Genomic DNA, 230,686 nt, shown 5'->3' on the forward strand with positions numbered 1-230,686 from the left:
GGCGACACCGGCGCAACTGGCTCTGGCCTTTCTTTTGGACAGGGACGGTGTCATTGCCATTCCCAAATCCGCCAGCGTGTCCCGTATCACGGAAAATCGCGGCGCCACCGATCTTGAAATAACCGAGGAAGACTGGACCGCCCTCGACGCCGCCTTCCCGCCGCCGACGCGCAAGACGGCGCTGGAAATGCTGTGACGCAACAGGGCCTTAGCAGGCATTTCGGAATCAGGCTCTGAAGCGGTTGAATCGGAATGTGAGAACCGGGAACCGCCAGCTTTCGAAACCGCAATAACGGCGCGGCAAGCCGCGCCGTCGGTCAAATAGTACCCGGGGCTTTATGACGGTATGCGGGGTTCGTATTCCTCTTTCAACGCCAGCCACGCATCCCAGAAAGGTGCCGGTTCCTTTTCCTGAAGACGGGCGGCGAGAATATCGAGATGCACATGCCAGCCGGCGCTGACATCGAGCTTGGTCTTCCTGCCAACCAGCCGGCGATGAGTAAGCGTCAGAAGCACATCCTTGCCCAGAGCCTGAAGCTCGATTGACACCTCTCCGCCCTCGCCCCAACTGAAGACAAGGCGATGCGGTGGAACGACGGTAATGATGCGGGACGCCATCTTTTCCTCTTCGGAAAAGCCTTCCGGGCGATGGCCCGGCGGGTCGGAAAGCTCATCGTTACGCCAGACGAGTTCGAACGGCGCATCTGGCGCAAGCCGCATTTCACCGGAAGCCAGCCAGCGGCGGCGAAGCTCGCTTTGTGTCAGATAGGCCCATACCCGCTCGATCGGCCCCGGTAGCAGCCGTTCGATCTTTAAGGTGGTCGGCTCGACGAGACGGCCATAGGTTTCAGGCATTGCAATATCAGCCATTGTCATTTCCTCCATCTGCAGGGATTTTTCCCTGATCTTCCTCCCTGAGCATCTGCTCAAGAATATCGAGGCGGCTGCCCCAGAACTGCCGGTAGAAATCCAGCCATTCATACGCTTCTTCCAGCCGTTCCGGCGCAAGGCGGCAGACATGGATGCGCCCCCTAACCTCGCGGCGGATGAGACCCGCATTTTCCAGCGCCTTGATGTGCTTTGAAGCCGCAGCGAGCGATATCTCGAACGGCTGAGCCAACTGGCTCACCGTTCGCTCGCCACGCGAAAGATCGCGCAACATCGTGCGTCGCGTTGCGTCGCCAAGGGCGTGAAAGACAGTGTCGAGATGTGAAGCGGATAATTCAACCATGTTGTTGAATATAGCGTCTTAGCCGAGAAAGTCAACCATATGGTTGAATATCAATCCGCGAAGCGAATTCCATAAAAAACCCGCGGCAAACCGCGGGTCAGACTGCTGACAAAGGTTAAATATCTCTCATCCGTCATCCTCGCCCTTGAGGCGAGGATCCACAGCCGTTGAAGGCATGGATCCTCGGGTCAAGCCCGAGGATGACGTCGGTTTAGCGAGAAGCCTGTCGCAAGCTTGCGTCGCTCACATCCCCTGCGAACCGCGGTTCATCGCGGCAATACCCGTGCGGCAAATCTCGATCAGGCCGAGCGGCTTGATGATGGCCACGAACTGATCGATCTTCGAAGACTTGCCGGTGATCTCGAAGATGAAATGCTCCACCGTCGCATCCACCACCTTGGCCTGAAACGCATCGGCAAGGCGCAGCGCTTCGGCGCGGACTTCGCCCGTTCCGGCGACCTTGATGAGCGCCACTTCGCGCTCGATCGGCCGCTCCTGCCCGAGTTCGCGGGCGCGAACGGTGAGATCCAGAACCCGGTGCACCGGAACGATGCGTTCCAGCTGCGCCTTGATCTGCTCCAGCACGATGGGCGTGCCGCGCGTGACGATGGTGATGCGCGACAGATGCGCCTCATGTTCCGTTTCCGAAACCGTCAGGCTTTCGATATTGTAGCCGCGGCCTGAAAACAGGCCGATGACCCGGGCGAGGACGCCCGGCTCGTTGCTGACGAGAACCGACAGCGTGTGATTTTCGACGGCGGCCGTTTCCTTCTGGATGAAATAGGCCGAGCCGGTGGGTTGTAGGTGTGCGTTCATGTCCTTTTCCTCTCCCGGCTCAGACTAGCTGACGGCCCTTGGCATCAATGGCGTTGGCAACGGCTTCATCCGTCGCCTCATCCGGCAACAGCATCTCGTTATGGGCTTTACCAGACGGGATCATCGGGAAGCAATTGGCAAGATTGGCGACGCGGCAATCGAAGATGACAGGCTTGTTGACCGCAATCATCTCGGCAATCTTGTCGTCCAGTTCCTTCGGATCGTCGCAATACATGCCAACCGCGCCATAGGCTTCCGCCAGCTTGACGAAGTCAGGCATGGCTTCGGTATAGGAGTTGGACAGGCGGTTGCCGTGCAGCAGCTGCTGCCATTGCCGCACCATGCCCATATACTGGTTGTTGAGAATGAAGATCTTCACCGGCAGACCATACTGGATGGCGCAGGACATTTCCTGAATGCACATCTGGATCGAGGCGTCACCGGCAATGTCGATGACCAATGCTTCGGGATGCGCGACCTGCACGCCGATGGCCGCCGGCAAGCCATAACCCATCGTGCCGAGGCCGCCCGAAGTCATCCAGTGGTTCGGCTCCTCGAAGCCGAAGAACTGCGCGGCCCACATCTGGTGCTGGCCAACTTCTGTCGTGATGTAGGTGTCGCGACCCTTCGACGCTTCGTAAAGCCGCTGCAAGGCATATTGCGGCATGATGACATCGTTGGAATTCTTATAGGCGAAGGAGTTGCGGGCACGCCAGCGCTCGATCTGTGACCACCACTCTGCGGTCTGCGTCTTCTCCGGCTTCTTCGGCAGAGCACGCCACAGGCGCACCATATCTTCCAGGACATGGCCGACATCGCCGATAACAGGCACATCGACACGAACGGTCTTGTTGATCGAAGACGGATCGATATCGATATGGATCTTCTTGGAATTCGGCGAAAACGCATTGATGCGTCCGGTAATACGGTCGTCGAAACGCGCGCCGATGCAGACCATGACATCGCAATCATGCATCGTCATATTGGCTTCGTAGGAACCGTGCATGCCCAGCATGCCGAGCCAGTTCTTGCCGGACGCCGGATAGGCGCCGAGGCCCATCAGCGTCGACGTGATCGGGAAACCGGTCAGCTCGACCAGTTCGCGCAGCAGGCGGGTTGCCTCCGGACCGGAATTGATGACGCCACCGCCGGTATAGAAAACCGGCTTCTTTGCCTTGGACATCAACTCGATGGCGGCATGGATGGCGTTGAGGTCGCCCTGAACCTTCGGCTTGTAGCTCTTCTGCTGAACGGCGGCGGAAGGCGGCGTATAGGTGCCGGTGGCGAACTGGATGTCCTTCGGAATATCGACAACGACAGGACCCGGGCGGCCAGTCTGCGCAATGCGGAAAGCCTCATGGATGATGCCGGCCAGCTCGTTGACGTCCTTGACCAGCCAGTTGTGCTTGGTGCAGGGGCGCGTGATGCCGACGGTATCGCATTCCTGGAACGCGTCCGAGCCTATGAGCGTGGTGGGAACCTGGCCGGACAGGCAGACGAGCGGGATGGAATCCATCAGCGCATCCTGCAGCGGGGTGACCGCATTCGTCGCGCCAGGGCCGGAGGTGACCAGCATGACGCCGACCTTGCCGGTGGAGCGGGCATACCCTTCGGCCGCGTGGCCGGCACCCTGCTCATGACGCACGAGAATGTGCTGAATGTCTTCCTGCTGGAAAATCTCGTCATAAATCGGAAGAACGGCACCGCCGGGATAACCGAAGATGTGCTCGACGCCGTTATCCTTCAGCGCCTGCAGAACGATCTCCGCACCGGTCATGCGATTGCTGTTTTCCGTATTGTCCTTATCCGTCATTGCCTGTTTCCATCCCGCTTTGGCTTTGGATATCGAGGAGCCCGAGGGCCTGTTTGAAGACATAAAAAAAGGCCCCTAGAGGAGCCTCGTTCAGCGCATGGGTGCTTTCGCCGGATGGTTACACCATCCTGCCCATGCGCCGTCCCACCACGATAAGTACGTTAAGATTTTTCATGGGCCGGAGTGTTAGCCACAAACGCCCCAGCCGTCAACGCATATTGCAGGAAAAAATCACCGCCGCCTTCTTTTATTGCCCGAAAGCGGACTTTGGCGAAATTTTCGAACGCGGCCAATACACCTGTTGTTAAGCATAATCTTTTAGTCTCGAGAGCGCAGATGCTGCCCGAACCAACGCGATCATCCGCATGTACCGGGAAAAAATGTGAATAACGACACGTCTCATAACGCGTCCCGCATGGACGAAAACGAACGGCGATCCGGCGAGCAGCCGGCAAACCGCATGCTCGGCCGCGTCATCGCCTGCAACGGTGCGCAGGCCACAATTGCGGCCGAAACCGAACCGGGCACCACCGATGCGTCGCAGCTCTGGTCTGTCGGCCGCCTGATATCCATCGAAATGGGAACGAGCCGTGTCGCGGCCCTCGTCTTTGCCATGCGCACCGGTGAAGAATACTGGGCGGCGGACAGGCCGAACAGGCTGCTGATCGACGTTGAGCTGGTGGGCGAGGTCTATCGCACCGAGGACGGCAGCGAGCGCTTTTCCACCGGCATCTCCCGTTACCCTTATCTCGGCGCGGTGGCGCATCGCATCCGCACCAGCGATCTTGCCAAGATTTACGACAGCGGCAAGCGTGATGGCTGCGTCATCGGCAGGCTGACTCAGGACGATACGATCAACGCCACCATTAGCATTCCGCAGATGCTCGCCAAACATTTCGCCGTCGTCGGATCGACGGGCGTGGGCAAGACCACCGCCGTTTCGCTGCTTCTGAACAAGGCAATCGAGACCGACCCGAAACTACGCGTCCTCATTCTCGATCCGCATAATGAATTCGCGGCCGCTTTTCCCGATCATGCCGTCGTCATCGATACCGACACGCTGGACCTTCCCTTCTGGCTGATGCGCCTTGAAGAATTTGCGGAAGTGATTTTCCGCGGACGTAAACCTATGCCGGAAGAAATGGATGTCCTTCGCGACCTCGTTCCGGAAGCGAAAAAAGCGTTTCGCGGCACCGAGGGTTCCGCCGTGCGCCGCACATCTGACAAGAGCGCGATCACACCGGATACGCCGGTGCCCTACCGCATCGCCGATCTTCTCGCCCTCATCGACGAGCGTATCGGTCGACTGGAAGGGCGCAGCGAAAAACCCGCGCTGCGCTCTCTGAAAGGCCGTATCCTCTCGGCCATCAACGACACACGCTATAATTTCATGTTCTCCAGCAATACGATCAGCGACACCATTCTGGAGACGGTGGCGCATATTTTCCGTATTCCCGGGGAAGGCAAGCCGATTTCAGTATTCCAGCTTTCCGGCATCCCCTCCGAAGTGGTGAATTCGGTGGTCTCCGTCCTCTGCCGCATGTCCTTCGAACTGGCGGTGCTGGCGCGCGGCTCGCTACATATGCTTGTCGTCTGCGAGGAAGCGCACCGTTATGTGCCCGCCGACCCCGAGCGCGGCTTTTTCCCTACCCGGCAATCCATCGCCCAGATCGCCAAGGAAGGCCGCAAATACGGCATTTCGCTCGGCGTCATCAGCCAGCGGCCAAGCGAGCTGGACCAGACCATCCTGTCACAATGCTCGACCGTGTTCGCCATGCGGCTGTCGAACGAGATCGACCAGAAGATCATTCTCTCCGCCGTGCCGAACGCATCGACCTCGACCACCAGCTTTCTGTCTTCCATCGGCAATGGCGAGGCCATCGCCTTCGGCGAGGCCGTCAATGTGCCGATGCGCATGCGTTTCGACCGCGTGGCCACCGCGAAATTGCCGAAAGCGAGCGGCACCATCAACCATACGAACCATGAAACCCCTGACACGGTCGATCTGAACAATATCGTCACCCGCATGCGCGCCACGCCGAAACCCGTCATCACCGGTTTCCAGCAAAGCGTCGAAGCGGCTTTCTCCGATCTCCCCGAACCGGCCTCGCCAAGCCGGGCGACGGACGAGATCGACAGCTGGAAGCGTGAACTGGGAACGCCCGCAGCTGAGGGGTATGAGCCCTATCGCCCGGACATGCTGCCCGGGCGCGCGCTGTCTGCGCCACCCTCCAACGCTTCGACGGACCCCACTTCCGGCGCAGTCAACGAGTTGCGCAAGACCGGTTTCCAAATGCAGGCCCAGAATGGCCCGTCGCCCGGCGAGACGCGCCCTTCGCTGCGCGAAAGCTTGTTGAAGAAGCCGCTCGGCAGCCTCTACCGCAAGGACTAGGCCCGTTTCAGGGCTGGATTCGCGTCCAGTCGTCGCCCATCTGGTTACGGAACCAGGTCATCTGCCGTTTGGCATATTGCCGGGTCGCGGCCGCCGATTTTTCGATCACCTCCGCCTGGCTCATGCGTCCCGCCAGCATATCGGCTATCTGAGAAACGCCGATCGCCTTCATCGCCGTTGCATCCGGTGCAAGATCAAGCGCGAGAAGCGCCTGCACCTCCTCCACCGCACCGCTGTCCATCATCGCCTCGAAACGGCGGTTGATGCGCTCATGCAGCACCGGCCTCTCCGGCAGAACGACGAATTTCTGCGCCCGGTCGGGATCGACGATCATCGGGCCGCTGGCGCGTTGAAAATCCCGGATCGACTTTCCGGTCGCCTTGATAACCTCCAGCGCTCGGACGATACGCTGGCCGTCTCCCGGCTGCAGCAAATCCGCCATGGCCGGATCGTGCCGTGCGAGTTCGGCATGGAGCGCAGCCGCCCCCTCCCCGATCAGCCGGGCACGCAAGCCATCGCGGATGTCATCGGGAATGGCGGGCATGTCGGAAAGCCCACCCGTCAGCGCCTTGAAATAAAGCCCCGTACCGCCGACGATGACGGGCAAACGCCCCTGTTCGCGTAAATCTGCAAGCAGGCAGGAAATCTCCCGCAGCCATTCGCCGGTTGAGTAGAGGCAGCTCGCTGGCACGTGGCCGTAGAGAAGATGCGGTATGCCCTCCATCTCCTCTTCGGACGGTCGAGCCGTCAGCACCCGCAACGTGTCGTAAACCTGCATGCTGTCGGCATTGATGACAACGCCGTCCCGCTCCCGCGCCAAACGAAGCGCAAGCGCGGACTTGCCGCTTGCCGTCGGGCCGGTTATCAGGATCGCATCAAAATTCTCATCAAGGTTTTTCATCATGGCTCTCGTTGCCACGCTTATCGCCAATCCGTCAAATCCCGTTCTGACACCGGCCCTCGGCGAAGCGGCCGCGAAGGCCGTCAACGCATCGGGCCTCTACTGGCTAGCCGATGGCATTGCCTGCGATATCGCCCTGCCCTCCGGCACCGCCGCCGAACAGGCACGCAGCGCTCTTGCCGCCGCGCTTGCCGGAAAACCGATCGATATCGCCATCCAGGAACAGGATCAGCGGCGCAAGAAGCTTTTGATCGCCGACATGGATTCGACCATGATCGGCCAGGAATGCATCGACGAACTGGCGTCCGAAGTCGGTCTGAAGGACAAGGTCTCCGCCATCACCGCCCGCGCCATGAACGGCGAGATCGCTTTTGAGCCGGCTCTGCGTGAGCGCGTGGCGCTGCTGAAGGGTCTGCCGGTCTCCGTCATCGATGATGTCATCGAAAAGCGCATTACCCTCACACCGGGTGGCAGGGAATTGATCGCCACCATGAAGGCGAAAGGTTATTATACCGCCCTCGTTTCCGGCGGCTTCTCCGTTTTCACCGGTCGCGTCGCCGCCATGCTCGGTTTTGACGAGAACCGCGCCAATCTGCTGGGCGAAGCCAATGGCGAGCTTGATGGCACTGTTGCCGAACCCATTCTCGGCAAACAGGCCAAGGTGGATGCGCTGAACGACATTGCCGCAAAGCTTGGAATCTCACCGGAAGAGGCGATGGCGGTCGGTGATGGCGCCAATGATCTCGGCATGCTGCATGTGGCGGGTTCAGGCGTTGCCCTGCACGCCAAGCCCGCCGTCGCCGCCGAAGCGCAGATGCGCATCGACCATGGCGACCTGACAGCGCTCCTCTACATCCAGGGCTATCGCAAGACGGATTTTGTCATTCCATGATCATTCGTGAGACACAAAGGCTCATTCTGCGCGAGTGGAAGGAGAGCGACCGCGACCTGTTCCGCGAAATCAATGCGGATGAAAAGGTCATGGAATTTTTCCCCTTCCGCCGCAGCCATGCGGAAGCCGACGCGGTGCTGGAAACCATCAACGGCATGATCCGCGGCAGCGGCTATGGTTTTTATGCGATGGAACTGCGCGAAACCGGTGAAGTGATGGGGTTCTGCGGCATATCTCCTGTCATGAGCCTCGATCCGCCCTTCCCGCTCGGCACCATGGAAATCGGCTGGCGGCTTGCCACCCGCTTCTGGGGGCACGGTTATGTCACTGAAGCCGCGCAGTCGCTGCTCGTCATGGCATTCGATGAAAAGGAGACGCCGGAAATCGTCTCCTTTGCCGTCCACGATAATCACCGTTCGACGGCAGTGATGGAGCGCATTGGCCTGAAGCGCGACCCATCGCGCGATTTCGACCATCCGCGCGTGCCGGAAGAAACGCATCCGCATCTGCGGCCGCACGTCACCTATGCGCTGACGCTGGAGGAATGGCGGGCGCGATAGGACGCCTACCCGCCAGTTCCGAAGGTCACTTCACCGCCGCATTGCCGCCATCGGCAAACAGCGCCGCTCCGGCGACGAAGCTTGCCATAGGGCTTGCGAGGAAAAGAGCGGCCTGCGCGATTTCCTCCGGCTCGGCAATGCGCTTCATCGCATGCAGCCCGGCGGCCCAGTCCTTTTGCGCCTGATCACCGGCCATGGGCGTGTCGACACCGCCGGGCAACAGCGCATTGGCGCGAATGCCGCTCACGGCATAATCGGCGGTAATGCCTTTCACCAGACCCATCAGACCCGCCTTCGCAGCGCCATAGGCGGACATGCCGGGGATGCCGACGCTAGTGCCGACGAAGCTTGAGGTGAAGACGATGGATCCGCCGCCTCGCTGCAACATCGCGGGAATCTGATAGCGCGCCCCCAGAAAGGCGGACGTCAGGTTGACGTTGAGGACATAGGCCCATTCGTCAGGCGAAATCTCCGCCATCGGCTTCGCCGCACCAACGCCGCCCGCATTGTTGACGGCGATATCGACCCCGCCGAACACGCTTGTAGCCGCATCCGTCAGCCGCGCATGGGTTTCCGCAACACCGGCGTCACCGGCAACTGCGTGTACACGGCCACCGGCTCCACTGATCTCGCCAGCAACCTCCTCCAGCGCCTTCTCGCCACGCGCATTGATGACGACGGCAGCGCCGTGAGCGGCAAACAGCGTCGCCGTCGCGCGACCGATGCCGGATGACGCGCCGATGATGATGGCAACTTTATTGTCGAGTAGTTTCATATCCTTGGCCTCCGTTGAATGGAGGCCAAGGGATAGGGAGATGACGAGGTTGCAGCCACCCGATTCCTGCCGGAGCGGGTGAAAAAGCGGCTTATTCCAGCGGCAGCGCCACGACACGCAGATTGCCCTGCGCATCCGCCACCATCATATGCGCATTTTTGCGGCCTTCGGATTTTAGCCCGTTGACACGGACCAGCACATCGCCCGGAACTTCCATGAAATCCTGACCGACTTCAACGATCACATCGCCGGCCTTCATGCCCTTCTGTTCGGCCGGGGAACCGGGATCGACGCTGGCCACCAGCACGCCTTCCACGCTTTCGGCAATGCCCTTTTCGGTACGCAACTCGTTGCTCAGCACCACGAGGTTCATGCCGAGCACGCTCTGCGGCGCTTCACGCACTTCCGGCGTCTGGTCCTGTGCCTGATCGTCGCCACCGTCATTGTCTTCGGGCACAACCATGCCACCATCGCCGTCTTCGCTCTGCTGCTCGTCGGTCGAGGCCTTGTCGTCGGTCGTATCCTGCAATTGACCAAGCTTGACCTTCACGGTCTCTTCCTTGCCGTCGCGATAGACAACAACATCGACTTCCTTGCCAACCGGGCTTTCTGCCACGATGCGCAGGAGATCACGCATCTCATTGATGTCCTTGCCGTCGAATTTCAGGACAACATCGCCAGCCTGGATTGGGCCGTTCTCCACCGGTCCGCCCTTGGCTACGCCTGAAATAAGCGCACCCTTGGCGCTATCCATGCCAAGGCTCGCGGCCACATCATCAGTGACCGGCTGAACGCGAACGCCGAGCCAGCCGCGGCGGGTCTCGCCGAATTCGATGAGCTGCTGCACGATATTCTGCGCAAGCTCCGTCGGCACGGCAAAACCGATACCGATCGAACCACCACTCGGTGAAATGATCGCCGTATTGATGCCGATGACCTCGCCCTTCATGTTGAAAAGCGGACCGCCGGAATTGCCCTTGTTGATGGCCGCATCCGTCTGGATGAAATTGTCATAGGGGCCGGCATTGATGTTGCGGCCGCGTGCGGAAATGACGCCCACGGTCAGCGAACCACCGAGGCCGAAGGGGTTGCCGACGGCCATCACCCAGTCGCCGATACGCATGCTGCGCGAATCGCCGAACTTGACCGCCTTCAACGGCGCTTTCGGCTCCACCTTCAGGACCGAAAGATCGGTCTTGGTGTCTGTGCCAACAAGCGTCGCCTTGAGTTTCGCACCATTCGGGAAAATCACCTCGATGGCGTCGGCACCCTCGATGACGTGGTTGTTGGTGACGACATAACCGGCCGGGTCGATCACGAAACCGGAACCGAGCGAACTGACCTTTTCGCCGCCCTCGGGCTTCTGGCTGTCGAAATAGTCCTTGAAGAATTCCTGGAAGGGCGAGCCCTCCGGCAGACGCGGCGGAACCGGGCCTTTGCCCGTGGTCTTGACGTTCTGCGATGTGGAAATATTCACAACCGCATCGAGCAGCGGCTCGGCGAGATCGGCCACCGATTCCGGCCCGTGGCTCTGCGCTCTTGCCGCAACCGGCGCCGAAAGGCTGCCCGCCACAAGCGCGATGCCCGCAACGGCGGAGATGCTGCTGCGAAAAGGCGAAAGAAGGGTCACGGCCATAAGCGTCCTCGCGTTTCAAATAGTCTTGCCCTGCATATATCGTCAAAGCATAAGGCGGAATGATGAAGTGTAAAAATACCTTTTCGTGAACAGGCGGGAACGCCTTGCCCTTAGCCACAGCATTGGCACGAAAACGGACCAAAAAGAAAGGGCCGGTAAAAACCGGCCCCTCCAAAATCAGCTGATCCGTTATCAGTTCGCCGGCGCTGGCGCAGGCGCGGCGGGAGCGGCAGGTGCCGCACCGTCGATATTGTTGAAATAACGGAAGAAGGTCGAATCCGGGGACAGGACCAGCGTCGTGCCGGTGCCGTTCAACGCATTGGCGTAGGCAGACATGGAGCGATAGAACTCGAAGAAGCTAGGATCGCGCTGGAAAGCCTCGCCGAACACCTTGTTGCGTTCGGCATCGCCTTCACCGCGCAGCACTTCGGACTGACGGCGGGCGTCCGACTCGAATTCGACGACCTGACGGTCGGCGATGGCACGGCGGCGCTGTGCTTCTTCGTTACCGCGGGCACGGATCAGCTCGGCTTCAGCCAAACGTTCCGATTTCATGCGCTCGAAGGTCTGCTGCGAGACTTCCTGCGTGAGGTCCGTGCGACGGATGCGGACATCGACGATGCTGATGCCGAGCGATTCCGCATCGGGACGCAGATCGTCACGCACTTCCTGCATCATCGACGCACGCGCATCCGAAAGCGCCGATTCGAAGCCGCGCAGACCGTAGACCCGGCGCAGCGACGCATCGAGACGGGTGCGCAGGCGCGATTCCGCAGACATCTGGTCACCCGAGACCGTCTGCCGGAAGCGGCGTGCATCCGTGATGCGATAGACCACAAAGGCGTCAACCTCGTAGAATTTGCCGCCGGAAACCTGAACACGGATATTGTCGTGATCGAAGCGCAGCGCCCGGTTCTCGACATATTGCACCCGGTCGGCATCCATGAAGGCGAAGGGCAGCTTGAAATACAGGCCAGGTGACGTTTTCACGTCCTGGATTTGACCGAAGCGGACGACGATGGCCTGCTGGCGCTCGTTGACCACGAAGATCGACGAATAACCGAGGAAAAGCAGGACGGCGAGACCGACAAGAACGGCGGTAAGACGGTTACCCATATCAGTTGCCTCCCTGCTGTGCAGCGCCCGGATTGTTGCGCATGATCTCGTTCAGAGGCAGATAAGGCACCACGCCCTGTTTCTCGTCGATGATGATCTTGTTGGAGCCCTTCAGAACCTGCTCCATCGTTTCCAGGAACATACGCTGACGGGTCACGTCAGGCGCCGTGCGATACTGGTCATAGATGGAAATGAAGCGCTGCGCCTCACCCTGTGCCTCGTTGACGACACGCGATTTGTAAGCGTTCGCCTCTTCGAGGATCTGCGCGGCCTGACCGCGGGCAGCACCGAGCTTCTGGTTGGCGTATTGGTTGGCTTCCTGAACGAAACGGTCTTCGTCCTGTTCGGCACGCTGCACTTCGTCGAAGGCATCGGCCACTTCGCGCGGCGGCGCCGCATCTTCAATGGCCACGGCATTGATGGAGATGCCGGCACCATAACCGTCCATGGTGGACTGGATGATGCTGCGCACGTCAGAAGCGATTGCCTGGCGGTTGTCGCGGAAAATGTCCTGTGCCGGACGACGACCGACGACTTCGCGCATGGCGCTCTCGGAAACCTGCTGCAGCGTTTCGGCCGGGCTGTCGACGTTGAAGAGATAGGATTTCGGATCTGAAACCGTATAGAGCACCGAGAACTGCACGTTGACGATGTTCTGGTCGCCCGTCAGCATCACGCCGCTTGACGAAGACGACGAGGCGCGCGAGCCGATATTCTGCTGCTGTTCCGTGACCTTGACGATTTCCACCGTCTCGATCGGCCACAGATGGAAATGCAGGCCGGGCATCGAGATTTCGTCCTTGGGACGTCCGAAACGCAGTTCCACACCGCGCTCATCCGGCTGGACGGTATAGATGGACTGGATGCCGAGAAAAACCAGCACGACGAGAACCACAATGGCGATTGCGCCGCCGTTGAAGCCGCCGGGCAACACATTCTTGAAACGGTCTTGGCTGCGCCGGATGATCTCTTCGAGATCGGGCGGGCCGCCATTGCCGCCGCCGCCGCCGCGAGGCCGGTTAGGCCCCTGCCCCCAAGGGCCGCCGCCGCCGCCCTGGTTGTTTCCTCCACCGCCGCCGCCCCAAGGGCCGCCGCCGCCATTCTGATTGCTCCAGGGCATCAATACCTCTTTATAAAAGCCTCTCCCGGTTCCGTTCGAAAGCGATTGCTCGCGTGCGGCGGGAATATGGACCCGTTATAGGAAGGAGAAGCGTCCGTTTCAACGCAGAGGTGGTAACTAAATACCCGATCCGGGTAAATAGTTCACTTTGCCGCGGCTCTTCGCACATAAGTGGTAAACAGAACCGGATAATTGTCCTTTTCCCCCGCAGGAGCGGGGATTTCCTCGGTTTTCTCAAAAACGGCGGGATCGATTTCCGGAAAAAAAGTGTCGCCATCGAGTTTTACCGCCACATGGGTGACGGAAAGTTGATCGGCAAAGGGCATGGCCTGACGGTAAATCTCACCGCCGCCGGCGACAAAAACCTCGTCCACGCCCAGTTCCGAAGCCTTCGTCTTTGCAAGCCTGACGGCCTCATCCAGCGACGAGACGACATCGACACCTTGTGGTCGGTAATCGGCATTGCGGCTGACGATGATATGCGGGCGGCCCGGCAATGGACGCTCGCCGACGGATAAAAACGTCTTGCGCCCCATGATGAGCGGCTTGCCCATCGTCGTCGCCTTGAAGCGCTTGAGGTCGGTGGAGAGTTTCCACGGCATGTCGAGGTCGCGGCCAATGACGCCGTTTTCGGATACCGCGACGATGATGGTGACGCGCGGCTCGCTCATACCGCGATCGGCGCCTTGATGCTTGAATCGGCCTCGTAGTTTTCCAGCGTAAAGTCCTCGAACTTAAAGGCGAAAAGGTCCTTCACATCCGGATTGAGTCGCATCGTCGGCAACGCCTTGGGCGTACGCGTCATCTGCAGCCTCGCCTGTTCGAAATGATTGGCATAGATATGCGCATCGCCGAGCGTATGGACGAAATCGCCCGGCTTCAGGCCGGTGACCTGCGCCACCATCAGCGTCAGCAGCGCATAGGACGCGATGTTGAACGGCACGCCGAGGAAAATGTCGGCCGAACGCTGATAAAGCTGGCAGGACAGCTTTCCATCGGAAACATAGAACTGGAACAGGCAATGGCAGGGCGGCAGCGCCATGTCGTCCACCAACGCCGGGTTCCAGGCCGAAACGATGTGACGGCGGGAGTTCGGATTGGTTTTCAGAGCCTCGATCAGAAGCGCGATCTGGTCGATATGGCGCCCGTCAGGCGCCGGCCAGGAGCGCCACTGCGCGCCATAGACCGGACCGAGATCGCCGTTTTCGTCAGCCCATTCATCCCAGATGGAAACGCCGTTTTCCTTGAGATAGGCGATATTGGTGTCGCCCTTCAGGAACCACAGCAGTTCATGGATGATGGAGCGCAGATGCAGTTTCTTGGTGGTGAGAACCGGAAAACCTTGCGCAAGGTCAAAACGCATCTGGTAACCGAACACCGAGCGCGTGCCCGTGCCGGTGCGGTCTCCACGGTCGGAGCCCGTTTCCATGACGTGCCGGAGAAGATCGAGATATTGTTTCATGCGTTCTGCCGCCGATTCCCTGATATCGAGGGAATATAATAGCACAGGGCGGCAGAACCAATCATCGGGGAAACGCTTATCCCCGCCTTTCACGAAAAATCAGAGGGATTGCAGTTTCCCGAGTTCCTTGGCGACCAGATAATAAAAGGTCACGCGCGACTTGGAGCGGTCCGCAGCCATGGCCTTGGCGACAGCATCGATTGCCTGATCGGCCGTACCGTCGGTCACGCCGAGCTTCTTGCCGCACCAGCTCGCCTTCACCCGTGCAAGCTCTTCCGGATCGGAAGCGGACACCAGCGAGGAATCCCGATTGCGCAGGGCAATGCCGAGATGCTTGACGATCTTGCCGACCACGGCTTCGTCGGCTGCTGCGTCGTATTTCTTCACATCTGCGAGATAGTCAGTCATGTCCACTCCTTCGTGTGTCCCCGGCGCCACGTTGCTTCTGCTGACCGGTTGCATGGAGAATGGGACAGCAATCTCTCGTCGTCAAGAATTGTCTAAAGTGCGGGCGGCAATCACGAAACCTTTTCATGGAATTGTCATCACCCCCCTTTTCTCAGGCGGTCGAAACGCCTATATGAGCCTTGCCGGGGCAACCCGGCTATGGCGATAAACGGTCGGTGTAATAAACCTATTGGACCCGGGGGCGGTACCCGGCGCCTCCACCAAAAACCGGCGGACTTTCATGAAATGAAGGCCGGCTTTTGATGGGGGCGAAATAGGATCGACAAGGGCGTAAAGATCGAACTTTTGCTCGGCATGATACCGCCGTTATCGGGTCACAAGTGTAGTTGCAAACGACAACAACGCTAAGGAATATGCTCTCGCTGCCTAATGGCGGTGCGGGAATTCCGCTCTAAAGTCCTTACGGTTAGCCCCGTAAGGCGGGGTTCGGAGGTACCTGGCAACAGAAACCTCCACCTTCTCCATTTTGCCTGAATTGGTTATATGATAGCTGACTTGCGAACGGCGTCGGCTTTTCCGTTGCTGCCGTTCGGGACATTGCGTATACTTGGGCAACGCGTAAGCGTCAGGATCGGAAATGGTCCCGACTCAATGATTACGCGAAGATTCAAAGTGTTACAGCGTCCTTGGCGCGCAGGCCGCGCCGCACATGAAAAGACGTTCGAATAAGGGAAAGACAGGACCGCATGGGGCAGGATCATATCCGTTACGACATTCTCGCACAGGATGCCCTTCGCGGCGTTATTCGTAAGGTTTTGGGTGAAGTGGCCGCAACCGGCCGTCTGCCCGGCGACCACCACTTCTTCATCACCTTTCTGACCGGTGCGCCGGGCGTGCGGATTTCCCAGCACCTCAAGGCGAAATATGCCGAGCAGATGACTATCGTTATCCAGCATCAGTTCTGGGACCTGAAAGTCACCGAAACCGGCTTCGAAATCGGCCTGTCCTTCTCGGATACGCCGGAAAAACTGGTCGTTCCCTATAACGCCATTCGCGGTTTCTACGATCCTTCCGTCAATTTCGAGCTAGAATTTGACGTGCCTCTGGCCGAAGAGGCGGAAATCGAAGACGCGGAGATCACCGCTTATCCCGTTTCCCATGAAGCAAAGCCCGCTGCCGCTTCCGAGACGCCCAAATCCGGCGAGGAAAAGAAGGAAGGCTCGGTCGTTTCGCTGGATGCCTTCCGCAAAAAGCAATAACGGCTTTTACGCCGAGCTTACGAAACCCGAGGAGACATATCCCCATGACGGCCGATATCGTCAATCTGCGACAGTTTCGGAAACAGAAAGCCCGTAGCGAAAAAGAAAAGCAGGCGGAACAGAACCGCCTGTCCTTCGGCCGCACCAAGACCGAAAAAAATCTCACCTCGGCCCTGAACGAAAAGGCCGAAAGGGCGCTCGATCAGGGGCGGCTCGAAAAAAACGATGACGGGACCGGCAAAGACTGACAGGTCGGCCGACCGTCGCGGATTTCGGGACTATCGGACAAGAATCGAAAAACAGGGACTTGCCGGGGAGACATGATTGAGACCTCCAACCGGTTTCACCGGAGACCGATCTGATGATCCGCAAGCACTCCGCGACGTTGCACGGTCACCGCACCAGCATTTCACTCGAGGACGCCTTCTGGGACGAGCTGAAAACCATTGCGGAAAGACGCAAGATCAGTTTCGCGGCGCTGCTCGCCGAAATAGACGACAACCGCTCCGCCGACAGCAATTTGTCCTCGTCACTGCGGGTTTATGTGCTGAACTGGCTGAAAACCCGCTGAGGTTTTCCGGCGTGAGTAAAGACACGCAATCGATCACGACCTGTGGATGCCTCTATCCGGATTTGTCCCCCGGGACTACAAAAATTACTGCCAAAAACTCGTAACGCCGTGAAAGCATTCATTAAACATTGGCGGCCTAGTGTGCGCTGCAAGGCATTTCCCGTATTGCGTAGCCTTGCATTCAAATACCGTTTTTCCAGACCTTTCTCATCCACCACGAAGTCTTCCCGGGTTCCCGCGGTAAGGGAGCGAGTTTGCCGTGAAATTCTCGACTCATGCTCGAGGATAATGCAACGTTCCGGGATCGGTTTCCCCACTTTCTCAATGTGAAGGCAGATAGCCTTCCCCTTCCCCTTCCCCTTCCCCTGCCCACAAGCTTACGGCGTGGCGGGAGCGTTTTCAGGCGCCAGTTGCCGGATCGCGTTTTCCGTCGGAGGTACCACCAGAACCGGCGCGGATTGCCGCTCGGGCGTCGGCTGTGGCTCCTGTTCCTGTTGCTGCTGTTGCTGTTGTAACCGCTCCTGCTGCTCCTTTTCCTGACGCAGACGTTCTTCGGCCGCAGCCTTCAAACGTGCCTCTTCTTCGGCCTTGGCCCTGGCCTCCGCCTCGGCCCGTTCTTTCTCGGCCTGCCGCTCGGCCGCCTGAGAGCGATAAAGCGCCACTTCGCGGCGCAGGCGCTGCTTTTCGAGAACGCTGGCCTGCATGGCCTCCACCCGGCGGCGCTCCTTTTCGAAAGCCCGGAGAGAAAGATAATTGCTGAGCGCCGCAACATCGGTCGTCAAAGCAGGGGCTGCAAGCGGACCGTTATAATTCAAGCGCACCGAAGGCTCGGCCCCCGCAACCGTTTCTGTGCCGGGATTGAACAGGAGATCGAGGTCGCCGTTCACGGTCGAAGCCGCAAGATCGACGGTCGCATCGGCCGTCAGCGTTACCGGATCGATCCCCGCACGCAAATTCTTGAAATGAAGCGCGCCGCCATTCAGCGAGAACGGCAAGGCCACATCGCCAAGCCCGATTTCACCCTGCCACAGGTTTTGGTCCACCAGCGGCCGCACCTTGGGCGCGTCGATCGGCTGCTGCAAACCATCGGCCGCCTGCAGGATCGGCGGCAAGGCTCCGGGATTAAGCCCCTTCACCACGAGCCCGCTGGCCCTGATTTCACCCGAGCCACCCGCCGATCTCAGCATTTCACCAACGCTTTTGCCGGTCGATTCGGCTGTGAGATCAATAGAAACCCGGCCTGTCGCAACAGGACCGTTGGCATTGGCCCACAGGATCGGCTCCGGATTGGCGTCGGTCACCGCGATCTTCGTGCGGAAAATGCCCGCACCCTCACCCGTCGACATCGCGAGCCGCCCGGTCAGCTTGCCGCCCATGAAGGTGCCGGCAACATCGTCGAGCGAGAGGCTGCCCGCATCATGCGTTACCTTGGCCGAAACACCCGTGATCGTGCCGAAAGGGCCGGCCTCGAAGCTTTCCGCTTTCAAGGCAAGCGAAGCCTTGAGCTGCGGGAAAGCGGCCATGGCCAGCGGTTTGGCGTTGAGCGCCCCGGTTTCCGGATCGATCACCGGCCCATAGATCGCGTCACCCAGCCAGGCGAGATCGGCCGTTCTGACCGCAAGATCGCCGGTGACGGGATAGGGCGCGGCGCGCTGGAAAGAGAGGTTGCCCGAGAACGGATTTCCGCCTGCCTGCCCGCCTATGGAGGAAAGCACGATCTTTTGCCCATCCACCGCCACTTTGGCATTTGCCTTCAACGCCAAGCCGCCACCAAGCTGCGGCAGACCGACGGCGTTCATGATGAGATAGGGCTCGATGTCAGCGCTTTCGAGCGCCACGTCGGCGCTGCCCTCACCGAAATTGGCGGACGAAACGGCAAATGAACCGTTCATCGAAAAATGCGTGCGCTCCGTCGAGAAGCGCAGTTCCGTCTGGGCGGGCGAGCCGAGCGTACCGTTTAGCTTGATGGATAGAAGGCCCTCGCCATCCGCATCGAAGGGCAGCGGATCGAGCCCCGCCTGCCCGAACAGGATAGCCGTCGACTGGTTCTTCAGAACCGCTTCCAGCGACATGGCGGTATCATCGGTGATCGACAGGAAATCCGGCATCTTGGCCACAGCCGACAGCCGGCTGCCATTGACGGTGCCGGAAACGGCGACATTGGCGCCGCCTTTTTCGCTATTGACCGAAACATCCATTGAGAGATCGGAATTTGCGTACCAAGGCGCGCTCGCCGCCAGACGGCTGAGGAATGGATGGTTCGGCAATTTCTGCTGCAGCATGGTGAAGAACGGCTGCATATCCGCCGCATGCAGGTTCACCGTGCCCTTGCCCGCATATTTCAGCAGCGAGCCCTGCAGCTCGCCCTTTGCCCTGACCTCCGCACCGGCGATGTCTCCGGCCGTCATGTTTTCCAGCGAGAGAACGCCCCCCGCCATGGTGAAGGCGGTCTCGACATGATTGGCGGTCACACCAGCCATGTTGAACCGGTCAGCCTTGAATTTCGCGGTAATGCGGTGGTCGAGAACGGAACTGCCAACCTGGTCGCCAAGCGCCAGACTGCCGAGCGCCTTCAGCGCATCGAGATCGATTTCGTTGCCGGCAAGATCAATGGAAAGATTGGAGGTCTTGCCGTCGGAGCGCCGCTCCAGCGCGCCCCTCAGCGACGCATCGCCAACTGCAAGCTCCAGATTGTCGAAACGCTGGTTGAGCGTGGTCAGCGAGACATCGGCGGAAAAGCCGGCGGCATTGAGCTGGCGGATCGCCGGATCGACGGAACCGGAAAGCCAGTTCGCCAGACCCGAAGGCTGGTTGGAGGCAAGCAGCAGATTGCCGTTGAAAGCGGGGCCGCCGAGAAGCGTCAACGATCCCTTGGCCTCGAGCTGCGTCCGGCCCGGCAGGGTTGCCACGGCATTCACAACCTGCCAGCCGCTGCCGTCCGGGCGCACATCCAGCCTGATGTCGCGAATGGTTGTGTCATCGGAAACCAGCGCCGGAAGGCTGATGCTGGCCTTGCCCGGCACCGGCGGCACCGGAATGCGGGCCACCATGGCCGCAAAGGCCTCGATGCGCTGTCGCACCGAGACGGTGGGCTGGCGTGAGGTCTTGCCCGTCTGCAAGACGGGCGGCGCGAAACGGGCGACATCGATCTGCTGGCCATCGGCCGTCAGCAGGAATTCCGGCTTGGCGCCGGTATCGAGCATCGCCTCACCGGTCACCACATAGGGATTCTCGCTGCCGCCGAGTTCCATACGGTAGTTCGGTATGCGCACGCTTTCATTGGTCAGTTCGAAATTGCCGCGGGTGCGCGGCGAGGAAAACAGCGATTGTCCGGCCTGCTGCTTCTGCTTTTCGTCCTCGCGGAAACTGAAGGAGAAAGAGCCGCTATAGGCTGGTTTTCCCGCCGTTGCGGCAATCGCGCCGTCGAGATCGACCTCGACCGGATGTTCGTCTGGTGACAGCCTTACCCTGAGCCCCATTCGGCCGGCGGCATAATCCGGCTCGCTGCTGGAGAGCGAGAAAGAACCCGGATGCCCGTCGACGGCGGCGCGTCCCTCCGCCTTCCACGGCCCGGCCAGCGAATTGGCGGACATATCGGCGTTGAGGCCGGTCACGACACGGTTGCGGCCGGATTGCTCGTCGATGAATTCTATCTGCCCGCCTTCGATCTGTACGCTTTCCAGAACCACGGTGCGGGCGGGAATTTCCGCCCGGCTGCCACGCATCCAGTCCAGCGTGCCGTCTTTCAACAGCCTTATCTTGGCCTTGGGTTCCTCGATCCGCATATCGAAGATACGCGCCTCGCCGGAAAGGAAAGGCGCAAGCTCCGCATCCATGGAAAAACGGGCCACCTGAATGAGCGGCGATCCATCCGCATCCGTTCCGGCGCGCACATCATGCAATGTTACCGAAGGGAAAGGCAGGATACGGGCTTCGACGCGCCCATGGACCACCACCTTCTTGCCGAGAATACGGCTTGCCTGGTCCTCGAAATCGCGGCGGAAATCCGTCCAGTCGACGAAATAGGGAATAAGCAGCGCCGAAAAAAGCACCACGGCCAGCAGTCCGCCCAGAAAAACCAGAATACGTCCGAGCACTGACCTGCATCTCCCTTCGCGAACGCTGCAAACCTATCCTTTTTTGCCTTAACGGCAAGCAGCCATTTGTACCAATCAAATATGAGAATGATCAGACAAGACGGAACAACTTGCCCGGATTGAAGATATTATCGGGATCGAGCGACGTTTTGATGGCACGCATCAGATCCAGTGCATTTCCCGCTTCTTCGGCCAGAAAACTCATCTTGCCCTGGCCGATGCCGTGTTCTCCGGTGCAGGTGCCGTCCATGGCGATGGCGCGGCGGTTGAGGCGGGCGACAAAGGCCTCGGTTTTCGCCACGCTTTCCGCGTCCTTGCCATCAAAGAGGATGAGGACGTGGAAGTTCCCGTCGCCCGCATGGCCGACGATCGGCGCCAGAAAGCCGTTTTCCTTGATATCCTGCTGCGTTTCTACCACGCAATCGGCGAGCCGCGAAATCGGCACGCAGACATCGGTGGACAGCCCATCGAGCTGCGGCGCAAGCGCGCGGGAAGCCCAGTAAGCATCGTGCCGCGCCTTCCAGAGCTTGTTGCGCTCGGCCGCATCGCTCGTCCAGCGGAAATCGACGCCGCCGCATTCGGCGGCGATCTCGGCGAACTGCTGCGATTGCAGCGCCGCCGTTTCCTCGGTGCCGTGGAATTCCACGAACAGCGTCGGTTTTTCCGCGTAGTTCAGGCCGGAATAGGCGTTGCAGGCGCGCACCTGCACCTCGTCCAGCAATTCGATGCGGGCAACCGGAACCCCCATCTGGATCGTCATGATGACGGCGTCGCAGGCCGCCTTGATGCTGTCGAAGGTGCAGACCCCGCCTGCGATCTTTTCCGGAATGCCCTGCAACCGTAAAGTCACGGAGGTAATGACACCGAGCGTGCCTTCAGCACCGACGAAGAGCCGCGTCAGATCGTAACCCGCAGACGACTTGCGGGCGCGCCGTGCCGTGCGGATTTCCTCACCATTGGCAACAACGGCGGTAACGGCCAGCACATTGTCCTTCATCGTGCCGTAACGCACGGCATTGGTCCCCGACGCCCGCGTCGAGGCCATGCCGCCGATAGAAGCATTGGCACCCGGATCGATCGGAAAGAACAGGCCGGTATCACGCAGATAGACGTTAAGGTCCTCGCGCGTCACGCCCGGTTCCACCGTCACGTCAAGATCTTCGGCGTTTACCTCAATGATGCGATTCATCCGGCTGAAATCGATGCATATTCCGCCATCAGGCGCATTGACCTGCCCTTCCAGCGACGACCCCGTACCGAAAGGAATGACCGGCACCTTATAGAGCGCGCAGGCTTTCACCACGGCCTTCACGTCATCGGCGTTCTCGGCAAAAACGACACCATCAGGCGCCTGCAAGGTCAGATAGGTGGTGGTATGGCCATGCTGCTCGCGAAACGCCTGCCCGGTCTGGAGCTTGTCACCCAGTTGCTGTTTCAGTACCGCCAGTGCCAGGGCAATGCCCTCGTCGTTGCGTTTTCCCGCCACCACATCTTTCAGCGCCATCGTCCGTCTCCACCGCAACATCTGCCCGTAACGGATTCGATCCGTTACGAAATTTCGTCAGGTGGTATGGGATAAGGTTAAGGCTTTGTCCAGCCGATCAGCCGGCCGAACGGTAAGAACAACCCGCTCTCATGTGGTGTTCCGCATGCACATACTGCCAGCCCTGAGCAAGCTCCGGCTCGTATACATCTTATACGTGAATTTCTTCATTGATGCTCATAAATGCATATAAATTACAACCGGAATGCGGAGCCGGCTATAAACGGGTCGTATTCAAACATCAGGGTTTCAACATGACTACAATTATAAGTCAGCCCTTTGCAGGGTCGAATTATTTTCGACCGCTGACGGAAAACATTCCCGAAGAAAACCGGGCATGTAGCCCCTCCGGCGCCACGAATGGTGTTGATCCTCTGACCGCCCTGCTTGCCTCCAGCGCGGACGACGAAAAGGGCGACCTTACCTACGAAATGAGAGGCAGGATCGACGGGAGGTCGGAGAAAGGTGCCGACGATGTTGACAAAGCAAAGAACAACTCAGGCCCCGAGATGGCTATAGACTGGGCAGCAGAAGTTATTCGAACCACCAGCCTCAATGTTTCATCGGCCTCCAGCACTCGGGATTTGTTGGGGGAGGAATTGCGGTTCGGCCGGGCCATGCATACCCCAAGCCTGCGGCCTGAAGATATTGTTCGCAATTTCGTTCCCGAGGGTATGACAAAAGAAAGCGTGTATGACCTAACACCGGAGGCATATCAAACCGAGCTAAGTAAAGCATACAACAACGCCTCACAGCGCGAACAGAAGGAGAGTTGGGCATACTTCGGCGTCGATTTCGATGCCTATATGGCCGGTGTGGACAACCCGGCCTATGCAGCCATGGGCGTTCCCGCAAGCATACAAACACTTCAAAATGCAATCGATTTTTATAACAGCACACACAAAGTGGAAACGAGTAGCATCGACCCGGAAACTTTAACGGAGAAACAGAAGGCGCTTCTAAAAATGCTCGAAGACACCAATAACTATTGGAAAAAGCGCGCTAAAGACCAACTCGACCAGACGATTTCCAGCCTTTTCAAGAGTTACGACAGAACAGGAAATCTGATCGAAACGGACACGACCGGCAGGGTAAGCGTCGGCACCTTTGAACTATCGTATAAAGGCGTCCAGATTTATCGCCCGAACAGGAGTTGAATAGTCTCCGCGATGGTGGATGCGCCGATAGCGCGTTCCAAACGGCTCGGCAACGTTTGAGAACCACCTCATATAGCAGCAAACGACATGGCATATTGCTGTGATTATAAATCAACGCTCCCGATCTGCTCGACCTTGTCTCGCAAAATTCACAAAAACCCCTTCGACAGAAACGTCTAGATATGCAATCATAAGGAGTATTTTAGCTTAACATATATCAGGAGTATAATAAATGGCCAGATATACCGGAAGCGATAAAGCCGATGTCTATAGCGGCACTCCTTATGACGACGTTATCTACGGCGGACGAGGATATGATGAACTCCGTGGTAACGGTGGCAACGACGTCATCTATGCGGGTGGCGGATGGTTACCCGGATATGACCGCGTGTGGGGCGGCGACGGCAACGACACCATTTATCTCGAGCAAAACCCTTTGCCGAATTATGCCTATGGAGACGCAGGAGACGATTCTATCTTCGGCGGCGCGGGATCAGACACCATCGATGGGGGCTCGGGCAATGATCGTATCGAAGGCGGTGGCGGTGCTGACATCCTTAAGGGAGGGCTGGGTAACGACACGATTACTATTGGAATGGGTTCAGTTTCTGCCCGTACCACAGTCGATGGTGGTGACGGTGCCGATAAGATTCATCTCAACTACGGCTGGGAAATGTTTGTTTCCGGTGGTGCAGGCGATGATTATTTCTATGCGAATCGCGCGTCCCTCACAGGCACGGATTTTGACGGAGGCTCCGGATATGACATTATCGAAGCGAGTTTCAATGAGAGCCGTATCGGCATTCGATCGATCCGCGATATCGAAGAGATCAGAGGCGCAGGCCGTACGAATGTGAGCATCGAATTCGATGATCTCGGCGGCACTCTCGATTTTACCAAAATCAAAATTACCGGAATCGCCAAATTCCTAGGCTCAGATAAAGCCGATACATTATATTTGGCCGGGAAAAATTCCGGAGACACGACCGTCTACGGCACAAATGACCTGATCGATATGGGCAGTGGAAACGACGTTGTTTACAGCGGCTTCGGTAACGACACCGTTGCTGGCGGATTAGGAAACGATAGACTTTTCGGCGGCAACGGCGATGACACCCTGCAAGGCGGAGACGGCGACGACATTCTTTCCGGCGAATTTGGCAGCGACCGGCTCGAAGGCGGAAACGGAAGCGATACCTTCGTCTTCCGCACCGGCTTCGGTAACGACCTGATTGCTGACTTCTCCGTTACCGACGGGGATGTCATCGAAATCGGAGGATTTAGCGGCATTGATGAATTTTCTGATCTTGCCACTTTGTTCACCGAAGCAAACGGATCAACGGTGATCAATTTCACTCCGTCAGACAGCCTTTCTCTGGCCGGTGTTCCCATTTCGAGCCTTTCCGCAAACGATTTCCTGTTTGTTGCCTGAGACAGACGGGGTTTAATTGGTTTCTAAAATGGGCAAGCCGACCCTCCGGCTTGCCCATAAATTTTTACTCCGCAGCAAGCAGCGGCTTGTCCTCTTCCAGCGCCTTCCGACGTGCTGCAAGTTCCAATTCGCGGTGGAGGCGGATTTCCTCATCCGCCTGCGGTTTGGCGAAACGGGCAATCAGCAGGTAGGATACCGGGGTGATGTAAAGCGTCACCAGCGTCGCAAAACCCAGACCGCCGACGATGACCCAGCCGAGTGCGATGCGCGCTTCCGCCCCCGCACCCTGCGCCAGCACCAGCGGCACGCCACCCAAAATGGTCGCGATCATTGTCATCATTACCGGGCGCAGGCGGATGCTGGTGGCTTTTTCGATGGCTTCGCGCACGGTGGCGCCCTGGTCACGCAGATGGTTGGCGAATTCGACGATGAGAATGCCGTTCTTGGCCATGACGCCGACGAGCAGCACGAGACCGATCTGACTATAGACGTTGAGGCTCGATCCGGTGACCAGCAGCGCGATGACGGCGCAGGCAAGACCCAGCGGCACCGTGGACATGATGATGATCGAACTCAGCACACTTTCGAACTGCGCGGCCAGTACGAGGAAGATGATGGCGATAGCGAAACCGAAGGTCAGCAGCATGCCGCTCGAATTTTCCTCCAGCGTCGCCGCCTCACCGAGCGGCAGCAGACGCGCGCCTGGCGGCATCACGGATTGCGCAAGTTCGTTGACTTTTTGCAGCGCCTCGCCAAGCGAAACGCCGTCCTTCAGGTTGGCGGTAAAGCCGACGGAAGGAAGCTGCTGCTCGCGGTTGAGCTGCGGCGCAACCGCATTTTCCTTCAGCGTGGCGATCACCGACATCGGCACGATCTTGCCGTCGCCGGTTTTCAGAAAGACGTTTTCGAGATCGGTAGGGTCGTTGATCGGCCGCGTGGAAGACAGGAGGCGCACGGGGATCGCGTCGCCATCCACGAAGACATCCACAATCGAACGGCCTTCCAGCAGAGATTGCATCGCCCGTGACAGGCCGGTGATGTCGATGCCGAGATCGGACGCGCGCTCGCGGTCGATGGAGACGGATATCTGCGCCTGATTGGGCTCATTGTCGAAACGCGGCGTTACGAAAAGGCCGCTCTCTTCCATCGAAAGCAACAGCTTCTGCGTCGCCTCTGTCAGCGCTGCGTAATTGCTGCCGACCATCGCCATCTGCAGGCCGTTGCCGGCACCACGAATGCGCAGGCTGTTCGGCTGCATGGCATTGCCGCGCAAAGCCGGAACCCCGTTGGCGGCGGAGGTCACGTCAGCGGCAATCTGGTTCTGCGTACGCTCACGATCGGCCCAGGGCGCCAGCGTCAGCACCATGAAACCGGTATTGGAGGAACCGTTCATGCCGGTGATCGAATAGATATTGCGGATTTCCCCACTATCGCGCAGCGGCTGCAGATTTTCCTCGATCCGCTGCAACTGGTCGCGTGTATATTCGAGACTGACGCCCTGCGGCGCCGTGACCCGCATCATGATCGAAGAGCGGTCCTCGCGCGGCGTCAATTCGTTCTGGATCATGCCGAAGGCGATCCACGACAGGGCGGAAAAACCAAGCGCCACGACGATGACGATCAGCGGATTGTTGAGGCAGGCCGCAAGGGTCATCCGGTAGGTGGAGGCAAAGACATTGCCGAACCATGCCAAAGGCCCCGTCGGTTCCTTCAACCCCTCTTTCAGCATGCGTGAGGCGAGCATCGGACAGAGCGTCAGCGCCACGATGGAGGAAAGGCCGACGGCGAAGGCCAGGACGAAACCGAATTCGCGGAAAAGGCCGCCAAGCTGACCGGGCAGAAACGACAGCGGAATGAAGACGGCGGCAAGCGTCGCCGTCGTTGCCAGAACGGCAAAGAACACCTCCTGCGTGCCCAGAACGGCGGCGGCACGCGGCCCCATGCCTTCCGTCCGGCGGCGCACGATATTTTCCAGCACCACAATGGCATCGTCCACCACCAGACCCGTCGCCAGAACGATGGCGAGAAGCGTCAGGATATTGACCGAGAAACCAACCATATAGATGGCGACGATAGTGCCGATCAGCGCCACCGGCATGGTGATCGCGGGAATGAGCGTTGCGCGCCAATCACGCAGGAAGAGATAAAGCACCACCACGACAATGATCGCCGAGAGCCCGAGCGCCAGCTCGACTTCATGCAAGGCGCCCTGGATGAAAACGGCGTCATCGCTGGTGACGACGATGCGCGTGCCTTCAGGCAGGTTAGGCGTCATGGCGTCGACGGCCGCCTTGACACCGGATGAAATATTGAGCGTGTTGGACTGCGCCTGGCGGATGACGCCGAGGCCGACGCCCTGCACGCCGTTGGAACGCAAAGAGGTGGACTGGTCGTCCGCCCCCAGCATAACGGTTGCGACATCCCTGAGGCGGATATTGTTCTTGATGAGAAGATTGGAGAAGTCTTCAGGCGTCGTCAGGCTGGCCGTGGCGCGCACGACGATGTCCTGCGTCGTGCTTTTCAGCGATCCCGCCGGCACATCGAGGGCGGCGCTGGCAAGCGCGTTGGAAACATCCGTCACAGTCAGACCCCGGCTCGCCAATGCCGCCTGATTGAGATCCACCCGGAAAACCTTTTCCTGATCGCCGTAAAGCTCCACATCCGCCACGCCATCGACAGCGGCCAGACGGTCGATGATCTCGTCATCCACCAGCTTGGTCAGGTCTTCCATGCTGAGCGTGGACGAGGTGACGGCGAGACGCATGATCGGCTGGCTGTCGGAATCGGCCTTGATGATCTGCGGTTCGTCGGCATCGTCCGGCAACTGGTTGGTGACGCGGCCGATGGCGTCGCGCACATCGTTGGCGGCGACGGCCAGATCGACATTGTCGCCGAATTCCATCGTCACCCGGCTGGTGCCGAATTGCGAATTGGAAGAGATGGACTTCACGCCACTGACCCGCGCCACCGCACCTTCAATGGTCTGCGTCACTTCCTGATCGATAGTCTCGGGCGCCGCCCCCTCATAGGTGGTCCTGACACTGATGATTGGCCGGTCGACATCCGGCAATTCGCGGACTTCGACGCCAACCAGAGCTGCGAGACCGGCAACGACCAGCAGCGTGTTGAGAACCGCTGCCAGGATCGGCCGGCGCACGAACAATGCCGTGAAGGTGAGCTTGGAATCCTTAACCGGGGGCGGCTGGGTCGTCATTGGCTGGCAACCTCCTCGGGCTTGGGCTGATTACCGACGCGGACCGCGCCCCCTTCGCGCACGCGCTGCAGGCCCTCGATCACGACAGGCTCGCCATCCGCCAGCTCCGCCTTGACCAGAACGGCATCAGGATTGCGCTGCACGATCTGCACCCGCACCTTGTTCGATTTATTATCGGCCACACGCCAGACATAGGAGCCTTGCGCATCCCACTGCACGGCCAGCGGGTCGACCGAGGCATAGGTTTCCCCGGCAAACCGCATGGTGACGCCGAAGGACATGCCTGCCCTCAGCTCGTCCTTCTCATTGCCGAACTTCGCCCGGATGCGGATTGTGCGGCTCGCCTCGTCGACGCGGTTGTCGACGGCCTCGATCTCACCCTTGAAGGTCTCACCCGGCCGGGAAATCGACGTCGCCTCTACCGGCATGCCGACCTCGATCGCGGTTGCGAACCGCTCGGGAGCCCAGAAATTGACGAGAATTTCGGACCGGTCGTCGATGCTGACGATGGTTGACTGCGTGGTGACGTTATCGCCTATATTGGCGGCGACGATACCCGCCACACCCTCTATCGGTGCAACGATGTCGCGGCGCTTGAGATTGAGTTCGGCAGTGCTCAAGGCAAGCTTGGCGGCTTCCTCGGCAATCTGCGCATCCAGCACATCGAGGCGGGAAACGGATTTCAGGTTCTTGTAGGAATTGGATTTTTCAACGGCGCTGCGCAGTGCCACCTGCGCCTTGTCGCGCTCGATCACCTGCTCTTCATCGTCGAGCCTTGCCAGCACCTGCCCTTTCACGACACGCGCGCCGGACGATGTGCGAATTTCGGAAAGCGTACCGGAAGCCTGCGGCATGACGACAACCGATTGGATCGCCTCGCCATTGCCAATGGCGTTCAAACGGTCATTGACCGTGCCTTTCTTCACCGGGGCCGTCACCACCAGTGTGGCGTTGCCGTTGCGGCGCGCACCGCCGGCATTCTGCCCTGTAGACGCACCGGCCGCCGGGCCGCCGGTTGCGGCGACTTCAATCGCCCCGGCAGGCGTTTTGCCAAGCCCCATGCTGGCGAGCAGATTGCGGGCCTCGGGCGAATAGAAGCCCCAGAGACAGAGCCCCGCTCCGACCACGGCAACACTGACACCCACCTGTTTCCACACCCGCATATACTTCTCCGGTTGATCCACGCAGCATAAAGCATTCCCGCGAACACTCGTTCCGGGACAGAAACACTATTCCCGCTTGGCCAAGGCAAGGCAACGCACAAATCCGTTCCTTACGTAATTGTAATTTGGGCGCAAATGCCGCCCGGAGCAGCCAATCCGCAATCCATCCGTGCATTCCTGTCGCAAATATCCGCCATTGGGCTAATCTGCCCCCGAGACGCCATAACCGGAGTAAGCGATGAGCACCGTAACGAAGACCGAAAACCCGGAAACCGATCCTCGCGTCAAAGCGGTGTTCGATGACATCCGCGCCACCCGCAAATCGGATTTCATCAACAATATGTGGCTCTACCTCGCCTTCGATGCCGATCTGCTTGAAAAGACATGGGGTGAGGTCAAGGCGGTGATGGCGACACCTTCGGCGCTCGATCCCGTCGTGAAGGAAATGCTTTACATTGCCGTTTCCGTCACCAATGGCTGTTCCTATTGCGCCCATTCCCACACGGCAGCCGCCAAAGCCAGGGGCATGACGACAGATCAGCATGCCGATTTACTGCGCGTCATCGCGCTTGCCGCCAAGACCAACCAGCTTGCGGTCGCGCTGCAAGTGCCCGTTGACGCCGCTTTCGACGCCGACAGGCAGGCGTGATGCGAAAAAATGCCTTGGAATGGGCGTTTTGACTGATGATACCGGAATAAAAGCAGAACACGGTTCTGGCCTTTATATCCCGAATCACTACATTGGGCCGCATGAGCAACAGTTTTGACGATATGCCGTTCTTCGATGAGGAACCCACCGCACCGCGCAGGGCAACGAACAACGCCGGTGCGGAAAGCGGCGGCGGGCTTGGCATTGCTGCCCGCGCCATGGCGGCGCGCGATCAGACGCGTGCTGCACCCGACTATCTTTCCGGCCTCAACCCGGAACAGCGCGATGCCGTGGAAACGCTGGACGGACCCGTTCTCGTCCTCGCCGGCGCCGGCACCGGCAAGACCCGCGTTCTGACCACCCGCATCGCCCATATTCTCGCGACCGGCCGGGCCTATCCGAGCCAGATTCTTGCCGTGACCTTTACCAACAAGGCTGCCCGCGAGATGAAGGAACGTATCGGCGTTCTCGTCGGTGGCGCGGTCGAGGGCATGCCCTGGCTCGGCACGTTCCACTCCATCGGCGTCAAGCTGTTGCGGCGTCACGCCGAACTCGTCGGCCTGAAATCGGATTTCACCATCCTCGATACGGACGACGTGGTGCGGCTGATCAAGCAGCTCATTCAGGCCGAAGGTCTTGATGACAAGCGCTGGCCGGCAAAACAGTTCGCCGGCATGATCGACGGCTGGAAGAACAAGGGCCTGACGCCGCCGGATATTCCCGAGGGCGACAGCCGCGCCTTCGCAAATGGCAAAGGTCGTGAACTTTACACCGCCTATCAGAACCGCCTGAAAACGCTGAACGCCTGCGACTTCGGCGACCTTCTGATGCACCCGATCAGCATCTTCCGCCGCAACACGGATATTCTGAAGGAGTATCACCAGAAATTCCGTTACATTCTGGTGGACGAATATCAGGACACCAATACGGCGCAATATATGTGGCTCAGGCTTCTTGCCCAGCGCGCCAAGGGCGAGCCGCAGAATGTCTGCTGCGTCGGCGACGACGACCAGTCGATCTATGGCTGGCGCGGCGCGGAAGTGGACAATATCCTGCGCTTCGACAAGGATTTTCCCGGCGCCAAGGTGATCAAGCTCGAGCGCAACTACCGTTCCACCGAGCATATTCTCGGCGCTGCCGGCCATCTGATCGCCCACAACGAGGGCCGTCTCGGCAAGACGCTGTTTACTGAGCGCAGCAGCCCTGACGATGAAAAGGTCGTGGTGCACGCAGCCTGGGATTCCGAAGAGGAAGCCCGCGCGGTGGGCGAGGAAATCGAACAGCTACAGCGCAAGAACCACAAGCTGAACGACATGGCCATCCTCGTACGCGCTTCCTTCCAGATGCGCGAATTCGAAGACCGTTTCGTCACGCTCGGCCTCAATTACCGCGTCATCGGCGGCCCGCGCTTTTATGAGCGTCTCGAAATCCGCGATGCCATGGCCTATTTCCGCCTCGTCTGCCAGCCGGCCGACGATCTGGCCTTCGAGCGGATCGTCAACACGCCGAAACGCGGCCTTGGTGACACGACCATCCGCAACCTGCACGACTATGCCCGCGCCCGCGATATTCCGATGCTGGCGGCCGCGGCCGATATCATCGAAACCGACGAGCTGAAGCCGAAGGCGCGCAAGGCGCTGTTCGATGTGGTGCAGGATTTCCGCCGCTGGCAGGGCCTCTTGGAAAACACCGAACACACCACGCTTGCCGAGCAGATTCTCGACGAAAGCGGCTATACCGCCATGTGGCAGGCCGACAAGACGGCAGAAGCCCCCGGACGCCTTGAGAACCTGAAGGAACTCATCCGCTCGATGGAAGCCTTTGAAAGCATGCGCGGATTCCTCGAGCATGTCGCACTCGTGATGGATGCCGAGCAAAACGAAAATCTCGATGCCGTCTCCATCATGACGCTGCACTCCGCCAAGGGTCTGGAATTCGACACCGTCTTCCTGCCCGGCTGGGAAGAAGGCCTGTTCCCGCACCAGCGGGCGCTGGACGAAGGCGGGCGCTCCGGTCTTGAGGAAGAACGTCGTCTTGCCTATGTCGGTATCACCCGTGCCAAGAAACTCTGCCATATCTGGTTCGTGTCGAACCGGCGCATTCACGGGCTGTGGCAATCCACCCTGCCCTCGCGTTTCCTCGATGAATTGCCGCCCGCCCATGTGGATGTCGCGGCATCCGATAGCAATTACGGCGGTTATGGCGGACGTGGCGGCTACGGCCAGTCGCGCTTCGACAAGGCCGATCCCTTCACTAACAACTACTCCACCCCCGGCTGGAAGCGCGCGCAGCAGAACCGCAGCGACGCCACCCGCGACAATTGGGGCACCCGCTCCGGCCATGCGGTGGAACGGATCGGTTATGGCGAAAGCGGCCCGCGCACCCGCACTATAGATGGCGAACTGGTGGCAAAATCCGTGGCTGACAAGCCCTCGAAATTCTTCGTCGGCGACCGCGTTTTCCACATCAAGTTCGGCAATGGCAATATTTCCGCCATCGAGGGCAACAAGCTGACCATCGACTTCGACCGCGCCGGCCAGAAGCGCGTGCTGGATGGATTTGTGGAAAAGGTTTGATTCGACAACCATGAATGCCCGCGGACCGCTTTTTCCATAGCCCACATCATTCTGTTGCAATAAAGGAGTTGCGATGGAGACATGAAAACCGGGCGAGGACTGCTTTGCATATATTACCAAAAAGCCAGCGCACGCTTGCGGTTTTCCTGATCAATATGGACAGCGCCACAAAGCGCCTTGCCGACATGAACGCCCGCCTCGACGCCATGGGGCTGAAAGCGGAGCGTGTGCCCGGCGTCAATGGCAGGGAACTGAATTACCCCATCCCGGAATTCAGTGAGCTCTCCTACATGCTGATGCATGGCCGCCGCACCTCGCCGCCGGAAATCGGCTGTTATCTCAGCCATGTCGCCTGCGCCAATAAATTCATGGCAGGCGATGCCGATATCGCGCTCATCCTTGAGGATGACGTGGTCTTCGACGATGATTTTCTCAACGCCATCGACGAGGCGGTGTTGAACGGCGGTGACTGGGATTTGCTACGGCTCACGACGGTCAGCAATGGCCGGAAATTTCCGTTCCGCCCGCTTTCCAACGGTCGCTCTCTCGCCATTGCGCTCACACGGGAAAAAGGATCGGGAGCCTATCTCGTCAACCGCCGCGCCGGAAAATGGATATCGAAGCTGATCCCCATGCGGCTCGCCTATGACATCGCATTCGATCTGGAATATCTAGCGGGGCTGAAGGCGGCCTTCCTCTACCCGCTCTGCGCGACGCAGGATGCGGACGGGGAGAGCCAGATCCAGACTAATCTGCGCATCTACCGCCTGCCGCGCTGGCGCTATTTCACCGTTTTGCCCTATCGCGCCTATCTGGAAACCAGCCGATTCCTGTTGCGCGGCATTCGCTTCGCCGTCGCCAAGGCGCGCGTTGCACTTGAAGGCAGAAAGCGAAAGACCTTACCCGCCGGCCATTGACCCGCCGGATCAGGCCTCTCCGGGCGTGAAGCCGATGAGATAAATCGCCGCGACCACGGCTGCGAGAATAAAAAGCGAAATGACGAAAATCGTCATCCTGTTCAATGGTTTGCGTGTCGTTTTCTTCATGCCGGAATAATGCGGAAGACGAAGGCTGGTTCCATCACAGCTCTTGCCTTTGGCACGGCGAGCCTTAGACGGCCGATTCCGGGTTTGGTAATCTGTGTGACAGGTAGTCATGCATTTGGGCCATCGCCTCCTCTCTCGACAGCCCTCCAGATTGCAGACCGGACCGCAGCCATAGCCCGTCGATCAGCGTGGTGATGCCCAGCGCGACGGGCTCACAGTCCTCTTGCGGCAAGAGATGCCTTAGTGCGGAGAGCAGATTCGAGCGCATGCGCGCATGGATCACCTTCTGGATGCGCGCAAGCTGCGGCTCGCGGGGAATCTCAGCGCACAGTGAAAGCCAGGCATGGCAGATCGATGGCTGGAAAAAGCTCTCGTCGAAATTGCCTTCGATAATCGCGTCAAGTCTTTCACGAGGACTGGAGGCGCGTTTGAGGCGTGCAACGACGACCTCCGCCAACTTCAAATTGGCCTCCCGCATCGCATGTTCGAACAGTTCCTGCTTGCTGGCGAAATAATGCAGCACGATTCCTTTGGAGGCGCCGGCTTGTGCCGCGACCCTCTCGAGCGTCGCCCCCGCCATCCCCTCTTTCTGCAGCACTTCAAACGCCGCGCGTCTCAGTTCGGCGCGGCGAATATCGCTTATTTTAGTGAGTCGCATTTCGATCTCCTTGCAAAAGCACATTGACAAATTTTCCGGAAAGATCAATTATTGTCCCACCGGTCAATTTAGTAACCGCTAAGATAAAAGGTTGCCTCATGAGAAGATGGGTGGAGTTTTTTCGGCGGCGGCATTTATTGCGGCGGGACAAAGCGCCGCTTTCGCGGCCGATCCGCAAGCCTGCAAAATCGTGCGCATGGCCGAACCAGGGTGGAATGACCTTGCCTTCACGACCGGTATAGCCACGACGCTTTTGAAGGCTTTGGGCTACGAGCCGCAAAGCCAGTTGCTCGGAATTGACGTCATCTACACCAGCCTGAAGACGAGGGACCTCGACGTTTTCCTCGGTTACTGGGATCCGGCGATGGTCAATTATTACAAGCCCTACAAGGAAGATGGATCGGTCGAAAAAGTCCGCACCAACCTCGTGGGCGCCAAGTACACCTTCGCCGTGCCGGCCTATGCCTGGGAGGCCGGCGTCAGGGACTTCACCGACCTGCAGAAATTTGCCGACAAGTTCGACAGAAAACTCTACGGTATCGAACCCGGTTCGAACCAGTTGATGCTGGACGCCGTCAACGATCCGTCGCTCGGCCTCAAAGACTGGGAGGTCGTTGAATCCAGCGAACAGGGCATGCTTTCCCAGGTAGCGCGCTTTAGCCGCAACAAGTCTTTCATCGTCTTCCAGGGCTGGGCGCCGCACCCGATGAACAGCAAATTCGACATGAAATATCTGACGGGCGGCGACAAATTCTATGGACCCAACTTTGGTGCGGCCACCGTCGATACCCAGGTCCGCAAAGGGTATACGCAGGAATGCACCAATGTAGCCAAGCTGCTCCAAAACCTGGAATTTGATGTCGAATACGAAAATAAGGGCATGGACCTGATCATGAACGGCGGCCTGTCGCCGGAGGACGCGGCGGCACAGGCGCTCAAGGCGGAACCGCAACGGCTTGAGACATGGTTGAAAGACGTGTCTACCTTTGACGGTCAGAACGGTCTTGCAGCCGTCAAGGCGGGTCTCGGCCTATGACGTCGGTTTATCTTGACGATTGGGAAAAGCGCAAACGTTACATAGAGTTGCCGCGCAAGCGCCGACTGTCCTTTATAGACACCGGCGGCCCCGGCCCGGTGCTGTTGATGCTGCACGGGTTTTCCGACACCAGCCGCAGCTTTTCTGTCCTCGAACCGTATTTCCAGGAATACCGGCTGATTGCTCCTGACCTACCCGGCCACGGTGCATCCTCCTTGGGTCACGGTTTTCACGTCTCGGACTTCGCGGAAACGATAGATCACTTCCTGACGCTCATGGGCATCTCGCGCTTCTTTCTGCTTGGCCATTCCATGGGTGCGATGACGTCAATCGAACTGGCCTCCCGGCGGCCCCATTCCGTCCGCGCGCTCACTCTGATCTCGGGCACGCTGGAACCCGACTTCGGTGCCGAAAGCAGGCTTTCCAGGGATATTCTTGCGCTGCGCGATCCAATCAAGCCGGCCGACGGTTTCCTAAGTGACTGGTATTCCTGCTGCCATCCCGTCAGCGACGAATTCCTCTCCTTCATGAAGCGGGACGCGGCAAATATGCCCGCATCGACATGGCATGGCGTTTTGAAGGCCTTCGGAGAAACGAACCTGCACTACAGCGCATCCAAAATAAATGCACCGATACTTTGCCTTTCCGGTTCTGAAGACCCTCTGTTCGACGAAACCCATCAGCGGCAACTCACCGAGGCGTTTCCCACCGCGCAAAGCGTGACGCTACCGGGCCATGGCCACAATCCACATTGGGAAGACCCGAAATGTGTTTCCACATTGATTACAGAGTTCCTCGCCGAAGTGATGACAGACGCCATCCCGGTTCGCAGCGTTGAGGCATCCGCTCGGGGGAGCTGACGCTCTCCGTATGAATTCAGGAAACATGGAGAATTCGATTTCGCTTGCGGCGCCGATGCGATAACGCTTCCGAGCGTGAACAAAATTCGGCCGGCCATGACAAACACGACGCATCCTCGCCTCAACCCGCTACATCTCACCGCCGCCTTCGCAAGCGGCTGTCTTTTGACATTGATGGTGCATTTCAACGGTCAGCTTGCCCATTACGGCAATGCGCTGTTTTCGTCCTGGACAGCGCATGGCACCGGCACGGTGGCAGCGCTGATCTATCTCGCCATCATGCGTCCGAAGAAAGACGCCGGCGTGGCAGAAAAACCGAAAGCGCCGTTATGGGCCTATTGCGGCGGGGTCGTGGGTGCGGCCATCGTCATTCTCACCTCCACCGCCGTCAATTCGCCTTTGGCGCTCTCGGGCACCATTGCGCTCGGGCTTGGCGGACAGGTGATTTTCAGCCTGCTGGCTGATCTCTTCGGCCTGTTCGGCCTGCCCAAAAGAAAGCCGGACCTGCGGGACATGGCGGCGGTGGCGCTCATTCTCTGCGGCAGCGCGCTTATCATCCTTGTCGGGAGAACGACATGATCGCCTGGATCGCCATGGCTTTTACCGGCGGCGTCTTCGTGGCGCTGAGCCGCCAGATCAACGGCCGCCTCAGCCTGTCAAACTCGCCGCTCATCGCGTCGTTCTGGAACCATATCGTCGGTTTCGCCGTGCTGACGATCATCGGCCTCATCGTCGGCGGCCTCATTCCGCCGGGCGCGGCCGATGCGCCCTGGCTTGCCTTTATCGGCGGGCCTATCGGCGTCGTCTTCATCGCTTCGGGAAGCTGGCTCATTCCGCGCATCGGTGCGGTCAATACCGCCCTTCTGGTCATCAGCGGCCAGATGGTTTCAGGCGTGGTTCTCGATCTTTTCGGCGACCATCCGCCGAAACTCTGGGCAAGCGCACTCGGCATCCTGCTCATCATCGCCGGTATGGTGCTGACACAGCGGCGCGGCCGCTAGAGCATTTCCAACAGAAGTCGCAACGGCTCTACGCCCGGAGAATGCACAGAATCAGGAAAGCTCAGGAATCGCTGTCGCGCGAGAACATGCCGAGCAATGTCTTGCCGCCGCTTTTACCGCCGCTGCTCGCAAGTGTCGGGCGGTTGCCGTTCAACTTCGGCACCACGACCATGCGCTTGACTTCGCCACGCTTGAAGGCCGCCAGAAAGCGCGGGTAATCGCGAAATACCACGCAGCCATTCGATTCGCCGCGTTTCGCCAGCATGTAGGTATGCGCCAGAAGACCGTCACGCCCATGCGGGTTAACACCGTTTTCGGGCGTCAGGCGAATGGCTTCAACGCCGTGGAATCGCGCCTCGCGCATCGTCAGACGATAGCTGGAAGGCGGCGTCGAGCCGCGCATCTTCACATGCACGTAATTGGGATTGTCGCGCATCTTGCCAATGCCGGAATGCGCTTCGAGCTTCTCGCCATTCGGCATATGCACGATACCGGAGGAAATATCGTAGATCGCCGTGCCGTTGCCGCGATCCGGCCACGGAACCGCATCCATCTTGCTCGGTTCACGTATCGGATTGTCAGGCTTCGCAAAAGCGAGCATGGCGCCGGTGCTCTGCTTCGGCGGCGCAGGCGCCCTCAGGGGAACCGGCGCATCGAAAGCCGGTGCCGAAGCAACGGCCGGACCATGTTCATCGGTCTTTGACGGTGCCGCGGGACGCGGTGACGGTTCAACGGTCTCAGCCGTCGCAACCTCGGGACGGAAGCTCGGCAGCGGCACATCATCGGGCAGCAGGCTGCTTGCCTCTTCCCCGATCTGCGGCCGCGCCAGCGCCACTTCAAATGCCGGATGCTGCGGAACGGCGCCCTGATAGGCGACCTCGGAGGTGCGACCCAGCGCCGAATCGACGATCGCCGACGGCTTGAGCGCGGCAAGCTGCGTCACCCTCGCCTGCCCTTTTGCATTGGCAGCCGCGCCAAAGCGCTCGCCGAATTCCTTCGCACCGATCTCGGGGAGGATGCCGGCGAGGCGAACCGCCTTCTGCTGGCCATGGCTGTGGTCGCTCAAACGGGAAAACTTGCGCACGTGAATATCCCGCGCGGCCGCGTGGACAATTGCCGTCTCAGTGGAAGCGAATCGCGTCACCAGCGTCTTTTCAAACTGCCCGACACCATGCGAAGCGGCAGCCATGCTGTGCAGCGAGGCGAAGGCGGCAAAGGCGAAAAGGCTGGCAAAGGCGCCGCCGCCGAGAAGAGCGGACATTCGGCCGAACGAAAAGGATTTGCCTCTTTTGACGGAATACGAACCGGCAAGACCGGCGCCATTATAGGCCGCAGCAGAAAACGCCATGATACTCGTTACTCGAACCGTTCACGCACACCCGGCCAACGCCGGAGGGATTTTTGGACATCCGAAGGGCGGGCAAACACCACGCCGGTTTCGGAACTGACTGGTTCGAAGCATGACGAATTATGGTAACCAAAGTGTTTACGAGTCCCTGCAAAAATATTTCGTTAAGGTCTGCACATTGGAAGGCGAAGGTAAAACAATGACTTGCGCGGGTACCGCGTGCATCCGCACGGCATCGTCCCGGAAAATGCCCCTCAAAAGGGGCGTCATCGGCCCAAAAAAATTCCGCCGCCGCATTGTCAGGTAAGTTCCGACTTGGCCAGAAATTTGCTGCAAATGCGGCAGGACTGCGACAAGGCAAACAGCTGGCCGACGCACTTGTGCCGGCCGGATGGGTCGAAAGGGACTTGATCCGTCAAAGCCGGCTTGGCATCCTGCCCTGAAAAGGGAGGCACATCATGAAGGCGCTGCTGCTCATCGATATCCAGAACGGTTTTTGCCCGGGCGGAAATCTGGCCGTTGCCGATGGCGACAGGGTCGTACCCATCGCCAATGCCCTGATCGACAATGGCGGCTACGATCTCATCGTCGCCTCACAGGACTGGCACCCGGAAAATCACGGCAGCTTCGCGTCTCAGCATCCCGGCAAGAAACCCTTCGACATGGGTGAACTCTCCGGCAAACCGCAGATGATGTGGCCAGACCATTGCGTGCAGGGCACGCCGGATGCCGAATTCCACCCTGACCTCAAAACGGACGCCTTCGATTATATTCAGCAGAAGGGCGAAAACCCCGCCGTCGACAGCTATTCCGCCTTTCGCGACAATGACCAGGGCGCGACGACGGGACTGGCGGACTATCTGAGCCGTCAGGGTGTCACACAACTCGACGTTTGCGGCCTTGCCACCGATTATTGCGTCAGTTTTTCGGTGCTCGATGCCCTCGACATGCTGCCTGGTGTGAATGTCCGTTTTATAGAAGATGCCAGCCGCGGCATCGATCCGCAGGGCATCAAGGCCGCGATTTCGACGATGCGGGAAAAAGGCGCGGCCGTTCTCAAAAGCCGCGACATTTTGCGGGACTAGGGCCCGTCGGGTTCAAAAACCGAACGCTACCGGACAGGGCGGATCCCTTACTCCCCCTCCCTCCTGTGCTCGTCACAGGGATGAGGAAGGAGAGCGCCATTAGCGCGGCTTCGGCTTCTCCAGCACGTCGATATCGCCTGCCGCATCCTCAAGGCGTCTCAGGATTGCGGCATGTGCATCCCTGAGCCCCTCATTATAAAAAACATGCCCCAGCTCCTCGGCCAGAAAATCCACAAAGATTTCCGCCTGCAGCTGGCCGATCTCGGCTTCGGTCTCCCGGGCGAGATAAGCCCTGATGCGTGCGGCCAGATCGGCCTTGTCCTGCTTTTCCAGCATCGATCTTCCATCGTCTGACTATTGAGGGATACGGCTGGAAGGCGGTGAATCCGTCCGTCCGGCACCGGCCATATCGGGCGTTACCGTAACGGAAGCTTCAAGTTAATCAATCGATCCATTCATGCAATTCGTTTGCCAGCCGGACGGGACGGCGATAGAGCGGCGGCAAGGAGTTTCCAGACATGTTCAATGCAGATTTTCGCGAGGGATTGAAGAGCGGTTTCCCGATCGCCCTCTCCGCCGCCCCCTTCGGTGCGCTGTTCGGCGCGGTCGCGGTCGATAACGGCCTGAGTATCACCGAAGCCACGATCATGAGCGGCACCGTCTATGCGGGCGCGAGCCAGCTCGTCGGTATCGAATTGTTCGGCCAGAAGGTTGCCCCCTGGCTGATCGTTCTATCTGTCTTCGCCGTCAATTTCCGCCATATCCTCTATTCCGCCGCCATTGCCCGGATGATCTCGAACTGGTCTTTCCTGCAAAAAGCCGCGGGCTTCTTCGTGCTGGTCGATCCGCAATTCGCCGAATCGGTCAGAAAATACGAAAATACCGGCACGGTCGGCTTTTCCTGGTACATGGGCTTTGCAGCGCCGGTCTATGTGCTGTGGCTGGCCATGACCATTCTCGGCGCATCGCTCGGCAATATGGTCGGCGATCCGAAAGCCATCGGTCTCGATGTGCTGCTGCCGATCTATTTCATGGGCATGGTCTTGAGCTTCCGCCAGCGGGAGAACTTCTACCCTGTCATGCTGGCAAGCGCTGTTGGCGCAACGGTTGCCTTTCACGTCGTCGGCTCGCCGTGGCATGTGAGCCTCGGCGCGGTCGCCGGAATTCTCGTCGCGGTCCTTTATCCGCCGAAGCCGAACAGCGCGGCGAATTCTGAAAGCGGGGTGGAAACGCCATGAGCGACATGCTGCACACAGATACGCTGATCCTGATCGCGCTCGCCGCCATCGCCACCTATCTCACCCGCATCGGCGGTTATGTGTTGATGACACGGATGAAATCCATCCCGCCGCGCATGGAGGCGGGATTGAACGCAGTTCCCGTGGCGGTTTTGACCACGCTCGTCGCACCCGCCTTTTTCGAAGGCGGATACGAGGTGAAGATCGGCATGGTGGCAGCGCTTCTGGTCTGCCTGCGCTTTCCCGGTCTGACGATGCTCGCCATCGGCTGGGCGATCGTCATCGCGATCAGGCATTTCGGGCTGCTTTAAGCGACCCGCTCCAACGGCTTCGTGGCGGCAACCAGCCACGCCTTAACCTCCTCGTCGGTGATCAAGGGAGAAAGCTTCTCCAGAACCCCGGCGTGATAGGCGTTCAGCCAACCCAGTTCTTCTTCGGTCAGGAGAGCGGTGACCACCAGCCTGCGGTCGATGGGGCACCAGGTCAGCGTCTCGAAGGAGAACATCGGCTGGTCACCGCCGGACACTTCTTCCGCCTCGCGCACATAGATCAGGTTTTCGATGCGGATGCCGAAAGCGCCGGGACGGTAATAACCCGGCTCGTTGGACAGGATCATGCCGGGCAGAAGCTCCTGCGTCGAAAGCCGCGAAATACGCTGCGGTCCCTCATGCACCGAAAGATAGGAACCGACGCCGTGGCCGGTGCCATGGGCGTAATCCGCTCCCGCCTTCCAGAGCGCGATACGCGCCAGCGGATCGAGATCGCAACCGCGCGTTCCCTTCGGAAACCGTGCGGTGCTGATACCGATCATGCCCTTCAGCACCAGTGTGAAGAAACGCTTCTGCTCTTCCGGGACGGCGCCGATTGCAATGGTACGGGTGATGTCCGTGGTGCCGTTGACATATTGGGCGCCAGAATCGACGAGGAACATCTCCCCCTCCGCAAGTGTGCGGTCGGTATCAGTGGTGACGCGGTAATGGATGATGGCGGCATGTTCGCCGGCGCCTGAAATCGTATCGAAAGACACGTCCTTCAGCGGGTTTTGCAGCCCCTGCCCCACCTTGGCCCGAGCGGCTTCCAGCGCCTTGACGGCGGCGATTTCGGTGACGCTGCCCGGCTGCTGGCGGTCCAGCCAGCAGAGATATTCAACCATCGCCGCGCCGTCCTGCACGTGGGCGGCTGCCGAGCCGGCCAGCTCCGCCTTGTTCTTGCGCGCGCGCGGCAGGCGAACGGGATCGGCCTCCTCGATCAGCGAGCCGCCCGCCGCCGTGATTGCGCCGGTCAGCGCCACCGGGGTAAGATCCGCATCCACCATGACGCGGCCCTTGGCGCTTGCAATGGCATGCAGACGGTCAGCGATCTTCGACGGCGGCAATTGTGTCGCGAGTTGCGCCAGATAGGCCTCGGTCTCGATGCCCGTCTTGCGCTTGTCGAGAAAAATATCTGCCCTGCCGTCGGCATAGATGATGGCGCGGGCGAGTGGATGCGGCGTGTGAGGCACGTCGTTGCCGCGAAGATTGAAAATCCACGCGATGGAGGATGGATCGGTAACCAGCAGGGCGTCCGCGCTCTTTGCCGAGACCGTCTCCGCCAGCGAGGCGATCTTTTCTTTCGCCAGCCTGCCAGTAAAGGCCTCTGGCTGGATAACGACGGGCTCCAGCGGCTCGGAGGGACGGTCCTGCCAAAGGGCATCGAGCGGATTCTTTTCCAGGAGAACGACCGAACCGCCCCTGCCGGCAAGCGCCTTTTCCAGCCGCTTCAACTCCGCGCCGGTGTGCAGCCACGGATCGATGCCGAGCCGGAAACCTTGTGGAGCATGTTCGGCGAGCCAGACGGAGGGCGGCGCGCCAACCAGATCGCCGCCGCTGAAGATCGATTGATCGACCTGCGACTTGAGCTGCGTCGTATAACGGCCATCGACAAAAACCACCGCCTCCGTGCGCGTCACCAGCGCAATGCCGGCGGAACCGGTAAAGCCGGTAAGCCAGGACAGGCGCTCGGCACACTCCGGCACATATTCCCCCTGATATTCATCGGCGCGCGGCACCAGAAAACCGTCGATGCCAAGGGCATCGAAACCGGCGCGCAGCGCCTCGACGCGGGCCTTGCCAAATTGCGGCGCGGATTTGTTTTCGAAGGTCTGGAACATGGGCGTCTTTCGGGAACTGTCATGAGAAAAGCAGCAAGGTTGCGCCGTCAAATCATTGGCGCGCAACGACAATGCCACGCGGACAAAGCCGGTTTCAAGCCATATATGACAGATCGGATTGCGGCGACAAATTGTGCATATTTCGCAAAATAAGTAATACTCTAGGCGAAGCGACATGCATCAAACGCATATCTAACCTGACATATCCCCTCTAACTAAACAAAAACACATCGCTTATCTTCAGATCAACACAGCGAGAGAGACACTCTCCTGGCAAACAAGGATTTGAAGCAATGGCAAAATCTTTCCTCCGCACCGCCTTTGATCGCGTTGTTGAAGCACGCGAGCGTCAGGTCAGCCGCCATGTCAACGCCGCCCTTCTGAACCTCGACGACAAGTCGCTGGAAGCGCTCGGCATGAACCGCGCCGATCTGCGTCGCAAGGCAAAGTCCAGCTACGTATTCTGATGACATCAGGCGCGGCGATCCTCCCTCCACCGCGCCGAACAGGAATACGTCGACCCGCTTGAGCAAGCTCCTCCCATGCTCGCGGGTTTCCAGGCGGCGCGAAAGCGCCGCCTTTTCTTTTGCCCGAAAGGGATGCTGCTGAAGCTTCAGTCCTTGCGCAGATGCAGCGTCACCCAGCCATTGCGCCAGATGGTGCGGACATGGGAAAGCCTTGCGCCATTGTAGGCGGAAAGCACCTTCCAGCGCTGCGATGCGAGAATGCCCGACAGGATGACGGTGCCGCCTGGCGCCAGATGCGTGACGAGCTGCGGCGCCATCTTGATGAGCGGCCGCGCCAGAATATTGGCGATGATGAGATCGAACGGACCATGCTTGCGGAAGGCATCCGAGTGGAAACCCGGTGCGGTCTCCAGCGCCATCCCGGACACGATGCCGTTCAGCCGCACATTTTCCTTCGCCACCTTGACGGCGATGGGGTCTATATCCGTCGCAAGCACGGGAATGGGACGCATCTTGCGCACAGCAATTGCCAGAACGCCGCTGCCAGTGCCGAGATCCAGCGCATTGCGCACGGTCCGCGCCCGCAGAACCTCCTCAATCATCTCAAGGCAACCTGCCGTCGTGCCGTGGTGGCCTGTGCCAAAAGCCTGGCCCGCCTCGATTTCAATCGCCAGATCGTTCGCCTGCACCTTGTCACGATCATGGGCGCCATGAACGATGAACCGCCCCGCCCGAACCGGCTTCAGCCCCTCGAGAGACTTGGCGATCCAGTCGACATCGGGAACGGTCTCCTTCTCGATGACGAGACCGGGAAATGCGGGAGCAAGCAGCGCGCTGACGCGCTCGCGGAACTCCTCTTCCTGATCGGCCATCAGATAAACCGAAGCTTCCCAGATATCGCGCTTCTCATCCACCTCGGTGGTAGCGATCGCGACATCCTCCTCGCCGAAATAGTCCGACATGAGATCGAGGATTTCACCCGCCTGGATTTCGGTCGTGGTGACGTAAAGTCGGATTTCGCTCACGGCGGGCTGCTTTCTCTGGCTAATAGTTCTGCGTCTGCCTTTGCCACAAAAGCGCAGTCAGTCCAATAAGCTGCGCGTAATTAAACCTTCGTACCCTTCAGAAGATTCTGAAGTTTCTGCTCGGCGACGTCAGGGTTTTCGCCATAAGCAATCGTTCCTGCAAAGCGGCCGTTGGCATCAAGCAGAATGACGGACGCCGTGTGATCCATGGTGTAATCGCCATTCGGATCCTTCTCGTCCACCGGCACCTTCTTGGCATAGATGCGGTAGCCCTTCAGAGTCTCGGCAATCTTGTCGGCCGGGCCGGTGATGCCGGTGATCCGCTTCGAGACATTGGAGACATATTGCTGCATGATCTCAGGTGTATCGCGCTCGGGATCGACGGAGACGAAATAGGCCTGCAGCCTGTCGCCGGCCGGGTCCACCTTCTCCATCCAGCCGTTCAGTTCGAAAAGGGTTGTCGGGCAGACTTCCGGGCAATGGGTGAAGCCGAAGAACAGCGCTGTCGGCTTTCCCTGGAACGCCTTTTCGGTGATCGGCTGGCCATTTTGCGCCGTGAGTTGGAAGGGCACGCCATAGGCCGTCTCGACCATCTGCTCCCGGGTTTTCGTCATTTCGATCGTCAACCAGCTGACGACGCCGGCGAGAACGAGCACGACGGCCCACAATACGATGCGAATATTTCTCATTGTCCAATCCTACCCCGAAAGCCGGCGGCATGTCGCTGGCCCTGACAGACAGATAACGAAAGGCGACCGGGACGGCAAATCAACTGGGCGTATTTGCGGGAACCGCGCTGATTTGTCACAAATCCGCAGCCGGAAAGCACGTCACAGACACCAGGCGATGCCGCTCTGCACCGTGGAAAGGAAAATATCCGTGCCGTGCCGCACCCAGCCGTCAAAGGCAAGAAGCACGACGGCAAGCGAGGCCAAAGCGGCAAGACTAGCCAGAATAAACTTCAGCGGCTGGGAAACGAGCGCGTTCATATGCCGATCATAACCTGTTTTCGTGGGCGCGAAAACCGCCAAAATACTGGGTTTTACCGGCGGGGCAGCCGCAATTGTTAGGGAAAGTTTAAAATCTTGCTGTGCATTATGACCGTAGCGGTTTTCAAGCCTCGACATGATGTCTCCCGGTCAATTCTCCGGCCACCGCATAAAGCTCAATCCTGCGCGGGCCTGTTAGAGAGCCATCAGAGGAAACCTGCCGTCATGTCCAACGCCATAAAGCAATCCGGCGCATATCTCGAAATCGTTTCCTTCCACCTGAGCGATCAGGAATTCTGCATCGACATCATGGCGATCCGCGAAATCCGCGGCTGGGCGCCGGTTACCCCGATGCCGCACACCCCGCCCTATGTTCTCGGCCTCATCAACCTGCGCGGCGCCGTCATTCCCGTCATCGACATGGCCGGCCGCCTCGGCATGAAAATGACCGAACCGTCCGAGCGCTCCGCCATCATCGTCACCGATATCGGCGGCAAGCTGGTCGGCCTTCTGGTGGAACAGGTCTCCGACATGATGACCATCCGCTCCGAGGACCTGCAGCCCGCGCCCGATATCATTCCGGAAGAGCAGCGCAGCTTCTGCCGCGGCATCGTGGCGCTGGAAAAGAGCATGGTTTGCTTCCTCAACCTCGACACAGTGATTGCGGACGAGTTGGCACGCGAAGCAGCCTGATCCAGGCATCTAGCGCAACTGCGAGGGCGAGCCTTACGGCTTGCCCTTTTGCCATGTGACCTGCTGGTTATAGAGCGGCACCGTGGAAATCGCCATCTTGGCCGAACCGTCGGTCAGCTCCCGCGCATGCACCAGATAGATCAGTGTGTCATTCCCCTTGTCATAGACGCGGCTGACGACGAGCTTCTTCCAAACCAGCGACATGCCCTGCCGGAACACCTCTTCTCCGCCCTTCGACAGATCGATGTCGCCGATCTCAACCGGTCCCGTCTGGCTGCAGGAAATGGCGTTGTTGGAGGGGTCTTCGAACCAGTTTCCGTTCTTCAACCGGTCGATCACACCGCGGTCGAAATAGGTAACGTGGCAGGTCACGCCCTTGATCTTCGGATCGGCAATCGCCTCGATGACGATGTCGTTGCCAATCCAGTCGACACCGACCTCACCGACCACCTGCGAATGCGCCGCTGTCACTGGAAGCAACGCCAGAAAGCCCGCAAACAAACCCGACAGAGTTTTCTTCGTCATCGCATCTTCTCCGTTACGCTGCTTCAAACATAGGTGGAAGCCGCCGTTACGCAACCCGGGAGACGGTGCGTTTTTTCATGCTGCAGGGCTGGTAGCCGGTGGCGGTGAGACGCCCCGCGACCATGCCGATCTTTTCCGGAAGGTCGCGAACATGGGCAACGCGAAGCGCCTTGGCGGCGGCAATAGACGCGGCCGCGCAGACGACGGCGTCTTCGGCGGCATTGTGATGCACGAAACGCAGCTGGAGATGGTGGGCGATGACATTCAGCTTGTGCGACGCCAGATTGGGCCAGACATGCCGGGCGATCTTGACGCTGCATAGATAAGAAAGATCGGGATAGGACTGCCGGTATTTATCGAAGGACGCCCGCATGACGCTGAAATCGAAGGCGGCATTATGGGCGATCATGGTGGCGCCGTAGAAGTCGTCGATGAACTCCTCCATCACCTCAGGGAATTCCGGCGCGTCCTCGACATCGGCAGGGCGAATCCCGTGTACGGCAATGTTGAAGGACGAAAACCGCATGTCCTTCGGCCGGATGAGACGCTCCTCGACGCGAACGATCTCGCCGTCCTCTATCCACGCAAGCCCGACGGAGCAGGCGCTGCCCCGTTCCTCATTGGCGGTCTCGAAATCGATGGCGATGGTTTTCAAGAGTGATTCCCGTTGTTTCATTCCGGCATAAACCGGATTGACGTTAAAGAGAACCGGCCTCGGCTGACCGCGCTTCCAAAAGCATCCAGTCGATGAGCGTCACCAGATCGGGATTATCGAGCATACGCCTGGGATAAACGAGGAAATAGGCAAGCGTACTGGCCATATCCTTGCCGAAGGGCGCGATCAATGCACCTTCCGCAAGCTCGCGGGAAACCAGCGAGCGCCGGGTCAGTGCAATACCATGCCCGGCCTTGGCCGCATCCAGCGCGCCGTTGCTGTCGATGAAGACGGTGCCGCCGGAGGCATCCACGTCCGATGCTCCCGCCGCCTCCAGCCAGCGCCGCCATTCATTGCGGTTCTCATCGTGCAGGAGCGGAATGGATTTCAGGTCCCCCGCTTCCTGAAGCGGTCCATATTTTTCCAGAAGTTGCGGCGCACACACCGGCAGGGTGCTGTCATCAATGAAGCGGGTGCTCTCCAGCCCTTCATACCGACCAAACCCGTGCCGTACCGCCAGATCGACATCGTCCCTCGAAAAATCCACCAATCGGTTCGTCACGCTGATGCGGACATCCACCTGCGGGTATTGCTGCTGAAAAGCAGGCAGTCGCGGCATCAGCCACTGCACGGCGAAAGTCGGCGTGCAGCTCAGCGTGAGCACCGTGATTTCGGAACGCGCCGTCAGTTCCGCCGTCGCCTCGCGCATCATCCGGAAGGCGGTGCGAAGCGCGCCGTAATAACGCTCCCCCTCACGCGTCAGCTGAATGCTGCGCGGCTTGCGGAAAAACAATTGCACGCCAAGCCGCGCCTCCAGCTCCCGGATTTGCAGGCTGACCGCGCCGGGCGTGACGTTCAGCTCGTTGGAGGCGAGCGTGACACTGCGATACCGCGCTGCGGCCTCGAAGGCCTGCAACCCTTTCAAAGAAGGAAGTTCGGCTACCATGGTTTAGGTCACCTCAATTATCGCACGAGAAACAATCGTTTGAAAAAACCATAAAACAAGCAGTAGATAGACGCAATAAGACCTGAAACGCATTAAAAACCACCCATCTTCGACTTGAGGTAAACTCAATCAATATCGGGTGGATGGCGGCCATCCCGCCTGCGATCATGTCCATATTCAAGCTTCGGGAGACGACGATGGCGATACAGAAACAGATGGATGCCGGTGAATGGGCGATGCTTGTCGCGCTTTCGCTTCTGTGGGGCGGATCGTTCTTTTTCATCGGTGTTGCGGTCAAGGAATTGCCGCCCGTCACCATCGTCACTCTGCGTGTCAGCCTGGCGGCGATCGCGCTTCAGATCGTCTGCCGCATCATGGGCCTTCACCTGCCGCGTGAATGGGCGGTGTGGCGTGCCTTTTTCGGCATGGGCCTGCTCAACAACATCATCCCCTTCTGCCTGATCGTCTGGGGCCAAACCCAGATCGCCAGCGGAGTTGCCTCGATCCTCAACGCCACGACGCCGCTCTTCACCGTCATCGTCGCCCATTTTTTGACCGCCGACGAGAAGATGACCGGCAACAAGCTGACCGGGGTCGTGATCGGCTTTGCCGGCGTGGCGACCATGATCGGCCCGGCCGCCTTCACCGGCTCATCCGGCCTCTGGGGCCAGATCGCCGTTCTCGGCGCCGCCGTCTCCTATTCCTTCGCGGGCATCTTCGGTCGCCGTTTCAAGGCCATGGGCGTACCGCCGCTGATGACCGCCACCGGCCAGATCTCCTCCTCAACACTGATGCTCATCCCGGCCGCCCTCCTTATCGATAAACCATGGATGCTGGCCATGCCGGGCCTCGGCACCTGGGGCGCGCTTGTCGGCATCGCTCTCCTGTCGACAGCGCTCGCCTACCTGATCTTCTTCCGCATCCTCGCCAGCGCCGGCGCCACCAACCTCGCTCTCGTCACCTTCCTCATTCCCGTCAGCGCCATCCTGCTCGGCTCGCTCCTCCTCGGCGAGCAACTGGAAATAAAGCACTTCGCCGGCATGGCGATGATCGCCGCCGGTCTTGCGGCGATCGACGGCAGGCTGCCGGCAAAACTCCGAAGACTGTTGCGCAACGCGCCCGCTTGACAGGAACACGGGGCAAAAGCATTCTGCACGCATGATCGCAACGAAGCAGAATACCACCCCTCGCCATACCATCACCGGCCATTCGGCAGGGAAAGGTGTGTCGTCGCGTTAAGCGATCCATTTTTACCCTGCCAAGAGAGCAGGGTTCGCAAACCTGCTCCCCACACGCCCCCAATACGCCCAAGGAGACAGGCATGCAGAACTTGAAATTTGCCGATAATGAAGATTCGCAATTCAGCTTGAACGAAGTCATCCTGCGTGCGGCGCGCCTGGACGATGCCGAAGCCTTGACCGAAATGTTCAACCTGCCTGGCGTCCGTCACGGCACGCTTCGACAACCGTTTCAGTCCGTTGAAAAGACACGGAAAGCGATGGAGAACCGTGGCCCGAACGATATCGCGATTGTTGGCGAATGGCGAGGAAAGATCGTTGCCAATGCTGGACTGTTTCGCAGGGCGGGAAGGCAGTCCCACATTGCCGATCTTGTGATCAGTGTTCACGACGATTTTGCCGGTAAAGGAGTGGGATCACACCTTCTCGCAGCGCTGATAGATACCGCCGACAATTGGCACGACATCAAGCGGATCGAACTCAATGTTTTCACCGACAATCTCCCGGCAATCAGGCTTTACGAGAAATTCGGCTTCGAACGCGAAGGCACCCTTCGCAACGACGCCTACCGCGATGGAAAATACGTCGATGCTCACGTGATGGCGCGTCTTCGGTAGTTCCGGTCAGTTGTCCAGGTGATCCGAAAACACCTCCCGAATGGTCCGCCGCGACCATTCGGCCATTTTGTCGTTACATCCGCGCTCCGCATCCAGCACGATCAAAGCCTTCCACAGCGCCCAGCCGCGCCCGCGCTGCCATGTGGCCTCATCCAGCTCCAGCGCCTTACGAAAAACGGCGCGGCTTTCCGCATCGAGCACATTCCACGCGAGGATGAGATCGGAAGACGGATCGCCGACGCCGGAACTGCCGAAATCGATGACGGCTGAAAGCCGGCCGTCCTTCACCAGCAGATTGCCCCCGGCAATATCTCCATGCACCCACACTCCCTGCTTCCGCCAGTGGCTCGAAAGTGCAAGCTGCCATATCTCCATGGCCAGCGCCTGATCCACCTCGTCCGCAAGCCGCGCCGCCGAAGCCTTCGCCTCCCCGTCATAGACCGAAAGCGAGCCGCCGCGATGGAAATTATGCGCGCCTGCGGGTGGGCAATCCGAAGCATCCACCCCGTGCAATGCCCTTATAAACGCGGCAACATCGATGGCGATGGTAGAAAGATCAACACGATCCAGATACCTGGCGAGCGGTTCGCCCTCAAGCCAGCGATAGACGGACCAGTGGAACGGATAACCCTGTCCCGGCTGCCCGAGCGCCAATGGCGCAGGGATCGAAAAGGGTAGGAGCGGCGCAAGCGCCGGCAGCCACCGGTGCTCCTTCTCGACCTGCGCAACATACCGGGCGGCACTTGGCATGCGGATCAGCATCTCATCGCCAAGACGGAAGCTGCGATTGTCCCAGCCGCTCAGTTCCACCGGCCGGATATTTAACCCCGCCCATTGCGGAAACTGGCTGTCCACCAGCGCCCCGACCTGTTCTGTGCTGACGACAATACGGTCATCCATGCTGCGCTCTCCGTGTCAGGCGCAAAGCTCTAGCGGCAGAGAACAACATTGCGATGACGGAACCTCAACCGCCGATCAATGCCAGCCACTCATCCTCGTCCATGGTCTGCACGCCCAGTTCCGTCGCCTTGGCAAGCTTGGAACCGGCCCCCGGCCCCGCCACCAGAATATCGGTCTTTTTCGACACCGAGCCCGCGACTTTCGCACCAAGACTTTCAGCGCGGGCCTTCGCCTCGTCACGAGTGAATTTTTCGAGCGAGCCGGTGAAGACCACAGTCTTGCCCGCTACCGGGCTGCCATCGGTCGAGGGCTTTTCGGCCTCCTTCGGGCGAAGCTCCCGTATCAGCCGGTCGATGACATCGAGATTGCGCGGCTCTTTGTAGAACTCGATGATGGCGCGCGCCACCACCTCGCCGATGCCATCGATGCTGTTGAGTTCAGCCCAGGCGTCACTTGCAGGATCAGCCGCCGCCTTCATCGCCTCCTCGAAATGCTCATAAGTGCTGTAAGAGCGCGCCAGAAGCTTCGCCGTGGTCTCGCCCACATGACGGATGCCAAGAGCGAAAATCAGCCGGTGCAGATCGATCTCGCGGCGGGCATCGATGGCGTCGAACAGCTTCTTGACGCTGACCTTGCCGAAGCCGTCGATATTTTCGAGCTTGGTCAGATGAGACGCCTCCTGTCGCGCCTTCAGCGTGAAAATGTCAGGCGCTGTCTTGATCGAGAGCGCAGGATCGTCGCTTTCGAAGAAGAAATCGATCTGCTTCGTGCCGAGCCCCTCAATGTCGAAGGCATTGCGCGAAACGAAATGTTTGAGATGCTCCACCGCCTGCGCCCGGCAGACGAAACCGCCGGTGCAGCGCGTGACCGAATCGAGCTTGCCGGTCTTTTCATTGCGCTCCCGCACCGCATGGCTGCCACAGACGGGGCATTTCTCCGGGAAGGCATATTTCACCGACGCAGTCGGACGCTTTTCCAGAAGCACATCCAGCACCTGCGGAATGACATCGCCGGCGCGCTGCACAATGACCGTGTCGCCGATGCGGATATCGTGGTCTTCCGGGCGGATGCGCTCGCCGCTATTGCCGATACCTTCGATATAATCGGCATTATGCAGCGTCGCATTGGTAACGACGACACCGCCAACGGTGATCGGTGTGAGCCGCGCCACCGGCGTCAAGGCGCCAGTGCGCCCCACCTGTATCTCGATATTCTCAACGGTGGTGAAGGCCTGCTCGGCCGGGAACTTATGCGCGGTGGCCCAGCGCGGGCTGCGCGAGCGGAAACCAAGCCGTTCCTGCAGATCGAGTCGGTCGACCTTATAGACGACGCCGTCGATATCGTAATCGAGATCGGGCCGCGCGACGCCGATTTCGTTATAATGTTCAAGCAATTGCTGGGCCGAGGTGAATCGCTTCATCAACGGATTGACCGGGAAACCCCACTCGCGGAACTTCTCAACAATGCCGTATTGGGTATCGGCGAGCCGCGCCGGCTGGCCGCCATTCGAAACCTCGCCCAGCGCATAGGCGAAGAACCGCAGCTTGCGTTTCGCCGTCACATTGGCGTCGAGCTGGCGCAGCGAACCGGATGCCGTGTTGCGCGGGTTCACATAGGTCTGCTTGCCTTCGGCCTCCATCTGGGCATTGAGCGCCAGAAAGTCGCTCTTGGCCATATAGACCTCGCCGCGTACTTCCACCACATCGGGCGCATCGGCGGGCAGTTCGTCCGGAATTTCCTTGATGGTCCTGATATTGGCGGTGACATTTTCACCGGTCGTGCCGTCTCCTCGCGTCGCCGCGGTCTTCAGCCTGCGGTTCTCGTAGCGGATCGACATGGAAAGCCCGTCAATCTTCGGCTCGGCGGTAAAGGCGATGGAATCGTCCGGCAGATGCCCGAGGAAGCGATAGACGGAACTGACGAAATCCCGCAGATCCTCTTCCGAAAAGGTATTGTCGAGCGACAGCATCGGCCGCGCATGCACGATGGGCGCAAAGGTCGGAAGCGGCGCGAAGCCGACTTTTCTCGACGGGCTGTCGGCCCGCACCAGCGCCGGGAAAGCCGCTTCGATGGCGTCATTACGACGCTTCAGCGCATCATATTCGGCGTCCGTAATCTCCGGCGCATCCTTGCCGTGGTAAAGCGCATCATGCCGCGCAAGCTCGGCCGCCAGAAATGCAAGCTCGGAAGAGGCTTCAAGCTCGGTGAGGTTTTCGACGGATTTCTGGTCTTGCGACATGACGGCCTCTTTTCGGAATTACCGAACGCTTTTAGCCGAAATAACAAACATTAAAAACAGTTTTGCCGTTGGACTCACAGGCCGCATCCGCTTGCGCAAGGCAACGGGTAGCCGTCAGTCCTTGGCCGCCAGCAGGCGAGCCGCCGCAGCCCTAGCCTCGTCCGTCACCGATGCGCCGGCCAGCATGCGGGCGATCTCCTCGGTGCGGTGCTTCGGCTCCATGGTGGCCACGCGCGTCGCGATACGCTCGCTGCCGTCGCCGGATGGGCCCTTGGAAATGAGAAGATGAGTGGCCGCCCGCGCCGCCACCTGCGGCGCATGGGTGACGGACAGGACCTGCACGGTTTTCGACAGGCGGCGCAGCCGCTGGCCGATGGCATCCGCCACCGCACCGCCAACGCCCGTATCGATTTCGTCGAACACCAGGGTCGGCGCCGAACCACGATCCGCCAGCGCCACTTTCAGCGCCAGCAGGAAGCGGGACAATTCGCCGCCCGAGGCCACTTTCATGATCGGGCCGGGGCGTGTGCCCGGATTGGTCTGGACGTGGAATTCCACCGTGTCGATACCGTCCGCCGTCGCTTGTTCGGGATCGGAGGTCACCTCGACGGTAAACCGCGCCCGTTCCAGCTTCAGCGCCGGCAGTTCTGCCATCACCGCGTTGGAAAGCGCTTCCGCCGCGTTGCGGCGTTTGTCGGAAAGCGATTGCGCGGCACGGTCGAAATCGGCCTTCACCACGCCGAGATTGGCCTCAAGCTTGCCGAGCTTTTCTTCGCCGGCATCGAGATCGGCGAGATCGGCCACCATTTTTTCGGCGAGAGCCGGCAAATCGGGTACGGCGACATTGTATTTGCGCCCGGCAGCACGCAGCGCGAACAGCCGCTCCTCCACCCGCTCCAGCTCACGCGGATCGAATTCGGTGCGGCGCAGGGCCGCCTCCACTTCCATCTGTGCGTTGGAGAGACTGTCAAGCGCGGCATCCAGCAATTGTACGGTGTCTTCCAGCAATCCCGGCGCTTCGTGGCTCTTGCGCTCCAGACGCCGCATCATCGACGCGATGACAGGAACAGGCGACGCATTGCCGTTCAGGAACTCGCTGGCCTCCGCGATGTCGCCGGCAATGCGTTCGGATTTCTGCATCACCGCCCGGCGCTCGGCCAGCTCCTCCTCTTCGCCGTCGCGCGGCGAGAGCGTCTCCAGTTCCTCGACGGACGAGCGAAGGTAATCCGCCTCGCGCGCCGCCGCCTCCACCTTGGCGCGGTGCGTCTTCAGCGCACGTTCGGCGTCCTTAAAGGCGCGGTATAGGCCCTGAACAGCGCGAGCCTCATCGCTCAGCCCAGCAAAGGCGTCCAGCAGCGTGCGGTGCGCATCGGTATCGACAAGCGCGCGATCATCATGCTGACCATGAATTTCCACCAGCAATTGCCCGAGCTGGCGCATCATTTGCACGCTCACGGCCTGATCGTTGACATAGGCCTTGGTGCGACCGTCGGCAGATTGCACACGACGAAAAATAAGGTCGCCATCGTCATCAAGGCCGTTTTCGCGCAGGAGAAGCCGGGTGGGATGATCGTTCGGGACTTCGAAGGTGGCCGTCACCTGCCCCTTGTCCTCGCCGTGCCGCACAAGGCCGCCATCGCCGCGGCCACCAAGCGCCAGCGAGAGACTATCGAGAAGAATGGATTTGCCCGCACCCGTCTCGCCCGTCAACACGGAAAGGCCCGCCTCAAAACCGAGGTCGAGCCTTTCGATGAGAACGATATCGCGAATCGAGAGCTGGACCAGCATGGCCTATGCCCCGTCTCAAGCGCCGATGAGCTTCTTGCCGGCGCGCGAAATCCAGGACCCCTTGTTTTCACGCGGCTCCAGCCCCTGACCCTTCAGCAGCTTGTAGGAATCCGCATACCATTGGCTGTCAGGATAGTTGTTACCAAGAACGGCAGCCGCGGTCTGCGCTTCGTCCACCAGGCCCATGGCGTAATAGGCTTCGGTCAGACGCGCCAGCGCTTCCTCGATCTGGTTGGTGTTCTGGTATTGCTCGACGACGATGCGGAAACGCGAAACGGCGGCGAGATATTCCTTGCGCTCAAGATAATAACGACCGACCTGCATTTCGCGGCCGGCGAGTTGGTCGCGGGCAAAACGGATCTTGGCCTGTGCGTCGGCGACATATTCCGAATCGGGATAGTCGTTGACGACCTTGTTCATCGCCTCGACGGTGCGCTGTGCTGCGCGCTGGTCCTGTGTCACATCGGAAATCTGCTTCGAATAGGCAAGGCCGATCATGTACTGAACATAAGCGGCATCTTTGGCGCGCGGATATTGCCGCAGGAACCGGCTGCCAGTGGTGATCGCCACATCGTTCTTGTTGGTGCGTGTGGCGATAAAAGTCTGCATCACCAGCGCCTTCTGGCCCCATTCGGTGAACGGATATTGCTTGTCGATCGCCTCGAACTTGCGTGAGGCTTCTGTCATGTTGCCGGCGTTCATGTTGGCAAGCCCCTGCTTGTACAGAACGTCAGGCGGATCGGTCTCGACGCCGAGCTTGGTGATGTCGATATCCGGATCGGACTGGCAGGCCGTGACGACGACACTCGCGCCGACCAACATCAACGAAACCGCGATCCCCCGCATCGTACCCTTCATTGCACCAGACCCTACATGCTTCATTCGACAGTTCCCACTTCCCGCGCAAATACATAAGCATCGGCTTCGCAATGGCGTTCTAGCCATAAAAGCATCCGCAGGGCAACGCAATGATGACGCATTAACGCATTTTTATGGCATCCACCCATGCAATCGCATGAATATCAGACGATATAACGCAACTTCTTGTTCGCATCACGAAAAAGCCGCCCCAAAGGGAGCGGCTTTTTCTGTCAATTGATAGCCTGCGAAGGAACTCAAGCAGACCAGGGTGCGAATTCCGGCATGTTGACAGCAACGAATTCGCGGGCGCGAACCATCTGGTTGCGGGCTGCCGGCGCTTCGACGATCTCATAGGCCGTGCGGTCGCTCAAAAGCGCCTTCAGCGCATTCGCATTGACCTTGTGGCCGCCGCGGTAGGAGCGGTAGCAGCCGATGAACTGCGCACCGGCAAGCGCCAGATCGCCCACGGCGTCCAGCGTCTTGTGACGGACGAATTCGTCCTTGGCGTAACGCAGGCCTTCCATGTTGATGACGCTGTTGTCATCGGAAATAACGACCGAGTTCTCAAGCGAAGAGCCGAGCGCATAACCGGCGGCCCACAGGCGCTCCACGTCACGCATGAAACCGAAGGTACGGGCACGCGACAGTTCGTTCTTGAACGTTTCCGCCGTCAGGTCGCCCTTCCAGGACTGCTTGCCGATCAGCGGCGTGTCGAAATCGATATCCACCTCGAAACGCGTACCGTCGTAAGGACGGAATTCCGCCCAGGAGGCGCCCGAATCGATACGTACCGGCTTCGTGACGCGGATGTAGCGGCGCTTCACGCCGAGGTTCTTGATGCCGACGGATTCGATCGCCTCGATGAAAGGCGCCGAGCTGCCGTCCATGATCGGAACTTCCGGACCGTCGACCTCGATGATGAGGTTGTCGAGGCCCATGGCGTAAATGGCGGCCATGACATGCTCGATCGTCGCGACAGACTGCGTCAGCGAGCGGCCGAGCACCGTGCAAAGATCGGTGTTACCGACATTGGCGGACACCGCCTTCAGTTCTGTAACGTTGCCATTGTCATGAAGGCGATTGAAAACGATGCCCGTTCCAGCTTCTGCGGGCTGGAACGTCATCGAGACCGGATTGCCGGAATGCACGCCAATGCCTTTAAGCTGAACAGCATGTGCGATAGTTGTCTGAAATCCGAGCAGTCCGATGGTCATGCGAATATGCCTTGTTTTGCAAACCGCGCCGCTTGGGCCAGCGCCGTTCAAAGTTTTCAAGCCGGCTTTTAACGACCGGCAAAGTCAATCTGTTCCTTTACCCAGTCTCATACATACGCACATGTAGGTGCCACGACAAATCACTGTTCGTTTCGGATTGTTACATGCACAAGCCGTTGAAAATACGAATTAATTTAGTGTTAACAACGTGAAATAAACAAAACGCCCGGATCGTGTGATCCGGGCGTTTCAAGGGGATTATGGAATCGCCTTTAGTTGGACTGGCGACGCAGGAAGGCCGGGATTTCCAGCTGATCGTCATCGTGATGGCTGGAGGAGGCAGGCGTTGTGCGGCCGTGGTCGTCAAGCTGGCCACGACGCGGTGCGTAGAGGCTTGCTTCCGGCGAAAGCGGCGCGCGGCGCTGCTGCGGAGCCATGCTCGGTGCGTCCATCATGTCGGAGGGAACTTCTTCTTCTTCGCGGCGACCAAGCGAGTTGGTGATGCGCTTCAGAAGACCCATCGGGCCACGCTCTTCCTGGGCGGCAGGAGCGGCATGGGTGCGATGTTCCATCTCGGCCTTGACGACCGGCGGGAAGTCTTCGACCTTCGGCATGCGAACCGGCTCGGGCTGGCGCGCAACCGGTGCGGGCTCCTGATAGACGGGCGCCTGCGGCGGCTGCATGCGCGGCGCCGGAGCGGAAACCTGTTCCGGAGCATGATAGGCCGGAGCCTGGGCTACCGGAGCCGGAGCCGCCTGCTGAACCGGACGGAGAGCCGCCGGCGCTTCAGCCGGAGAAGATGCAAACAGCTTGCTCTGCGGACGGAAGTCCTGTGCCGGCTGCTGGTGTGCGGCGAAACCGAGTTCACGTTCCATTTCGGCTTCTGCCGAACGGATGGTCTGCGCGATCGGGTCTACGGCCTTCGGTGCCTGCGAGACTGCGGCAGGCTGGACTGCGGCCGGAGCGGGAGCAACGGCCGCGGAAGGACGGATAAGCGGCTTTGCAGCGGCGGCTGCGGCGCGCATTTCGGCAACGTTCTGCTCGCCGACGCCTGCAACGCGGTCAATGCCGGTTGCAACGACGGAGACGCGGATGAGACCTTCCAGCGCTTCGTCGAATGTTGCGCCGAGGATGATGTTCGCATCCGGATCGACCTCTTCGCGGATACGGGTCGCCGCTTCGTCGACTTCGAACAGGGTAAGATCGCGACCACCGGTGATGGAGATCAAGAGGCCCTGTGCGCCCTTCATCGAGGTTTCGTCGAGCAGCGGGTTGGCGATGGCCGCTTCCGCAGCCTGCATCGCACGGCCCGGACCGGAAGCCTCGCCGGTGCCCATCATCGCGCGGCCCATCTCGCGCATGACCGAACGGACGTCGGCGAAGTCGAGGTTGATGAGACCTTCCTTCACCATCAGGTCAGTAATGCAGGCAACGCCGGAATAGAGAACCTGGTCGGCCATGGCGAAGGCGTCCGCAAAGGTCGTCTTGTCATTGGCAATACGGAAGAGGTTCTGGTTCGGAATGACGATCAGCGTATCGACGGACTTCTGCAGTTCCTCGATGCCCTGTTCGGCAAGACGCATGCGGCGGCCGCCTTCGAAGTGGAAAGGCTTGGTGACGACGCCGACCGTCAGGATGCCCTTGTTGCGGGCAGCCTGTGCGACGACGGGAGCAGCGCCCGTGCCGGTGCCGCCGCCCATGCCGGCGGTGACGAAGCACATATGGGTGCCGTTCAGGTGATCGATGATCTCGTCGATGCATTCTTCAGCGGCAGCGCGACCGACTTCCGGCTGCGAACCGGCGCCGAGACCCTCGGTGACGTTGACGCCGAGCTGAATGACCCGATCTGCCTTCGTCATGGTCAGCGCCTGCGCATCCGTGTTGGCGACGACGAAGTCGACGCCCTGGAGGCCGGCCGTGATCATGTTGTTGACAGCGTTACCACCGCCACCGCCGACACCGAAGACGGTGATGCGTGGCTTCAGCTCTGTGATATCAGGCTTCTGCAGCTGTATCGTCATTTTAACATTCCTTCTTTCTCTGGCCGCATCGCCCCGCTGGCCGATTCTTGAAACTCAACTCTGAAACCTCCGGCTTGCGCCACGAGGCCACTCAAAAACTCTCTTTCAGCCATTGCCCCACCCGGGCTATCCGGCCGCTACCGTTGCCGAACGGCGAGAACATTCCGCCTTGCGCAGCATGAATTTCGATATCCGCCACCTGCGGATAGATCATCAGTCCGCACGCCGTCGAAAAGGCTGGGCCCTTTGCCGCGACCGGAAGACCGGCCACACCCATGGGGCGGCCGATACGAACGTTGCGGGCAAGGATGCGCCGCGCCGTTTCCGGCAGACCCGTCAGCTGGCTTGCGCCGCCGGTCAGGACGACGCGCTTGCCGACAATCGGGCTGAAGCCGGACTTCTGGATACGATCACGGATCAATTCCAGCGTCTCTTCGATACGCGCCCGCACGATGCGGGTAACAAGTGCTCTTGAAACTTGCGATGGTTGATCGCGATCATCTTCGCCAATCGGCGGGATCGAAATCATGTCGCGCTCATCCGCGCCATTCAGCAAAGCCGAACCATGCACCACCTTCAGTCTCTCCGCATCTTCGATTCGTGTCGAGAGGCCTCGTGCAAGATCTGTCGTAACGTGATGGCCGCCAAGCCCGATTGCGTCGGTATGAATGAGCCGGCCTTCGGCGAAAACCGAGATCGTCGTGGTGCCGCCGCCCATGTCGATGGCCGCACAGCCGAGTTCAACTTCGTCATCCACCAGTGCCGCAAGACCGCTGGCATAGGGCGTCGCCACCATGCCCTCGACCGAAAGATGCGCGCGATTGACGCAAAGCTCGAGGTTCTTCAGCGCCGTGCGTTCGACAGTCACCACATGCATGTCGACACCGAGAAGATCGCCATACATGGAGAGCGGATCACGAATGCCGCGCTCGCCATCCAGCGAATAACCTGTTGGCAGCGAATGCAGGATCGCCCGGTCCTGGCGCATGGATTGCTGGCTTGCCGCCACCAGAACCTTGCGCAGATCGCTTGCTTCCACTTCCTGGCCGCCGAGATCGATGCTCGCGGTGTAGATATCGCTCGCCAGCCGGCCAGCCGACACATTGACGATCAGGCTGTCGACGGTAAGCCCCGCCATGCGCTCGGCCGCATCGACCGAAAGACGGATCACGCCTTCCAGCGCGTCGAGATCGGCGATCACGCCGGACTTTACGCCGCGCGAGCGCTGATGGCCGATACCGATGATTTCGACCTTATGGGTGCGACCCGGCAGGATTTCGCTTTCCTGGCGCGGCGTAAGCCGGCCGATCATGCACACGACCTTGGTCGAGCCGATGTCGAGCACCGAAACGATGTGGCTGCGCTTGGAAGACAATGGCTTCAGGCGAGGCAGGCCGAAATGGGAAGAACCGAAAAAGCTCATGTGTTCTTCTCCGCCTTCTTGAGAGCCTTGGTGCGCGCGTCGACAGCGGCCTGACGGCGCTCGGCGGCGCCCTCGGTCAGCTGGATCGTGGTGCGGTCCGACAGCCGCAGATCGACGGCGGCAACATCGCGCGACAGCACCTTTTCCTCGAGATCGAGCCGCGCCAGCAATTGTAGCGCCTGCGGCAGGTTTTCTTCCGGCAGCTTAACGACGATGCCGTTATCGAGATGCAGATCCCAGCGGCGGCCGGCAATGCGGACATAGGCGCGAACGCGGTTGCGGATTTCCGGCCAGTCGGCCAGTTGCGCGACAAAACCGGCAGCACCCGTTTCCGCGTCGCGGCCGACGAAGAGCGGCAGGGAGGCGAATTTATTATCCCGCAACGGCGCAATCACGCTGCCATTTTTTTCGATCAACGACAGTTCTGTTCCGTGCTGCCAGATGCCGAAGGCCTGACGCTCCTTCAGCCGGACTTCCACGGTCTTGGGATACACCTTGCGGATATCGACATCTTCCACCCAGGGAAGCTGCACCAGCTTGCGGCGCGCCGCATCGATATCAAGCGCTATCAGCGAGGTGCTGCCGTCGAGGCCGAGAAGCTGGAATACATCGATTTCGGAGGTCTGCCGGTTGCCGGAGACCTTCACATCCTCGACTGCGAAACCGGCAGCCGAGGTGGTCGTCTGGGTGACGATATTGGTGTGGCCACCGAGCGACATGCCGTAAAGCCCGATCACCGCGTAAAAGGCGAAAGCCGAAATCGTGCCGGTATGGGCGGGAATGTGAATGCGTCCGGTCGCAAGGCTGACACCGAAACGCACGAAGCGGCGCAGCGGACGCGGCAGCACCCTGCGATCGTCGGCATTGGCCGCCGCCGCATATTGCTCGCGCTGTTTTGCCGTCGACTTTTTGCCGGTCACCGCAAACACGAAGCGTCCTCCACCATCCAGCTGACAAGGTTACCAAAGGAGCGGCCAGCATGGGCCGCCATTTCCGGCACCAGGGAGGTCGGCGTCATGCCCGGCTGCGTATTCACTTCAAGCCAGATAACTTCGCCATCTTCTGAGAAACGGTCGTCGTAACGAAAGTCTGAACGGCTTACGCCACGGCATCCGATCGCCCGATGCGCCATAACCGCCAGTGTTTGAATTTTTTGGTAAATTTTCGGTGAAATTTCTGCGGGAATGACATGTTTCGAGCCACCAGCCGCATATTTCGCATCATAATCATAGAAATTGTGACCGAGCGGCACCACTTCGGTGACGCCCAGCGCCTCGCCGTCGAGTACACCGCAGGTCAATTCCCGGCCGTGAATATAGCGCTCGACCATGACCTGATCGCCGTAACGCCATTCCGACGAGGTGAGGATTTGCGGCGGATGCGACTGGTCTTCCTTGACGATCACCACGCCGAAGCTCGAACCTTCACGCACCGGCTTCACCACATAGGGCGGCGCAAGCGGATGTTCGCTGGTGAAATCGAAGCGGTTCATGACGCGCTCGGCAGCCACCGGGATGCCGGCAGCCGCGGCAACTTTCTTGGCCTGCGCCTTGTCCATGGCGAGCGCGGAAGCCAGCACGCCGGAATGCGTATAGGGAATCGCGAGATATTCGAGGATACCCTGAATGGTGCCGTCTTCGCCGAAGGGACCGTGCAGTGCATTGAAGGCGACGTCCGGGCGCAGCTCGTCGAGTACGGCGGCGATATCGCGCCCCACATCGACCCGGGTGACCTTGTAGCCCTCGTCTTCCAGAGCCTGCGCGCAAGCGTTGCCCGACGACAGGCTGACCGGCCGCTCCGACGAAAATCCACCCAAAAGAACAGCTACGTGCTTGCCGCTCATCGAACCCTCTGACACCAACTCTCCGTTACGAACCACGCCCCGAACCGACCGGATTTGACGAACGGTGATTCTGGCACATGATCCTTGAGATCAGTTAAACGCCATTAAGGTTAATGAATCGTTTACTTTCGTTAACCGCCGCGTCCAACGTGCCGAGTTTCGTTAAAGAATCAGCACCGATCCGGATTCCCTCCTTGGAATCAGAGAGTTGCACGGATTGCAACATACAGGTTTTCAATGATCGAAAATAAAACGGCAGCCGCACGGCGCCTGCTCTGCGATAAAGGCAAGGTCGAAACGTTAACAGACGGGATTATTCCCCAGGGAAAATTATCTGGCGTTTCAGCGTTTTAAAACCGCGGCCTGAATCAGTCTCTCAATCGCCAAAGCATCCTCGAGAAGTATAACCACACGTGTCGCGCTGATAGATCACAATATCTGCATTATTTCTTTTTTAGCATTCCCTGAGCACAAAAATTACGTTAACGCAGTCATCGCCTCCCAAGGCATGACATTGAAATCATTCAAAATGGAACCAATACCATGACCGACGCGATATCTACGGTATCGCCGACGGCTGACAATTCGAACGTTGTAAAGACAAATTCGCCTGCACGAGTTCTCACTGCCAGTCTGGTCGGCACGACCATCGAGTTTTTCGACTTCTACGTTTACGCCACGGCCGCAGTGCTCGTGTTCCCCACCTTGTTCTTCCCGAACAGTGACCCGATGACGGCGCTTCTGGCGTCCTTCGCCACCTTCTCCATCGCCTTTTTCGCCCGCCCGCTGGGCGCTGTGGTCTTCGGCCACTATGGCGACCGTGTCGGCCGCAAGACCACCCTTGTCGCCGCTCTACTCACGATGGGCGTCTCCACCGTCGTGATCGGCCTCCTGCCATCCTATGAGACCGCCGGCGTTCTGGCCCCGCTGCTGCTCGCGCTTTGCCGCTTCGGCCAGGGTTTCGGCCTCGGTGGCGAATGGGGCGGCGCCGTCCTGCTCGCCACGGAAAACGCACCTCCGGGTAAGCGTAGCTGGTACGGCATGTTCCCGCAGCTCGGCGCACCCGTTGGCCTGTTCCTTTCGTCCGGCGTGTTCTGGATCCTGCTGCACTTCATGTCTCAGGAAGCGCTTTTGAGCTGGGGCTGGCGCATTCCCTTCGTCGCCTCGATCATCCTGATCGCGGTCGGCATGTGGGTTCGCCTGTCGATCACCGAAACGCCCGACTTCCAGAAGGCAATCGAAAAGGAAGAGCGCGTGGCCGTGCCGGTTGCGGAACTGTTCCGCAACCACAAGCGCAGCCTCGTGCTCGGCACCTTCGTGGCGCTGGCCACCTTCGTGCTCTTCTACATCGGCACCGCCTATCTGCTGTCCTACAACGTCAAGGTTCTGAAAATCCCGTTCCTCGACGCGCTGGAAGTGCAGATCCTCGGTTCCATCGTTTTCGGCATCTTCATTCCGATCGCCGGCAAGCTCGCCGAAAAATTCGGTCGTCGTGAAATCCTGATCATCACGACGGTGCTGATCGGCCTGTTCTCCTTCCTGCTGCCCGGCCTGATGACCGGCGGCGAAGGCTCGATCTTCGTCTTTGCGGCTCTTGCCATGATGCTGATGGGCATGACCTACGGCCTGATCGGAACGGCGCTTGCCGCGCCCTTCCCGACCCGGGTGCGCTACACCGGCTCGTCCATCACCTTCAACATGGCCGGCATTTTCGGCGCATCGCTGGCGCCTTACATCGCCACATGGCTGCAGGTGAATTACGGCATGGGTTATGTCGGTTACTATCTCTGTGTATCGGCGCTCATCACGCTCGCCTGCATCCTTATGTCCCGCAAGGACGAAGTCTGATCTGAGATGCTCAACGACAAAAGCCCGCGAAACCTTCGTTTCGCGGGCTTTTGTCTGTCAATTTCTGCTTAAGCCACCGACTGACGCCGCTCGACATGGCCCACCATGCAGACGCGATTGCGTCCGCCATCCTTTGCCCGATAAAGCGCAAGATCGGCATTGTGCATGACCTTGTCGAAAATTTCGGCGTCGCCGCGAAAAGCGACACCAATCGAAATCGTCACCGTGATCCGAAGGCCTTGATGCTCCACCGGCGTCGCCGCGACAGCTGCGCGCACCCTCTCGCACATCTGCAGGAAAGCCAGCCGGTTGGTCTCCTGGACGACCACAAATTCCTCGCCGCCCAGGCGCGCGACATGCGCTGGAGGATCGAAATGCTCCCTTATCCGGCGCGCAACACTTGAAATGACGAGATCGCCGACGAGATGGCTGTGCCTGTCATTCACCGATTTGAAATGATCGATATCGAGGAAGGCGACGCAGTAGTCGCTGCCGAGTTTATCACATGCCGCATAAAGGCCGAGCCGGTTGCTGAGGCCAGTCAGGGCGTCCGTATGGCTCAGATGCAGAAAGCGCTCGTGGGATTGCACGAGAATTTGCACTTCCCTCGCATTCAGCCAGCAGACCAGCAATGTCACCGTAAACGCCACAGCCCCGCCAAGTGTCACAGCCAACATGATCCCGTTGAAGAGATCGGTCACAAGCCCGAACTGCGCAAGAAGCGTCAGGCCACCCGTGCACATCAGAATAACAATGAGCGTCACGAGACACGCAATACGAATGGAGAATTCCATCGGCTGGAGCCGCCGCCGACCCTCGAGCGTCGCGACCGAAAAACTCATCATCTCGATCGTTTTTTTCCAAAGATCCAACATCATGCTCAAGGGCACCTAGATCACATATTTCCGTTAGCATTACCTAATAAAAAAACAATATAAAATTCAAAACCGAGACATCGCCCAGGCCGATCAAGTATTTAACCCAAAAGATATAGTAAAAAACATTGATCGACCGTTACGATACACGCAACAGTCGATCAAAAGCAAATTTTCTTGTAATATGCAGTATTCACCGAGGTTTATGCCCCGAGGAACGGCTCCACTTCACGACCCGGCATGAAGAGGCCGAGGCGCTTGATTTCCCATTCCAGCCGGATGCCAGACTTCTCGAACACGCGCCTGCGGATGGTTTCGCCGAGATATTCCAGATCGTAACCGGTCGCATGGCCGGTATTGATCATGAAATTGCAATGCAGCGACGACATCTGCGCGCCGCCAATAACCAGACCGCGACCGCCCGCCTCATCGATCAGTTCCCACGCGGAATGACCTTCGGGATTCTTGAAGGTGGAACCACCGGTCTGTTCGCGGATCGGCTGCACTGTTTCGCGGTGGTGGCGCACGGCATCCATATCGGCGCGGATTTTCGCCTTGTCTTCCGGATAACCCTCAAACAACGCGCCGGTAAAGATCAGGTCCTTGTCGGCGTCGGAATGGCGATAGCTATAGCCCATATCCGCGTTGGAAAGCACATGCTGGTTGCCCTGACGGTCGACCGCATAGACCTCCACAACACGCTCGCGCGTCTCGCCGCCATTGGCGCCGGCATTCATGCGCAGCGCACCACCGATGGAGCCGGGAATGCCGTAATAGAAATGGAAGCCGCCAATGCCATTGTCCATGGCCATGGCCGCAATATGCTTGTCCGGGCAGATCGCGCCCGCCTTGATGCGGTTTTCACCGGCAAGCTCCACCTGGCCGAACCCCTTGGCCGACAGACGGACGACAACGCCCGGAATGCCGCCATCACGCACCAGAAGGTTCGAGCCGACGCCGACCACGGTCAAGGGCACGTCTTCCGGCAGAATTTTCAGGAAGGCGATCAGATCGTCCGTATCGTGCGGCTGGAACATGACTTCAGCAAGACCGCCGGCTCTGAACCAGGTCACGCGGTCCATGGGCGCATCCGGTGTCAGACGTCCCCGCAATTCCTTTACCCCGTCGCCGAGCCTCCCCAGCAATTTAACCCCATCGACCTGTCTCATTCAGACTTTCCTGATATGCTCTTCAATTCCGAAGGCAGTACTGCTGCCCATTGCGTGATATTTCCAGCCCCCAAGAGAACCACGAAATCACCCGGATTCGCAATGCCTGTCACCACTGAGGCGAGATCTTCCCGTTTCTCGAGAAAACGGGCGTCCCGGTGGCCCGCGGCTTTGATGGCCGAAACCAGCGCTTCCGAGCTTGCACCTTCGATAGGATCTTCGCCCGCGGCATAGACCGGGGCAAGAAGAATCGTATCGGCATCGTTGAAACAATGGGCGAAATCGTCGAACAAGCTGGAAAGGCGGCTGTAGCGGTGCGGCTGATGCACGGCGATGATACGGCCCTTGCACGCCTCCCGCGCCGCCCTCAGCACAGCCTTGATCTCCACCGGATGGTGACCGTAATCGTCAAAAACCTGCACCCCATTGGCTTCGCCCGTCAGCGTGAAGCGCCGCTTGACGCCGCCGAAGGAGGCAAGGCCCTTCTTGATGTCGGCTTCCGAAATGCCGAGACGATTGGCAACAGCAATCGCCGCCGTCGCATTCGACACATTATGGCGGCCGGGCATCGGCAGGACGAGGTCCTTGAAGGAGAAAATCTTACCGGTGCGGCGACGGCGGATTTCCACATCGAACACCGAGCGCGTGCCATCGATGCGCACATTCGAAAAACGCACGTCGGCCTGCGGGTTCTCACCGTAGGTGATGACTTTGCGGTCCTCGATGCGGCCCACCAGCGCCTGCACTTCGGGATGATCGAGGCACATGACACCGAAACCGTAGAACGGCACGTTCTCGACGAACTGTCGGAAAGCCGCGCGCACGGCATCGAAATTTCCATAATGATCCAGATGCTCGGGATCGATATTGGTGATGACGGCCACATCGGCGGGGAGTTTCAGGAAGGTGCCGTCGGATTCGTCCGCTTCCACCACCATCCACTCACCCTCGCCCATGCGGGCATTGGTGCCATAGGCATTGATGATACCGCCATTGATAACGGTCGGATCGAGATTGCCAGCTTCCAGCAGCGTCGCGACCATGGAGGTGGTCGTGGTCTTGCCATGGGTGCCGCCAATGGCGATGGCATTACGGAAACGCATCAGTTCGGCCAGCATTTCCGCACGGCGAACGATCGGCAGGTGCTTTTCCCGCGCGGCGATGAGTTCCGGATTGTTCTTCTTGATGGCAGTCGAAACGACCACGACCTCGGCATCGCCGATATTATCCGCCGTGTGACCGACAAAAACCTCGATGCCCTTGTCGCGCAGGCGCTGCACATTGGCGCTTTCGGCCTGATCCGACCCCTGCACGCGATGGCCGAGATTGTGAAGCACTTCGGCAATGCCGCTCATGCCGATCCCGCCTATGCCGATAAAATGCACAAGGCCTATGGCTTTCGGCATCTTCATGCCCCAACTCCTTCATTCTTCTTCTTGAATTCCTGTACGGACCGGCCTTCGGCAATCGCTTCGACCAGATCGGCCAGCACATCCGCCGCATGGGGCTTGCCGGTCGCCTTGGCCGCTGCTGCCGTTGCCGAAAGACGATCCGGCTCGGCAAGCGCCGACGACAACAGGCTGGAAAGCTTCTGCGGCGACAGGTCCGCCTGCTTGATGACGCTTGCCCCGCCCGCCGCCGAAAGTGCGGCCGCATTCGCCGCCTGATCATGGTCCAGCGCATGCGGATAGGGAACGAGGATCGACGGACGGCCGATCACCGAAAGCTCCGATACGGTCGAGGCGCCCGAGCGGCTGATGACGAGATCGGCCTCACCGATGCGCGAGGCCATGTCGCCGAAGAAAGGCGAAACCTCAGCCTTCACACCGAGCTTCTGATAGGAGGCGATGACGCTGTCCTTGTCTTCGGGGCGCGCCTGCTGGGTCACGACGATACGTTTGCGCTGCTCGTCCTTCATCAGGCAGATCGCCGCCGGAACGGCGCTGGAAAAGAACTGCGCGCCCTGGCTGCCGCCGAAAACCACAAGCTGGAAAGTCTCGCCCGTCTGTGAGGGCGTATAGGGAATTTCGGATGCCGCCAGCACCGCAGGACGCACCGGATTGCCTGTTGCCACCGTCTTGTCGGAATATTGGCCGTTGGCGGGCGGCAGGAAACCGCCGGCAATCGCCTTCACGCGTCCGGCGAGCGCCTTGTTGGCGCGGCCCATCACCGCATTCTGCTCGTGAATGATCGAGGGAACGCCAAGTCCGGTGGAGGCCAGAAGCGGCGGCACGGTGGGATAACCGCCGAAACCGACAACCGCGACCGGCTTCAGTTTCGTCACCAGCCGGCGGGCGGCACGCAGGCCCACCCATAGCTTCCAGAGCGAACGCACGACCGAAATCGGGTTCTTCGAGCCGATGGTGGCCGATGGCACAACGTGAATTTCATCGGCCGGAAACTTGCCGGCATAACGCTCTGCGCGGCTGTCAGTGACGAGATGCACCTGATAACCGCGCGCCTTCAGCGTATGCGCCAGGGCTTCCGCCGGAAACACATGGCCGCCGGTTCCACCGGCGGCAAGAAGAACAACACCCTTGCTCATGATCGTTTACTCCGCAGGAACGCCGGAACCGACGCGGAAGAAACTTCGCTCCTGCGCCCGCTTTTCGGGTCTGTGGCGTGTCAGCGCCAGAAGGAAGCCGGCGGTCACGCAGATCGCCATCATCGACGAACCACCATAGGAAATCAGCGGCAACGTCATGCCCTTGGCGGGCATCAGCTCCAGATTAACGCCGATATTGATCATCGACTGCATGCCGATTTGAAGCACCAGACCGGCCACGGCAAAACGGCAGAAATCGTCCTTCTCCTTGAAGGCGTGCGACAGGCCACGCAGCACGATGAAGGCAAAGATGGCGACAAGGAACATGCAGAAAACGATGCCGAACTCTTCCGCCGCCACCGAGAAGATGAAGTCGGTATGGCTATCGGGAATGATGCGCTTGACGATGCCCTCGCCCGGTCCGCGCCCGAACCAGTCACCGCGAATGATCGCCTCGCGGGCCGTGTCCACCTGGAACGTGTCGCCCTCTCCCGTCCAGAATCGGTCGATACGGCCCGCGACGTGCGGCAACATGAGATAGGCTGTAATAATGCCGCCGACGCCGAGGCCGCCGAGCATGATGATCCAGAACCACGGCACGCCCGCCATGAAGAACATGCCGCCCCAGACCACCGATGTCAGGATCGTCTGACCGAAGTCCGGCTGGGCGATCAGAAGTGCAGCTACGATGCCGAATGTGATGATGGCGAAGAGATTGCCTGGAATTTCCGGGTGGCGTGCTCGCTCCGCAAAGAGCCAGGCGCAGACGATGACGAAGGCTGGCTTCATGAATTCCGAAGGCTGGATCGAGAATGTGCCGATGGAAATCCAGCGCCGCGCGCCCTTGACCTCGATGCCGAAGAACAGCGCGAAGATCATCATCAGCAGCGACGCGATCAGCATGATGACCGCCACACGGCGCACCTGGCGCGGCGACAGGAAGGAAAGGCCGACCATGATCGCCAGCGACGGCACCATGAACATCGCCTGACGCTCAACGAAGAAGAAGCTGTTGAGACCGATGCGCTCGGCAACCGCCGGCGACGCCGCAAAGGATAGCATCAGCCCGATGCCCATCAGCGCGATGAACGCCGCCAGAAAGAAACGGTCGATGGTCCAGAACCATTCCGCGACCGGACCGCGATCAATTCGGCTTACCATGGCCTTCAGTCCCCTTTTCCAGAGTGAACGAGCATCGTCATGCCATCGAGCGCCGCAACCTGCGCGACAAACGAATCACCTCTGATTTCAAAGTTCTTATATTGATCGAAGCTTGCGCAAGCCGGGGACAACATCACGATATTGCCGGCTGTCGCGTCTTTTTCCGCATCCGCCGCCGCATGCTGCACCGCTTTGTCCAGCGTGCCGGATATTTCGTACGGCACCGCTTCGCCGAGCGTCGCTGCAAATTCCGCCGCCGCCTCGCCGATCAGATAGGCCTTGGCGATGCGCGGGAAGAGCGGCGCAAGGCTGGCAATACCGCCGGCCTTCGGCAGACCGCCCGCAATCCAGTAGATGCGTTCATAGCTCGACAAGGCCGGTGCCGCCGCATCGGCATTGGTGGCCTTGCTGTCATTGACGAAGGTCACATTGCCACGCCGGCCAACCGGTTGCATGCGGTGCTTGAGGCCGGGGAAGGACTTGAGACCGACACGAACCTCATCTTCGGAAACACCGACGGCGAGGCAGGCCGCAATTGCCGCCGCCGCATTCTGCGCATTGTGACTGCCGCGCAGGGTCTGGATACCGTCGAGATCGACCAGCAGCGAAGACGTGCCGCCATGAGCACGTAAGATGCGGCTGCCTTCGGCATAAAGACCTTCGGAAACGACATTGCGCTTGGAAATGCGCTCGACCTTCACACCAGCACGCTCGATACGGTCGGCAATCAGTGTCGAATAGCTGTCATCCACACCAACAATCGCCGTGCCGCTGCCGGCAACCAGCCGTTCCTTGACGTCGGCATAGTGCTGCATCGTACCGTGCCGGTCGAGATGATCAGGCGTCAGATTGAGCAGGATACCGGCGGTCGGATTGATCGTCGGTGCCAGATCGATCTGGTAGGACGAGCATTCCACCACGTAGAAGCGTTGCGCCTTGGGCGGATCGAGGCTCAGCACAGCCGTGCCGATATTGCCGCCGAGCTGGGTATCGCGGCCCGATGATTGCAGAATATGCGCGATCAGTGCCGTCGTCGTCGACTTGCCGTTGGTGCCGGTAATCGCGATAAAAGGGCAATCCGGTGCATGCGCCCGCCGCTCACGGATGAAAAGCTCGATATCGCCGATCACTTCGACGCCCGCCGCCTTCGCAAGGTCCACCGACCAATGCGGCTTCGGATGCGTCAACGGGACTCCCGGAGCCAGCACAAACGAGGAAAACGAAGACCAGTCAATCGTGTGGAGATCCGCAGTCGTAATACCCTCGGCCTCAGCCTTCGCGACACTGTCGGGATTGTCGTCGAAAGCCACGACATCAGCACCGCCGGCTACCAGCGCCCGCGCGGTGACGAGACCGGAACCGCCAAGCCCGAAGAGAGCGACCTTCTTACCCCTAAACGACGTGACCGGGATCATCGCTCACCTCAGCTTCAGGGTGGCGAGGCCGAGCAGCGCAAGGCCCACGGAGATGATCCAGAAACGGATGACCACCTGGCTCTCCGTCCAGCCCTTTTTCTCGAAATGGTGATGGATCGGCGCCATCAGGAAAACGCGTCTGCCGGTGCGCTTGAACCAGAAGACCTGGATGATGACCGACAGCGTTTCCATGACGAACAGACCACCGACGATGACCATGACGATCTCGTGCTTGGTGGCGACGGCGATGGAGCCGATGAGACCGCCAAGCGCCAAAGAACCCGTATCACCCATGAAAATGGCGGCGGGCGGCGCATTGAACCAGAGGAAGCCGAGGCCCGCGCCGATGACCGCGCCGACGATGACGGCGAGTTCACCCGTGCCGGGCACGAAATTGATCTGCAGGTAATTGGCAAAAACCGCGTTACCGGCGAGATAGGCGATCACGCCGAAGGTGGCGGCAGCGATCATGACCGGCACGATGGCAAGACCATCGAGACCATCGGTCAGGTTCACCGCATTGCCCGCGCCGACGATGACGAAAGCGCCGAACAGCACGAAGAAATAACCGAGATTGATCACGAATTCCTTGAAGAAGGGAAAGGCGATGGAGCTGCCGAGCGTGCCGCCATGCGGTGCGGAGGCAAGCGCCATTTTCATCATGAAGAACACGGCAATCGCCGCGATCAGGAATTCGATGCCGAGACGGGCCTTGCCGGAGAAACCCTTGTCGCTCTGCTTCGTCACTTTCAGATAATCGTCGTAAAAGCCGATGGCGCCGAAACCGAGCGTCACCATCAGAACGGCAACGACATAGACATTCGACAGGTCACCCCAGAGCAGCGAACCGCCGAGAATGCCGGCGAGGATCATCAAGCCACCCATGGTCGGCGTGCCGGCCTTCTTGAAATGCGTCTGCGGTCCGTCGGCGCGGATCGGCTGGCCCTTGCCCTGGCGCACGCGCAGCGAGTTGATGATCGCCGGTCCGAACAGGAAGACGATCAACGCAGAGGTGAACATTGCAGCACCCGCCCGGAAGGTGATGTACCGGAACAGGTTGAAGATTTGAATTTTATCCGACAGTTCGACGAGCCAGATCAGCATAATTGCCCTTTCAAAAGGCTATTTCAGACTTGGCGTTCCGTCTCGGGGAATGCCGGATACTTGTCAAGCAGGGCGGCGACAATCTTGCCGAAACCGAGGCCAAGTGACGATTTTACCATCAGCGCGTCTCCCGGTTGCACCCATTGCAGGGCGAAATCGGTGAGTTCCGCCGTCGTCGGGAACCAGATGACGGTGACGCTGTCCGGCAACGCGTCGCGCAGCGCGGCCATCGCTTCGCCCGCGAGCCAGACATGTTCGATACCGGCAGCAAGCAGCGGGCCGGCCAGCTCTTCGTGCAACTGCGCGGAAAATTCACCCATCTCCAGCATGTCGCCGAGAACCGCGACGCGACGGCCATGGCCCTGCGTCGGCGTTTCCGCCAGCACGGCAATCGACGCCCGCATGGAGGCGGGATTGGCGTTGTAGCTTTCATCGATCAGCAGGAAGGAGCCGCCGTTGATCTGAAGGTGGTGACGCTGGCCGCGCCCCTTCACCGCCTCAAGCGATCCAAGCACCTCGAAGGCGCGATCAAGATTGGCGCCCGTGATCGCCACGGCGCCGAGCACCGCCATCGCATTGTCTGCAATATGCCGGCCGGGAATGTTGAGATGCAGCTCGCTGGTTTCACCATTGAGGATCGCCCAGATCGTCGAGCCCGTTGTCGTGCTCTCGAAGTCTGCAAGGCGGAAATCGGCCTTGGCGTGCTGGCCGAAGGTGAGGATATGTTCGATACCCTGTTCCTGCGCCGCCTCTTCCAGCTGTTCGAACTGGGCGTTATCGCGGTTGAGGATGACCGAACCACCTTCTTCCACGCCTTCGAAAATCTCCGCCTTGGCGGCGGCGATCTCTTCGATATTCTTGAAATTGCCGAGATGGGCCGCCGCGATGGTGGTGATGATCGCCACATGCGGGCGGACCATCTTTACCAGCGGCCGGATTTCGCCGGAATGGTTCATGCCGATTTCGAACACGCCGAATTCCGTATCGGCAGGCATGCGTGCGAGCGTCAGCGGCACGCCCCAATGGTTGTTGAAGGACGCCACCGCCGCATGCACCCGCCCCGAAGGGGCCAGAGCCTGCCGCAGCATTTCCTTGGTCGTTGTCTTGCCCACCGAACCCGTCACCGCGATGATGCGCGCCGACGTTCTTTCGCGCGCGGCAAGGGCAAGCTTGCCAAGGGCTGCGAGCACATCTTCCACCACGATCATCGGCACGGTCAGACGACCGAGCGCCGGCAGCTTGGCTTCGGCAACGACCAGAAGTCCTGCCCCATTCGCAACCGCGAAACTCGTATAGTCGTGACCGTCCACCCGATCACCCTTGATGGCGAAGAACGCTTCGCCCGATTTGACCGTCCGGCTGTCGATGGAAATGCCGGTGATTCCGGTCGGCAGGTTGCCCACGGGGCGTCCTGCCGTGATGGCGATCATGTCGGCGACTGTCCATAACCAGCTCAAATCTTCGATCCTTCCAGCCCTGCCAGTGCAGCGCGCACCTGTTCATGATCGGAAAAAGGCAGCGTTACGGAACCGACGATCTGCCCCTCTTCATGGCCCTTGCCTGCGACGATCAGCGTATCGCCATGCGAAAGCAGCGACACCGCATGGCGGATAGCGTCCGCCCTGTCGCCGATTTCCAATGCGCCGGGTGCTGCCGCCATGACTTCGGAACGGATCGTTGCAGCATCTTCCGAACGCGGATTGTCGTCGGTGACGATGACGATGTCGGAAAGCCGCGTCGCCACCTCGCCCATGATCGGTCGCTTGCCCTTGTCGCGGTCACCGCCGCAGCCGAAAACGGTGATGATGCGGCCGGAGGTGAAGGGCCGCACCGAGGTCAGCACGTTCTCCAGCGCATCGGGCTTATGAGCGTAATCCACATAGGCAAGCGCGCCGTTCTTCGTCTGGCCCACGAGTTCCAAACGACCGGCGGCGCCAATCAGCTTTTCAAGCGCCTTCAGCGCCGTTGCCGCGGGAACACCCGTGGACATGGCGAGACCGGCGGCGACCAGCGCGTTGGCCACCTGGAAATCACCCGCGAGCGGGATGTCGACTTCATGGATGACACCGTCATGATGCACTTCGACCATCTGCTTGTGGCGGAAATGCTCGACCCGCTTCAAAGTGAGATACTGGCCATTGCGACCGACGGTGCGGACATCGAGACCTGCTTCCTGCGCTGCCCGGATCGCCTTGTCCGACCATGGGTCGTCGGCGAAGATCACGGCGGGAGCCCCTTTTTCCATCAGCGTATCGAAAAGCCGCATCTTCGCGGCCATGTAATCCTCGACGGTCGGATGGTAATCCATGTGATCGCGGCCAAGATTGGTGAAGCCGGCCGCAAATAGGTGGACGCCATCAAGGCGGCGCTGGTCAAGACCGTGGCTGGACGCTTCCATCGCAGCATGGGTGACGCCCTCGTCCGCAAGCTCGGCCAGAAGCGCATGCAGCGTCACCGGATCGGGCGTCGTCAGCGCGCCGTAATCCTCGCGGCCAGGAGCAATGACGCCGGTCGTGCCGATCTGGGCTGCGGCATGGCCGGCGAAAGCCCAGATTTGCCGTACAAAGGAAGCAACCGAGGTCTTTCCTGCGGTACCGGTAACGGCGACCATTATTTCCGGTTGTTTTCCATAAAAGCGGGAAGCGGCATGGGAGAGATAAAGGCGTGGGTCGGTGACGACCAGAACCGGCACGTCGGCTTCCACCGCGTGCCCGGAAACAACGGCAACGGCCCCCTTGGCAACCGCGTCCTTCACATAGGTCGTACCATCGGCCTTGGTGCCAGAAACCGCAACGAACAGGCTGCCCGGCGCAGCCTTGCGGCTGTCTGCGGTGATCCCCCCGATTTCAATCGCCCCGATCTCAGACAGGAGCAATTCCTTCAATTCCGGAAACGTATTTCCGGATATATCTCGCAAATTCATCGACTGTGTCCGTCTTGTCCCCCCGGCGCGAATCGCCGGAACATCATAAGCTAACAATCAATAAGACACGAGCAAGGCCGAGCCATCCTTGCCGAACTTCGGCTTCACGCCCAGTACGGCCGCCGTGCGACTGATGATATCGTGCACCATGGGGGCTGCAGACGTGCCGGCGAGCGCCGCGCCATTGCCCTTGTCCGTCTTCGGCTCGTCGATGAACGACAGCACGACATATTGCGGATCGTCCATTGGAAAGGCCGACAGGAAGGCGTTGAAGTTCTTGTCGTGCACGTAGCGGCCGTTGACGACCTTGTCGGCCGTACCGGTCTTGCCGCCGACGTTGAAACCATCGACACGCGCATTGCGGCCGGAACCGTTGACGCCGTTCCATTCGAAGAGGAAGCGCATATCCTTGCTGGCGCCAGGCTTCAACACCTGCTTTGCCACCTGATCCGCCTGTTCACGGGTGCGCGGCAGGAAGGTCGGTTCGATCAGTTTACCGCCATTGACGAGTGCCGCACCGGCAACCGCCGTCTGCAACGGCGTCGTGGAAACGCCATGGCCGAAGGAAATGGTGATGGAATTGATCTTCTTCCATTCGCGCGGCTGCGATGGCATCGCCACTTCTGGCAGTTCGGTGTGCATGCGGGTGAGAAGACCGAGCCGCGTCAGGAATTCCTTGTGGCCTTCGGTGCCAACAGTATCGGCGATTTTCGCCGTACCGATGTTGGACGAATACTGAAAGATTTCCGGCACCGAGAGCATGCGGCCCTTGCCGTGGAAGTCCTTGATGGTGAAGCCGCCGATGCGGATCGGATAACGCGCATCGAAAGTGTCACCGAGATGGACACGGCCCGAATCGAGGCCCATGGCAATGGTGAAGGACTTGAAGGTGGAACCCATCTCGAACGTGCCGTTCGACATGCGGTTGAGCCAGCCTTCCTTGGCGCCTTCGGCCGGGTTGTTCGGATCGTAATCCGGCACGGAGGCCATGGCGAGAACCTCGCCAGTATGCACATCCAGAACCACAGCGCCTGCGCCGATCGCACGAAATTTGGCAATGGCGGCGGTTACAACTTCACGCACGATGGACTGCACGCGCAGATCTATCGAAAGCTTCACCGGCTCCAGCGGCTGGTCGCTGGTCATGCCGAGCGCCGTCAGATCGGCCAGGCCCTGGCTATCGACGTAACGTTCCATGCCGGCAACGCCGCGATTGTCGATATTGACGTGGCCGACGACATGGGCGGCGGTCGGCCCGCCGGGATAAAAGCGGCGCTTTTCCGGGCGGAAGCCGATGCCGGGAATGCCGAGCGCCAGGATCTGGCTCTGCTGCTTCGGCGTCAGTTGGCGGCGCAGCCACTGGAAACGCGAGTTGGAGGTAAGCTTCTGATAGGTGCTGCGCTGGTCGAGATCCGGCAGGACGGTGCGCAGCTTCTCGATGGCCTCGTCGATATCGACAATGCGATGCGGCTCGGCAAACAGCGAGACGGTGCGAATATCGGTGGCCAGCACCTCGCCGTTGCGGTCGAGAAGATCGGGACGCGACGCCATCAGCCGGTCTGCGGGCGCGATGCTCGATACCGTTTCCTGTTCCGCCATGCCATATTGCACGAGACGGCCGCCGACGACGGCGTAAAATGCGACGAAGCCAAAAATGAGAAGGCCGACGCGGCTTTTCGCCTGCGCCGCGCGCTTCTTGCGCGCGCCTTCAAACGCCGCATGGTCGGTATGGATACCGGTGGTGCTGGCTGAAAAATGAGCCTTGCTCTTCAAAACCATGACGCGGGAGAGAAAAGACATCAGCGGTTCACCGATCCTGTTATGGTTTCATCCATATCGCCGGATTCATCGCCGGCGGCGGAAGCGACCGGCACAGGCGCCGGCGCCGGACGTGAAACGCGCGCACGGGGCGTGGGCACTGGAACGCCGTTTACGGCAATCTGGCCCGCGGGCGGCGATTTGGGCTTGGAAGCGCCACCCAGCGTGGCCCCCGGCTTCGAGCCGTTGACAGCGGCGGCGATGACATCCTCGACGCTCATTCCTTCAGGCTCGGGCGGCTGCGGCAATTGCGAGCGCAGCATCGGCAGTTCACGCGGCTGTGCCAATTGCGTCGGCAGGGTCGGCGAAAGACCAAGTTCGTCCTGATAGGCATTCACGAGCCGGTGCAAACGGTTCGGCTGCGTCAGCAGCGCCCAGTCGGCCCGCAGGAGATCGATCGTATCTTTCTCAAGCTTGATCTCGGCCTCCAGCTTGCGGACCTCTTCAAGCTTCAGATCGGCCTTGTGCTTGATCGAATAGGTCACGACCGCCGCAGCGACCATGACCCCCATCAAGATGACATCGAAAGTGCGCAGCATATCAGCCTCCCATCTTTTCAAGGCTGGCGAGATCGGGAAGCTCGAAAATCGAGAAATCTGCAGCACGCGCCGGTGCCGTGGTGCGCAGGCCCGCACGAAGCTTGGCCGAACGGGCCCGCGGATTAAGCTCCGCCTCCTCGTCGCTGGCAGCGATCATCGGCTTGCCGATATTCTCGAAAATGGCGGGCTTGTCCTCCACCATCGGCAGATGCCTCGAACCGGCGGCCTTGCCCGAACGGTCGGAGAAGAATTTTTTGACGATACGGTCTTCCAAAGAATGGAAGGTAACGACGACCAGCCGGCCGCCGGGCTTCAGAACCTGCTCGGCGGCAAACAAGGCCTGCGCCAGTTCGCCCAGCTCGTCATTGACGAAAACACGCAGCGCCTGGAACACCCGCGTTGCCGGGTGAATCTTGTCTTTGGCTTTCCGCGGCGTGACGATCTCGATCAGGCCCGCCAGGTCGCGGGTGGTGCGGAAGGGCTCTTCCGCCCGCTTCTTCTCGATGGCGCGGGCGATGCGACCCGGCTGCTTTTCTTCACCGAGAAAACCGAAAATGCGAATGAGATCGCCGACCTTCGCACGATTGACGACATCGGCGGCAGAAACGCCGGAACCCGACATGCGCATGTCGAGAGGGCCGTTCTTCTGAAAGGAGAAACCGCGTTCGGCCTCATCGATCTGCATGGAGGACACGCCAATATCGAGAACGACGCCATCGAGGCCGCTTTCGGGCGCATGTTTTGCGAGATCGGAAAATTGCGATTGAATAAGCGAAAGCCTGCCGCCATTGGCCGCGACCATCGCCTGGCCACCGGCGATCGCGGTGGGATCACGGTCCAGCGCGATGACATTTGCGCCCTGATCGAGGATGGCCTGGGTGTAGCCGCCGGCACCGAAAGTGCCATCCAGAATGACCTTGCCGGGGGCGGGTTCAAGCGCGGTGATGACTTCGCGAAGCAGCACAGGAATATGGCGCTGAGGTCCGCCATCGGCATCAGAAGATCGTCCGCCAGAATTCGCCGCCATTGACTGTCCCCGTCCTAGGCGGGGCGAGCAGCCGAAAAACCGCGCCCCGCTCTTGCTTCCGCCTGCGCCGCCAAAAACGCATCCGGTTGCCAAAGCTGAAAATGATCCGCCCGCCCGACGAAGGTGACCTCGGTGGAGATGCCGGTAAATTCCCGCACAAAATCCGTCACCATCAATCGACCTTCCTGGTCGAGCTTCATGAAAACACCGCCGCCGTGAACCAGCAGCGACATTGCGTTTGCCTGCGGCGAGAAGGCATCCATGGACGCAATCTGCCGCTCGTAGCGCTCCAGCAGATCCGGACCGCCGACGCTGATTGCCGGAAACGCAAAATCCTGGAGACAATAAAGCTCCTGAATGCCGCGCTTCACCAGCACCGAACGAAACGGAGACGGAACCGAAACGCGCCCCTTGGCGTCGATCCTGTTCGTCACGTTCGATAAAAAGCGGTCCATTACTCAACTCGCCAAAACCGCATGCCCCAAAGCGATTCATCCGCTCCGCAGCCGACACCGGTACGCACGACACATCGCCAAGCGCCAGGGCGACATGCCCTGCAGCAGCCCCTTGCAGGCTCCTCGAACGTTTCAGCGATTGCGGGTCAAAAACACGACCCAATGTGGTGTGCATTTGGGATACCATGGGACACTATGGGCGTCAATGGGATGAAGCCGGCACGATACCGACTTCGCATCGGAAATTCATAAGCCGTTAAGTTTAACGAATGGTTTACTTTGTGCGCGAAGACGGCGGTTTACCGGCACAAAAATTGTCTTAAACCGATAATTTTCCGGTTTAAAAACAACATGATGATGAGATTTTTTAGAAGTTTCACGTCGAAGACGGAAAAGGAAAATTCGCCAGTTGGCCTGTAAGCCGGGTTCTGTATGGCTCCGGTTTGACCCGGAACGTGGCAGCCATTCATCTGGGACGGCATTTGCATGCCGCCTCGCGCAACCCACCCGGATGACGGGCCTGGAAACCGGCTGTGAACGGGCTTTCGCCCATCCCGTGTCATCCCTATTCGGTCTTGCTCCCGGTGGGGTTTACCTTGCCGCCGCTGTTACCAGAAGCGCGGTGGGCTCTTACCCCACCCTTTCACCCTTACCATGCGGGTGCATGGCGGTTTGCTCTCTGTGGCACTTTCCCTGGGGTCGCCCCCGCCGGACGTTATCCGGCACCGTATTTCCGTGGAGCCCGGACTTTCCTCACCTTACCGTCTTTCGACATTGGTAAAGCGCGGCTGCCCGGCCAACTGGCTTGGGCTGCATAACCATGTTCCGCAGCGAAAGCCACCGAAAAGCGACGGCCAAGATCAAAGAAATGCGGGTTTGAAATCCGTAGAGAAGGCGCCGTCGGCGATTTGCCCGTCCCGCAGCAGCAGGGCACCCAGCCGCCCGATCTCATCGGAACTCTTGGCCGCCGTGCCGTTACCGCCGGTCAGAACCGCAATCTTCGGCGAGGCGGTGAAGCCGATGGCCGGATAGCCGCTCTGCGTTTTGGAGACGACGCAGGCGGCCATCGAGATGCGCGAGAGATCGATGGAAGGCACCAGCGATCCGACGATGTCAGAGAGATGATCACGCACGCTTTCGCGTCCGCCGGAGCGGAACCATTCGCGGATTTCCGGGTCGCTGCCGAGCCTCTTGTCGTCGGGATCGCCGCCGATCTTCAGGTAGAATTTGCCATCGGGATAACGCACCGGCGGCAGAAGATAGATATGTTTCGTCGTGTCGCGCGGCTCATAGATCAGCGACGGCATGTCCGCATATTGATCCAGATCGCCCTCATCTACCTCGAAGAAAGCGACGGTGCGTGCATAGACATTAAGTGCTACCGGCTGCGGCAGCAGATATTTCGTGATCGAGAAGCCACCGGCCGCCACCAGCACCCGGTCTGCGGTATAAACCGCGCCAGAAACCGTCTGCACCGAGGCCCGGCCACGCTCTTCCCGCGTCGAGACGACGATATCGTCGATAAGCGTAACGCCAGCCTTTTCCGCGAGGATAGCCTGCGCTTTCACCAGCGCGCGCGGGTTGACGTAACCGGCATTGTCCTTTTCGAATACACCTTCGCAACCCTGCTCGAAGGAGAAATAGGGAAAGCGGCTTTTCAGGCTCTGGTCATCAAGCAGTTCCGTGGAAACGCCGCGCCGAGCCGCTGCCTTGAGGACATCATCGACAAAAGGATTCGCACCGCCCCGCTGCGGCCCCACCATCAGGCAGCCGACCGGCGCATAAAACTCGACACCACTGCGTGCGGCAATATCGGTATAACGCGCAATGGAACGGTTGGCGAGCAAGGCCCAGTCGGCATCACCATCGATGGTGCGGGTAATCCGCGCTTCATCGTAGTGGCTCGCGAAGACGCCTTGATGGGTTTTGATATCGGCAGGCTCAACGGGACCGATCAGCGCCACACCCTCCGCCGTTTCCGCCAAATGGCGGGCGGCGGCGGCACCCATCATGCCGCGACCCACGACGATATAGTTGAAATGTCCCGACATGCCGGCCTCTTCATCCGCTCATTTCCGTCGCAACCTTGTAGCTGCTTCGCCCCTGAATGTCAGACGAAAACCGGCGACATTTCGGCGGCGAATTCATCCTCGGTCAACTGGCCGTTCAAAAGCAGCATGGCGCCCAGCCGGCCGATTTCGTCCGAAGACTTGGCGGAGACGAAATTGCCGCCGGTCAGAACCGCGATATTGGAGGACTGCGTATAGCCGATATAGGGGTAGCCGCTACGGGTGATGGAGGCGACACAGGAGCCTGACGTGACCGGGCAACCGGCAAGTTCCGGCATCAAGGATAAAGCCCGCTTTCTCAGAAACTCCACCTCACCCGGCGTCCCGTCCGAATGGAACCAGTCCATCGCGTCAGTGAGCGTTTCAAGCCTGCCCTTCTCGCTCTCCCCGCCAATCTTCAGATAGACCTTGCCATCGGGATAACGCACCGGCGGCAGGATATAGACGATGTCGTCCTCTGTTTCCGCGAGCACGATGGTGGAGGGCATCGCCCCAAACAACGCCTGATGCGCCTCATCCAGCTCGAAAAAGACGATGGTGCGGCCCGTGGCCGCCATATCGACGGGAGAAGGCAGAAGTTCCGCCATGTTGGTGAAACCGCCGGCCGCCACGATGACCTTTTCAGCGGTATGGGCGGCCCCGTCGCGGGTCGAAACCTCTACGCCATGGGAGGTGTCGCGAATATGCGCTGCCGTCTGGCGCAGCAGTTTCGCACCCTGCATCTCGGCAATGGCGCACTGCGCCTTCACCAGGGCGCGTGGATTGACGTGGCCGGCATTCTGCGCCTCGAAATAACCGTCGTGATCCGCCGGCAGGGAGAACATCGGAAACCGGCCAGCCAGCTCATCAGTGCCGAGTGTCTTCACACCAAGACCGAGACGGTCCGCCGAGGAAAGGGCGCGCGAGACATAATCTCCCGCAAGACCCTTACCGTTGCCGGTGAACAGACAGCCTGCTTCGGTAAAAAAGCGAATGCCGCTTTTGGCCTCGATCTCCGCATAACGGCGGATGGAGCGTTGCGCCAGCTCCGCCCAGACCGGATCGCCGTCAAACCCGCGGGTGATGCGCGCCTCATCGTAATGACTTGAAAATACACCCTGATGCGTCTTGCGGTCGGCAGGTTCGTCCGGCCCGATCAGCGCCACGCCATCCGTTTGCACGGAGAGATGCCGCGCCGCGGCCGCTCCCATCATTCCGGCCCCGACCACGATATATTTGAAATCCGGCATGTCATGCTCCGTATCAGCTTTGCCTCTGACTACAGCATGCCGGGCCGAACCGGAATCGCTTTTCGCAATTTAACAAGCAATGCAAACCGGCCTCAGCCGGCCAGCAACGCCTGCACCTTGCCACAATAGCGCTTGGAGACTGGGTTCATGCGGGTGGCGCCATGGCCGGCATTGTAACGCAGGATCGTGCCGCACACTTGACCGCCGCCCAGCTGATGCGCCGTCGCCAGATATTGCATGCCCCAGCGGATATTGGTCTCGGGATCGTAAAGCGCCTTGGTCGTGCCGCGATAGCCCATCATCCGCGCCGTGGCCGGCTTGATCTGCATCAGCCCGACCTCGCCTGCGCTGCCGCGGGCCTTGGGGTTGAACTTGCTTTCCACCGAAACGACGGCATGCGCCAGGTTGGTGGGAACGCCGTAACGCTTGGCATATTTGACGATCAGATCGGAATAGCCGTTCTTGAGAGTGGAAGGCAGGTTTTTTTCCGGAATGGGATAACCGGGCTTGCGGAAGAAGGTCTCCAGCGTCACGGTTTTGGTCTTGACGTCCTCGTCTTTGGCAAAAGCAATCCCCGCCTGCGAAGCGAGCATAACAACACTCGCCACGACAGCAACAACAACCCTGTTCATATGTAGAAAAAGTCTCCAGATCGGATGACCGGAACAATGAAGCGACACAAATAGTCTGCGCCCGGAAAGTCGATCGCGACCTTCCGCTGTCCGGTCTCCTTGATTGATATTGACGGCAGGCTCCCCTGAAGAACGACACCGCATGCAGTGACGTTCTTAAACTTCCTCAATGCGGATTAACTGTGGCACAAGAAAAAAAGCGACTTGAACTCGCGGAAAAAGCGGGAATGCTTTTCCAGAATTGGCGATTAAGCGCCCGAAAATCTCGGCAGGCTGGCGATCAGCCGGTGCAGCGTATCGATGGTGGAGAAATCCGCGATACCATCCACCAAAGCGGGGCGGAAATGCCGCTGGAAAGCAGCCACGGCGCCTTCGGTTTTTTCGCAATAAGCGCCTGTAATTTCAACGCCATAACCATAAATAGACAGCATCGACTGCAGCGCTTCGACCGGTTGGCCATGGTCGCCGCGCTGAAAAAAGCGGCCGCCACGGATCGGAGCAGGCTCCACCCAATGGCCGACACCGTGCTGCGACAGGATGTCCCACGGAAATTTTTCACCCGGATCGACCTTGCGGATCGGTGCAACATCCGAATGCGCCAGCACCCTTTCTGGGGCGATAGACCAGCGCTGGCCGCAATCGCGACACAATTCGATGACGGCAGCCACCTGCTCTTTCGGAAATTCCGGCAGGCCGCCGGGATGGCCCTGATTGGCGATCTCGATACCGATGGAGCGGGAATTGATGTCCTGATCCCCCGCCCAGATGCTTTTGCCCGCATGCCAGGCACGGCGGGTTTCCGGCACGAGCTGGATGACGCGCCCGTCCTCGAAGACGAAATAATGGCTTGAGACCTGGCTTTCCGGATTGCAGAGCCACGACAGTGCGCCGTCGGCCGTCGTCATGCCGGTATAATGCAACAGGATAATATCGGGACCGGCTACATCAAGCCTTTCACCATGGTTAGGCGAAGGCGCAACGGTTGCGCCCCCGAAATCCGGGATAAAATCCGGCAGACATTCACTCATGCGACGCGGCGTTCTTTCTCGATGGCCGCATATGCGGCGTTGAGAGCCGCCATACGCTCATTCGCGGCCGCATGCAATTCCATGGGAACGCCGCGGGCAATGAGCTTGTCAGGATGGTGTTCGGCAACCAGCGTTCTGTACCGCTTGCGGATATCCAGAAAATCGTCCGAAGGCGAAACGCCGAGCACGCGATAGGGGTCGCGCCCGTCCATATGGACATGCCGCGCCATGATCGTTTCGAAGTGATCTTCGGTGATACGGAAGATTTCCGCGATCCGGCCGAGGAAGGCGAGTTCCCGCTCGTGGATCAGCCCATCGGCCTTGGCGATGTGGAACAGGCCGTCGATGACGCTTTCCAGCATCTCGCAATTGGCGTGCCCGGAGCCGCAAAGACCAGCAAGCCGCTCCGCATAGGCCTCGTAACCGGCAACGTCCTGGCGGGCGAGATTATAAAGACGGGCGACGTTCTTGGCTTCTTCTTCCGGAAAATCGAAGATTTGCCGGAAGGCGCGCACTTCCGCGTCGTTGACGACACCGTCGGCCTTCGCCATCTTGGCGGAGAGCGCGATGATGGCCACGGAAAAGGAAACCTTGCGGCGGGTTTCCGGGTCACCTTCGAAAAGGGTGCGGATGGCTTCCACCACGCGCCCGAGCGCACCGCCTGCCGCGTCGCCGATTGCGCCGAGCAGCCGTTCCCACAGGGATGAAATTTGCAGACAGGCGAAATCGAACATCATGCAACAAGCATGACGGGATATTGCCGCGAATGCAATATGCCTAGCGGGCCGGCGGCATTAACTTTTATTCATCTTTGCGACAGTTTTGCTTCAGGAACAAGAGTACGGCAGACGACGGAACCATGGTTTTCCACAGAGGGCGGAAAGCTGGCCGCCGGCGATGCCGATTGAAACGATTATATTAGGCCACTTTGCTCAAGCCGCTGAAAAACCGCGAGAAATCGGCGTTCTTCTTCATAAATTCACTTTACACCAACACGCGGCTGTCGCATCCATTTGCCAGACATGTCTTTGGGTATATGTGAAAAGGAGAGCCATGATGGCCAAACAGAAAGTCGCAATGCTGACCGCGGGTGGCCTTGCGCCCTGTCTCTCTTCGGCCGTGGGCGGCCTGATCGAGCGTTACAGCGACATCGCGCCCGAGATCGACATCATCGCTTACCGCTCCGGTTACCAGGGCGTGCTTCTGGGTGACCGCATCGAGATCACCCAGGATATGCGGGAAAAGGCACATCTGCTCCACCGCTACGGCGGCTCGCCGATCGGCAACAGCCGTGTGAAGCTCACCAATGCCGCCGATTGCGCCAAGCGCGGTCTGGTCAAGGAAGGCGACAATCCGCTGCGCGTCGCCGCTGACCGGCTGGCGGCTGACGGCGTCACCATTCTCCACACGATCGGTGGCGACGACACCAATACGACAGCGGCCGATCTCGCCGCCTATCTTGGCGCTAACGGCTATGACCTCACCGTTGTCGGCCTGCCGAAGACGGTGGATAACGACGTGGTGCCGATCAAGCAGTCGCTCGGCGCCTGGACGGCCGCTGAAGTCGGCGCTTCCTTCTTCGACAATGTCAGCAACGAGCAGAGCGCTGCACCCAAGACCTTCGTCATCCATGAAGTCATGGGCCGCCATTGCGGCTGGCTGACGGCCGCCACCGCGCGCGCCTATATCCAGAAGACCAGCGGCAATGAATATGTCGAAGGCCTGATGATGAACACGCAGATGAAGAACATCGACGGCATCTACCTGCCGGAAATGGCCTTCGACATCGAGGCGGAAGCCAAGCGCCTGAAGGAAATCATGGACAAAAACGGCTATGTCACGCTGTTCGTTTCCGAAGGTGCGGGCCTCGATTCCATCGTCGCCGAACGCGAAGCCTCCGGCGAGGCCGTCAAGCGCGACGCTTTCGGCCATGTGAAGATCGACACCATCAATGTCGGCGGCTGGTTCCAGAAGCAGTTCGCCAGCCTCATCGGTGCGGAACGCTCCATGGTGCAGAAATCAGGCTATTTCGCCCGCTCCGCCGCCGCCAATGGCGACGACCTGCGCCTCATTCAGGGCATGGTCGATCTCGCCGTCGAAAGCGCGCTCAACAAAGTCTCCGGCGTCACCGGCCATGACGAAGACCAGAATGGCAAATTGCGGACCATCGAGTTTCCGCGTATCAAGGGCGGAAAGCATTTCGACCTCTCTGCAAAATGGTTTACCGAAGTGATGGAACACGTCGGTCAGCCGTTCACAGCGGCCTGATTTTACGATAGGCTAAAATAATACTGCGACAGGGAGGGCAAGGAGGAAGAGAATGTCTGGACAGGCCTGGCTGATTTTTTGTGCAGCATGTGCCGTTGTGTTCGCACTCCCCTCTCCCCTTGTATTCTCTGTCGCCTCCTATGCCGCCATTCGCGGCAAAAAGACGATCTTCGCCTCCGTCAGCGGCGGGGCGCTCGGCATCGTCACGGCCATGACGATTTCCGCCATTCCGGTGGCCGGTCTCGTCTATCTGCCGCAATCCTTCGTGGAAATCGTGCAATGGGCCGGCATCGGCTGGCTGATGCTGTTTCTCCTGTGGACCTTCGCCACGCCTGCCGCCCAGGCCGCCAATGCCGATAATGACAATCTGCCCGGCAAATCCTGGAGCGGCATTTTCCGCGATTGTTACGCCATTGCCGCCCTGCGCCCGCGCTACTTCGCTTTATTTCTGGCGCTGTTGCCGCAATTCGTGTCCACCTCTGGCAATGCAATTGAAACGTTCGCCATGGCGCAGGCCGCCATTCTTCTTCAGGCGTTGGTGATTCTGACCGCGCAGGCGCTGTTTGCCGGGCCTACTCTGGCGATGGTGCGCCGCATGTCGGGCGATAAGAAAATCCGGCCGAAATACCGCACCCACTTTATTTCCGGCCGCGCCGTCAGTGCCGGATACAGGCGCATCGCGGCCTGAAAAACCGCCCGAAAGCCGGGGAGAAACGCACCGGCTTGCCGCTATCCTTACAATAGGTTAATGAAGGCTCGACGGGACACTGCCTGCTTCGCTCGACGCGGGGGTATCGAAAGACAGGCATAACGAAGGCGGCAACATGCGAAATTCCGGCAAATTCCGCGGAAGAAGTGCACTTCTTCTGTCTTCCACCGTGGGTCTGGCACTGGCATTGAGCGCATGTACCAGCGTCGAATATACCGCAAAGGAAGGGCCGAACGGCCCGACGATCGCGACAGTCAATCCCGCGACCACTCCCGCGGAAACATCGCCGCAGCCGGCGACGGCCGAAGCAGCAACGGGCGTGACCCCGGCAGCAGCAGCAACGGTTAAGACCGCCGAAACCGCAACCTCTTCCCAGCCTGCGGCACTTCCCACCGCCGTCGCCGTCAAGGGCGGACGCGTGGCGCTGCCACCGGCTTCTGAAATTGCTGCAGCCGCAGCCATCGCCGCCCAGATGCAACCGCAGCAGAACGAAGTCGCCCAAGCGAGTGTGACGATATCTGCGCCGACCACGGCCACGGCACTCGCACCGACAAGCGCCACTCCGGCGGCCGCAGCCATCGAAACGGCTGACATGGCGGCCAAGCCGGCTGCCCACAATGCCGCTGCCGATCTGCCGCAGGTGGTTGCCGTCAAGGGCAGCTTCCCGCCCGCGCCGCCGCCGCCCGGTTCGCCCTCCATCGGCACTGAACTGACGGCCGAACGCAAAGTCATTCCGCTGCCAAAGCCGGACAGCACGGTTCTGGCCTATGCCGCCGGCCCGACCAACGCCGCGCTTGCCGCTATCCGCCAGAACGAATCGATGGCGGCCCCGGTCGGACGCGAAAAGCTCAGCGGCCTTATTACCAAATACGCCACCATGTACGATGTGCCGGAAGATCTGGTTCACCGAGTGGTGCGGCGTGAAAGCATGTATAATCCCGGCGCCTATAGCAGCGGCAATTTCGGCCTGATGCAGATCAGGCATGCCACGGCCCGCTCCATGGGCTTCGATGGTCCCGCTTCCGGCCTGTTCGATGCCGAAACCAACCTCAAATACGCCGTCAAATATCTGCGCGGCGCATGGGTTGTGGCGGGTAACGACCGCGATAACGCGGTCCGGCTTTATGCGCGCGGTTATTACTACGACGCCAAGCGCAAGGGCATGCTGCACGTTCTGCGCAAGTGATGGCCTCCGGCTGCATTGGGAATGCAGTCTGGATTCGTGGCAACTTAGACGCCGATCGTTTCACAGCGTCTTTTCGTCTCATTGTTTTCACCCACAGCCCCTGTCATCAAACTGTAGTGTGACGGCTGTAGACGCCTCTCAATCGACTGAGAGGTGAACATATGACGAGTGCGGCACCCAAGACCGGCTTCAGCAAGAACACGAAACTGAAGTCTGCATTGCTCCAGCACAAGGCACTCTCCAAAAGCGGTCTGTCCGAGCGGTTCTTCGGCGTCCTCTTTTCCGGCCTCGTCTATCCGCAGATATGGGAAGACCCGGAAATCGACATGGAGGCCATGGAGCTTGGCGAAGGCCACCGCATCGTCACCATCGGCTCGGGCGGCTGCAACATGCTGGCCTACCTCTCCCGCAATCCGGCCAGCATCGATGTCGTGGACCTCAACCCGCACCACATTGCGCTGAACAAGCTGAAGCTCGCCGCCTTCCGCCATCTGCCCGCCCATCAGGACGTGGTGCGCCACTTCGGCCGCGCCAACCACCGCAGCAACAGCATCGGTTACGACCGCTTCATCGCCGAGCATCTCGACGCCACGACCAAGGCATACTGGTCGAAGCGCACCCTTTCCGGCCGCCGCCGCATCTCTGTCTTCGACAGGAATATCTATCGCACCGGCCTGCTCGGCCGCTTCATCGGCGCCGGTCATCTCATGGCCCGGCTGCACGGCGTGAAGCTCACCGAAATGGCCAAGACCCGAACGCTGGACGAACAGCGCCAGTTTTTCGACAGCAAGGTCGCACCCCTTTTCGACAAGCCGGTGGTGCGCTGGCTGACGAAGCGCAAAAGCTCGCTCTTCGGCCTTGGCATTCCGCCGCGCCAATATGACGAGCTGGCCAGCCTTTCCGCCGATGGCACGGTTGCGTCCGTGCTCAAGGAGCGGCTGGAAAAGCTCGCCTGCAACTTCCCGCTCAGCGACAATTATTTCGCCTGGCAGGCCTTCGCGCGCCGTTATCCCGAACCGCATGAGGGTGCCCTGCCCGCCTATCTCAAGTCGGAATATTACGAAACGATCCGCAACAACACCGCACGCGTTGCCGTGCACCACGCCACCTATACCGAGCTTCTCTCCAAAAAGCCGGCAAGCGCCGTCGACCGCTATATCCTCCTCGATGCGCAGGACTGGATGACGGACACGCAGCTCAACGAATTATGGTCGCAGATCAGCCGCACCGCGGCATCCGGCGCGCGCGTCATCTTCCGCACCGCCGCCGAAAAGAGCGTCATCGAAGGCCGGCTTTCGCCTGACATCCGCAACCAGTGGGTCTATCTCGAAGAGCGCTCCAACGCGCTCAACGCCATGGACCGCTCGGCCATCTACGGCGGCTTCCATATCTACCAGAGGGCTATGGCATGAAAACCATCGGCGAGAATGTGGGCCTTGCAGACAGCGCACATGCGGGCCTGATGGACCGCATGTATCGCCACCAGCGGCATATCTACGATATCACCCGCAAATATTACCTTCTCGGCCGCGACAGAACCATTTCCGGCCTCGACGTGCCGAAAGGTGGCACCTTGCTGGAAGTTGGCTGCGGCACCGGCCGCAACCTGCTGCTGGCCAGCCGCAAATTTCCGCAGGCGAAACTGTTCGGCCTCGACATTTCCGCCGAAATGCTGCTGACCGCAGCCGAAAATTTCGCCGGCAAGGCGGAACGCCCCATTCTGCGCGTGGCAGATGCCACTGCCTTCCGCGCCTCGGAATTCGGCCAACCCGACGGCTTCGACCGCGTCATGATCCCCTATGCGCTGTCGATGATACCGGATTGGGAAAAGGCTATCGAACAGGCGCTCACGGCGCTGAAGCCCGGTGGCTCACTGCATATCGTCGATTTCGGCCAGCAGGAACAATTGCCGAAGTGGTTCCGCACCCTTCTGCAAGCCTGGCTCACCCGTTTCCACGTCACGCCCCGCGCCAATCTTCGCTATGTTCTGGCCAATATGGCCGGCCGTTTTGACGGCAATCTCGAATTCGAGGAAATCGCCCGGGGTTATGCCTGGCGGGCTGTCATCACGCTCCCGGTTGCCGAAGCGCAGCAGCCGAAAAACCACCGCATCTTGGCCGACGCCTGATTCCCGACGGATTGCAAAACCCACATGCGCGCATGCGACGTCGCCTTCAAGGCTTCGCCGGGAGAGGTTTCAGCAGTAAAAATCGCAAATCGCTGCAAATCCAGCGGCTTGCGAGATGCAAAAAGCACCTAGCCCCTTGCCATAACCGCTTGTTTACCATGTTATGCGTAAATTGAGAGATATGGCGCGCCGTTTTGCGGCCGCGGGATGGGCAACACTTTCATCAGGGTTTCAATGCGGCTGCGTTTATCGGCACTATTGTCGGCTTTGCTGTTGATCGGCGGCTGCACCTCCACCAGTTACGACCTGCTGGAAACCGCATCCGTTTCCAGGCCGAAATTTTCTGATACCGACCCGCAGGATTTCGGCGTCAACAACCCGCACCGCCACGAGGTGCACGGCATCGACGTGTCCAAATGGAATGGCGATGTCGACTGGCAAACCGTGCGTAAATCCGGCGTCTCCTTTGTTTTCATCAAGGCGACGGAAGGGTCGGACCGTATCGATCCGAAATTCGGCGACCATTGGCGCAGCGCGGCGGCGGCCGATATTCTGCACGCGCCCTACCATTTCTATTATTTCTGCTCCACAGCGGACGCCCAGGCCGACTGGTTCATTCGCAACGTTCCGAAGGACGCCGTCACCCTGCCCCCGGTTCTCGACGTGGAGTGGAATCCTTCCTCCCCCACCTGCAAGACCCGCCCTGCCCCGGGTATCGTGCGCGCCGAAATGCAACGTTTCCTCGACCGCATCGAAGCCCACTACGGCAAGCGCCCGATCATCTATACCTCAGTCGACTTTCACCGCGACAATCTCGTCGGCCAGTTCAAGGACTACCATTTCTGGGTGCGTTCCGTTGCCGCCCATCCGGCCAAGATTTACGAAGATCGCAAATGGGCCTTCTGGCAATATACCGCAACCGGCGTCGTGCCCGGCGTGAACGGTCCCACTGACATCAATGTCTTCGCCGGAAGTGAGAAAAACTGGCGAAAATGGATTGCTTCCGCCAAATAACACGGCCAAGAAGCAACACTTTTGAAAAATCGGCGTTGTTCAGCCACGTCAGATCGCCCGATCCGTTTTTTTGTCGCAAACATATGGGTAAAGCGGGCTAACAACCTATCGAGGAAATTCCCATGCCCACGTTCCGGTCGCGCAGCATCGTTTTTGCCGCCGCTTTGTCGCTTCTTTCTACCGGCTCCGCACTCGCAACGCCGCCTGTCGCCTCGCCTGACGATCCCAAGCAGGTTGCCTGCGGCGGCGATCTCGGTGCATTTCTCGAAGGCGTTAAAGCCGATGCGCTTGCCAAGGGCATCCCGGCCGACGCAATCCAGAAGGCGCTCGCCGGCGCGCAGATCGACCCGAAGGTGCTCTCGCGTGACCGTGCACAGGGCGTCTTCCGCCAGACCTTCCTGGAGTTTTCCCAGCGCACCGTCAGCCAGCCGCGCCTCGATATTGGCCGCAAGAAACTGCAGGAACTCTCCTCCACCTTCGCCCGTGCCGAAAGCGAATACGGTGTACCGGCCGGCGTCATCGCAGCCTTCTGGGCCATGGAAACCGATTTTGGCGCCGTCCAGGGTGATTTCAACACCCGTAACGCGCTGGTGACCCTGTCGCATGATTGCCGCCGCCCGGAACTCTTCCGTCCGCAGCTGCTGGCGCTGATCGAAATGGTTCAGCACGGCGATCTCGATCCCGCTACCAATACGGGCGCATGGGCCGGTGAAATCGGCCAGGTGCAGATGCTGCCCAAGGACATCATCGCTTTCGGCGTCGATGGTGATGGCGACGGCCACATCAACGTCAAGAGCAGCGCGCCCGACGCCATCCTGACTGCGGCCAAATTCATCCAGCATCTCGGTTTCAAGAAGGGCGAACCCTGGATTCAGGAAGTTTCCCTGCCTGAAAACCTGCCCTGGGAAAAATCCGGCCTCGGCGGCACGCTGACCGCCGGTGAGTGGTTCGCGCTCGGCGTCACCCCGCGTGACGGCAACAAGAACTTCGCTTCCCTTCCCGCCGCGCTCATCATGCCGCAGGGGCGCAAGGGTCCGACTTTCATTACCTATCCTAATTTCAACATCTATCTGGAATGGAACCAGTCGTTCATCTACACGACCTCGGCCGCCTATTTCGCCACACGCTTGATGGGCTCCCCCGTCTATAACAAGGGCAACCCGGAGCCCGGTTTCGATGATGCGACCATGAAGCAGCTTCAGACCAAGCTCGAAGCGCGCGGACATAATGTCGGCAAGGTGGACGGCATTCTCGGTTCCGGCACCCGCGTCGCCATTCAGAAAGAACAGCAGCGTCTCGGACTGCCCGCCGATGGCTGGCCTTCTGCCGCACTTCTGCAGGCGCTTTAATCAATCTTAACGACGCCTTCCGGCCCTTCATCTGTCGGACGGAATCAAGGCAGAAATCATTAATCTCGACCTGATGACTGGGGATAACACCCCGGTCATTTACTTTTTTTAAACTTATGAAGCACTGCGTGATAGATAAATAATCTTTTATTTTCAATAAATTACGGAAAACGCTTTTTTACGGCATGCCAGGTCTTGCTGCACTGCATCACAAAAACCGCTTTCCAACCGCCACAAAACGGTCATATTATCAAACCTGTCAACAACAGGAGGCACCCATGGGACTTACAAAATCTCTCAATGCCTTGGCAGTCGGTTTGGCGTTTTTGTTCGTAGCGATGATGCTTTTCATCTGACGAGACGTGAAGACCAAACGCAGATAAAAACCGTAGATGACACGAGTTTAAAAAGCGCAGGCCCTAAGGGACCTGCGCTTTTTTCATATCGGTAATCTGCTGTGTAAAATCACGCGGCGCTGCGGCGCAGACGCTCCAGCCCGAGATTTTCAAGCACCGCGTCAACCAGCGGCGCGCGGTTCATGGTGTAGAGATGGAACTCATTGACGCCACGACGCTGAAGGTCGGCAATCTGTTCGGCGGCAACCTCCGCGGCCACGCGGGCGCGACCTTCCAGATCGTCGTCATAGCCTTCGAAACGCTCATCCAGAAAACCGGGAATGCTGGTGCCGCAGCGGCCGGCGAAACGCTTGAGCTGGGTGAGATTCTGGATCGGCATAATGCCCGGAACCACCGGAATGGCGATGCCCGCCGCCGTGACCCGCTCCATGTAACGTTCGAACACGTCATTATCGAAGAAGAACTGCGTCAGCGCCCGCGTCGCACCATTGTCGGCCTTGCGCTTCAACATGTCGATATCGATAGCCTCGCTTGCGCTTTCCGGATGTTTTTCCGGATAGGCCGAAACGGAAATCTCGAAATCAGCAATTTCACGCAGCCCCTTCACCAGAGCGGCAGCATTCTCATACCCTTCCGGATGCGGCTGGTAAGCCGTGCCGATGCCGGTGGAGGGATCGCCGCGAAGCGCCACGAAATGGCGAACGCCAGCATTGCGGAACTCTTCTACGACCTGATGCACCTCATCCCGGCTCGCATCCACGCACGTCAGATGCGCGGCAGTCGGCAGATGGCCGTCTGCGATCATACGGCGTACCGCGTCCAGCGTCGGCGCTTTTGTGGAGCCGCCGGCACCATAGGTGACGGAAACGAAATCCGGATTCCACTTCTTCAGCTCGTCGACCGTTTCCCAAAGCTGGGATTCCATCTCGGCGTTCTTGGGAGGAAAAAATTCGAAAGACAACCGGATGTCGCCATCACGGCGTGCGGTTTCTGACCTCAACATATCATGCCCTCCCGGAGCGAAGTAAAACCGCCTCTTGCGCCACATCGTCTGCCATCAGCAGCCGCTGGTCGCGGGCAACCCATATCGTGACGTCCAAAGCCTCGTCGGACGCTTTTTCAGAATGAAGATCGACGGCGCGCTCCAACGAAAGCCCGGCCTTCTTCAACCATTCTTCCATCAGCGGATGCGAGAAACCGAGCCGCACATGCGCGTGTTCATCACGCAGATATTCGAAGGAATGCGGCGCAAGGTCGATGACGATCAGCCGACCGCCGGGACGCAGCATGCGTGCAGCTTCCGAAAGCGCGATTTCCGGCTGGTCGAGGAAATGCAGGACCTGATGGATAACGATCAGATCGAAATCCTGTCCCTCGAGCGGCAGATTGAGAATGTCGCCATGGCGAACGGAGGCATTGACCACACCTGCCTTGTCGAGATTGGCGCGCGCCACCGACAGCATGTCGCGGCTGGCATCCACACCGATCGCGCGGCGATAGATACCGCTCAGAAGCTGCAGGATACGGCCGGTACCGGTGCCGAGATCGAGAAGCGAATCGATCGGCGTGGTGCCCACCAGTTTCAGGAGCGCGCCTTCCACGGCCTCGTCGCTGACATGCAGACGGCGCAGCTCGTCCCATGCGGAAGCGTTGCGGCTGAAATAGTCCTGCGCCCGCTCCGCCCGCACCCGCTTGACGGTGGCAAGCCGTTCGCTGTCACGCTGGAGAACGGCGTCAGACGGCGACGCGGCGCCAAGCAGCTGCCGAACGACGCCCGCAGGCTCACCATCCTGCCGCAGACGGAAATAGGCCCATGCGCCTTCCTGATAACGCTCGATCAGCCCCTCTTCCGTCAAAAGTTTGAGGTGACGGGAGATGCGCGGCTGCGACTGGCCGAGGATTTCGGTAAGGTCGGTAACCGTCAGATCGCCGGCCGAAAGAAGCGCCAGCAAGCGAAAACGCGTCGTCTCACCCGCCGCCTTCAGGAGATCCACCAATTTGTCCAGACCGAACGCCACTCTGCCGCGCCTCGCAAGCTAATCAAGATATAAAGATATCTTTATGTCGATGTGGCATTCGATGCAAGCGTAAAGTGTCTCGGGACGCGATCATGTCCACTTATTAAACGAAAAAAGGCCCGCTTTACGGCGGGCCTTTCTGGAGCGATGCTGAAAAGGATCAGCGCGTCAGGCGCTTGTAGCTCACGCGGCCGGGCTTGATGCTTTCCGGGCCGAGACGGCGGACCTTGTCCTTTTCGTAGTCTTCGAAGTTGCCTTCGAACCATTCCACATGGCTGTCACCCTCGAAAGCGAGGATATGGGTGGCAAGGCGGTCGAGGAACATGCGGTCGTGGCTGATGATAACGGCGCAGCCGGCGAAGGCTTCCAGCGCTTCTTCAAGCGCCGCCAGCGTTTCGGTGTCAAGGTCGTTGGTCGGTTCGTCGAGCAGCAGCACGTTGCCGCCGGCCTTCAGCATCTTGGCGAGGTGAACGCGGTTACGCTGACCGCCCGAAAGATTGCCGACCTTCTGCTGCTGATCGCCGCCCTTGAAGTTGAAGGCGCCGCAATAGGCGCGCGAATTCACTTCGAACTTGCCGAGCTTGATGATGTCGTTGCCGCCGGAGATTTCTTCCCACACAGTCTTGTCGCCCGCCAGCGCGTCGCGGCTCTGGTCGACGTAACCGAGCTGAACGGTGTCACCAACGGTCACGGAACCGCTATCAGGCTTCTCCTGACCGGTGATCATCTTGAACAGCGTCGTCTTACCCGCACCGTTCGGACCGATGACGCCGACGATGCCACCGGGCGGCAGCTTGAAGGACAGGTTTTCAATCAGCACACGGTCGCCATAGGACTTGGTGAGGTTGTCGGCTTCGATGACGACGCGACCGAGACGCTCTGCAACCGGAATGACGATCTGCGCATCGCCGGGACGGCGGTTTTCCGCTGCTTCCACCAGTTCGTCATAGGCCTTGATACGCGCCTTGGATTTCGTCTGGCGGGCCTTGGGGCTGGATGCGATCCATTCCTGCTCGCGGCTGATGGCCTTCTGACGCGATGCATCTTCGCGGGCTTCCTGCTGCATGCGCTTGGCTTTCGCCTGCAGGTAAGCGGAGTAGTTGCCTTCGTAAGGAATGCCGCGACCACGATCGAGCTCGAGAATCCAGCCCGTGACATTGTCGAGGAAGTAGCGGTCGTGGGTGATCATCATCACGGCGCCGGGATAGTCGCGCAGGTGCTTTTCGAGCCAGGCGATGGTTTCAGCGTCCAGATGGTTCGTCGGTTCGTCGAGCAGCAGCAGGTCCGGCTGCGACAGCAGCAGACGGCACAGTGCCACGCGGCGACGCTCACCACCGGAAAGGCCGGTCACGGGCGAATCGCCGGGCGGGCAACGCAGGGCATCCATGGCCATTTCGACCTGATTTTCCAGATCCCAGAGGTTCTGGCTGTCAATCATGTCCTGAAGCTTTGCGCCCTCATCCGCCGTTTCGTCGGAATAGTTCATCATCAATTCGTTGTAGCGGTCGACGATCGCCGTCTTGTGCGCCACGCCTTCCATGACGTTTTCCATCACGGTCTTGTTTTCGTCGAGCTTCGGCTCCTGCTCGAGATAACCGAGGGTCGCACCTTCGGCGAGCCAGGCTTCACCGGTATATTCCTTGTCGAGACCGGCCATGATTTTCAGAACGGTCGACTTACCGGCACCGTTCGGGCCGAGGATACCGATCTTGGCATCGGGGTAGAAGGAGAGATGGACGTTCTCCAGAACCTTCTTCGCGCCATAGGACTTGTTCAGCCCAGCCATGTGATAGATGAATTGACGTGCCATTGTAGCGAATGCTCCACATCGGATTTTTAAGAGTACGTATCGGGAAATTTGCCGCTATGTAGGGTAAATAGGACCTTGGGGCAACCTCTGGCACGATTATGACCCCATGATTATGACAAGCTGCGCGATGAGGCGATGGGTGCTGCCATGAATGAGACGACCGATAACTTCGCCTTCAGCCAGATTGAGAGGCTGGAAGCCCCTTCCGGCGCATCGATCGCCTTCCGTCATCAACCTTCCGCTCTATCCCCCGCCCGTGGCGTGCTGATGATCTGCCACGGCCTTGTCGAGCACGCCGGCCGCTACCGCCGTTTTGCCGATGTCATGGCGAAACAGGGTTTCGAGGTCTATGCCCATGACCATCGCGGCCATGGCCGCACGAGAGCGGCGGATGCGCCTCTCGGTCGCTTCGCCTGGAAGGACGGTGCGGAAAAGGTGGTTGCCGATGTCATGGCGATGCGCATGATGATCGGGGAAAGACATCCCGGCCTGGCAACCATCCTGTTCGGCCACTCCATGGGCGGCCTTGTGGCGCTCAACGCTGCCGTCAGCCACCCCGATGCCTTCGATGGCCTGTCGATCTGGAACTCCAATCTCAATCCCGGCGTCATGGGCCGCATCGCGCAGGTCGTGCTCCGGCTTGAAAAGATGCTGAAAGGCTCTGACGTGCCGAGCGCCATCCTGCCGAAGGCGACCTTCCGCGCCTGGAATGCAAAAATGCCGGAAAGGCGCACCCATGCCGACTGGCTGAGCCACGACAAGGCGGCTGTCGATGCCTATGTGGAGGACCCGCTCTGCCAGTTCGAGGCGAGCGTTTCGCTCTGGCAGGATGTTTTCGAACTCTCCTATCGCGCGCCGAAACTCATCGAGCGCCTGCCAAAAACGCTGCCGCTGTTACTGGTAAGCGGCGATCAGGATGCCGCCACGAATGATGGCAGGGAAATTGTGTGGCTAGCCGAGCGTTTCCGCCAGGCGGGCTTCAGTCATGTCGAACACACAATCTACAAGGGAATGCGGCACGAGACATTGAACGAGATCGGCTGGCAGCCCGTCGCGGCGGATTTCGCCGCCTGGTGCGGTCGGGTCGTTAAAGACTGAAGGCGCCTTTGCCGAAACGGAATAAGTCCATGAGATAAAATCACATGCGGCGCGGCAGGCAGCGGTCTATAAACCGGCAAGCAGAAAATCCCGGGGGACAGATGACCGACATGCCGAACAGGAAACCGCCGCTCGCAGGCATCCGTGTCATTGAACTCGCGCGTGTTCTGGCAGGTCCCTGGGCGGGGCAGATGCTGGCCGACATGGGCGCTGATGTCATCAAGGTCGAGAACCCCGAAGGTGGCGACGATACCCGCGCATGGGGACCGCCCTTCGTCGAAAGCGATGATGGGGAAAATCTCTCCGCCGCCTATTACCACGCCACCAATCGCGGCAAACGTTCCATCGTCGCCGATCTGAAGACCCCTGAGGGCTCCGAACTGGTGCGCCGGTTGGTCCGCACCGCCGATGTCGTCATCGAAAACTTCAAGCGCGGCGGGCTTGCCAAATACGGCCTCGATTATGAGAGCCTTAGGGTGCTCAATCCGAAGCTGATCTATTGCTCCATCACCGGCTTCGGCCAGACCGGGCCTTACGCCGATCTCGCCGGATACGACTATATCGTGCAGGGCATGTCCGGTTTCATGTCGATAACAGGTGAAGCTGACGGCCAGCCGATGAAGGCGGGTGTTGCGGTGGCCGATATCTTCACCGGCATTTATTCCGTGACAGCCATTCAGGCCGCCCTCATCCACACCATGCGATCAGGCGAAGGCCAGCATATCGACATGGCGCTTCTCGATGTGCAATCGGCCGTGCTCGCCAACCAGAACATGAATTATCTGATCTCCGGCAAGCCGCCCGTCCGGCTCGGCAACGCCCATCCGAATATTTCCCCCTATGAGGTGGTGCCGACGGCCGATGGTTTCCTGATCCTCGCGGTCGGCAATGACGGCCAGTTCCGCCGCCTCTGCAATATTCTCGGCATAGGCGCGATTGCCGATGACGAGCGTTATGCGACAAACAAGGCCCGCGTCGCACATAAGGTCGAAGTCCGGCAGATCGTTTCCACCGAAACGCTGAAATGGAACAAGCGCGATCTCTTGACCGCGTGCGAAACGAACGCCGTGCCGGCCGGGCCCATCAACTCCATCGAGGAAATGTTCGCCGATCCGCAGGTTCAGGCACGCGGCCTGCGCGTTGATCTCGAGGCTCAGGATGGCACCGTCATCCCCGGCGTGCGGACACCGATTATCATGTCACAGACGCCGCTGCGTTATGAACGCCCGAGCCCGAAGCTCGGCGAACATCAGGCGCAGGTGCTGGCCGAACTGGAAAACATCGAAAGGACCACCACGCCATGAAAAGAACCGGCGGAGAACTGATCGTCGAAGCGCTGAAGGCCAATGGCGTCTCCCGCGTGTCCTGCGTTCCGGGCGAAAGCTATCTGGCAGTGCTGGATGCGCTTTATGAAAGCGGCATTGAAACCGTGGTCTGCCGCCAGGAAGGCGGCGCCGCCATGATGGCCGACACCTGGGGCCGGCTGACCGGCGAACCCGGCATCTGCATGGTGACGCGCGGTCCGGGTGCCACCAACGCCTCGGCCGGCCTGCACATCGCAAGGCAGGATTCCATTCCGATGATCCTGTTCATCGGCCAGGTCCAGCGCGAAGCGCGCGAGCGCGAGGCCTTTCAGGAAGTGGAATATCGCCGCGCCTTTACAGAATTCGCCAAATGGGTGGGCGAGATCGACGATGCCCGCCGCATTCCCGAATTTGTTACCCGCGCCTTTGCCGTCGCCACCTCCGGCCGCCCCGGCCCGGTGGTGCTGACGCTGCCTGAAGACATGCTGGTGGAAGAAGTCGAAGCGCCCGAGGCAAAGCCCTACATGCCGGTAGAAGCCCATCCAGGCACATCGCAGATTGCCGCCTTCGCAAAAATGCTGGGCGAAGCGAAACGGCCGATCTTCATCGTCGGCGGCACCCGTTGGTCCGAGGAAAGCGTGGCGGCCTTCAGGGCATTTGCCGAAAACCACAAGCTGCCCGTCGGCTGCTCCTTCCGCCGCCAGATGCTGTTCGATCACCTGAGCCCTTCCTATGCCGGCGATGTCGGCATCGGCATCAACCCGGCCCTGGCGAAGGAGATCAAGGAAGCCGATCTGGTGGTACTGCTCGGCGGCCGCCTCTCCGAAATGCCCTCCTCCGGTTATACGCTCATCGACATCCCCTACCCGTCGCAGAAGCTGATCCATATTTATCCCGAAGCCGAAGAACTTGGCCGCGTCTACCGCCCCGATCTGGCGATCTGCGCCGCCCCGGATGATTTCGTCGCCGCCCTCGCCTCGCTTACCCTTTCCGGCAACGCCGCATGGGCCGAGCGCACTACCGCCATGCACGCAGCTTATCTCACCTGGTCGACACCACCGCAGACCGGGCCCGGTCCGGTGCAGATGGGCCCGATCATGGACTGGATCGAGGCCAATGTGGCTGAGGACGCGATCTTCACCAATGGCGCCGGCAATTACGCCACCTGGCTGCACCGCTTCCACCGCTTTCGCCGCTACAACACGCAATCGGCCCCGACATCAGGCTCCATGGGTTACGGCCTGCCGGCGGCGGTGGCCGCCAAACATCTGTTCCCGGAGCGCGAGGTAATCTGCTTTGCCGGTGATGGCTGCTTCATGATGCACGGGCAGGAATTCATCACTGCCGTGCGTTATGGCCTGCCGATCATCACCGTGCTCGTCAACAATGGCACCTATGGCACGATCCGCATGCATCAGGAGCGGGAATATCCCGGCCGTGTCAGCGGCACCGATCTCGTCAATCCGGATTTCAACGCTTTTGCAAAAGCCTATGGCGGCCACGGCGAAACGGTGGAAAGAACGCAAGACTTCGCCGCCGCCTTCGAGCGGGCGCGGGCCAGCGGCAAACCGGCCATCATCGAGGTGAAGCTGGATGCGGAAGCGATCACACCGACGCGTACCCTGACGCAGATCCGGACCGGAAGCTGATATTACGCATGGACACGGCTCCGGCATGGTGTAAATCCTGACGCTCGCACGACGTCATCCTCGGGCCTGTCCCGAGGATCCAATCACGTATCGTAAAGTTCATCGGTTGCAGATGCTCGGGACAGCCCCGAGCATGACGAAGGAGGGGTCTCACACTTCTTTCAGCAGCCCTTTGGATCAGGAAACGACATGCCGGATGTTGCCCCTCCCGTCATCACCCCGCGCGGCGCAAAAATCGAGCCCTCGGCCGGCGCACCTTTCGAGGCCGTGCGCGTGGCCCGCGATGTGCTGCACCTTTCCCGCACCGCAGCGCTTGCGACCCTCGATCCGGTCAGCGGTTATCCCTATACGACCGCAACCAATATCGGCATCGAGCCGGATGGCACACCGTTCTTCTTCGCGGCGGGGCTGACGCTGCACGCCCGCAACATGGAGGCGGACCCACGCATCTCACTGACGCTCGCTCCCTTCGGCAAGGGCGACGCGCTGACATTGCCGCGGCTGACACTGGTGGGCAGGGTAGACCAGATCCGCCCGGATGAAGTGCCGCTCGCCATCGCGCGCTACATTGCCCGTTATCCCAAAGCAAAACTTTATCTCTCCCTTCCCGACACGAGGCTTTACAGGCTGCGGACGGAAGGCGTGCAGATCAATGGCGGCCCGGCCCGCAATGCCAGCACCATCACCCCGGCCGATCTGCACACCGATCTCTCAGGCGCAGACGCACTGATGGCAGCAGCGGAAAGCGAAGCAACCCGCCTCAACGCCATCAAGGGCGAAGCGGCCCGGCTCGCCGTTCTGGCAGGCGCAAAGACTGGCCGCTGGACGATCACCTCCATCGACCCGGATGGTATCGACCTCGCCTCTGCCAGCGATCTGGCCCGGCTTTGGTTTGCGGAGCGGGTGACAACGTTGAAGCAGTTTGAGAAACAATTGACTCAACCCGCAAGCTGAACCCACCAAGGGCTTCAAAACAAACGAATACAGGCGACTCGTCGCAGGTTCAGCCACGACCGGCATCATATACATGGTGTCTCGAACGGCCCTGTCACCGCGCCATCGTTTCCATGCGGAAGAAAACGACAAACATGTTGACCTCTTCTTTCATAAATAATATGCATGCACATGCAAATAAATAGTCGGCACGTCGAGACGACCATTTGTGACCCTGGCATGCTCAATCGACCACTCATCGGTCGGGAGACAGGGCCAATCCTTCAAACAATCATCCTAACGGAGAATGACAATGCATTGGATGTATCTGGCAATCGCAGTGATCTTTGAAATCGCGGTCGCAATATCGGCAGGAAATGCCAAGGGTTTCTCTCATCCCTGGTGGACTGCCGCGACTTTGGTCAGCGGCGCAATCGCGACAGTTTTCCTTAGTTTTGCGCTTCTCACTTTCGACGTTGGTGTTGGCTACGCCATTTGGACCTCTACAGCAGGCGTCGGCATTGTCGTTCTGGGCGCGATTTTTTTCGAACAAAGATTGGACTGGAGGAAAATCGCTGGGATCGCCCTGGTAATCGGCGGGGTCATCGGACTTCGGCTCAGCGGCGCGGCATAAAAATAGAGCGACAACATCTGACGTCAGAACACCAGATCAGAAAGGATATGGATATGACAACGAACGCGAATACGGGGCGCGCGTGGTTCATGCTGCTGCTCGCCGGTCTCTTCGAAATCGGTTACGCGCTCAGCGTGAGCGGGAGCAGGGCTTTCACGATACCGAGTTGGTCCATCGCCGCCGCAATCTTCTTCCTGCTGACACTTTATTTTCTCAGCGTGTCCCTCAAGACCATCGACGTCGGGCTTGGCTACTCGGTTTGGGCAGGCATAGGCGCGGTCGGGGCGGCCGTCTGCGGTAGTCTCCTACTGGATCAGCCGTTGACTCTCACCCAGTCGTTCTGGCTGGCGATTATCATCGCCGGGGTCGTGTGGCTGAAGCTCGCCGACAGCGTCAAACTCCCCAAGGGAGAGACCGGGCTGTCATAGCGCCGTCCGCTTGAAGATGTTATTGTATGAGCATACATATGGGTTAGTATTTCCTTTCTCCAGGAGCTTGCCCATATGTCCTCCAAACACGATGCGTGGCTGAAACTTGCCCAAGCCGTCGGCAACGTCGAAGTCGACCTCGGAAAAACGATGCAAACCGCCTGCGGACTTGGCTTATCGGAATATCGTGCGCTGGAGGCGCTTTCCCGCTCACCCACCGGTGAATTGCGGATGCAGGATCTTGCCTCGCATCTTTGCCTCAACCAGAGTTCGGTTTCCAGGCTGGTGGAACGTCTGGAACGGACAGGCCTCACGGTCCGGGATCTTTGTCCGGACGACAAGCGCGGTGTGTATACCGTTTTGACCGATAGTGGGCGTACGCGCATCGACAGCGCCCGCACCTTTTATAAAACAGCACTGGATGCTGCAATAAAACGGCATGGCTGCGAAAAGGCGCTTGCAGCGCAATTCACTCCTTCAGCCCAAGCGTAGACGACCACCCGGTTCCGGCATCAAATGACTTTGCTTCCGACAGCATCGCCCCATCAAAAAAGGCCGGGCCGCTTCCGCGACCCGGCCTTTCCCATAAGTCAGTCCATTGCTCAGAGAGCAGCGGTCACGATGAACTCAACCTTGTAGTCCGGCGTCGCCAATGGTGCGCCGCTAGTGGCGCGGGCCGGAGGGTTTGCCGGGTCGATCCAGCCTTCCCAGACAGCGTTCATTTCGCCGAAGGTGGACATGTCGGAGAGGTAGATGATGGTCTGCAGGATCTTCGACTTGTCGGAACCGGCAGCGGCCAGCAGGCGGTCGACTTCAGCGAGAGCGGACTTGCTCTGTTCCGTAACGCTCGTGCCTTCGCCAACCTGGCCGGCCAGATAAACGGTGTTGCCGTGAACGACGGCGCCGCTCATGCGCTTGCCCGGCTCGATACGCTTGATGGTCATGGAAAACTCCTGTTGATTGGCATTAAAAATCGAAGATGCGCGGAAAATCAGCCGCGCAGGTGATGGGTCTTTTCGTAAATCGCCGTCGAGCGCGCGCCAGAGCGGCAATAGCCGAGCATCGGGCGCTGCAATTCATCCAGCGCATCCACCATGCCGGCAACGGCATCGGCGTCGACGCCATAGCGGCCGACCGGCACATGCATGATGGTGAGGCCAAGCTGCTCGGCACGCTCGGCAATATCGGCAAAAAGCGGCTGGCCGTCTTCTTCGCCGTCAGGGCGGTGGCAGACGAGCGACTTGAAGCCGAGCGCCTTGATCTCGTCGAGATCGGCGACGCTGATCTGTCCCGTTACCGAATATTCGTCGTCAATGCGCCTGATATCCATGTCATGCCTCCGCTGGCCGTCACCCTTGAAATCCGCATCCGATGTAAGCGGTCAAAACCGCGGCGTCAATGACGGGCGATCTTCATTCGGTACGGCTCAGAGGATGGAAAAGCGCAGGCCGAAGGAACGGCTTTCGCCCGGCTGGAGAATATTGAACTCGCCGGCAGCCTCAAGCTCGCTCCGCCCGACCCAGCGATGCGAAACCGGCTCGATGCCGAGCACATTGGCGGGCGCCTGCTGATTGCGCCACATCTGCAGATAGGGCAGCGTTTCCGTACGGAAACGCACGGTCAGCGTCTTCCCGCCGATGGCCGCGACCGGACCGAGCTTCAGTTCCGCCCAGTCATCATTGCCGGCAGAAACGCAGAAAACGCTGCCCGGCTCTTCGCCGAAACGCCAGCCGTGGCCGCCACCATGCAGCATCGCGCCCTCAAGCCGCACGGCATCGTCGAACAGCCGCGCGCCGATATTCATGTGATACATCAGGAACACCGGGATCGGCCGCCCGGAAGTGTTGACGATCCGGTCGTCGAGACTGACTTCACCGCTTTCGCCGTCGATACGCCACGTCCGTTCGAGAAGTGCGGTGCCGCCATCGGCAAGCTTCACGGGAACCTCAACGCGCGCCAGCGCATTGGACTCATGGACATCGAAGGCGATGATCGTCGCGGGATGGGAAGAAAAGGATCCATGCAGCGGATATCGGCGTCCCTCCCCGTCCCCATCGATCGGCTCGGGATGGCGGATATGGTCGGGACCGCAGGTAAAGAGAAATCCTTCCAGAGAGTGGTCGATGCGCGCATCGCCATCGTCGGGAATGGCGCGGCCCGGTGCTATGTCGATGCCGTCAACGACGCAAGCGCCGATATCGAAAACGGAGGTTTCATCGAGGAAAATGCGTGGCGATTTGCCGGCCTGAAATGAACGCAAGACAACCTCCCTGTGGCAGCAAAAACGCATGGTTCACGGAAACGCTACTAACCGTGACGGAAATTAAGATTGCATTAACCGCGAATTCACCTTTTTCACAATAGGGTCAAGATTGCGGTGTGTTTATCGGTGAACAAGCAAGGGATAGCAGAATCGTGAAACAGTTTCTTAACGCAGCTCTGGGTTTGACGGTCGCCGTGGCGTCGGTTTTCACCCCGCTACAGGCTGGCGCGCAGCAGCGTTATGGTTATGAGCAGCCGGTTCTGGTGACGCCGGACGGTCGCGTGCTCGATTTCGTTCCCGAACGCGGCGATATCGTCATCAGCCGCGACGCGATGGGACGCACGGTGTTTTACGACCAGTATGGCAATCTCCTCGCCACCGAAATGCCCTCCGGCTACCAGCAGCGGCAACAGGCGCGCCAGCGCGACACCACCTATTATCCGCCCGCCCCCGGCGGACGGTATCGTGAGCCGCAACGCGACTACGGCTATCAGGACAATGGCAGCGTGCGCGATTACCGCGAATATCGCGGCGACGGCTCCGACGAGAATTTCTACACCGGCTCCGTTCCCGCACCCGGTGCGGTTGAAAGCGGCCCGCTCGGCCAGCCGATGCCGGGCGAAAGCACCACGGCCGCGGTTCCGCAGCCGGAGCACCTGATCGAGCGCCACACGCCGGTGACAACGCCGGTCAATCGCTCGCGCCAGGAAATCGTCGCGCTCCAGACCTTCCTCGACCGTGAAGGCATCTCGCCCGGCGTTATCGACGGTAAGATGGGCGACAACGTCAACAAGGCGATTGCCGCCTGGCAGGACATGACCGGCGAAAAGCTCGATCCGAACAATTCCGACGATATTCTGGAGCGCCTGCGCGCTTCCGGCGGTATGCCTATTGTCGACTACACCATCACCGCCGCCGACGCCGCCGGCCCCTATGTCGCCTCCATCCCGGACGACTATGCCGAGAAATCGCAGCTGCCTGCCCTCTCCTTCACCTCGACTTCGGAAGCGCTCGCCGAACGCTTCCACATGGATGAGAACTACCTGAAGGAGCTGAACCCCGGCATCGATTTCTCCGTACCCGGCACCATTATCAAGGTCGTCAATCCGGGCGAGACGAAAAAGGGGCAGGTTGCCCGCATCGTTGCCCATAAGGGCATCAAGCAGGTCTTCGCCTATGGTCAGGACGGTAATCTGATCGCCGCCTATCCCGCCACCATCGGCTCCACGGATACGCCTTCACCGAGCGGCACGCATACGGTCGAGCGCGTCGCGCTCAATCCGGGCTACACCTATAATCCGAAGATCAACTTCAAACAGGGCCAGAACGACAAGATCCTGCAGATCCCGCCGGGTCCGAACGGCCCGGTCGGTACGGTCTGGATTGCCCTGTCTAAGCCGACCTACGGTATTCACGGCACCCCGGAACCGTCCAAGATCGGCAAGACCAACAGCCACGGCTGTATCCGCCTGACCAACTGGGATGCGACCGAACTGGCGAAAATGGTCCGCCCCGGCGTCGTGGTCGAATTCGCCGAATAATCGAGCGCAAGAAAACAGAAAGCCCGGCGGTGTGATCCGCCGGGCTTTTCTCGTTATGGGTGTTTCAGTCGCGCTTTTCCGTCAGGAAATACAGGAGCGCCGCTACCGGCAAGGCGAAGCCGATCCACGAGGCGGCCTGCCATTCACCGACGGCATAGGCCCAGCCACCCACGGCGGAGCCGATGGCACCACCCATGAAGAACGTCGCCATATAGATGCCGTTCAGGCGGCTGCGGAATTCCGCCCCCAGCGTGAAGATGGCGCGCTGGCCGAGCACCAGATTGGTGGTGACACCGAAATCCAGAACGATGGCCGCGACGACCAGAATGGCAAGCGCCAGATGCGAGCCTTCCGGCGCCAGATGCGTGACGGCGAAGGAGAGCGCCACCGCCGCCAAGGCAAAGAAGGTGGCCGCACGCGTCCAGCCGCGATCGGCCATCCGCCCGGCGATCGGCGCGGCCACGGTGCCCGCCGCACCGGCCAGTGCGAAGAGCGCAATCTCACCCTGGCTGAGATTGAAGTGCGGTCCGCTCAGATAAAGCGGCGTCGTGGTCCAGAACAGGCTGAAGGCGGCAAACAGAAAGGCGTGATAGATCGCCCGCCGCCGCAGGATCGGCGTGTGAAGCGCCAGCCTGCCCATCGAAGCCATCAATGCGCCGTAGCTCAGGCGCGCATCGGGCACACGGGCGGGCAGAAGCCGGAAAAGCACCACAGCAAGAAGCGCCATGACGGCCGCCGAGGTCAGAAAGACGCCACGCCAGGACACCACTTCCGACAGCAGGCTGGAGACCGGCCGCGCCAGCATGATGCCGGCCATCAGCCCGCTCATGACATTGCCGACCACCCGGCCGCGAATGGCGTGCGGTGCCATATGGGCGGCATAGGGAACGATGACCTGCACCGCCACGGAACTGACGCCGACCAGAAAGGCCGCGATCAGGAACGGCGCCGCATGCGGGGCAAACGCCGCGGCGGCGAGTGACAGCACGGCCATCGAGACGGAACTGACCACCAGCTTGCGATTTTCGATGAGATCACCGAGCGGCACGACGAACAGCAGGCCGATACCATAGCCGATCTGCGTCAACGTCACGATCAGGCCGGTAGCACCAGCGGAAAGACCAAGCTCCGCCCCGATGATGCCTGCTAGCGGCTGTCCATAATAAAGATTGGCAGCGATCAACCCGCAGGCTGTCGCCAGCAAAAACGTCAGAGCCGGGGAAATGGATGTTGCCTCAACATCATCCCCATCAATTACACGCGTCGTCATCATTTTCTCCAATATGGAAACGAATGTTTCCTAAATAGTCACAAAATCAATCGGCAAGCTTCATGGCTATATCCACCACGGCCACCATGTCCTTGAGGCTGCGCCCGGTTTTTCCCACCACGCGCATGCCGTACATCATGCACAGCATCGCCCGGGCGAGATCATCCGGGTCGGCCTTCGACTGCACTGAACCATCCTTCTGCCCTTCGGTGATGATGCGGGCGACGATCCGTTCCCTCGCCTTCACGGCCCGCTCGACCACGACGGCAATGTCGTCATCCAGGGCGGCCAGATCGGCAGCGGCACCAACCACCAGACACCCGTCCGAACCTACACCGCCATGGGATCGTTCGGCATAAAACATCAGCCCCGCCCTCAAACGCTCATAACCGGTCTCGAAGCCGGCCACTGCCGCTTCGAAACGCTCGGTCTGCACGATCCTGTAGCGCTCCATCGTGGCGATGAAGACAGCCTTCTTGTCCTTGAATGCCTTGTAGAGACTGCCCTGCGCCAGTTCCATCGCATCGGTGAGATCACCGACCGAGGTGGCGTGGTAACCGCGCCGGGAAAAGACACGGATCGCGCCGTCAAGCGCACGATCGAGATCGAACTCGCGCGGCCGGCCGCGATGACGCTGTTCCGGGGAATTGGACTGGCTGAAATTGCTCATGAGCGGAATATAGGAAACGATCATTTCCAAATCAAGCGAAAAATTTCGCGCCGTGAGGAGGCCGTAGGAAGCGCCTCTTAACGGCGCCTCTCCTCCACATTTTGCGGGAAGCCAATTTCATCCAAAGTCGCATTCTCCCTGCAACGAGCGGGGAATCGCAAAACCGAGTCAGGCAGCCCTGCGGGTCACCAAACGCGCCAGATGCGCAACGCGCCTTGGAAGTCTTTTCGGCAGGAGACTGATGACTTCCTCGGCAAAGGCCGCCGCATTTTCAACCGCCTTGTCGATGTTGCTGACCTTCTTGCCATCCAGACAGAGAAGCGTGCCGCCATAATCGAAAATATCGCGATAGGCCGCCCGCTCGACGATCGCCGTGTTGAGCACGGAGACGTTTTTTTCCGCCAGCAGCATCTTGACGAGCAAGAGCGAACGCGTCGCCACCATGGCGTTCACCCGCGTCAGCACGATGGAATGGGCGATCTCCTTGCCCATCCTGCGGTTCAGGAATTCGATGTGATCGAGCACTTCAGCAGCACCCCGGGCATCCATGGCCGAGCCCTGAACCGGGATCAGCACATGATCGGAGATACCAAGCGCCATGGTCAGAAGCGGCGTTTTCGCGCCTGGCAAATCGATGATGAAACAGTCGGTATTGGCCCGGTTCTCGCGAATGTGCGCCTCAAGCGAAGCCATCGTCACATGCGAAATCACCGCCAGATTTTCTACCGAACCGGACAGATCGTACCACCGGGAAATCCACAATTGCGGATCGGCATCCAGAACCGTCACGCGATGGCCGCTGCGGGCCAGTTCGGTTGCCAGAAGCAGCACGGCCGTGGTTTTCCCGGCACCGCCCTTGGTATTGGCAAAAGTGATGACTGACATGATACCCCCTGTTGGTCAGAGCCGTTTCATGCTCATTCACGCACCGACGTCTTCATGGTGCTTTCCATAATCTTAACGAACAGGGTTAATAAAAGGCTAAGAACGGTTATCCGGCGCAACAAAAAGCCCGCGATTGCTATCGCGGGCTTCATGAAATGCAGGCAGTATCTTGGCTGTCCTAATGCAGGACACGACATTGCCGCTCATTTCTTCTCCCCGCCGGGGAGAAGGTGGCCCGACGGGTCGGATGAGGGGGCCGGCTCTCGGTATATCTCTACCCTCGCCCCCTCATCCCGCTGCCGCGACCTTCCTTCTCCCCGGCGGGGAGAAGAAACACGCGGCACCCGCTCGACCCTTAAAAGCCCGGCGAATGCTAAGTCTTTATTCAGAAGCAGTCCTCGAACAACTTCTTCGTATTCTCGAGCGTCATCGGCACCGGATTGCCACCGCAGCTCGGATCCTTGATCGCTTCCGCCGCCAGTTCGTCGATGCGATCCGGCTTGATGCCCATGGCGGTGAGATTCTCCGGCACGCCGAGTTCCCTGCGAAGCTCCAGCACATAATCATAGAAGCCGTCGAAGCCGCCGGAAATGCCGAGATAGGCGGCCGCGCGGGCAATCTTGTCTTCGATGGCCGGGCGGTTGAACCGCAGCACCGCCGGCATGACGACGGCATTGGTCATGCCATGATGGGTGTTGTAGACAGCGCCGATCGGGTGCGAGAGCGAATGGATGGCGCCGAGACCCTTCTGGAAGGCAACCGCCCCCATCGCCGCCGCCGCCATCATATTGGTGCGGGCTTCGATATCGGTGCCGTCCTTATAGGCGCGCGGCAGGAATTCCTTGACGAGCCGTAGGCCCTCCAGTGCCACACCGGCGCTCATCGGATGGAAGAACGGCGACGAATAGGCTTCGAGGCAATGGGCGAAGGCATCCATGCCGGTGCCTGCCGTGATGACCTTCGGCATGCCGACCGTCAGTTCCGGATCGCAGATGACGACGCCCGGCAACAGCTTCGGATGGAAGATGATCTTCTTCACATGCGTCTGCGAATTGGTGATGACGCTGGCGCGGCCGACTTCCGAACCCGTGCCCGCCGTCGTCGGAACGGCAACGATAGGCGCAATCTTGGAAGCGTCCGCCCGGGTCCACCAGTCGCCGATATCCTCGAAATCCCACACCGGGCGCGTCTGCCCGGCCATGAAGGCGATGGTCTTGCCGAGATCGAGGCCCGAGCCGCCGCCGAAGGCGACGACACCGTCATGGCCGCCATCGCGATAGGCCTTCACGCCGGCTTCCATGTTGATTTCGTTCGGGTTTGGATCGACCTCGGCAAAGATCGCCCGGCCGAGACCCGCCTCTTCCAGCACGTCGAGCGCATGCGCGGTGATCGCCATATTGGCAAGGCCGCGATCCGTCACGAGCAGCGGCTTCCTGATGCCGAGCGTCTTGCAGGCTTCCGCCAGTTCCTTGATCCGGCCACGGCCAAGCTTGACGGCGGTGGGGTAGCTCCAGTTGGCGACGATATTCATTTCGTGACTTTCTTCAGATGGTAGGATTTCGGGCGGGTCAGGTTCTGGAAACCGAGGACGGAAAGTGAACCGCCACGGCCCGTTTCCTTCACACCGGTCCAGCAAAGCGCCGGGTCGAGATAATCAGCGCGGTTCATGAACACGGTGCCGGTTTCGATTTCGCGGCCGATGCGCCCGGCGCGGGCGGCATCCTGCGTCCAGAGCGAAGCGGTCAGCCCGTATTTGCTGTCATTCATCAGCGCGATGGCTTCGTCATCGTTCTTCACCTTCATAATGCCGACCGCCGGGCCGAAGGTTTCTTCGGTCATGAACTCCATGGAATGATCGACATTGACGAGGACTTGCGGCGCGACGTACGCGCTTTCGCCATCATCGGCAGGGAATAGCTTCGGATCGACCAGTGCTTTGGCCCCCTTCGAGACGGCATCGGCCACCTGCGCCCGCACCACCTTGGCAAAACGCTTGTTGGCCATCGGCCCGAGCGTCGTTTCCTGTTCCAGCGGATTGCCGAGCTTGTAATTGGAAACCCACGCGACCGACTTCTCGACAAAGGCGTCATAGAGGTTTTCATTGACGTAGATACGCTCGATGCCGCAGCAGCATTGCCCGGAATTATAGGTCGCACCATCCATCAGCGTATCGACGGCGGCATCGAGGTCGGCATCCTCCATGACGTAACCGGGATCCTTGCCGCCGAGTTCAAGCCCGAGACCGGTGAAGGTGCCGGCAGCGGCGCGCTCGATGGCGCGACCGCCTTCCACCGAACCGGTGAAATTGACGAAATTGAACAGGCCCTCGGAAATCAGCGCCGAGGTCGTACCGTGGTCGAGGAAGACATTGATGAAGACATCGTCAGGCACACCAGCCTCCACAAAGGCCCGCACCATGCGCTCGCCCACCAGCAGCGTCTGCGCCGCATGCTTGATGACGACCGTATTGCCGGCCATCAAAGCGGGCGCCACGGTGTTGATCGCCGTCATGTAAGGATAGTTCCACGGCGCGATGACGAAGACGACGCCATGCGCCTCACGCTCGATGCGGCGTTCGAAATTGCCGCTTTCCTCTATGACGAGCGGCGCCAGCGCATCGGCGGCAATAGAGGCGACATAGTTGGAGCGCTCGTTAAAGCCCTTGAATTCGCCGCCATAACGCACCGGACGGCCCATCATATGCGCCAGTTCGGGCACCACCTCCGCCACCATTTCATTGAGTCGCGCGACACCCTTCAGAACCAGCTGAACGCGGTCCTCAAGCGGGCGTCGAGCCCAGTCTTTCTGCGCCTGGCGCGCTTTCGAAACGGCGGCCCGCGCCGCCTCCAGCGACATCGCCTCCCGTTCGGCATAAACCGAGCCGTCGATGGGCGAGATATTCTGGATCATGGTCATGATGTTTTCCCGTAATGATTAGGCTCGTTCGAAACCGCGCGCCACTTCCCAGTCGGTCACGCGGCGGTCGTATTCTTCCTGTTCCCACGCCCCGGCGCGGACGTAATGATCGATCACATCGTCGCCAAAGGCGTTGCGCAGCATTGTCGATCCGTCCAAAAAGGCGGTGGCGTCACGCAATGTCTTGGGTATCTCGCGCACGTCCTTGCCGCCATAGGCGTCGCCGACAAAAGCGGGCTCAAGTTCGAGTTTATTTTCGATGCCGTCAATGCCCGCCGCAAGCAAAGCCGCCATGGCGAGATAGGGATTGAGATCGGAACCGCCGACGCGGCATTCGATGCGGATGCCCTTCGTTCCCTCGCCGCAGAGACGATATCCGGCGGTACGGTTGTCGAGGCTCCAGATCGCCTTGGTGGGCGCAAAAGTACCGGCCATGAAACGTTTGTAGGAATTGATATAGGGCGCCAGGAAATAGGTGATCTCGCTGGCATGGGCGAGAAGCCCGGCAACATAGTGCCGCATCAACTGCGACATGCCATGCTCGGCGTCCTTGTCGAGGAAAGCGGGCTTGCCATCCAGGCTCCACAGCGACTGGTGGATATGCGAAGAACTGCCGGCAGCATTGTAGTTCCACTTGGCAAGGAACGTCACCGCCTTGCCCTTCGACCAGGCGATCTCCTTGGTGGCGTTCTTGATGATGGCGTGCCGGTCGGCCATGGTCAGCGCCTCGGCATAACGCACATTGATTTCCGCCTGGCCGGCAGAGGCCTCGCCCTTGGAATTCTCGACCGGAATTCCCGCACCCTGCAGGCCCTTGCGCAACGCCCGCATGACGTCTTCTTCCTTGGTCGTCTGGAAGATATGGTAATCCTCATTATAACCGCTGGCGAGGTTCAGGTCTTTATAACCGCTGGCGCGCGCCGCGTCGAAAGTCTGGTCGAACAGGAAGAATTCCAGTTCCGTCGCCATAAAGGCCTTCAGCCCCATCGCCTCAAGCCGCGCCACCTGCTTTTTCAACAGCGCGCGCGGCGAATGCGGCACTTCTTCATGGGTGTGATGATCGAGCACGTCGCATAGAACCAGTGCCGTGCCTTCCAGCCATGGCACACGCCGCAACGTCGAGAGATCGGGTTTCAGCACATAATCGCCGTAACCCTTTTCCCAGCTGGAGGATTTGTAGCCGGGAACGGTTTCCATCTCCATGTCGGTTGCAAGCACGTAATTACAGCTATGGGTTTCTTCATAGGCGCTTTCGACGAAGAATTCGGCCTGGAACCGTTTGCCCATCAGACGCCCCTGCATGTCCACAAGGCAGGCCAGAACCGTGTCGATGCGCCCCTCGGCGACATCCATCTTAAGCGCGTCGAATGTATAGCTCGTCATTTTATCCGTTCCCTTTATTGTCGTGACCGGGCGGCCGTGTAAGGCCGCCCGTTTGTTTGAGCATCAGGCCTTTGCAGCCGCCGCTGCCATGGCAGCCTGCTTGTGCTCCAGCGCGAATTCCTCCTCCGGCGACAGGATGAGGCGATGACGACCGACGAGGCCGAAATAGGCAATCGCCACAGCAAACCAGACGGCAACCCAGAGCACGCCCTTCGTGAAGTTCGGATCCTGGATCTGGTAAAGCAGCGTGACGATGGCGATGATGATCGTCAGCACCGCACCCGGAATACCGAAGGGCGACCGGAACGGCCGCTCGATATGCGGCAGGTTCTTTCTGAGCAGGATGAAGGAAATCGCCTGCATGATGTAAGAGAACATCGCGCCAAACACGGCCATGTTCAAAAGCACGCTGCCGATGATGCTGCCGCCCTGTTCCGCACCCAGCGAGAACCAGATGACCAGCATGACCGCGAGCCCGACTATGGCGCCGGTGATATTGGCCACGTATGGCGTGCGGTATTTCGAGTGGGTGATGGACAGCACGGTCGGGAAATAACCCGCACGCGACAACGAATAAATCTGGCGGCCCTGCGCATAAAGGATCGTATGGAAGCTGGCGATAAGGCCCGTCAGAGCCACGAGACCGAGCACCACCACGCCGCCATCGCCATAGATCGCCTTGAAACCGTCCAAAAGCGGCTCAAGCGACGAGCTGAGATGGAAGGCGCCGACGCCCGGCAGCGACGGGTTGAGCAGCACGATCATGAAGGCCGAAACCATCAGCGTAACCATACCAAGGATGATTCCCTTCGGCATGTCGCGTTTCGGATCGACGGATTCCTCAGCCGCCAGCGGCAACTGCTCGATGGCGAGAAACAGCCAGACCGCGAAAGGCAGCGTGGCGAGAACGCCCGAAAAACCGAAGGGGAAGAAGGAACCGCCACCCTCCGGCAGTTCCACCGCCTTGCCGTCAGGTCCGACACCGATGTTGAGCGCAAAACGCGAAAAATCGATGTTGGGAATGGCGCTGATCCAGAAGAACACCAGAACGGCAAGCGAAATCAGCGTGATGACCAGTGTCACCTTGAAGGAAAGCTCAAGTCCGAAGACGTTGAGCCCGAGGAAAATCGCATAAAAAACGATCCACACGAAAGGTGAATAGGCCGGATCGAGGCCGAGAATGGAGTTCACATAGGCCGTGATGAAGGTGACGACGACCGCCGGCGTCAGCACATATTCGACATTTTCGCAAAGCCCGGTGATGAAGCCGCCCCATGGCCCCATGGCCGTGCGGGCGAAGGAATAGGCCGCACCCGTATGCGGCAGGGCCGGGCTCATTTCGGCAATCGAAAATGTCAGCCCGAGATACATGATGGCGATGATGATGCCTGCCACCAGCATGCCGCCCCAGCCGCCGGTGGAAAAGCCGAAATTCCATCCGGAAAAATGCCCGGAAATGACCGCGCCGACGCCAAGCGCCCAGAGCGACCATACGCCCGCATAACGGGATAGTCCGCGTTTTTCGAAATAGGATGCATCAGCCTTCTTGTAGCTGACGCCTGACGATGAACTGTCCATGCCCTTCTCTCCTGAATAAGAAAAAAACAAGCCAGTCAGCCATTATTGGCCGATTGTGCCCCAGTTTCCGGCTTCACCCGGGTGTCTCCCGCGATTGGCCGCACGCACTTGCTGTTCCCTTGCCGCTTTGTTTTTTCGGCTGCATGGCCGGTTTTTATAAAATGGCGGCAGTCTTATCTATCGGCCAGCCCCGGTGTTTTCACCATCGGCCGGCCATAGCTCCCTCACTCATCGATTGATGAGAGCGCCTTCCCCATAAGCTCATGGAGAACCCCGGCGATTTCCGCCTGTTCTCCTTCACTGCTGATGAGATCGTTGCGGATCTCGATCATGACGTTCAAAAGCCCGTCCGGCAGCGCATGCAGTCGCAGCGTATGCGTCACGCCGTCTTCCGGGCCATAGGGATCGTTGCGATTGACCGTGAGCGAGCAGCCTTCCGCGCCCGCCAGCATCGCATCCGCAAGACGGCTGTCGGCATCGTGCAGGATGCCGATCTCAACCTTTCGGAACCGGCCGTGATAAACCGGCGTGAAACTGTGGATGGTCACCACCACCACTTTACGGCCGGCCGCCTGCCGCGCGGCGATGATCTCGCTCACCCGGTCATGAAACGGCACATAAAGCGCGGAGGTGCGGGCGAACCGCTCCGCTTCGCTGAGATCGAAATTGCCGGGAATATCGTAAATTTCGCTTTTCACCGGCATGGCGGAAGGCGATTCGGGCGGCCGGTTGCAATCATAGACGAGGCGCGAAAACCGCTGGTAGACAAGCGTGGCGTCAAACTTTTCCGAAAGCAGCCGGGCAACTGCCAGAGCGCCCGGATCCCAGGCCACATGGCTCGAAAGCACCTCCGGCGAAAGGCCCAATGTTCCGTATTTTTGTGGCATGGCAGCGGACGCATGTTCGCAGACGAGGAGGACGTCGCCCTTCGCCGCCGCATTCTCGATGCCGACGGCCTGCCCTTCCGCTTCTGTGAAAAACCGTGACCGCACCGTCATGCACGAACCCCGCCCGGAAACCCCGTCGCTCCGTCAATGTCGAAAAGAATTCTTCACATTATCGCGAGTGTCAAATGGAATTTTGAAATTTTCTCTTCATTTTCCCATTGACTCGATAGCGGGCGCGGATGTTTATTTTAGCCATGTACCGGCAGAAGACCGGAAGGGGAAAAATTTGCGCAGCACGACGGCGACCGTGTCGGATGTCATCCATGCCCATTACGACGCACTGACCCGTTCGGAAAAACGGCTGGCAGAGAGCCTGCTCGGCAACTACCCCGTTTCCGGCCTCGGCAGCATCACCACCATTGCGGAAAATGCCGGTGTTTCCACACCGACGGTGGCGCGCATGGTGCAGAAGCTCGGATATAAGGGCTATCCCGAATTTCAGGCGCATCTGCATCAGGAGCTGGAGGCGACGATCTCCGGCCCCGTCGCCAAACATGACCGCTGGGCAACCAATGCGCCGGGCCTGCACATTCTCAACCGTTTCGCCGATGCCATCACCGGCAATCTGCGCGACACGCTGAGCGATCTCGACACCGCCGTCTTCGACAATGCCGCAGCGCTGCTCTCCGACCGCAAGCGCAGCATCTATTTCGTCGGCGGGCGCATTACCGGTGCAATCGCCGAATATTTCTTCACCCACATGCAGGTGATCCGGCCGAAAACGACGCTGATGTCGTCCAATTCCAGCGCCTGGCCGCAATATATGTTGAACATGAGCGCCGGCGACGTGCTGGTTATTTTCGACATCCGCCGCTACGAGCACGACATGACGACGCTGGCCGAAGTGGCCAAGGCGAACGGTGTGCAGATCATTCTCTTCACCGATCAATGGACATCGCCGGTGGCGCGCCACGCGTTGCACATTTTCCGCGTCAGGATCGAAGCGCCCTCAGCATGGGATTCCTCGGTCGTCACGCTGTTTGTGGTCGAAGCGCTGATCGAAGCGGTCCAGAACGGCGCCTGGGATGAAACCAGGGAACGCATGAATGCACTGGAAGGCCTGTTCGAACAGACCCGGTTGTTCCGCAGGCCGGACAAAACATGAAACTACATAGCCGGCAACTTGCTTGACGCGGATGCCGCACGCTGATTGGATACCTGTCATCGCTGCCAGCACGATAAAACAGGATAAAAACCACGCTGGGGAACACATTTGGCCACCACGGATAATGAAAGGATACTCCCGCAATTGCAGGCAAAAAAGCCTGACGATGGCGGAAAAGGGGCGTAAAGTGACGGAATCCGGATAAATAGATTGCAATCCAGCCGTCACATTAGCTTCATCGAGAATCCGTATCAGCGTCCGCAATATGAGAACACGAAGAGGAGAAAAAAGTGATCTCTCACTGCCGCCGACTGCTTGCTACGACCACTGCGCTGGTCATCGCGTCCACCGCCATCGCCGCCGCTGAGCCGAGCGCCGAATTGATCGCCGCCGCCAAGAAGGAAGGCATGCTGACAACGATCGCGCTGCCGCACGACTGGTGCGGTTACGGCGACGTGATTGCCGCCTTCAAGGCGAAATATCCGGAAATCACCGTCAACGAACTGAACCCCGACGCCGGCTCCGCCGATGAAGTGGAAGCGGTGAAGGCCAACAAGGACAATAAGGGCCCGCAGGCGCCTGACGTCATCGATGTCGGCCTCGCCTTCGGCCCGCAGATGAAGGCCGAAGGCCTGCTGCAGCCCTACAAGGTCTCCACCTGGGACGAAATTCCCGACAACGTCAAGGATCCTGAAGGCTACTGGTACGGCGACTATTACGGCGTGATGTCCTTCTTCGTGAACAAGGACCTCGTCAATAACGCTCCGAAGGACTGGGCCGACCTGCAGAAGCCGGAATATTCCGGGCAGGTAGCGCTCGCGGGCGATCCGCGCGCTTCCAACCAGGCCATCCTCGGCGTTCTGGCCGCCGGTCTTTCCACCGGCGCAAAGTCTGGCAAGGAAGCCGGTGAAGCCGGCCTGAAGTATTTCGCCGACCTCAACAAGGCAGGCAACTTCCTTCCGGTCATCGGCAAGGCTGGCACGCTGGCGCAGGGCGCGACCCCGATCATCGTCGCTTGGGATTATAACGCCCTTTCCTGGAAGAAGACGCTGAATGACAACCCGCCAACGGAAGTTGTCGTTCCTGAGAAGGGTGTTCTGGCCGGCGTCTACGTTCAGGGCATTTCCGCTTACGCGCCGCATCCGAACGCTGCAAAGCTGTGGATGGAGCATCTCTATTCCGACGACGGTCAGCTCGGCTGGCTGAAGGGTTATTGCCACCCGATCCGCTTCAACGCCATGGTCAAGGCCGGCAAGGTTCCGCAGGAACTGATCGACAGCCTGCCGCCGGCAGCAGCCTATGAAAAGGCCATCTTCCCGACACTCGAGGAAGTCGACGCCAACAAGGCTGCCGTGACCGGCGGCTGGGACAGCGTTGTCGGCGCGAACGTGAAGTAAACTGTTGAAAATGCACCCCGGCCGACCAAAAGCCGGGGTGCTTCTTTTATGATGTAGACCTTTATATACAGACCGTTTGAAAACGGCGTTTGGGGACAAGCATGCCATCAACCAACACCGGCGGACCATCCGACGCGGGCAGAAAGCTGCCGCTGCACTGGATTGGCGTTCTTCCTTTTGCCGTTTTTGTTCTGCTGTTTTTGATCCTGCCGACGATGAAGATCGTCATTGGCGCATTCCAGCATGCAGATGGCAGCTTCACGCTGGACAATATCGGTGGGCTTTTCACCTCCTCCATTCTGGCGGCCTACTGGATTTCGATCAAGATCAGCCTCGCTTCGGCGGCACTGGGTTGCCTGATCGGTTTTGCCGTCGCCGCCGCCGTGGTGCTGGGCGGCCTGCCGCAAGGCATTCGCGGACCGCTTCTGACCTTTTCCGGCGTTGCCTCGCAATTCGCCGGCGTGCCTCTCGCCTTCGCCTTCATCGCCACGCTCGGGCCGGTCGGCCTCCTCACCGTTTTCCTCAAGACGCAGATCGGCATCGATCTGAGGCTCCTCGGTTTCAACATCCTGTCCTTCTGGGGCCTCACCGTCACCTATCTGTTTTTCCAGATACCGCTGATGATCCTCATCATCACACCTGCGTTGGACGGACTGAAACGCGAATGGCGCGAGGCTGCGGAAATCCTCGGCGCAACAGGCCTGCAATATTGGCGCATGGTGGCTTTCCCCATCCTTTTGCCGTCGCTGCTTGGGACCATGTCGTTGCTTTTCGCCAACGCCTTCGGCGCCGTCGCAACCGCTATTGCGCTGACCGGCTCCTCGCTCAATATCGTGCCGATCCTGCTTTTTGCACAGATCCGCGGCGACGTTCTTGGCAATCCGCATCTTGGTTACGCGCTCGCCTTTGGCATGATCGTCGTGACCGGCATCGCCAATGCACTTTATATCTGGCTGCGCGCCCGCAGTGAAAGGTGGCTGAAATGAAGCGTTTCTTCGCCTGGGGCGCGCTGGTCTTCGGCCTGCTCTATTTCGCCCTGCCGCTGATCGGCATGACCAACTTCTCGCTAAAAATGCGGCGCGCCGAATATTCCTTCGACGCCTATGCAAAAGTGCTGGGCGATCCGCGCTTTCAGGAGACTTTCAGCTATTCGGTGGTGATGGCGCTGTTCACCATCGTCTTCGGGGTTCTGCTGGTGGTGCCAACCGCCTATTGGGTGCGTCTGAAACTGCCAGGCCTGCGGCCCTATATCGAATTCATCACGCTTCTGCCGCTGGTCATCCCGGCAATCGTCATCGTCTTTGGTTACATCCGGCTTTACAACACCTCCAGCTGGCTGCCGCTGACGGGAACAAGTTTCGGCACCAACCTGCTTTTGATGTTCGGTTATGCGACGCTTGCCCTGCCCTATATGTACCGCGCCGTCGATACCGGTCTCAGGACCATCGATGTGGCGACGCTGACCGAAGCGGCGCAGAGCCTCGGCGCGGGATGGACCACCATCCTGTCGCGCATCATTCTGCCCAATGTACTGGTCGCCGTGCTGTCGGGCGCCTTCCTGACCTTCGCCATCGTCATCGGTGAATTCACCATGGCGGCCCTTTTGAACCGCCCGGCCTTCGGCCCCTACATGCAGCTGCTCGGCGCCAACCGCGCCTATGAACCGGCCGCACTTGCCGTGATTTCCTTCGGCATCACCTGGGGTTGCCTGGGCCTGATCCAACTCGTTTCACGCTATCAGAAGGGCGCGCCTCCCAAGGCCTGAGGACACTATTTCATGAGCTTTTTGACACTTAGCAACATCAAGAAATCCTTCGGCTCCGTACAGGTCGTGCATGATTTCAACATGGCCATCGAAAAGGGCGAGTTCGTCTCCTTCCTCGGGCCATCGGGCTGCGGCAAGACAACCGTTTTGCGCATGATCGCCGGTTTCGAAACGCCGAGTGGCGGATCGATCGTCATCAACGGCAAGGACCAGACGGCGTTGCGCCCCAATCAGCGCAATATCGGCATGGTGTTCCAGGCCTATGCGCTGTTCCCGAACATGAATGTCTTCGAAAACGTCGCCTTCGGGCTCAAAGTCGCTGGCAAACCGAAAGCCGAGATCGATGCGCGCGTGAAGGAAATGCTCCAGCTCATCCATCTGGAGCATCTGGCGGACCGTTATCCCTATCAGATGTCGGGCGGCCAGCAGCAGCGCGTGGCGCTCGCACGCGCGCTCGCCCCGAAGCCGGAAGTGCTTCTGCTGGACGAACCGCTCTCCGCGCTCGACGCCAAGATTCGCGTGTCGCTGCGCGAGGAAATCCGCCAGATCCAGCAGAAACTCGGCATCACCACCATTTTCGTCACCCACGATCAGGAAGAGGCCCTGTCGATTTCCGACCGCATCGTCGTCATGAATGGCGGCCGCGCCGACCAGATCGGCTCCCCCTTCGATATCTATAACAAGCCCGCGACCCGCTTCGTCGCCTCTTTCGTCGGCACGTTGAACCTCATCGACGCCACCGTCGTGGATGCCTCTGCCAACGTCATCCGCGTCGGTGATCAGCAGATCACCCTGCCCCAGCCGGTGGAAGCGACCAATGGCGAAAAGATCACGCTGGCATTACGCCCCGAAGCCGGGGCGCTCGGCGCGAACGCCAAGGGTGATGTCGCGATATCAGGCAACGTCACCTCCAGCCAGTTCCTCGGCTCCGTCATCCGTACCCGTCTCGATCTCGGGGGCTCAACCCTGTCTTTCGACATGTTCAACGATCCCAGCACGGCGCCCCCGGCGATTGGCGAGCAAGTAACGCTGAAATTTGCGGCCAATGATCTGATGGTGATCAAAGATTAAATCGCTTTCCTCCGCCAGGGGAAAACGTTAAGCAGGCCTCATATCGATCGGAAATGAAGATGTGAGGCTGCTATGCGTGCGCTGTTCTATGAACGTTTTGGCGAAACCCCTGTTGTTGCCTCGCTTCCCGATCCCGAGCCGACAGAAAACGGCGTTGTCATCGCCGTGAAGGCGACCGGCCTCTGCCGCAGCGACTGGCACGGCTGGATGGGGCATGACCCGGATATCCGCCTGCCGCATGTTCCCGGCCACGAATTCGCAGGTGTGATCGCCGCCGTCGGCAGACACGTCACCCGCTTCAAGACCGGCGACCGCGTCACCGTGCCCTTCGTCTCCGGCTGCGGCCATTGCCATGAGTGCCGCTCCGGCAACCAGCAGGTCTGCGAAGCGCAGTTCCAGCCGGGCTTCACCCATTGGGGTTCCTTCGCCGAATATGTCGCCATCGACTTTGCCGATCAGAACCTCGTCCACCTCCCGGAATCGATGAGTTACGCCACTGCCGCGGGCCTTGGCTGTCGTTTCGCCACCTCCTTCCGAGCCGTGACCGATCAGGGACGCCTGAAGGGTGGTGAGTGGCTGGCGGTGCACGGCTGCGGCGGTGTCGGCCTTTCCGCCATCATGATCGGTGCTGGCCTCGGCGCACAGGTTGTCGCCATCGATATTGCCGAAGACAAACTCGAACTTGCCCGGCAGCTGGGCGCGACCGCCACCATCAACAGCCGCGCGGTTGCCGATGTTGCCGAGGCGGTTCGCGAGGTGACGGGCGGCGGTGCACATGTCTCTGTCGATGCGCTTGGCCACCCGCAGACCTGCTGCAACTCCATCAGCAACCTGCGTCGGCGCGGCCGTCACGTGCAGGTGGGGCTGATGCTGGCCGATCACGCCATGCCCGCGATCCCCATGGCCCGGGTGATTGCGCATGAGCTGGAGATCTATGGCAGCCACGGCATGCAGGCGTGGCGTTATGAGGACATGCTGGCGATGATCGAAAACGGCAGGCTCGCGCCGGAAAAGCTGATCGGCCGCCACATCACGCTTTCCGAGGCCGCAACCGCCCTGCCCGCCATGGACAGCTTCAGGGAAAGCGGCATCAGCATCATCGACCGGTTCGAATAGCGCAGGCTCCTGAGACCGCCTGAGGTTTAGGGGTTTTGCACCGCTCAGGCGCTCCTGCGTCCGAATGTCCGGACCGCAGTGGTTCCTCGGGTAGACGCATGGGCCGGCGATACTGCCGGGATACGCGCTGCGTGATCCGTCTGGCTATCGCTCCATTGACGGTTTACCAGCTGTTTCTTGCGGACCTCCAGCGGGTCGGGGGTCTCCTCCTCCCGCGTACTTCCCGCAACTGCGGAGATCGTCGCCAGTCGTGAAATCCATCGCACTAGCTGCATGCTCTTGTGGACAAGCACAAAGATACCAACAATTGCGACCGCTATGATAATCACGAGGTTCCAAGGCGTTTCGCCGCCCCTCGCCGCCCGCTCCATGCGGTCTTTTGTCGTCGGATCAAAACCAAGCGTCGCCTTCAGCCTGGCTATATCCGCATCGCTAAGCCTGCTGTACCGCTCGCCACGATACAGCACATAACCGCTCCTATCCCCGCTGTTGAGATAACCGATGTCGAATGCTTCCCCATCGCGAAGAAAAGGCTCGTTATCCGGCAGATCATAAACGAGATCGATTGTCTCGCCGCCTCCGAATCCGGGGACGGCAAAAAACCGGGACTTCCGCGCCTCAGTTTCGCTTACGAATATCGCGGAAAATAGAAACCCGACCGAAAAAAGCACAATATGCTTCATTCATTCTCTCCAATAACAACGAGAATGACAACAATTGGCATTACTGAATTAATTTGAAGTTTATACTTACTATAACATCTTAAATTTAAGATATATATTGTTTATATCTAATATTGATCGATTATTTCACCAAGAATAAATTGCACTAATTTATAATAAACTGAACTTCTAACGATGCGGCATGACGTATCTCCGCCGACGCCGCAAACCATTGGCGCGAACAGCGCCCCACGTTAAGCCGCAATCACACGCAATTGCTTTGAGCATAACGCCGCGATGATGCGACACAGCGCAACGTCGGCGAACATGACGGATTAGATACAAGGAACGCGACATGCTGTTTCTCGATAGCGTAACCATGAAAGAGACCCCGGACGGAAGAGACGACTATCCCTTCTCCGTTCCAGCGCTGCGCCATCTGGAACGCCTCGAATTCAAGACGCCGATCACCTTTTTTGCCGGCAACAACGGCTCTGGCAAATCGACGCTGCTGGAAGGGCTGGCAGCGGGAATGACGGCCTATGCCATCGGCAATCACGGCCAGGTTGCCGGCGACCTCTACCTTCAGCATGCCGAGACCGTGGCGAAGTCCTTCTATTTCGCCCGCAAGAAATATCCGAAAATCCGCATGTTCATGCGCGCGGAAGACGTGCTTGGTTATATCCGCCGGCAGAACGAGGACGCACTGGACGATTTTCGCTGGGAGCGGGAAAAGGCTCTCAAGAAGGGCGAAGACTTTCCTGAAGAAACCCCGGATACGTTTCGCAGGATCGTCAGGAACAATGTCATCGACCGGCGTTCGCATGGCGAAGGATTTCTCGATATCATGCAACAGCGGCTGCATGGCGCCGGCCTCTATTTTCTCGACGAACCGGAAAGCCCGCTTTCGCCGCAAAAGCAGCTAGAACTGGCGGCGATCATCCGCAACGCGGCCGATAGCGGCGGACAATTAATCATCGCCACCCATTCACCCGTGCTATTGGCCATTCCAGAGGCCACGATTTACTCTTTCGACGCAGACGGCATCACCGAGCGCCTTTATGACGAGCTGGAAAACATCAGTTTCCTGCGCCGCTTTCTTGATCGACCCTCGAAATACCTCAGCGATTGAGCGTCGATTAGGCTTGAAATCGCGCCCCGCTTGCCGCATGCCCATAAGTAATACGTAATTTAGAAAAGAAGCAGCCTCATGTCTCCCACCACCACACCGGCGGCAGCCCGGCCCCTCAATGGTCAGGATTACAAAACTCTTGGCCTTTCGGCCCTCGGCGGCGCGCTGGAATTTTACGACTTCATCATTTTCGTATTTTTCGCCACCGTTATCGGCCACCTGTTCTTCCCGCCGGAAATGCCGGACTGGCTGGTGATGATCCAGACTTTCGGCATCTTTGCCGCCGGTTATCTGGTCCGTCCGCTGGGCGGCATCGTGCTGGCGCATTATGGCGACCGTTACGGCCGCAAGCGCGTCTTTGCCTTCTCCATCCTGCTGATGGCGCTCTCGACGCTGGGCATGGCGCTGATGCCGACCTATGCAACCATCGGCGTGGCGGCTCCCATCCTGCTCATCATCCTGCGCATGCTGCAGGGTGCTGCCATCGGTGGCGAAGTGCCGGGCGCATGGACCTTCGTTGCCGAACACGTGCCCTTCCGCCGCGTCGGGCTCGCCTGCGGTTTTCTGACATCCGGCCTCTCCTTCGGCATCATGCTGGGATCGCTGATCGCCTTTGCCATCAACTCGCTCTTCACACCGGAAGACGTGGCCGGTTACGCCTGGCGCATACCCTTTCTGCTCGGCGGCATTTTCGGCCTGATCGCAGTTTATCTGCGTCGCTGGCTGGAAGAAACGCCGATCTTCATGGAAATGAAAAAGTCGAAATCGCTGACGGACAAGCTGCCGCTCGGGCTGGTACTGAAGCACCATATGCGCGGCGTGATAATCTCCGCCCTGCTCACCTGGGTTCTGTCAGCGGCCATCGTCGTCACGACGCTGATGACCGCCACCTTCCTGCAGAAGCTTTACGGTTACACCCCGACGCAGGCGCTGGCCGGCACCAGCTTCGGCACGCTGTTCCTGATCTTCGGCGTCATCATCGCCGGCGCGCTGATCGACCGCATCGGCTCCGGCCTCTTCTTCATGGGCGCCAGTATTTTCTTCGGCATCGCCACCTTCACCTTCTACAGCTATGCCGGCACATCGCTTCAAACCATGTTTGTGCTGTATGGCGTCATGGGCCTGTCGGTCGGCATGGCGGGTGCGGTGCCCTATGTCATGGTCCGCGCCTTCCCGGCCTCGGTCCGCTTCTCCGGCCTCTCCTTCGCCTATAACGTCTCCTATGCCGTCTTCGGCGGGCTGACGCCGATTGGCGTGACGACCGCGCTTGCGATCAACCCGATGGCCCATGCCTGGTATCTGGTCTTCATCGCCGTCCTCGCCTTCGCGATCGGGCTCTATCTTTACCTGCGCGGCAGCGAGGTCGAGAGCCATGTCGGTATAGAGGAACTGGCGGCGTTACGGTCTTAAACACCGACTGAATGCAAAAAGCGCGGGCAAGACCCGCGCTTTTTTATTGAATGGCAGCACACCGGAACATCAGGCCGCGCTGTCGATTTCCTCCGCGCCGTTCGTCGGCACGTAGTTGAGGACAGGACCGAGCCAGCGCTCCACCTCTTCCACCGGCATATCCTTGCGGCGCGCATAATCGAGAACCTGATCGCGCTCCACCTTGGCAACGCCGAAATAATAGCTCTCGGGATGGCCGATATATATACCCGAGACGGAGGAGCCGGGCCACATGGCGTAGCTTTCCGTCAGTTCCACACCCGCCGCATTGGTGGCGTCGAGCAGGGCAAACAGTGTCTTCTTTTCGGTATGGTCAGGCTGGGCCGGATAGCCGGGCGCCGGGCGAATACCGGCATAGGCCTCGCCAATCAGCTCATCGCCGTTGAGGTTTTCCTGCGGGGCATAACCCCAGAACTCCTTGCGTACTCGCTCATGCATGCGCTCGGCGAAGGCTTCCGCGAAACGGTCGGCGAGCGCCTTGACGAGGATGGACGAATAATCGTCATTCGCCCGCTCGAAACGCTCGGCAATCGCCACTTCCTCGATGCCCGCCGTCACCACGAAACCGCCGACATAATCGGCAACGCCGCTATCGACAGGCGCGACGAAATCGGACAGAGCCACATTGGGGCGGCCATCGCGCTTGGAAAGCTGCTGGCGCAGCGTGAAGAAGGTCGCCAACTCTTCGCCGCGGCTTTCATCCGTGAACAGGCGGATATCGTCGCCCACGGCGTTGGCCGGCCAGAAGCCGATCACCGCCCGCGGCCGGAACCAGTTCTCCTCAATGATCTTCTTCAGCATCGCCTGCGCATCGCTGTAAAGCTGCCGCGCCGCCTCGCCCTGTTTTTCGTCATCGAGAATGGCCGGGAAGCGGCCCTTTAGCTCCCAGGTCTGGAAGAACGGCGTCCAATCGATGTAACGGGACAGCTCCTCAAGGTCATAGGTCTCGAATACCTTGGTGCCGAAGAATTGCGGCTTCACGACGCTATAGCCCGACCAGTCAATCTTGTGCGCATTCTCGCGGGCGCGGGAAAGCGGCAGACGCTGCTTTTCGCGCTCGTTGCGGGCATGGGCCTCAGCCACCTTGGCATATTCACTGCGAATACCGTCGATATAAGCGGGCTTCTGCTCGGCCGAGAGAAGTGCGGAGACGACGCCCACCGCGCGCGAGGCATCGGTGACATAGATCGCCTGCCCCTGCTCGTAGCGCGGATGGATTTTTACCGCGGTATGCACGCGGCTGGTTGTTGCGCCGCCGATCAGGAGCGGGATGTCGAAACCCTGCCGCTCCATTTCGGCCGCCACATGCACCATCTCGTCTAGCGACGGGGTTATGAGGCCGGAAAGGCCGATCACATCCACCTTTTCGGCAATCGCCGTCTCGAGGATTTTCGTCGTCGGCACCATGACGCCGAGATCGATGATCTCGTAATTGTTGCAGGCCAGCACGACGCCGACAATGTTTTTGCCGATATCGTGCACGTCACCCTTCACGGTCGCCATCAAAACCTTGCCGGCGGCGCTGCGCTCGGCCCCGCCATTCAGGCGCTTTTCCTCTTCCATGTAAGGCAGCAGCACGGCCACCGCCTGCTTCATCACGCGCGCGGATTTCACCACCTGCGGCAGGAACATCTTGCCGGACCCGAACAGGTCACCGACCACATTCATGCCGGCCATCAGCGGCCCCTCGATGACATGCAATGGGCGCTCCGCCTTCTGGCGCGCCTCTTCCGTATCGGCCTCGATATAGTCGGTGATGCCGTTGACCAGCGCATGTTCCAGCCGCTTCTCGACGGGGAGTTCACGCCAGGAGAGATCCTGCACCTTGGCCTGTTTTTCACCAGTACCTCGAAAACGCTCGGCCACTTCAAGCAGCCGCTCGGTCGCGTCGTCGCGGCGGTTCAGCACCACGTCTTCGCAGGCATCGCGCAGTTCCGCGTCGATGTTGTCGTAAACCGCAAGCTGGCCGGCATTGACGATGCCCATATCCATGCCGACCTGGATGGCGTGGTAGAGGAACACCGCATGCATCGCCTCACGCACCGGCTCATTGCCACGGAAGGAGAAGGACAGGTTGGAAACGCCGCCTGAAATATGCGTGAGCGGCATGGTTTCGCGGATGGTCTTGGTGGCCTCGATGAAGTCCACGCCGTAATTATTGTGCTCCTCGATACCCGTGGCCACAGCAAAAACGTTCGGATCGAAGATGATGTCTTCCGGCGAAAGGCCCGCCTTTTCGGTCAGGAGCTTGTAGGCGCGCGCGCAGATTTCCACCTTGCGCTCGTAAGTATCGGCCTGCCCGACCTCATCGAAAGCCATGACCACGACCGCCGCACCGTAATTGTGGACAAGCCGCGCCTGCTGGAGAAACTTCTCCTCGCCTTCCTTCAGCGAAATCGAATTGACGATCGACTTGCCCTGAACGCATTTCAGGCCGGCCTCGATGATCTCGAACTTCGAACTATCGATCATCACAGGCACGCGGGCGATATCAGGCTCGGCGGCGATGAGGTTCAGGAACTCCACCATCGCCTTTTCGGAATCGATCAGGCCTTCATCCATGTTGATGTCGATGATCTGCGCGCCGTTCTCCACCTGGTCGCGGGCGACGGCCAGCGCCGCCGTATAATCGCCGGCGGTGATGAGCTTGCGGAAGCGGGCCGAGCCGGTGACGTTGGTGCGTTCGCCGACATTGACGAAGGGAATGTCTTTGGTCAGCACGAAAGGCTCAAGGCCCGAAAGCGACATGAAGGGCTTGTGCTCGGGGATCGGGCGCGGCTTGTAATCCTTGACCGCATCAGCAATCGCCCGGATGTGCTCTGGCGTCGAGCCACAGCAACCGCCGACGATATTGACGAGGCCGTCGCGGGCAAAACCCTGCACTTGACGCGCCATCATCTCAGGCGTTTCGTCATATTGGCCGAATTCATTCGGCAGGCCTGCATTGGGATAGGCGCAGACGAAGGTATCGGCCACGTCAGACAATTCCTGCAGATGCGGACGCATGGCATCCGCACCCAGCGCGCAGTTCAGCCCGATGGTGAAGGGATTGGCATGGCGCACCGAATTCCAGAACGCAGACGGCGTCTGGCCGGACAGCGTGCGGCCGGAAAGGTCGGTAATCGTGCCTGAGATCATCACCGGCAGGCGGATGCCCTTGGCCTCGAAACGCTCCTCGCAGGCGAAGATCGCTGCCTTGGCGTTCAGCGTATCGAAGATCGTCTCGATGAGGATGATGTCGGCACCGCCATCGATCAGACCGTCGATCTGCTCGCCATAGGCGATACGCAGATCGTCGAAACTGACGGCGCGGTAACCGGGATTGTTGACGTCAGGCGAAATCGAGGCCGTGCGGTTGGTCGGGCCGATGGCGCCGGCCACAAACCGGCGGCGGCCATCTTCCCGCTCTGCGCGCTGGGCGGCGCGGCGGACAATCGCTGCGCCCTCGCGGTTGAGGTCGTAGACGGCGTTTTCCATCTCATAATCGGCCTGGGCGATGCGCGTTGACGAAAACGTGTTGGTTTCGAGAATATCCGCGCCCGCCATGGCGTAGCGATAGTGGATGTCTTCGATGGCATCCGGCTGGGTCAGGATCAGAAGGTCGTTATTGCCCTTCTGGTGACATGCACAGCCGATAAAACGATCGCCACGAAAATGATCCTCGTCAAAACCCAGCCCCTGGATCTGCGTGCCCATGGCACCATCGAGAATGAGGATGCGTTCGCTGGCGGCATCGCGCAACGCCTTGAAAATTTCCGCGCCGTCACGCTTTGCCCCTTCAGGGCCGAACAGATCGTCAAACACGGGCACACTCCTCATTTCGATTTGCAAGATCGCAAGTCGTCAAGTCACATAAAGATATGTTTATGTCAATATATCTTCGAGGGACAGGCATGGCTTTGCGCAGTAGCAGCACGTTACGAAATATCGCTGACAGATGACAGGTTTATACGGCAAGGATATAAGCCGAAGCAGGAAACCGCATGGAGGACGAGAATGCCCGAGGACGATCACAACAGCCGCAACTGGAACACACTGCCCTGGCATCGCCAATGGCTGGCAAAACAGGCTGAGGGACTTTTCGATTTCTTCCAGTATCGTGCCCTCAATCCTGCCGGCGGCTTCTTCGATCTCGACGCCAAGGGTGCGCCGCTGCAGCCAAACGACCCCGTGCGTGGCATTCACGCATCCGCCCGCATGGTGCATTGTTTCTCCATCGGCCATCTGCTCGGGCGTCCAGGCTGCGGCGATATCGTCGATCACGGCATGACCTATCTCTGGAACAGGCATCGCGACGGCGAACATGGCGGTTATTTCTGGCAGGTGAACGATGCCGGCCCAGTGGACGCCACCAAGCAGGGTTATGGCCATGCCTTTGTGCTTCTGGCCGCCTCTTCCGCGAAAACCGTCGGCCACCCTCTCGCAGACAAGATGCTGGCCGACATTACCGAGGTGCTCGAAACCCGGTTCTGGGAGGAAAAACACGGCGCCATCGCCGAGGAATTCCATCGCGACTGGTCGCCCATCGAGAATTACCGCGGCCAGAACTCCAACATGCACCTGACCGAAGCGCTGATGGCCGCCTATGAGGTGACCGGCGACAATAGCTACCTCAGCAAGGCGGAGCGCATCGCCGATCTCGTTATCCGCCGCCGCGCCGGCGAGCTGGATTTCCGCGTGCCGGAGCATTTCGATGAGAACTGGACGCTCGATAAGGAGTATCGCGGCAACGAAATGTTCCGCCCCTCCGGCTCCACCCCCGGCCACTGGCTGGAATGGGCGCGTCTCATCCTGCAATTATGGGTGCTGGGAGAACGCCGCCATGACTGGATGCCGGTGGCCGCAAAATCGCTGTTCGTGCAATCCATGGCGCTCGGCTGGGATCGGGAAAAGGGCGGCTTCTTTTATACGCTCGACTGGAACGACAATCCCGACAAGCGGGCAAAGCTCTGGTGGCCCATGTCCGAGGCGGCGGGCGCTGCCCACTTCCTCAACGAGAACCTGCCGGCGGACGACTTCTATGAAGACAGCTACCGCCGCATCTGGAGTACGATCGCCAACAACTTCATCGACCATGAGAATGGTGGCTGGCATGAGGAACTGACGGAAGATCTGGTTCCCGCCCACACGCTGTTCCCCGGCAAGGGCGATATCTACCACGCGCTGCAGGCCTGCCTCATCCCGCTTTTCCCGGCGACGGGAAGCCTGACGAAGGTGATCAGGGAAAGCGGCGGGGATTATTAAGGCGTTGCCCAACCGTCCGTCGTGCCGGCCTTAAGCCGGCATCCAGCCACGGCGCCTCTGCGCCGTAAAAGAGTCTTTCTCGATCTACAGCGGCATCTCAAAACCCGATGGTTTCCTCGAAATCATCCCAGGACTGGTACATTTCATAGCGACCGATACCGGGGATCGGCACATGCCCGTAATAGGGTGAAAGCTGAAACTCGGCGGCCGCCTCGCTCTTGCCGGCGACGGCCGCCACGTAGATGGCGGAGGCAAGCCCGGTGCGGTTCGCGCCGTGTTCGCAATGGATGAGAACGGGCTTTTCCGCATTGCGCAGCACCGCCGCCAGCGTTTCCGAATCCTCCACCGACACCTTTTCGCTTGAACTCAGCGGATAATCGACAAGCCGGATACTGTTGTTTTTCGCCGCAAGGCTTTCGGCCTCGTACCATCCCTCACGCTTTTCATCGCGCAGGTTGATGATCGTCTTGATGCCATAAGCCTTGGCATAGGCCGCGATGTCCTTGCCGCTCGGCTGGGCCGAACGGTAAAGCTCTCCAGGAATGACTTCGTGAAAATTTCCGGTGAGCTGGCCGATGCCCATATGTGCGCCCGCCAGAACCGGCAGGGCGACAAGGCCAATGGCGGTTATTTTCAGAAACTTCAGAACAATACGCAAAACATCAACCCGCGACATTCATCGAATGGAGGGGAGATGGCATCGCAAATGGACGAAAACAAGTCGGCGGCTGTTCCAGCCGGTTTCGTTGCGGAGGAGGAGAATTCGCCTATCCGCCCGGATCTGCCGTGATGCCCGGTTCTTCCGCCTTCGCTCCTCGGCGAGACAATTTTCAAAATGCCGTGATAACCGCAGCCGCGTGAGCCGCTCATTCGAATTCTGCGGAAATGACGGTAACGCGCCACTCCAGCCGTTGCGGCTCTACGCTTTCATTGTTGCGCATACGGAACGCCCGGCAGGCCGAAAAAGTCTCCCCGGCCTCGATGCGCCTTTCGCTCACCTGATAGGGATCGAAGGAAACGGAGGCGCGGAAGGCCGGTTCAAACCCTTCAAGCGTATAGGTGAGCCGCTGGACCGCGACGTCATTGTCATTGCGGAAGCTGACGCGGATCGGCAATGCCGCATCCGGGCAGACCGAATCGAATGCCGCGCTCGCGACGATATGGTCGAGCCGCTGGTTGCCGCGCCGCCAGTCATAAATCACAAAAGCGGCTGTGGCCGTCCAGATCAGCAGCAGGCAGATGACAACGGATTTGAGATGCCGCGGAAACGCAATGAGGGTGAGAAGAAGAATGGCGCTGAGAACGGCTCCGACAATCACGTCGCCCCTCCTCCGCTAAAATAAAGCCTCATGCGATCTCATCCTCCCATGCCCTTCCCATCCGCATCAATCCCCCTCACCGGGAGGCCGCAATGATGCAGTATCAACCGCAGCTTATGCCGCCGGCAATCCAACGCAAAGCGCCAGCATCGTCTTCCACAACTCTATGGTCGCTCCCCCCGCTGTCAAGACAACCAAGCGTGACATCGACCGTCCACCGTACCGGACCTTTGCCCAAACGGCGAAGGGAACCAAACTCGGCTGAAGACGTTCGCCGCATCAGAACAGCATGGCGGGGCGATAAAAAGCCGCGATCCAGGGCCGTACGGGCAGCAACGCCGGGGGACACGAGCGCCTCCTGGAACCACTGAACCGCGGCCCATATTAAAAGCAGCTAATCTATGCTATGGATGTCTGTCAGCTCAGGGAGAAAAACGATGAAAACGCTGATCGTAACGTCACTCATGGCCCTGTCGGCCAGCACCGCAATGGCCGCGGATGCCGTCTACGAGACGCCCGCACCTCCGGTCGCGCAGGAAACCCTGCCGGTCTTCACCTGGTCTGGCCCCTATCTTGGTATTCAAGGCGGCGCGGGCTGGGCAAATGGTGATTTTTCGGCGGGCGGCCCGGTCGCCTCGGATGATTTCAACGGCGGCATTCTGGGCGCCTTCGTTGGTTACAACTACCAGTTCGACAATAATCTGGTGCTCGGCATCGAAGGTGATGTCGATTATAACTGGAACGACAATGACTATGCTGGCGTCAAGATCGGCACCGACTGGCAGGGTTCCGTTCGCGGCCGTGTCGGTTATGCCTTCGACCATGCCCTGCTTTATGCCACCGCCGGCTGGACCGCGACACGCGGCTTCATCGAAACGCCCGGAGCCGGCAAGGACAGCACCACCTTCAACGGCTACACCGTCGGCGCGGGCCTGGACTATGCCTTCACGGACAATGTGTTCGGCAGGCTGGAATATCGCTACAACGACTATAGCGACAAGGACATCTTCGGCATCAATACCGATGTCGACCAGCACACTGTCAAGGTCGGTCTCGGCGTGAAGTTCTAATCGCGACCGGTCGATTTCGCTAAAAGGCCCGGCCATCCGCCGGGCTTATTTATTGCTGAAAGCCTGCATCGGCCGCGATCTTCGCCGCCTGAGTTCAGGGAAATATGAACCGTGCAGAAATGAAATGTTCACAGGCCGTTCACCCGTCCCGTGCCATCATCCGGGCATAATGAGCCTCTATCTCCGCAGGCAGGCTTATGGAGTAGCCCCGATGAAAAAGATAATTCTTTCCACTGTTGCCGCGCTAATCGCCACCGGCAGCATTTTTGCATCCTATGGCACTGCTGCCGCGCAGGACTATCCCTATCGCCCGCGCTATGACCGTGGCTACGACCGCGGCGGCCCACCCCCACCGCCCTACCGCGAACACCGCCGCCACAATGACGGAGCAGCGATTGCCGGCGGCCTCGCCGCAGGCGTCATTGGCGGCCTGATCGGCGGTGCCATCGCCAACAGCAATAACGGCCCGCGCTACTACGAACCGCCACCGCCGCCCCGCCCCCGCTGCTGGTTCGAAGACCGCCGCGTGCCCAATTCCTATGATGGCGGCTGGCATACGGAAAGTATGCGGGTTTGTAACTGACATTGAAGCTTTTCTCGATCCGGCTTGCCCCATCGGCACGCCGGATCGACGCAGATGCATTCATTCCACTTCCGGAATTTGCCACCAGCATAGCAGAGATCACGCCTCAGACGTGACAGACGCGCGCGCTCGAAAAGTAGCGAAACATCCCAAGCAATTGATGTTGAAAGAAAATGTAGCTCGTCACATTCGACGATTTTCCAGCCTTTGAAAACATTGAACTTTCCTTGGGCTGTCGTCACCAATGGCTGACACTGTCGTCACATTCGTTGCTCCTACAGAGCCCTTTTCTCACAATCGATAATCCTGAGGCCAACCCCGGTTCTGGGTAACCGTTGTTCTGCTCCCACGTTGTCTGCCGCCTTCTGATCTGGGATCGACGTTCCATGGATGAGAGACAAGGAGTTTCTCCATGGAGACTACGTTGGAGGTTCTCACAGCGCGACGGAGCAGGCGTGAGGCGCATCGCCAATGGCCAGATGAAGTCAAGGCGCGGATTGTTTCGGAGAGCTTGCGTCCGGGCGTGACAGTGAATGAAGTCGCGGGGCGCTATGGGCTGAAGGCCAACCACCTGTCGTCCTGGCGCACGCTGGCGCGGCAGGGCAAGTTGGTGTTGCCAGAGCCGGAAGACGCTGTCGAGTTTGCGGCAATGGTTATCGAGACGCCATTGCCGGAGCCGCCGACGGCAAAGGCTGCCACGCGCGCCGAGATTGCCGTCGGTCCCGTCACAATCCGTCTTGAGGAAGGTGCGTCTGCTGCCCGGATCGCTGCCATCGCCCGCGCTCTGGCGGCGGCGACATGATCTTTCCGTCGAACCGCGTACGGATCATGGTGGCGACAAAACCCGTCGACTTCCGCAAAGGGCACGATGGTTTGGCTGCGCTGGTGAAGAACGAGCTGCACAAGGACCCGTTCACCGGAACGGTCTTTGTATTCCGCTCACGCAAGGCGGACCGGTTGAAGCTGATCTACTGGGATGGCTCCGGGATCGTCATGGCCTACAAGCGGCTGGAAGAGCACACATTCACCTGGCCTGGCATCAAGGATGGCCTGATGACGCTCACCCACGCCCAGTTCGAGGCCCTGTTTGCGGGCCTTGATTGGCGACGTGTTCATGCCATCCAGACACGAACACCGGAGGCCATCGAATAGCTGCGGCACGATGACTCAGCACGGCAGATTCCGAGGGCAAATCGGCTCGGGATTTGGTAGTTTCCGGCCATGCTTGATGCCACCGAACTTCCCGATGATGTTGCCGCCCTGAAGGCGATGCTGATAGCGGCGCGGGCCCGCGAGGCGGCCAAGGATGTCGCGATAGCCAGCAAGGACGAGCATATCGCCCGCAAAGATGAGCGGATCGAGCGGCTTGAGAAGCTGGTCGCCGCCTTCAAGCAGGCAGCCGTCGGGCGCAAATCCGAGAAGACCGATCCCGACCAATTCGATCTGGCGCTGGAGGACCTGGAGACGGCTATGGCCGTGATCCATGCCGAGGATGAGGCGGACGTTCCTCCTGGAAACAGGATCAGCAAGCCGCGCGCGATCAATCGTGGCTCTCTTCCGAAGCATCTCCCGCGTATCGAGGAGGTTATTGAGCCAGAAAGCCTGATTTGTGGCTGCGGCGGTTGCCTGCATTGCATTGGCGAGGATGTCTCCGAACGGCTGGACGTGATCCCGGCACAGTTCCGCGTGATCGTCACCCGCCGCCCTAAATATGCCTGCCGTGCCTGCACCGACGGTGTCGTCCAAGCCCCAGCTCCGGCACGGCTGATCCAGGCAGGGCTGCCGACGGAAGCGACCGTCGCCCATGTTCTCGTCTCCAAGTATGCCGATCACCTTCCGCTCTATCGGCAGGCCCAGATCATGAGCCGCCAGGGGATCGATCTCGACCGATCAACACTTGCCGACTGGGTCGGTCGGGCAGCCTATGAACTGCGGCCCGTCTTCGATGCACTGATTGCCGACCTGAAGCGCTCAACCAAGCTGTTCATGGATGAGACCGGTGCCCCAGTTCTCGATCCTGGCTCCCGTAAAACCAAGACCGGATACTTCTGGGCGCTTGCGCGGGATGATCGCCCATGGGGCGGCGGTGCTCCGCCAGGTGTCGCCTTCACATACGCTCCCGGTCGCGGGGGCATTCATGCGGAACGGATATTGCAGGGCTTCTCCGGTATCCTGCAGGTCGATGGCTATGCCGGATATAACAGGCTGATCGCTCCTGACCGTGTCGGATCAGACATTCAGCTTGCCTATTGTTGGGCCCATGCCCGGCGCAAGCTGGTGGAGATCACCCGCAATGGCACAGCACCCATTGCCGAGGACGGCGTCAAGCGGATTGGTGAACTGTATCGGATCGAGGCCGAGCTGCGAGGCCTTAATGCGGAGGCTCGACTTGCCGGACGACAGGAACGCTCAGCGCCACTGGTTGCCGACATGCAGACCTGGCTCGTCCATCACCGTGCCCGTGTCGCGGCAAAGTCGCCACTCGGCGAGGCCTTGGCCTACATTGCCAAATACTGGGATGGTTTGAAGCTCTTCCTGAGCGACGGGCGTATCGAGATCGACAACAACAGCGTCGAGCGGACCATCCGGCCGATAGCGCTCAATCGCAAAAACGCACTCTTTGCCGGGCACGACGCCGGAGCCGAGAACTGGGCAACAATCGCTTCGCTCATTGAGACCTGCAAGCTTAACGCTGTCGATCCACTGGCCTACCTGACAAAGGCGCTCACCTCCATCATCAACGGCCACAAGCAAAGCCAGATTGGTGAGTTGCTACCGTGGAATTGTCCGCGAGGCGGCGTTATCAAAGGCGTCTACCAGAAGCACTACGACGCCCTTCGCGATGTTCTGAACAAGCAACACGGCTGGAACGATCCGATGGCGCCGGAGCGCACCCGCGAGACCGTCAGCCTCATCGAGAGCGTGCGGCGCGGCGATGCCCGCGAGTTGATCCATGACTGGATCATCCAGCGCATCGAGACCGGCGAAATCCATGACCGCCCAAGCATGACCGAGGCTTTGACAGCGGCGGGGTTCGACCTGCCGCGCGCCGGCAAAAGCTACCTCACCGTGCGCGATCCGGAGACGGACGAGCGCTGGCGCCTGAAAGGAGACCTGTTCCGTGAAGACTGGACCCGAGAGAATACCCTTGAGCGAGCGCTTGAAAGATCGGCTGGCGAGCCCAGCCGCTCCGGAAGCCGGCTCGATGCCATCGCCCTCGACGAGCTTCGAGACCGATTGGAGCGAAGCCTTGAAGCGCGCGCAAGCTACAATCGAGACCGATATCCGCAGCTTCACGGACGTGAATCGCCAGCACTTGAGCGAGGCACTGGCGACGACCGAGGCCGACGTGAACCGGCTTCGGTCGATGGTGCAGCCGTTCTTCCTGACCATGAGCGCGGTCGCGTTGCTGGTGATCCTGCTCAGCTTCACCGCGAGCTGGTTTTGGGCGGGGCTGATGATCGACCACGCCCAGAGCGCCAGCCTCTGGCAGATGGGCTTGCAGGTCAACCAGACCAGCAGCGGCAAAGTCCTGACATGGGACGTCAACCGCCTTCAGCTGATCACTTGTCAGGCCGGGAGCGACAAAGCGCCATGCCTGAAGATCGTCCAGGGAGATTGACGAATGACCGAAACCACCAAACCACCGATGCCCGAGAGCCTGTCGCCGCTGGAACGCGAATTGCTGGGTTACGTCGAGACGTTGATGAACGCATTGAGCAGCGGAACCGCGCAGTTCGAGGCGCTGGAGAAACGCTCGACCGACATAATCGAAAACCGGCAAGCGGCTTTGGAAGGATCGCTGAAATCGCTCATCGCGTCACAGGCTACCTTCATGAACGCTTGGCTCGCCTCCGGCACTCATTCCAGCGGCACGGCCTCGACCGAGCTGGCGGAAGCATTCGCCCTGCTGGAGCAAGCCGAAGCGATGCTGGAGGCGGTCGCGCCGCCGACGTGACAGCCCGATCGCCCGCGCCAGGTCGCGACCGCAACTGATCCTCATTTCCGTCCGGAGTTCCGATCCATGAATTTGATCATTCAGCCCTATCGCTATGCCCTTGCCATCGCCGTTGTGGCAGGCGGTTTCCTGCTGATGGAAACCGCGCCGTTATTCTGGCCACCCATTTACCAGAACGCGCGCGCCGCGATCCTGGTCATGTTTTGCGGGTTTGCGCTGCTGACCTTGGCGGGAGACACCCAGGGCCGCATCCGCAGCGCGTCGGGCTTAGCTGTGGGGGCTGCCCTCCTTGCCGCGTCTGCTCTCGCCCTTACCGACCCCACCATTGCGGCAGGCGTCCTGCTCGACAGCTTCAAGGCTTGGAGAAATGCCGGCTATTCCGGAATCGAGAGCATCCGAGGCATGGTTTCGACATGGGATCGCTTCACCGAGGCGCAGAAGCTTGGCGCGCAAACCAGCCTCGCCATCGGTCTGCCTGTGCCGCTGTTCCTCATTCTGCGAGCGATCATGATCGCCGCGCCGGCATCATCGAGCCGTATTTCCAAACAGGGCCCATGGCGTGCCCGGTGGATGAATCGAGGTGAATTGCGCCAGCTCCGGCACAACGACAGCGGCTTGACGCGATCGTGTCGCACCGGCATCCGGCATATCGCGGCAAGCTGGACAGGAACCCGATGGTGTAGTTGGTATGCAAGGCGCTTGATCGGTATCGTTGAGACTTCCAATTAGCGGGGCGACAACTCCCAATCTGCCGAAGGTCGGTTTGCCAGTTGAGCTTCGAGTGATATTCCCGCTCAGGAAATTTTTTCATCAATAACCACCTTTCCGCATTGATTTTCCCGATCGGGAAATTTCTCTCGACAAGGCGACTGGTATGGTGCTATTTTCCCGATCGGGAAATAAAATGGCAAAACAAGTCAGAAGTCCAGCCGATATCGGCGCCCTGGTCCGCAGCACACGCAAGGAGCAAAACTTGCGGCAGGATGAGCTTGCCGGCGTTTCGGGCGTAGGCCTCCGGTTTATCGTCGATCTCGAAGCAGGCAAGCCGACAGCACAGATTGGAAAAGTCTTGCAGGTTCTGCGAACGCTCGGTTGTTCCATCGATATTTTGGCACCTGGGGAACGTAGAAAATGACGGTAAGGGTTCTCAATGTCTGGTGGGATGGTCGCATTGTCGGGCAATTCACCCAAGACAGACATGGCGATATCGGCTTTGCCTACACCGGAGCTTGGCTTGATGACGAAAAGGCTCTTCCGCTTTCTGCCTCCCTCCCAAAGCGCCCGGAGCGTTTTTCTCGCCGTGAATGCCGACCATTTTTCGGCGGCTTGTTGCCCGAGGAAAGCCAACGCCTTGTTGCGGCGCAAGCATTGGGAGTTTCACCTGCGAACGACTTCGCGCTTCTCGATCGCCTGGGCGGCGACGTCGCCGGTGCCCTTCAGCTTTTGCCAGAAGATCAGGAGCCGGTAGCGACAGGACCGATCACGGGCCAGCAACCGGCATATCTGGACGATGCCGAGATTGTTCGGATACTCGACGCACTTCCAACACGGCCGCTATTGGCAGGCCAAGAAGGCCTGAGGCTATCGCTCGCCGGTGCGCAATCTAAAGTGCCGCTTGTTTTGATAGACGGCCAGCTCGCCCTTCCAGTTCCCGGCCAAGCAACAACGCACATTCTGAAACCGCCAATCGCGCGCTTCCCAGGAACAACTGAAAACGAAGCCTTCGTGATGAAACTCGCTGCAGCGATCGGCCTCGATGTCGCACCGGTTGAAGCAAGGTCCGCGAATGGGCGCCCATTTCTCCTGGTCGAGCGCTATGATCGTTTTCGCGACGCCGATGGTGTGGTTCGCCGCATTCACCAGGAGGACTTCTGCCAAGCACTTGGTGTGCCGCCTGAAACGAAGTATGCCAGCGAGGGCGGGCCGACCTTTAAGGATTGCTTCGAGCTGTTGCGTCGCGTCTCTGAACGGCCGAGCACGGACATCGCAAAGCTCTTGGACGCTGCGATTTTCAACCTCATTGTCGGAAACGCAGACGCCCACGGAAAGAACTTCTCAATTCTATATGACGACCAGGGGCCGAGAATGGCTCCGTTGTACGACCTGCTCTCCACGGTGACCTATCCAGATCTTTCACCGAAAATGGCTATGAGGATCGGCAAGCGCGCAACGCTTGCCGACATGGACGCTAATGGTTGGCAGGCTTTCTCGAAGGAGACAGGTGTCGGCTTACTCTTAGTACGCCGTCGGGTGAAAGAAGTAACTGATGCCACAGGGGACGCGATTCCCCGATTATCAGAAAATATGTCCCCACTTGCCGCAGATTCTGCGACGTTAAATTACGTCGCGGCTTTGATCGCAGACCGTGCCAAACTCGTGGCCCTGAGCATCTAACTCAACAGCGCCAACCATCTCCGCCGACATAGCCCAAATATTGAGTTGCAGCCCCGGTCGCAGCGCACGCGACCGGCTTGCGGTGAAACCTCGTAAAACCAGACATAGCTTCAGAGCATCGAGGCAAAGAGCAGCCTTGATTTTTCCTCTTAAAACTACTATTTTTGCTTAAAGTGAAAACAGGAGGCAATAATGGCTACTATCGACGTGGACTTTGAAGTCTACAAGGCCCTCACCATTCGGCGTGAAACAGAGGAAATGACTTACAATGACGTCCTCAGGCATCTGTTGAGTCTCGGCGAGCAAAAGAGTTCTGAAAACGTCACCGAGAACCTTGGAGCGCTTGTTTACAAGGGTGCCGAGTTCCCCGAAGGGACGCAATTCCGTGCAACGTATAAAGGACAGACATATACAGGGGCGATTAAGGGCGGTGTTTGGGTTGATGAGAATGGGAGGGTGCAGAATAGCCCCTCTGAAGCCGCCTACAGCATCACAGGCAACCACGTAAATGGCTGGCGATTTTGGGAATGCCGCCGTCCGTCAGACACGGCCTGGCGGTCCATAGATTCTCTACGCCCAAAAAAATAGGCGGTTTGCATATGCCGCGAAGACGAGTTTCAGTTTGTCCGGGGCTACTTCGGCAGATCGGGGTTTCGAGGGACAAAGCCAACTTCGAAACCGAATAGCCTGCCAATCTTCTGCAAGGTGACAAGCGTCGGATTTGCCTTTCCAGCTTCAATCTCAGCGATTTGCCGCTTTTGCAGGAAAAGCATTCCGGCAAATTCGGCTTGCGTCATGCCCAAGCCTTTCCGGATCTGAACCAAGGCATCAGGCAAGCGTAGATCGCCAGTGCGCGCGCGCTCGGCAATTTCACGCCGGTTCGCTAATATCTCGTCCTTTGTAGGCTTCTTCCAGCGAGGTATGACCTGATCTCCGACGGTGAAGACCTGAGGACCGAACGCCCCAGATGACGGCCCCATAAATGGGATGATTGGGGCTAGAATATCCGCTTTTTCAACCCACCGGAATGGGTTGAAATCTCATCGTTTGCGGCTGAGTTGTCCGTGGTTCGACTCTGCCTGCTTTTAGAAGCCGAGCGAAGACCAGAAGCTTCTGGAATAGCAGGAGCCATCTCGCTCCCCTTCTTCGCATTCCGGCCTGAGCTTGAACTTTTCTCTTGCCATACACGCGTCGATGAGCGGCGCCTCCGTCTTCGCGGCAAACTTCCCTTCCGCGATAGCCTCCTGTCGACATAACTCGACAGCGCCATTTACTAGACCTGCAACGGTGGTCCGTTGTTCTGCATTGGCGCTAGTCGCCAAAGATGCAGCACAGATCGTTGCGAGGATAATGTTTCGCATGCTCTCTCCTGAAATATGATGTCTGTCGGACCAATGCCGGTTCTGAAGAGACACGCTGCGCCGCCGCCGCCGCCGCGTGTCTGCTGCCAGGCGACAGAAGCCCCACGATCTATGGCGCGAGGCTTCTGTCTTGACGGATTAGCCGCACTCCTGGAGAGCGAGCAGGTTATTGCTCCAGTACCCGTCTGCCTGAGTCTGAAGGTACTTGCGTCCGCTGGGGCTCACGCGCACATGAACCCAAGCCACAACCCCGTTTTCCTTGGTGTAGAAACGGTGGGTGTTACCCTCGATGAATCCGACAACATTCGGGACGGTATCGCGCCACCGCCCGGAGCCATCAGGCTTCGGCCCACCAACATGAGTGATGTGCTCATGGGTGCTGTTGCGGTCAGGCTTGTTAATGCAATCAATACGATAGTCTGCCATTCTGGCGATCTTTCTCAGAAATATGACCTGCCCGAAGCGTCAGGTCATTGATTTTTGAAACAGGGCCAGCTAGTTTCGCGAGTGTTCAAGTCACGACTAGCGGGCTTCGGCCCTGGTCTTTGGAAACCGGTTGTTAGCGCAGCCGGTTTTCCATCCAAGTCACCTTCGGCGTCAGATACGGCCCCTCCGGCGGAAGCTCGTCAGGGTCGGCAGACTGAACGTCTAAGAACCGTGATCCGTCCTTGATCTCGGCAATACGCCCCTGATTTACGCCAAAAAATGCAGCGATGTCGTGATGGCGGTCGCCTCGGCGAATCATCCCCTTGATGAGGGCTGCGTCTGCTTCGGTGAGTGAGAGCCGGCTCGGCTCGGCGCGTGTATGCATATATTTTTCTCCATAAAGTTAAGTTGAGTCAGGTTTTTCGGCCTGACTATCCCTATATGGCAGACTCAAAATCAGTTTGCAAGCCGAAATCTGATAATTAAGCTCCGTAACTGGCTACAAAATGCGATCGTATTGACCGCGATCTGAATTTGTGGCACGTTGCTGGCATGGAAAAGATAGAAGAAGACCGCCTCTCTCCGTATCGATTGTCGGATGTGGCTGAAGTGTTTGCCGGTGTCGGTGTCTCCCGGGAGGAGACGATTGAGCGCCCTGGTGATAAGCTGCCGGTGATTGGCGTGCGTGATCTCCAAGACGGCGCCGTTTCCCCTATAGAGCGGTTGGATGCCGTCGGCTTCCATGACCGCAATCGCGCTGTCAGTTATGCGGTTCGGGAAGACGATGTCTTGGTCACGGGCCGAGGTACGTTGTTGAAATTCGGACTTGTCGGCAGCGAAACCGCAGGCGCTGTCGCCAGTGGCAACGTCATCGTTATAAGACCCAAGCCCCCCACCGTGGGGGGAGCCCTTTTTGCCATCCTTTCAAGTGACGTCTTCCGCCCAAAGATAGAAGTGCTGCGCAGAGGAGCGACGACGCTCTTGTCGCTGTCACCGAAAGACCTTGCAAAAATCGAGATCGATTTGCCGCCTGTCGATGAGCAGCAGCGAATTGCCGCTCTCGTCACAGACACCCAAACCGCTTATCGCACCGCCATAGACGCAGCAGAAATCCGTCGCGCTCTTGCCCGTCGTTTGATCGACGCGCGCCTCTTCGGCACCAACAAACAACTATGAGAAGAACTATGGCCAAACTTACGCTGGACGAGCTTTATAATCATTTGTGGCGATCCGCCGACATTCTTCGCGGATCGATCGACAGCTCGGACTACAAGATTTACATTTTCGGCTTTCTCTTCTTAAAGCGCCTCTCCGATCGCTTCGAGGAGGAAGCTCAGGAGTGCATCCGAAACGGTCTTAGCCCGGAAATTGCCTATAGCGACCCGGACGAGCATGAGTTCTTCCTACCCGAACGGGCGCGCTGGGCAGAATTGAAGAAGCTGACGACTGGCATCGGCGACCAGCTCAACAAGGCCTGCGCAGCAATCGAGGACTACAATCCGTCGATTGAGGGCGTGCTCGCCAATATCGACTTCAATTCAGAATCGCGCCTTGGCGATGCAAAGAACCGTGAAGGCGTGCTCGCACGACTGATCGATCATTTCTCACGCATTGACCTTTCGAACGCCTCCCTTTCCGAGCCGGACATGCTTGGGCGCGCCTATGAATATCTGATCGACAAGTTCGCCGATGACGCGGGCAAGAAGGGCGGCGAGTTTTACACGCCGCATCATGTTGTGCGCCTGATCGTCGAATTGCTTGATCCCAAGCCGGGTATGCGCATCAGTGACCCCACCTGTGGTTCGGGCGGCATGTTGATCGAAAGCGCGCGCCACATCGCCGACATCGAAGGCAAACGCTTGGGACAGCCGGTGAACGTGACGCTGCACGGACAGGAGAAGAACCTCGGCACTTGGGCCATCGCCAAGATGAACCTTCTCTTACACGGGCTTCGCGACGCTAGGATAGAAAAGGGCGACACCATCCGCAATCCGCGCCTTCTCGATGCCGACGGCAACCTGATCCTCTATGACCGCGTTATCGCCAATCCGCCTTTCTCACTCGATGGTTGGGGCGCGGACGACGTGTCCGGCGAGAACGAAAAGACAGGATTTAATCGCTTCATCTACGGCATTCCGCCGAAGAACATGGGCGACATGGCTTTCGTTCAACATATGGTGGCAACCCTCTCGTCCAAGGGTGTCTGCGGCGTGGTCATGCCGCATGGTGTGCTTTTTCGGGGCTCGGGCGATGGGCGCATCCGGGAAGGGTTGCTGAGAGCCAACCTATTGGAGGCGATCATCGGCCTACCGGAAAACCTATTTGCTGGCACCGGTATCCCTGCGACCGTTCTCATCCTTAACAAGGACAAGCCGAAGGCGCGTGAGGGCAAGGTGTTGTTCATTCACGCAGCGAAAGAATTCGAAGAGCGGGCCAAGAAGAATGCCTTGGGAGAGAGCAACATCACCCGCATCGTCGACGCCTTTCAGGCATGGGGCGATAAAGGGGCGTTTTACGAGAAGGCTAAGGGCGTCCAGGAACTGAACCATCGCAAAGCCATTTGCGAACCGACCAATCGGTTCTTTCGCGTCGTTGATTTGAAGGAAATCGAGGAGAATGACTTCAATCTCAACATCTCCCGTTACATCGATACGCTGGAGCCGGAAAAGCCGATTGATGTGAAAGTCGAGTTGGAAAAGCTATGGATTGCCGAAAAGGCGCGGGATGAGGCTGCAGCGCGTATGAATGCCCTTCTGAAGGAGATGGGCTATGCAGTCTAGTATCCCGCCAGGCTGGCAGGAACTTCGAATTGGGCAAATCGCCCGCGAAATCTCTCAAAGAAATCGCGATTCCGCTGACATTCCTGTTTTGAGTGTGACGAAGCATAACGGCTTTGTCCGGTCGAGCGAGTATTTCTCGCGGTCCGTCCATAGTGAGGACACTTCCAATTACAAAATCGTGAGGAAGGGGCAGTTTGCATATGCAACGATCCATCTTGATGAGGGGTCAATTGCATTGCTGAAGGATTTCGAGCATGGGCTGATTAGCCCAATGTATACGGTCTTTGAAGCCTCTTCGGCCCTCGTTTGTGGTGACTATCTGTTCCGCTGCCTGAAGCGGTTTGCGCTCTCCGGCCGATTTGATCCTTACAGCAATGGGGGAGTGAACCGGCGGAAGTCGATTTCATTCGGCGATCTGAAGGCATTTCGATTTGCGCTTCCCCCGCTCGCCGAGCAGCGCGCGATTGCCGAGGTCTTAGGCATAGTGGAAGACGCCATGACGGTGCGCGAAGCGTCGATCACCGCGATTGGCGAGGCCAAACGGGCGGTCATGCGCGAACTTCTTACGCGGGGCGTTCGTCGCGGCAAAGCACCCATGCAGCCTATTCCCACGCGCTGGGTACTGGGCCGCGTGGCCGAAGGCGTCATCCATATTCCGAGCGACTGGCAACTTGTGACCCTAACGAAAGTGGCCAAGCTCGAAAGCGGACACACGCCCGATCGAAAGGAGCCTTCATATTGGGATGGCTCGATTCCCTGGATTTCGTTGCAAGATGCTGGTGCGCTTGGAAAGCTGACTATTTCGGAGACAGCGGAAAAGATTGGGCCAAAAGGGTTGGCCAACTCATCGGCAAGAATGCTGCCTGCCGGAACTGTGGTTCTTCAGAGAACCGCAAATGTCGGCCTCGCGTCTGTAATGGGACGTGAGATGTGTACTAGCCAACACTTTGCGAACTGGATTTGCGGGGCGAAGCTCGATCCTTACTATTTGCAACAGGTATTCCGACATATGTCGCGTGAGTGGTCGCGACTGGTCGCGGGTAGCGTGCTGCCAGACATATACATGGGAACATTTAAATCACTTCAAATTCTTCTGCCGCCGCTACCCGAACAGAAAACGATCGGCGAAATCGGCGCTTCCTTTGATTTGCAAATTGAACATGAGCAAGACGTTCTCAGTGAATTAAGGAGAACTCATGCCGCACTTGCCCAAGAACTCCTCTCAGGTCGCCTTCGCCTGCCCGAAAGCATGATCGCAAGGCATCGCGAAAAGCCCGAGCGCGCGGCATGAGCGCGGCCACCGACAGACTGGAAATTGAATGGGTTGAGGAACCGGCAGCAGAGCTGTTGCGCGTCCTGTTCGACTATCGGTTCCTGACCGGTGACGACGTGCGCGAATTGCGCGGTGGTCTAACCACCGAGCCGGTGCTAACCAACCGGCTCGCCGAATGTCTCATCCGCCTTAATCCTTGGCTTGACAATGATGGGGTGCGCCGGGTGGTCACATCGATCACACGTATCGCCGCTGTTGACCTGATGGAGGCCAACGAGAAAGCCCACACCGCGCTCTCATACGGCGTGAATGCAGCTCATACAGAGAAAGAACGTCGACAAGACCGCACGGTGCGGTTCTTTGACTTCGACAACGTAACCGCCAATAGCTTCGAGTTTGCCCGACAGGTGACGATCAAAGGGCCGCGACAGGATATCGTCCCTGACATTATCGTTTATGTAAACGGCTTGCCGCTAGCCGTCATCGAATGCAAATCGCCGGCGCTGGCCGACCCAATCGGAGAAGCCATTCGCCAGTTTCGCCGATACGAAGGTCGGGACGAGTTTTCCGGACTCGGCGCGACGCGGTTGTTTGAAACCGCACAAATCTCGATCGCCCTTGCCCGTGACGTGGCAAAGTACGGCACCACCCAGACACCGACCAGACATTGGGCGGAATGGAAGGACGCCTATCCGCTGTCACTCGATACACTCGCCTCTCAGCTGGGGCGCACGCCAACCGGCCAAGACATTCTACTCGCTGGACTATTAAATCCTGTCAACCTGCTCGATCTTGTGCGAAATTTCGTGATCTTCGAGACGATCGACGGGCGACGCATCAAAAAGCTAGCGCGCTATCAGCAGTTCGTCGCTGTCGGCAAGGCCATCGACCGTATTCGATCCGCTCAGGACCCGAAGCGACGCGGTGGCGTGATCCACCACACCCAAGGCTCCGGAAAGTCGCTGACCATGGTGTTTCTAGCGACTAAGTTGCGTCGTTTGCCGGAGGCTGAAAATCCGACGCTGGTCATCGTCACCGATCGCACTGATCTCGATGATCAGATCTCCGCCCAGTTCAAGCGTTCGGGGTTCCCGAACCCCATTCAGGCAACCAGCGGAGAGACCTTGCGCGAAGCGCTCTCGGGTGGCGCGGGAACCACTGTGCTGACCACCGTCCACAAGTTCCACAGCGCTGTGCCGAAGCGGTCCTCGGTGATCTCCGAAGCTGAGAACGTGTTCGTTATGGTGGACGAAGCCCACCGGACTCAATATGGCGCGCTAGCCGCCCGGATGCGCGCCGGCCTGCCCAATGCCTGCATGCTCGCTTTCACCGGCACGCCCATCGACAAGAAGGACCGCAGTACCCGTGAGGTGTTCGGCGACTATCTGCACCGCTATCTGATCGACCAGGCCGTGAAAGACGGCGCGACGGTGCCGATCTTTTATGAGATGCGGGACGCCCGATTGCGGATCGAGGGACGGGACCTGGAAAGGGCTGTCCGTGAGGCATTTCCCGAACTGAGCGACGACGAATTCGCAAAACTCAAACGGGGTTCGCGGCTACAAGAGAAGCTGGCTGGCGCTCAGGTCCGTATTGACGCCATCGCAAACGATTTACTCGACCACTACCGCACCGTCATCGAGCCCAACGGCTTCAAGGCTCAGGTCGTGACGATCAGCCGCGACGTAGCGGTCAGCTATGTCGAGACGTTGCGTAAGCTCGGCGCGCCCGAGTGCGCGCTGATCATGTCCAACTCCAACAGCGATAGTGCGCGGCTGCAAGCGCATCACCTTTCGAAGCGGGATCGCGACGATCGAATCGCCCGGTTCAAGAGGCCCAATGATCCGCTCAAGATCCTGGTCGTCTGCGATATGCTGTTAACGGGCTTCGATGCACCGGTCGAGCAGGTGCTTTATCTCGACGCGCCCTTGCGCGAACACACGCTTTTACAAGCCATCGCCCGCGTGAATCGCACGGCGGACGGGAAGACATATGGCCTGGTCGTCGATTACTGGGGCGACAACCGCCGCATCAGCGCCGCGCTCGACCTGTTTTCAGAAGAAGATGGCGTGCTAAACGCGATGCGTTCGTTTAGCGATAAGGTGCAGTTGCTCGAAAGTCGTCACCGCGCGGCCATGCGCCTCTTTGAGGGCATCGATAGACAGGATGAGGAGGCCTGCCTCGCTCAGTTGGAGCAAGACGATGTGCGGGCCAAATTCGAACTCGACTTCCAGCGCTTCAGCGAGGCGATGGACATGATCCTGCCCAACCCGAAAGCGCTGGAGGAGCCCTACGCCTCTGATTTGAAGTGGCTGGCCCGCCTGCGCGCCGTCGCTGGTCGGCGGTACCGTGAAGAAAGATTCGATGCCAAGCCTTATGGCGCGAAAGTTGGCGAGATCGTCACACGTTATCTATCGAGCGACGGTGTGGAGCAATTGCTTGCGCCGCAAGATATTCTTGATCCCGCATTTAAGCAGCACCTTGATATGCTGACTTCCGCTGAGGCGAAAGCCGCGGAAATCGAGCATGCGATCCGGCATGAAATTCACGTTCACCGAGATGAAAACCCGACGGCCTACGCGTCTATTTGGGAGCAAGTCGAGCGGATCGTTAATGAGCGGCGCGAAGCAAGAGTCTCCGCCGCTAGTGCGCTTAGTCGCTTACAGGATATTGTCGACCGGGTGGCAACTGTTCGGGCTGGAACGACGTCTGCTAGCCATGGTTTGTCAGGAACGGCCGGCGCGATATTTCCTTTCATCGATGCGGCGCTTGACGGAAAGGCGAGCCCCGATGCCGCATCAGAATTGGCGGGAGCGCTCGAAGGCTATGCAACTGTCGTAGATTGGCAGTTGAAAGAGGATGTGCAGCGCCAGATGAGGCGCGGCATCAAAGAAAAATTGAGAGCACAGGGCTTGGACGCAGCAAGAGTCGAGTCGGTCACGGCTATGATCATGGATGTTGCCAGGGCGAGACTATCGAGATGACTTCGTCCGGTACGCAAATCCTCGACTTTGGCGGGGAACGCATCGTTTATGCGGTGGAACGGACGGCGCGACGCAAGACGGTCGCGATCTCGGTTGGCTATGATGGAGTGCGCGTTTTGGCTCCTTTTGACGTGAATGACACCGACATAACTGAATTGGTTCGGAAAAAAGGGCCTTGGGTACTAAAAAAGCAGGCCTTGTATCAGGAACTCGGGGGAAATCCGCCACTTAGGGAATTCATCAGTGGAGAGACCTATCACTATCTGGGGCGGCCTTATCGTCTGAAGGTCATCCCGGACACTAATACGCTTGTCACCAGGATAACGGCACGAGGGGCGTTGCTTATTGCCCCAGCGCCTTCGGACGTTGATCCTGCGATTCGCCGATCTTCTGTTCGAAGCGGCCTTCGTCTCTGGTACCGCGATAAAGCCAAGCTTCAGTTTCCCAAGCGGGCGAAGGTCATGGCCAACCTCCTTGGGTTACCTACACCAATTATTCAGATCGTGGACCAATCGAAGAGATGGGGTAGCTGCGACGCCCATGGCAGAATACGGCTGAATTGGCGGCTGGTCATGGCGCCCATGGCGTTAGTGGACTACGTAATCGCACATGAGTCCTGCCATATCTTGGAGCACAATCACTCGCACCGTTTTTGGCGTTCACTTGAGACAATTATGCCCGACTATGAATTGCGTGTACGTCAGCTCGATCGGAACGGGCATATGTACACCTGGTAAAGCTGGGACATTCAGTTCGGCTATTCCAGATAAGGACGATAACGGCTTAGGAACGTATTCTGGCGTGCTTGAACCTTCTTAGCGGGATAGGCCGTGAAAAGTCCGCTCACGCAAAGGCAAAGGCAAAAAATCAGTATCGGCAGATCTTCAATTCGGCTGCGACCGGTGAGAACGACTATAGGGAGCGTGCCGCCCACCGCAAGCAATGCGATAGCTATGTGAAATCTTCTTGTTACATTGTCCAACCGAGCAGCTGTTTTCCTAATTCTAATTTTCTTTGACAAAGATCTTCGCTCTGCCGACAATTTTTCGTTTTGGCGCGCGAGACTATACACACCGAACATTACTTTCTCATCATAGTTGTCGTAATTCATACCGCTGACCTCAGATATTTTTCTGCAATTTCCTCTGTAAACTCGCCATGCTGCTCGGCGAAATCGACCAGATATTGGATCAAGCGGGTCCGTTTTTCGTCGGAAACATGGCTGCCGTCCCGCAAAAGAAATCTGTCCACGCAACCCACTACAGCCCGCTGAAGATCGCTTTGCTCTGCGTTGTAGGGACTGCCATCTCCGGTAATCATCCAAGTGGGATTGACGTTGAATTTATCATGAAGGATGCGCAGCAAACGCGCCGGCATTTCACGTTGTCCACGCTCATAAGTCGTGTAAGCGCTTTGTGATATATCGAGCGCCTCCGCGAAGGGAATTTGGTTCAAGCCCGAGTCTTTTCGGATTCTTGCCAATCGTTTCCCCATTTCAACCAGGAATGCGGACTGCACTCAATTTCCCTCATTTGCGATATTTTTATTGCGATTGAATTCATTATATGATCCATTTTGGCTTGTGTCGAATTATCTCTATGGAGTTGGGCAGTTATGCAATCTCAGCTTTTATCACCCAAACAACTCGCTGACCGATCCGGATGGCCAGTTGCTCGCATTCGAAACCTGATCGCCAAGCAGGAAATCCGGCATGTACGGATTGGAGGAAGTCTGTTTCTGCCGGAAAACGCCGTGGATGAGTATCTTGCGGCGAATATGGTCGAGCCCAAGCAGAAGGCTTTGGCGCTTGCTTCCAGGGCGTGAGGAACGGCACATGAAGCAACAAGCTGAAGCGCTGGCCCCGCGCCCCATTTACAAGGTCGCAGTCAGCCGCGTCCGTGCGGCGGAACTTCTCGATGTCTCGACGGGCACCTTTGACGATTGGGTTCGCCGTGGCCTTATGCCGAAAGGCGTGAAGATCGGCGCACTGCGCCGTTGGGATGCGGAGGAAATCCGGGCGTCCTGGTACGACATTAAAGAACAGGGCTTGAGCGGAGACGAAGACGATGGCGAAAACCCGTTTGATCACGCGGTTGGGTAGCCAGCGCGTCCCCTTCAAGTATTGCTCGCGGGATATCGACCGGCACGGCAATGAGCGGTTCTATCTCCGCCTGCCAGGCATGCCGAAATATCGCATGACGTCCGCCTATCTGGACGAGGCCGGCAGCGTCACCCAGGCGTTTACCGAGGAATATCATCGCGTGCTGGCCGGCGATCGTGGTGAAAAGACGGTCCCGATTTCAAGACTGGAGCCCGGCTCCGTTCGCTGGCTGGTCGAGACCTACTACCAATCAAAGACTTTCCAGAGCTACTCGCCTGCCACGCAGAAGGACAAAAAGAGCGTTCTCAATCGCTACTGTGAGGTGGTGGGGAATTACCCCTTTAAGCAAATGCGCAAGAGCGACATAGAGAAGAGCCAGATGAAACGCCGTGATACTCCCGGCGCGGCCGACAAGCTGGTGAAGTACCTGAAGGCGCTCTTCAATTGGGCCATCAGCGCGGAGTTGGCGACATTCAATCCCACGAACGGCGTCACCAAAATCCATAAGTCTCCCGGTTTCCATACGTGGAGTGAAGCGGAAGTGGCGCGCTATCGCGCAGCCTATCCGCTCGGCTCCACAGCTCGGCTTGCAATGGAATTGATGCTGAATTTGGGCGTTAGACGCTCAGACCTTGTCAAACTCGGTTGGCGGAACCTGGTCGGAGATCGCATCGAATTCATGCCGCAGAAAGGGTCGAAAAAATACGCGCAGTCGATCAGCCTGCCCGTTACAGACGAGCTTCGCGAGGCCATGGATCAGATCACGCATGATCAGCCCACATTCCTCATCAACGAATATGGCAAGGCGTTCACCGGCGATGGCTTTGGCAACAAGATGCGCCAGTGGTGCAACGACACGGATTTGCCGAAATGCTCGGCGCACGGCCTGAGAAAGGCGTCTGCGACGATCCTCGCCGAGGCAGGTGCTACCGAACATCAGTTGATGGCGATCTTCGGCTGGTCTGATTCCAAGATGGCGCAGCACTACACGAAAGCCGCCCAATCCAAGCGCATCATTGATGCCGGTTTCGAGCGCCGCAAAACCTACGTGGCCCGCAATAATGTCCCACTTTCATCGAGCCGGAATTCCGGTGAGACAAATAGAGGAAAAAATGATGGAAAAACAAAGTCCGAAGAAAGAAATGGTGGGCCCGGAGGGACTCGAACCCCCAACCAAGCGGTTATGAGCCGCCGGCTCTAACCATTGAGCTACAGGCCCCTTTCGGAAAATCAGTCCGAAGCACCGGTTCGCAATGGCTCGAATCCGGTGGGTCACGCTCTAACGTAATTTTTTGAGCCCGACAAGCCAATGATGCTTTCGCAAAGCAGCGCCGCCGTATTAGCTACACAATCTAAGGCAATACCCTTCAAAGGGACTCAATCAACGAGGAAACACCATGAAGACAAAAACGGCTCGCCTTTTCGCACTCACCGCAATGACCGCAGCAGCCATGATGCCGCTCGCCGCCCAGGTTTCTGCGCAGGAGACCACCCCACGCGAAGCCACCATCAGTGTTTCCGGCGAAGGCCAGGCGGCCATCGCGCCCGATATGGCCATCCTCTCCTTCAGTGTCGTCAAGCAGGCGGAAACCGCCGCGGCAGCGCTGACGGAAAACTCCAAGGCGCTTGCCGATGTCCTGAAGGCGCTGAAAGAAGCCGCCATCGAGGACCGCGACCTGCAGACCAGCAACTTTTCGGTGCAACCGCTCTATAAGCACTATGAACCCAAGGACGGCGTCTATGTCGCGCCCGAGATCACCGGCTATCAGGTGTCCAACGGCCTGACCGTGCGGGTGCGCGACCTTAAAAAGCTCGGCGCGATCCTCGATACCTCCGTCAAGCTCGGCATCAACCAGGGCGGCGACATCACCTTCACCAATGACAAGCCGGAAGCGACGGTGACCGAGGCCCGCAAGCAGGCCGTCGCCGATGCTCTCGCCAAGGCGAAGACGCTGACGGAAGCGGCGGGCGTGAAGCTTGGCCGCGTCATTCAGATCAGCGAGAACTCGCAGCGCCCGATGCCGGTACCGGCGGGCATGATGCGTGCTTCGATGATGAAGGAAGCCGACAGCGTGCCGATCGCTTCGGGCGAGAACAGCTACAGCGTGGTGGTCAACGTCACTTTCGCTCTCGAGCAGTAAGATCGGCGGCGGGCGGCACTCCTGTGCCGCTCTTCGCCATCCGAAGTTTGGCCATTGGCATGATACAAAACGAAATGCCCCTCGCCTGCCTTTTTGGACAAGCGAGGGGCATTTTTTAATCGTTCCGCCGGACGGGGGTATCAGCAGATCGATAAGGCTATACGCCGTTAGCGCCGGATCACCGGGCAACCGCGCTCATTGGCGAAAACGATGCGATCACGGCCGCGACGGTCGAAGCCTGCCACCACGACACGGCGCGGCGACACATCAACCACGCGGGCGCGGCGAAGACCCATGCGGCCTGCCTTTTCTTCCGCAAGCCAGGGCGAGCAGCCACGGCGCGGGCGATCCGGACGACCCCAGCCGGGGCGATGGCCATAACCATCCTGAACCTGAACCCTGAACTGAACGTCCGAGCCTGCGGAAGCCGCTGGCGCAGTAACGGAAATTCCACCGAGGGCGATGAGGGCAGCCAGGCCGGCTTTTGCGAAGGTGCTGAACATGAACTCACTCCGTTTGTTTCTTTGCCTACAGGGGAACATCCCCCGGCGATTGACGAGACCCTAGACCCGCCCGCCTGAATATTAACAGAACCGAATGTTCAGCAGGCGTTCAGGGTGCTTAACGCGAAGCATGGCGCTCTGGATCCGTATCTCAGGACGAGATATGCAGCACGATTTCGCGGCGATGCGGCTGGTCACGATGTTCAAAAAGATAAAGGCCCTGCCAGGTGCCGAGCACGAGCCTGCCGTCGCTGATCGGTACGCCAATGGAAACCGTGGTGAGCGCTGATTTGATATGGGCGGGCATATCGTCGGGACCTTCGAGCGTATGGATGATCCAGCGCATGGAGGGATCGTCGGAAGGCGGGACGAGGCGGGAGAAAAACGCCGTGAGATCGCGCCGCACATCGGGATCGGCATTTTCCTGAATGAGCAGCGAGCAGGATGTGTGCCGGACGAAGATCGTCAGCAAGCCTTCTTCCACGCCGGCGTGGCTGACGAACGCCTTGGCCTCGGATGTGAATTCATAAAGTCCCTGCCCCCGGGTGGCGACGATGATTTTTCTCTGCGGCACATTTTTTCCTTCACTGAGCTGGAACAAAATCGGCGATACCAACGTTTCAGCATGTCAATTTGTATCCGATGACGTAAGGGATACGACAATAGCGTGACGACGGCCCATAAAGCAGAACGGAACACCGGTGTCACAGTTGCAAAAAACGGGGAAGGGTTGGCACTGTCAGAATGAATTATCCAGGCTTACCCTTTTCTTTACGAACACAATGGTCCTCGTCCAAGACAGACACAGGGTGCGAAAGACTGATTCATGGCACCCAGTGATTATCATGTCGATCTGACCAATTGCGACCGCGAACCCATCCACATCCCAGGCTATATTCAACCGCATGGCTGCCTCATCGCCTGCGATAACGCCATGCGCATGGTGCTGCGGCATTCTGAAAACTGCCGCGAAATGCTGGGCGTCGAAGGCGACATCAACGGCAAAACCGCCGAGGAGGTGCTCGGCAAAAAACTTGTCCACGATCTCCGCAATGCGCTCACCGTCACCGGCAGAACCACGCGTCCCGCCATGCTGCCCGCCGTGGAAATGAGCGACGGTCGCGGCTTCGACATTTCGCTCCACCGCTACAAATCCACCACGATCATCGAATTCGAACCCTCCCGCAACGAGACGCAGCCGCTCGGCACCGCGCGCAAGATGGTGGACCGCATCCGCGAAGCGGACAGCGTCGAAAGCCTGATCTCCAGAACGACGCGGCTGATAAAGGCGACGCTCGGCTATGACCGGGTGATGATCTACCGCTTCGAGGAGGATGGCGCAGGCAAGGTCTTGTCGGAAGCGAAGCAGCCGGAGCTGGAAAGCTTTCTCGGGCAATATTTCCCCGCCAGCGACATTCCGCAGCAGGCCCGCGCGCTTTATCTCAAAAATACGCTGCGCATTATCTCGGATGCCAGCGGCGCCCGTGTTCCCGTCCTGCCGGTTGTCGATGCCTCCGGCGAGCCGCTCGATATGTCCTTCGCGCATCTGCGCAGCGTCTCGCCCATCCATTGCGAATATCTTCGCAACATGGGTGTTGCGGCTTCCATGTCGATTTCGGTGATTGTCGACGGTGCGCTATGGGGCCTGATCGCCTGCCACCATTATTCTCCGCGCGTGCTGACGATGCCAGTCCGGATCGCCGCTGAAATGTTCGGAGAGTTTTTCTCCATGCATTTGCAGGTTCTAAAGCAGAAGCGCAGGCTCGATACCGTCAACCATGCCCATGCCGCTCTTGACCGCTTCCTTCAGCTTGCCGCCCATCACGCCAACATTGAAGAACTGCTGGTCGACAGCTTTCAGGATTTTGCCGATCTGATGCCCTGCGACGGCGTTGGGCTCTGGGTCGATAACAACTGGCACGGCCATGGCGCAACGCCGCCGCATAATGCCATTCCAAGGCTGGCGCGTTTTGTCGCTTCGGCTTCGGAAGGCAAGGTCTGGGCGACGCATGCGCTATCGCAGGCCATACCGGAGGCGGAAATCTATGCCGGCACGGCAGCTGGAATGCTCGCCATTCCGCTGTCGCAGGTGAAAAACGACTATCTGCTGTTTTTCCGCAAGGAGATCGTGCAAAATCTGAACTGGGCCGGCAATCCTGAAAAATCCTATGAGACCGGCCCGATGGGCGACCGCCTTACCCCGCGCAAGAGCTTTGCGATCTGGAAAGAGACGGTCCGCTTGCAGGCGCAGCCCTGGTCGGAAGCCGACCGGGAGATCGCGGAAGCGGCGAGAATTGCGCTGGTCGAGGTCGCATTCCATCACAGCGAGCTGATGGCGGGCGAGAGGGAACGCGCGGAAGTGCGTCAGCGCATGCTGAACGAGGAGCTCAACCACCGCGTCAAGAATGTTCTGGCCATCATCAAATCGCTGGTCGGCAATCCCTCGCAGGAGGGCAAGACCTTGCAGGAATATGTGACCGCCCTGAAGGGCCGCATTCAGGCATTGTCCTTTGCCCATGACCAGATCATTCGCGGCGAAGGCGGCGGCGCGCTGCGCGACCTGCTGGAGGCCGAACTGTCGCCGCATCGCTCTCCGGAAACGACGGTGAAGCTTGAAGGCCCCCAGGTCACACTCGATTCCCGCGCTTTCTCGGTGATGGCGTTGGTGCTGCACGAACTTGCGACGAATGCCGCCAAATACGGCGCGCTTTCGCAAAATGGCGGGCAATTGCATGTGCGCTGGGACATCAACGAGAACCGCGATTGCGAGATCGAGTGGCGTGAAATCCTGCCGACCAAACTGCCGACGCCATCGCGCGCCGGTTTCGGTACGGCACTCATCAGCCGCAGTATTCCTTATGACCTCGGTGGGCGCAGCACCATGCGCTATCTGCCGGATGGGCTGGAGGCGGAAATTTTCCTGCCCTCCCGTCACGTCTCGTCGGCCACGGCAAGTACCGACACGCGAACCGAACTTGAAATTGCGCCGCAGCCCAGACGCTATAACCGGGAGGAGCCATTGAAAGTCTTACTCGTCGAAGACCAGATGCTGATCGCCATGGATGTCGAGAACATGCTGGAAGATAATGGCATCAAGGCAATCGAAACCGCGACCTCGTCGGCCATGGCACTTGAAAAGCTGAAAAGCTATGTGCCTGACGTCGCCATTCTCGACATCAATCTCGGCTCCGATACCTCGATCCCCGTCGCCCGCGAACTTCACCGCCGTGGCATTCCGTTCATGTTCGCCACCGGTTATGCGGATGGCAGCATGGTGCCGGATGAATTCGGCGCCGTCCCGGTGATCCGCAAGCCCTATGACGAGGATGCGCTGATGGCGGGGATCGGGGTATTGGTGGGGGATCCGGAGCGGGTTTGAGCGATCAGAGATAGGGGCAAGATTGTTTTTACTCGGGTGGGCGCGTCCGGTGGCGCCTGGGAATTACTTCTACCGTCCGGTGAACCCTCGTTTCGCTGCTTCAGCCGGCGTAATGACATCCCCTATCTTAATTCTAAAGGCAGTCACCGCGTAGTTGTCGACGTCCACCTCACATTGAAACGTGACATCGCGCCAGCTGTCGTCGACGTTGAATGCACCGCCGGTAGCGTCAAGCAAATTGCCAGTTATGCGTCCACCCGTGTCGGAAAAAGCGTACATGCCGCGAGTATCAGCATAAACCTCCCTTATTTGCGCCAGCGCTTCGGCTTGGCAAAGTTGCACGATACGACGACGTGGAGGAAGGTCCCCGAACATCTGCCGTCTCTGCGCCGGCGTCAGCAGAGACGATGACAGCAGGCTCTTAGCCGCAGGAAGTTTCGCAGGCTTGTTTTCCTTTGCATCGGAGGGCTTTTCCTCAGACGGTTTCGCCTGCGGCACAGGCGGTTGCTCAAGGGGGGGCTCCTCGCTCGTCGGCGAAACCGCGATCTCCCCCTGTTCGGCGGAAGCCTTGAGATCGCTGTTGGCGGCAACAGGCGCGGGCTTTTCCTCAGCCGTTTTCTCCGGCTGGCTAGCTGGTTCCGCTGTGGCGTCGCTCTTTTCCGCGTCTTCCGTCTTGCCGGGCTTGTCTTCGGGGTCTGCCCGCATCTCCTCCGGCCGCATGGAGATGGACGGCAATGTCGCCTGCGGCTGCGGAACAGGTTTCACCTCTTCTTTTGGCGGTGCGGGTGGCGGTGGCGAAGGTTGCGGTTTCTCCTCTTTCGCCGCCGCAGCCGGCGGAGGGGCCTCTTCCGCCTTTTTTTCCTCGGGCGGCGGCACGAGTTCGACGCTGACGCTCTCCGGCTCCTGCGGTTCGGCTATCCGCTCCGGCAATTCAAAAAAGAACAGTGCGACAACGGCCAGATGCAGCAGCACGGAGATGGGCACTGCCCATCCCTTCCCTTTCCACCTGCTTGCCGAAACCTGTTGCATCAATCGAACCAAATCGAAACCGAGCATTTCCGGCAAAGCGGAAAGCGATATGTTTCACACATAGGGCTTGTCGCAGAGTTCGCCAGTGCGGGAAACAAAAAACCCGGCCAGAGGTGACTGACCGGGTTCAATTTTAAAAGAAATAAACAGCTTAGCTGTCGAGGAAGCTCCGGAGCTTTCGCGAACGGCTCGGATGCTTCAGCTTGCGCAGCGCCTTCGCCTCGATCTGGCGGATACGTTCGCGCGTCACCGAGAACTGCTGGCCGACTTCTTCCAACGTATGGTCGGTGTTCATGCCGATGCCGAAACGCATGCGCAGAACACGTTCTTCACGCGGCGTCAGCGAAGCGAGAACGCGGGTGGTCGTCTCGCGCAGGTTCGCCTGAATGGCGGCGTCGATCGGCAGCAGCGCATTCTTATCCTCGATGAAGTCACCGAGATGCGAATCTTCTTCGTCACCCACGGGGGTTTCGAGCGAAATCGGCTCCTTGGCAATCTTCAGAACCTTGCGCACCTTTTCAAGCGGCATGGCGAGCTTCTCGGCCAGCTCTTCCGGGGTCGGTTCGCGGCCGATCTCGTGCAGCATCTGGCGCGACGTGCGAACGATCTTGTTGATCGTTTCGATCATATGCACCGGAATACGGATCGTGCGGGCCTGGTCGGCAATCGAACGGGTGATCGCCTGCCTGATCCACCAGGTCGCATAGGTCGAGAACTTGTAACCACGGCGATATTCGAACTTATCAACCGCCTTCATCAGGCCGATATTGCCTTCCTGAATGAGATCGAGGAACTGCAGACCGCGATTGGTGTATTTCTTCGCAATCGAGATCACCAGACGCAGGTTGGCCTCGACCATCTCCTTCTTGGCGATCCGCGCTTCGCGCTCGCCCTTCTGCACCATCGAAACGATGCGGCGGAATTCGGCGATGGAAATGCCGGTTTCCGTGGAGAGGTTCTGGATTTCCTGACGGATTTCCCGGATCGTGTTGCTTTCCTCGCGAGCGAATTCCTTCCAGCCGCGGGCGGCCAGATTGGCAATCGACTTCATCCAGTTCGGATCGAGTTCCGCACCGTGATACTGCTCAAGGAAGCTGTCACGCTTGACGCCATAGGATTCGGCAAGGCGCAGCAGCCGGCCTTCATTCTGCATCAGGCGCTTGGAAATATCGTAGAGCTGCTCGACAAGGCTGTCGATACGGTTCTGGTTCAGCGACAGCGACTTGACGGCCGTGATCAGCTGATCCTTCAGTTCCTTGTACCGACGCTCCTGGCCGGAAGACAGGGTGCCGGTGCAGGCGAGACGCGCTTCCACCTGCTGATCCTGAAGCTTGCGCAGCTTCTTGTAGGTGTCGGCGATGGTGTCGAGCGTTTCCATGACCTGCGGGCGCAGTTCGGCTTCCATCGCGGCAAGCGAAAGATTGGACTCGTCGTCGTCCTCTTCTTCCTCTTCTGGCGGAAGGCCGTCACCACCCACATCCGTCACGTCATCGTCACCGGAAGGTGCACGCAGCTTGCGGGTCTTTTCCTTCTCTTCGGCGGCCTTGCGGTCGGCCTCGATCTTTTCCGGACTCTGGAACTGGGGAGCCGCCTTGGCTTCCGGACCGGAATAGGTGGTTTCGAGATCGATGATCTCACGCAGCAGCGTCGTACCTTCGTTGAGTTCGTCGCGCCAGATAATCAGCGCCTGAAACGTCAGCGGGCTTTCGCACAGGCCGGAAATCATAGTTTCACGGCCGGCCTCGATGCGCTTGGCAATGGCGATTTCGCCTTCGCGCGACAGAAGCTCGACGGAACCCATCTCACGCAGATACATGCGCACGGGGTCGTCAGTGCGGTCGGTCGGTTCTTTCTTCTTTGCGGTCGCAAGCGCGGTGCCGCCGGAAGGAGCGAGTTCGCCGCCCTCGGATTCCTCACCATCGGAATCGCCGTCGTCGTCACTGCCGGCAGCTTCCTCGGCGTCCTCGTCCTCGATGACGTTGATGCCCATGTCGGACAGCATCGCCATCGTGTCCTCGATCTGCTCGGAGGTCACCTCTTCGGACGGCAGGACGGAATTCAACTCGTCCATCGTTACATAGCCGCGCTTCTTGGCGGCCTTGATCATTTTCTTGACCGCGTCATCCGAAAGGTCGAGAAGCGGGCCGTCCGTCGCACCGTCGCGTTCGTTTTCTGCTTCTTCGTTTTCTTTGACTTTGGTTGCCATCTATCTCGTCGCTTTCCCTGACGCTAACACCTGTTCCGCAGCATCGCCGTCCGCCCCTTGAGCATCCAGCGTTTGCCGCGAATCACTGTCAGACACCTAACGGAGTGATCTTTAATTGCCGATTAACCACGGCAGCCTCAGGCAGAATGCAAAGACAGTGCACCCGGAAATGCTTGCTCATGCAATTTCTATCCGCCAAGGCTCATTCCACTTTACTATTCATGAAATGGTGATTCCCGCTATTTCCCGCCCCGTCAAGCCTTTAAGGGCGAGACAGCCAAGGAAATTCTTAAAAAGAGCCGCATTTTGCGGGTTATCACCAGACTAACCCCTATTTAGGACGCCTGCCGCAAAAGGCAACCCCACCCGCCTTTCAATTCTTGGCCAGGCCTCTCAGCCATGGCCGAAGGCCGGCCCCTTCACCCGGCCGGACATGACCCCGAAACCATCGATGATAGCCTCCTGATTTTCCATACGACCGATTTCAAGCTGAACTTCGGCCAGCGCCCGCACCAGAAGTGTGCCGCGCTCGTCGTCTGTCGCTTCGGCGATTTCGCGCTCCAGTTCCTTTTTTTGCCAGAGCAGGGATTTCGTCCTCTTATGCAGGGAAAGAGCCTGCACGTATCCCTCGCGCGCATCCTCCATCGCCGCCTGCTCCGTCGCCGTCCACAGGCGGGCATTGCGAACCTGCTGATCCATCGCCTTCAGAAGCACCTCGAAACCCTGTTGCGACAGGCGCTCGATCAACCCGGCCCGCGAAATATCCGCCGCACTTTCCGCCGCATATGTCAGCACCTTCGACCACAGGCGCTGCAGATCGCGGTTCTCGTAATCGATGGCGGCGATCTCGTCATATTCCTCGAGCAGCAATTCGGGATGATTGACGATGGTGATGGCGAGAACGCTTTCCCGGAGCGAAGGCTTGGTCTGGTAACCCCTGACGAGACCCGATTGCGCCAGCCGGTCTGAAATGCTGCTGGCCGGTGCGGCCATCGCCCCGCCCCGCCCCGGCGCATTGCGCTGGAAACCGCGTCCCGCCGGCTGAGCGCCATTGCGACGGAAATTGCCGCCCTGTGCTCCGCCCTGCTGAAAACGCGGCTGGAAAAAGCCGTTCAGCCTCTCGCGCATATCCTGTTGGTAAAAGCGGCGCACCGTCTCGTCGCCGATCACGGCCACGATCTGCCGCAGCCGGCTTTCGAGCTGGGCGCGCTTTTCCGGCGTATCGAAAGTGACGCCGGAGGTCTCACGGCTCCAGATCATCGCGGCAAGCGGCTTGGCTTCCGAAAGCACCCGGTCGAAGGGCGCACGCCCCTCCAGCCGCACGAGATCGTCCGGGTCCTTGCCATCGGGCAGAAGCGCGAAGCTGACGGAACGATCCGGCTTGATATGCGGTAAGGCGAGATCGGCCGCACGGTTTGCGGCGCGAATGCCAGCGCCATCGCCATCGAAGCAGAGGACCGGCTGCGGTGACATTTTCCAGAGAAGGTCGAGCTGGCTTTCGGTCAGCGCCGTGCCGAGCGGCGCGACGGCATTTTCCACACCCGCCTGATAGAGCGCGATAACATCCATGTAACCTTCGACGGCAATGACCGAACCGCCTGCCGCCTGCGAGGCGCGCCGTGCGCGGGCGAAATTATAGAGAACATTGCCCTTGTGAAAGAGCTCGGTCTCGTTGGAATTGAGATATTTCGCCACCGCATCCGCCGCCATGGCGCGGCCGCCGAAAGCAATCACCTTTTCCCGTGACGACAGGATCGGGAACATGATCCGGTCGCGGAACCGGTCATAGGAGACGGGCACATTCTCATGCACCACCAGCCCGCAGGCTTCCATCTGCTCCTTCGTCACACCCTTGCTCGCCAGATGCTCCTTCAGCGCATTGCGGCTATCGGGCGCATAACCCAGCCGGAACGTCTCGATGGTGCGCCCGGTCAGCCCACGATCACGCAAGTAAGCCCGCGCCCGAGCGCCAAGCGCCGTTTGCAGCTGATCCTGAAAGAACAGCGTCGCCATTTCCATGACGTCCTGCAGCGAGGTCCGCTCGCGTTCCCGCTTTTCCGCCTGCGGATCGGGCTGCGGCATGGAAATGCCGGCCATGTCGGCGATCTGCTGCACGGCCTCCGGAAAATTTAAGCCCTCAAGCTCGGTCAGAAAGCGGAAGTGATCGCCGGAAACGCCGCAACCGAAGCAATGGTAGCGCCCCTTGCGATCCTCGCAATGGAAGCTCGGGCTTTTCTCGCCATGGAACGGGCAGCAGGCCCAATAATCCCCGCGCGACGTATTGGTCTTCTTCTTATCCCAGGACACACGTCGGCCGATCACATCGGAGATGCTCACGCGGTCGCGTATCTCATCGAGGAAAGAATTGGAAAAGCGCATGGGTTACCTGTTCGAGGCCAGTCTTTCATATAAGCGCATAAGAGCCGCAATACAAAATGGAGAGATAAACAATACCCACTATTCACAGGCGGCATTGACATGGTGTATATACAGAAGAACATACGGGTGTATATACATATTCGACGCATGAGTGCCTATGAACTGACATCAGTTGTAGGCAGCGCATGGAATCGATTTCGAGGACGCAGTCGAGGCACTGTTCGAGCCTCATATCGAATTACCTTCTGACCAAAATGGAGAGGTTCGCATACGCGCTATTTGCCCATTCACGGGGCGCCTCATAGCTGTCGTTTATACGATGCGGGGCGAGACATGTCGGATCATATCGGCGCGCGCGGCGAGAAAAAATGAGCAACAACTCTATAATGCGAACTACCCTGGAAGAAATTCGCGCTAAGCGCGCGCGCGGCGAGAAGAGCGCGACCGACTGGGCGCGCGTCGACGCCCTGACCGACGAGGATATCGACCGCGCCACGCGCGATGATCCCGATTGGGCCGGCTTTGAAGATATCGATTGGTCGAAGGCCGAAGTGGTTTTCCCTACTCCCAAACAGTCAATTTCCATTCGCGTCGATCAGGATGTCGTGGATTTCTTCAAGGCCACAGGAAAGGGTTATCAAACGCGCATGAATGCCGTCCTGCGCCACTATGTGCACGAGCAAAAAAAGCGGCAAGGCTAAGGGCGGCAAAGCCCTTTCGCCTGCTTTGGGCAAATTTGTGGCACTGCATCATCACTAAAAATTATGTTTTTGTAATTTGAGCAGTCTCTCCGCGCGATGTAAAAACATAGCCACAGTCAAAGAAACGAAATCGCAGAAATCTGCCGACGCCCGCAGGCACGTCCCCCGAAAAACGCCTGCGTTTGAGAGCATTCTGATCCGCCGGAATGCGTTTTTGTCGACAGAAAAAAGGCAGGGCAGCCGACATCTGCCCTGCCTTTACTTTTTAGAGTGTTTTTCGCTTATCTTCGAATCGCGAAAATACTCTTACTCTTTGTTTTGGCCCATTTCCGGACGGAAAACCGGGTTCCACTTTTCCTGGAAGTGCTTGGATCCCTGAACTTACTTCAGCAAATCCTTGACGACGCCGGAAGCCTTCGCGAAGTCGATCTGGCCGGGATAACGCTCCTTCAGCGCGTTCATGCACTTGCCCATGTCGCGCAGGCCGGCGGCGCCGGTCTCGGCGATGACGGCTTGGCAGAGTTCGCGCACCTTCTCGGCCGGGATTTCCTCCGGCATGAATTCCTTGATGATGACGATTTCCTCGCGCTCCTGAGCGGCAAGCTCGGGACGGCCGGCGCCTTCATAGATATTTGCGGATTCTTCCCGCTGCTTCACCATCTTGGTCAGAATCTGCATGATATCTTCGTCGCTGACGGGGTCCTTGCCCACGCCGCGATTGGCGATATCGCGATCCTTGATGGCAGTCTGGATGAGACGCACGGTCGAGGTGCGGCGTGCATCACGACCCTTCAATGCGTCCTTCAAAGCGGTTGCGAACGTGTCGCGCATCATTTTTCTTCTCCTTGGGAAAGCGCTTTCCGCAGCGTCTTGATACGGAAACTTTCCACCTCATTTTGCGAAACGACATAAACGAGCAGACACGCTCAAGCAAATCAAATGCATAAGACCTTGAAAATACGGTGGTTTAATTCCGCGTAAATCTTGGCCCTGCGGTTGACCGCTTGGGCTGCTTTCGTTATTTTCCGGCACCTGCACGAGATTTTAACGAAGGGTCGGAACGCGAGCTTTATCGCGCGCCCCTTTATGTCACGAAGCCTGCGACAAAAATGGCCCCTTACCCCCTGCCTTTCAAGAGGCGGGGTGCGAAGCGGCAGAAACGGAACGAGATGACCGAGACAGCGCCCTGGACTACCCGCAAACCGACCGCAATGCTTGTTCTTGCCGATGGCACGGTGATTGAAGGAACGGGCATCGGCGCAACCGGCAAGGTTCAGGCCGAGGTCTGCTTCAATACGGCGCTGACGGGTTACGAGGAAATCCTCACCGACCCTTCCTATCTTGGCCAGATCGTTACCTTCACCTTCCCGCATATCGGCAATGTGGGGGCCAATGACGAAGACATTGAAGACCTCACACCCGCCGCCCGCCGCGGCGCCGTCGGCGTCATCTTCAAGGCCGATATCACCGACCCTTCGAATTTCCGCGCCGTCAAGCATCTGGATGCCTGGCTGAAGGCCCGCGGCGTTATCGGCCTCTGCGGCATCGACACCCGCGCGCTGACGGCCTGGATCCGCGAAAACGGTGCGCCGAACGCGGTCATCGCCCATGATCCGAACGGCGTTTTCGACATCGAGGCGCTGAAGGCGGAAGCCAAGGCATGGAGCGGTCTCGTCGGCCTCGATCTCGCGATCGAAGCGACATCCGGCCAGTCCTCCACCTGGACGGAAACGCCATGGGTATGGAACAAGGGTTACGGCACGCTCGGCGAAGCCGATGCGAAGTACCACGTCGTCTGTGTCGATTTCGGCGTCAAGCGCAACATCCTGCGCCTCTTTGCCGGTTTGGACTGCAAGGTTACGGTCGTTCCGGCGCAGACGTCTGCGGAAGACATCATGGCGCTGAAGCCGGATGGCGTGTTCCTCTCCAACGGTCCGGGAGACCCGGCTGCGACGGGCGAATATGCCGTTCCCGTCATCCAGAACCTCATCAAGACCGACCTGCCGATCTTCGGCATTTGCCTCGGTCACCAGATGCTCGGTCTTGCCGTGGGCGCAAAGACCGAGAAGATGCATCAGGGCCATCACGGCGCGAACCACCCGGTGAAGGACTTCACGACCGGCAAGGTTGAAATCGTTTCGATGAACCACGGCTTTGCGGTCGATACCAAGTCGCTGCCCGAGGGCGTCGAGGAAACCCATATCTCGCTGTTCGATGGCACCAATTGCGGCCTGCGCATCACCGGCAAGCCGGTCTTCTCCGTCCAGCACCATCCGGAAGCATCGCCGGGCCCGCAGGACAGCCACTATCTCTTCCGCCGCTTCGTCAACCTGCTGCGTGAAAAGAAGGGTGAGGCAGCGCTCGCCGAGCGCTGATACTTTTCCAACCCGGAAGTTACATACGGCCCGCTTCTCAGCGGGCCGTTTTCATTTCACGCTTCACAAGCAACACGAAGCGGATGGTGAGAAGAACGGCAGCCGTCGAAAGACCGATCACGAAGCCGAACCAGACGCCGCGTCCGCCGAAACCGAGCGGAAAGGCCATGGTCCAGGCAAGCGCCAGGCCGATCGGCCAATAGGAAATCAGTGCCAGCATCGCCGGTATGCGTGCATCCTTCAACCCGCGCAGCAGGCCCGCCGTGACCGCCTGAATACCATCCACCAGCTGGAAGATGCCGGCAATCACCACCAGACTGCTGGCATAGGCAAGCACTTCCGCCGCCTCGGGCAATTTCGCATCCAGGAACCATTTCGCCAGGAATTCCGGCACGGCCGCAAACAGGATGCCGCCGCAAATGGCGATGCCGCAGGCAATGGCATAAATCATGATCGAGGCGCGGATGAGGTTCTTGAAATCCCCCTGCCCCCGCGCCACGCCCACGCGAACCGTCGCCGCCTGGGAAAGACCGAGCGGAATCATGAAGGCGATGGAGGCAAGCTGCAGGGCAATACCATGCGCCGCAAGCTGCACGGTGCCGATCTGCCCCATCAAAATGGAGGCTGCAGCAAACAGCGTCACTTCGGCAAGAATGGTGATGCTGATCGGCAGTCCAAGACGCAGCACTTCGAAAAGCGCATGCCAATCCGGTCGCCAGAAGCGCACGAAGAGCTCGTATTTCTTCGTTTCGTCACGCGTCTGCACATAAGCGACGATGAAGATGAAGCTGAAAGCGTTGACGATGACGGCAACGACGGCCGCGCCATTCATGCCCATGGCCGGCAGGCCGAAATGGCCGAACACGAGCGCGTAAGCCAATATACCATTCATGACGAGCATGATGATGGTTACATAAAGAATGACGCCAGCTCGGCCGATAGCGCTGACAAGCCCGCGCAGCACATAAAACAGCAATGCCGGTAGCAGGCCGAATTTGGCGATGGCAAGATAATGACCTGTCAATGCGGCCACGTCAGGGTTTTGCCCAAGCGCGAGCAAAATGCGCTCGGCATTCATGAAGATCGGGAGAGCCAGCAGCCAATAGGCGATCGCCACCCACATGCCCATGCGCAGCGATCGGCGCGCGGACGTTGCATCGCCCTGCCCGTAAGCCTGCGCTACCATCGGCACGACGGCGACGGAAAAGCCGGAGCCGAAAATGAAGACGACGAAAAAGAACTGCCCGGCCAACACCATGGCCGCCAGCTTCTCGGCTCCAAGCTGGCCGACGATGACCATATCCGTTGTATGGATGCCAAGCTGTGCGAGCTGCGCACCGATGAGCGGAATTCCGAGCGCAAGCGTAGCCTTAAAATGCGAAAACCACGACCCCGATCCGGAAGGAACGGTTCCTGCAACAACCGACGAAGACATTGTAATTCACCTGAACTTTGGCCGTTGCCCGCGAATTGCGCAACGGCAGCACAGGGATGAATAAAATAATCGCTGCCTGCATGCAACCGGCAGCAGTGCATGGTTAAAAATTACGCAGATCGGCAGCCAGGCGAAATCCGACCGTATTGCGCCCTGACGAAAGACAAATTTAGTCCAATTTTACCATTCGCCTCTATTTATTAGAACATCGGATAGTTCTTTAAAATCATAAGCTGCATGACGCAGAATATTCCCGCCTTTGAGGCATGTTTCCCCCATCAATGTTGAAGATGACCTCGACGGTACATCCGGCTTCAAGGATCTGTAGCTTGCCGAAGAAAACAAATCTCATGACGCGCATTCTTGTTGCCGCGTCATCTCTCGTCGTCGCAGCCTTTGCAGGCTTTTCCTATTACATCGACAGCCTACAGCATCGGGTTACGACCGAAGCAGTCGCGGAAAACATCGATTCCTCCGGCAAGCAGGCTGCGCAAAGCATCGCCAACTGGCTGAATGGCCGCATCATGCTGACGGAAACGGTGGCAGCGACCTTGGCCAAGCTCCCGGAGGACGACGCGAAGCTGCGGTTTCTGGAAAACGACGTGCTGACGGCACAGTTCATGTCGACCTATTTCGGCAATGCCGAGACAGGCACCTTCACAACCTTCCCGAAGACACCGCTGCCGGAAGGCTACGATCCGCGAAAGCGTCCGTGGTATCTGGATGCCGTGAAAGCCGGCAAGACGGTTCTGACCGAACCCTACAACGACGCCTCCACCGGCGGCCTCATCATCACCGCCGCCATTCCCGTTTCCATCGACGGCAAGCTTGCTGGTGTGACAGGCAGTGACTTCTCGCTGGATTCGCTGGTGAAGATGATCAAGTCGGTGGATGCCGGCACGGATGGATACGCCTTCCTCGTTAGCAAGGACGGCAAGATTCTCATCCATCCCGACCCAAAATTCGTCGACAAGCCGCTGGCCGATCTCTTCAAGGTCGACACGCCGGCGATTTCCTCCGCGATTTCAAAGACCGAGATCGACGGCAAGGGCAAGATCACCAGCTTCATTCCCGTAGCCGGCCTGCCTTCGGTCGACTGGTATCTCGGTTTCGTCGTCGATTCCGACGTCGCCTACAGCGCAATCGGCCAGTTCCGGCTGGCGGCAACCATCGCCACGATCCTCGCAGCCACGATCATGATCGGACTTCTCGCAACCGTCCTTTCCCGCTTCATCGTCCGCCCCGTCACGCAGATGACGTCGGCCATGGAAGGGCTTGCCGCCGGCAATCTCGATGTCGCCATTCCCGGTCAGGAACGCACCGACCAGATCGGCTCGATGGCCGCAGCCGTTGCCGTGTTCCGCTCGAACGCCATGGAACGCCTGCGCCTCGAAGACGACGCCGAGCAGAACCGCACGCTTTCCGAACAGGAGCGCAGCGACCGCGAGAGACTGGCGGCAAAAGACGCGGCGGACATCCAGTTCGCGGTCGACTCGCTTGCCAAAGGTCTGGCGCATCTTTCCGACGGTGATCTCAACTATCGCATCGATACGCCTTTCGTCTCCCGCATCGATCGCCTGCGCAACGACTTCAACAATTCCGTTGCCAAGCTGAACGCAGCGCTCAGCACCGTCGGCCAGAACGCCCGCGCCATCGACGCCGGCGCCGGCGAAATCCGCCAGTCCGCCGACGATCTCGCACGGCGCACCGAACAGCAGGCGGCGTCCGTGGAAGAGACTGCGGCGGCGCTTGAGGAAATCACCACCACCGTCAAGGATTCCGCCCGCCGTGCCGAAGAAGTCGGCCGTCTGGTCGACCGCGCCCGCAGCAATGCCGAACAGTCCGGCGTCATTGTCGAAGATGCCGTGCGCGCGATGGAAGGCATCGAAAAATCATCGTCCGAGATCAGCAACATCATCGGCGTGATCGACGAAATTGCCTTCCAGACGAACCTGCTCGCGCTCAACGCCGGTGTAGAGGCCGCCCGTGCCGGTGAGGCCGGCAAGGGTTTTGCCGTCGTCGCCCAGGAAGTGCGCGAGCTTGCCCAGCGCTCGGCCAATGCGGCAAAGGAGATCAAGACGCTGATCAACGCCTCGACATCGCAGGTGCAGTCCGGCGTCGATCTCGTCGGCAATGCCGGCAAGGCGCTGGAAACCATCGTCCGCGAAGTGCAGGAGATCAATCGCCACATCGACGCTATCGTGACCTCATCGCGCGAACAGTCGACCGGCCTTCAGGAAATCAACACAGCCATCAACACCATCGATCAGGGTACGCAGCAGAACGCCGCCATGGTCGAGGAGCAGACGGCTGCGAGCCACGGCCTTGCCTCGGAAGCGGCGGCGCTGAACGAGTTGCTCGCGCAGTTCCAGCTTGCTACGGCAAGCCAGCGCCAAGCGGAATATGGGCGGGCTGCGTGATGGCAAAAAAGAAAATGGCCGGAGCGATCCGGCCATTTTCTTGTCCGCCCCGGCAATAGCCGGTTTCCGCCACCGGCGCGATCCGCTAGAGCTTGATCGATCATGATCATGCGGAGGGATTCATGCTAGAACTGATTTGGCGCGGCATTGCCATGGGCATTGGCGGCACCGTGTTTATGGATATATGGGCAATCGTGCTGCACCGGTTCTTCGGCCAGTCCGCGCCGAACTGGGCGCCGGTCGGCCGCTGGTTCTGGCATGTGCCGAAGGGCCGGATATTTCACGACAGCATCGCCACGGCTGAACCCTATGAGCACGAACTGGCGCTCGGTTGGATTTCGCATTACGCCGTCGGCATTCTTTATGGCATCGTTCTTGCTCTGGTGGTCCCGGCCGCGTGGTTTGCCAATCCTTCCTTCATTGCGCCGTGGGTCGTCGGCATCATAACGGTCGGCGCGGGCTGGTTCCTGTTGCAGCCGGGACTCGGTATTGGCTGGGCGGCATCGAAGACCCCCAACCCGAACAAGGTCCGCTTCCTCAACCTTGTGGCCCATACGGTTTTCGCCCTCGGCATGTATGCCGTGGCGCTTTTGATGCGCTAAATGAAAAGGAGGCTGAAAAGCCCCCTCTCCTGTTGATTCTCAGATATTCGCCGAGAACGTATCGCAGTCCTCGACACGGCCGCTCTGGAAACCGCGCTTGAACCACTCCATGCGCTGCGCGGAGGTACCGTGGTTGAAGCTGTCAGGCACGACATAACCCTGTGTCTGCTTTTGCAGCGTATCGTCACCGATCTGGTGAGCCGCGTTCAACGCTTCCTCAAGATCGCCGGCCTCGAGAATGCCCTTCTGCTCGGTGAACTTGCCCCAGATGCCGGCATAACAATCCGCCTGAAGCTCGACACGCACCGACATCTTGTTGGCATCCACCTGGCTCATCGACTGGCGGCGGCGATTGAACTCCGGCAGGACGCCGGTCAGGTTCTGGATGTGGTGGCCCACCTCATGTGCAATCACATAAGCCTGCGCGAAATCGCCGGCGGCTCCGAAACGCTGATCCAGTTCCTTAAAGAAGTTAGTATCGAGATAGACCTTGCGGTCACCAGGGCAATAAAACGGGCCGCTGGCAGCGGAAGCATTGCCGCAGGCGGAAGACACCTGGCCGGAGAACAGCACCAGTGTCGGTTTTTGATAGGTTTCACCGGCAGACTGGAAGATACCGCTCCAGGTATCCTCGGTCTCCGCCAGCACGGTGCGTACGAAGGCGGTCGTCTCGTCGGACGACTGGCCCTGCGGACGCGTGCCGGACTGCTGTTGCGTCGTGCCGCCGCCATCCATCGACAAATCGCCGCCGGTCAGCAGCGTCAGCGGGTTGATCCCAAGCACCCAGCTGATGAGCAGAATGACGAGAAGACCGCCAATCCCTATACCGCCGCCGCGACGCCCGATTGGCACGCGCATCCCGCCACGGGAAAAAGGATCGCCCGATCCCGCCGACATACCGCGCCGGTCCTCGATATTGTCCGACTGGCGGCGCCCTCTCCATTCCATGCTCTTCTCCCGGCGGTTCCGCCTCAACAAGCTGCCTTATAACGGCACTATAATACATCTTGTTCCGGAAGAAAGCAGAGGCGGCAAACGGAGTCTCTCACGCAGTCCTGCGTCTTTGTTTCAGCACGATCACAAACAGGAAGGTAAACAGGACAGCGCCAGCCAAAAGCGCCACAAATCCGGCTCTGCCATCACCAAAAGCAACCTCGTGCATGATGCGTCCCGGAACGAAGGTGAAGCCTCCGGCAATCACGATGCCGCCGAGATAAACGCTCTGCATGATCCGCATGTGACGGGCGATATCGCCGCGGCGCGCAAAATGGACCGATTGCAGACATCCATAAAGGGTGAAGGCGGAGAGCAGGTGGATGGGGCTGAAACCATAAAACATCTTCAGCTCATGGATGAAGAAGGTTGAAATGGAAGTCGTCACCATCAGCATCACCCAGATCTTGCCGAGCAGCCGGTGAACGGCGTCGCCCTTGGGACGCAGGAAAATGAAGGCGCCGAGAATGGCCGCAGGAACGACAGTGGCGACATGGAATTGCACGGCAAGCGGTGCGTCTAACAATGGCTGAAGTGACATGGGCGCTGTTTCGGCTCGGTTGAAATCACCGGCAATTTCGGCAAAACATGCGCTCAGGAAAAACGGATTGACGCCAACCGCAGGAAAACTTCGTGGATCACCCGTATCTGCAGTCCACGCTTCGTGAAATGCACGCCATCCTGCAATCGTCCAGGCTATGGCTGACATTTCTCGCGGTGCTGGCGATCTTCATCGTGACCGGGCCTTTCGGCACGAGCGAAACCATGAGCTTCGCCGAGCGACTACTTTACTGGACAATCGTACAGGCCGGCGCCTGGATACTTGCCATATCCTTTTCCATCGTCGCCAACCGCGTCTTCGCCGATAATATCAGGAATATGCTGGCGCGCATGATGATCGGCTCGCTGACGGCCGCCCTGCCGATAGGGCTCCTGCTTACCATCACCAACCGGATCTTTTCGGGCACGGAAATGGGTTTCGGCCCATTTCTACAAAGCAGCCTGTCATCCCTGCCTCTTTGCGCCATCTTCTGCCTGCTGAGCTATCTCACCGCCAGCCAGCCGCTTGCAACAGCGCCAATCGCCATAATGGGCACAGGCAAAAACACCGGATGCGAGGTGAAAAGCACCGCGCCGCTGCTGGAGCGCCTGCCGCCGCAAAAGCGCGGCGAATTGCTGCGACTGTCAGTGCAGGACCACTATACTGAAATCGTCACCACGCGCGGGCGTCATCTCGTTCTGCTGCGTCTCTCCGACGCGCTGAAGGAAATAGGCCATACGGAAGGCTTGCAGGTGCACCGGTCGCACTGGATTGCCGATGCCGACGTTACCTTGCTGCGCAAACGAGCCGGTCGCCTGCACGTGATCACGAAAGACGGTACGGAAATCCCCGTCAGCCGCTCCTATAGTGCAGCGGTCCAGGCCCGTTTCACCGCACATGCCCCTGCCCGTTAAGAGTTTCTGTCGATTCCGGAATTTATGGGGTTCCGTTCTCAAAAACATTTGCCTATAAGCCGCTTCTAGCCTGAAAACATTTGAATTGCGCTCCCCGGCCGGTGATCTTCCACCCTGGCCGGTGTTTTGCGCAACCAAAAAGCGGAACGAGAGAGCCATGCCGAAGCGCCAAGATATCAAGTCCATCCTCATCATTGGCGCAGGCCCGATCGTCATCGGTCAGGCATGTGAATTCGACTATTCCGGCACGCAGGCCTGCAAGGCGCTTAAGGAAGAAGGTTACCGGGTCATTCTGGTCAACTCCAACCCGGCCACGATCATGACCGATCCGGGCCTTGCCGACGCAACCTATGTCGAGCCGATCACCCCTGAAGTCGTCGCCAAGATCATCGCCAAGGAGCGTCCGGACGCGCTTCTGCCGACGATGGGCGGCCAGACGGCGCTCAACACCGCGCTTTCTCTCAAGCGCATGGGCGTTCTCGATCGCTACAACGTCGAAATGATCGGCGCGAAGCCCGAAGCCATCGACATGGCGGAAGATCGCGCGCTCTTCCGCGAGGCCATGGCCCGCATCGGCCTCGAAACGCCGAAGTCCATGCTGGCAAACGCCACTGAAATCAAGGACGCCGACCGCAAGAAGCATGAAGCGGCCCGCACCGAACTGAAGGGCAAGCTTTCCGGCCCGGAACTCGACAAGGCGCTGGACGATCTGGAAAACCAGTGGAACCTCGGCGAAACCGACCGCAAGCAGCGTTATATGGCCCATGCTATGGCGATTGCCGCCCAGGCCATCGACCATGTCGGCCTGCCTGCCATCATCCGCCCGTCCTTCACGCTCGGCGGCACCGGCGGCGGCATTGCTTATAACCGCTCGGAATTCTTCGATATCGTCTCGGGCGGTCTCGACGCCTCGCCGACGACGGAAGTTCTGGTCGAAGAATCGGTGCTCGGCTGGAAGGAATATGAGATGGAAGTGGTCCGCGACAAGGCGGACAATTGCATCATCATCTGCTCCATCGAAAACATCGATCCGATGGGTGTCCACACGGGTGACTCGATCACCGTTGCACCGGCGCTGACCTTGACCGACAAGGAATACCAGATCATGCGCAACGCCTCGATTGCGGTGCTGCGCGAGATCGGCGTCGAAACCGGCGGCTCGAACGTGCAGTTCGCCGTCAATCCGAAGGATGGCCGCCTCGTCGTCATCGAAATGAACCCGCGCGTTTCGCGCTCTTCCGCTCTCGCATCGAAGGCAACCGGCTTCCCGATTGCCAAGATCGCCGCCAAACTCGCCATCGGCTATACGCTGGACGAACTCGAAAACGACATTACCGGCGGCGCGACCCCGGCATCGTTCGAACCGTCGATCGATTACGTCGTCACCAAGATCCCGCGTTTCGCCTTCGAAAAGTTCCCGGGCGCATCGCCGATCCTCACCACGGCCATGAAGTCCGTCGGTGAAGTCATGGCCATCGGCCGCACCTTTGCGGAATCGCTGCAGAAAGCGCTGCGTGGCCTCGAAACCGGCCTCACCGGTCTCGATGAAATCGAAATCCCCGGTTACGAAGAGGGCGAAGGCTCCAAGAACGCGATCCGCGCCGCTATCGGCACACCGACGCCAGACCGCCTGCGCATGGTCGCCCAGGCGCTGCGCATGGGCATGACCGAAGAGGAAGTCCACGAAAACTCCAAGATCGACCCGTGGTTTATCGCCCAGTTCAAGGCCATCGTGGATACGGAAGCCCGCATCCGCGAGCACGGCCTGCCGCAGGATGCCGAAAACCTGCGCATGTTGAAAGCCATGGGCTTCTCCGATGCCCGCCTCGCCAGCCTGACCTCCAAGCGCCCGAAGGAAGTGGCCGAGCTGCGCAACAGCCTGAACGTCCGCCCGGTCTTCAAGCGTATCGACACCTGTGCGGCCGAATTCGCGTCGCCGACCGCTTACATGTATTCGACCTATGAAATTCCCTTCGTCGGCGCAGCCCGCTCGGAAGCGCAGGTCTCCGACCGTAAGAAGGTCGTCATCCTCGGCGGTGGGCCGAACCGTATCGGCCAGGGCATCGAGTTCGACTACTGCTGCTGCCATGCCGCCTTCGCGCTGAAGGATGCCGGCTTTGAAGCGATCATGATCAACTGCAACCCGGAAACCGTTTCCACCGACTACGACACCTCCGACCGTCTCTATTTCGAGCCGCTGACGGCCGAAGACGTGATCGAGATCATGCGCGCGGAACAGGAGAAGGGCGAACTCGTCGGCGTTATCGTGCAGTTCGGCGGCCAGACGCCGCTGAAGCTCGCCGAAGCGCTGGAGAAGAACGGTATCCCGATCCTCGGCACCGCGCCTGACATGATCGACCTTGCCGAAGACCGCGACCGCTTCCAGAAGCTCTTGATGAAGCTCGATCTTGCCCAGCCGAACAACGGCATCGCCTATTCGGTCGAGCAGGCCCGCCTCGTCGCTTCGGAAATCGGCTTCCCGCTGGTGGTTCGCCCGTCCTACGTTCTGGGTGGCCGCGCCATGCAGATCATCCATTCGGAAGGCCAGCTCCAGACCTATCTGCTCGACACAGTTCCGGGCCTCGTACCAGAGGACATCAAGCAGCGTTACCCCAACGACAAAACCGGCCAGATCAACACCCTGCTCGGCAAGAACCCGCTGCTGTTCGACAGCTACCTGACCAACGCCGTGGAAGTGGACGTCGATGCGCTGTGCGACGGCGAAAGCGTCTTCGTCTCGGGCATCATGGAGCACATCGAAGAAGCCGGCATCCATTCGGGCGACTCGGCCTGCTCGCTGCCGGTCCGTTCGCTGTCGAAGGAAATCGTCGACGAGCTGGAGCGTCAGACGACGGCGCTCGCCAAGGCTCTCAATGTCGGCGGCCTGATGAACGTGCAATACGCCATCAAGGACGGCACGATCTACGTTCTCGAAGTCAATCCGCGCGCCTCGCGCACCGTGCCTTTCGTGGCCAAGACCATCGGCGCGCCGATCGCCAAGATCGCCGCCCGCGTCATGGCCGGCGAGAAGCTCGATCCGGCGATTGCCGCCTATGGCCAGAAGCCCGATCCGCGCAACCTCAAGCACATCGCCGTCAAGGAAGCTGTCTTCCCCTTCGCGCGCTTCCCCGGCGTCGACATTCTGCTCGGACCGGAAATGCGCTCGACCGGTGAAGTCATCGGCCTCGACACGGATTTCGCGCTCGCCTTCGCCAAGAGCCAGCTCGGCGCCGGCGTCGACCTGCCCCGATCCGGCGCGGTCTTCGTCTCGGTGCGTGACGAGGACAAGGAAGGCGTTCTGCCGGCCATCCGCATTCTCGTGGAAAGCGGCTTCAAGGTGCTGGCCACCGGCGGCACCCAGCGTTTCCTCGCCGAAAAGGGCATCAACGCCGAAAAGATCAACAAGGTGCAGGAAGGTCGTCCGCATATCGAAGACGCCATCCGCAACCGTCAGGTCCAGCTCGTCATCAACACCACCGACAGCAACAAGGCGATTTCGGACTCGAAGTCCTTGCGCCGCGCGACGCTGATGCAGAAGGTGCCTTACTACACGACGATGGCGGGTGCGGAAGCAGCAGCGCTTGCCATCCAGGCGCTGAAGGCCGGCAATCTGGAAGTGAAGCCGCTGCAGAGCTACTTCCAGTAAGCTGCGGGAACCGCAGGTTCCAACGCTGAATGAAAACAAAGCGCCGCAGGTCACCATGCCCGCGGCGTTTTGCATTGCGTAATCCTGCTGCAATTCATTGCCGGTATCAAAACATCAGTTCGAACGAGGCCCATGAGGTCCCTATTGCGCAATGACGGATCGCCCGCAGCCATTCGCCGCGCCGTTGCCAAAGCTGAGGTCAAACGCTCCATGAAGATGCCGAAGCGCCCCGCCACAGGGACCCAGCGATGGGAACACCTGGCCCTGATGGGCCAAAACACCGCCTTGAGGACCTGATCATGGCTGGACGTCCACCGGGACCGGAGCGGGTGGCTTTTCCGTTGCGGATCGAACCCGCAATATTGAACATTATCCGGCACACCGCGAGCGGCGAACTGCGCAGCGTCAATGCCCAGATCGAGGTTCTTCTGAAAGAGGCCCTGTCCCGCCGCGCCACGGCGGATGAAGCAGACAAGCCGCCCTTTTAGACCGCAGGGTGACAACGACGCTACAAGACACAAAGATGCGAGGCGGTCCTGCGGAAAGATCGCCGGCCCGCAGCCCCGCCTACGCCGCCAGCGCCTCGCGAACGCAATTCCGCCCTTCGGTCTTTGCCCGGTAAAGCGCACGATCTGCCTTTTCTGCGAGCGTCTGGAGATCGCAGCGCATGTCGCCGGTGGCGGCAACGCCGATGCTGATGGTCACCCCGACACGCAGACCGCCGCAATCGACCTCATTTATCGCAACCGCGTTACGAATGCGTTCGCCGATCATGCAGGCCTTGTCCACACCGGCGCCCGGCAGGAAGATGATGAATTCCTCGCCGCCATAACGCGCCAGCACGTCTCCGCCACGGATGCTGCCGCCGATGCGCCTTGCCACTTCCTGTAGCACACTGTCGCCGACGGCATGGCCGAAGCGGTCGTTGATCGACTTGAAGTGATCAATATCAAGCAGCATGGCCGCATCGTTGGGATCGGGGACGGCAGGCATCGTCTGAAAGAAGAAACGCCGGTTCTTGACGCCCGTCAGCGGATCGGTATTCGCCAGAACCAGCAATTTCCGCTCGGATCGCTCCGCCACCAGCATCATCACGAAGAGCGAGATGGCGAAGTTCAGCATGATAATGAAGAAGAACGCATTGACTAGGTTGATGCTGGCATAAGCGGGGAAAAGCACGCTTTTCATCACCGCAAGCGATATCAGGCCGGAGACGCCGGTAATCGCACCAAGCGCCAGCCGCGAAAGAAGCGGCTCTTTCCGCCACCGGGCAAAAAGCACGCCCGCCCCGCCAAGATAGGCCAGAGCCGCGCAGCCATTAAAAAGCGCCGCGCGAAACGCGTTGTTGCCGGCCACCTGCAACGCAACGCCAATCGCCAGCACTGCAATAAGACAGGTGAAAAGGATGGTTTTGCGATTGACGAAACGTCCATCGCTCAATGTCTTCAGACCCAGCCAGATCAGCGCATATCCGGCAATACCGAACAAAACGCTGCCAAGCTCCCAAACGATCGGCGACAATATTTTCCATTCGCCATAGCCGGCAAGCGTCGAACCAACCGTCATCGCCGCAAAACCCGCAGCAAGAGGAATGGGGCCCGGTAGACCGCGGCTACTCATTTTGAGATAGATAAAGCTTAACAGACCAACGATGTAAGAACATTTTTGCATCAGTATTACTGTCGCGAGGTCGAGCTCACCCAACATTATTTGTCCATACGGTGAATAAATTTAAAACAACCAAATACAATATCAATTATAAAATTTCAATAAAAATAACGAAAAACCAATCGTTAAACGATATTACGGGAGTTATGGCTCAAGTTTTCAATAAATCTCCGATATACAAATCGAAATCTATTCGAATATTCTAATAAACTTCATATCCTCAACGAACCGCGTCATTTCCGCCTCTTTCGCCCGCCCACCAGCAAGGCGCAGGAGATAGGAGGGGTGCACGGTGACAAAAAGCGTTCGGCCCTCCTCCATCGGTATAGGACGACCCCTGATCTCCGAGAGCCTTTCTTTGCCGCCGGTCAGCGCATAAAGCGCAGTTGCGCCCATGGCAACGATCAGTTTCGGCCGGACGAGCGCGATTTCCTGATTGAGCCACCAGCGGCATTGCTCCACCTCGCCTGCATTCGGCCGTTGATGGATGCGTCGTTTGCCGCGCGTTTCATATTTGAAGTGTTTGACGGCATTGGTGACGTAGAGCTTTTTGCGCTCAATACCGACATCGGCAAGAGTCCGGTCGAAAAGCTGGCCAGCCGGGCCGACAAAAGGCTTTCCGGCGAGATCTTCACGATCGCCCGGCTGTTCGCCAACGATCATGATTTCCGCATCCTCCAGCCCGGAACCGAAAACCGTTTGCGTGGCGCTGCAATGCAGGGGACAGCGGGTACAGTGGCCAGCCTCCCGCGCCAGCGACGCAAGCGTGCCGTCTGGCGCCAGTTGCGGCATCTCCCGTGCAGCGGCCGCAGCCTGCAGGCGATGATGAAAGGGCTGCGGCTGGCTCGCCGTTCTGGCGGCCATTTCCAGTACCCGCGCCTCCGCACCGAGAATGAGGTCGGGAATGAGATCGGCTTCCGGCAGGTTCTTCCAGTATTTCTTTGGCATCTCCGCCGTCATGGCCTTAATCTTCAAGCGGGCCGGATTGAATATATTGGCATAATAGGTTCGCCAGAGTTCATCCGTCTCGTCCGTCAGATCAGGCTTCGCCGCCGCCTTCCGAGAGGTTTGCAGCTCGCTTCCATCCCATCGGGCGGACCCTTTCGGCGTGGCGATCAGCCAGTCCATATCGGTAAACCGTCGCTGGAAAAACGCTGCCGTTCGCTCGACGATGAAATGATCCGGCTCGAACCAGGCCACGAACCGCCGTCGCCCGCCCTGCCCCTGCGGCAAGCACAACTCCTTGAAACGGACGAAGGCCGTCATCTTGTGACAATCCCGACGCACCGATTTCTCGAGCAAACGGGCCTCTGCAACATCCGGATCGGACTTGAACTGCAACAGGGCGCGATCCCGCTTCAGCCGCCACAACAAACGATAAAGCAGCGCAAACCGGCCGGGATCGCCATGGCAGATGACGGCCTGCGCCAGCGCCAAAAACGAAGCCGGAACGGAAACCTGCCCATTGCCGGCATCGACCGTCGGTAATGGCTCACCGGCGAAATCCAGCAGCCCTGCCCCGTAATCCTGCAACCGCCAGTCAATCGTCTCCGGTCGAATATCGGCGGCAAGGGCCGCACGCGCGGCATCGCGCCACTCGCCGAAATCGCCCCGCCCTTCCAGCACCGGACAGTACATCACAACAGCGACAATTGTTCGGGCTGCGGTGCAAACATCGCCCGCAAGTCCGGCCGCTCGGTCAGCTTGCCCGGCGTCCAGCCCTCTGCGACGATAAAAGCCTTCACCTTTTTCAGGGAAACGCCGAAACGCGCAATATCCTCCAGCCGCAGCCGCCGGAACCGCCGTGACGAGAGAACGGAGGCCACCGTCTTGGTGCCGAAACCGGGCACCCGCAGCAGCATTTCCCGATCCGCCGCATTGACGTCCACCGGGAAACGGTCGCGATGTTTCAGCGCCCAGGCCAGTTTCGGGTCGATATCGAGATCGAGCATGCCGTCACCCCCGGTCGCCGTTATCTCGCCAATGTCGAAGCCGTAAAAGCGGTAAAGCCAATCCGCCTGATAAAGCCGGTGCTCCCGCATCAGCGGCGGTTTGATCAGCGGCAGGTTTTTCGACGAATCCGGAATGGGGCTGAAGGCCGAATAATAGACGCGCCGTAAACCGTAGCTGCCATAAAGCCGGGCACTGGTGGAGAGAATGGTGTTATCGTCAGCGCCATCCGCCCCCACGATCATCTGCGTGCTCTGCCCGGCCGGCGCAAAGCGCTTGGTCTTTTTCGTCCTGACGGTCGGCTCCCCCGCCTCCTCAATCTTCAGGCGGATATCGGCCATGGAGCGGCGAATATTGGCGGGCTGCTTTTCCGGCGCGAAACGACCAATGCCGCTATCGGTCGGCAATTCGATATTGATCGAGAGACGATCCGCGTAAAGCCCCGCCTCCTCGATGAGCCTGGGCGACGCCTCCGGAATCGACTTCAGATGGATATAGCCTCGAAAACCATGCGTAACGCGCAGCTCGCGTGCAACCCGCACCATCTCTTCCATCGTATGATCCGACGACCGGATGATGCCCGACGATAGGAAGAGCCCTTCAATATAGTTGCGCCGATAAAACTCGAGCGTCAGCCACACCACCTCTTCCGGCGTGAAACGCGCCCGCTCCACATTGCTTGACGACCGGTTGATGCAATAGGCACAATCATAGATGCAGAAGTTGGTGAGCAGAATCTTCAAGAGCGAAATGCAGCGTCCATCGGGAGCATAAGCGTGGCAAATGCCCGACCCCTCCGTGGAGCCCAGACCGCCTGATGCTGCAGAGTTTCGCTTGGTCGTGCCGCTCGATGCGCAGGATGCATCGTATTTTGCCGCGTCGGAGAGAATGGCCAGCCGTTGCTTGATCGACTTCTTCATAGGTATGTTCACTATATGTTCTGACGACGAATGTCAATGAAACAGGTTAAGGCATTAATTATGAAAGGAAATATGCGCACCTCAAATTTGCTGGCATTTCGCTGCCGTCTTCTGATATAGTCGGCTCAGTTTTGATTTTGGCATGGTTCCGGAGTTCCTCTCCGGAACCTGTTTCTTTTTGTGTCTGCAAGTATAGCGACCGGAATGCGAAGGATAAAAAAATGGTAGAAAAAGTACCGATGACTCAGGGTGGATTCGTCAAGCTTCAGGAGGAGCTGCGCTGGCGCCAGCAGGAGGAACGCCCCCGTATCATCGAGGCGATTGCGGAAGCGCGCGCCCATGGCGACCTTTCGGAAAACGCCGAGTACCATGCTGCCAAGGAAGCACAGAGCCACAATGAAGGCCGCATCACCGAACTCGAAGACCTGACCGCGCGCGCGGAAGTCATCGATCTCTCCAAGATGTCGGGTTCGAAGATCAAGTTCGGCGCCACCGTCAAGCTGGTCGACGAGGATAGCGATGAGGAAAAGACCTATCAGATCGTCGGCGATCAGGAAGCCGATGTGAAGGCCGGCCGCATCTCCATCTCCTCGCCCATCGCCCGCGCGCTCATCGGCAAGGAAGTCGGCGACAGCATTGAAGTTAACGCTCCGGGCGGCGCCAAGGGCTACGAGATTCTCGCGGTTCAGTGGGGGTGACGCCCCCACATGCAATGCGCCCCATGCGGGCGCATTGCTTTTCTTGAAGTCTTCAATCCCCAAAATTAGCCGCAAAGACGGAAGCCCATCTTGTCCCACGTCAGTCTGAAAGATGTGCAGGTGCTTGCGCCGAACTTCAAACGCAGGCTCTCCGGCGTCACCTCAACCATCGTTCAGCTGATACCGGTGCAGAATCGGCTGGGACAGCAGGTCGCCGTCATCGGCCCCGGCCTGCCGCCGCATCTGCCGCATGTGCGCTTTCGTGATCTGTGGCGGCTCTGGCAGGACGGTCCGCAGGGCGGCCCGCGCATCTGGCATGCCCGGCGAAATCTTGAAATGTTGCCGGGTCTTCTCATGCGTGACGTGCTGCGCATGAAGGTGAAGCTTCTGTTCACCTCGGCAGCGCAGAGACGGCATTCCGCCTATACACGCTTTCTGATTTCGAAGATGGACGCCGTGGTTGCGACCAACGCGCGCTCCGGCTCGTTCCTGGAAGTGCCCCACCGCGTCGTCATGCATGGCGTCGATACCGAGCTGTTCCACCCCGCCACCGGCCCGGAAGACACGATCGCGGCAACCGGCCTGCCGGGGGAATATCTGATCGGCTGTTTCGGGCGGGTGCGCCACCAGAAGGGCACCGATCTCTTCGTGCGCGCCATGATCGAGCTTCTGCCCCATTACCCGCAATGGACCGCCGTCGTTTCTGGCCGCGTGACGGCGGAACACAAGGCCTTTGGCGATGCGCTCAAGGCCGATGTCGCCGCAGCCGGCCTTTCCGACCGAATCGTCTTTCAGGGAGAAGTTGACGACATCAAGCCCTGGTACCGGCGGCTGACGCTTTATGTCGCCCCGTCCCGCAACGAAGGCTTCGGCTTAACACCGCTCGAAGCCATGGCCTCGGAGACGGCCGTTGTCGCCAGCAACGCCGGCGCTTATGAGGAAATGATCGTCAGGGGCGAGACCGGGGCGGTTGTCGATGCGGGTAACTATGTCGCGCTGAGAGATGCGATAAAGATCTATCTCGCCGATCCTGCTCTGGCCAAAGCCCACGCAAGTGCCGGACTTGCGCACGTGCGCAGCACTTTTCCGCTGGAAAAAGAAGCGACAAGTCTCGGCGAAGTCTACGAGGCGTTGCGGCGGGGGTAATGCCCCCTCCGAAGTCGACGAAAAGCCGGCCGATCAGATTTCCACCAGACCGACGCGCTTCACCTGACGGATGGTGAGCATGGTGCGCACCGTATCGACATTTTCGTCCGCCGTCAGAACCTCGATGACGAAATCCTGAAATTCCGTCAGGTTTTTGGCCACGCAATGCAGCAGAAAGTCGCTTTCGCCCGACACCATCCACGCCTGCCGCACCAGCGACCAGCCAGCGGTTGCCGCCGCAAAAGCCTTCAGATTGCTGTCCGACTGGCGTTTGAGACCGATCATGCAGAAGGCGACGAGATCGAAACCGAGCTTCGGCGCGTTCAACATGGCGTGATAGCCCTCGATCACACCCGCCTCTTCCAGCTTGCGGACGCGCCTGAGGCATGGCGGCGCGGATATACCGACCCTTTCGGCCAGCTCCACATTGGTCATGCGCCCGTCGCGCTGCAATTCGCGCAGGATTTTCAGATCGATGGCATCGAGTTCGACGCTGGTCACGGAGGAGTACCTCGTTAAGCTGTAGAACTTCCTTGTACTATTCGGCGCGGGATTCGCAACATTATGCCACCGCCCGGTCACAAAATTGCGCGCGCATCCACAACTGCCTTGTTGGTAACGCAAGGCTGCCCTTGAATAAAGACACTAGACAACCTTAAATACCGGGCAACGAAGGGGTTGCGGCCCGTCCGCCGTCCTGCGGCTGGAAGGCCCTCGAGCGAAGACCCCGTTATTGAGAAGGAATATTTCCATGTCTGCCCGCCATACGAAGGTATTGATCATAGGCTCTGGTCCCGCCGGCTATACGGCAGCGATCTACGCGGCCCGCGCCATGCTGAAACCCGTGCTGATTGCCGGCATGGAACAGGGCGGGCAATTGATGATCACCACGGACGTGGAAAACTATCCGGGTTTCGCCGATCCGATCCAAGGCCCATGGCTGATGGACCAGATGCTGAAGCAGGCGACGCATGTGGGGGCGGAAATCGTCAGCGACCTCGTCACCGAAGTTGACACCACCGTACGGCCTTTCGTGGTCAAGACCGATTCCGGTCAGGTCTGGACGGCCGATACGCTGATCATCGCCACCGGCGCCAAGGCCAAGTGGCTCGGCATCGAAAGCGAACAGCGATTTCAGGGCTTCGGTGTTTCCGCCTGCGCTACCTGCGACGGTTTCTTCTATCGCAACAAGGACGTGATCGTGGTCGGCGGCGGTAATTCCGCCGTGGAAGAAGCGCTCTATCTCGCCCATATCGCCAAATCCGTGACAGTGGTGCACCGCCGCGACAGCTTCCGCTCGGAAAAAATTCTGCAGGAGCGCCTGTTCGCCAAGGAAAACGTCAAGATCCTCTGGAACACGGAAATCGCCGAAATCACCGGCGCACCGGCCAAGCCGCCCATGCCGCCTTCTGTCTCCGGCGTGAAGCTGCGTGATACCAAGACCGGCGCGATCAGCGAATTCCCCATCGACGGTGTCTTCGTCGCCATCGGCCATGCGCCGGCAGTCGAGCTGTTCAAGGGCAAGGTGAAGCTGAAAGACAACGGCTACATGTGGACCGCCCCCGATTCCACCGCTACCGACGTGGAAGGCATTTTTGCAGCCGGTGACGTCACTGACGACATTTACCGCCAGGCGATCACCGCCGCCGGCATGGGCTGCATGGCGGCGCTGGAAGCGGAACGTTATCTCACCGCGCAACAACCGCTCGCGGTCGCAGCGGAATAACCGAAAGGCAGGATAGGCATGGCAATGCCATTGGACTGGGATAAACTGCGCATTTTCCATGCCGCAGCCGAAGCTGGGTCTTTCACCCATGCTGCCGACAAGCTGCATTTGTCCCAGTCGGCCATCAGCCGTCAGGTCAGCGCGCTGGAGCAGGATGTCGGCGTCAAGCTGTTCCATCGCCACGCTCGCGGCCTCATCCTCACCGAACAGGGCGAGCTGCTGTATCGCACCGCTCATGACGTGCTGCTGAAGCTCGAAACGGTGAAGATGCAACTCACCGAAACGACGGAAAAGCCGAGCGGCAAGCTGCGCGTGACGACAACCGTCGGTCTCGGCCAGGGCTGGCTAACGGACAAGGTACAGGAGTTCCTGCAGCTCTACCCGGAAATGTCGATCCAGCTCATCCTCGACAATGAGGAGCTGGATGTGAACATGCGCCACGCCGATTGTGCCATCCGCCTGCGCCAGCCGCAGCAGTCGGACCTCATTCAGCGCAAGCTGTTCACGGTGCATATGCACGTCTATGCCGCACCGTCTTATATCAACCGTCACGGAGAGCCACAGTCGATCGAGGATCTCGACAATCACCGCATCATTTCCTTCGGTGAACCGGCGCCAAACTACCTGCTCGACGTCAACTGGCTAGAGAATGCCGGGCGCTCCTCTGACAACACGCGCATTCCACATCTGCAGATCAACAGCCAGACCTCGATCAAGCGGGCCTGTCTGCTGGGGATAGGTATCGCCTGTTTGCCGGATTATATCGTCGGTCGCGATCCTGGCCTCATCCAGCTGTCGCTCGCGGCAGATATTCCGTCATTCGATACCTATTTCTGCTATCCCGACGAGATGAAAAACGCTGCAAAGCTGAAGGCTTTCCGCGACTTCATCGTCGCCAAGGCGCGGAACTGGAACTTCTGACGTTAAAATAATCGACGTCAAAGAATAATCTTTCAAATTCAAAGCCTTACAAAGGCAGAAGCAAGAGGGGCGTACAGGCGCCCCTTTTCAGCTTTGCACATAAAATATACCGGAAATATCGAGGGCTGCGCGGCGCGCATGTCTGACCTGCACAAAAAAGAGTTGTTTCGTGCACAAAAAAGCACCATATCGCTCTCAGCTGATGCACACGGTGGCTTTTCCTCCCAGTTCCACCGCATCAGCTGTTCCCCTCTGGAGGTTTTTGACCTTCACACTTAAAGGGCCCTGGATCCATCCGGCGGCCCTCTTTTTTTACCCGCAAGAATTTTCTCCGAATTGGCGAAATATCGCACGATGCAACCTTGTTTTGCATTGTTCCCACACCCATATCTTAGTTGGCTGTCACGTTCGCCCAAGGCACGCGACAGCTGTTCCCCTCTGGAGGTTTTTGACCTTCAAACTTGTCAGGCCGCGGAGAGATCCAGCGGCCTTCTTTTTTGGAACAGCCTTTTCGTCCCCGCAACGTTCACAGAGACGTGACTTGTATATCGATAATGATCGATATATATATCGGTCATGTCAGATATTAAAGAAGCACCGATGAACCCGGAGGAAGTCCTCAAGGCCCTTTCACACCCGGCACGGCTGAAATTCCTGGAATGGCTGAAAAACCCTGAAAATCACTTCTGCCAGGAGCATCCGCTCAGCATGGGGGTGTGCGCCAACCAGTTTCAGATCAGCGGCCTGTCGCAATCCACCGTCTCGTCGCATCTGGCGGTGTTGCAGGCAGCCGGCCTCATCCGGTCGAAAAAAGTTGGGCAATGGGTGTTTTTCGAGCGGAACGAAGAAACCATCGATGCCTTCCGCCATTATCTGCAAGCCAATCTCTGAGCCTCCCAAGCTTTGAGCCCCGGGGTGCCGGACCGGAGACCGCAGCGGTTTTCACGCCGGCACCCGAAAAACAAAGCGCGTCCACCGCGCAATTTCGCCAACCGACCAGAAAGTGAAGTCGCATGACCAGTCTTTTCGAACCGGCACAGGCCGGCGATATCGTGCTCGCCAACCGTATCGTCATGGCTCCCCTCACCCGCAACCGTTCGCCGGGCGCCATTCCCAACAATCTCAACGCTACCTATTACGAGCAGCGCGCCACGGCCGGGCTGATCGTCACCGAAGGCACGCCGATTTCCCAGCAGGGCCAGGGCTACGCAGACGTTCCCGGCCTTTACAAGCGGGAGGCGATCGACGGCTGGAAGAAGATCACCGACGGCGTGCATTCTGCCGGCGGCAAGATCGTTGCGCAGATCTGGCATGTGGGCCGCATTTCCCACGTCTCACTACAGCCGCATGGCGGCCAGCCGGTTGCTCCTTCCGCCATTCCGGCGAAGTCGAAGACCTATATCATCAATGATGACGGCACCGGCGCCTTTGCCGAAACCTCCGAGCCGCGCGCGCTCACCATCGACGATATCGGTCTCATTCTCGAGGATTACCGCAGCGGCGCACGCGCAGCACTGGAAGCCGGTTTCGATGGTGTCGAAATCCATGCCGCCAACGGTTACCTGATCGAGCAGTTCCTGAAATCCAGCACCAACCAGCGCACGGATGATTATGGCGGCTCTATTGAAAACCGCGCCCGCTTCCTGCTGGAAGTTGTCGATGCGGTTGCGGAGGAGATCGGCGCCGGCCGCACTGGCATCCGTCTTTCCCCCGTTACCCCGGCCAACGATATTTTCGAGGCCGACCCGCAGCCGCTCTACAATTACGTGGTGGAACAGCTCGGCAAGCGCAATCTCGCCTTCATCCATGTCGTTGAAGGCGCAACCGGCGGCCCGCGCGATTTCAAGCAGGGCGACAAGCCTTTCGATTACGCAGCCTTCAAGGCGGCTTATCGCAATGCCGGCGGCAAGGGCTTGTGGATTGCCAATAATGGTTATGACCGCGAGAGCGCCATCCAAGCCGTGGAGAGCGGCAAGGTCGATGCCGTCGCCTTCGGCAAGGCCTTCATCGCCAATCCGGATCTGGTCCGCCGCTTCAAGGACAACGCGCCCTTGAATGAACCGAACCAGCCGACCTTCTATGGCGGCGGGGCCGAGGGTTACACTGACTACCCGGCGCTCGCCTGATAAAGGATAAAACAAAGACGCCGCATTGCCTGAAAGCGATGCGGCGTTTTTCTCTCAGCACGGACTTCGCGCCTGCCGCGCGGCGAAGTCGGAAAACGCGCCCATGACAAAAGCGTTGGGCACATGCAGCGCCTGCAGAAAACCATTGCCCGTTTCCCTGCCAATGCTCATCAGCGCCACCTGAAAACAATAGAGACCGAGCAGGACCAGCGCGCGGCCAAGATTGGGCCGCAACTCGTCGTATCGCAGAGCGAGGATTACCAGTGACAGGATCGGAACCGAAATCAGGAGACCGAGCCCCTTGTGCAGCGAAATCAGCGATCCGTCATAATAGATAGATAGCCCGGCCAGCAGCACCTGCGCGAAAATGAGTAACGGCACACTTGCCGAGATCACGACAAACAGGCGACGCCAAACCGACACCCCAATCCCGACCGTCGCCATCACACCCTGCCCCCGGCATCGACCGGTTGAGCAAGGCTCGCCGCACCCTGCCTTTGCTCGAGGCAGCCGAGGCTCGCCAATGTCGTCGATATCGCGACATCGATCGGTGTTCTGGGCTCCGTTCCGAGGAAATCCGTAAGCTTGCGATTGCTCATCCGGATCGGCATATGCCAGAGATATTGCATTTCCAGTACTTCACGGAACAGGGGAACGAAGGGCGCGGCCAATTTGATGCCCGCCCAAGACAGCCTCCGCCTCTTGACCGGATGACCGACAACCCGCTCGATGGCTTCAACCAGTTGCAGCCCGTCGAAATCCCAGAAACCCTCCATGTGATAGACGGCAAAAGCCGGTAGCTCATCTGCCCGGTCCAGCAGCCGACCGATCGTCTCCGCCACGTCAGGCAGATAGGCCCATTGGTGTCCTGCATGAGGGGCAGCCGGATTCTGGACGCTGCGAACCGGCTTTCCGGGCTTCACCAGCATCTGCGAAAACCAGTTGTTTCTGGCATCCGGCCCAAAAAAATCCCCCGCCCGAACAATCAGCACCGGCACGCCACGCATCGACGCCATTTTCAGCCGCCGCTCCATCTCCGCACGCAACGCGCCCTTGCGCGTAAACGGCGTTTGCGGGCTCTCTTCGGTCAGCAGCGGAAAGGCGTCCGAACCGAAATTATAGACCGTACCGGGAAAGACTATCCTGGCGCCGCAGCTTTCGGCGGCGGCGATCGTGTTGTCCAGCATCGGCACGACCTGCTTCTCCCAATCGCTATAGCCGGGAGGATTAACCGCATGGACGATGAGCTGAGCGCCCTGCGCCGCCTTGAGAACATCCTGCCGGTCCATCGCATCGCCTGTCACGAATTCGATGTCGCCAGCGACTTCAGACGCTGGCTTTCGGTGAGTCATCGCCCTTAACCGCCAGCCCCTTTGCAGCAGCATTCGCGAAACCTGGCCACCGACGCCGCCGTTCACTCCCAAGACGAGAGCCAGAGACCGCCGATCCTGCACTGCACTTGCATCGTTCTCGATTGACATTGTCATACTCCTTTGTGTGTCTGGAGTATCGACCCGATGTGCGATATACGAAATTGTCGAAATCAGTGGAGCGGCTATACAAAATATTATGACGAAGAACCGCGATATCAGCTGGGATTTCTACCGCACCTTCCTCAGCGTGCTGAGCGACGGTTCATTGTCTGCCGCCGCCCGCGAGCTTGGCATCACCCAGCCGACGGCGGGACGCCATATCGGTGCGCTGGAGGAGGCCGTTGGTTTTCCGCTGTTCATCCGCTCGCCCCACGGGTTGATGCCGACGGAAGCAGCACTTGCGCTCCGTCCCTATGCGGAAAATCTGGCAGCGACGACCGCCGCCCTTATGCGCGCCGCCTCCGGCGAAGTCGGCAAGATCGAAGGCACGGTGCGCATCAGCGCATCCGATATCATCGGTGTGGAAATGCTGCCGCCGATCATAACCGCCATGCAGGAGGTTCACCCGCGGCTTGAAATCGAGCTTTCGCTATCCGATACGCTGGAAGACCTTTTAAGGCGCGAGGCGGATATCGCCATTCGCATGACCGAACCGCTGCAGGATGCAATCGTCATGCGTTACATCGGCAATTTCCGCCTGGGATTTCACGCGACGCGCGACTATCTGGCAAGAGCCGGCGCCCCGGCGAGCATGGAAGATCTGAACCGCCACCGGATGGTCGGTTTCGACCGCAAGACGCCCTTTATCCGAGCGGCCATCCAGCGAATGCGCTCGCTTGACCCCGAAATACCCGATATTGAAGAAATTTCCTTCGAAATCCGCGCCGACAGCAATCTCGCCCAGCTTGCCATGATCCGCGCCAGCGCGGGCATCGGCGTCTGCCAGATCGGCCTTGCACGCAAGGACCCACGGCTGGTTCAGGTTCTCCCAAACATAGATATCCCGCTCCACACCTGGGTCGCGATGCACGAAAACCTCAAGACCTCGCCGCGATGCCGTGCCGTCTTCAGCGCCCTCGTCGAAGGCCTCAAGGGTCATCTTAAGGAAACCGACCCAAGTGCTCCGCCCAAACGGCGCTAGTGCCGAACAACTCTCGGCGAAGTGATCCCGGCTTTGCTGGAAATCCACGGATCGCGCATCAAAACGGTCTGGCCTGCTGCGTCGTCTTGTCGACCACCTCGGCTTCCGGCCGGTCGCCGCCCTGGCTGTATTCTTCATGCCAATGGCCGCTCTCATCCTGATAGCTGATTTCCTCGTCATCGCCGCCCACCTGCTGTTCGGCAGCAACAATACGCGCAGCCTCACGGGCATCGGCATAGGTGGGAAACGTCTCGGAATAAGCGCCGTTCATGCGGTAGGCGAAGCCTCCGTCATGTTCGACGATCTCGTACACCACTTTGGTCATGCATGGTCCTCCTGTATCGGTAGGCGACATGGCAACCACAACCGCGTTTCAAGCATTGCACCCGATGGGACAGCGCGGCATGAGCAGCATGTCCTGCGACACCACTATCCTACCAAAAGCATTCAAGCGCAAATCCTGCTTGATCTGAAAGACGATACGTCACAGCCTGAGCCGATCAGGGGGAAAGGAAATCAATGGCGGGTTCTATTCTGAAACAGGAGCGGATGCTCTTGCTGGCTATACCGGCGGCAATCCTCGCCTATCTGGCCGAACATACAATATTCGAAGCTGGAAAGACGGCGGCGCTGATTGCCGCGATAGCGCTGATCGGGCTCATCGTCCTCGTCTCGATGCGGGTTGCCCATCACGCCGAAATCCTTGCCACCAAGGTCGGCGATCCTTACGGTACCATGATACTGACGTTGTCGGCCGTCGCGGTAGAAGTGCTGATCCTCGCCATCATCATGAGCGAGTCCGCTTCGCCCACTCTGGTGCGGGATACGATTTACTCCGCCGTGATGATCGACATCAACGGCATTCTGGGTCTTGCAGCACTTCTCGGCGGTCTTCGCCACGGCGAGCAGCCCTATAATGACGATTCCGGCAAGACCTATGGCGTAATGATCCTCACCGCCATGGGTATTTCGATGATCGTGCCGGAATTCATTCCCAAGGAAAGCTGGCATGTCTACTCCGCCTTCACCATCGTCGCGATGATCGCGCTTTATGCGCTCTTCCTCAAAATGCAGGTTGGCCCGCACAGCTATTTCTTCAGCTATGCCTATCCCCGGAAGGCACATCCGGCCGGCCAGACATCCGACGGCCACGCGGAAGAGGAGGACGAAGGCAGCGTGCCCCTTTCCATCGGTCTCATCGTCGCTGGCGTGGTGTTGATCGGCGTATTGGCGGAATTCATGTCGACCTTCCTGAGCGAAAGCCTTGAGGGCACAAGCGCGCCGCCAGCGCTGATGGCGGTGGTGGTGGCCACGATCTCGGCATCGCCGGAAATCCTCACCGCGCTCCGCTCCGCCTTGCGCAACCGCATGCAGGCCGTGGTCAATATCGCCATGGGCGCATCCCTGTCGACGGTCATCCTCACCGTGCCCGTCATGGAGGGCATCGCGCTCTATACCGGTCAGCCCTTCATCATGGCGATGACACCGGTTCAGACCGTCATGGTCTTCATCACCCTCATCGCCGCCGCCATCAATCTCAATGACGGCGAAACCAACGCGATCGAGGGAATGACGCACTTCATTCTCTTCGCCACCTTCATCATGCTGCTGTTTCTGGGGCTTTGACCAAAACGAAAAAAGCCCGGCGTCGCTGCCGGGCTTCTTCATTTGAGATCACAACCGATCAGCGGCAATCGGCACAGAAGCGCTGAATGCGCTTGCATGCCTCTTCCAGCAGCGCTTCGGACGTGGCGTAGGAGATGCGGAAGTTCGGGCCGAGGCCGAAAGCCGATCCCTGCACGACGGCGACACCTTCGGCTTCCAGAAGCTCGGACACGAAATCCGTATCGGTCTCGATGACCTTGCCCGACGGCGCGGTCTTGCCGATCAGGCCGGCGCAGGACGGGTAAACGTAGAATGCGCCTTCAGGCGCCGGGCAGCTGATGCCCTTGGCCTGGTTGAGCATGGAGACAACGAGGTCGCGGCGGCCTTCGAAGATCTTCTTGTTTTCCGGAATGAAATCCTGCGTACCGTTCAGCGCTTCGACAGCGGCCCACTGTGCAATCGAGCTTGCGCCCGAGGTCTGCTGGCCCTGGATCATGTCCATGGCCTTGATCAGCGGCAGCGGGCCAGCGGCGTAACCGATACGCCAGCCGGTCATGGCATAGGCCTTGGAAACGCCGTTCATGGTCAGCGTGCGGTCATAGAGCGAAGGCTCGACTTCCACCGGGGTGACGAATTTGAAATCGCCATAGGTCAGATGCTCGTACATGTCGTCCGTCAGCACCCAGACATGCGGATGCTTGACCAGCACGTCCGTCAGCGCTTTCAGCTCGTCATGCGAATAGGCCGCGCCCGACGGGTTGGACGGCGAGTTGAACACGAACCACTTGGTCTTCGGCGTGATCGCCTTTTCCAGCGCTTCCGGCTTCAGCTTGAAATTGTCTTCCAGCGTGGCGTTAACGAAAACCGGCGTACCGCCGCAGATCGCCACCATTTCCGGATAGCTGACCCAGTAGGGCGCGGGAATGACGACTTCATCGCCCGGGTTCAGCGTGGCCATGAAGGCGTTGAAGAGAATCTGCTTGCCGCCGGTGCCGACAATCGTCTGCTCCGGCTTGTAGTCCAGGCCGTTTTCACGCTTGAACTTGTCGGCAATGGCCTTGCGCAGTTCCGGAATACCCGAAACCGGCGTGTATTTCGTTTCGCCGCGCTTGATGGCGTCGATGGCCGCTTCCTTGATGTTTTCGGGCGTATCGAAATCCGGCTCGCCGGCGCCAAGGCTGATCACATCGCGGCCCTTCGCTTTCAGCTCACGGGCTTTCTGGGTAACGGCGATGGTGGCGGATGGCTTTACGCGGGAGAGAATGTCGGCAAGGAAGGCCATTTTTAATCGGTCCTATTGGGGTTGACATCAGCAGAGGTTGGAAAACTTGTCATCTGCGGCATTTTCTATGTCGAAAGACAGGCCTTCTTTCAAGGTCAAAAGCCGGCTTATGTGCCGCAGCGGAGAATTTAAACCTTCCTTAACCCGGAAGTAACGCTTGATACGCTACATTGGCGAGCCTAGGGGTCGTGTCTCTATAGCTGGTTGAAAAATGGCGCCCAAAAGCATCTTTTCCAGTCTTGTCCGCGAGGTCGATGGCACATGGTCCACGGCCTATCGCACCTTCAACCTGAAATCGGCCCTGCAGCCGATTTTCCGCCGCACGGCAAGTGGCAGGCTCGACATCGATTCCTTCGAAGGTCTGGTGCGGCCGCACCGCAACGGCGAGCCGGTGACGCCAGGTGAATTCTTCTCGCTTGTGGCGTCTGAAGACATCGAAAATATCGATAGCATCCTGCGCACGATCCACATTCTCAACACCGGCAGGCTCAACCGGTCCCGCGCCCGCATCTTCGTCAATTTCCATCCGGGCCTGTTCCAGACGCCGGCCAAGATGCGCCAGGAAGTGGAGCGCATGCGTCTTGCCGCTCACGAGGCGGGCATGACGGCGGAGCGCATCGTCTGCGAAATCTCCGAGAAAAAAGCCTCCGACACGCAGATGGTCGCTGACTTCGCCTATCACATGCACGATATCGGCTTTCGCGTCGCGCTCGATGATTATGGCGCCGGCGATTCCGACATTGACCGGGTAAAGCTCATCAAGCCGGACTATGTGAAATTCGAAGCAGGCTGGGTGCGCGATTTCATGCAGAATTCAGCGGGCGCCGCCCTTCTGCGCGTCATCGTCAGCCAGTTTCGCGCCGATGGCATAGAGCCGGTCTTCGAGGGATTGGAAGCAGCATGGCAGGTCGATCTGTGCGAGGAACTCGGCGTCCTGCTGATGCAGGGCTACGTGCTGGCAAAGCCCGAACTTGCCCCCACCAGTTTCGACGCGCGTTTCCCGGAACTCGGCAGTGAATATCTCACCCCGCCCCGGGCGGAGAGGGGTCCTGCGCCACCGGCATTTTTCGGGGAAGAACGCCCGGCCGAGCCGCATCCGCTGCGCCAGACCCGAACCTTCGGAAAACGTCGCCTCTGACGCCATGGGCGACCAAACGGCTTCCATATCAGGCTTAGCCACAATATTGCCGCAATAAATACCGCAGAACGCCAGAATTCCGTCTCCAAGCCGTCCATTTCGAAGCCTCTCTTATCCTTTAAGAACAGGGACAAGAGGCGATAGCCATGTTTACCAACGATCGGACTTCCGTTGAAAGGTTAAGGGCGCAGAGAACGCTGTTTTCCCTCTGGATGGCCGTTGCGGCTTTTCTCGTCATCGTCACCATGGCCGCCGGCATAGCAACCTCGGCGAACGCCGCCACGCAGGCGGTCGATACACTGCATACGTCCGCCATCCCGCAGGTAGCCGCGACCACGCAGGCCGGGCCTCATATCCTGCTCATTGTCCTTTCGGCCGCAGCCTTCATCGGCCTTGGCGTCGGCGGCCTGATGCTCACCCGGCGCAGCCTGAAGGATGAGGCCCGCCGCTATAAATAAGCGGCCCTCCCCTCGACTTGCGGCCTCGGCATGTTGCTGCTAAAGCAGCCGGAAACAATCGTCCGCTTCGCGGATCGATATTTCAAAATTCCCCTGTTTGCCACGGCCGCGACTGAATGATCTTCCGGCCCTGCTGTGCTGGTGCCAAATAATGACGCGTATTCAGGCCAATATGCTGCTTCTGCTCGCCGCAGCAATCTGGGGCGGCGGCTTTGTCGCGCAATCCTCCGCCATGGCCTCGATCGGCCCTTTCTGGTTCGTCGGCCTGCGTTTCGCCATCGCCGCCATCGCCGTGCTGCCCTTCGCGCTCATGGAAACACGATCGCTGAAATCGCCGCCGCGCCGGCGCGAAATCGGCAGTTTCATCCTCGTGGGACTTGCCCTGTTCGGCGGGGCCACCACCCAGCAGGTCGGGCTTCTGACCACGACCGTCACCAATTCCAGCTTCCTGACCGGGCTTTACGTCATCTTCGTACCCGTGATCGCCGTCGTGCTTTACCGCCGCCATCCCCACTGGATCGTCTGGCCAGGCGCGCTGATGATGTTGGGCGGCATATTCCTCCTCTCCGGCGGCGCTTTCGAGGCGCTGACCACGGGCGATATTCTCAGCATCATCTGCGCCTTCTTCTGGGCGATCCAGATCACGCTGGCCGGGCGCTTCGTCTCCGAAAGCGGAAGGCCGCTCGTGCTTTCCTGCACCCAGTTCGCCGTTTGCTCCCTTCTTAGTTGCATGATCGGTGTCGTGTTCGAACCGATCAGCATGGCCTCCATCGAAGCATCGCTGGCGGAAATCCTCTATGTCGGCCTCGTCTCCTCCGGCCTCGCCTTTGTGCTGCAGGTCATCGGCCAACGTTACACTACTGCCCCGCAGGCCGCGATATTCCTGTCATCGGAGGCGCTTTTCGGCGCTTTGCTGGCCTCGATTTTCCTGAATGAAACCATTTCCGGCGCCGGCTATGTCGGCTGTCTGATCATATTCGTCGCGATCCTGATCGTCGAACTGGTGCCGGAACTGACGCGAAAACGGCAAAAATCCATGGCCGGAGCGGCCTGACGTAAAAAGAACTCATTTTTCTCATCCCGCCCCTAAATCCGGGCGTTGCACTCAAATTTTGTCGCAAAATCCTGCGGAGAACGGCTTTTATTTCATCGATTATCACTTCTGCGGAAAAATTATGCGATTACGCGCCGTTATTCTACCGCAGGTTTTTTATCTGACAAAAAGCCCGTGAAAACTTTTGCTTGCCAATTTTCGATAAACGCATCACTCTACCGCGGTTCGGGCAATTTGCGAGCATGGGAAGGCCTATAAATTTGCGCACTGGGGACGCTATAAACCTCAGGCGGTGGGACGAAAAACGTTGGATGAGAACGCCATTACTTCCCGCTGCGAAGGTCCTTTTTCTCAATAGTCAAAAACTGCCTGCCAACGCCCACGCGGGGCAAAACTGTAATGCTGCCTGTAGCTGAACGCGGGCAGAGCGAAAAGGACCTGATGCATGGCCGAAACTGGCACCGTAAAATTCTTCAATACAGACAAAGGCTTTGGCTTCATCAAGCCAGATAATGGTGGCGCTGATATCTTTGTTCACATCTCTGCCGTACAGGCTTCCGGCCTGTCCGGACTTTCAGAAAATCAGAAAGTGAGCTTCGACACGGAACCGGATCGTCGCGGCAAGGGGCCGAAGGCAGTCAATCTGCAGATTGCTGGCTGACCCTAAAACGGCTTTCTTTTCTAGTTGAAGCCCGGCAGGAATGCCGGGTTTTTTTGTGCGGTCCCGCAGGCCTTTGAGCATTTCCAGGAAAAGTGGAATTCGGTTTTCCGTCCGGAAAGGCGCCAAAACAAAGAGTTCTAATAGGCCGGCGCTCAGAGCCCTTTAAGATAGGGGTTGGTGAGCCGTTCCTCACCCAGCCGTCCTCCCGGGCCGTGGCCGCAGATGAAACCGACATCGTCGCCCAGCGGCAGGAGCTTGTCCCGAATGGACGCCATCAATTGCTCGTGGTTTCCGCCCGGCAGGTCCGTGCGCCCCACCGATCCCGAAAACAGCACATCGCCGACATGGGCAAAGTTCTGGTCGCGGTTGTAATAGATGACGTGGCCGGGCGCGTGGCCCGGACAATGATAGACTTCGAAGACGTGGTCCCCGAAAGATACCCTATCGCCGTCCTTGAGCCATTTGTCGGGCGCGACATTCCGAAGGCCGCTAACGCCGTATTTTTCGGCCTGCGCCTCAATCCTTTCGAGCAATGGGCGGTCGTCCTCATGCGGCCCGATGACCGGTAGCGACAGCTTTTCACGCAGTTCGTCAGCACCGCCGGCATGATCGAGATGCCCATGCGTCAGCCAGATCTCCTTCAGCGTGACGCCGTTTTCAGCGACGACCTGGAGAATGACGTCCACATCCCCACCGGGATCGACAACGACGCCCTCCTTGGTGTCCTGATCGAACAGGATAGTGCAATTCTGCTCGAATGGCGTAACCGGAATAATGCCCGCCTGCAACTTTCCCATATCCTGCGTCTCCTGTCTGAAAGCTCCCGCCTCCTATAGCCCGCGACCGGTTACGGCACAATGGCGACAGGTGACGCCCATTTTCAGCCCACCAATTCGTTAAGAAAATCCCTATGCCATACAGGCAGATAGCACGAACACGCCCTGTCTGTAGGCATCATCTCGTCGAAAAATGTGGAACGCCCGGATGGTTGCGACGTTGTAGCACCAGTCTTGAAAGGAGTGAGACACATGGACAAGACGCTTAAAATGCTGATCGCTGGTGGCGCCTTTGCCTTGATGGCAGGCTATGCAAATGCCGCCATGGTCGCAACAACCGCCTCGGATATTTCTGTTCGTTCCGGCCCCGGTGAGGATTATCCCGAAATCGGCCTTGCCACGCGTGGCAGCAACGCCGTGCTTGATGGCTGCATGGATGGCAGCAGTTGGTGCCGCATCGAGGTGAACGGCCTGCGCGGCTGGGCTCATGCGGATTACCTGAACGTGATGTATGAAGGTTCGCCCGTCATTCTGAAGGAACGCCGCGCGGAACTGAGCGTGCCGGTCGTAACCTATGAAAAGACCTCAAGCGTTCAGGCGGAGCCTAACCCCGGCGACCCGAACCTTGGCCGTGTCGGTGAAGTCGATCCGCCGCAGTCGGTCATTACCTATATTGATGAACACCCTGCCGATACCGTCACCTATGACGGCGATATTGCCATAGGTAGCGTCCTGCCGGCCGATACCCGCCTTGTGGAGGTCCCTGACTATCAGTACCGCTATGTCCGGGTGAATGACGTGCCTGTTCTCGTAGAACCTTCGACCCGTCGTATTGTCTACGTTTACCAGTAACATCGTCATTACGACAAAAAATGAAGGAGAGCGCGGAGTTTCCGCGCTCTTTTCTATTTCAGGTAAGTGTCACTCAGGATTCCAGTTGCACCCGCACCCGCGCCATATTATCCACCGCAACAGAAAATGATCGGCGGCATTCTCCCGAGCGGACGCATTTTCGGCTATGTTTACAGAATATTGGCGCATCGACGCCTGTCAGCCTATGATCAGACAGCCGCAGGATATGAAGGAACCGCAGTGCCACCGCAATCGCTCAAAACCGCCGCCTCCAGGCAAACACCGGCACTCCCGAAGGTTGACGACGGCAAGATCGACTTCGACACGATCGAGGCGCTGTTTTTCGCCTATCGCGATTTCGTCTCCGATCCCGATGTCATTTTATCGAAACTGGAATATGGGCGGGCCCATCACCGGGTCGTCTATTTCGTCAGCCGGCAGCCGGGCATGACGGTGGCGGATTTGCTCGATACGCTGCAGATCACCAAGCAGAGCCTTGCCCGTGTGCTGAAGCAATTGATCGACGACGGTTACATTCGCCAGATGGCAGGTCCGGAAGATCGCCGTCAGCGCAGGCTTTACCCCACGCTGACGGGCCGCGAACTGGCGCTGGCGCTGAGCGAGCCGCAATCGCGCCGCATCGACCGCGCGCTGGAAGGTCTCGGGCCGGACGCCCGCGCCTGCGTGCGCAAATTCCTGGCGCAGATGCGCAGCCCGACGACGACCGTGGAGGACGAGTGACGATGGCGCAAGCACCGACAAAACGTCCACCGGCGGATGACGATGCGGCCCATCTCTTGATCGTTGACGACGACGCCCGCATTCGCGATCTCCTGCAGCGTTTTCTGGGCGACAAGGGCTATCGCATTTCCGTGGCGGCCGATGCGGCCGAAGCCCGGCGCAAAATGATGGGCATCCGTTTCGACCTGCTCATCCTCGACGTGATGATGCCGGGCGAGAACGGGCTTTCGCTCACCCGCTCGCTGAACGAGAACAAATCCGTGCCGGTCATCCTTCTGACCGCCCGTTCGGAGGCGGATTCGCGCATCGCCGGGCTGGAGGCGGGAGCGGACGATTATCTCGCCAAACCCTTCGACCCGCGCGAACTCGTCCTGCGCATTAACAATATCCTGCGGCGCAATACCTCGCCCGATACCCCCAAGATCGAACAGATCATGTTTGGTCCCTACAGCTTCTCCATCCCCAAGAAGGAATTGCGGCGCGGCCCCGAAACAATCCGCCTGACGGATCGCGAGCAGGAGATCATGCTGCTTTTTGCGCTGCGCGCCGGCGATACCATTCCCCGCCATGAGCTGGTGGAAGCGGAATCGGAAGTGGGCGAAAGAACCATCGACGTGCAGATCAACCGTCTTCGCCGCAAGATCGAGGACGACCCTGCCAATCCTGTCTATCTGCAAACGGTGCGCGGCATCGGTTACCGCCTGAGCGTGGACTGACGAGCAACCAACGAAGGGCGAACGCACGGTCATGGCGAGCCTCGATTTTCTGAGCACGGTCAAAAAAAGCGGCGTGGCCAGGGCCTGGCGCCTTTCCGGCAGGTGGTTGCGCCATTGGCTGCCCACCGGCCTTTACACACGCTCTCTGCTCATCATCATCCTGCCGATGATCTTGCTTCAGGGCGTGGTCGCTGCGGTCTTCATGGAGCGGCATTGGCAGCTGGTAACGGAACGCCTCTCCTCCGCCGTGACGCGCGATATCGCCGCGATCATTGAGCTTTTGCAAACGGACCCGGAGGAAGACGACTATCAGCGCGTCATCCGCATTGCCCGCGACAAGCTGGGGCTGAGCGTCTATATCGAACCGAAGGCGGATCTGCCTGCTCCAAGACCGGAACCGCTGTTTTCCATTCTCGACAGAATCCTGGCAGATCAACTCACCCAGCAGATCGGCAGGCCTTTCTGGATCGACACTTATGGCAACGGTTCGCTTGTGGAAATCCGCGTACAGCTGGAAGACAAGACACTGCGCGTCTTTACCAGCCGCAGCGCGGCCTATGCCTCGAACACACATATCTTCCTTGTCTGGATGGTCGGCGCATCGCTGGTGCTGATCGCCATTTCGATCCTGTTCCTGCGTGGCCAGATCAAGCCGATCGAAGCCCTTGCCAAGGCGGCCGAAAACTTTGGCAGGGGCCAGAAGATCAGCGGTTATTCCCCGCGCGGCGCGGACGAGGTGCGGCGCGCCGGCCTCGCCTTCATCCTGATGCGCGAGCGTATCGAGCGGCAGATGGAGCAGCGCACCGCCATGCTGAACGGCGTCAGCCACGATCTGCGCACCATTCTCACCCGTTTCAAGCTGCAACTGGCGCTCGCAGGCGAAAATCCCGATCTCGAGGGGCTCGACAAGGATGTCGAAGACATGCAGTCGATGCTGGAGGCCTATCTGACCTTCGCCCGTACCGATGTCGAAGAGGATGTCGGCACGCTGGAGCTTCCAGCCCTTCTTGAAAAAATCGGTCATGATTTCGAGCTGCACGGCAAGAAATTCAGCTACGAACTCTATAATATCGAGAGGATCATCGCGCGGCCCAATGCGCTGTCCCGGCTTGTCGCCAATCTGGCGGAAAATGCAAGGCGCTACGCCAGTAATCTCCACATCGATATCCGCAAGGCGCCGCGTTCCATCATCATGACATTTGACGATGACGGGCCGGGCATACCGGAGAATTCACGCGAGGATGTGTTCAAGCCGTTCTTCCGGCTGGACGAAGCGCGCAACCTCAATGCTTCGGGCACCGGCCTTGGCCTCTCCATCGTTCGCGACATCGCTCGCAGCCATGGCGGCGACGTGTCGCTGGATGAAAGTCCGATGGGCGGCTTGCGGGTAATCGTCAAAATTCCGGCTTAGCGGCAAACGCACCGGTCAGCACATTTTCTCGCCGTTCGGCACCGGTCGCTCAACGGCGGCAAGCACGATATCGCCATTCGCATCGGCAAAACCGAGCGTCAGGACCTCGGACCGGAAAGGACCGATCTGGCGCGGTGGAAAATTCACCACGCCCAGAACCTGCCGGCCGACAAGGCTTTCCAGCGTATAATGCACCGTGATCTGCGCCGACGACTTCTTGACGCCGATCTCCGGCCCGAAATCGATCTTCACCTTGAAAGCAGGCTTGCGCGCTTCGGGAAAAGGCTCTGCCTCGATGATGGTGCCGACGCGGATATCGACCTTCTCGAAATCGGCATAGGAAATTTCACCGCTCATGACCTTGCCCCTTCAGCCCGCCAGCTCTTCGGCGCGGGCTTTTGCGGCAGCGACCGCCCGGTCGAAAAGGGGCTGCATGCCGTCATCGGCCATCAACACGGAGAGCGCCGCAGCCGTGGTGCCGCCCGGCGAGGTCACATTCTGGCGCAGGCGCGCCGCCTCGTCGGAGGACTGATGCAGCAGCTCGCCAGCGCCGGCCACGGTTTCGCGCGCCAGACGCATGGCCACATCCGCTGGCAGACCGGCCTTGCGGCCGGCTTCGGCCATGCATTCCACTAGATAAAAGACATAGGCAGGGCCGCTACCCGAAACCGCAGTCACCGCGTCGATATCGCTTTCGGCATCCACCCATTCGACCGGGCCGCTGACTTTCAGCAGCCCGTCCACCACCGTTTTAAGCTCCGGCGTCACCAGTTCGTTGGCATAGGCACCCGTGACGCCACGGCCGACCATGGCCGGTGTGTTGGGCATGGCCCGCACGGCGGCAACCCTGCCGAAATGCGAAACGAACGTCCCGATGGTCGTGCCCGCCGCGATCGAAACAACGACAGTATCCGCGCCGAGCAGGGGTTTCAGCGAGGGCAGCACGGCTTCCATCATCTGCGGCTTCACCGCCACGAAAAGAATACCGGCTTTCACGCCCTCGGGCACGCTTTCGCTGTGGGCAGCTCCGGCTTCCGCAATCGTCGTCCGCATGGCATCGGAAGGGCGCGGATCGATGACCATGACCTGCGATCCCGGCACACCTTTTTTCAGCCAGCCTGAAAGCAGAGCGCCGCCCATATTGCCGGCGCCCACCAGGACGAGCGGCCCGGAAGCCTTATACGCCATCTTACGCTTCTCCGACGGTCTCGAACATGACCGCTTCGATTGCACTTTTTGCATCCAGCCCAGACCAGACGACGAACTGGAATGCCTGATAATATTGTTCGCAGGCCTCCAGCGCGCTGGAAAGCAGCACTTCCACCTGCTGGTTGTTCGGCTCGGCGCCGCCCGCCAGAAGCAGGGATTGGCGGAAGATCACCACATCTTCCTGGCGCCACAGATCGAAATGCCCCATCAGCACCTGACCGTTGACCTGAGAAAGCAGACGAATGACTTCGTTGACCCGCTGGTCCGGCACCTTGATGTCGAAGGCGCAGGCAAGATGCAGCGCTTCGAAATCCTCCATCCACGCAAAGGAAACGTGGTAGTCGGCCCAGTGGCCTGCCACAGTCATGGCAATCTCGTCTTCGCCCGACCGCTCGAAAGACCAGTCATTCGAGGCAGCGACAATCTCGATCATGTCGACTGGATTGGACTGACGCTCAATTTCAAATTCTATCAGACTCATGCGGCACCTTCTCAGCCGGTAGGGATGTCCTGTTTTGAACGCCGGGCACAAAACGCACATACAAACCGGGATAAACATTTGAGACGATTGCCCGACACCACCAGAATTACGCATTGACCCTGTCTGGAGCTTACCGGTCTTTTCGAATCATCATTTAAAATCAGTGTATAATGGCCGAGTCCTGCTGCCACCCCTTCCCCGCCATTTTTGCCTTTTGAACAGTGGATATCTCCTCCCCCATCACCTCAGGCGAGAGTCTTAAGCGACTCTGCCGATTGTGTTTTTTGGAAGTGTCCACAGGCCCAAAAAATTCGCGTCCGAGCACGACTTTCGGCAACCGGAGGTCAAGTCGGCCAAAGGGAGCCGAAAAACAAAAAGCCCCGGAATCGCCTGCGATCCGGGGCTTCTGAGAAAAGTGATGAAAAATCAGTCCTTGGCGGCCGAAAGCTTTGTTTCGAGAGCCTCGATGCGGGCGCGCAGCGCGTCGTTTTCATCCCGCGCCAGGATGGCCATCTCGCGGACCGCGTCGAATTCCTCACGGCGGACGACATCCAGGTTGTTCAGCCAGCGATCCGCCTGCGCGTGAAACGCCGCTTCGGCTTCCTTGCGCACACCCTGCGCGGCACCTGCCGCATCGGTCATCAGCTTGGCGAATTCATCCAGAAAACGGTTGGTGCCTGTCGTGCTCATGGCGCTCATCCTTCGTCGGTTCAGGGGCATCGTCTTGCCCGCTGTTGCTAGCCTTCAGGTAGGCACTCCATCGCCGCCTTGCAAGCGAAATCGAAAAATCACAAGAGCTTGCGTGACCCACGGTATCTTGAGCCGGAGCTTAAAGAATCACCTTGACCGCCGCCATCGCAATCGCCATTTTCCTTGGCGTCAGGGAGACCGGTGAGCATCATCGCCCGGCCCCTTGAGACAATGGCTCGTTCCGTTGTCCTCCCAACAACGATGACGGAATATATACGGATTGATAGCCGCTCCCACCCAACTCGCCATCATGCCCTTCCCCAATATCGATCCGGTGGCACTGTCCCTCGGCCCGCTCTCGATCCACTGGTACGGCATCGCCTATGTCGCCGGCATCATGCTCGGCTGGTTCTACGCCCGCCGCCTCGCCCGTACGGATCGGCTGTGGCCGAACGAAACGTCGCCGATCTCGGCGCAGCATCTTGACGATTTCATCCTCTGGGCAGCCGGCGGTATCGTGCTCGGCGGCCGCATCGGTTACATTCTGTTTTACGATCTCGCCGCTGTCGCTGCCAATCCCGTCAGGGCGTTCGAGATCTGGAACGGCGGCATGTCTTTCCATGGCGGCCTGATCGGCACCACCATCGCCATGATCCTTTTCGCCCGCAAGAACGGCATTCCGGTCTGGAGCATGTTCGACGTCGTCGCGGCCGTAGCCCCCATCGGTCTGCTGTTCGGCCGCATCGCCAATTTCATCAATGGCGAATTGTGGGGCCGCATTGCCGATGTGCCATGGGCGGTGGTCTTCCCGACCGGCGGCCCCTTTGCGCGGCACCCGAGCCAGCTTTATGAAGCGGGCCTCGAAGGGCTCGTGCTCGTCATCGTTCTTGCAATCGCCATCTATGCCTTCAGGGCGCTGAAGACGCCCGGCACCGTCACCGGTATTTTCGTCTGCGGTTACGCGCTGTCACGCATCTTCGTGGAATTTTTCCGCGAACCGGACGCCCAGATCGGTTATCTCGCCGGCAACTGGCTGACCATGGGCATGGTGCTCTCCACCCCGATGTTCGCCCTCGGCCTCTGGGCGGTCCTGCGGGCTCGCCGTGCGACAAAAAGCGCCTAAACGGTATGATTGCCCATGACGACACCGCTTGCGCAACGTATTAAATCACTTATCCGGCTCAACGGTCCGCTCAGCGTTACCGACTATTTTTCGCTCTGCCTCGCCGATCCTGAACACGGTTATTACAAGAGTCGCGAACCCTTCGGTCGCTCGGGTGATTTCATCACCGCGCCAGAAGTCAGCCAGCTTTTCGGCGAAATGCTCGGGGTCTTCGTGGTGCATGCCTGGCAACGGCATGGCGCTCCCGCACAAACGCAGCTGGTGGAAATCGGCCCCGGCCGCGGCACCATGATGTCGGATATGCTGCGCGTCATCCGCCGCATCGCACCGCCGCTCTATGCGACGATGCGAGTGCATCTGGTCGAAACCAGTCCCCGCCTTTCCGCCATCCAGAAGGAAACGCTGGCCGAACATTCAGGTCGGCTGACATGGCATGACAGTTTCGACAATGTGCCGGATGGTTTCCTGCTGCTTGTCGCCAACGAACTCTTTGACGCCATTCCCATCCGTCAATTCGTCAGGACACCGCAGGGTTTTCGCGAGCGCGTGGTCAACCTCGATGCCAATGACGAACTCGTCTTCTCAACGGGCCTTGCCAGCATAGACCCGTCCCTGCTGCCGCCGCAGCCCGAACGGCAGCCACTCGGCACCATATTCGAGATTTCGCCGGCCCGCGAGGCAGTGATGACCGCGATCTGCCAGCGCCTCTCCGCCCATGGCGGCACGGCGCTCGCCATTGATTACGGCCATCTGGTTGCCGGTTATGGCGATACGCTGCAGGCCATGCGCAACCATGCCTTCGACCCGGCGCTTGCGCATCCCGGCGAAGCCGATCTGACCAGCCATGTCGATTTCGAAAGCCTCGTGAAAACAGCGGAAGCGACCGGCGTTCACGTCAACGGCGCGCTGCGACAGGGCGATTTCCTATATGGCCTCGGCCTCAAGGAACGGGCAGGCGCGCTTGCCGCCAAGGCGACGCCCGACCAGACGCTTGAAATTGCCGAAGCGGTCAATCGCCTCGCCGGCGAAGGCGCCGGCAAGATGGGGGAACTTTTCAAGGTCATCGCCGTTTCAAGTCCCGCGCTTCACCTTTTGCCGTTTCGAGCGGTGGATTGACAGCGCAATGGCCTCTGGGCCAACATCGCCGCGACACACGAAGCAGGCACACTGCATCACATCGCCGCGCAATGCCGCGGCAACAGGAAACATCTCGCTTAACCCTATTCCACTGGCCAACAGCGACATTCTCCAAGGAATTCCCACACCATGCAGAACGCAACGCTGCCGCTCCCGCTCCAGTCCCCCTTGCTCGCCGCGTCAGGCGAAAACCGTGTCCGCCACGGTTTCTTCACCCGGCAGGGCGGCGTCTCGGAAGGGCTTTATCAGGGCCTCAATGTCGGCCTCGGCTCCCATGACGAACCCGAAAAAGTGCAGGAAAACCGCCGGCGCGTAACGCAATGGTTCGGCCTGCCGCCGGGGCGCCTCGCCACCGTGCATCAGGTCCACTCCCCCGACGTCGTCGTTGTCGATGACAATTACGACGGCAGCCGTCCACAGGCCGACGCGATGGTCACGGCAACCCCCGGTTTCGTGCTGGGCGTGCTGAGCGCCGATTGCGGACCGATCCTGTTTGCGGATGCGGAAGCAGGCGTCGTGGGTGCAGCCCATGCCGGCTGGAAGGGCGCGCTCTTCGGCGTGCTCGAAAACACCATTGAGGCCATGACGAAGCTCGGCGCCAGCCGGGAGCGCATCGCTGCCTCGCTTGGCCCGTCTATCAGCCAGGACAATTATGAGGTCGGGCCGGAATATGTGGCGCGCTTCACCGATATCGATCCGGCCTACGCGGATTATTTCGCCGGGACGGAAAGGCAAGGCCACGCATTGTTCGACCTCAAGCAATTCACCGTCGACCGGCTGGCGAAAGCCGGCGTGAAGACGGAAAACCTCGGCCTCTGCACCTATCCCGACGAACATCGCTTCTATTCCTACCGCCGCACCACCCACCGCGCCGAACCCGATTACGGGCGGCAGATTTCCGCAATCGCAATTCTGGAGGACTGACATGGCCCTGCATTTCGAGCTTTCGGAATTCGATGCCCGCCGCGAGCGTCTGCTCGCGAAAATGGCCGAGGAGAAGCTGGACGCCCTGCTGCTTTTTGCGCAGGAGAGCATGTATTGGCTGACCGGCTACGACACGTTCGGCTACTGCTTCTTCCAGACGCTGGTGGTGAAATCGGACGGCTCCATGACGCTTCTGACCCGCTCGGCGGATCTGCGCCAGGCGCGCAATACCTCCATCATCGAGAATATCCAGATCTGGGCCGACCGGCCCAATGCCGACCCGACGCTCGACCTCAAGAACCTGCTGAGCGATCTTGACCTTTTGGGTGCAAAGATCGGCGTCGAATACGACACACACGGCATGACCGGCCGCGTCGCCCGCCTGCTGGACAACCAGCTCGCCAGCTTTTGCCAGATGAGCGACGCTTCCTATTTGGTCAGCACCCTGCGGCTGGTCAAAAGCCCCGCCGAGATCGCCCATGCGCGCAAGGCAGGCCAACTGGCCGATGCCGCGCTCGACGCGGCGCTTCCGCTCATCAGGCCCGGCGCGGACGAGGCCGCGATCCTGGCAGCGATGCAGGGAGCGGTTCTGGCCGGCGGCGGCGATTACCCCGCCAATGAATTCATCGTCGGTTCCGGCGCGGATGCGCTGCTGTGCCGCTACAAGGCCGGCCGCCGCAGGCTCGACGCCAAAGACCAGCTGACGCTGGAATGGGCCGGCGTCAGCGCCCATTACCATGCCGCCATGATGCGCACGGTGGTGATCGGCGAACAGGATTTCCGCCAGAAGGAGCTTTACAGCGCCTGCCTGCAAAACCTCACCGCCATCGAAGAGGTGCTGCGACCGGGCAAGACCTTCGGCGATGTCTTCGACGTGCATGCCCGCGTGATGGATGAACGTGGATTGACGCGCCATCGGCTGAACTCCTGCGGTTATTCGCTGGGCGCGCGCTTCTCGCCATCCTGGATGGAGCATCAGATGTTCCATACCGGCAATCCGCAGGAGATCACCGCCGACATGACGCTCTTCGTGCATATGATCGTGATGGATTCGGATTCCGGTACGGCCATGACGCTCGGCCAGACCTATCTCACCACCGACGGCGCGCCGGAGCCGCTCTCGCGCCACAACCTCGATCTTCTCACAGCTTAAATCGCCGCCGGGTTTGACAGAGCGGGAAGACCGCCCTTACATTGCGCCACCTTGGGCAAGAAGGAGCGGAACATGAGAGGGAAAATCGCATGAGCCGGATGGGGTTTACCCCCCTTTTTCCAGCCATCATTGTTCCAGCGATGATGCTGGCCCTGTCAGGCTGCAATACGACGGAAGCGCTGACACCACAGGTGGATGTCGGCCATAACACCTCGCAATCGACACCCGTAACGCAGGGCGACCTCGACCAGATGGCCGCCGCCGCTGACCGCGCCCCCGCTGGCGCTCCGGCAACCGCGACATCCGTTCCTGCCTACGCACCGCAGAACTCGTTGCAGGCGCAGGCGCAAGCCCTGTCCAATGGCAGCCAATATGGCGAACCGCTTCGCCAGAGCCAGACCGCCGCCGCTCAACCCGCACCCGCACAGCAGACGGCGTTACTTGCGCCTGCGACCTCCGGTAATTCCATCCGCTTCCTGCCGATCATCGGTGCACCGGTTCAGGCGGTCACGCCGCTGTCGCGCCAGCTCGGGGCCGAAGCACGGGCGAAGGGGCTGACCATCCGGGCCTCCAACGACAATTCGGCTGAAAACATCCTGAAGGGATATTTCTCCGCCTTTGCCGATGGCGGCAAGGTCAACATCGTTTACGTCTGGGACATTCTGGACGCCAATGGTGTGCGGCTGCACCGCCTGCAGGGACAGGAAAGCGTCGTAGCAAAAGGCAGCGATCCATGGGCCGCCGTGACCGACAGGGTCATGCAGGATATCGCTGCAAAAACGCTGGGTGAGTATACGTCATGGAAGCAGTCTCAACGCGGATGAGGTGAAACGGCGGGAGAAGTCACAGAGATTTCACGAAAATCATTGCGAAAGCGCGGAGTCCTCTTGCAATCGGAAGCAACAGCGCTATTAAGGCGCGCATGGCAACAAGGCGTATCCGGCAAAGGCTTTTCAGCCGGATGTTCCTCCCCTTGAACGACGCTTGGTTACGGTGGATTGAGCCCCGTAATGCAAGGCGATGGCATGGAAACAGGCGGCCGCAATGAAGGTTTTCGCAGGCAATTCGAACCGGCACCTTGCCGAAGCGATCTGCAAGTATCTGAACGTTCCTCTCGGAAATGCCACTGTAAAGCGGTTTGCTGACCAGGAAATATTCGTAGAAATCAGCGAGAACGTGCGCGGCGAGGACGTTTTCATCGTCCAGTCCACCTCCTTCCCGGCAAATGATCATCTGATGGAACTGCTCATCATGATCGATGCCATGCGCCGCTCCTCGGCAAAACGTATCACCGCGGTGCTGCCCTATTTCGGTTATGCCCGCCAGGATCGCAAGGCAGGCCCCCGCACCCCGATTTCCGCCAAGCTCGTCGCCAATCTGATCACCGAAGCCGGCGCCGACCGCGTTCTCACCCTCGATCTGCATGCTGGCCAGATCCAGGGCTTTTTCGACATCCCCACCGACAATCTCTTCGCAGCGCCCATTCTCGCCCGCGACGTGAAGGACCATTACGACACCAACAATGTCATGGTGGTTTCACCTGACGTCGGCGGCGTGGTGCGCGCCCGTGCCCTGTCGAAGCGTCTCGACTGTCTTCTGGCCATCGTCGACAAGCGCCGTGACCGTCCCGGCGAATCCGAGGTCATGAACGTCATCGGCGACGTCTCCGGCAAGGATTGTATCCTCATCGACGACATCATCGATTCCGGCGGCACGCTCTGCAATGCCGCAGAAGCCCTGTTGAAAAAGGGCGCGACCAGCGTTACCGCCTATATCACCCACGGTGTACTTTCCGGCGGCGCGGTTGCCCGCGTTGCCTCCTCGAAGCTGCGCGAACTCGTCATCACCGACAGCATCCAGCCGACCACCGGTGTCCAGTCCGCGCACAATATCCGCGTGGTCAGCACCGCCGGCCTGCTCGGCGAGGCGATCAACCGCACCGCGCAGGAACAGTCGGTATCCGGCCTGTTCGACTGAGAAGCTGCGGCAAACCTCGGCAATCATTCTGCGGCCTGGCGAATTGCCGCCCGGTTCAGATTTCCGGGCAGGCTGCGGTCCATCTCGAAATCGCTGGTTCCCTCGACGTCATCCTCGGCCCTGTGCCGAGGATCTAATCGCGGTGAATAAAATCAATAGGCCGCGGATCCCCGGGACAAGTACGAGGGTGGCGCAGGAGTATCTGGCGCGCTCGCCATTCACCTCATTGAAGCGAACTTTGAAGTTCCTCTTAAGACGATGCCGCACCCGCGTCCGGCGGCCGCTGCAGACGTGAGGCTGCAGCCTTGATTTTCGGCCACCAGCGCCGAAGCCGGGTGAGGACAGCATGGCGACCATTGCGCCAGATGCTGACCGTATCGGCTCTGACCGCATTGACGGTGAACAGGTGACGGTGACGGTTTACCGCCAGCAGCCGATAGAGGAACAGGGTCGTCAAGGCGGAAAACAGGATCGACATCACCACATCGCTGAGGAAATGTCCGCCGGCCGCAATGCGCAAGCCGGACATAAGGACGATCATGCCGGCAGCGATGCTTCCCATCGCCAAGCGTCCGCGCCGTTGCAGCCGGGGCCAGACGAGCACGCAGAGCGGCAGGAAGAAACTGGCGATCAGCGCGGTTTCGCCGGAAGAAAACGAGCAGTTCGAATAACATTGCGCACTGTACTGGAAAGGCGGCGTGAAAAGCTGCTGACCGCCGAATTCGGTGACGCTGAATGGGCGGGCGCGACCGATAGTCGCCTTCAGCACACCATTGACGAGAAGCCCGGCACAAAGGATCACCGGCCCGCACAGGAAGGCCCACACTCGCCAGCCGGTTCTTTGCAGCGTACCCAGCCGAAGATTGCCGACAAGGATCATGAAAGCCAGAAGAGTGGCAAGCTCCGTACCTTCGCGCAGCGTATCCCGCAACCATTCGGGAAACGGTTCACGGCCGGACCATGGCTGCTCGACGGGCGAGAAAAACAGGGCGGAGAAGCTGAGATCGATGGAGGGAAAGGTCGCGAACAGGATGACGAGCGCCAATGTCGCGAATGTCACCCAGATCGTGATCCGCATATGCGAAAGATCATTGTCCATTGCTGCCCTCCGGCATGCATCGCGGCGGCAGGCGCCAGAGGCCGATTTCCCTGCCCTCGAGGAAGCCCGGCCCGGCGGTCCAGCGGGCGACCGGCGCTTCACCGGCAAGGCACGCCGGCAGGCCATCCGCACTTGCCAGGAACAAGGGATATTTCGCCTCGCCGGGTTTCAGCGGGTAAAGAAGGGCATAATGACTGGAAGGCACGCCGGTTTCGGGCAGTGCGCGCGTCTTCACCTGTTTTTCGTCCCGCAATTGATAAAAGAGCTCGGCGAGTATCGAACGGTCCGTAGCAACAATGGCGTCCGCCCCCGCCTCGCGCGCCCGTAACAGACCGGTCGACACCAGGTCGGCGCGCCCCAGATACCGCTTCATCGCCAGTTCACCACTCGGCAGGCGCAATTGCGTTCCGGCAATGGTCATCAGCGGCAGCGCCGCGGCCACGATGCCGCCGAGCACGAGAGTGGACACGATGAGCCAGCGCCGCGACGCCAGGACCGGCACCGCCAGAAGCACGCCGGCCGCATAGGCCCCGACCGCCCAGTTGGCGAGCGCCCGCGACATCAAACCCTGCGCGGTGATCAGCAGAACAATCGGCACCGAAAGAGCGACCAGCGCCCGGGTTTCAGCATTCTTCGCACGAATTGTTGCGACGATCATGCCGACAAAAACGAATGGGCCGACCACGCCCGCCTGGGAGAAGAAGAATTCCAGCGCGGAACCGATCTTCAGCCGGACGCCATGCCAGTTCGCATTATCCGCCGTATGGCGTGCGGTCATGAAATCATGCGCCGCGTTCCACCACAGATTGGGCGCGATGACGACGACGCAGACGAGCGCGGCAAATGCCGCGTCACGCAGCCGGATGCGCCACGCCTCGCAGAGCCAGCCGGCGGCGATGAAGCAGGGCAGAAAATAGATCATCGCATATTTCGACATCAGCCCGAGGCCGAAGCACAGACCGAGGGCGATGCTCCAGCCCGACGACGCCCTGCCCTCGTAGCGGGCGAGCGCAAGCTTGCGCACGGAGATCATCGACAGCACGATGAACAGCATCATCGGTGTATCGGTGGAGATCAGCAGGCTGCCGAGCGTTACCGCCGGCAAGGTCAGATAGATAAGGGCGGCCAGGGATGCCAGCCTGACATCATAGATCATGCGGCCGAGGGCAAGGATGGCCACCGCCGCCACGCCATGCACGACGGGTGCGGCCAGCCGCACCTGAAAAGTGCCCTCGCCGCCGCCCATAACGGTTGCCGCGCGGATAAGCCAGCCGATCAAGGGCGGCTTGGAATAGGCGCCGAACGCCATCTCCCTGCCCCATAGCCAATATTGCGCCTCATCGACGAAAAGGTCGGTCCGGTTGAAGGCCAGCGCAAGGACGCGCAGCGCCGTCACGAGGACGATCGCCGCGAATGCAAATGTCAGCCACCGACGCTCATCGCCTGCCTGCGCATAAGGCAGGGTCGTCGCCTCATGCATGCTGGCGGCGTTCTGCATGAATCAACCAGAGATTTCGGGCATAGATAAAAAGGCCGGACGCCTGGCCCAGAATGAAGACCGGATCGCGCCGCCAGATGGCGTAGGAAAGCAGCACCAGACCGCCGAGAACGGAAAAATACCAGAACGCCACCGGAATGACCGAGCGGTTTGCCCGTTCCGAAGAAATCCATTGAACCAGAAAGCGCATGGTGAACAGCATCTGGCCCATGAAGCCGGTGCAGACCCACAGAAATTCCTTCCAGCTGTTCACATGCAGCATGGACCATAAAGCCGGTGCGTTCACGGCGATGTCTCCGTTTTGAAAGTTTCAGCCCAGCTTGACCGCTTTCGCCGGCGCAGCAGCCAGGCGACGCCGATCAGATCGTGGATGCCGACAAGCGCGCGGCCAATATTGGTGTAATGGGAATTCCCGTGCAGCCGTGCCCGGTGCGTGACGTCGACATGGGCGACCTGCCAGCCGTCGCGATTGAACAGCGCCGGGAAATAGCGATGGTGATGATCGAAATAGGGCAAGGCGAGATAGGCGTCGCGGCGGAAAGCCTTTAGACCGCAGCCGGTGTCACGCGTGCCGTCCTTCAATATCCGCGCCCGAAGCCCGTTGGCAAAGCGGGAGGAAAGGCGTTTTCCGAGCGTATCGCGCCGGCCGACGCGCTGGCCGGCCACGAGACCGAGCCGGCTGGAGGCGCCGGCGGAGAGAAGCGGCGCAAGAAGTGCCGGCAGATTGTCCGGCGGGTTCTGCCCGTCTCCATCCAGCATGCAGATGACCGGCGCACGCGCCGCCTGCACGCCGCTGTGGATCGCCGCAGACTGGCCGCCCTGGCGATCGTGCCGGACGAGCCGCAGCATCGGATAACGGTCCCCGAGCGCAAGCACCGCGTCGACCGTGCCGTCGGAAGACGCATCGTCCACAACCACGATCTCGAAGGCGCCGACCGGCTGACAGGCGACGAAAATCTCCGCCACGAGCGTTTCCACACTCGCTTGCTCATTGTGCATGGGCACGACAACGGCGAAATCCGGCCTCGGTTTCACGCTGGCTCCGTCATATCCGTCTGCATTCAGTCCGCAGACATCATCGATAGTGGCGAGAGAAGGAGCGCGAAAAGCTTGCATGAACATGAACAGCCGTTGATCTTCGCTCGATATGCGCCTGTTCTATTGCAGTTTTATAACGGCACGTTTCGGTGGAACCTCGATTGCTGTCGAAGTTTTTCTCACGGCATGCGGGAAATAATCCTACAATTCGCAACCCTTTAACGCGACCGTAAGCAATTTTTGCCACCGTGCGGCTACGTTTTTTTTTGGGGGGAGGGAACAGGATGCCGGGTGCAAATCCGACTGCTGTCAAAGCTAAATCATTGTCGATCAAGGCCAAATTCGCAGCGCTCGTCACGGGCGCGACGCTGGTCTCCTGCCTGTCCGTGGGGCTGTTATCCTACGAGATGGGCAAGTCAGGTCTTATAGACGCCAGCGAAATCAGGCTCGAAACGGTTGCAAGCAACCAGTCCAAGCAGCTTGATGCCTATACTCTGCGTGTCGAACAGAGCATCTCCGAACTGTCGCAGAATGCTGCAATCGCACAGGCGCTGGAAACGATGACCACCGTTGTGCCGACGGAAAAGGACGCCATCATCCAGGCTTTCCGCCGCGAGGGCGTTTCCGAGGAGGAGCGCGCCTCCTTCAACGGCGAAGGCCTGCGACTGCTTTACGCCATTCGCCACGCCACCATCAACGCCGCCATCGCCAGCGTCTGGCGCAACACCCGTGTCAGCGACATCTACGTGATCGACAAGACCGGCCTCATTATTTACACCGTGACCAAGGGGAAGAACTTCCTCACCAGCGTGACGGAACCGCAGAACGCTGCGATCAAGGAGCTGTTCGACCGCATCGAGGCCGGCAAGGACGGTGTCGTCAGCACCACCGGCTTCAGCGGTGGAGAAAATGATTCGGCCATGATCGGCATGCCGCTCGCCGTTTCCAACTGGGGCCAGATTCAGCGCAAGGGCGCCGTCATCATGCGCATCGCCGCGGACCGTATCGGCGCCGTTGTCACGCCCGAAGAAACCGGCAAGACAATCGATGACGCCGTTCTTCTGAGCGCGGATGGCAAACGCCGCGCCGGGATCCTCTCGGGCGGTGCGGATGCCACCGTTTCCGAAAATCTCGCGGCGCTGTCGGGCGCAAGCGATGCCGGAATGGTGATGGCGCAGACGCCTGCCGGTAACATCTTCTATGCCTATCGCCCGGTCTCCGTTTTCGGACAGAAACATCTTCTGGCCATCGGGCAGCAGGAGAGCAAGGTGCTGGCCGCCGCCAACGATCTCGCCTTCTGGGCAACCATCGCAACACTGGCGGTACTCGCGATCATGACGCTGATCGGTATTTTTGTGTCCGCCAGCCTCACCAAGCCATTGACCGGCCTTGCCGCATTGATGGAACGCCTGAACGGCGGTGATAGCAATATCGAGATCAAGGCCGTTTCCCGCGGCGACGAGATCGGCACCATGGCGCGCGCGCTGGAATCCTTCCGCCAGGGCATTCTGGACAAGCAGCGCATGGAAGAAGAAGCCCATCGCAAGGGCGAGGAACTGGACGAGGAACGCGCCCAGCGCGAGATGGAAAAGGCAAGAAGCGCCAAGGAACTGGAAGAGGCTGTCGACGCACTCGCCACCGGTCTTGCCAATCTTGCGGCCGGCAGGCTCGATCTCCGCATCGACAAATCCTTCGTGCCGTCGCTCGATCACCTGCGCGTCGACTTCAACAACTCCATGGCGGGCCTGGAAGCGACCATCTCCAACATCGGCGAAAGCGCCAATGCCATCCGCTCCGGCTCCGGCGAATTGAAAAGCGCATCGGAAGACCTGTCGCGTCGCACCGAACGCCAGGCCGCAGCCCTTGAGGAAGCGGCAGCAGCGCTCGGAGACATGACGCAGGCCGTCAATCTCTCGCTGTCGCGCTGCAATGTCGCCGTCGAGGCAACGGCCGGCACGATGCAGGACGCCCATAAATCCACCGCTGTCGTAAAAGAAGCGATTGTCGCGATGGAGCGTATCGAGACCTCGTCGGCCAAGATCCGCCAGATCATCGACGTCATCGACCAGATCGCCTTCCAGACCAATCTTTTGGCGCTGAATGCCGGTGTGGAAGCCGCGCGCGCCGGGGAGGCCGGAAAGGGCTTCGCGGTCGTGGCGCAGGAGGTTCGTGAATTGGCCCAGAAATCGGCAGCCGCCGCGCGTGACATCACGACGCTGATCGCAACCTCTGCAGGCGATGTGGAAAGCGGCGTGGCGCTGGTGCTGAAGACCGGTGAAAGCCTCGAGCAGATCCAGAAACGCATCCAGTCGGTCAACGACCAGATCGGCGAGATCGCCACCGCATCGCGCGATCAGTCCGGCCGTCTCAGCGAAATCAACGCCTCCGTCAACGAACTCGACCATGTGACGCAGCAGAATGCGGCCATGGTGGAGGAAACGACGGCCGCCGCCTTCTCGCTGTCCAGCGAGGCCGACGGCCTGACCGAACAGGTGGGGCAGTTCTCGGTCGGCAGCCTCCGCCAACAAGACCAGCGTTACGCGGCATAAACCGCAACGAAAAAAGGCCGGAGGCAGAACCTCCGGCCTTTCTGTTTGAAGCCGGGTTCCCAGGGGCCGAAACCCCTGGGAACACGCCGGCGATCTGGCGCCACAGCCCCTCGCCGGCTTCCGGGGAGGACCTCAGAAGAAACCGACCTTGTTCGGGCTGTAGGACACGAGCAGGTTCTTGGTCTGCTGGTAGTGATCGAGCATCATCTTGTGGGTCTCGCGACCGATGCCCGACTGCTTGTAACCGCCAAAGGCAGCGCCCGCCGGATAGACGTGATAGCAGTTCGTCCACACACGGCCCGCTTCGATGCCACGCCCGGCCCGATAAGCGATGTTCGTGTCGCGGCTCCAGACGCCCGCGCCCAGACCGTAAACCGTGTCATTGGCAATTTCGAGTGCTTCTTCCACCGTCTTGAAGGTGGTGACGGAAACGACAGGACCGAAGATTTCCTCCTGGAAAATCCGCATCTTGTTATTGCCTTCAAATACGGTCGGCTGGATGTAGTAGCCGTCCTTCAGGTCGCCCGTCAGCGTCTTGCGGTCGCCGCCGGTCAGAACCTTGGCACCTTCCTTCTTGCCGATCTCCAGATAGCTCATGATCTTGTCGAACTGTTCCTGCGAGGCCTGCGCGCCCAGCATGGTCGACGGGTTGAGCGGATCGTCCTGGCTTATGGCCTGAACGCGCTTGATCGCCTTTTCCATGAAGCGGTCATAGATCGATTCATGCACCAGCGCCCGCGAGGGGCAGGTGCAGACTTCGCCCTGGTTCAGCGCGAAGAAGGCGAAACCTTCGAGCGCCTTGTCGAGGAAGGCATCGTCCTCGTTCATCACATCGGCGAAGAAGATGTTCGGCGACTTGCCGCCCAGTTCCAAGGTGATGTTGGTGACGTTGTCGGCCGCATACCGCATGATTTCCTTGCCGACCGAGGTGGAGCCGGTAAACGCGATCTTGGCGATGCGGTTGCTCTGCGCCAACGGCTTGCCGGCTTCAAGGCCCGTACCGTTGACGATGTTGAGAACGCCGGGCGGCAGCAGATCTTCAATCAGCTCCATTACGATGAGAATCGAGGCAGGCGTCTGTTCCGCAGGCTTCAGCACCACGCAATTGCCGGCAGCAAGCGCCGGCGCAAGCTTCCACGCGGCCATCAGGATCGGGAAGTTCCACGGAATGATCTGGCCGACGACACCGAGCGGTTCATGGAAGTGATAGGCGACCGTATCGTTGTCGATTTCGCCGATCGTGCCTTCCTGAGCGCGGATGCAGCCCGCGAAATAACGGAAATGATCGATGGCGAGCGGAATGTCCGCATTGGTGGTTTCACGCAGCGGCTTGCCATTGTCCCAGGTCTCGGCCCGGGCGATGAGATCGAGATTGTCTTCGATCCGCTGGGCGATCTTGAGCAGGATGTTGGAGCGCTCGGTTATGCTGGTCTTACCCCATTTGTCGCGGGCCTTGTGTGCTGCGTCGAGCGCGAACTCGATGTCGGACGCATCCGAGCGCGGAACTTCGCAGATCTTGTGGCCGGTGACCGGCGAAAGATTATCCATGTAGCGGCCGGACTTCGGCTCCACCCACTTGCCGCCAATGTAATTGCCGTATTTCAGCTTGAAGGGCGCTTCGCCCGCTTTCTGCTGAACCTGAATGTTCATGATTTCATCCTCCCTGATGAAAACGATCCTGAGCGGACCGCATGGGAGGAAGGTGGGCCTAGATGATGCGGTTCGGTAGAGGGGCGGCGCTGTTCCGCAGCGCACATTGTCTCACATCTGCGACAAAGCCGCCGCGATCCGGCATGATTGGCCGGATCGCAACCGCGAGGACCTTAGTGCACGCCGAATTTCTTCATCTTGCGGTGAAGCGTGGCGCGGCTGATGCCGAGCAGCGAGGCCGCCTGCGTGACATTGCCGTTGGTGCGCGACAAGACGCGGCGGAGCGCCGAACGTTCCGCTTCCGCAAGGTCTGAACCGCTGTCGTGGCGCTGTTCCTGAAGAACATCCGCGGCGGGCAGTCCCTGCGCAATCCGGGCATCGTCCAGCTTCAGCGCAAGGCGTGCGGCGCGGGTCGCCCCCAGCACGAGATCGTCCTGATCCACGGCAAGCAGCGAAAGCGCCGCCCCGAAACCGCTCGGCACGACAACGATGCGCGCACCCGGAAAGGCCCGGCGGAAAAGATTGCCCTCGATTCGCTGCGCCGCATCCTTCACCGCTTGGGTGACGAAGGAGAAGGTCATCTCGTTGATATCGTCGCGGCAGGTGGAAATATCGAGGGCGCCGGTCACCCGGCCGGTATGGTCACGGATGGGCGCTGTCGTGCAGCAGAGTTCGGTATTCGACGTAAAGAAATGCTGATCGCGGTAGACCACCACCGAGCGCTCATCAACGAGCGCCGTACCGATGCCATTGGTGCCCACGCTCGCTTCGCTCCAGACCGCCCCGGACCAGAGACCAAGTGCCCGGAAATCACGATCATCGCCCGAGGCACCACGCCGCTCCAGCGCAACGCCCTGCGCGTCGGTCAAAAGCAGGCAGCAGCCGGATTTGCCGACGCTTTGGAAAATGCGGTCGAGTTCATCCGTGCTTTCGGCAATCAGGCCAGCCGCACTCTCACGAGCGCGGCGGAATTCAACCTCGCTAAGAAAGATCGGCTTGCGGTTTTCCTCGGGTGCAAGGTGATGTTTGACCATGCAGCGACGCCAGGAGGCCACAATCGGAGAACTTGCGGCGGCAGAACGGTGTCGCGCGGTTTCATACACGCGTTCCGCATGGGCGATGTCTGTCGGCATACGCTCCTCCCAAAGCTTTTGTGCGATGGTGCGCTGGAAGCGGCCATGTTTCAACAAAAAATTTCGAGGCTGGCCTTGCCGGGCGCAAGCGTGGCTGCGCCAGACTGTCAGACGGCCTTGAAATAACGCCGGCCGGCGGTCACTTCCGTTTCGTCCTCGGCCGAGAGGAAGGTGTCGTCCACGAGATTGGCAATCGAGGTCAGCGGACCGGGCTTGCCGAAAAAGAAGCCCTGAACCTGCAGGCAGCCTTCACGCCGCAGGAACTCGATATGGGCCTTGGTTTCGACCCCTTCCGCAAGCACCGGAATATTGAGGCTGTGCGCCAGGATGAGCGTGGAGCGAACGATCGCCTCCGACTGCACGTTGGTCGAGAGGCCGTCAATGAAGGCACGGTCGATCTTGATCTTGTCGAAGGGGAAGCTCTGCAGGGTCGAAAGCGAGGAATAGCCCGTGCCGTAATCGTCCATGGCGATCTTGACGCCGAGCGCCTTGAGTTTGCGGATGGTGACGAGCGCGTGGCGATGATCGGCTATGATGCTGCCTTCGGTGATTTCAAGCTCCAGCCTCTCCGGCGCAAGCCCGGTTTCGGCAAGAATTCTCTCAACCTTGTCGGGGAAATCGTTGTCCGCAAGCTGCTGCGGCGCGACGTTTACGGCAATGGCGAGTGACTTTTTCCACCTCGCCGCCTGCGCGCATGCCTCTCTCAGAACCCACTCGCCCAGTTCGACGATGAAGCCGGTCTGTTCGGCGATCGGAATGAATTCGACGGGAGAGACCATGCCGCGTTCGGGATGGTTCCAGCGCAAAAGCGCCTCGAAACCGACGATGCTGCCGCTTTTGGTGTCGTTTTGCTGCTGGTAATAAAGCTCGAACTCATTGTTGGCGAGGCCGCTGCGCATGGCGATGGCAAGTGCATTGCGCGCGCGCGCGGCCTCGTCCATGGATTTGTCATAGAAGCAGATCGTGTCCGAAGTACCGCTTTTTGCCCTGTACATCGCAACATCCGCCTGCGCCATCAAGGTATCGGCATCGATAGCACCGGTGTTACGCACAGAGATGCCGACGCTGGCGCCGACAGAAAATGTCTGGCCGTTCCACTCGACCGGCCTGCTGATTTGCTCGATCAGTCGTTGCGCGAATTCTGCCCCATCGGCCCGGGTGTAATAGGAATGGGTCATCGCCACGAATTCATCGCCGCCCATGCGCGCCAGGAACTCCCCGGCCTTCAGCACGGAACTCGCGCGGTCTGCGATGGCGCGCAGCACAGCGTCACCCGCCGCATGGCCATGCACGTCGTTGATTTCCTTGAAACGATCGAGATCGATCGACAGAAGCGCGGTATGCGCGCCTAACGAAATATGGAGTGTGCGGCGATTGAGATGTTCGATAAAGGCCGCCCGGTTGGGAATGCCCGTTAGCGGATCGTGCAACGAAAGATGACGATAGCGCGCGACCGCCTGCTGGGTGGACTGGGCATCGATGACATAGGTGGAAAGTCCGAGCGCCAGAAGCAGCAGCGTCACGGCGATTGCGCCCCCGCCCATGATGGTCGGCGGCAGCAGATTTTCCGGAATGACGATGCGCGGATCGAAAGCGAAGGACATGGAAGCCATGCCGGTATAGTGCATCGACGCAATGGCGAGGATGAGAAATGTCACCGCGCCATATTGGCAGAAACGGTTGAGGGGCCGGGCAATGCGATTGACCGCAAGGGCGCCAAGCACTGCCCCGAGCAACAGCGAAGCGATGACATAAGCCTGATCCCAGAAGATCATGCCTTGAACATTGTAGGCCGCCATGCCGGTATAATGCATTGCCGCAATGCCGAGCCCGAGGATCATGCCGCCGGCTTCCACCAGCACGCTGCGCCCTCCATAGGCGGAAATGCCGAAGCCGGCAGTCGTTGTGGTAATGGCGATCAAAAGCGACAGCCCGGTCAGATAAGGATCATACCCCACCTCACCGGCCGCGACGTATCCCAGCATCGCCACGAAATGGGTGGTCCATATCGCCGCCCCGCCATTGACGCCCGCCAGGAACAACCAGTTGACCTTCTGCACACCCGTCGCCAGACGCGCTTTCGAAAAAAGGCGCATCGAAACGAAACTGCCCAGCATGCAGACGAAGACTGCTGCGGCAGTGTATCGATAGTCGTGATCTATGGTGAGGCACTCGAGAACTTTGAGCATTGTCATCTACGCAATTGGAATTTTGCATAGCCTTATCATTCGCCAAGTTTTCACCGGGTTTATGTGCATGGATAAGCATATATTAAAGGTTGCAACAAACGGGTGAATTAGCGAATTCTAATAAAATTACAAAGCGTCAGCAGCCAAAACCTGGCCACTCTTGTCTTTGTCTGCCGTTTGTATTATAGCGCCCGCACCCGTGTAGACACCCTTGGAGGCAACGCGGGTGGGATGGTGCTTGCACCTCCCCAGTTCAGCGCCCGCGGGCATGAACTCTCCATATAACCTCGAAAGGAATTGCCATGAGCAAAGAATCGTATGAGCTCAAGGCCGAGGCGCGCGAACGAGTTGGTAAGGGGTCCTCTCGTGAACTTCGCCGCAACGGTTTGATTCCCGCTGTCATCTATGGTGACAAGCAGGCCCCCATTTCCATCGCTCTGTCGACCAACGAAGTCACCAAGCGTATCCACGCTGGCGGTTTCATGACGACGGTTGCGACCATCGACGTCGACGGCAAGAAGATCAAGGTTCTCCCGAAGGATTACCAGCTTGATCCGGTCCGCGACTTCACCATGCACGTCGACTTCCTGCGCGTTTCGGGCAACACGCTCGTCAACGTTGAAGTTCCGGTTCACTTCGAAAACGAAGAAAAGTCGGACATCAAGATCGGCGGCGTTCTGAACATCGTTCGCCACACCGTGGAGTTCCACTGCCCGGCCAACGACATTCCGGAATTCATCACGGTCGATCTCGCTGGTCTGAAGATCGGCGACAACGTCCACATTTCGAATGTGAAGCTGCCGAAGAACATCACGCCGGTCATCGCCGACCGTGACTTTACGATCGCAACGATCGTTGCTCCGGCTGCTGGCGTCGCTGAAGAAACGACCGAAGAAGCTTCCGAGGAATAATCGGCGGCCGTAAGGCCGGACGACCTTGAAGACAGCTTTGAAAAATGAGGCCCGTTCCGTATTCGGAACGGGCCTTTTAGTTTTCATGAACTTTAAAACCAGAAAGCTCGCCATCCTGACCTGATACGGAAACCGTTTCAGTGTCGATTAACACTTCCATGAAACGATACCCTCGCGCTGTCGTGGAACACCGGCCGGGCTGAGGAAATGCGTGGTGAAACGGGCTTTCGCCGGAAACCCTGCAAAACCCTCCGGGCGGACGAAACGCGGCGCAGCAAGTTTGGGGCAAAGGGTAGCTGCAATTTAACATGGCTCATTCCGTCGAAAGCCGCTTTATCGCGATAGTTTCCGGCGCACTTCTTACAGTGGTCGCCCCGCTCTTCACGCTTTTGCTGACGCTGTCCTATCACGAAGCCATTCGCAGCCAGCGTAACCACCTTGAGATTCTGCTGTCGACCAATGCGCAGGCGCTTGGACGACCACTGTGGGATCTTGATGACGACACCATAAACCAGATTACCGGAACGCTCATTTCCGACCCCGTGATCAGGATGGTCGAGGTCAGGGATACGTCCGGCCAACTCGATGTCGTCCAGACAGCCGGCAGCGACATCATTCAGGATGCAGCCTCGACGACGCGCGAAGTAACCTACAAGACCACGAAGGGCTCCGTCACCGTCGGGCAACTGACGATCTATTACGACAATGTCAGCCTTATGACCTCTTTGAGCCGCATCGAACTGGCTTTCATTACGATTTTCATCCTCGCCGTCCTCACTATCGTTCTCGCCGCCATCGCAGGCAACCGCTTCATGGTCATCCGTCCGCTGATGCGGCTTGCGGCGGCAATAGAGGCGACGCGGCGTCTCGGCTCGCGCCACCACGTCGACTGGCGTTCGAAAGACGAAATCGGCAGGCTGGCGAAAAGCTTCAACGAAATGCAGTCCCAGCTTGAAAAGGAAGAACTGGAGATCAAGAACGCACACGAGCGCAAGACGGAGATCTACAACCGGACGCCCGCCATGCTGTTCTCGCTCGACAGGCACGACCGCATTGCCGCCGTCAGCGACTATTGGGTGCAGGCGACGGGCTACGATCGTTCCCGGATACTCGGCCTGAACTTCGCCGATCTCATCCATCCCGATGACAGGCTTCTGTTCCAGCAGCGCAAGACCGCGCATCCCTTGCCCGATGCCTCGCATAGCGGCATTACCGTGCGTTTCCATTGCATGGATGGCGGCGTCATGGACGCTCTCATCCTGGAAAAGTCTCTTGATTCCGGCGATGCGGCCCATCAGAGCATCTGCCTCTGCGTCATGACCGACGTAACTGAACTGCGCCAGTCGGAAAAGCGCAACCGACAGCAAGCCATTTCAGACCACCTGACCGGCCTCTTCAACCGGCAGGGCTTCGAGGCGATTCTCGACGTGCAGATCCGCGATGCGGATCGCAATGGTAGCGAGTTGGCCTGCCTGTTCATCGACCTCGACCGGTTCAAGGCGATCAACGACAATCTCGGCCACGCTGCGGGCGACGCCGTGCTCAAACAATTCACGCTGAAGCTCGAACCGCTGCTGACGCCGCTGGACAGCGCATCGCGGCTCGGCGGCGACGAATTCGCCATTCTTCTGGCCGGTGACAAGGTGGAAGAGCGCGCCCTGCAATTCTGCGAGCGCATCTGCGCCATGCTGGACACGCCTTTCGAGATTGAAAGCAACAGCATCCGCCTCAGCGCCAGCATCGGCATGGCGGTCTATCCCCTGCACGCCGCCAGCGCCTCCGAGCTTCTGCAGAATGCCGACATGGCGATGTATACCCGCAAGCGCACGGGCAAGAACGGCTCGCAGGTCTTCGACAGCTCGATCATGGACCGGGCGCGCGAACATGCGGAGCTGGAACGGGATATCGCGCAGGCGCTTTCCGAAGACTGGTTCGAGGCCTATTTCCAGCCGATAGAAAACCTCGCCACCGGCCAGACGGCGGGTTTCGAGGCGCTGCTGCGTCTCAACCACCCGGACAAGGGCTTGCTTTCCCCGGCCGCGATCGTCAGCCTTGCGGAAGAAAACGGCACTATCCACCGCATCGGCAATGTCATTCTCGATCAGTCGATCGCCAATCTCGCCAGGCTGTCGCGCCTGCCGGGTATGGAACAGACCTATGTGGCGGTGAATTTCTCGCCGCTGCAATTCGAACCGGGATTGCCGACCCGCATCGCCGGCGTTCTGCACCGCCACGGCATTCTTCCGAAACGGCTGGTCATCGAGATCACCGAAGCCGTTATCATGAAGGACGATCCGCAAATCCGGGCGATCCTCAACGCCATCCACCAGCTCGGCTGCCGCATCGCGCTGGATGATTTCGGCACGGGTTATTCCTCGCTCAGCTATCTCAGCCGTTTTCCGGTCGATATCGTCAAGATCGACCAGTCCTTCACCCGCTCGATCTGCGACGACAGGATGGACATCAGGCAACGCAATCGAATGCTGGTCGAAGGCATCGCGGCCATTTCGCACAAGATGAACTGCGCTGTCATTGCCGAGGGTGTCGAGACGGAAGAACAGAAAGCGCTTCTGACCGACATAGGCGCTGATTTCGGACAGGGATATTTCTTCGCACGCCCGCAACCCGTGGAAAAACTGATCACCTCACTCGACACCGCGTCCGGGCAAGACCGCGCCGCGGCGCGACAAGCATGAACCGCAGGGGGCCAGCCATGGGACTGATCCGCTTTTGCCTCATCTTCCTTGCGCTCGCCACTCCGGCCAGCGCCGCCAAGCTGTTCCTGACCACCGAGATTTATCCGCCCTATAATCTGCAGGCCAGCGACGGCAGCGTGCGGGGTGTCTATTTCGACCAGCTCAGAACCGTGCTCGAGGACACCGGTACCAGCTACGAAGTCGCCGTCATGCCCTGGGCAAGGGCCATCGCACTGGCCAGAACGCAGGCCATGCACTGCGTCTTCGCCGCTGCCAGAACGCTGGAGCGGGAGAAGCAGTTCAAATGGGTCACGCCGATCCATATCGACCGCAACATTCTCGTGGCGCGCCGCGACGCGAATATCGAAGCCTCCAGCCTCGAGGACGCGAGGAAATATCGGGTGGGAACCCAGCGTGGAGATTACACCGAGGCGCTTCTCGAAAAGCTCGGTTTCCCGCAGGTGGATGTCGGCGCAGATTTCGAGATCACCCTTCACAAGCTGAATGCCGGCCGCATTGACCTGATGCCCATGTCGGAGAGCACCTTCAAAAGCCTGCCGGCCGACACGTTCAGGGAAGTGATAACCCTCTCACGGCAGCAGCTTGGCCTTGCATGTAACAAAAGCGTACCAGACGAGGTGATCGCAAAATTGCAGGCCCGGCTGGACAGGTTGATCGCCGATGGAACACAGCAGCGAATATTCGACCGCTACAATCTCGTCAGTCCCTGAACCATCCGAAACTCCATAAAAAGATTGACAGCCGGCGGTTTTCGGGGTGGTGACAACAGCATCATCAGGCAAAACGCGGACATGCCCCATGAAGATCATCGCAGGACTTGGTAATCCCGGTGCGCAATATGCGGGAAACCGTCACAATATCGGCTTCATGGCCGTCGATGCGCTGCAGCGCCTGCCGTCCTTTGCGCCCTGGTCGAAAAAATTCAAGGCGGAGATTTCCGAAGGCGAGATCGGCGGTGAAAAGGTTCTGCTCATGAAGCCGCTGACCTATATGAACCTTTCGGGTGAGTCCGTCGGCGAGGCCATGCGCTTCTTCAAGCTTGCGCCGGCGGACATCATCGCCATCCATGATGAACTGGATTTGCCGGCCGGCCGCGCCCGTATCAAGACGGGCGGCGGCCATGGCGGCCATAACGGCCTGAAATCGCTCGACGCCCATTGCGGCAAGGACTATCGCCGCCTGCGCCTCGGCATCGGCCATCCCGGTGACAAGGAGCGGGTGCACAGCCACGTGCTTGGCGATTTCGCCAAGGCAGACCGGGTCTGGCTCGATCCGCTTCTGGACGCCATTGCCGACAATGCCGCCATGCTGGTGAAAGCCGAGGATTCGCAGTTGATGAACAAGCTGGCGCTGGCTACGGGCAGCAAGCCGGAGTCCGAAAAACCGGCCAAGGCAGCCAAACCCGCCGCGCAGTCCCATATCCATCAGGCACGCAACAGCGCCCAGCCGAAAAAGCTGCCGGAAACCGGCCCTATGGCCGAAATGCTGAAGCGTATGTTCAGCAAGAAGGACTAGATCGCGAATGTCTTCCAAGCCCATCGTCCTGCGCGCAGCCAGAGCCGGCGATCTGGCCGGTTTGCTTGAACTCTACCGGGCGCTCAATCCGTCCGACCCTGAAATGACGGCAGAAGAAGCGAGCGCGGCTTTCGCGGCCATGCTCGCCCAGCCCGGCCTGACCGTGTTTCTTGCGACCGAAGGCGAAGAAGCGGTCGCCACCGCCACGCTCCAGATCGTGCCGAACCTGACGCGCGCCGCCCGCTCCTATGCCCTTATTGAAAACGTGGTGACGCTCGAAAACCGTCGCGGCCATGGATATGGTCGCGCGGTGGTGTGCCATGCCGTCGAGGCCGCTTTTGCAGCGAACTGCTATAAGGTGATGCTGCTGACCGGGCGACAACGCCCGGAGGTCCATGCATTTTACGAAAGCTGTGGCTTTGTGCAGAACAAGACGGGTTTCCAGAAAAGGCAGGATTAACGCTCACTCTTCCGGCTCGGTGGTGAACATCAGCGGAAATCCCGCTTCCTTGCCGAGATCGGTCGCTTCCTTGGCCTTGGTCTCGGCGATATCGCGCTCGCAGACAACGACGACCGCACTTCCGAAGCGGTGCGCCGTCATCATCACCCGGTGGCCGGTATCCTCGCTCATGCGGAAGACAGCTTTCAACACCACGGTAACGAACTCACGCGGCGTATAGTCGTCATTCAGCAGAATGACCTTGTAGAGCTTCGGCCGCTCCAGCTTCGGTTTGACTTTCGGTTTCGGTTTGAGATCGACAGGACTGTCACCCATCATGGTCGCTCGTGCCTGTCGCTCATCGCGGTTGTTCATGGGAAAACCCCGTTGATGACGAAAGATCGGTCGCTTGACCCGCTGATATTGCGCCGCAACCGCGGCATCGGCAACCCTGCCAGAAATTCCGCACCATTAAAGGGGCTTTGCCCGCACAAATCCGCCCGCGGGCTTGACCTTGCCCTGCCGTTTCCGCAAAAGGCTCCTCAACGAATTCTTTCAAACGGGCAGGTTTCAAGCCATGGGCTTCAAATGCGGTATCGTTGGATTGCCAAATGTCGGCAAGTCCACTCTCTTCAACGCGCTGACGAAAACGGCAGCGGCGCAGGCGGCCAACTATCCCTTCTGCACCATCGAGCCGAATACCGGCGAAGTGGCGGTTCCGGATGCGCGCATGAAAATCCTCGCCGACATTGCCGGCTCGAAGGAAATCATCCCCACCCGTATCTCCTTTGTGGATATTGCCGGCCTGGTGCGCGGCGCATCGAAAGGCGAAGGCCTCGGCAACCAGTTCCTCGCCAATATCCGCGAAGTGGACGCCGTGGTGCACGTTCTGCGCTGCTTCGAAGATGACGACATCACCCACGTCGAAGGCCGCATCAACCCCGTGGCCGACGCCGAGACCATCGAGACCGAGCTGATGCTTTCCGATCTCGAAAGCCTTGAGCGCCGCACGGAACAGACCCGCAAGCGCGCCACCGGCAAGGATAAGGAATCGCTGGCGCAGCTGCCGCTGATGGAGGCCTCGCTGAAGCTTCTGAACGAAGGCAAGCCGGTCCGCACCCTGCTCTCCACGCTGGATGCCGAGGAGCTGCGCATCCTTCAGGGCCTCAACCTTCTGACCGCGCATCCGGTCCTCTACGTCTGCAACGTCGCCGAAAGCGACGCCGTCGACGGCAACGAACACACGAAAGCCGTTGCCGAAATGGCCAAGGCCCAGGGCGCCGAATCCGTCGTCATCTCTGCGGCGATCGAATCCGAAGTCGCGCAGCTTCCCGATGAAGAGGCGAAGGAGTTCCTTTCGGCCCTCGGGCTCGAGGAAGCAGGCCTCGACCGCCTGATCCGCGCCGGCTACAAGCTACTCGATCTCATCACCTATTTCACCGTCGGCCCGAAGGAATGCCGCGCCTGGACGATTGAGCGCGGCACCAAGGCCCCGCAGGCCGCCGGCGTCATCCACTCCGATTTCGAACGCGGCTTCATCCGCGCCAACACCATCGCTTACAACGACTATGTCGCCTTCAAGGGCGAAGTCGGTGCGAAGGAAGCCGGCAAGGCTCGCGACGAAGGCAAGGAATATGTGGTTCAGGACGGCGACGTCATCCACTTCCGTTTCAATACCTGATCTGGCCTTTGGCGGCCTCGATAGGGTCGCTGAGAAGGGTAAGCCGAACATCGCGGCACGGTTTCTTCTCCCCGCCGGGGAGAAGGTGGCCCGAAGGGTCGGATGAGGGGGTAAGCTCTCCGAATATCTCTACCCTCGCCCCCTCATCCCGCTGCCGCGACCTTCTCCCCTCGGGGAGAAGAAACAAGCGGCAGCCGCCTCGCCCCATTCCTCTGCATTGCATCCTCAATTTGACCTTTACGTAAAGGGAAAAATCATTTTAGATGCAGCCGATATTGACTGTGCGAAGGGAGGACGCCATGACGCCGGTCGCGACTTATGCCTATGAGGATTTTCCCGTCGGACAGGAATTTCCCCTTGGACCGCAATCGATTTCCGCAGAGCAGATCGTTGCTTTTGCGAGTGAATTCGACCCCCAACCCATGCACCTGTCCGAAGAGGCCGGACGCCAGAGCATTCTCGGCGGGCTAGCGGCTTCCGGCTGGCACACTTGCAGCCTGCTGATGCGGATGATGGCGGATAGCTACATTTCGAACTCGACCTCGGAGGGCAGCCCGGGCATCGATTTCGTTGACTGGAAAAAACCGGTTTTGGCGGGCGATACGCTTGCGGGAAAATCCATTGTTCTGGAACAGCGGCCCTCCGCGTCGCGCCCCGGCATCGGCCTCGTGAAACTACGCCACGAGCTTTATAACCAACACGGCGTCCTGGTGTCGCACGGCGAAAACACCGTGATGTTCCGCATGCGCGACAATGGGGGCGCTGCAGCATGAAACTGGCAGAACTTTCTCCTATCGGCGAACGCGTCACACTCGATACGCTGCATTTCTCCGCCGAAGACATCATCCGTTTCGCCCGCGATTTCGATCCGCAGCCCTTTCATCTCGACGCGGAGGCCGCAAAGAACAGCATTTTCGGCGGTCTTTGCGCTTCCGGATGGCACACAGGTGCTGGCTGGATGAAGTGCTTCCTCTCTCACTGGGCCAAGGAGGTGAAGAGGCTGAAACTACAGGGCCTTGAGCCGCCCAAACTCGGCCCCTCGCCCGGCTTTCGAGAACTGAAATGGAAAAAACCGGTCTTTGCCGGAGACGATGTCACCTATTTCGTGACCCTGCTCGACACCCGGGCGCTGGAATCCAGAGCCGGCGTCTGGCTGAACACTACATTTAACGAGGGCGTCAACCAGTCAGGAGAAACGGTGCTGACCTTCCGGAGCGGGGTTCTGGAATTCGAATAGAATGAGCGCCGGGGCAATAGCGTCACCATTGCCCCGCTACCATCTCAATGGCCGGAAAATTCCACCAGCGTCCGCACCTCGACACCAAGGTTTTCCAGCTTCTTGCGGCCGCCAAGATCGGGTAGATCGATGACGAAGCAGGCGGAAACGATCTCCGCTCCCATCTGCCGCAACAGCTTGACCGCACCTTCAGCGGTGCCGCCCGTGGCAATCAGGTCGTCGACCAGAATGACCTTCTCACCCGGCTGGACCGCGTCCACATGCATTTCCATTTCGTCCACGCCGTATTCAAGGCTGTAGGCGACGCGGACGGTGGTGTGCGGCAGCTTGCCCTTCTTGCGGATGGGCACGAAACCGGCCGATAGCTGATGCGCCACCGCCCCTCCCAGAATGAAGCCACGTGCTTCCATGCCGGCGATCTTGTCGATCTTCGTACCCGCATAGGGCTGCACGAGTTCATCGACGGCGCGGCGAAAGGCGCGCGGGTTGCCGAGCAGCGTCGTGATGTCGCGGAAGATGATGCCCGGCTTCGGATAGTCGGGAATGGAACGGATGGCAGCGGAAAGCTCCGAAGCGATAACGGTCATGGTATTTCCAGTTGAGATAAGGGAAATGGATCAGAAGGTTCAGGCCACCCTATCAACTTGGCGGCTGCGGACCAACTAAAAAGGACCCGCGCTCATTCCCTGGCATTGCT

General features: G+C 59.3%; 211 protein-coding genes, 1 tRNA gene, 2 other RNA genes and 3 pseudogenes (1 of these 217 running past the window's edge). 107 read left to right on the plus strand and 110 right to left on the minus strand.

Features of this window, described 5'->3' with window-relative positions:
* Nucleotides 1–196 carry the 3' end of an aldo/keto reductase gene (locus PL599_RS04325; RefSeq protein ID WP_269823623.1) on the plus strand. It extends 650 nt beyond the left edge of the window, so the window shows 196 of its 846 coding nt (coding positions 651–846); its start codon lies beyond the left edge, outside the window; its stop codon occupies nt 194–196.
* A 140-nt stretch (nt 197–336) separates the two neighbouring features.
* Here PL599_RS04325 and PL599_RS04330 read toward each other — a convergent pair whose 3' ends face one another.
* The 4 genes from PL599_RS04330 to PL599_RS04345 form a co-directional block, all read right to left on the minus strand.
* Nucleotides 337–870, minus strand: a complete 534-nt coding sequence (locus PL599_RS04330; protein ID WP_269823624.1) for an SRPBCC family protein — start codon at nt 868–870, stop codon at nt 337–339.
* Complete coding sequence (locus PL599_RS04335) at nt 863–1,231, minus strand: ArsR/SmtB family transcription factor (protein WP_077981776.1); 369 nt, start codon at nt 1,229–1,231, stop codon at nt 863–865. Before PL599_RS04335 ends, PL599_RS04330 begins: the two co-directional genes overlap by 8 nt.
* A 243-nt stretch (nt 1,232–1,474) precedes the next feature.
* Nucleotides 1,475–2,047 carry an acetolactate synthase small subunit gene (gene ilvN / locus PL599_RS04340; RefSeq protein WP_003507555.1) on the minus strand — a complete coding sequence of 191 codons (573 nt, stop codon included), beginning with the start codon at nt 2,045–2,047 and terminating at the stop codon, nt 1,475–1,477.
* 19 nt (nt 2,048–2,066) lie between these two features.
* Entirely contained in the window at nt 2,067–3,860 is a 1,794-nt protein-coding gene (locus PL599_RS04345; protein ID WP_077981719.1) for an acetolactate synthase 3 large subunit, read from the minus strand.
* Between the two features lie 382 nt (nt 3,861–4,242).
* On the opposite strand from PL599_RS04345, the gene PL599_RS04350 reads away from it, so the two are divergent.
* Nucleotides 4,243–6,252: an ATP-binding protein gene (locus tag PL599_RS04350; protein WP_269823626.1), complete on the plus strand. Its 2,010-nt coding sequence runs from the start codon at nt 4,243–4,245 to the stop codon at nt 6,250–6,252.
* A 7-nt stretch (nt 6,253–6,259) separates the two neighbouring features.
* Here the strand turns inward: PL599_RS04350 and miaA are convergent, their stop codons facing one another.
* The gene (gene miaA, locus PL599_RS04355; protein WP_269823627.1) at nt 6,260–7,156 is read right to left on the minus strand and encodes a tRNA (adenosine(37)-N6)-dimethylallyltransferase MiaA; all 897 of its coding nucleotides are present in this window, start codon (nt 7,154–7,156) and stop codon (nt 6,260–6,262) included.
* Between miaA and serB the strand changes: the two genes are divergently transcribed.
* Nucleotides 7,155–8,045: a phosphoserine phosphatase SerB gene (serB, locus tag PL599_RS04360; RefSeq protein WP_269823628.1), complete on the plus strand. Its 891-nt coding sequence runs from the start codon at nt 7,155–7,157 to the stop codon at nt 8,043–8,045. The two genes, miaA and serB, sit on opposite strands and share 2 nt — an antisense overlap.
* Nucleotides 8,042–8,605, plus strand: a complete 564-nt coding sequence (locus PL599_RS04365; RefSeq protein WP_269823629.1) for a GNAT family N-acetyltransferase — start codon at nt 8,042–8,044, stop codon at nt 8,603–8,605. The genes serB and PL599_RS04365 overlap by 4 nt, the downstream gene beginning before the upstream one ends.
* A gap of 25 nt (nt 8,606–8,630) precedes the next feature.
* Here the strand turns inward: PL599_RS04365 and PL599_RS04370 are convergent, their stop codons facing one another.
* From PL599_RS04370 to PL599_RS04400, 7 genes are all read right to left on the minus strand, one after another.
* On the minus strand, nt 8,631–9,380 hold the full coding sequence (locus PL599_RS04370; protein ID WP_269823630.1) for an SDR family oxidoreductase: 750 nt from the start codon (nt 9,378–9,380) through the stop codon (nt 8,631–8,633).
* A gap of 91 nt (nt 9,381–9,471) precedes the next feature.
* Nucleotides 9,472–11,016 (minus strand): Do family serine endopeptidase, encoded by a 1,545-nt coding sequence (locus PL599_RS04375; RefSeq protein ID WP_269823631.1) that lies wholly within the window; start codon nt 11,014–11,016, stop codon nt 9,472–9,474.
* A gap of 192 nt (nt 11,017–11,208) precedes the next feature.
* Nucleotides 11,209–12,132: a protease modulator HflC gene (hflC, locus tag PL599_RS04380; RefSeq protein ID WP_077981712.1), complete on the minus strand. Its 924-nt coding sequence runs from the start codon at nt 12,130–12,132 to the stop codon at nt 11,209–11,211.
* Nucleotide 12,133: 1 nt separating this feature from the next.
* Nucleotides 12,134–13,252 carry an FtsH protease activity modulator HflK gene (gene hflK, locus PL599_RS04385; RefSeq protein ID WP_077981711.1) on the minus strand — a complete coding sequence of 373 codons (1,119 nt, stop codon included), beginning with the start codon at nt 13,250–13,252 and terminating at the stop codon, nt 12,134–12,136.
* Nucleotides 13,253–13,395: 143 nt separating this feature from the next.
* Complete coding sequence (locus tag PL599_RS04390) at nt 13,396–13,923, minus strand: dihydrofolate reductase (protein WP_137410668.1); 528 nt, start codon at nt 13,921–13,923, stop codon at nt 13,396–13,398.
* Complete coding sequence (locus PL599_RS04395; RefSeq protein ID WP_077981709.1) at nt 13,920–14,714, minus strand: thymidylate synthase; 795 nt, start codon at nt 14,712–14,714, stop codon at nt 13,920–13,922. Before PL599_RS04395 ends, PL599_RS04390 begins: the two co-directional genes overlap by 4 nt.
* Nucleotides 14,715–14,813: 99 nt before the next feature.
* Complete coding sequence (locus tag PL599_RS04400; protein WP_003522365.1) at nt 14,814–15,122, minus strand: DUF2853 family protein; 309 nt, start codon at nt 15,120–15,122, stop codon at nt 14,814–14,816.
* 142 nt (nt 15,123–15,264) lie between these two features.
* Between PL599_RS04400 and ssrA the strand changes: the two genes are divergently transcribed.
* The 4 genes from ssrA to PL599_RS04420 all read left to right on the plus strand — a co-directional run bounded on the left by ssrA (nt 15,265) and on the right by PL599_RS04420 (nt 16,952).
* Nucleotides 15,265–15,639, plus strand: a transfer-messenger RNA (tmRNA) gene (gene ssrA, locus PL599_RS04405).
* A 229-nt stretch (nt 15,640–15,868) separates the two neighbouring features.
* The gene (locus tag PL599_RS04410) at nt 15,869–16,381 is read left to right on the plus strand and encodes an SspB family protein (RefSeq protein ID WP_077981708.1); all 513 of its coding nucleotides are present in this window, start codon (nt 15,869–15,871) and stop codon (nt 16,379–16,381) included.
* Between the two features lie 44 nt (nt 16,382–16,425).
* A complete protein-coding gene (locus PL599_RS04415) occupies nt 16,426–16,629 on the plus strand; it encodes a DUF4169 family protein (RefSeq protein WP_269823633.1) in 204 nt (67 codons plus the stop codon).
* Between the two features lie 113 nt (nt 16,630–16,742).
* Entirely contained in the window at nt 16,743–16,952 is a 210-nt protein-coding gene (locus PL599_RS04420; protein ID WP_003522362.1) for a ribbon-helix-helix domain-containing protein, read from the plus strand.
* Between the two features lie 377 nt (nt 16,953–17,329).
* Here PL599_RS04420 and PL599_RS04425 read toward each other — a convergent pair whose 3' ends face one another.
* On the minus strand, nt 17,330–21,049 hold the full coding sequence (locus PL599_RS04425; protein ID WP_269823634.1) for an AsmA family protein: 3,720 nt from the start codon (nt 21,047–21,049) through the stop codon (nt 17,330–17,332).
* A 91-nt stretch (nt 21,050–21,140) separates the two neighbouring features.
* The gene (locus PL599_RS04430) at nt 21,141–22,553 is read right to left on the minus strand and encodes an FAD-binding oxidoreductase (protein ID WP_269823635.1); all 1,413 of its coding nucleotides are present in this window, start codon (nt 22,551–22,553) and stop codon (nt 21,141–21,143) included.
* Nucleotides 22,554–22,846: 293 nt separating this feature from the next.
* On the opposite strand from PL599_RS04430, the gene PL599_RS04435 reads away from it, so the two are divergent.
* A complete protein-coding gene (locus PL599_RS04435) occupies nt 22,847–23,749 on the plus strand; it encodes a hypothetical protein (RefSeq protein WP_269823636.1) in 903 nt (300 codons plus the stop codon).
* 232 nt (nt 23,750–23,981) lie between these two features.
* Entirely contained in the window at nt 23,982–25,181 is a 1,200-nt protein-coding gene (locus PL599_RS04440; protein ID WP_269823637.1) for a calcium-binding protein, read from the plus strand.
* A gap of 64 nt (nt 25,182–25,245) precedes the next feature.
* On the opposite strand, the gene PL599_RS04445 is transcribed toward PL599_RS04440, so the two are convergent.
* Entirely contained in the window at nt 25,246–28,395 is a 3,150-nt protein-coding gene (locus PL599_RS04445; RefSeq protein ID WP_191217573.1) for an efflux RND transporter permease subunit, read from the minus strand.
* The gene (locus tag PL599_RS04450; RefSeq protein ID WP_142911599.1) at nt 28,392–29,558 is read right to left on the minus strand and encodes an efflux RND transporter periplasmic adaptor subunit; all 1,167 of its coding nucleotides are present in this window, start codon (nt 29,556–29,558) and stop codon (nt 28,392–28,394) included. Before PL599_RS04450 ends, PL599_RS04445 begins: the two co-directional genes overlap by 4 nt.
* A gap of 238 nt (nt 29,559–29,796) precedes the next feature.
* Between PL599_RS04450 and PL599_RS04455 the strand changes: the two genes are divergently transcribed.
* The 3 genes from PL599_RS04455 to PL599_RS04465 all read left to right on the plus strand — a co-directional run bounded on the left by PL599_RS04455 (nt 29,797) and on the right by PL599_RS04465 (nt 33,700).
* Nucleotides 29,797–30,207: a carboxymuconolactone decarboxylase family protein gene (locus PL599_RS04455; protein WP_077981702.1), complete on the plus strand. Its 411-nt coding sequence runs from the start codon at nt 29,797–29,799 to the stop codon at nt 30,205–30,207.
* A gap of 101 nt (nt 30,208–30,308) precedes the next feature.
* Nucleotides 30,309–32,783, plus strand: coding sequence for an ATP-dependent helicase (locus tag PL599_RS04460; RefSeq protein ID WP_142911600.1), 2,475 nt, complete (start codon nt 30,309–30,311; stop codon nt 32,781–32,783).
* A gap of 104 nt (nt 32,784–32,887) precedes the next feature.
* On the plus strand, nt 32,888–33,700 hold the full coding sequence (locus tag PL599_RS04465; protein WP_269823638.1) for a glycosyltransferase family 25 protein: 813 nt from the start codon (nt 32,888–32,890) through the stop codon (nt 33,698–33,700).
* A 193-nt stretch (nt 33,701–33,893) separates the two neighbouring features.
* Here the strand turns inward: PL599_RS04465 and betI are convergent, their stop codons facing one another.
* A complete protein-coding gene (gene betI / locus PL599_RS04470) occupies nt 33,894–34,487 on the minus strand; it encodes a choline-binding transcriptional repressor BetI (RefSeq protein ID WP_077981774.1) in 594 nt (197 codons plus the stop codon).
* A gap of 106 nt (nt 34,488–34,593) precedes the next feature.
* Here betI and PL599_RS04475 point away from each other — a divergent pair, with 106 nt between their 5' ends.
* The 4 genes from PL599_RS04475 to PL599_RS04490 all read left to right on the plus strand — a co-directional run bounded on the left by PL599_RS04475 (nt 34,594) and on the right by PL599_RS04490 (nt 37,384).
* Nucleotides 34,594–35,523 carry a choline ABC transporter substrate-binding protein gene (locus PL599_RS04475; protein ID WP_269823639.1) on the plus strand — a complete coding sequence of 310 codons (930 nt, stop codon included), beginning with the start codon at nt 34,594–34,596 and terminating at the stop codon, nt 35,521–35,523.
* Nucleotides 35,520–36,383, plus strand: a complete 864-nt coding sequence (locus PL599_RS04480; RefSeq protein ID WP_271358922.1) for an alpha/beta fold hydrolase — start codon at nt 35,520–35,522, stop codon at nt 36,381–36,383. Before PL599_RS04475 ends, PL599_RS04480 begins: the two co-directional genes overlap by 4 nt.
* A 96-nt stretch (nt 36,384–36,479) precedes the next feature.
* Entirely contained in the window at nt 36,480–36,962 is a 483-nt protein-coding gene (locus tag PL599_RS04485) for a DMT family transporter (RefSeq protein ID WP_077981772.1), read from the plus strand.
* Nucleotides 36,959–37,384 carry a DMT family transporter gene (locus tag PL599_RS04490; RefSeq protein WP_269823640.1) on the plus strand — a complete coding sequence of 142 codons (426 nt, stop codon included), beginning with the start codon at nt 36,959–36,961 and terminating at the stop codon, nt 37,382–37,384. Before PL599_RS04485 ends, PL599_RS04490 begins: the two co-directional genes overlap by 4 nt.
* Before the next feature lie 61 nt (nt 37,385–37,445).
* Here the strand turns inward: PL599_RS04490 and PL599_RS04495 are convergent, their stop codons facing one another.
* On the minus strand, nt 37,446–38,732 hold the full coding sequence (locus PL599_RS04495; RefSeq protein ID WP_269823641.1) for a DUF2778 domain-containing protein: 1,287 nt from the start codon (nt 38,730–38,732) through the stop codon (nt 37,446–37,448).
* Between the two features lie 458 nt (nt 38,733–39,190).
* Between PL599_RS04495 and pncA the strand changes: the two genes are divergently transcribed.
* Nucleotides 39,191–39,817 (plus strand): bifunctional nicotinamidase/pyrazinamidase, encoded by a 627-nt coding sequence (gene pncA, locus PL599_RS04500; protein WP_080790338.1) that lies wholly within the window; start codon nt 39,191–39,193, stop codon nt 39,815–39,817.
* A gap of 99 nt (nt 39,818–39,916) precedes the next feature.
* On the opposite strand, the gene PL599_RS04505 is transcribed toward pncA, so the two are convergent.
* On the minus strand, nt 39,917–40,153 hold the full coding sequence (locus PL599_RS04505; protein ID WP_077981696.1) for a DUF2164 domain-containing protein: 237 nt from the start codon (nt 40,151–40,153) through the stop codon (nt 39,917–39,919).
* Nucleotides 40,154–40,335: 182 nt separating this feature from the next.
* Between PL599_RS04505 and PL599_RS04510 the strand changes: the two genes are divergently transcribed.
* Together PL599_RS04510 and PL599_RS04515 are read left to right on the plus strand one after the other, a co-directional pair.
* Nucleotides 40,336–41,055, plus strand: coding sequence for an AzlC family ABC transporter permease (locus tag PL599_RS04510; RefSeq protein ID WP_269823642.1), 720 nt, complete (start codon nt 40,336–40,338; stop codon nt 41,053–41,055).
* Entirely contained in the window at nt 41,052–41,366 is a 315-nt protein-coding gene (locus PL599_RS04515) for an AzlD family protein (protein WP_020812065.1), read from the plus strand. The genes PL599_RS04510 and PL599_RS04515 overlap by 4 nt, the downstream gene beginning before the upstream one ends.
* Here the strand turns inward: PL599_RS04515 and PL599_RS04520 are convergent.
* Nucleotides 41,363–43,204, minus strand: coding sequence for an aminopeptidase P family protein (locus PL599_RS04520; RefSeq protein ID WP_269823643.1), 1,842 nt, complete (start codon nt 43,202–43,204; stop codon nt 41,363–41,365). The two genes, PL599_RS04515 and PL599_RS04520, sit on opposite strands and share 4 nt — an antisense overlap.
* Before the next feature lie 293 nt (nt 43,205–43,497).
* Between PL599_RS04520 and PL599_RS04525 the strand changes: the two genes are divergently transcribed.
* Nucleotides 43,498–43,671 carry a hypothetical protein gene (locus tag PL599_RS04525; protein ID WP_003522343.1) on the plus strand — a complete coding sequence of 58 codons (174 nt, stop codon included), beginning with the start codon at nt 43,498–43,500 and terminating at the stop codon, nt 43,669–43,671.
* A 146-nt stretch (nt 43,672–43,817) separates the two neighbouring features.
* On the opposite strand, the gene PL599_RS04530 is transcribed toward PL599_RS04525, so the two are convergent.
* From PL599_RS04530 to PL599_RS04540, 3 genes are all read right to left on the minus strand, one after another.
* The gene (locus PL599_RS04530) at nt 43,818–44,696 is read right to left on the minus strand and encodes a 50S ribosomal protein L11 methyltransferase (protein WP_077981692.1); all 879 of its coding nucleotides are present in this window, start codon (nt 44,694–44,696) and stop codon (nt 43,818–43,820) included.
* A gap of 80 nt (nt 44,697–44,776) precedes the next feature.
* On the minus strand, nt 44,777–45,385 hold the full coding sequence (sco, locus tag PL599_RS04535) for a cytochrome oxidase assembly protein Sco (protein ID WP_142911607.1): 609 nt from the start codon (nt 45,383–45,385) through the stop codon (nt 44,777–44,779).
* A 141-nt stretch (nt 45,386–45,526) separates the two neighbouring features.
* Nucleotides 45,527–45,685, minus strand: a complete 159-nt coding sequence (locus PL599_RS04540; protein ID WP_244614207.1) for a hypothetical protein — start codon at nt 45,683–45,685, stop codon at nt 45,527–45,529.
* Nucleotides 45,686–45,910: 225 nt separating this feature from the next.
* Between PL599_RS04540 and PL599_RS04545 the strand changes: the two genes are divergently transcribed.
* On the plus strand, nt 45,911–46,378 hold the full coding sequence (locus tag PL599_RS04545) for a chemotaxis protein CheW (protein WP_004430791.1): 468 nt from the start codon (nt 45,911–45,913) through the stop codon (nt 46,376–46,378).
* A gap of 33 nt (nt 46,379–46,411) precedes the next feature.
* Here the strand turns inward: PL599_RS04545 and PL599_RS04550 are convergent, their stop codons facing one another.
* Genes PL599_RS04550 through gcvA form a run of 3 tightly spaced genes read right to left on the minus strand, consistent with a single transcriptional unit; the run spans nt 46,412 to nt 48,504 of the window.
* Nucleotides 46,412–46,903 carry a CreA family protein gene (locus tag PL599_RS04550; protein WP_077981689.1) on the minus strand — a complete coding sequence of 164 codons (492 nt, stop codon included), beginning with the start codon at nt 46,901–46,903 and terminating at the stop codon, nt 46,412–46,414.
* A gap of 46 nt (nt 46,904–46,949) precedes the next feature.
* Nucleotides 46,950–47,558 (minus strand): 3'-5' exonuclease, encoded by a 609-nt coding sequence (locus PL599_RS04555; protein ID WP_173989688.1) that lies wholly within the window; start codon nt 47,556–47,558, stop codon nt 46,950–46,952.
* Nucleotides 47,559–47,601: 43 nt separating this feature from the next.
* Entirely contained in the window at nt 47,602–48,504 is a 903-nt protein-coding gene (gcvA, locus tag PL599_RS04560; protein WP_269823645.1) for a transcriptional regulator GcvA, read from the minus strand.
* 197 nt (nt 48,505–48,701) lie between these two features.
* Here gcvA and PL599_RS04565 point away from each other — a divergent pair, with 197 nt between their 5' ends.
* Together PL599_RS04565 and PL599_RS04570 are read left to right on the plus strand one after the other, a co-directional pair.
* Nucleotides 48,702–49,631 carry a DMT family transporter gene (locus PL599_RS04565; protein WP_269823646.1) on the plus strand — a complete coding sequence of 310 codons (930 nt, stop codon included), beginning with the start codon at nt 48,702–48,704 and terminating at the stop codon, nt 49,629–49,631.
* Nucleotides 49,632–49,825: 194 nt separating this feature from the next.
* Nucleotides 49,826–50,359 carry a GNAT family N-acetyltransferase gene (locus PL599_RS04570; protein WP_269823773.1) on the plus strand — a complete coding sequence of 178 codons (534 nt, stop codon included), beginning with the start codon at nt 49,826–49,828 and terminating at the stop codon, nt 50,357–50,359.
* Between the two features lie 6 nt (nt 50,360–50,365).
* On the opposite strand, the gene PL599_RS04575 is transcribed toward PL599_RS04570, so the two are convergent.
* The 9 genes from PL599_RS04575 to PL599_RS04615 form a co-directional block, all read right to left on the minus strand.
* Complete coding sequence (locus tag PL599_RS04575; protein ID WP_271358923.1) at nt 50,366–51,259, minus strand: aminoglycoside phosphotransferase family protein; 894 nt, start codon at nt 51,257–51,259, stop codon at nt 50,366–50,368.
* Between the two features lie 64 nt (nt 51,260–51,323).
* Nucleotides 51,324–53,498, minus strand: a complete 2,175-nt coding sequence (gene ligA / locus PL599_RS04580; protein WP_269826305.1) for an NAD-dependent DNA ligase LigA — start codon at nt 53,496–53,498, stop codon at nt 51,324–51,326.
* A gap of 114 nt (nt 53,499–53,612) precedes the next feature.
* Nucleotides 53,613–55,286: a DNA repair protein RecN gene (gene recN, locus PL599_RS04585; protein WP_269823649.1), complete on the minus strand. Its 1,674-nt coding sequence runs from the start codon at nt 55,284–55,286 to the stop codon at nt 53,613–53,615.
* 15 nt (nt 55,287–55,301) lie between these two features.
* Complete coding sequence (locus PL599_RS04590) at nt 55,302–56,168, minus strand: outer membrane protein assembly factor BamD (RefSeq protein ID WP_269823650.1); 867 nt, start codon at nt 56,166–56,168, stop codon at nt 55,302–55,304.
* Between the two features lie 233 nt (nt 56,169–56,401).
* Nucleotides 56,402–57,361, minus strand: coding sequence for a UDP-3-O-acyl-N-acetylglucosamine deacetylase (gene lpxC / locus PL599_RS04595; RefSeq protein ID WP_142911613.1), 960 nt, complete (start codon nt 57,359–57,361; stop codon nt 56,402–56,404).
* Between the two features lie 272 nt (nt 57,362–57,633).
* Complete coding sequence (ftsZ, locus tag PL599_RS04600; protein ID WP_137410688.1) at nt 57,634–59,382, minus strand: cell division protein FtsZ; 1,749 nt, start codon at nt 59,380–59,382, stop codon at nt 57,634–57,636.
* A gap of 91 nt (nt 59,383–59,473) precedes the next feature.
* Nucleotides 59,474–60,805, minus strand: coding sequence for a cell division protein FtsA (ftsA, locus tag PL599_RS04605; protein ID WP_004442783.1), 1,332 nt, complete (start codon nt 60,803–60,805; stop codon nt 59,474–59,476).
* Nucleotides 60,802–61,734: a cell division protein FtsQ/DivIB gene (locus tag PL599_RS04610; protein ID WP_162520299.1), complete on the minus strand. Its 933-nt coding sequence runs from the start codon at nt 61,732–61,734 to the stop codon at nt 60,802–60,804. The genes ftsA and PL599_RS04610 overlap by 4 nt, the downstream gene beginning before the upstream one ends.
* Nucleotides 61,722–62,648, minus strand: coding sequence for a D-alanine--D-alanine ligase (locus PL599_RS04615; RefSeq protein ID WP_137410690.1), 927 nt, complete (start codon nt 62,646–62,648; stop codon nt 61,722–61,724). The genes PL599_RS04610 and PL599_RS04615 overlap by 13 nt, the downstream gene beginning before the upstream one ends.
* Nucleotides 62,649–63,191: 543 nt before the next feature.
* Between PL599_RS04615 and PL599_RS04620 the strand changes: the two genes are divergently transcribed.
* Nucleotides 63,192–64,496 (plus strand): MFS transporter, encoded by a 1,305-nt coding sequence (locus PL599_RS04620; RefSeq protein ID WP_269823651.1) that lies wholly within the window; start codon nt 63,192–63,194, stop codon nt 64,494–64,496.
* Nucleotides 64,497–64,564: 68 nt separating this feature from the next.
* On the opposite strand, the gene PL599_RS04625 is transcribed toward PL599_RS04620, so the two are convergent.
* The 19 genes from PL599_RS04625 to PL599_RS04715 form a co-directional block, all read right to left on the minus strand.
* Nucleotides 64,565–65,374 carry a GGDEF domain-containing protein gene (locus tag PL599_RS04625; RefSeq protein WP_077981677.1) on the minus strand — a complete coding sequence of 270 codons (810 nt, stop codon included), beginning with the start codon at nt 65,372–65,374 and terminating at the stop codon, nt 64,565–64,567.
* A gap of 200 nt (nt 65,375–65,574) precedes the next feature.
* Entirely contained in the window at nt 65,575–66,540 is a 966-nt protein-coding gene (murB, locus tag PL599_RS04630) for a UDP-N-acetylmuramate dehydrogenase (RefSeq protein WP_077981676.1), read from the minus strand.
* The gene (gene murC, locus PL599_RS04635; protein WP_271358924.1) at nt 66,537–67,952 is read right to left on the minus strand and encodes a UDP-N-acetylmuramate--L-alanine ligase; all 1,416 of its coding nucleotides are present in this window, start codon (nt 67,950–67,952) and stop codon (nt 66,537–66,539) included. The genes murB and murC overlap by 4 nt, the downstream gene beginning before the upstream one ends.
* Nucleotides 67,949–69,085, minus strand: coding sequence for an undecaprenyldiphospho-muramoylpentapeptide beta-N-acetylglucosaminyltransferase (gene murG / locus PL599_RS04640; protein WP_269823653.1), 1,137 nt, complete (start codon nt 69,083–69,085; stop codon nt 67,949–67,951). Before murG ends, murC begins: the two co-directional genes overlap by 4 nt.
* Before the next feature lie 6 nt (nt 69,086–69,091).
* Nucleotides 69,092–70,246 (minus strand): putative lipid II flippase FtsW, encoded by a 1,155-nt coding sequence (gene ftsW, locus PL599_RS04645; RefSeq protein ID WP_269823654.1) that lies wholly within the window; start codon nt 70,244–70,246, stop codon nt 69,092–69,094.
* A gap of 5 nt (nt 70,247–70,251) precedes the next feature.
* Nucleotides 70,252–71,661, minus strand: a complete 1,410-nt coding sequence (gene murD / locus PL599_RS04650; protein WP_269823655.1) for a UDP-N-acetylmuramoyl-L-alanine--D-glutamate ligase — start codon at nt 71,659–71,661, stop codon at nt 70,252–70,254.
* A 3-nt stretch (nt 71,662–71,664) separates the two neighbouring features.
* Nucleotides 71,665–72,765 carry a phospho-N-acetylmuramoyl-pentapeptide-transferase gene (gene mraY / locus PL599_RS04655; RefSeq protein WP_003522196.1) on the minus strand — a complete coding sequence of 367 codons (1,101 nt, stop codon included), beginning with the start codon at nt 72,763–72,765 and terminating at the stop codon, nt 71,665–71,667.
* A 23-nt stretch (nt 72,766–72,788) separates the two neighbouring features.
* Nucleotides 72,789–74,222, minus strand: a complete 1,434-nt coding sequence (locus PL599_RS04660; RefSeq protein ID WP_077981671.1) for a UDP-N-acetylmuramoylalanyl-D-glutamyl-2,6-diaminopimelate--D-alanyl-D-alanine ligase — start codon at nt 74,220–74,222, stop codon at nt 72,789–72,791.
* The gene (locus PL599_RS04665; protein WP_269823656.1) at nt 74,219–75,688 is read right to left on the minus strand and encodes a UDP-N-acetylmuramoyl-L-alanyl-D-glutamate--2,6-diaminopimelate ligase; all 1,470 of its coding nucleotides are present in this window, start codon (nt 75,686–75,688) and stop codon (nt 74,219–74,221) included. Before PL599_RS04665 ends, PL599_RS04660 begins: the two co-directional genes overlap by 4 nt.
* A 57-nt stretch (nt 75,689–75,745) precedes the next feature.
* The gene (locus PL599_RS04670) at nt 75,746–77,488 is read right to left on the minus strand and encodes a peptidoglycan D,D-transpeptidase FtsI family protein (RefSeq protein WP_077981669.1); all 1,743 of its coding nucleotides are present in this window, start codon (nt 77,486–77,488) and stop codon (nt 75,746–75,748) included.
* Complete coding sequence (gene ftsL / locus PL599_RS04675; protein ID WP_077981668.1) at nt 77,488–78,045, minus strand: cell division protein FtsL; 558 nt, start codon at nt 78,043–78,045, stop codon at nt 77,488–77,490. The genes PL599_RS04670 and ftsL overlap by 1 nt, the downstream gene beginning before the upstream one ends.
* Nucleotide 78,046: 1 nt before the next feature.
* Nucleotides 78,047–79,072: a 16S rRNA (cytosine(1402)-N(4))-methyltransferase RsmH gene (rsmH, locus tag PL599_RS04680; protein WP_077981667.1), complete on the minus strand. Its 1,026-nt coding sequence runs from the start codon at nt 79,070–79,072 to the stop codon at nt 78,047–78,049.
* A 14-nt stretch (nt 79,073–79,086) separates the two neighbouring features.
* Nucleotides 79,087–79,527, minus strand: coding sequence for a division/cell wall cluster transcriptional repressor MraZ (mraZ, locus tag PL599_RS04685; protein WP_077981666.1), 441 nt, complete (start codon nt 79,525–79,527; stop codon nt 79,087–79,089).
* Nucleotides 79,528–79,928: 401 nt separating this feature from the next.
* Nucleotides 79,929–80,331: RNase P RNA component class A (rnpB, locus tag PL599_RS04690), an RNA gene on the minus strand.
* A 56-nt stretch (nt 80,332–80,387) separates the two neighbouring features.
* Complete coding sequence (locus PL599_RS04695; protein ID WP_269823657.1) at nt 80,388–81,578, minus strand: FAD-dependent oxidoreductase; 1,191 nt, start codon at nt 81,576–81,578, stop codon at nt 80,388–80,390.
* 59 nt (nt 81,579–81,637) lie between these two features.
* The gene (locus PL599_RS04700; protein ID WP_269823658.1) at nt 81,638–82,825 is read right to left on the minus strand and encodes an FAD-dependent oxidoreductase; all 1,188 of its coding nucleotides are present in this window, start codon (nt 82,823–82,825) and stop codon (nt 81,638–81,640) included.
* Nucleotides 82,826–82,917: 92 nt separating this feature from the next.
* Complete coding sequence (locus tag PL599_RS04705) at nt 82,918–83,457, minus strand: lytic transglycosylase domain-containing protein (RefSeq protein ID WP_269823659.1); 540 nt, start codon at nt 83,455–83,457, stop codon at nt 82,918–82,920.
* Between the two features lie 248 nt (nt 83,458–83,705).
* On the minus strand, nt 83,706–84,485 hold the full coding sequence (locus PL599_RS04710; protein WP_269823660.1) for an N-acetylmuramoyl-L-alanine amidase: 780 nt from the start codon (nt 84,483–84,485) through the stop codon (nt 83,706–83,708).
* Entirely contained in the window at nt 84,482–85,222 is a 741-nt protein-coding gene (locus tag PL599_RS04715) for a J domain-containing protein (protein ID WP_004430712.1), read from the minus strand. Before PL599_RS04715 ends, PL599_RS04710 begins: the two co-directional genes overlap by 4 nt.
* Nucleotides 85,223–85,541: 319 nt before the next feature.
* On the opposite strand from PL599_RS04715, the gene PL599_RS04720 reads away from it, so the two are divergent.
* The 7 genes from PL599_RS04720 (at nt 85,542) to PL599_RS04750 (ending at nt 93,139) form a co-directional block, all read left to right on the plus strand.
* Nucleotides 85,542–86,753: a pyrophosphate--fructose-6-phosphate 1-phosphotransferase gene (locus PL599_RS04720; RefSeq protein WP_269823661.1), complete on the plus strand. Its 1,212-nt coding sequence runs from the start codon at nt 85,542–85,544 to the stop codon at nt 86,751–86,753.
* A gap of 52 nt (nt 86,754–86,805) precedes the next feature.
* On the plus strand, nt 86,806–87,441 hold the full coding sequence (locus PL599_RS04725; RefSeq protein ID WP_269823662.1) for a LysE family translocator: 636 nt from the start codon (nt 86,806–86,808) through the stop codon (nt 87,439–87,441).
* A gap of 136 nt (nt 87,442–87,577) precedes the next feature.
* Entirely contained in the window at nt 87,578–88,648 is a 1,071-nt protein-coding gene (locus PL599_RS04730) for a transglycosylase SLT domain-containing protein (RefSeq protein WP_269823663.1), read from the plus strand.
* A gap of 161 nt (nt 88,649–88,809) precedes the next feature.
* Entirely contained in the window at nt 88,810–90,060 is a 1,251-nt protein-coding gene (locus tag PL599_RS04735) for a DUF3419 family protein (RefSeq protein ID WP_077981659.1), read from the plus strand.
* On the plus strand, nt 90,057–90,776 hold the full coding sequence (locus PL599_RS04740) for a class I SAM-dependent methyltransferase (RefSeq protein ID WP_269823664.1): 720 nt from the start codon (nt 90,057–90,059) through the stop codon (nt 90,774–90,776). The genes PL599_RS04735 and PL599_RS04740 overlap by 4 nt, the downstream gene beginning before the upstream one ends.
* 234 nt (nt 90,777–91,010) lie before the next feature.
* A complete protein-coding gene (locus PL599_RS04745) occupies nt 91,011–91,790 on the plus strand; it encodes a glycoside hydrolase family 25 protein (protein ID WP_137410703.1) in 780 nt (259 codons plus the stop codon).
* 122 nt (nt 91,791–91,912) lie between these two features.
* Entirely contained in the window at nt 91,913–93,139 is a 1,227-nt protein-coding gene (locus tag PL599_RS04750; RefSeq protein WP_269823665.1) for a lytic murein transglycosylase, read from the plus strand.
* A 465-nt stretch (nt 93,140–93,604) separates the two neighbouring features.
* On the opposite strand, the gene metF is transcribed toward PL599_RS04750, so the two are convergent.
* The 3 genes from metF to ettA all read right to left on the minus strand — a co-directional run bounded on the left by metF (nt 93,605) and on the right by ettA (nt 97,323).
* Entirely contained in the window at nt 93,605–94,498 is an 894-nt protein-coding gene (gene metF / locus PL599_RS04755; RefSeq protein WP_269823666.1) for a methylenetetrahydrofolate reductase [NAD(P)H], read from the minus strand.
* A 1-nt stretch (nt 94,499) separates the two neighbouring features.
* Nucleotides 94,500–95,513: an ArsR/SmtB family transcription factor gene (locus PL599_RS04760; protein ID WP_077981657.1), complete on the minus strand. Its 1,014-nt coding sequence runs from the start codon at nt 95,511–95,513 to the stop codon at nt 94,500–94,502.
* 160 nt (nt 95,514–95,673) lie between these two features.
* Entirely contained in the window at nt 95,674–97,323 is a 1,650-nt protein-coding gene (gene ettA / locus PL599_RS04765) for an energy-dependent translational throttle protein EttA (protein ID WP_077981656.1), read from the minus strand.
* Nucleotides 97,324–97,470: 147 nt separating this feature from the next.
* Between ettA and PL599_RS04770 the strand changes: the two genes are divergently transcribed.
* From PL599_RS04770 to PL599_RS04800, 7 genes are all read left to right on the plus strand, one after another.
* Nucleotides 97,471–98,421, plus strand: a complete 951-nt coding sequence (locus PL599_RS04770) for an alpha/beta fold hydrolase (RefSeq protein ID WP_269823667.1) — start codon at nt 97,471–97,473, stop codon at nt 98,419–98,421.
* Between the two features lie 101 nt (nt 98,422–98,522).
* Nucleotides 98,523–99,725, plus strand: coding sequence for a CaiB/BaiF CoA transferase family protein (locus PL599_RS04775; RefSeq protein WP_269823668.1), 1,203 nt, complete (start codon nt 98,523–98,525; stop codon nt 99,723–99,725).
* Nucleotides 99,722–101,374 (plus strand): thiamine pyrophosphate-binding protein, encoded by a 1,653-nt coding sequence (locus PL599_RS04780; RefSeq protein ID WP_269823669.1) that lies wholly within the window; start codon nt 99,722–99,724, stop codon nt 101,372–101,374. Before PL599_RS04775 ends, PL599_RS04780 begins: the two co-directional genes overlap by 4 nt.
* A gap of 189 nt (nt 101,375–101,563) precedes the next feature.
* Entirely contained in the window at nt 101,564–102,328 is a 765-nt protein-coding gene (locus PL599_RS04785; RefSeq protein ID WP_269823670.1) for a HugZ family pyridoxamine 5'-phosphate oxidase, read from the plus strand.
* Between the two features lie 292 nt (nt 102,329–102,620).
* Nucleotides 102,621–102,941, plus strand: coding sequence for a DMT family transporter (locus PL599_RS04790; protein WP_077981763.1), 321 nt, complete (start codon nt 102,621–102,623; stop codon nt 102,939–102,941).
* 53 nt (nt 102,942–102,994) lie between these two features.
* Entirely contained in the window at nt 102,995–103,369 is a 375-nt protein-coding gene (locus PL599_RS04795; protein ID WP_269823671.1) for a DMT family transporter, read from the plus strand.
* A 75-nt stretch (nt 103,370–103,444) separates the two neighbouring features.
* The gene (locus PL599_RS04800; RefSeq protein ID WP_269823672.1) at nt 103,445–103,861 is read left to right on the plus strand and encodes a MarR family winged helix-turn-helix transcriptional regulator; all 417 of its coding nucleotides are present in this window, start codon (nt 103,445–103,447) and stop codon (nt 103,859–103,861) included.
* 110 nt (nt 103,862–103,971) lie between these two features.
* Here PL599_RS04800 and PL599_RS04805 read toward each other — a convergent pair whose 3' ends face one another.
* From PL599_RS04805 to PL599_RS04815, 3 genes are all read right to left on the minus strand, one after another.
* The gene (locus tag PL599_RS04805) at nt 103,972–104,313 is read right to left on the minus strand and encodes a RidA family protein (protein WP_003494829.1); all 342 of its coding nucleotides are present in this window, start codon (nt 104,311–104,313) and stop codon (nt 103,972–103,974) included.
* Nucleotides 104,314–104,360: 47 nt separating this feature from the next.
* Entirely contained in the window at nt 104,361–104,699 is a 339-nt protein-coding gene (locus tag PL599_RS04810) for a TIGR01244 family sulfur transferase (protein WP_269823673.1), read from the minus strand.
* 96 nt (nt 104,700–104,795) lie between these two features.
* Nucleotides 104,796–105,629: an aldose 1-epimerase family protein gene (locus tag PL599_RS04815; protein ID WP_269823674.1), complete on the minus strand. Its 834-nt coding sequence runs from the start codon at nt 105,627–105,629 to the stop codon at nt 104,796–104,798.
* A 155-nt stretch (nt 105,630–105,784) separates the two neighbouring features.
* Between PL599_RS04815 and PL599_RS04820 the strand changes: the two genes are divergently transcribed.
* A complete protein-coding gene (locus tag PL599_RS04820; protein WP_137410710.1) occupies nt 105,785–107,173 on the plus strand; it encodes a L,D-transpeptidase family protein in 1,389 nt (462 codons plus the stop codon).
* A 64-nt stretch (nt 107,174–107,237) separates the two neighbouring features.
* On the opposite strand, the gene PL599_RS04825 is transcribed toward PL599_RS04820, so the two are convergent.
* The 8 genes from PL599_RS04825 to PL599_RS04860 all read right to left on the minus strand — a co-directional run bounded on the left by PL599_RS04825 (nt 107,238) and on the right by PL599_RS04860 (nt 116,873).
* On the minus strand, nt 107,238–108,443 hold the full coding sequence (locus tag PL599_RS04825; RefSeq protein WP_269823675.1) for an MFS transporter: 1,206 nt from the start codon (nt 108,441–108,443) through the stop codon (nt 107,238–107,240).
* Between the two features lie 46 nt (nt 108,444–108,489).
* Complete coding sequence (locus tag PL599_RS04830; protein WP_269823676.1) at nt 108,490–109,137, minus strand: TetR/AcrR family transcriptional regulator; 648 nt, start codon at nt 109,135–109,137, stop codon at nt 108,490–108,492.
* Nucleotides 109,138–109,281: 144 nt separating this feature from the next.
* Complete coding sequence (locus PL599_RS04835; RefSeq protein WP_269823677.1) at nt 109,282–109,998, minus strand: ParA family protein; 717 nt, start codon at nt 109,996–109,998, stop codon at nt 109,282–109,284.
* Nucleotides 109,999–110,383: 385 nt separating this feature from the next.
* Nucleotides 110,384–111,529, minus strand: a complete 1,146-nt coding sequence (locus PL599_RS04840; RefSeq protein ID WP_137410714.1) for an iron-containing alcohol dehydrogenase — start codon at nt 111,527–111,529, stop codon at nt 110,384–110,386.
* On the minus strand, nt 111,526–112,914 hold the full coding sequence (locus PL599_RS04845) for an aldehyde dehydrogenase family protein (RefSeq protein ID WP_269823678.1): 1,389 nt from the start codon (nt 112,912–112,914) through the stop codon (nt 111,526–111,528). The genes PL599_RS04840 and PL599_RS04845 overlap by 4 nt, the downstream gene beginning before the upstream one ends.
* Before the next feature lie 18 nt (nt 112,915–112,932).
* Entirely contained in the window at nt 112,933–114,297 is a 1,365-nt protein-coding gene (locus PL599_RS04850) for a glutamine synthetase family protein (protein WP_269823679.1), read from the minus strand.
* A 63-nt stretch (nt 114,298–114,360) separates the two neighbouring features.
* Nucleotides 114,361–115,875: an amino acid permease gene (locus PL599_RS04855; protein ID WP_142911642.1), complete on the minus strand. Its 1,515-nt coding sequence runs from the start codon at nt 115,873–115,875 to the stop codon at nt 114,361–114,363.
* 224 nt (nt 115,876–116,099) lie between these two features.
* Complete coding sequence (locus PL599_RS04860; RefSeq protein ID WP_077981644.1) at nt 116,100–116,873, minus strand: N-formylglutamate amidohydrolase; 774 nt, start codon at nt 116,871–116,873, stop codon at nt 116,100–116,102.
* Between the two features lie 175 nt (nt 116,874–117,048).
* Here PL599_RS04860 and PL599_RS04865 point away from each other — a divergent pair, with 175 nt between their 5' ends.
* The 6 genes from PL599_RS04865 to PL599_RS04890 all read left to right on the plus strand — a co-directional run bounded on the left by PL599_RS04865 (nt 117,049) and on the right by PL599_RS04890 (nt 123,276).
* Nucleotides 117,049–117,927 carry a MurR/RpiR family transcriptional regulator gene (locus PL599_RS04865; RefSeq protein ID WP_077981760.1) on the plus strand — a complete coding sequence of 293 codons (879 nt, stop codon included), beginning with the start codon at nt 117,049–117,051 and terminating at the stop codon, nt 117,925–117,927.
* Between the two features lie 290 nt (nt 117,928–118,217).
* A complete protein-coding gene (locus tag PL599_RS04870) occupies nt 118,218–119,324 on the plus strand; it encodes an ABC transporter substrate-binding protein (protein WP_077981643.1) in 1,107 nt (368 codons plus the stop codon).
* Between the two features lie 101 nt (nt 119,325–119,425).
* Nucleotides 119,426–120,310, plus strand: a complete 885-nt coding sequence (locus PL599_RS04875) for an ABC transporter permease (protein WP_077981642.1) — start codon at nt 119,426–119,428, stop codon at nt 120,308–120,310.
* Nucleotides 120,307–121,089 carry an ABC transporter permease gene (locus PL599_RS04880; RefSeq protein WP_077981641.1) on the plus strand — a complete coding sequence of 261 codons (783 nt, stop codon included), beginning with the start codon at nt 120,307–120,309 and terminating at the stop codon, nt 121,087–121,089. The genes PL599_RS04875 and PL599_RS04880 overlap by 4 nt, the downstream gene beginning before the upstream one ends.
* A gap of 12 nt (nt 121,090–121,101) precedes the next feature.
* Nucleotides 121,102–122,160: an ABC transporter ATP-binding protein gene (locus tag PL599_RS04885; RefSeq protein WP_142911645.1), complete on the plus strand. Its 1,059-nt coding sequence runs from the start codon at nt 121,102–121,104 to the stop codon at nt 122,158–122,160.
* 72 nt (nt 122,161–122,232) lie between these two features.
* Nucleotides 122,233–123,276, plus strand: coding sequence for a zinc-dependent alcohol dehydrogenase family protein (locus PL599_RS04890; RefSeq protein ID WP_173989788.1), 1,044 nt, complete (start codon nt 122,233–122,235; stop codon nt 123,274–123,276).
* Nucleotides 123,277–123,320: 44 nt separating this feature from the next.
* On the opposite strand, the gene PL599_RS04895 is transcribed toward PL599_RS04890, so the two are convergent.
* Complete coding sequence (locus PL599_RS04895) at nt 123,321–123,959, minus strand: hypothetical protein (protein ID WP_269823681.1); 639 nt, start codon at nt 123,957–123,959, stop codon at nt 123,321–123,323.
* Nucleotides 123,960–124,293: 334 nt separating this feature from the next.
* Here PL599_RS04895 and PL599_RS04900 point away from each other — a divergent pair, with 334 nt between their 5' ends.
* Nucleotides 124,294–125,070 (plus strand): AAA family ATPase, encoded by a 777-nt coding sequence (locus tag PL599_RS04900; protein ID WP_269823682.1) that lies wholly within the window; start codon nt 124,294–124,296, stop codon nt 125,068–125,070.
* 78 nt (nt 125,071–125,148) lie between these two features.
* A complete protein-coding gene (locus PL599_RS04905; protein ID WP_269823683.1) occupies nt 125,149–126,480 on the plus strand; it encodes an MFS transporter in 1,332 nt (443 codons plus the stop codon).
* Between the two features lie 69 nt (nt 126,481–126,549).
* Here the strand turns inward: PL599_RS04905 and metH are convergent, their stop codons facing one another.
* Nucleotides 126,550–130,323, minus strand: a complete 3,774-nt coding sequence (gene metH / locus PL599_RS04910) for a methionine synthase (protein WP_271358925.1) — start codon at nt 130,321–130,323, stop codon at nt 126,550–126,552.
* 192 nt (nt 130,324–130,515) lie between these two features.
* Here metH and PL599_RS04915 point away from each other — a divergent pair, with 192 nt between their 5' ends.
* The gene (locus tag PL599_RS04915) at nt 130,516–131,763 is read left to right on the plus strand and encodes an AGE family epimerase/isomerase (protein ID WP_137410726.1); all 1,248 of its coding nucleotides are present in this window, start codon (nt 130,516–130,518) and stop codon (nt 131,761–131,763) included.
* 97 nt (nt 131,764–131,860) lie between these two features.
* Here PL599_RS04915 and PL599_RS04920 read toward each other — a convergent pair whose 3' ends face one another.
* Together PL599_RS04920 and PL599_RS04925 are read right to left on the minus strand one after the other, a co-directional pair.
* Complete coding sequence (locus tag PL599_RS04920; protein ID WP_269823685.1) at nt 131,861–132,421, minus strand: dual specificity protein phosphatase family protein; 561 nt, start codon at nt 132,419–132,421, stop codon at nt 131,861–131,863.
* Nucleotides 132,422–132,629: 208 nt separating this feature from the next.
* The gene (locus PL599_RS04925) at nt 132,630–133,082 is read right to left on the minus strand and encodes a hypothetical protein (protein ID WP_077983095.1); all 453 of its coding nucleotides are present in this window, start codon (nt 133,080–133,082) and stop codon (nt 132,630–132,632) included.
* 437 nt (nt 133,083–133,519) lie between these two features.
* Here PL599_RS04925 and PL599_RS04930 point away from each other — a divergent pair, with 437 nt between their 5' ends.
* The 9 genes and pseudogenes from PL599_RS04930 to PL599_RS04970 all read left to right on the plus strand — a co-directional run bounded on the left by PL599_RS04930 (nt 133,520) and on the right by PL599_RS04970 (nt 141,675).
* The gene (locus PL599_RS04930) at nt 133,520–134,152 is read left to right on the plus strand and encodes an outer membrane protein (protein ID WP_077983094.1); all 633 of its coding nucleotides are present in this window, start codon (nt 133,520–133,522) and stop codon (nt 134,150–134,152) included.
* A 211-nt stretch (nt 134,153–134,363) separates the two neighbouring features.
* Nucleotides 134,364–134,735, plus strand: coding sequence for a hypothetical protein (locus tag PL599_RS04935; protein ID WP_173989803.1), 372 nt, complete (start codon nt 134,364–134,366; stop codon nt 134,733–134,735).
* A 412-nt stretch (nt 134,736–135,147) separates the two neighbouring features.
* Entirely contained in the window at nt 135,148–135,537 is a 390-nt protein-coding gene (tnpA, locus tag PL599_RS04940) for an IS66-like element accessory protein TnpA (protein WP_142912582.1), read from the plus strand.
* A complete protein-coding gene (gene tnpB, locus PL599_RS04945; protein ID WP_142912583.1) occupies nt 135,534–135,887 on the plus strand; it encodes an IS66 family insertion sequence element accessory protein TnpB in 354 nt (117 codons plus the stop codon). Before tnpA ends, tnpB begins: the two co-directional genes overlap by 4 nt.
* Nucleotides 135,888–135,956: 69 nt before the next feature.
* Nucleotides 135,957–137,519: pseudogene (tnpC, locus tag PL599_RS04950) on the plus strand (IS66 family transposase); the annotation flags it as partial.
* Between the two features lie 1,240 nt (nt 137,520–138,759).
* Nucleotides 138,760–139,422 (plus strand): hypothetical protein, encoded by a 663-nt coding sequence (locus PL599_RS04955; protein ID WP_269823686.1) that lies wholly within the window; start codon nt 138,760–138,762, stop codon nt 139,420–139,422.
* Nucleotides 139,423–139,597: 175 nt separating this feature from the next.
* Entirely contained in the window at nt 139,598–139,828 is a 231-nt protein-coding gene (locus tag PL599_RS04960) for a helix-turn-helix transcriptional regulator (protein WP_269823687.1), read from the plus strand.
* Nucleotides 139,825–141,087 (plus strand): type II toxin-antitoxin system HipA family toxin, encoded by a 1,263-nt coding sequence (locus PL599_RS04965; protein ID WP_269823688.1) that lies wholly within the window; start codon nt 139,825–139,827, stop codon nt 141,085–141,087. The genes PL599_RS04960 and PL599_RS04965 overlap by 4 nt, the downstream gene beginning before the upstream one ends.
* 192 nt (nt 141,088–141,279) lie before the next feature.
* Nucleotides 141,280–141,675 (plus strand): DUF2924 domain-containing protein, encoded by a 396-nt coding sequence (locus tag PL599_RS04970; protein WP_130823995.1) that lies wholly within the window; start codon nt 141,280–141,282, stop codon nt 141,673–141,675.
* 44 nt (nt 141,676–141,719) lie between these two features.
* Here PL599_RS04970 and PL599_RS04975 read toward each other — a convergent pair whose 3' ends face one another.
* From PL599_RS04975 to PL599_RS04990, 4 genes are all read right to left on the minus strand, one after another.
* Nucleotides 141,720–142,010: a helix-turn-helix domain-containing protein gene (locus tag PL599_RS04975; RefSeq protein WP_269823775.1), complete on the minus strand. Its 291-nt coding sequence runs from the start codon at nt 142,008–142,010 to the stop codon at nt 141,720–141,722.
* A 162-nt stretch (nt 142,011–142,172) separates the two neighbouring features.
* Entirely contained in the window at nt 142,173–142,448 is a 276-nt protein-coding gene (locus PL599_RS04980; RefSeq protein ID WP_269823689.1) for a hypothetical protein, read from the minus strand.
* Between the two features lie 138 nt (nt 142,449–142,586).
* A complete protein-coding gene (locus tag PL599_RS04985) occupies nt 142,587–142,874 on the minus strand; it encodes a DUF3892 domain-containing protein (protein WP_269823690.1) in 288 nt (95 codons plus the stop codon).
* A 133-nt stretch (nt 142,875–143,007) separates the two neighbouring features.
* On the minus strand, nt 143,008–143,259 hold the full coding sequence (locus tag PL599_RS04990) for a hypothetical protein (RefSeq protein WP_269823780.1): 252 nt from the start codon (nt 143,257–143,259) through the stop codon (nt 143,008–143,010).
* 167 nt (nt 143,260–143,426) lie between these two features.
* Here PL599_RS04990 and PL599_RS04995 point away from each other — a divergent pair, with 167 nt between their 5' ends.
* The 5 genes and pseudogenes from PL599_RS04995 (at nt 143,427) to PL599_RS05015 (ending at nt 150,648) form a co-directional block, all read left to right on the plus strand.
* Nucleotides 143,427–144,050, plus strand: a complete 624-nt coding sequence (locus PL599_RS04995) for a restriction endonuclease subunit S (protein ID WP_269823691.1) — start codon at nt 143,427–143,429, stop codon at nt 144,048–144,050.
* Between the two features lie 8 nt (nt 144,051–144,058).
* On the plus strand, nt 144,059–145,654 hold the full coding sequence (locus PL599_RS05000) for a type I restriction-modification system subunit M (RefSeq protein WP_269823692.1): 1,596 nt from the start codon (nt 144,059–144,061) through the stop codon (nt 145,652–145,654).
* A pseudogene (locus tag PL599_RS05005) lies at nt 145,644–146,828 on the plus strand (restriction endonuclease subunit S); the annotation flags it as partial. The gene PL599_RS05000 and the pseudogene PL599_RS05005, both read left to right, overlap by 11 nt.
* A 113-nt stretch (nt 146,829–146,941) precedes the next feature.
* Nucleotides 146,942–149,911 (plus strand): type I restriction endonuclease subunit R, encoded by a 2,970-nt coding sequence (locus tag PL599_RS05010; RefSeq protein WP_271358926.1) that lies wholly within the window; start codon nt 146,942–146,944, stop codon nt 149,909–149,911.
* Nucleotides 149,908–150,648 (plus strand): M48 family metallopeptidase, encoded by a 741-nt coding sequence (locus PL599_RS05015; RefSeq protein ID WP_269823695.1) that lies wholly within the window; start codon nt 149,908–149,910, stop codon nt 150,646–150,648. Before PL599_RS05010 ends, PL599_RS05015 begins: the two co-directional genes overlap by 4 nt.
* Nucleotides 150,649–151,018: 370 nt before the next feature.
* Here the strand turns inward: PL599_RS05015 and PL599_RS05020 are convergent, their stop codons facing one another.
* On the minus strand, nt 151,019–151,429 hold the full coding sequence (locus tag PL599_RS05020) for a helix-turn-helix domain-containing protein (RefSeq protein ID WP_269823696.1): 411 nt from the start codon (nt 151,427–151,429) through the stop codon (nt 151,019–151,021).
* A gap of 96 nt (nt 151,430–151,525) precedes the next feature.
* Between PL599_RS05020 and PL599_RS05025 the strand changes: the two genes are divergently transcribed.
* The 3 genes and pseudogenes from PL599_RS05025 to PL599_RS22830 all read left to right on the plus strand — a co-directional run.
* Nucleotides 151,526–151,735 (plus strand): helix-turn-helix domain-containing protein, encoded by a 210-nt coding sequence (locus tag PL599_RS05025; RefSeq protein ID WP_269823697.1) that lies wholly within the window; start codon nt 151,526–151,528, stop codon nt 151,733–151,735.
* Nucleotides 151,736–151,745: 10 nt separating this feature from the next.
* On the plus strand, nt 151,746–152,012 hold the full coding sequence (locus PL599_RS05030; protein ID WP_044458832.1) for a helix-turn-helix transcriptional regulator: 267 nt from the start codon (nt 151,746–151,748) through the stop codon (nt 152,010–152,012).
* A gap of 601 nt (nt 152,013–152,613) precedes the next feature.
* Nucleotides 152,614–152,955 (plus strand): annotated as a pseudogene (locus tag PL599_RS22830) (tyrosine-type recombinase/integrase); the annotation flags it as partial.
* Between the two features lie 200 nt (nt 152,956–153,155).
* Here the strand turns inward: PL599_RS22830 and PL599_RS05040 are convergent.
* Nucleotides 153,156–153,231, minus strand: a tRNA-Ile gene (locus PL599_RS05040).
* Between the two features lie 178 nt (nt 153,232–153,409).
* Between PL599_RS05040 and PL599_RS05045 the strand changes: the two genes are divergently transcribed.
* The gene (locus tag PL599_RS05045) at nt 153,410–154,153 is read left to right on the plus strand and encodes an SIMPL domain-containing protein (protein WP_077983093.1); all 744 of its coding nucleotides are present in this window, start codon (nt 153,410–153,412) and stop codon (nt 154,151–154,153) included.
* Nucleotides 154,154–154,320: 167 nt separating this feature from the next.
* Here PL599_RS05045 and PL599_RS05050 read toward each other — a convergent pair whose 3' ends face one another.
* The gene (locus PL599_RS05050; protein WP_137410730.1) at nt 154,321–154,656 is read right to left on the minus strand and encodes a hypothetical protein; all 336 of its coding nucleotides are present in this window, start codon (nt 154,654–154,656) and stop codon (nt 154,321–154,323) included.
* A 151-nt stretch (nt 154,657–154,807) separates the two neighbouring features.
* Nucleotides 154,808–155,230, minus strand: coding sequence for a secondary thiamine-phosphate synthase enzyme YjbQ (locus PL599_RS05055; RefSeq protein WP_142911705.1), 423 nt, complete (start codon nt 155,228–155,230; stop codon nt 154,808–154,810).
* A 252-nt stretch (nt 155,231–155,482) separates the two neighbouring features.
* On the opposite strand from PL599_RS05055, the gene PL599_RS05060 reads away from it, so the two are divergent.
* Nucleotides 155,483–158,035 (plus strand): HWE histidine kinase domain-containing protein, encoded by a 2,553-nt coding sequence (locus PL599_RS05060; RefSeq protein WP_269823747.1) that lies wholly within the window; start codon nt 155,483–155,485, stop codon nt 158,033–158,035.
* 69 nt (nt 158,036–158,104) lie between these two features.
* Here the strand turns inward: PL599_RS05060 and PL599_RS05065 are convergent, their stop codons facing one another.
* From PL599_RS05065 to dnaG, 3 genes are all read right to left on the minus strand, one after another.
* Nucleotides 158,105–159,019 carry a DUF930 domain-containing protein gene (locus tag PL599_RS05065; protein ID WP_269823776.1) on the minus strand — a complete coding sequence of 305 codons (915 nt, stop codon included), beginning with the start codon at nt 159,017–159,019 and terminating at the stop codon, nt 158,105–158,107.
* A 196-nt stretch (nt 159,020–159,215) separates the two neighbouring features.
* The gene (rpoD, locus tag PL599_RS05070) at nt 159,216–161,270 is read right to left on the minus strand and encodes an RNA polymerase sigma factor RpoD (RefSeq protein ID WP_077983090.1); all 2,055 of its coding nucleotides are present in this window, start codon (nt 161,268–161,270) and stop codon (nt 159,216–159,218) included.
* 393 nt (nt 161,271–161,663) lie between these two features.
* Entirely contained in the window at nt 161,664–163,649 is a 1,986-nt protein-coding gene (dnaG, locus tag PL599_RS05075) for a DNA primase (protein ID WP_271358928.1), read from the minus strand.
* 232 nt (nt 163,650–163,881) lie between these two features.
* Between dnaG and PL599_RS05080 the strand changes: the two genes are divergently transcribed.
* Nucleotides 163,882–164,067: a BrnT family toxin gene (locus PL599_RS05080; protein WP_244614211.1), complete on the plus strand. Its 186-nt coding sequence runs from the start codon at nt 163,882–163,884 to the stop codon at nt 164,065–164,067.
* Entirely contained in the window at nt 164,018–164,350 is a 333-nt protein-coding gene (locus tag PL599_RS05085; RefSeq protein WP_142911709.1) for a BrnA antitoxin family protein, read from the plus strand. The genes PL599_RS05080 and PL599_RS05085 overlap by 50 nt, the downstream gene beginning before the upstream one ends.
* A 381-nt stretch (nt 164,351–164,731) precedes the next feature.
* Here the strand turns inward: PL599_RS05085 and PL599_RS05090 are convergent, their stop codons facing one another.
* Entirely contained in the window at nt 164,732–165,184 is a 453-nt protein-coding gene (locus PL599_RS05090; protein WP_077983088.1) for a GatB/YqeY domain-containing protein, read from the minus strand.
* Between the two features lie 335 nt (nt 165,185–165,519).
* Here PL599_RS05090 and carA point away from each other — a divergent pair, with 335 nt between their 5' ends.
* Nucleotides 165,520–166,725, plus strand: a complete 1,206-nt coding sequence (gene carA / locus PL599_RS05095; RefSeq protein ID WP_077983104.1) for a glutamine-hydrolyzing carbamoyl-phosphate synthase small subunit — start codon at nt 165,520–165,522, stop codon at nt 166,723–166,725.
* A gap of 37 nt (nt 166,726–166,762) precedes the next feature.
* Here the strand turns inward: carA and PL599_RS05100 are convergent, their stop codons facing one another.
* Nucleotides 166,763–168,160: an MATE family efflux transporter gene (locus tag PL599_RS05100; protein WP_173989814.1), complete on the minus strand. Its 1,398-nt coding sequence runs from the start codon at nt 168,158–168,160 to the stop codon at nt 166,763–166,765.
* Between the two features lie 329 nt (nt 168,161–168,489).
* On the opposite strand from PL599_RS05100, the gene mcpU reads away from it, so the two are divergent.
* Both mcpU and PL599_RS05110 read left to right on the plus strand, forming a co-directional pair.
* Nucleotides 168,490–170,580 carry a methyl-accepting chemotaxis protein McpU gene (gene mcpU, locus PL599_RS05105; protein ID WP_269823749.1) on the plus strand — a complete coding sequence of 697 codons (2,091 nt, stop codon included), beginning with the start codon at nt 168,490–168,492 and terminating at the stop codon, nt 170,578–170,580.
* Between the two features lie 122 nt (nt 170,581–170,702).
* A complete protein-coding gene (locus tag PL599_RS05110; RefSeq protein ID WP_269823750.1) occupies nt 170,703–171,182 on the plus strand; it encodes a DUF2938 domain-containing protein in 480 nt (159 codons plus the stop codon).
* A gap of 39 nt (nt 171,183–171,221) precedes the next feature.
* On the opposite strand, the gene ypfJ is transcribed toward PL599_RS05110, so the two are convergent.
* A complete protein-coding gene (gene ypfJ, locus PL599_RS05115; RefSeq protein ID WP_269823751.1) occupies nt 171,222–172,130 on the minus strand; it encodes a KPN_02809 family neutral zinc metallopeptidase in 909 nt (302 codons plus the stop codon).
* A 97-nt stretch (nt 172,131–172,227) separates the two neighbouring features.
* Entirely contained in the window at nt 172,228–172,716 is a 489-nt protein-coding gene (locus PL599_RS05120; protein WP_269823752.1) for a DUF2306 domain-containing protein, read from the minus strand.
* 92 nt (nt 172,717–172,808) lie between these two features.
* On the opposite strand from PL599_RS05120, the gene PL599_RS05125 reads away from it, so the two are divergent.
* The 3 genes from PL599_RS05125 (at nt 172,809) to PL599_RS05135 (ending at nt 177,764) form a co-directional block, all read left to right on the plus strand.
* Entirely contained in the window at nt 172,809–173,630 is an 822-nt protein-coding gene (locus tag PL599_RS05125) for a LytTR family DNA-binding domain-containing protein (protein WP_269823753.1), read from the plus strand.
* Between the two features lie 157 nt (nt 173,631–173,787).
* Nucleotides 173,788–177,276, plus strand: coding sequence for a carbamoyl-phosphate synthase large subunit (gene carB, locus PL599_RS05130; protein ID WP_269823754.1), 3,489 nt, complete (start codon nt 173,788–173,790; stop codon nt 177,274–177,276).
* A 299-nt stretch (nt 177,277–177,575) separates the two neighbouring features.
* Nucleotides 177,576–177,764 carry a hypothetical protein gene (locus PL599_RS05135; RefSeq protein WP_269823755.1) on the plus strand — a complete coding sequence of 63 codons (189 nt, stop codon included), beginning with the start codon at nt 177,576–177,578 and terminating at the stop codon, nt 177,762–177,764.
* A gap of 79 nt (nt 177,765–177,843) precedes the next feature.
* On the opposite strand, the gene PL599_RS05140 is transcribed toward PL599_RS05135, so the two are convergent.
* The 3 genes from PL599_RS05140 to PL599_RS05150 form a co-directional block, all read right to left on the minus strand.
* Nucleotides 177,844–178,983: a GGDEF domain-containing protein gene (locus tag PL599_RS05140; RefSeq protein WP_142911715.1), complete on the minus strand. Its 1,140-nt coding sequence runs from the start codon at nt 178,981–178,983 to the stop codon at nt 177,844–177,846.
* 150 nt (nt 178,984–179,133) lie between these two features.
* On the minus strand, nt 179,134–180,582 hold the full coding sequence (locus PL599_RS05145; protein ID WP_269823777.1) for a UdgX family uracil-DNA binding protein: 1,449 nt from the start codon (nt 180,580–180,582) through the stop codon (nt 179,134–179,136).
* Nucleotides 180,582–181,814: a putative DNA modification/repair radical SAM protein gene (locus tag PL599_RS05150; RefSeq protein WP_077983080.1), complete on the minus strand. Its 1,233-nt coding sequence runs from the start codon at nt 181,812–181,814 to the stop codon at nt 180,582–180,584. Before PL599_RS05150 ends, PL599_RS05145 begins: the two co-directional genes overlap by 1 nt.
* Nucleotides 181,815–182,035: 221 nt before the next feature.
* Here PL599_RS05150 and greA point away from each other — a divergent pair, with 221 nt between their 5' ends.
* Together greA and PL599_RS05160 are read left to right on the plus strand one after the other, a co-directional pair.
* A complete protein-coding gene (gene greA, locus PL599_RS05155; protein ID WP_003522847.1) occupies nt 182,036–182,512 on the plus strand; it encodes a transcription elongation factor GreA in 477 nt (158 codons plus the stop codon).
* A gap of 90 nt (nt 182,513–182,602) precedes the next feature.
* Nucleotides 182,603–183,658 carry a glycosyltransferase family 4 protein gene (locus tag PL599_RS05160; protein WP_269823756.1) on the plus strand — a complete coding sequence of 352 codons (1,056 nt, stop codon included), beginning with the start codon at nt 182,603–182,605 and terminating at the stop codon, nt 183,656–183,658.
* 33 nt (nt 183,659–183,691) lie between these two features.
* On the opposite strand, the gene PL599_RS05165 is transcribed toward PL599_RS05160, so the two are convergent.
* Entirely contained in the window at nt 183,692–184,159 is a 468-nt protein-coding gene (locus PL599_RS05165) for an Lrp/AsnC family transcriptional regulator (protein WP_004430414.1), read from the minus strand.
* A gap of 250 nt (nt 184,160–184,409) precedes the next feature.
* Here PL599_RS05165 and trxB point away from each other — a divergent pair, with 250 nt between their 5' ends.
* From trxB to PL599_RS05185, 4 genes are all read left to right on the plus strand, one after another.
* Nucleotides 184,410–185,384, plus strand: coding sequence for a thioredoxin-disulfide reductase (trxB, locus tag PL599_RS05170; RefSeq protein WP_271358929.1), 975 nt, complete (start codon nt 184,410–184,412; stop codon nt 185,382–185,384).
* Nucleotides 185,385–185,408: 24 nt separating this feature from the next.
* A complete protein-coding gene (locus tag PL599_RS05175) occupies nt 185,409–186,305 on the plus strand; it encodes a LysR family transcriptional regulator VtlR (protein ID WP_046798419.1) in 897 nt (298 codons plus the stop codon).
* 600 nt (nt 186,306–186,905) lie between these two features.
* Complete coding sequence (locus tag PL599_RS05180; RefSeq protein ID WP_137411041.1) at nt 186,906–187,196, plus strand: ArsR/SmtB family transcription factor; 291 nt, start codon at nt 186,906–186,908, stop codon at nt 187,194–187,196.
* Between the two features lie 122 nt (nt 187,197–187,318).
* Nucleotides 187,319–188,431 (plus strand): alkene reductase, encoded by a 1,113-nt coding sequence (locus PL599_RS05185; protein ID WP_077983076.1) that lies wholly within the window; start codon nt 187,319–187,321, stop codon nt 188,429–188,431.
* A 54-nt stretch (nt 188,432–188,485) separates the two neighbouring features.
* Here PL599_RS05185 and PL599_RS05190 read toward each other — a convergent pair whose 3' ends face one another.
* A complete protein-coding gene (locus tag PL599_RS05190) occupies nt 188,486–188,875 on the minus strand; it encodes a DUF6220 domain-containing protein (RefSeq protein ID WP_077983075.1) in 390 nt (129 codons plus the stop codon).
* Nucleotides 188,875–189,912: an NAD-dependent epimerase/dehydratase family protein gene (locus PL599_RS05195; protein WP_269823757.1), complete on the minus strand. Its 1,038-nt coding sequence runs from the start codon at nt 189,910–189,912 to the stop codon at nt 188,875–188,877. The genes PL599_RS05190 and PL599_RS05195 overlap by 1 nt, the downstream gene beginning before the upstream one ends.
* A gap of 88 nt (nt 189,913–190,000) precedes the next feature.
* On the opposite strand from PL599_RS05195, the gene PL599_RS05200 reads away from it, so the two are divergent.
* Complete coding sequence (locus PL599_RS05200) at nt 190,001–190,945, plus strand: LysR family transcriptional regulator (RefSeq protein WP_077983073.1); 945 nt, start codon at nt 190,001–190,003, stop codon at nt 190,943–190,945.
* Nucleotides 190,946–191,003: 58 nt separating this feature from the next.
* Here PL599_RS05200 and PL599_RS05205 read toward each other — a convergent pair whose 3' ends face one another.
* Entirely contained in the window at nt 191,004–191,270 is a 267-nt protein-coding gene (locus tag PL599_RS05205) for a DUF2188 domain-containing protein (RefSeq protein ID WP_077983072.1), read from the minus strand.
* A 194-nt stretch (nt 191,271–191,464) separates the two neighbouring features.
* On the opposite strand from PL599_RS05205, the gene PL599_RS05210 reads away from it, so the two are divergent.
* Nucleotides 191,465–192,571, plus strand: coding sequence for a calcium:proton antiporter (locus PL599_RS05210; protein ID WP_269823758.1), 1,107 nt, complete (start codon nt 191,465–191,467; stop codon nt 192,569–192,571).
* Between the two features lie 58 nt (nt 192,572–192,629).
* Here the strand turns inward: PL599_RS05210 and PL599_RS05215 are convergent, their stop codons facing one another.
* Nucleotides 192,630–193,832: a pyridoxal phosphate-dependent aminotransferase gene (locus tag PL599_RS05215; RefSeq protein WP_077983070.1), complete on the minus strand. Its 1,203-nt coding sequence runs from the start codon at nt 193,830–193,832 to the stop codon at nt 192,630–192,632.
* A gap of 211 nt (nt 193,833–194,043) precedes the next feature.
* On the opposite strand from PL599_RS05215, the gene PL599_RS05220 reads away from it, so the two are divergent.
* The 4 genes from PL599_RS05220 to PL599_RS05235 all read left to right on the plus strand — a co-directional run bounded on the left by PL599_RS05220 (nt 194,044) and on the right by PL599_RS05235 (nt 197,143).
* Entirely contained in the window at nt 194,044–194,970 is a 927-nt protein-coding gene (locus tag PL599_RS05220; protein WP_269823759.1) for an EAL domain-containing protein, read from the plus strand.
* A 146-nt stretch (nt 194,971–195,116) separates the two neighbouring features.
* Nucleotides 195,117–195,428 carry a hypothetical protein gene (locus tag PL599_RS05225; RefSeq protein WP_077983068.1) on the plus strand — a complete coding sequence of 104 codons (312 nt, stop codon included), beginning with the start codon at nt 195,117–195,119 and terminating at the stop codon, nt 195,426–195,428.
* Nucleotides 195,429–195,579: 151 nt separating this feature from the next.
* The gene (locus PL599_RS05230; protein ID WP_077983067.1) at nt 195,580–196,482 is read left to right on the plus strand and encodes a DMT family transporter; all 903 of its coding nucleotides are present in this window, start codon (nt 195,580–195,582) and stop codon (nt 196,480–196,482) included.
* A gap of 445 nt (nt 196,483–196,927) precedes the next feature.
* On the plus strand, nt 196,928–197,143 hold the full coding sequence (locus tag PL599_RS05235) for a cold-shock protein (protein ID WP_003494703.1): 216 nt from the start codon (nt 196,928–196,930) through the stop codon (nt 197,141–197,143).
* A 152-nt stretch (nt 197,144–197,295) separates the two neighbouring features.
* Here PL599_RS05235 and PL599_RS05240 read toward each other — a convergent pair whose 3' ends face one another.
* Nucleotides 197,296–197,940 (minus strand): MBL fold metallo-hydrolase, encoded by a 645-nt coding sequence (locus tag PL599_RS05240; RefSeq protein ID WP_080790175.1) that lies wholly within the window; start codon nt 197,938–197,940, stop codon nt 197,296–197,298.
* Between the two features lie 231 nt (nt 197,941–198,171).
* On the opposite strand from PL599_RS05240, the gene PL599_RS05245 reads away from it, so the two are divergent.
* The 4 genes from PL599_RS05245 to PL599_RS05260 all read left to right on the plus strand — a co-directional run bounded on the left by PL599_RS05245 (nt 198,172) and on the right by PL599_RS05260 (nt 201,639).
* Nucleotides 198,172–198,771 carry a DUF1236 domain-containing protein gene (locus tag PL599_RS05245; RefSeq protein WP_142911723.1) on the plus strand — a complete coding sequence of 200 codons (600 nt, stop codon included), beginning with the start codon at nt 198,172–198,174 and terminating at the stop codon, nt 198,769–198,771.
* Between the two features lie 240 nt (nt 198,772–199,011).
* The gene (locus tag PL599_RS05250; RefSeq protein ID WP_077983063.1) at nt 199,012–199,512 is read left to right on the plus strand and encodes a MarR family winged helix-turn-helix transcriptional regulator; all 501 of its coding nucleotides are present in this window, start codon (nt 199,012–199,014) and stop codon (nt 199,510–199,512) included.
* Nucleotides 199,513–199,514: 2 nt separating this feature from the next.
* On the plus strand, nt 199,515–200,228 hold the full coding sequence (locus PL599_RS05255; RefSeq protein ID WP_077983101.1) for a response regulator: 714 nt from the start codon (nt 199,515–199,517) through the stop codon (nt 200,226–200,228).
* A 31-nt stretch (nt 200,229–200,259) separates the two neighbouring features.
* A complete protein-coding gene (locus PL599_RS05260; RefSeq protein ID WP_077983062.1) occupies nt 200,260–201,639 on the plus strand; it encodes an ATP-binding protein in 1,380 nt (459 codons plus the stop codon).
* A gap of 15 nt (nt 201,640–201,654) precedes the next feature.
* Here PL599_RS05260 and PL599_RS05265 read toward each other — a convergent pair whose 3' ends face one another.
* From PL599_RS05265 to PL599_RS05280, 4 genes are all read right to left on the minus strand, one after another.
* Entirely contained in the window at nt 201,655–201,996 is a 342-nt protein-coding gene (locus PL599_RS05265) for a tRNA-binding protein (protein WP_003522868.1), read from the minus strand.
* Between the two features lie 12 nt (nt 201,997–202,008).
* A complete protein-coding gene (proC, locus tag PL599_RS05270; RefSeq protein ID WP_142911724.1) occupies nt 202,009–202,827 on the minus strand; it encodes a pyrroline-5-carboxylate reductase in 819 nt (272 codons plus the stop codon).
* A gap of 1 nt (nt 202,828) precedes the next feature.
* Nucleotides 202,829–203,329 carry a YbjN domain-containing protein gene (locus PL599_RS05275; protein WP_052818067.1) on the minus strand — a complete coding sequence of 167 codons (501 nt, stop codon included), beginning with the start codon at nt 203,327–203,329 and terminating at the stop codon, nt 202,829–202,831.
* A 426-nt stretch (nt 203,330–203,755) separates the two neighbouring features.
* Complete coding sequence (locus PL599_RS05280) at nt 203,756–204,019, minus strand: accessory factor UbiK family protein (protein WP_271358930.1); 264 nt, start codon at nt 204,017–204,019, stop codon at nt 203,756–203,758.
* 310 nt (nt 204,020–204,329) lie between these two features.
* Here PL599_RS05280 and lgt point away from each other — a divergent pair, with 310 nt between their 5' ends.
* The 6 genes from lgt (at nt 204,330) to PL599_RS05310 (ending at nt 210,333) form a co-directional block, all read left to right on the plus strand.
* Complete coding sequence (gene lgt / locus PL599_RS05285) at nt 204,330–205,142, plus strand: prolipoprotein diacylglyceryl transferase (RefSeq protein ID WP_162520317.1); 813 nt, start codon at nt 204,330–204,332, stop codon at nt 205,140–205,142.
* 15 nt (nt 205,143–205,157) lie between these two features.
* On the plus strand, nt 205,158–206,258 hold the full coding sequence (locus PL599_RS05290; protein ID WP_142911726.1) for a class I SAM-dependent methyltransferase: 1,101 nt from the start codon (nt 205,158–205,160) through the stop codon (nt 206,256–206,258).
* A gap of 150 nt (nt 206,259–206,408) precedes the next feature.
* Nucleotides 206,409–207,203 (plus strand): peptidoglycan editing factor PgeF, encoded by a 795-nt coding sequence (pgeF, locus tag PL599_RS05295; RefSeq protein ID WP_077983058.1) that lies wholly within the window; start codon nt 206,409–206,411, stop codon nt 207,201–207,203.
* Nucleotide 207,204: 1 nt separating this feature from the next.
* Nucleotides 207,205–208,356 (plus strand): M24 family metallopeptidase, encoded by a 1,152-nt coding sequence (locus tag PL599_RS05300; RefSeq protein ID WP_080790155.1) that lies wholly within the window; start codon nt 207,205–207,207, stop codon nt 208,354–208,356.
* 89 nt (nt 208,357–208,445) lie between these two features.
* Entirely contained in the window at nt 208,446–209,180 is a 735-nt protein-coding gene (locus PL599_RS05305) for a hypothetical protein (protein ID WP_269823762.1), read from the plus strand.
* Nucleotides 209,181–209,400: 220 nt separating this feature from the next.
* Nucleotides 209,401–210,333, plus strand: a complete 933-nt coding sequence (locus PL599_RS05310) for a ribose-phosphate pyrophosphokinase (protein ID WP_010972147.1) — start codon at nt 209,401–209,403, stop codon at nt 210,331–210,333.
* Nucleotides 210,334–210,583: 250 nt separating this feature from the next.
* Here PL599_RS05310 and PL599_RS05315 read toward each other — a convergent pair whose 3' ends face one another.
* From PL599_RS05315 to PL599_RS05335, 5 genes are read right to left on the minus strand one after another with little or no spacing between them, the layout of a single operon-like run.
* Complete coding sequence (locus PL599_RS05315) at nt 210,584–211,432, minus strand: phosphatase PAP2 family protein (protein WP_137410753.1); 849 nt, start codon at nt 211,430–211,432, stop codon at nt 210,584–210,586.
* Nucleotides 211,422–212,930 carry an ArnT family glycosyltransferase gene (locus PL599_RS05320; protein WP_269823763.1) on the minus strand — a complete coding sequence of 503 codons (1,509 nt, stop codon included), beginning with the start codon at nt 212,928–212,930 and terminating at the stop codon, nt 211,422–211,424. The genes PL599_RS05315 and PL599_RS05320 overlap by 11 nt, the downstream gene beginning before the upstream one ends.
* Complete coding sequence (locus PL599_RS05325; protein WP_031233742.1) at nt 212,905–213,192, minus strand: lipid-A-disaccharide synthase N-terminal domain-containing protein; 288 nt, start codon at nt 213,190–213,192, stop codon at nt 212,905–212,907. Before PL599_RS05325 ends, PL599_RS05320 begins: the two co-directional genes overlap by 26 nt.
* Nucleotides 213,193–213,212: 20 nt before the next feature.
* Complete coding sequence (locus PL599_RS05330; protein WP_077983054.1) at nt 213,213–214,052, minus strand: glycosyltransferase family 2 protein; 840 nt, start codon at nt 214,050–214,052, stop codon at nt 213,213–213,215.
* Nucleotides 214,006–214,302 (minus strand): hypothetical protein, encoded by a 297-nt coding sequence (locus tag PL599_RS05335; protein WP_269823781.1) that lies wholly within the window; start codon nt 214,300–214,302, stop codon nt 214,006–214,008. The genes PL599_RS05330 and PL599_RS05335 overlap by 47 nt, the downstream gene beginning before the upstream one ends.
* Between PL599_RS05335 and PL599_RS05340 the strand changes: the two genes are divergently transcribed.
* Complete coding sequence (locus PL599_RS05340; RefSeq protein WP_191217507.1) at nt 214,253–216,517, plus strand: methyl-accepting chemotaxis protein; 2,265 nt, start codon at nt 214,253–214,255, stop codon at nt 216,515–216,517. The genes PL599_RS05335 and PL599_RS05340 overlap by 50 nt on opposite strands.
* A 132-nt stretch (nt 216,518–216,649) precedes the next feature.
* Here PL599_RS05340 and adh read toward each other — a convergent pair whose 3' ends face one another.
* The 3 genes from adh to PL599_RS05355 all read right to left on the minus strand — a co-directional run bounded on the left by adh (nt 216,650) and on the right by PL599_RS05355 (nt 221,489).
* Nucleotides 216,650–218,167 carry an aldehyde dehydrogenase gene (gene adh / locus PL599_RS05345; protein ID WP_191217506.1) on the minus strand — a complete coding sequence of 506 codons (1,518 nt, stop codon included), beginning with the start codon at nt 218,165–218,167 and terminating at the stop codon, nt 216,650–216,652.
* Between the two features lie 173 nt (nt 218,168–218,340).
* Complete coding sequence (locus PL599_RS05350) at nt 218,341–219,300, minus strand: helix-turn-helix domain-containing protein (RefSeq protein ID WP_077981636.1); 960 nt, start codon at nt 219,298–219,300, stop codon at nt 218,341–218,343.
* 107 nt (nt 219,301–219,407) lie between these two features.
* Nucleotides 219,408–221,489, minus strand: coding sequence for a putative bifunctional diguanylate cyclase/phosphodiesterase (locus PL599_RS05355; protein ID WP_269823764.1), 2,082 nt, complete (start codon nt 221,487–221,489; stop codon nt 219,408–219,410).
* Nucleotides 221,490–221,791: 302 nt separating this feature from the next.
* On the opposite strand from PL599_RS05355, the gene PL599_RS05360 reads away from it, so the two are divergent.
* The 5 genes from PL599_RS05360 (at nt 221,792) to PL599_RS05380 (ending at nt 227,092) form a co-directional block, all read left to right on the plus strand.
* Complete coding sequence (locus PL599_RS05360; RefSeq protein WP_137410757.1) at nt 221,792–222,400, plus strand: 50S ribosomal protein L25/general stress protein Ctc; 609 nt, start codon at nt 221,792–221,794, stop codon at nt 222,398–222,400.
* Between the two features lie 308 nt (nt 222,401–222,708).
* The gene (locus tag PL599_RS05365) at nt 222,709–225,096 is read left to right on the plus strand and encodes an EAL domain-containing protein (protein ID WP_269823765.1); all 2,388 of its coding nucleotides are present in this window, start codon (nt 222,709–222,711) and stop codon (nt 225,094–225,096) included.
* Between the two features lie 17 nt (nt 225,097–225,113).
* Nucleotides 225,114–225,827, plus strand: coding sequence for a substrate-binding periplasmic protein (locus tag PL599_RS05370; RefSeq protein ID WP_269823766.1), 714 nt, complete (start codon nt 225,114–225,116; stop codon nt 225,825–225,827).
* Nucleotides 225,828–225,915: 88 nt separating this feature from the next.
* Nucleotides 225,916–226,632, plus strand: coding sequence for an aminoacyl-tRNA hydrolase (gene pth / locus PL599_RS05375; protein ID WP_077981582.1), 717 nt, complete (start codon nt 225,916–225,918; stop codon nt 226,630–226,632).
* Between the two features lie 7 nt (nt 226,633–226,639).
* Nucleotides 226,640–227,092, plus strand: coding sequence for a GNAT family N-acetyltransferase (locus PL599_RS05380; RefSeq protein WP_269823767.1), 453 nt, complete (start codon nt 226,640–226,642; stop codon nt 227,090–227,092).
* Nucleotides 227,093–227,095: 3 nt separating this feature from the next.
* Here PL599_RS05380 and clpS read toward each other — a convergent pair whose 3' ends face one another.
* Nucleotides 227,096–227,410: an ATP-dependent Clp protease adapter ClpS gene (gene clpS / locus PL599_RS05385; RefSeq protein ID WP_416172486.1), complete on the minus strand. Its 315-nt coding sequence runs from the start codon at nt 227,408–227,410 to the stop codon at nt 227,096–227,098.
* Nucleotides 227,411–227,648: 238 nt separating this feature from the next.
* On the opposite strand from clpS, the gene ychF reads away from it, so the two are divergent.
* The 3 genes from ychF to PL599_RS05400 all read left to right on the plus strand — a co-directional run bounded on the left by ychF (nt 227,649) and on the right by PL599_RS05400 (nt 229,989).
* Nucleotides 227,649–228,752, plus strand: coding sequence for a redox-regulated ATPase YchF (gene ychF, locus PL599_RS05390; protein ID WP_035260423.1), 1,104 nt, complete (start codon nt 227,649–227,651; stop codon nt 228,750–228,752).
* A gap of 299 nt (nt 228,753–229,051) precedes the next feature.
* Nucleotides 229,052–229,525 (plus strand): MaoC family dehydratase, encoded by a 474-nt coding sequence (locus PL599_RS05395; RefSeq protein WP_080790123.1) that lies wholly within the window; start codon nt 229,052–229,054, stop codon nt 229,523–229,525.
* Nucleotides 229,522–229,989: a MaoC family dehydratase gene (locus PL599_RS05400; RefSeq protein WP_077981578.1), complete on the plus strand. Its 468-nt coding sequence runs from the start codon at nt 229,522–229,524 to the stop codon at nt 229,987–229,989. Before PL599_RS05395 ends, PL599_RS05400 begins: the two co-directional genes overlap by 4 nt.
* A 44-nt stretch (nt 229,990–230,033) precedes the next feature.
* On the opposite strand, the gene PL599_RS05405 is transcribed toward PL599_RS05400, so the two are convergent.
* Nucleotides 230,034–230,576: an adenine phosphoribosyltransferase gene (locus PL599_RS05405; RefSeq protein ID WP_077981577.1), complete on the minus strand. Its 543-nt coding sequence runs from the start codon at nt 230,574–230,576 to the stop codon at nt 230,034–230,036.
* Nucleotides 230,577–230,686: the final 110 nt, after the last annotated feature.

The sequence above is a fragment of the Agrobacterium sp. ST15.16.055 genome (assembly GCF_027956555.1).
Classification (GTDB): Bacteria; Pseudomonadota; Alphaproteobacteria; order Rhizobiales; family Rhizobiaceae; genus Agrobacterium; species Agrobacterium salinitolerans.

Excerpts from the sequence above, each read along its gene's own strand:
- PL599_RS04330 (WP_269823624.1), bottom strand. The coding sequence starts at position 870 with ATGGCTGATATTGCAATGCCTGAAACCTATGGCCGTCTCGTCGAGCCG.
- PL599_RS04335 (WP_077981776.1), bottom strand. The coding sequence starts at position 1,231 with ATGGTTGAATTATCCGCTTCACATCTCGACACTGTCTTTCACGCCCTT.
- ilvN (WP_003507555.1), bottom strand. The coding sequence starts at position 2,047 with ATGAACGCACACCTACAACCCACCGGCTCGGCCTATTTCATCCAGAAG.
- PL599_RS04345 (WP_077981719.1), bottom strand. The coding sequence starts at position 3,860 with ATGACGGATAAGGACAATACGGAAAACAGCAATCGCATGACCGGTGCG.
- serB (WP_269823628.1), top strand. The coding sequence starts at position 7,155 with ATGGCTCTCGTTGCCACGCTTATCGCCAATCCGTCAAATCCCGTTCTG.
- miaA (WP_269823627.1), bottom strand. The coding sequence starts at position 7,156 with ATGATGAAAAACCTTGATGAGAATTTTGATGCGATCCTGATAACCGGC.
- PL599_RS04365 (WP_269823629.1), top strand. The coding sequence starts at position 8,042 with ATGATCATTCGTGAGACACAAAGGCTCATTCTGCGCGAGTGGAAGGAG.
- PL599_RS04370 (WP_269823630.1), bottom strand. The coding sequence starts at position 9,380 with ATGAAACTACTCGACAATAAAGTTGCCATCATCATCGGCGCGTCATCC.
- PL599_RS04375 (WP_269823631.1), bottom strand. The coding sequence starts at position 11,016 with ATGGCCGTGACCCTTCTTTCGCCTTTTCGCAGCAGCATCTCCGCCGTT.
- hflC (WP_077981712.1), bottom strand. The coding sequence starts at position 12,132 with ATGGGTAACCGTCTTACCGCCGTTCTTGTCGGTCTCGCCGTCCTGCTT.
- hflK (WP_077981711.1), bottom strand. The coding sequence starts at position 13,252 with ATGCCCTGGAGCAATCAGAATGGCGGCGGCGGCCCTTGGGGCGGCGGC.
- PL599_RS04390 (WP_137410668.1), bottom strand. The coding sequence starts at position 13,923 with ATGAGCGAGCCGCGCGTCACCATCATCGTCGCGGTATCCGAAAACGGC.
- PL599_RS04395 (WP_077981709.1), bottom strand. The coding sequence starts at position 14,714 with ATGAAACAATATCTCGATCTTCTCCGGCACGTCATGGAAACGGGCTCC.
- PL599_RS04400 (WP_003522365.1), bottom strand. The coding sequence starts at position 15,122 with ATGACTGACTATCTCGCAGATGTGAAGAAATACGACGCAGCAGCCGAC.
- PL599_RS04410 (WP_077981708.1), top strand. The coding sequence starts at position 15,869 with ATGGGGCAGGATCATATCCGTTACGACATTCTCGCACAGGATGCCCTT.
- PL599_RS04415 (WP_269823633.1), top strand. The coding sequence starts at position 16,426 with ATGACGGCCGATATCGTCAATCTGCGACAGTTTCGGAAACAGAAAGCC.
- PL599_RS04420 (WP_003522362.1), top strand. The coding sequence starts at position 16,743 with ATGATCCGCAAGCACTCCGCGACGTTGCACGGTCACCGCACCAGCATT.
- PL599_RS04430 (WP_269823635.1), bottom strand. The coding sequence starts at position 22,553 with ATGGCGCTGAAAGATGTGGTGGCGGGAAAACGCAACGACGAGGGCATT.
- PL599_RS04435 (WP_269823636.1), top strand. The coding sequence starts at position 22,847 with ATGACTACAATTATAAGTCAGCCCTTTGCAGGGTCGAATTATTTTCGA.
- PL599_RS04440 (WP_269823637.1), top strand. The coding sequence starts at position 23,982 with ATGGCCAGATATACCGGAAGCGATAAAGCCGATGTCTATAGCGGCACT.
- PL599_RS04445 (WP_191217573.1), bottom strand. The coding sequence starts at position 28,395 with ATGACGACCCAGCCGCCCCCGGTTAAGGATTCCAAGCTCACCTTCACG.
- PL599_RS04450 (WP_142911599.1), bottom strand. The coding sequence starts at position 29,558 with ATGCGGGTGTGGAAACAGGTGGGTGTCAGTGTTGCCGTGGTCGGAGCG.
- PL599_RS04455 (WP_077981702.1), top strand. The coding sequence starts at position 29,797 with ATGAGCACCGTAACGAAGACCGAAAACCCGGAAACCGATCCTCGCGTC.
- PL599_RS04460 (WP_142911600.1), top strand. The coding sequence starts at position 30,309 with ATGAGCAACAGTTTTGACGATATGCCGTTCTTCGATGAGGAACCCACC.
- betI (WP_077981774.1), bottom strand. The coding sequence starts at position 34,487 with ATGCGACTCACTAAAATAAGCGATATTCGCCGCGCCGAACTGAGACGC.
- PL599_RS04475 (WP_269823639.1), top strand. The coding sequence starts at position 34,594 with ATGGGTGGAGTTTTTTCGGCGGCGGCATTTATTGCGGCGGGACAAAGC.
- PL599_RS04480 (WP_271358922.1), top strand. The coding sequence starts at position 35,520 with ATGACGTCGGTTTATCTTGACGATTGGGAAAAGCGCAAACGTTACATA.
- PL599_RS04485 (WP_077981772.1), top strand. The coding sequence starts at position 36,480 with ATGACAAACACGACGCATCCTCGCCTCAACCCGCTACATCTCACCGCC.
- PL599_RS04490 (WP_269823640.1), top strand. The coding sequence starts at position 36,959 with ATGATCGCCTGGATCGCCATGGCTTTTACCGGCGGCGTCTTCGTGGCG.
- PL599_RS04495 (WP_269823641.1), bottom strand. The coding sequence starts at position 38,732 with ATGGCGTTTTCTGCTGCGGCCTATAATGGCGCCGGTCTTGCCGGTTCG.
- pncA (WP_080790338.1), top strand. The coding sequence starts at position 39,191 with ATGAAGGCGCTGCTGCTCATCGATATCCAGAACGGTTTTTGCCCGGGC.
- PL599_RS04505 (WP_077981696.1), bottom strand. The coding sequence starts at position 40,153 with ATGCTGGAAAAGCAGGACAAGGCCGATCTGGCCGCACGCATCAGGGCT.
- PL599_RS04510 (WP_269823642.1), top strand. The coding sequence starts at position 40,336 with ATGTTCAATGCAGATTTTCGCGAGGGATTGAAGAGCGGTTTCCCGATC.
- PL599_RS04515 (WP_020812065.1), top strand. The coding sequence starts at position 41,052 with ATGAGCGACATGCTGCACACAGATACGCTGATCCTGATCGCGCTCGCC.
- PL599_RS04520 (WP_269823643.1), bottom strand. The coding sequence starts at position 43,204 with ATGTTCCAGACCTTCGAAAACAAATCCGCGCCGCAATTTGGCAAGGCC.
- PL599_RS04525 (WP_003522343.1), top strand. The coding sequence starts at position 43,498 with ATGGCAAAATCTTTCCTCCGCACCGCCTTTGATCGCGTTGTTGAAGCA.
- sco (WP_142911607.1), bottom strand. The coding sequence starts at position 45,385 with ATGAGAAATATTCGCATCGTATTGTGGGCCGTCGTGCTCGTTCTCGCC.
- PL599_RS04540 (WP_244614207.1), bottom strand. The coding sequence starts at position 45,685 with ATGAACGCGCTCGTTTCCCAGCCGCTGAAGTTTATTCTGGCTAGTCTT.
- PL599_RS04545 (WP_004430791.1), top strand. The coding sequence starts at position 45,911 with ATGTCCAACGCCATAAAGCAATCCGGCGCATATCTCGAAATCGTTTCC.
- PL599_RS04550 (WP_077981689.1), bottom strand. The coding sequence starts at position 46,903 with ATGACGAAGAAAACTCTGTCGGGTTTGTTTGCGGGCTTTCTGGCGTTG.
- gcvA (WP_269823645.1), bottom strand. The coding sequence starts at position 48,504 with ATGGTAGCCGAACTTCCTTCTTTGAAAGGGTTGCAGGCCTTCGAGGCC.
- PL599_RS04565 (WP_269823646.1), top strand. The coding sequence starts at position 48,702 with ATGGCGATACAGAAACAGATGGATGCCGGTGAATGGGCGATGCTTGTC.
- PL599_RS04570 (WP_269823773.1), top strand. The coding sequence starts at position 49,826 with ATGCAGAACTTGAAATTTGCCGATAATGAAGATTCGCAATTCAGCTTG.
- PL599_RS04575 (WP_271358923.1), bottom strand. The coding sequence starts at position 51,259 with ATGGATGACCGTATTGTCGTCAGCACAGAACAGGTCGGGGCGCTGGTG.
- ligA (WP_269826305.1), bottom strand. The coding sequence starts at position 53,498 with ATGTCGCAAGACCAGAAATCCGTCGAAAACCTCACCGAGCTTGAAGCC.
- recN (WP_269823649.1), bottom strand. The coding sequence starts at position 55,286 with ATGCTGGTCCAGCTCTCGATTCGCGATATCGTTCTCATCGAAAGGCTC.
- PL599_RS04590 (WP_269823650.1), bottom strand. The coding sequence starts at position 56,168 with ATGAAGCATGTAGGGTCTGGTGCAATGAAGGGTACGATGCGGGGGATC.
- lpxC (WP_142911613.1), bottom strand. The coding sequence starts at position 57,361 with ATGACCATCGGACTGCTCGGATTTCAGACAACTATCGCACATGCTGTT.
- ftsZ (WP_137410688.1), bottom strand. The coding sequence starts at position 59,382 with ATGACGATACAGCTGCAGAAGCCTGATATCACAGAGCTGAAGCCACGC.
- ftsA (WP_004442783.1), bottom strand. The coding sequence starts at position 60,805 with ATGAGCTTTTTCGGTTCTTCCCATTTCGGCCTGCCTCGCCTGAAGCCA.
- PL599_RS04615 (WP_137410690.1), bottom strand. The coding sequence starts at position 62,648 with ATGAGCGGCAAGCACGTAGCTGTTCTTTTGGGTGGATTTTCGTCGGAG.
- PL599_RS04620 (WP_269823651.1), top strand. The coding sequence starts at position 63,192 with ATGACCGACGCGATATCTACGGTATCGCCGACGGCTGACAATTCGAAC.
- PL599_RS04625 (WP_077981677.1), bottom strand. The coding sequence starts at position 65,374 with ATGATGTTGGATCTTTGGAAAAAAACGATCGAGATGATGAGTTTTTCG.
- murB (WP_077981676.1), bottom strand. The coding sequence starts at position 66,540 with ATGAGACAGGTCGATGGGGTTAAATTGCTGGGGAGGCTCGGCGACGGG.
- murC (WP_271358924.1), bottom strand. The coding sequence starts at position 67,952 with ATGAAGATGCCGAAAGCCATAGGCCTTGTGCATTTTATCGGCATAGGC.
- murG (WP_269823653.1), bottom strand. The coding sequence starts at position 69,085 with ATGAGCAAGGGTGTTGTTCTTCTTGCCGCCGGTGGAACCGGCGGCCAT.
- ftsW (WP_269823654.1), bottom strand. The coding sequence starts at position 70,246 with ATGGTAAGCCGAATTGATCGCGGTCCGGTCGCGGAATGGTTCTGGACC.
- murD (WP_269823655.1), bottom strand. The coding sequence starts at position 71,661 with ATGATCCCGGTCACGTCGTTTAGGGGTAAGAAGGTCGCTCTCTTCGGG.
- mraY (WP_003522196.1), bottom strand. The coding sequence starts at position 72,765 with ATGCTGATCTGGCTCGTCGAACTGTCGGATAAAATTCAAATCTTCAAC.
- PL599_RS04665 (WP_269823656.1), bottom strand. The coding sequence starts at position 75,688 with ATGAATTTGCGAGATATATCCGGAAATACGTTTCCGGAATTGAAGGAA.
- PL599_RS04670 (WP_077981669.1), bottom strand. The coding sequence starts at position 77,488 with ATGTCTTTTCTCTCCCGCGTCATGGTTTTGAAGAGCAAGGCTCATTTT.
- ftsL (WP_077981668.1), bottom strand. The coding sequence starts at position 78,045 with ATGCTGCGCACTTTCGATGTCATCTTGATGGGGGTCATGGTCGCTGCG.
- rsmH (WP_077981667.1), bottom strand. The coding sequence starts at position 79,072 with ATGGCGGCGAATTCTGGCGGACGATCTTCTGATGCCGATGGCGGACCT.
- mraZ (WP_077981666.1), bottom strand. The coding sequence starts at position 79,527 with ATGGACCGCTTTTTATCGAACGTGACGAACAGGATCGACGCCAAGGGG.
- PL599_RS04695 (WP_269823657.1), bottom strand. The coding sequence starts at position 81,578 with ATGTCGGGACATTTCAACTATATCGTCGTGGGTCGCGGCATGATGGGT.
- PL599_RS04700 (WP_269823658.1), bottom strand. The coding sequence starts at position 82,825 with ATGCCGGATTTCAAATATATCGTGGTCGGGGCCGGAATGATGGGAGCG.
- PL599_RS04705 (WP_269823659.1), bottom strand. The coding sequence starts at position 83,457 with ATGAACAGGGTTGTTGTTGCTGTCGTGGCGAGTGTTGTTATGCTCGCT.
- PL599_RS04710 (WP_269823660.1), bottom strand. The coding sequence starts at position 84,485 with ATGAGTGAATGTCTGCCGGATTTTATCCCGGATTTCGGGGGCGCAACC.
- PL599_RS04715 (WP_004430712.1), bottom strand. The coding sequence starts at position 85,222 with ATGATGTTCGATTTCGCCTGTCTGCAAATTTCATCCCTGTGGGAACGG.
- PL599_RS04720 (WP_269823661.1), top strand. The coding sequence starts at position 85,542 with ATGGCCAAACAGAAAGTCGCAATGCTGACCGCGGGTGGCCTTGCGCCC.
- PL599_RS04725 (WP_269823662.1), top strand. The coding sequence starts at position 86,806 with ATGTCTGGACAGGCCTGGCTGATTTTTTGTGCAGCATGTGCCGTTGTG.
- PL599_RS04730 (WP_269823663.1), top strand. The coding sequence starts at position 87,578 with ATGCGAAATTCCGGCAAATTCCGCGGAAGAAGTGCACTTCTTCTGTCT.
- PL599_RS04735 (WP_077981659.1), top strand. The coding sequence starts at position 88,810 with ATGACGAGTGCGGCACCCAAGACCGGCTTCAGCAAGAACACGAAACTG.
- PL599_RS04740 (WP_269823664.1), top strand. The coding sequence starts at position 90,057 with ATGAAAACCATCGGCGAGAATGTGGGCCTTGCAGACAGCGCACATGCG.
- PL599_RS04745 (WP_137410703.1), top strand. The coding sequence starts at position 91,011 with ATGCGGCTGCGTTTATCGGCACTATTGTCGGCTTTGCTGTTGATCGGC.
- PL599_RS04750 (WP_269823665.1), top strand. The coding sequence starts at position 91,913 with ATGCCCACGTTCCGGTCGCGCAGCATCGTTTTTGCCGCCGCTTTGTCG.
- metF (WP_269823666.1), bottom strand. The coding sequence starts at position 94,498 with ATGTTGAGGTCAGAAACCGCACGCCGTGATGGCGACATCCGGTTGTCT.
- ettA (WP_077981656.1), bottom strand. The coding sequence starts at position 97,323 with ATGGCACGTCAATTCATCTATCACATGGCTGGGCTGAACAAGTCCTAT.
- PL599_RS04770 (WP_269823667.1), top strand. The coding sequence starts at position 97,471 with ATGAATGAGACGACCGATAACTTCGCCTTCAGCCAGATTGAGAGGCTG.
- PL599_RS04775 (WP_269823668.1), top strand. The coding sequence starts at position 98,523 with ATGACCGACATGCCGAACAGGAAACCGCCGCTCGCAGGCATCCGTGTC.
- PL599_RS04780 (WP_269823669.1), top strand. The coding sequence starts at position 99,722 with ATGAAAAGAACCGGCGGAGAACTGATCGTCGAAGCGCTGAAGGCCAAT.
- PL599_RS04785 (WP_269823670.1), top strand. The coding sequence starts at position 101,564 with ATGCCGGATGTTGCCCCTCCCGTCATCACCCCGCGCGGCGCAAAAATC.
- PL599_RS04790 (WP_077981763.1), top strand. The coding sequence starts at position 102,621 with ATGCATTGGATGTATCTGGCAATCGCAGTGATCTTTGAAATCGCGGTC.
- PL599_RS04795 (WP_269823671.1), top strand. The coding sequence starts at position 102,995 with ATGACAACGAACGCGAATACGGGGCGCGCGTGGTTCATGCTGCTGCTC.
- PL599_RS04800 (WP_269823672.1), top strand. The coding sequence starts at position 103,445 with ATGTCCTCCAAACACGATGCGTGGCTGAAACTTGCCCAAGCCGTCGGC.
- PL599_RS04805 (WP_003494829.1), bottom strand. The coding sequence starts at position 104,313 with ATGACCATCAAGCGTATCGAGCCGGGCAAGCGCATGAGCGGCGCCGTC.
- PL599_RS04810 (WP_269823673.1), bottom strand. The coding sequence starts at position 104,699 with ATGGATATCAGGCGCATTGACGACGAATATTCGGTAACGGGACAGATC.
- PL599_RS04825 (WP_269823675.1), bottom strand. The coding sequence starts at position 108,443 with ATGACGACGCGTGTAATTGATGGGGATGATGTTGAGGCAACATCCATT.
- PL599_RS04830 (WP_269823676.1), bottom strand. The coding sequence starts at position 109,137 with ATGATCGTTTCCTATATTCCGCTCATGAGCAATTTCAGCCAGTCCAAT.
- PL599_RS04835 (WP_269823677.1), bottom strand. The coding sequence starts at position 109,998 with ATGTCAGTCATCACTTTTGCCAATACCAAGGGCGGTGCCGGGAAAACC.
- PL599_RS04840 (WP_137410714.1), bottom strand. The coding sequence starts at position 111,529 with ATGAATATCGTCGCCAACTGGAGCTACCCCACCGCCGTCAAGCTTGGC.
- PL599_RS04845 (WP_269823678.1), bottom strand. The coding sequence starts at position 112,914 with ATGACCATGATCCAGAATATCTCGCCCATCGACGGCTCGGTTTATGCC.
- PL599_RS04850 (WP_269823679.1), bottom strand. The coding sequence starts at position 114,297 with ATGACGAGCTATACATTCGACGCGCTTAAGATGGATGTCGCCGAGGGG.
- PL599_RS04855 (WP_142911642.1), bottom strand. The coding sequence starts at position 115,875 with ATGGACAGTTCATCGTCAGGCGTCAGCTACAAGAAGGCTGATGCATCC.
- PL599_RS04860 (WP_077981644.1), bottom strand. The coding sequence starts at position 116,873 with ATGACGGTGCGGTCACGGTTTTTCACAGAAGCGGAAGGGCAGGCCGTC.
- PL599_RS04875 (WP_077981642.1), top strand. The coding sequence starts at position 119,426 with ATGCCATCAACCAACACCGGCGGACCATCCGACGCGGGCAGAAAGCTG.
- PL599_RS04880 (WP_077981641.1), top strand. The coding sequence starts at position 120,307 with ATGAAGCGTTTCTTCGCCTGGGGCGCGCTGGTCTTCGGCCTGCTCTAT.
- PL599_RS04885 (WP_142911645.1), top strand. The coding sequence starts at position 121,102 with ATGAGCTTTTTGACACTTAGCAACATCAAGAAATCCTTCGGCTCCGTA.
- PL599_RS04890 (WP_173989788.1), top strand. The coding sequence starts at position 122,233 with ATGCGTGCGCTGTTCTATGAACGTTTTGGCGAAACCCCTGTTGTTGCC.
- PL599_RS04895 (WP_269823681.1), bottom strand. The coding sequence starts at position 123,959 with ATGAAGCATATTGTGCTTTTTTCGGTCGGGTTTCTATTTTCCGCGATA.
- PL599_RS04900 (WP_269823682.1), top strand. The coding sequence starts at position 124,294 with ATGCTGTTTCTCGATAGCGTAACCATGAAAGAGACCCCGGACGGAAGA.
- PL599_RS04905 (WP_269823683.1), top strand. The coding sequence starts at position 125,149 with ATGTCTCCCACCACCACACCGGCGGCAGCCCGGCCCCTCAATGGTCAG.
- PL599_RS04915 (WP_137410726.1), top strand. The coding sequence starts at position 130,516 with ATGCCCGAGGACGATCACAACAGCCGCAACTGGAACACACTGCCCTGG.
- PL599_RS04930 (WP_077983094.1), top strand. The coding sequence starts at position 133,520 with ATGAAAACGCTGATCGTAACGTCACTCATGGCCCTGTCGGCCAGCACC.
- PL599_RS04935 (WP_173989803.1), top strand. The coding sequence starts at position 134,364 with ATGAAAAAGATAATTCTTTCCACTGTTGCCGCGCTAATCGCCACCGGC.
- tnpA (WP_142912582.1), top strand. The coding sequence starts at position 135,148 with ATGGAGACTACGTTGGAGGTTCTCACAGCGCGACGGAGCAGGCGTGAG.
- tnpB (WP_142912583.1), top strand. The coding sequence starts at position 135,534 with ATGATCTTTCCGTCGAACCGCGTACGGATCATGGTGGCGACAAAACCC.
- PL599_RS04955 (WP_269823686.1), top strand. The coding sequence starts at position 138,760 with ATGAATTTGATCATTCAGCCCTATCGCTATGCCCTTGCCATCGCCGTT.
- PL599_RS04960 (WP_269823687.1), top strand. The coding sequence starts at position 139,598 with ATGGCAAAACAAGTCAGAAGTCCAGCCGATATCGGCGCCCTGGTCCGC.
- PL599_RS04965 (WP_269823688.1), top strand. The coding sequence starts at position 139,825 with ATGACGGTAAGGGTTCTCAATGTCTGGTGGGATGGTCGCATTGTCGGG.
- PL599_RS04970 (WP_130823995.1), top strand. The coding sequence starts at position 141,280 with ATGGCTACTATCGACGTGGACTTTGAAGTCTACAAGGCCCTCACCATT.
- PL599_RS04980 (WP_269823689.1), bottom strand. The coding sequence starts at position 142,448 with ATGCGAAACATTATCCTCGCAACGATCTGTGCTGCATCTTTGGCGACT.
- PL599_RS04985 (WP_269823690.1), bottom strand. The coding sequence starts at position 142,874 with ATGGCAGACTATCGTATTGATTGCATTAACAAGCCTGACCGCAACAGC.
- PL599_RS04990 (WP_269823780.1), bottom strand. The coding sequence starts at position 143,259 with ATGCATACACGCGCCGAGCCGAGCCGGCTCTCACTCACCGAAGCAGAC.
- PL599_RS04995 (WP_269823691.1), top strand. The coding sequence starts at position 143,427 with ATGGAAAAGATAGAAGAAGACCGCCTCTCTCCGTATCGATTGTCGGAT.
- PL599_RS05000 (WP_269823692.1), top strand. The coding sequence starts at position 144,059 with ATGGCCAAACTTACGCTGGACGAGCTTTATAATCATTTGTGGCGATCC.
- PL599_RS05010 (WP_271358926.1), top strand. The coding sequence starts at position 146,942 with ATGAGCGCGGCCACCGACAGACTGGAAATTGAATGGGTTGAGGAACCG.
- PL599_RS05015 (WP_269823695.1), top strand. The coding sequence starts at position 149,908 with ATGACTTCGTCCGGTACGCAAATCCTCGACTTTGGCGGGGAACGCATC.
- PL599_RS05025 (WP_269823697.1), top strand. The coding sequence starts at position 151,526 with ATGCAATCTCAGCTTTTATCACCCAAACAACTCGCTGACCGATCCGGA.
- PL599_RS05030 (WP_044458832.1), top strand. The coding sequence starts at position 151,746 with ATGAAGCAACAAGCTGAAGCGCTGGCCCCGCGCCCCATTTACAAGGTC.
- PL599_RS05045 (WP_077983093.1), top strand. The coding sequence starts at position 153,410 with ATGAAGACAAAAACGGCTCGCCTTTTCGCACTCACCGCAATGACCGCA.
- PL599_RS05050 (WP_137410730.1), bottom strand. The coding sequence starts at position 154,656 with ATGTTCAGCACCTTCGCAAAAGCCGGCCTGGCTGCCCTCATCGCCCTC.
- PL599_RS05060 (WP_269823747.1), top strand. The coding sequence starts at position 155,483 with ATGGCACCCAGTGATTATCATGTCGATCTGACCAATTGCGACCGCGAA.
- rpoD (WP_077983090.1), bottom strand. The coding sequence starts at position 161,270 with ATGGCAACCAAAGTCAAAGAAAACGAAGAAGCAGAAAACGAACGCGAC.
- dnaG (WP_271358928.1), bottom strand. The coding sequence starts at position 163,649 with ATGCGCTTTTCCAATTCTTTCCTCGATGAGATACGCGACCGCGTGAGC.
- PL599_RS05085 (WP_142911709.1), top strand. The coding sequence starts at position 164,018 with ATGAGCAACAACTCTATAATGCGAACTACCCTGGAAGAAATTCGCGCT.
- PL599_RS05090 (WP_077983088.1), bottom strand. The coding sequence starts at position 165,184 with ATGATGCGCGACACGTTCGCAACCGCTTTGAAGGACGCATTGAAGGGT.
- carA (WP_077983104.1), top strand. The coding sequence starts at position 165,520 with ATGACCGAGACAGCGCCCTGGACTACCCGCAAACCGACCGCAATGCTT.
- PL599_RS05100 (WP_173989814.1), bottom strand. The coding sequence starts at position 168,160 with ATGTCTTCGTCGGTTGTTGCAGGAACCGTTCCTTCCGGATCGGGGTCG.
- PL599_RS05110 (WP_269823750.1), top strand. The coding sequence starts at position 170,703 with ATGCTAGAACTGATTTGGCGCGGCATTGCCATGGGCATTGGCGGCACC.
- ypfJ (WP_269823751.1), bottom strand. The coding sequence starts at position 172,130 with ATGGAATGGAGAGGGCGCCGCCAGTCGGACAATATCGAGGACCGGCGC.
- PL599_RS05120 (WP_269823752.1), bottom strand. The coding sequence starts at position 172,716 with ATGTCACTTCAGCCATTGTTAGACGCACCGCTTGCCGTGCAATTCCAT.
- carB (WP_269823754.1), top strand. The coding sequence starts at position 173,788 with ATGCCGAAGCGCCAAGATATCAAGTCCATCCTCATCATTGGCGCAGGC.
- PL599_RS05135 (WP_269823755.1), top strand. The coding sequence starts at position 177,576 with ATGGCTGGACGTCCACCGGGACCGGAGCGGGTGGCTTTTCCGTTGCGG.
- PL599_RS05140 (WP_142911715.1), bottom strand. The coding sequence starts at position 178,983 with ATGTTGGGTGAGCTCGACCTCGCGACAGTAATACTGATGCAAAAATGT.
- PL599_RS05145 (WP_269823777.1), bottom strand. The coding sequence starts at position 180,582 with ATGTACTGTCCGGTGCTGGAAGGGCGGGGCGATTTCGGCGAGTGGCGC.
- PL599_RS05150 (WP_077983080.1), bottom strand. The coding sequence starts at position 181,814 with ATGAAGAAGTCGATCAAGCAACGGCTGGCCATTCTCTCCGACGCGGCA.
- greA (WP_003522847.1), top strand. The coding sequence starts at position 182,036 with ATGGTAGAAAAAGTACCGATGACTCAGGGTGGATTCGTCAAGCTTCAG.
- trxB (WP_271358929.1), top strand. The coding sequence starts at position 184,410 with ATGTCTGCCCGCCATACGAAGGTATTGATCATAGGCTCTGGTCCCGCC.
- PL599_RS05175 (WP_046798419.1), top strand. The coding sequence starts at position 185,409 with ATGCCATTGGACTGGGATAAACTGCGCATTTTCCATGCCGCAGCCGAA.
- PL599_RS05180 (WP_137411041.1), top strand. The coding sequence starts at position 186,906 with ATGAACCCGGAGGAAGTCCTCAAGGCCCTTTCACACCCGGCACGGCTG.
- PL599_RS05185 (WP_077983076.1), top strand. The coding sequence starts at position 187,319 with ATGACCAGTCTTTTCGAACCGGCACAGGCCGGCGATATCGTGCTCGCC.
- PL599_RS05190 (WP_077983075.1), bottom strand. The coding sequence starts at position 188,875 with ATGGCGACGGTCGGGATTGGGGTGTCGGTTTGGCGTCGCCTGTTTGTC.
- PL599_RS05195 (WP_269823757.1), bottom strand. The coding sequence starts at position 189,912 with ATGTCAATCGAGAACGATGCAAGTGCAGTGCAGGATCGGCGGTCTCTG.
- PL599_RS05200 (WP_077983073.1), top strand. The coding sequence starts at position 190,001 with ATGACGAAGAACCGCGATATCAGCTGGGATTTCTACCGCACCTTCCTC.
- PL599_RS05205 (WP_077983072.1), bottom strand. The coding sequence starts at position 191,270 with ATGACCAAAGTGGTGTACGAGATCGTCGAACATGACGGAGGCTTCGCC.
- PL599_RS05210 (WP_269823758.1), top strand. The coding sequence starts at position 191,465 with ATGGCGGGTTCTATTCTGAAACAGGAGCGGATGCTCTTGCTGGCTATA.
- PL599_RS05215 (WP_077983070.1), bottom strand. The coding sequence starts at position 193,832 with ATGGCCTTCCTTGCCGACATTCTCTCCCGCGTAAAGCCATCCGCCACC.
- PL599_RS05220 (WP_269823759.1), top strand. The coding sequence starts at position 194,044 with ATGGCGCCCAAAAGCATCTTTTCCAGTCTTGTCCGCGAGGTCGATGGC.
- PL599_RS05225 (WP_077983068.1), top strand. The coding sequence starts at position 195,117 with ATGTTTACCAACGATCGGACTTCCGTTGAAAGGTTAAGGGCGCAGAGA.
- PL599_RS05230 (WP_077983067.1), top strand. The coding sequence starts at position 195,580 with ATGACGCGTATTCAGGCCAATATGCTGCTTCTGCTCGCCGCAGCAATC.
- PL599_RS05235 (WP_003494703.1), top strand. The coding sequence starts at position 196,928 with ATGGCCGAAACTGGCACCGTAAAATTCTTCAATACAGACAAAGGCTTT.
- PL599_RS05240 (WP_080790175.1), bottom strand. The coding sequence starts at position 197,940 with ATGGGAAAGTTGCAGGCGGGCATTATTCCGGTTACGCCATTCGAGCAG.
- PL599_RS05245 (WP_142911723.1), top strand. The coding sequence starts at position 198,172 with ATGGACAAGACGCTTAAAATGCTGATCGCTGGTGGCGCCTTTGCCTTG.
- PL599_RS05255 (WP_077983101.1), top strand. The coding sequence starts at position 199,515 with ATGGCGCAAGCACCGACAAAACGTCCACCGGCGGATGACGATGCGGCC.
- PL599_RS05260 (WP_077983062.1), top strand. The coding sequence starts at position 200,260 with ATGGCGAGCCTCGATTTTCTGAGCACGGTCAAAAAAAGCGGCGTGGCC.
- PL599_RS05265 (WP_003522868.1), bottom strand. The coding sequence starts at position 201,996 with ATGAGCGGTGAAATTTCCTATGCCGATTTCGAGAAGGTCGATATCCGC.
- proC (WP_142911724.1), bottom strand. The coding sequence starts at position 202,827 with ATGGCGTATAAGGCTTCCGGGCCGCTCGTCCTGGTGGGCGCCGGCAAT.
- PL599_RS05275 (WP_052818067.1), bottom strand. The coding sequence starts at position 203,329 with ATGAGTCTGATAGAATTTGAAATTGAGCGTCAGTCCAATCCAGTCGAC.
- PL599_RS05280 (WP_271358930.1), bottom strand. The coding sequence starts at position 204,019 with ATGAGCACGACAGGCACCAACCGTTTTCTGGATGAATTCGCCAAGCTG.
- lgt (WP_162520317.1), top strand. The coding sequence starts at position 204,330 with ATGCCCTTCCCCAATATCGATCCGGTGGCACTGTCCCTCGGCCCGCTC.
- PL599_RS05290 (WP_142911726.1), top strand. The coding sequence starts at position 205,158 with ATGACGACACCGCTTGCGCAACGTATTAAATCACTTATCCGGCTCAAC.
- pgeF (WP_077983058.1), top strand. The coding sequence starts at position 206,409 with ATGCAGAACGCAACGCTGCCGCTCCCGCTCCAGTCCCCCTTGCTCGCC.
- PL599_RS05300 (WP_080790155.1), top strand. The coding sequence starts at position 207,205 with ATGGCCCTGCATTTCGAGCTTTCGGAATTCGATGCCCGCCGCGAGCGT.
- PL599_RS05305 (WP_269823762.1), top strand. The coding sequence starts at position 208,446 with ATGAGCCGGATGGGGTTTACCCCCCTTTTTCCAGCCATCATTGTTCCA.
- PL599_RS05310 (WP_010972147.1), top strand. The coding sequence starts at position 209,401 with ATGAAGGTTTTCGCAGGCAATTCGAACCGGCACCTTGCCGAAGCGATC.
- PL599_RS05315 (WP_137410753.1), bottom strand. The coding sequence starts at position 211,432 with ATGGACAATGATCTTTCGCATATGCGGATCACGATCTGGGTGACATTC.
- PL599_RS05320 (WP_269823763.1), bottom strand. The coding sequence starts at position 212,930 with ATGCAGAACGCCGCCAGCATGCATGAGGCGACGACCCTGCCTTATGCG.
- PL599_RS05325 (WP_031233742.1), bottom strand. The coding sequence starts at position 213,192 with ATGCTGCATGTGAACAGCTGGAAGGAATTTCTGTGGGTCTGCACCGGC.
- PL599_RS05330 (WP_077983054.1), bottom strand. The coding sequence starts at position 214,052 with ATGTTCATGCAAGCTTTTCGCGCTCCTTCTCTCGCCACTATCGATGAT.
- PL599_RS05340 (WP_191217507.1), top strand. The coding sequence starts at position 214,253 with ATGCCGGGTGCAAATCCGACTGCTGTCAAAGCTAAATCATTGTCGATC.
- adh (WP_191217506.1), bottom strand. The coding sequence starts at position 218,167 with ATGAACATTCAGGTTCAGCAGAAAGCGGGCGAAGCGCCCTTCAAGCTG.
- PL599_RS05350 (WP_077981636.1), bottom strand. The coding sequence starts at position 219,300 with ATGCCGACAGACATCGCCCATGCGGAACGCGTGTATGAAACCGCGCGA.
- PL599_RS05355 (WP_269823764.1), bottom strand. The coding sequence starts at position 221,489 with ATGCTCAAAGTTCTCGAGTGCCTCACCATAGATCACGACTATCGATAC.
- PL599_RS05360 (WP_137410757.1), top strand. The coding sequence starts at position 221,792 with ATGAGCAAAGAATCGTATGAGCTCAAGGCCGAGGCGCGCGAACGAGTT.
- PL599_RS05365 (WP_269823765.1), top strand. The coding sequence starts at position 222,709 with ATGGCTCATTCCGTCGAAAGCCGCTTTATCGCGATAGTTTCCGGCGCA.
- PL599_RS05370 (WP_269823766.1), top strand. The coding sequence starts at position 225,114 with ATGGGACTGATCCGCTTTTGCCTCATCTTCCTTGCGCTCGCCACTCCG.
- pth (WP_077981582.1), top strand. The coding sequence starts at position 225,916 with ATGAAGATCATCGCAGGACTTGGTAATCCCGGTGCGCAATATGCGGGA.
- PL599_RS05380 (WP_269823767.1), top strand. The coding sequence starts at position 226,640 with ATGTCTTCCAAGCCCATCGTCCTGCGCGCAGCCAGAGCCGGCGATCTG.
- clpS (WP_416172486.1), bottom strand. The coding sequence starts at position 227,410 with ATGATGGGTGACAGTCCTGTCGATCTCAAACCGAAACCGAAAGTCAAA.
- ychF (WP_035260423.1), top strand. The coding sequence starts at position 227,649 with ATGGGCTTCAAATGCGGTATCGTTGGATTGCCAAATGTCGGCAAGTCC.
- PL599_RS05395 (WP_080790123.1), top strand. The coding sequence starts at position 229,052 with ATGACGCCGGTCGCGACTTATGCCTATGAGGATTTTCCCGTCGGACAG.
- PL599_RS05400 (WP_077981578.1), top strand. The coding sequence starts at position 229,522 with ATGAAACTGGCAGAACTTTCTCCTATCGGCGAACGCGTCACACTCGAT.
- PL599_RS05405 (WP_077981577.1), bottom strand. The coding sequence starts at position 230,576 with ATGACCGTTATCGCTTCGGAGCTTTCCGCTGCCATCCGTTCCATTCCC.